Annotated in this window: 218 protein-coding genes and 4 pseudogenes (2 of these 222 running past the window's edge); 188 read left to right on the forward strand and 34 right to left on the reverse strand. The window is 49.5% G+C overall.

The features are described from left to right. Window positions 1-239: 239 nt before the first annotated feature. Window positions 240-839 (reverse strand): 30S ribosomal protein S4, encoded by a 600-nt coding sequence (gene rpsD / locus AC50X8_RS19865; protein WP_494865091.1) that lies wholly within the window; start codon window positions 837-839, stop codon window positions 240-242. Window positions 840-1,217: 378 nt separating this feature from the next. On the opposite strand from rpsD, the gene AC50X8_RS19870 reads away from it, so the two are divergent. The 5 genes from AC50X8_RS19870 (at window position 1,218) to AC50X8_RS19890 (ending at window position 6,034) form a co-directional block, all read left to right on the forward strand. Beyond that, window positions 1,218-3,167 (forward strand): diguanylate cyclase, encoded by a 1,950-nt coding sequence (locus AC50X8_RS19870; protein ID WP_494881112.1) that lies wholly within the window; start codon window positions 1,218-1,220, stop codon window positions 3,165-3,167. Window positions 3,168-3,356: 189 nt separating this feature from the next. After that, window positions 3,357-4,061 (forward strand): hypothetical protein, encoded by a 705-nt coding sequence (locus AC50X8_RS19875; RefSeq protein WP_494881114.1) that lies wholly within the window; start codon window positions 3,357-3,359, stop codon window positions 4,059-4,061. Window positions 4,062-4,149: 88 nt separating this feature from the next. Further along, window positions 4,150-5,265, forward strand: a complete 1,116-nt coding sequence (locus AC50X8_RS19880) for an aminopeptidase (RefSeq protein ID WP_056038639.1) — start codon at window positions 4,150-4,152, stop codon at window positions 5,263-5,265. A 103-nt stretch (window positions 5,266-5,368) separates the two neighbouring features. Continuing rightward, on the forward strand, window positions 5,369-5,611 hold the full coding sequence (locus tag AC50X8_RS19885; RefSeq protein WP_046230579.1) for an HPr family phosphocarrier protein: 243 nt from the start codon (window positions 5,369-5,371) through the stop codon (window positions 5,609-5,611). A gap of 135 nt (window positions 5,612-5,746) precedes the next feature. After that, window positions 5,747-6,034, forward strand: coding sequence for an Fpa/YlaN family protein (locus tag AC50X8_RS19890; protein WP_056038636.1), 288 nt, complete (start codon window positions 5,747-5,749; stop codon window positions 6,032-6,034). Between the two features lie 104 nt (window positions 6,035-6,138). On the opposite strand, the gene cax is transcribed toward AC50X8_RS19890, so the two are convergent. Beyond that, window positions 6,139-7,197 (reverse strand): calcium/proton exchanger, encoded by a 1,059-nt coding sequence (cax, locus tag AC50X8_RS19895; RefSeq protein ID WP_494865087.1) that lies wholly within the window; start codon window positions 7,195-7,197, stop codon window positions 6,139-6,141. Between the two features lie 150 nt (window positions 7,198-7,347). Here cax and AC50X8_RS19900 point away from each other — a divergent pair, with 150 nt between their 5' ends. After that, a complete protein-coding gene (locus AC50X8_RS19900; RefSeq protein WP_056038629.1) occupies window positions 7,348-7,734 on the forward strand; it encodes an Asp23/Gls24 family envelope stress response protein in 387 nt (128 codons plus the stop codon). 104 nt (window positions 7,735-7,838) lie between these two features. Here AC50X8_RS19900 and ftsW read toward each other — a convergent pair whose 3' ends face one another. After that, a complete protein-coding gene (ftsW, locus tag AC50X8_RS19905; protein WP_494881116.1) occupies window positions 7,839-9,008 on the reverse strand; it encodes a putative lipid II flippase FtsW in 1,170 nt (389 codons plus the stop codon). A 1-nt stretch (window position 9,009) separates the two neighbouring features. Continuing rightward, window positions 9,010-9,354, reverse strand: coding sequence for a YugN family protein (locus AC50X8_RS19910; RefSeq protein WP_046230584.1), 345 nt, complete (start codon window positions 9,352-9,354; stop codon window positions 9,010-9,012). A 228-nt stretch (window positions 9,355-9,582) separates the two neighbouring features. On the opposite strand from AC50X8_RS19910, the gene AC50X8_RS19915 reads away from it, so the two are divergent. The 8 genes from AC50X8_RS19915 to AC50X8_RS19950 all read left to right on the forward strand — a co-directional run bounded on the left by AC50X8_RS19915 (window position 9,583) and on the right by AC50X8_RS19950 (window position 18,204). Beyond that, window positions 9,583-10,767, forward strand: a complete 1,185-nt coding sequence (locus AC50X8_RS19915; protein WP_494881118.1) for a M20 metallopeptidase family protein — start codon at window positions 9,583-9,585, stop codon at window positions 10,765-10,767. Between the two features lie 253 nt (window positions 10,768-11,020). Further along, window positions 11,021-12,718: a DNA repair helicase XPB gene (locus AC50X8_RS19920; RefSeq protein ID WP_494881120.1), complete on the forward strand. Its 1,698-nt coding sequence runs from the start codon at window positions 11,021-11,023 to the stop codon at window positions 12,716-12,718. A gap of 40 nt (window positions 12,719-12,758) precedes the next feature. After that, the gene (locus AC50X8_RS19925) at window positions 12,759-14,627 is read left to right on the forward strand and encodes a helicase-associated domain-containing protein (RefSeq protein WP_494881122.1); all 1,869 of its coding nucleotides are present in this window, start codon (window positions 12,759-12,761) and stop codon (window positions 14,625-14,627) included. Between the two features lie 71 nt (window positions 14,628-14,698). Then, window positions 14,699-15,193, forward strand: a complete 495-nt coding sequence (locus tag AC50X8_RS19930) for a YlbF/YmcA family competence regulator (RefSeq protein WP_081418931.1) — start codon at window positions 14,699-14,701, stop codon at window positions 15,191-15,193. Between the two features lie 45 nt (window positions 15,194-15,238). Next, window positions 15,239-15,502 carry a YlbG family protein gene (locus tag AC50X8_RS19935; protein WP_046230587.1) on the forward strand — a complete coding sequence of 88 codons (264 nt, stop codon included), beginning with the start codon at window positions 15,239-15,241 and terminating at the stop codon, window positions 15,500-15,502. A 312-nt stretch (window positions 15,503-15,814) separates the two neighbouring features. Continuing rightward, the gene (locus AC50X8_RS19940) at window positions 15,815-16,252 is read left to right on the forward strand and encodes a hypothetical protein (protein WP_494881124.1); all 438 of its coding nucleotides are present in this window, start codon (window positions 15,815-15,817) and stop codon (window positions 16,250-16,252) included. A gap of 159 nt (window positions 16,253-16,411) precedes the next feature. Then, on the forward strand, window positions 16,412-17,323 hold the full coding sequence (locus AC50X8_RS19945; protein ID WP_046230589.1) for a selenium metabolism-associated LysR family transcriptional regulator: 912 nt from the start codon (window positions 16,412-16,414) through the stop codon (window positions 17,321-17,323). Between the two features lie 11 nt (window positions 17,324-17,334). Beyond that, a complete protein-coding gene (locus tag AC50X8_RS19950) occupies window positions 17,335-18,204 on the forward strand; it encodes a PHP domain-containing protein (RefSeq protein ID WP_494881126.1) in 870 nt (289 codons plus the stop codon). Window positions 18,205-18,352: 148 nt separating this feature from the next. Here AC50X8_RS19950 and AC50X8_RS19955 read toward each other — a convergent pair whose 3' ends face one another. Further along, complete coding sequence (locus AC50X8_RS19955) at window positions 18,353-20,146, reverse strand: Rqc2 family fibronectin-binding protein (protein WP_494881128.1); 1,794 nt, start codon at window positions 20,144-20,146, stop codon at window positions 18,353-18,355. 189 nt (window positions 20,147-20,335) lie between these two features. Between AC50X8_RS19955 and AC50X8_RS19960 the strand changes: the two genes are divergently transcribed. The 15 genes from AC50X8_RS19960 (at window position 20,336) to AC50X8_RS20030 (ending at window position 38,231) form a co-directional block, all read left to right on the forward strand. Then, on the forward strand, window positions 20,336-23,128 hold the full coding sequence (locus AC50X8_RS19960; RefSeq protein ID WP_056038610.1) for a calcium-translocating P-type ATPase, SERCA-type: 2,793 nt from the start codon (window positions 20,336-20,338) through the stop codon (window positions 23,126-23,128). 120 nt (window positions 23,129-23,248) lie between these two features. Beyond that, entirely contained in the window at window positions 23,249-24,079 is an 831-nt protein-coding gene (gene dapF / locus AC50X8_RS19965; RefSeq protein ID WP_056038606.1) for a diaminopimelate epimerase, read from the forward strand. 13 nt (window positions 24,080-24,092) lie between these two features. Continuing rightward, window positions 24,093-25,988, forward strand: a complete 1,896-nt coding sequence (locus AC50X8_RS19970; protein WP_494881130.1) for a bifunctional homocysteine S-methyltransferase/methylenetetrahydrofolate reductase — start codon at window positions 24,093-24,095, stop codon at window positions 25,986-25,988. A 535-nt stretch (window positions 25,989-26,523) separates the two neighbouring features. Continuing rightward, entirely contained in the window at window positions 26,524-26,784 is a 261-nt protein-coding gene (gene remA / locus AC50X8_RS19975) for an extracellular matrix/biofilm regulator RemA (protein WP_005548256.1), read from the forward strand. Between the two features lie 13 nt (window positions 26,785-26,797). Then, window positions 26,798-27,415: a guanylate kinase gene (gene gmk / locus AC50X8_RS19980; RefSeq protein WP_056038605.1), complete on the forward strand. Its 618-nt coding sequence runs from the start codon at window positions 26,798-26,800 to the stop codon at window positions 27,413-27,415. A 15-nt stretch (window positions 27,416-27,430) separates the two neighbouring features. Continuing rightward, on the forward strand, window positions 27,431-27,640 hold the full coding sequence (gene rpoZ, locus AC50X8_RS19985; RefSeq protein WP_056038602.1) for a DNA-directed RNA polymerase subunit omega: 210 nt from the start codon (window positions 27,431-27,433) through the stop codon (window positions 27,638-27,640). Window positions 27,641-28,375: 735 nt separating this feature from the next. Next, a complete protein-coding gene (locus AC50X8_RS19990; protein ID WP_056038596.1) occupies window positions 28,376-30,445 on the forward strand; it encodes a bifunctional rhamnulose-1-phosphate aldolase/short-chain dehydrogenase in 2,070 nt (689 codons plus the stop codon). Window positions 30,446-30,467: 22 nt separating this feature from the next. After that, window positions 30,468-30,839 carry a sensory rhodopsin transducer gene (locus AC50X8_RS19995; RefSeq protein WP_056038593.1) on the forward strand — a complete coding sequence of 124 codons (372 nt, stop codon included), beginning with the start codon at window positions 30,468-30,470 and terminating at the stop codon, window positions 30,837-30,839. Window positions 30,840-30,872: 33 nt separating this feature from the next. After that, window positions 30,873-32,093: an L-rhamnose isomerase gene (gene rhaI, locus AC50X8_RS20000; protein ID WP_494865063.1), complete on the forward strand. Its 1,221-nt coding sequence runs from the start codon at window positions 30,873-30,875 to the stop codon at window positions 32,091-32,093. Continuing rightward, complete coding sequence (locus AC50X8_RS20005) at window positions 32,090-33,556, forward strand: rhamnulokinase (protein ID WP_494881133.1); 1,467 nt, start codon at window positions 32,090-32,092, stop codon at window positions 33,554-33,556. Before rhaI ends, AC50X8_RS20005 begins: the two co-directional genes overlap by 4 nt. A 26-nt stretch (window positions 33,557-33,582) precedes the next feature. Further along, the gene (locus tag AC50X8_RS20010) at window positions 33,583-34,341 is read left to right on the forward strand and encodes a DeoR/GlpR family DNA-binding transcription regulator (protein WP_056038584.1); all 759 of its coding nucleotides are present in this window, start codon (window positions 33,583-33,585) and stop codon (window positions 34,339-34,341) included. A 161-nt stretch (window positions 34,342-34,502) separates the two neighbouring features. Beyond that, entirely contained in the window at window positions 34,503-35,231 is a 729-nt protein-coding gene (locus AC50X8_RS20015) for a (Fe-S)-binding protein (protein ID WP_056038581.1), read from the forward strand. Further along, a complete protein-coding gene (locus AC50X8_RS20020) occupies window positions 35,228-36,754 on the forward strand; it encodes a LutB/LldF family L-lactate oxidation iron-sulfur protein (RefSeq protein WP_056038578.1) in 1,527 nt (508 codons plus the stop codon). Before AC50X8_RS20015 ends, AC50X8_RS20020 begins: the two co-directional genes overlap by 4 nt. Further along, a complete protein-coding gene (locus AC50X8_RS20025; protein WP_056038576.1) occupies window positions 36,747-37,475 on the forward strand; it encodes a LutC/YkgG family protein in 729 nt (242 codons plus the stop codon). Before AC50X8_RS20020 ends, AC50X8_RS20025 begins: the two co-directional genes overlap by 8 nt. A gap of 48 nt (window positions 37,476-37,523) precedes the next feature. Continuing rightward, window positions 37,524-38,231, forward strand: a complete 708-nt coding sequence (locus AC50X8_RS20030; RefSeq protein ID WP_494881135.1) for a FadR/GntR family transcriptional regulator — start codon at window positions 37,524-37,526, stop codon at window positions 38,229-38,231. A 52-nt stretch (window positions 38,232-38,283) separates the two neighbouring features. Here the strand turns inward: AC50X8_RS20030 and AC50X8_RS20035 are convergent, their stop codons facing one another. Both AC50X8_RS20035 and AC50X8_RS20040 read right to left on the reverse strand, forming a co-directional pair. Beyond that, a complete protein-coding gene (locus tag AC50X8_RS20035) occupies window positions 38,284-38,631 on the reverse strand; it encodes a GNAT family N-acetyltransferase (RefSeq protein WP_494881137.1) in 348 nt (115 codons plus the stop codon). A gap of 641 nt (window positions 38,632-39,272) precedes the next feature. Continuing rightward, a complete protein-coding gene (locus AC50X8_RS20040; protein ID WP_327204934.1) occupies window positions 39,273-39,866 on the reverse strand; it encodes a CGNR zinc finger domain-containing protein in 594 nt (197 codons plus the stop codon). A gap of 127 nt (window positions 39,867-39,993) precedes the next feature. On the opposite strand from AC50X8_RS20040, the gene AC50X8_RS20045 reads away from it, so the two are divergent. From AC50X8_RS20045 to AC50X8_RS20070, 6 genes and pseudogenes are all read left to right on the forward strand, one after another. Next, a complete protein-coding gene (locus AC50X8_RS20045; protein ID WP_056038567.1) occupies window positions 39,994-40,431 on the forward strand; it encodes a VOC family protein in 438 nt (145 codons plus the stop codon). Continuing rightward, a complete protein-coding gene (locus tag AC50X8_RS20050; RefSeq protein WP_494881140.1) occupies window positions 40,431-41,342 on the forward strand; it encodes a pyridoxamine 5'-phosphate oxidase family protein in 912 nt (303 codons plus the stop codon). Before AC50X8_RS20045 ends, AC50X8_RS20050 begins: the two co-directional genes overlap by 1 nt. Window positions 41,343-41,928: 586 nt before the next feature. Then, window positions 41,929-42,798, forward strand: a complete 870-nt coding sequence (locus AC50X8_RS20055) for a DMT family transporter (protein ID WP_494881142.1) — start codon at window positions 41,929-41,931, stop codon at window positions 42,796-42,798. 188 nt (window positions 42,799-42,986) lie between these two features. After that, window positions 42,987-43,445 carry a RidA family protein gene (locus AC50X8_RS20060; RefSeq protein ID WP_056038557.1) on the forward strand — a complete coding sequence of 153 codons (459 nt, stop codon included), beginning with the start codon at window positions 42,987-42,989 and terminating at the stop codon, window positions 43,443-43,445. Between the two features lie 256 nt (window positions 43,446-43,701). Further along, window positions 43,702-45,125, forward strand: a pseudogene (locus AC50X8_RS20065) (IS4 family transposase). 432 nt (window positions 45,126-45,557) lie between these two features. Then, the gene (locus tag AC50X8_RS20070; protein WP_494881147.1) at window positions 45,558-46,631 is read left to right on the forward strand and encodes a peptidoglycan-binding domain-containing protein; all 1,074 of its coding nucleotides are present in this window, start codon (window positions 45,558-45,560) and stop codon (window positions 46,629-46,631) included. Between the two features lie 96 nt (window positions 46,632-46,727). Here the strand turns inward: AC50X8_RS20070 and AC50X8_RS20075 are convergent. Next, window positions 46,728-47,967, reverse strand: a pseudogene (locus tag AC50X8_RS20075) (IS3 family transposase). Window positions 47,968-48,137: 170 nt separating this feature from the next. Further along, window positions 48,138-49,043, reverse strand: a complete 906-nt coding sequence (locus tag AC50X8_RS20080) for a hypothetical protein (RefSeq protein ID WP_056038545.1) — start codon at window positions 49,041-49,043, stop codon at window positions 48,138-48,140. A 337-nt stretch (window positions 49,044-49,380) separates the two neighbouring features. On the opposite strand from AC50X8_RS20080, the gene coaBC reads away from it, so the two are divergent. From coaBC to spoVM, 12 genes are all read left to right on the forward strand, one after another. Next, window positions 49,381-50,604 (forward strand): bifunctional phosphopantothenoylcysteine decarboxylase/phosphopantothenate--cysteine ligase CoaBC, encoded by a 1,224-nt coding sequence (gene coaBC, locus AC50X8_RS20085; protein WP_494864011.1) that lies wholly within the window; start codon window positions 49,381-49,383, stop codon window positions 50,602-50,604. Beyond that, entirely contained in the window at window positions 50,601-53,096 is a 2,496-nt protein-coding gene (priA, locus tag AC50X8_RS20090) for a primosomal protein N' (RefSeq protein ID WP_494881150.1), read from the forward strand. Before coaBC ends, priA begins: the two co-directional genes overlap by 4 nt. A 27-nt stretch (window positions 53,097-53,123) precedes the next feature. Next, complete coding sequence (def, locus tag AC50X8_RS20095) at window positions 53,124-53,609, forward strand: peptide deformylase (RefSeq protein ID WP_046230610.1); 486 nt, start codon at window positions 53,124-53,126, stop codon at window positions 53,607-53,609. Window positions 53,610-53,613: 4 nt separating this feature from the next. Continuing rightward, window positions 53,614-54,591, forward strand: a complete 978-nt coding sequence (gene fmt / locus AC50X8_RS20100) for a methionyl-tRNA formyltransferase (protein WP_056038536.1) — start codon at window positions 53,614-53,616, stop codon at window positions 54,589-54,591. Beyond that, window positions 54,588-56,123, forward strand: coding sequence for a 16S rRNA (cytosine(967)-C(5))-methyltransferase RsmB (gene rsmB, locus AC50X8_RS20105; RefSeq protein WP_494864009.1), 1,536 nt, complete (start codon window positions 54,588-54,590; stop codon window positions 56,121-56,123). The genes fmt and rsmB overlap by 4 nt, the downstream gene beginning before the upstream one ends. Window positions 56,124-56,227: 104 nt before the next feature. After that, window positions 56,228-57,274: a dual-specificity RNA methyltransferase RlmN gene (rlmN, locus tag AC50X8_RS20110; RefSeq protein ID WP_056038530.1), complete on the forward strand. Its 1,047-nt coding sequence runs from the start codon at window positions 56,228-56,230 to the stop codon at window positions 57,272-57,274. Between the two features lie 6 nt (window positions 57,275-57,280). After that, a complete protein-coding gene (locus tag AC50X8_RS20115) occupies window positions 57,281-58,063 on the forward strand; it encodes a Stp1/IreP family PP2C-type Ser/Thr phosphatase (protein ID WP_056038525.1) in 783 nt (260 codons plus the stop codon). Then, on the forward strand, window positions 58,050-60,242 hold the full coding sequence (pknB, locus tag AC50X8_RS20120) for a Stk1 family PASTA domain-containing Ser/Thr kinase (RefSeq protein WP_056038522.1): 2,193 nt from the start codon (window positions 58,050-58,052) through the stop codon (window positions 60,240-60,242). The genes AC50X8_RS20115 and pknB overlap by 14 nt, the downstream gene beginning before the upstream one ends. Further along, window positions 60,226-61,167, forward strand: a complete 942-nt coding sequence (gene rsgA, locus AC50X8_RS20125) for a ribosome small subunit-dependent GTPase A (protein WP_494881154.1) — start codon at window positions 60,226-60,228, stop codon at window positions 61,165-61,167. The genes pknB and rsgA overlap by 17 nt, the downstream gene beginning before the upstream one ends. 7 nt (window positions 61,168-61,174) lie before the next feature. Next, the gene (rpe, locus tag AC50X8_RS20130; RefSeq protein ID WP_494881159.1) at window positions 61,175-61,819 is read left to right on the forward strand and encodes a ribulose-phosphate 3-epimerase; all 645 of its coding nucleotides are present in this window, start codon (window positions 61,175-61,177) and stop codon (window positions 61,817-61,819) included. A gap of 127 nt (window positions 61,820-61,946) precedes the next feature. After that, window positions 61,947-62,228: a hypothetical protein gene (locus AC50X8_RS20135; RefSeq protein ID WP_056038513.1), complete on the forward strand. Its 282-nt coding sequence runs from the start codon at window positions 61,947-61,949 to the stop codon at window positions 62,226-62,228. 183 nt (window positions 62,229-62,411) lie between these two features. Then, the gene (gene spoVM / locus AC50X8_RS20140; protein ID WP_040711006.1) at window positions 62,412-62,492 is read left to right on the forward strand and encodes a stage V sporulation protein SpoVM; all 81 of its coding nucleotides are present in this window, start codon (window positions 62,412-62,414) and stop codon (window positions 62,490-62,492) included. A gap of 107 nt (window positions 62,493-62,599) precedes the next feature. Here spoVM and rpmB read toward each other — a convergent pair whose 3' ends face one another. After that, window positions 62,600-62,788 (reverse strand): 50S ribosomal protein L28, encoded by a 189-nt coding sequence (rpmB, locus tag AC50X8_RS20145; RefSeq protein WP_046230617.1) that lies wholly within the window; start codon window positions 62,786-62,788, stop codon window positions 62,600-62,602. Window positions 62,789-63,184: 396 nt separating this feature from the next. On the opposite strand from rpmB, the gene AC50X8_RS20150 reads away from it, so the two are divergent. The 15 genes from AC50X8_RS20150 (at window position 63,185) to AC50X8_RS20220 (ending at window position 81,132) form a co-directional block, all read left to right on the forward strand. Next, window positions 63,185-63,544, forward strand: coding sequence for an Asp23/Gls24 family envelope stress response protein (locus AC50X8_RS20150; RefSeq protein ID WP_046230618.1), 360 nt, complete (start codon window positions 63,185-63,187; stop codon window positions 63,542-63,544). A gap of 18 nt (window positions 63,545-63,562) precedes the next feature. Then, window positions 63,563-65,362 (forward strand): DAK2 domain-containing protein, encoded by a 1,800-nt coding sequence (locus AC50X8_RS20155; RefSeq protein WP_494881161.1) that lies wholly within the window; start codon window positions 63,563-63,565, stop codon window positions 65,360-65,362. 56 nt (window positions 65,363-65,418) lie between these two features. Continuing rightward, window positions 65,419-66,273: a DegV family protein gene (locus AC50X8_RS20160; protein WP_056038505.1), complete on the forward strand. Its 855-nt coding sequence runs from the start codon at window positions 65,419-65,421 to the stop codon at window positions 66,271-66,273. Window positions 66,274-66,285: 12 nt separating this feature from the next. Beyond that, window positions 66,286-68,337 (forward strand): ATP-dependent DNA helicase RecG, encoded by a 2,052-nt coding sequence (gene recG, locus AC50X8_RS20165; RefSeq protein ID WP_494864020.1) that lies wholly within the window; start codon window positions 66,286-66,288, stop codon window positions 68,335-68,337. A 71-nt stretch (window positions 68,338-68,408) separates the two neighbouring features. Continuing rightward, complete coding sequence (locus AC50X8_RS20170) at window positions 68,409-68,696, forward strand: stage VI sporulation protein F (protein WP_046230621.1); 288 nt, start codon at window positions 68,409-68,411, stop codon at window positions 68,694-68,696. 152 nt (window positions 68,697-68,848) lie between these two features. Then, the gene (locus AC50X8_RS20175; RefSeq protein ID WP_056038503.1) at window positions 68,849-70,195 is read left to right on the forward strand and encodes a DUF2515 domain-containing protein; all 1,347 of its coding nucleotides are present in this window, start codon (window positions 68,849-68,851) and stop codon (window positions 70,193-70,195) included. A gap of 269 nt (window positions 70,196-70,464) precedes the next feature. Continuing rightward, entirely contained in the window at window positions 70,465-72,738 is a 2,274-nt protein-coding gene (locus tag AC50X8_RS20180) for a helix-turn-helix domain-containing protein (RefSeq protein ID WP_494881164.1), read from the forward strand. Between the two features lie 352 nt (window positions 72,739-73,090). Beyond that, entirely contained in the window at window positions 73,091-74,713 is a 1,623-nt protein-coding gene (locus AC50X8_RS20185) for an extracellular solute-binding protein (RefSeq protein WP_056038497.1), read from the forward strand. Between the two features lie 43 nt (window positions 74,714-74,756). Beyond that, on the forward strand, window positions 74,757-75,668 hold the full coding sequence (locus AC50X8_RS20190) for an ABC transporter permease (RefSeq protein ID WP_056038494.1): 912 nt from the start codon (window positions 74,757-74,759) through the stop codon (window positions 75,666-75,668). Between the two features lie 24 nt (window positions 75,669-75,692). After that, on the forward strand, window positions 75,693-76,592 hold the full coding sequence (locus AC50X8_RS20195; RefSeq protein WP_494881166.1) for a carbohydrate ABC transporter permease: 900 nt from the start codon (window positions 75,693-75,695) through the stop codon (window positions 76,590-76,592). A gap of 301 nt (window positions 76,593-76,893) precedes the next feature. Then, window positions 76,894-77,607, forward strand: a complete 714-nt coding sequence (locus tag AC50X8_RS20200) for a response regulator transcription factor (protein WP_056038489.1) — start codon at window positions 76,894-76,896, stop codon at window positions 77,605-77,607. Further along, complete coding sequence (locus tag AC50X8_RS20205; protein ID WP_494881168.1) at window positions 77,597-78,622, forward strand: sensor histidine kinase; 1,026 nt, start codon at window positions 77,597-77,599, stop codon at window positions 78,620-78,622. Before AC50X8_RS20200 ends, AC50X8_RS20205 begins: the two co-directional genes overlap by 11 nt. A 59-nt stretch (window positions 78,623-78,681) precedes the next feature. After that, window positions 78,682-79,602 (forward strand): ABC transporter ATP-binding protein, encoded by a 921-nt coding sequence (locus AC50X8_RS20210; RefSeq protein ID WP_494881170.1) that lies wholly within the window; start codon window positions 78,682-78,684, stop codon window positions 79,600-79,602. Continuing rightward, complete coding sequence (locus AC50X8_RS20215; protein WP_494881172.1) at window positions 79,595-80,332, forward strand: ABC transporter permease; 738 nt, start codon at window positions 79,595-79,597, stop codon at window positions 80,330-80,332. Before AC50X8_RS20210 ends, AC50X8_RS20215 begins: the two co-directional genes overlap by 8 nt. Further along, window positions 80,332-81,132, forward strand: a complete 801-nt coding sequence (locus AC50X8_RS20220; RefSeq protein WP_494881174.1) for an undecaprenyl-diphosphate phosphatase — start codon at window positions 80,332-80,334, stop codon at window positions 81,130-81,132. The genes AC50X8_RS20215 and AC50X8_RS20220 overlap by 1 nt, the downstream gene beginning before the upstream one ends. Before the next feature lie 84 nt (window positions 81,133-81,216). On the opposite strand, the gene AC50X8_RS20225 is transcribed toward AC50X8_RS20220, so the two are convergent. From AC50X8_RS20225 to AC50X8_RS20235, 3 genes are read right to left on the reverse strand one after another with little or no spacing between them, the layout of a single operon-like run. Next, complete coding sequence (locus AC50X8_RS20225) at window positions 81,217-81,708, reverse strand: YhjD family protein (protein ID WP_494881176.1); 492 nt, start codon at window positions 81,706-81,708, stop codon at window positions 81,217-81,219. Continuing rightward, window positions 81,705-82,973, reverse strand: coding sequence for a DNA polymerase IV (locus AC50X8_RS20230; protein ID WP_494864001.1), 1,269 nt, complete (start codon window positions 82,971-82,973; stop codon window positions 81,705-81,707). The genes AC50X8_RS20225 and AC50X8_RS20230 overlap by 4 nt, the downstream gene beginning before the upstream one ends. Then, complete coding sequence (locus AC50X8_RS20235) at window positions 82,970-83,341, reverse strand: YhjD family protein (protein ID WP_494881178.1); 372 nt, start codon at window positions 83,339-83,341, stop codon at window positions 82,970-82,972. The genes AC50X8_RS20230 and AC50X8_RS20235 overlap by 4 nt, the downstream gene beginning before the upstream one ends. Window positions 83,342-83,572: 231 nt before the next feature. Here AC50X8_RS20235 and AC50X8_RS20240 point away from each other — a divergent pair, with 231 nt between their 5' ends. Continuing rightward, on the forward strand, window positions 83,573-84,787 hold the full coding sequence (locus tag AC50X8_RS20240; RefSeq protein WP_056038469.1) for an MFS transporter: 1,215 nt from the start codon (window positions 83,573-83,575) through the stop codon (window positions 84,785-84,787). A 182-nt stretch (window positions 84,788-84,969) separates the two neighbouring features. Here AC50X8_RS20240 and AC50X8_RS20245 read toward each other — a convergent pair whose 3' ends face one another. Further along, the gene (locus tag AC50X8_RS20245) at window positions 84,970-85,944 is read right to left on the reverse strand and encodes an aldo/keto reductase family protein (RefSeq protein WP_056038466.1); all 975 of its coding nucleotides are present in this window, start codon (window positions 85,942-85,944) and stop codon (window positions 84,970-84,972) included. Window positions 85,945-86,000: 56 nt separating this feature from the next. After that, window positions 86,001-86,555, reverse strand: a complete 555-nt coding sequence (locus AC50X8_RS20250) for a helix-turn-helix domain-containing protein (protein WP_056038465.1) — start codon at window positions 86,553-86,555, stop codon at window positions 86,001-86,003. 176 nt (window positions 86,556-86,731) lie between these two features. On the opposite strand from AC50X8_RS20250, the gene AC50X8_RS20255 reads away from it, so the two are divergent. The 4 genes from AC50X8_RS20255 to AC50X8_RS20270 are packed head-to-tail and all read left to right on the forward strand — an operon-like array spanning window position 86,732 to window position 89,066. Then, window positions 86,732-87,088: a cupin domain-containing protein gene (locus tag AC50X8_RS20255; RefSeq protein WP_056038461.1), complete on the forward strand. Its 357-nt coding sequence runs from the start codon at window positions 86,732-86,734 to the stop codon at window positions 87,086-87,088. Window positions 87,089-87,138: 50 nt separating this feature from the next. Beyond that, on the forward strand, window positions 87,139-87,909 hold the full coding sequence (locus tag AC50X8_RS20260) for a sugar phosphate isomerase/epimerase family protein (protein ID WP_056038459.1): 771 nt from the start codon (window positions 87,139-87,141) through the stop codon (window positions 87,907-87,909). Next, window positions 87,906-88,922: a Gfo/Idh/MocA family protein gene (locus tag AC50X8_RS20265; RefSeq protein WP_494881181.1), complete on the forward strand. Its 1,017-nt coding sequence runs from the start codon at window positions 87,906-87,908 to the stop codon at window positions 88,920-88,922. Before AC50X8_RS20260 ends, AC50X8_RS20265 begins: the two co-directional genes overlap by 4 nt. Window positions 88,923-88,940: 18 nt before the next feature. Then, window positions 88,941-89,066 carry a hypothetical protein gene (locus tag AC50X8_RS20270; protein ID WP_494881183.1) on the forward strand — a complete coding sequence of 42 codons (126 nt, stop codon included), beginning with the start codon at window positions 88,941-88,943 and terminating at the stop codon, window positions 89,064-89,066. Window positions 89,067-89,453: 387 nt separating this feature from the next. Here the strand turns inward: AC50X8_RS20270 and AC50X8_RS20275 are convergent, their stop codons facing one another. Continuing rightward, window positions 89,454-90,359 carry a helix-turn-helix domain-containing protein gene (locus AC50X8_RS20275; protein WP_494881185.1) on the reverse strand — a complete coding sequence of 302 codons (906 nt, stop codon included), beginning with the start codon at window positions 90,357-90,359 and terminating at the stop codon, window positions 89,454-89,456. Between the two features lie 133 nt (window positions 90,360-90,492). Here AC50X8_RS20275 and AC50X8_RS20280 point away from each other — a divergent pair, with 133 nt between their 5' ends. From AC50X8_RS20280 to AC50X8_RS20345, 14 genes and pseudogenes are all read left to right on the forward strand, one after another. Then, window positions 90,493-91,833, forward strand: a complete 1,341-nt coding sequence (locus tag AC50X8_RS20280; protein WP_494881187.1) for a glycoside hydrolase family 30 protein — start codon at window positions 90,493-90,495, stop codon at window positions 91,831-91,833. Window positions 91,834-91,927: 94 nt separating this feature from the next. Next, a complete protein-coding gene (locus AC50X8_RS20285; protein WP_494881189.1) occupies window positions 91,928-93,754 on the forward strand; it encodes a sensor histidine kinase in 1,827 nt (608 codons plus the stop codon). Next, a complete protein-coding gene (locus AC50X8_RS20290; protein ID WP_494881191.1) occupies window positions 93,747-94,808 on the forward strand; it encodes a response regulator transcription factor in 1,062 nt (353 codons plus the stop codon). Before AC50X8_RS20285 ends, AC50X8_RS20290 begins: the two co-directional genes overlap by 8 nt. A 152-nt stretch (window positions 94,809-94,960) precedes the next feature. Continuing rightward, complete coding sequence (locus AC50X8_RS20295; protein ID WP_494863994.1) at window positions 94,961-96,256, forward strand: ABC transporter substrate-binding protein; 1,296 nt, start codon at window positions 94,961-94,963, stop codon at window positions 96,254-96,256. 95 nt (window positions 96,257-96,351) lie between these two features. After that, entirely contained in the window at window positions 96,352-97,233 is an 882-nt protein-coding gene (locus AC50X8_RS20300) for a carbohydrate ABC transporter permease (protein ID WP_430154609.1), read from the forward strand. Then, window positions 97,230-98,057 (forward strand): carbohydrate ABC transporter permease, encoded by an 828-nt coding sequence (locus tag AC50X8_RS20305; RefSeq protein ID WP_056038436.1) that lies wholly within the window; start codon window positions 97,230-97,232, stop codon window positions 98,055-98,057. Before AC50X8_RS20300 ends, AC50X8_RS20305 begins: the two co-directional genes overlap by 4 nt. Then, window positions 98,057-100,057 (forward strand): beta-galactosidase, encoded by a 2,001-nt coding sequence (locus AC50X8_RS20310; RefSeq protein ID WP_494881193.1) that lies wholly within the window; start codon window positions 98,057-98,059, stop codon window positions 100,055-100,057. The genes AC50X8_RS20305 and AC50X8_RS20310 overlap by 1 nt, the downstream gene beginning before the upstream one ends. A 186-nt stretch (window positions 100,058-100,243) precedes the next feature. Next, the gene (gmd, locus tag AC50X8_RS20315) at window positions 100,244-101,359 is read left to right on the forward strand and encodes a GDP-mannose 4,6-dehydratase (protein WP_494863992.1); all 1,116 of its coding nucleotides are present in this window, start codon (window positions 100,244-100,246) and stop codon (window positions 101,357-101,359) included. 329 nt (window positions 101,360-101,688) lie between these two features. After that, entirely contained in the window at window positions 101,689-104,547 is a 2,859-nt protein-coding gene (locus AC50X8_RS20320) for a contractile injection system protein, VgrG/Pvc8 family (protein ID WP_494881195.1), read from the forward strand. Window positions 104,548-104,560: 13 nt separating this feature from the next. Then, window positions 104,561-105,049 (forward strand): hypothetical protein, encoded by a 489-nt coding sequence (locus AC50X8_RS20325; protein WP_494881197.1) that lies wholly within the window; start codon window positions 104,561-104,563, stop codon window positions 105,047-105,049. A gap of 325 nt (window positions 105,050-105,374) precedes the next feature. Beyond that, window positions 105,375-105,593: pseudogene (locus tag AC50X8_RS20330) on the forward strand (IS110 family RNA-guided transposase); the annotation flags it as partial. Between the two features lie 190 nt (window positions 105,594-105,783). Further along, complete coding sequence (locus AC50X8_RS20335) at window positions 105,784-106,182, forward strand: hypothetical protein (RefSeq protein ID WP_494881199.1); 399 nt, start codon at window positions 105,784-105,786, stop codon at window positions 106,180-106,182. Continuing rightward, window positions 106,169-106,732, forward strand: a complete 564-nt coding sequence (locus tag AC50X8_RS20340; protein ID WP_494881201.1) for a hypothetical protein — start codon at window positions 106,169-106,171, stop codon at window positions 106,730-106,732. The genes AC50X8_RS20335 and AC50X8_RS20340 overlap by 14 nt, the downstream gene beginning before the upstream one ends. A gap of 162 nt (window positions 106,733-106,894) precedes the next feature. Next, window positions 106,895-107,113: pseudogene (locus AC50X8_RS20345) on the forward strand (hypothetical protein); the annotation flags it as partial. 133 nt (window positions 107,114-107,246) lie between these two features. Here the strand turns inward: AC50X8_RS20345 and AC50X8_RS20350 are convergent. Both AC50X8_RS20350 and AC50X8_RS20355 read right to left on the reverse strand, forming a co-directional pair. Next, window positions 107,247-108,362, reverse strand: a complete 1,116-nt coding sequence (locus tag AC50X8_RS20350; protein ID WP_056038409.1) for a DegT/DnrJ/EryC1/StrS family aminotransferase — start codon at window positions 108,360-108,362, stop codon at window positions 107,247-107,249. A 15-nt stretch (window positions 108,363-108,377) separates the two neighbouring features. After that, window positions 108,378-109,040: an acetyltransferase gene (locus AC50X8_RS20355; protein WP_494881203.1), complete on the reverse strand. Its 663-nt coding sequence runs from the start codon at window positions 109,038-109,040 to the stop codon at window positions 108,378-108,380. A gap of 209 nt (window positions 109,041-109,249) precedes the next feature. On the opposite strand from AC50X8_RS20355, the gene AC50X8_RS20360 reads away from it, so the two are divergent. Next, on the forward strand, window positions 109,250-111,196 hold the full coding sequence (locus AC50X8_RS20360) for a DUF4214 domain-containing protein (protein WP_494881205.1): 1,947 nt from the start codon (window positions 109,250-109,252) through the stop codon (window positions 111,194-111,196). Here AC50X8_RS20360 and AC50X8_RS20365 read toward each other — a convergent pair. The 3 genes from AC50X8_RS20365 to AC50X8_RS20375 form a co-directional block, all read right to left on the reverse strand. Beyond that, window positions 111,193-112,365 (reverse strand): glycosyltransferase family 4 protein, encoded by a 1,173-nt coding sequence (locus AC50X8_RS20365; RefSeq protein WP_494881207.1) that lies wholly within the window; start codon window positions 112,363-112,365, stop codon window positions 111,193-111,195. The two genes, AC50X8_RS20360 and AC50X8_RS20365, sit on opposite strands and share 4 nt — an antisense overlap. A gap of 163 nt (window positions 112,366-112,528) precedes the next feature. After that, on the reverse strand, window positions 112,529-113,638 hold the full coding sequence (locus tag AC50X8_RS20370; RefSeq protein ID WP_327204931.1) for a glycosyltransferase family 61 protein: 1,110 nt from the start codon (window positions 113,636-113,638) through the stop codon (window positions 112,529-112,531). An 81-nt stretch (window positions 113,639-113,719) separates the two neighbouring features. Next, window positions 113,720-114,394 carry a class I SAM-dependent methyltransferase gene (locus AC50X8_RS20375; RefSeq protein ID WP_056038397.1) on the reverse strand — a complete coding sequence of 225 codons (675 nt, stop codon included), beginning with the start codon at window positions 114,392-114,394 and terminating at the stop codon, window positions 113,720-113,722. Between the two features lie 200 nt (window positions 114,395-114,594). On the opposite strand from AC50X8_RS20375, the gene AC50X8_RS20380 reads away from it, so the two are divergent. From AC50X8_RS20380 to AC50X8_RS20390, 3 genes are all read left to right on the forward strand, one after another. Next, on the forward strand, window positions 114,595-115,737 hold the full coding sequence (locus AC50X8_RS20380; RefSeq protein WP_494863982.1) for a glycosyltransferase: 1,143 nt from the start codon (window positions 114,595-114,597) through the stop codon (window positions 115,735-115,737). Continuing rightward, entirely contained in the window at window positions 115,738-116,460 is a 723-nt protein-coding gene (locus AC50X8_RS20385) for a glycosyltransferase family 2 protein (protein WP_494881210.1), read from the forward strand. 138 nt (window positions 116,461-116,598) lie between these two features. Beyond that, window positions 116,599-117,666 carry a GT-D fold domain-containing protein gene (locus AC50X8_RS20390; protein ID WP_063892608.1) on the forward strand — a complete coding sequence of 356 codons (1,068 nt, stop codon included), beginning with the start codon at window positions 116,599-116,601 and terminating at the stop codon, window positions 117,664-117,666. Between the two features lie 145 nt (window positions 117,667-117,811). Here the strand turns inward: AC50X8_RS20390 and AC50X8_RS20395 are convergent, their stop codons facing one another. Beyond that, on the reverse strand, window positions 117,812-118,384 hold the full coding sequence (locus tag AC50X8_RS20395) for a hypothetical protein (RefSeq protein WP_056038390.1): 573 nt from the start codon (window positions 118,382-118,384) through the stop codon (window positions 117,812-117,814). Window positions 118,385-118,727: 343 nt separating this feature from the next. Here AC50X8_RS20395 and AC50X8_RS20400 point away from each other — a divergent pair, with 343 nt between their 5' ends. After that, entirely contained in the window at window positions 118,728-119,774 is a 1,047-nt protein-coding gene (locus AC50X8_RS20400; protein ID WP_056038387.1) for a mannose-1-phosphate guanylyltransferase, read from the forward strand. Further along, complete coding sequence (locus AC50X8_RS20405) at window positions 119,771-120,724, forward strand: GDP-mannose 4,6-dehydratase (protein WP_056038383.1); 954 nt, start codon at window positions 119,771-119,773, stop codon at window positions 120,722-120,724. The genes AC50X8_RS20400 and AC50X8_RS20405 overlap by 4 nt, the downstream gene beginning before the upstream one ends. 245 nt (window positions 120,725-120,969) lie before the next feature. Here the strand turns inward: AC50X8_RS20405 and AC50X8_RS20410 are convergent, their stop codons facing one another. Further along, entirely contained in the window at window positions 120,970-122,346 is a 1,377-nt protein-coding gene (locus AC50X8_RS20410; RefSeq protein ID WP_494881215.1) for a glycosyltransferase family 4 protein, read from the reverse strand. Window positions 122,347-122,658: 312 nt separating this feature from the next. Between AC50X8_RS20410 and AC50X8_RS20415 the strand changes: the two genes are divergently transcribed. Next, complete coding sequence (locus AC50X8_RS20415; RefSeq protein ID WP_056038380.1) at window positions 122,659-123,429, forward strand: glucosaminidase domain-containing protein; 771 nt, start codon at window positions 122,659-122,661, stop codon at window positions 123,427-123,429. Window positions 123,430-123,440: 11 nt separating this feature from the next. Here AC50X8_RS20415 and AC50X8_RS20420 read toward each other — a convergent pair whose 3' ends face one another. Further along, window positions 123,441-123,599 (reverse strand): hypothetical protein, encoded by a 159-nt coding sequence (locus AC50X8_RS20420; RefSeq protein WP_200931650.1) that lies wholly within the window; start codon window positions 123,597-123,599, stop codon window positions 123,441-123,443. A gap of 98 nt (window positions 123,600-123,697) precedes the next feature. After that, window positions 123,698-124,270, reverse strand: coding sequence for a nitroreductase family protein (locus AC50X8_RS20425; protein ID WP_056038377.1), 573 nt, complete (start codon window positions 124,268-124,270; stop codon window positions 123,698-123,700). A 216-nt stretch (window positions 124,271-124,486) separates the two neighbouring features. Here AC50X8_RS20425 and AC50X8_RS20430 point away from each other — a divergent pair, with 216 nt between their 5' ends. Continuing rightward, window positions 124,487-125,056, forward strand: a complete 570-nt coding sequence (locus tag AC50X8_RS20430) for a pyridoxamine 5'-phosphate oxidase family protein (RefSeq protein WP_056038374.1) — start codon at window positions 124,487-124,489, stop codon at window positions 125,054-125,056. 35 nt (window positions 125,057-125,091) lie between these two features. Here the strand turns inward: AC50X8_RS20430 and AC50X8_RS20435 are convergent, their stop codons facing one another. Beyond that, window positions 125,092-126,177, reverse strand: coding sequence for a helix-turn-helix transcriptional regulator (locus AC50X8_RS20435; protein ID WP_056038371.1), 1,086 nt, complete (start codon window positions 126,175-126,177; stop codon window positions 125,092-125,094). 181 nt (window positions 126,178-126,358) lie between these two features. On the opposite strand from AC50X8_RS20435, the gene AC50X8_RS20440 reads away from it, so the two are divergent. Together AC50X8_RS20440 and AC50X8_RS20445 are read left to right on the forward strand one after the other, a co-directional pair. Further along, window positions 126,359-127,084, forward strand: coding sequence for a class I SAM-dependent methyltransferase (locus AC50X8_RS20440; RefSeq protein ID WP_056039080.1), 726 nt, complete (start codon window positions 126,359-126,361; stop codon window positions 127,082-127,084). Continuing rightward, window positions 127,081-128,193: a saccharopine dehydrogenase family protein gene (locus AC50X8_RS20445; protein ID WP_494863979.1), complete on the forward strand. Its 1,113-nt coding sequence runs from the start codon at window positions 127,081-127,083 to the stop codon at window positions 128,191-128,193. The genes AC50X8_RS20440 and AC50X8_RS20445 overlap by 4 nt, the downstream gene beginning before the upstream one ends. Before the next feature lie 22 nt (window positions 128,194-128,215). Here AC50X8_RS20445 and AC50X8_RS20450 read toward each other — a convergent pair whose 3' ends face one another. The 5 genes from AC50X8_RS20450 to AC50X8_RS20470 form a co-directional block, all read right to left on the reverse strand. Beyond that, window positions 128,216-129,460, reverse strand: a complete 1,245-nt coding sequence (locus AC50X8_RS20450) for a TerD family protein (RefSeq protein WP_494881218.1) — start codon at window positions 129,458-129,460, stop codon at window positions 128,216-128,218. A 367-nt stretch (window positions 129,461-129,827) separates the two neighbouring features. Then, entirely contained in the window at window positions 129,828-130,493 is a 666-nt protein-coding gene (locus AC50X8_RS20455; RefSeq protein ID WP_056038366.1) for a hypothetical protein, read from the reverse strand. A gap of 38 nt (window positions 130,494-130,531) precedes the next feature. Further along, entirely contained in the window at window positions 130,532-130,696 is a 165-nt protein-coding gene (locus AC50X8_RS20460) for a hypothetical protein (RefSeq protein WP_155973317.1), read from the reverse strand. Beyond that, window positions 130,693-130,911: a hypothetical protein gene (locus AC50X8_RS20465; RefSeq protein WP_056038363.1), complete on the reverse strand. Its 219-nt coding sequence runs from the start codon at window positions 130,909-130,911 to the stop codon at window positions 130,693-130,695. Before AC50X8_RS20465 ends, AC50X8_RS20460 begins: the two co-directional genes overlap by 4 nt. 24 nt (window positions 130,912-130,935) lie before the next feature. After that, on the reverse strand, window positions 130,936-131,493 hold the full coding sequence (locus AC50X8_RS20470) for a hypothetical protein (protein ID WP_056038360.1): 558 nt from the start codon (window positions 131,491-131,493) through the stop codon (window positions 130,936-130,938). A gap of 634 nt (window positions 131,494-132,127) precedes the next feature. On the opposite strand from AC50X8_RS20470, the gene rsmD reads away from it, so the two are divergent. After that, window positions 132,128-132,721: a 16S rRNA (guanine(966)-N(2))-methyltransferase RsmD gene (gene rsmD, locus AC50X8_RS20475; protein WP_494863970.1), complete on the forward strand. Its 594-nt coding sequence runs from the start codon at window positions 132,128-132,130 to the stop codon at window positions 132,719-132,721. Further along, the gene (gene coaD / locus AC50X8_RS20480) at window positions 132,708-133,211 is read left to right on the forward strand and encodes a pantetheine-phosphate adenylyltransferase (protein WP_056038356.1); all 504 of its coding nucleotides are present in this window, start codon (window positions 132,708-132,710) and stop codon (window positions 133,209-133,211) included. Before rsmD ends, coaD begins: the two co-directional genes overlap by 14 nt. A gap of 46 nt (window positions 133,212-133,257) precedes the next feature. On the opposite strand, the gene AC50X8_RS20485 is transcribed toward coaD, so the two are convergent. Next, entirely contained in the window at window positions 133,258-134,490 is a 1,233-nt protein-coding gene (locus AC50X8_RS20485) for a nucleoside recognition domain-containing protein (RefSeq protein WP_494881220.1), read from the reverse strand. A 287-nt stretch (window positions 134,491-134,777) separates the two neighbouring features. On the opposite strand from AC50X8_RS20485, the gene AC50X8_RS20490 reads away from it, so the two are divergent. After that, window positions 134,778-135,881 carry a YlbL family protein gene (locus AC50X8_RS20490; RefSeq protein ID WP_494881222.1) on the forward strand — a complete coding sequence of 368 codons (1,104 nt, stop codon included), beginning with the start codon at window positions 134,778-134,780 and terminating at the stop codon, window positions 135,879-135,881. Between the two features lie 10 nt (window positions 135,882-135,891). Here the strand turns inward: AC50X8_RS20490 and AC50X8_RS20495 are convergent, their stop codons facing one another. Beyond that, window positions 135,892-137,136, reverse strand: coding sequence for a nucleotidyltransferase (locus tag AC50X8_RS20495; RefSeq protein ID WP_494881224.1), 1,245 nt, complete (start codon window positions 137,134-137,136; stop codon window positions 135,892-135,894). Between the two features lie 383 nt (window positions 137,137-137,519). Here AC50X8_RS20495 and AC50X8_RS20500 point away from each other — a divergent pair, with 383 nt between their 5' ends. The 25 genes from AC50X8_RS20500 to AC50X8_RS20620 all read left to right on the forward strand — a co-directional run bounded on the left by AC50X8_RS20500 (window position 137,520) and on the right by AC50X8_RS20620 (window position 159,953). Continuing rightward, window positions 137,520-138,047 (forward strand): YceD family protein, encoded by a 528-nt coding sequence (locus tag AC50X8_RS20500; protein ID WP_056038343.1) that lies wholly within the window; start codon window positions 137,520-137,522, stop codon window positions 138,045-138,047. 38 nt (window positions 138,048-138,085) lie between these two features. Then, window positions 138,086-138,259, forward strand: coding sequence for a 50S ribosomal protein L32 (gene rpmF, locus AC50X8_RS20505; protein WP_042160385.1), 174 nt, complete (start codon window positions 138,086-138,088; stop codon window positions 138,257-138,259). A gap of 305 nt (window positions 138,260-138,564) precedes the next feature. Beyond that, window positions 138,565-139,161: a transcription factor FapR gene (gene fapR, locus AC50X8_RS20510; RefSeq protein WP_494864019.1), complete on the forward strand. Its 597-nt coding sequence runs from the start codon at window positions 138,565-138,567 to the stop codon at window positions 139,159-139,161. Further along, window positions 139,145-140,134 carry a phosphate acyltransferase PlsX gene (gene plsX, locus AC50X8_RS20515; protein WP_056038340.1) on the forward strand — a complete coding sequence of 330 codons (990 nt, stop codon included), beginning with the start codon at window positions 139,145-139,147 and terminating at the stop codon, window positions 140,132-140,134. The genes fapR and plsX overlap by 17 nt, the downstream gene beginning before the upstream one ends. Window positions 140,135-140,144: 10 nt before the next feature. Next, window positions 140,145-141,131, forward strand: a complete 987-nt coding sequence (locus AC50X8_RS20520) for a beta-ketoacyl-ACP synthase III (protein ID WP_056039075.1) — start codon at window positions 140,145-140,147, stop codon at window positions 141,129-141,131. Between the two features lie 15 nt (window positions 141,132-141,146). Next, the gene (fabD, locus tag AC50X8_RS20525) at window positions 141,147-142,079 is read left to right on the forward strand and encodes an ACP S-malonyltransferase (RefSeq protein ID WP_494881226.1); all 933 of its coding nucleotides are present in this window, start codon (window positions 141,147-141,149) and stop codon (window positions 142,077-142,079) included. A gap of 13 nt (window positions 142,080-142,092) precedes the next feature. Then, the gene (gene fabG, locus AC50X8_RS20530; RefSeq protein WP_056038335.1) at window positions 142,093-142,842 is read left to right on the forward strand and encodes a 3-oxoacyl-[acyl-carrier-protein] reductase; all 750 of its coding nucleotides are present in this window, start codon (window positions 142,093-142,095) and stop codon (window positions 142,840-142,842) included. Window positions 142,843-142,937: 95 nt separating this feature from the next. Continuing rightward, entirely contained in the window at window positions 142,938-143,171 is a 234-nt protein-coding gene (gene acpP, locus AC50X8_RS20535) for an acyl carrier protein (protein ID WP_046230681.1), read from the forward strand. Between the two features lie 153 nt (window positions 143,172-143,324). Then, window positions 143,325-144,566, forward strand: coding sequence for a beta-ketoacyl-ACP synthase II (gene fabF / locus AC50X8_RS20540; RefSeq protein ID WP_056038332.1), 1,242 nt, complete (start codon window positions 143,325-143,327; stop codon window positions 144,564-144,566). After that, window positions 144,556-145,257, forward strand: coding sequence for a ribonuclease III (gene rnc, locus AC50X8_RS20545; RefSeq protein WP_056038330.1), 702 nt, complete (start codon window positions 144,556-144,558; stop codon window positions 145,255-145,257). Before fabF ends, rnc begins: the two co-directional genes overlap by 11 nt. 150 nt (window positions 145,258-145,407) lie before the next feature. Further along, window positions 145,408-148,986 (forward strand): chromosome segregation protein SMC, encoded by a 3,579-nt coding sequence (gene smc / locus AC50X8_RS20550; protein ID WP_056038327.1) that lies wholly within the window; start codon window positions 145,408-145,410, stop codon window positions 148,984-148,986. Window positions 148,987-149,048: 62 nt separating this feature from the next. After that, window positions 149,049-150,062, forward strand: coding sequence for a signal recognition particle-docking protein FtsY (gene ftsY / locus AC50X8_RS20555; protein WP_056038324.1), 1,014 nt, complete (start codon window positions 149,049-149,051; stop codon window positions 150,060-150,062). A gap of 239 nt (window positions 150,063-150,301) precedes the next feature. After that, entirely contained in the window at window positions 150,302-150,670 is a 369-nt protein-coding gene (gene ylxM / locus AC50X8_RS20560) for a YlxM family DNA-binding protein (RefSeq protein WP_494881228.1), read from the forward strand. A gap of 23 nt (window positions 150,671-150,693) precedes the next feature. Then, a complete protein-coding gene (gene ffh, locus AC50X8_RS20565; protein WP_056038318.1) occupies window positions 150,694-152,070 on the forward strand; it encodes a signal recognition particle protein in 1,377 nt (458 codons plus the stop codon). A gap of 40 nt (window positions 152,071-152,110) precedes the next feature. Continuing rightward, on the forward strand, window positions 152,111-152,383 hold the full coding sequence (rpsP, locus tag AC50X8_RS20570; protein WP_046230688.1) for a 30S ribosomal protein S16: 273 nt from the start codon (window positions 152,111-152,113) through the stop codon (window positions 152,381-152,383). 26 nt (window positions 152,384-152,409) lie between these two features. Then, on the forward strand, window positions 152,410-152,640 hold the full coding sequence (locus tag AC50X8_RS20575; RefSeq protein ID WP_056038316.1) for a KH domain-containing protein: 231 nt from the start codon (window positions 152,410-152,412) through the stop codon (window positions 152,638-152,640). Between the two features lie 277 nt (window positions 152,641-152,917). After that, window positions 152,918-153,442 carry a ribosome maturation factor RimM gene (gene rimM / locus AC50X8_RS20580; protein ID WP_494881231.1) on the forward strand — a complete coding sequence of 175 codons (525 nt, stop codon included), beginning with the start codon at window positions 152,918-152,920 and terminating at the stop codon, window positions 153,440-153,442. 1 nt (window position 153,443) lies between these two features. Next, window positions 153,444-154,187: a tRNA (guanosine(37)-N1)-methyltransferase TrmD gene (trmD, locus tag AC50X8_RS20585; protein WP_494881233.1), complete on the forward strand. Its 744-nt coding sequence runs from the start codon at window positions 153,444-153,446 to the stop codon at window positions 154,185-154,187. A gap of 171 nt (window positions 154,188-154,358) precedes the next feature. Next, on the forward strand, window positions 154,359-154,700 hold the full coding sequence (rplS, locus tag AC50X8_RS20590) for a 50S ribosomal protein L19 (protein ID WP_056039073.1): 342 nt from the start codon (window positions 154,359-154,361) through the stop codon (window positions 154,698-154,700). 100 nt (window positions 154,701-154,800) lie between these two features. Continuing rightward, complete coding sequence (gene lepB / locus AC50X8_RS20595) at window positions 154,801-155,472, forward strand: signal peptidase I (RefSeq protein WP_081418927.1); 672 nt, start codon at window positions 154,801-154,803, stop codon at window positions 155,470-155,472. A gap of 24 nt (window positions 155,473-155,496) precedes the next feature. Then, entirely contained in the window at window positions 155,497-156,372 is an 876-nt protein-coding gene (gene ylqF / locus AC50X8_RS20600) for a ribosome biogenesis GTPase YlqF (protein WP_056038305.1), read from the forward strand. A 60-nt stretch (window positions 156,373-156,432) separates the two neighbouring features. Continuing rightward, window positions 156,433-157,044 carry a ribonuclease HII gene (gene rnhB, locus AC50X8_RS20605; RefSeq protein ID WP_099520690.1) on the forward strand — a complete coding sequence of 204 codons (612 nt, stop codon included), beginning with the start codon at window positions 156,433-156,435 and terminating at the stop codon, window positions 157,042-157,044. Between the two features lie 278 nt (window positions 157,045-157,322). Further along, window positions 157,323-159,248 carry a TP0910 N-terminal domain-containing protein gene (locus AC50X8_RS20610; protein WP_494863963.1) on the forward strand — a complete coding sequence of 642 codons (1,926 nt, stop codon included), beginning with the start codon at window positions 157,323-157,325 and terminating at the stop codon, window positions 159,246-159,248. Beyond that, complete coding sequence (locus AC50X8_RS20615; RefSeq protein ID WP_056038296.1) at window positions 159,245-159,550, forward strand: EscU/YscU/HrcU family type III secretion system export apparatus switch protein; 306 nt, start codon at window positions 159,245-159,247, stop codon at window positions 159,548-159,550. The genes AC50X8_RS20610 and AC50X8_RS20615 overlap by 4 nt, the downstream gene beginning before the upstream one ends. Then, a complete protein-coding gene (locus AC50X8_RS20620) occupies window positions 159,543-159,953 on the forward strand; it encodes a YraN family protein (RefSeq protein WP_494863962.1) in 411 nt (136 codons plus the stop codon). The genes AC50X8_RS20615 and AC50X8_RS20620 overlap by 8 nt, the downstream gene beginning before the upstream one ends. A 199-nt stretch (window positions 159,954-160,152) precedes the next feature. On the opposite strand, the gene AC50X8_RS20625 is transcribed toward AC50X8_RS20620, so the two are convergent. Beyond that, window positions 160,153-161,724, reverse strand: a complete 1,572-nt coding sequence (locus AC50X8_RS20625; RefSeq protein WP_494881235.1) for a YifB family Mg chelatase-like AAA ATPase — start codon at window positions 161,722-161,724, stop codon at window positions 160,153-160,155. Between the two features lie 368 nt (window positions 161,725-162,092). Here AC50X8_RS20625 and sucC point away from each other — a divergent pair, with 368 nt between their 5' ends. Then, window positions 162,093-163,253, forward strand: a complete 1,161-nt coding sequence (gene sucC, locus AC50X8_RS20630; RefSeq protein WP_430162054.1) for an ADP-forming succinate--CoA ligase subunit beta — start codon at window positions 162,093-162,095, stop codon at window positions 163,251-163,253. A 38-nt stretch (window positions 163,254-163,291) separates the two neighbouring features. After that, the gene (gene sucD / locus AC50X8_RS20635; RefSeq protein ID WP_056038283.1) at window positions 163,292-164,227 is read left to right on the forward strand and encodes a succinate--CoA ligase subunit alpha; all 936 of its coding nucleotides are present in this window, start codon (window positions 163,292-163,294) and stop codon (window positions 164,225-164,227) included. Between the two features lie 163 nt (window positions 164,228-164,390). Beyond that, window positions 164,391-165,512 carry a DNA-processing protein DprA gene (dprA, locus tag AC50X8_RS20640; protein ID WP_494863960.1) on the forward strand — a complete coding sequence of 374 codons (1,122 nt, stop codon included), beginning with the start codon at window positions 164,391-164,393 and terminating at the stop codon, window positions 165,510-165,512. A gap of 27 nt (window positions 165,513-165,539) precedes the next feature. Beyond that, window positions 165,540-167,639, forward strand: coding sequence for a type I DNA topoisomerase (gene topA, locus AC50X8_RS20645; protein WP_056038277.1), 2,100 nt, complete (start codon window positions 165,540-165,542; stop codon window positions 167,637-167,639). Window positions 167,640-167,807: 168 nt separating this feature from the next. Continuing rightward, the gene (gene trmFO / locus AC50X8_RS20650) at window positions 167,808-169,148 is read left to right on the forward strand and encodes an FADH(2)-oxidizing methylenetetrahydrofolate--tRNA-(uracil(54)-C(5))-methyltransferase TrmFO (protein ID WP_494881237.1); all 1,341 of its coding nucleotides are present in this window, start codon (window positions 167,808-167,810) and stop codon (window positions 169,146-169,148) included. 69 nt (window positions 169,149-169,217) lie between these two features. After that, window positions 169,218-169,766, forward strand: coding sequence for an ATP-dependent protease subunit HslV (gene hslV, locus AC50X8_RS20655; protein WP_046230705.1), 549 nt, complete (start codon window positions 169,218-169,220; stop codon window positions 169,764-169,766). Between the two features lie 15 nt (window positions 169,767-169,781). Further along, on the forward strand, window positions 169,782-171,185 hold the full coding sequence (gene hslU / locus AC50X8_RS20660; RefSeq protein WP_494863959.1) for an ATP-dependent protease ATPase subunit HslU: 1,404 nt from the start codon (window positions 169,782-169,784) through the stop codon (window positions 171,183-171,185). Between the two features lie 27 nt (window positions 171,186-171,212). Beyond that, window positions 171,213-171,983: a GTP-sensing pleiotropic transcriptional regulator CodY gene (gene codY, locus AC50X8_RS20665; RefSeq protein ID WP_494881240.1), complete on the forward strand. Its 771-nt coding sequence runs from the start codon at window positions 171,213-171,215 to the stop codon at window positions 171,981-171,983. Between the two features lie 224 nt (window positions 171,984-172,207). Further along, window positions 172,208-172,615, forward strand: a complete 408-nt coding sequence (gene flgB / locus AC50X8_RS20670) for a flagellar basal body rod protein FlgB (RefSeq protein ID WP_056038261.1) — start codon at window positions 172,208-172,210, stop codon at window positions 172,613-172,615. Window positions 172,616-172,618: 3 nt separating this feature from the next. Then, window positions 172,619-173,068, forward strand: coding sequence for a flagellar basal body rod protein FlgC (flgC, locus tag AC50X8_RS20675; RefSeq protein WP_056038258.1), 450 nt, complete (start codon window positions 172,619-172,621; stop codon window positions 173,066-173,068). A 53-nt stretch (window positions 173,069-173,121) separates the two neighbouring features. Beyond that, window positions 173,122-173,409 (forward strand): flagellar hook-basal body complex protein FliE, encoded by a 288-nt coding sequence (gene fliE / locus AC50X8_RS20680; RefSeq protein WP_081418951.1) that lies wholly within the window; start codon window positions 173,122-173,124, stop codon window positions 173,407-173,409. Window positions 173,410-173,454: 45 nt separating this feature from the next. Then, window positions 173,455-175,044, forward strand: a complete 1,590-nt coding sequence (gene fliF, locus AC50X8_RS20685) for a flagellar basal-body MS-ring/collar protein FliF (protein WP_056038252.1) — start codon at window positions 173,455-173,457, stop codon at window positions 175,042-175,044. A gap of 11 nt (window positions 175,045-175,055) precedes the next feature. Beyond that, window positions 175,056-176,069 carry a flagellar motor switch protein FliG gene (fliG, locus tag AC50X8_RS20690; protein ID WP_046230712.1) on the forward strand — a complete coding sequence of 338 codons (1,014 nt, stop codon included), beginning with the start codon at window positions 175,056-175,058 and terminating at the stop codon, window positions 176,067-176,069. Beyond that, complete coding sequence (locus AC50X8_RS20695) at window positions 176,053-176,901, forward strand: FliH/SctL family protein (protein ID WP_327204929.1); 849 nt, start codon at window positions 176,053-176,055, stop codon at window positions 176,899-176,901. The genes fliG and AC50X8_RS20695 overlap by 17 nt, the downstream gene beginning before the upstream one ends. Continuing rightward, window positions 176,891-178,216, forward strand: coding sequence for a flagellar protein export ATPase FliI (fliI, locus tag AC50X8_RS20700; RefSeq protein ID WP_056038246.1), 1,326 nt, complete (start codon window positions 176,891-176,893; stop codon window positions 178,214-178,216). The genes AC50X8_RS20695 and fliI overlap by 11 nt, the downstream gene beginning before the upstream one ends. Window positions 178,217-178,224: 8 nt before the next feature. Continuing rightward, on the forward strand, window positions 178,225-178,671 hold the full coding sequence (fliJ, locus tag AC50X8_RS20705; RefSeq protein WP_056038243.1) for a flagellar export protein FliJ: 447 nt from the start codon (window positions 178,225-178,227) through the stop codon (window positions 178,669-178,671). Between the two features lie 39 nt (window positions 178,672-178,710). Then, a complete protein-coding gene (locus AC50X8_RS20710; RefSeq protein ID WP_056038241.1) occupies window positions 178,711-179,622 on the forward strand; it encodes a MotE family protein in 912 nt (303 codons plus the stop codon). A gap of 17 nt (window positions 179,623-179,639) precedes the next feature. Beyond that, window positions 179,640-181,040, forward strand: a complete 1,401-nt coding sequence (locus AC50X8_RS20715) for a flagellar hook-length control protein FliK (protein ID WP_494863958.1) — start codon at window positions 179,640-179,642, stop codon at window positions 181,038-181,040. A 49-nt stretch (window positions 181,041-181,089) separates the two neighbouring features. Further along, window positions 181,090-181,638, forward strand: a complete 549-nt coding sequence (locus AC50X8_RS20720; RefSeq protein WP_063892604.1) for a flagellar hook capping FlgD N-terminal domain-containing protein — start codon at window positions 181,090-181,092, stop codon at window positions 181,636-181,638. Beyond that, a complete protein-coding gene (locus tag AC50X8_RS20725) occupies window positions 181,635-182,012 on the forward strand; it encodes a TIGR02530 family flagellar biosynthesis protein (protein ID WP_056038235.1) in 378 nt (125 codons plus the stop codon). The genes AC50X8_RS20720 and AC50X8_RS20725 overlap by 4 nt, the downstream gene beginning before the upstream one ends. A 94-nt stretch (window positions 182,013-182,106) precedes the next feature. Further along, on the forward strand, window positions 182,107-182,925 hold the full coding sequence (flgG, locus tag AC50X8_RS20730) for a flagellar basal body rod protein FlgG (RefSeq protein WP_056038230.1): 819 nt from the start codon (window positions 182,107-182,109) through the stop codon (window positions 182,923-182,925). A gap of 62 nt (window positions 182,926-182,987) precedes the next feature. Next, window positions 182,988-183,209 (forward strand): flagellar FlbD family protein, encoded by a 222-nt coding sequence (locus AC50X8_RS20735; protein ID WP_056038226.1) that lies wholly within the window; start codon window positions 182,988-182,990, stop codon window positions 183,207-183,209. 2 nt (window positions 183,210-183,211) lie between these two features. Further along, window positions 183,212-183,676, forward strand: a complete 465-nt coding sequence (locus tag AC50X8_RS20740; RefSeq protein WP_056038224.1) for a flagellar basal body-associated FliL family protein — start codon at window positions 183,212-183,214, stop codon at window positions 183,674-183,676. Between the two features lie 38 nt (window positions 183,677-183,714). Further along, window positions 183,715-184,716, forward strand: coding sequence for a flagellar motor switch protein FliM (gene fliM, locus AC50X8_RS20745; RefSeq protein ID WP_056038221.1), 1,002 nt, complete (start codon window positions 183,715-183,717; stop codon window positions 184,714-184,716). After that, window positions 184,706-185,926 (forward strand): flagellar motor switch phosphatase FliY, encoded by a 1,221-nt coding sequence (fliY, locus tag AC50X8_RS20750; RefSeq protein WP_056038219.1) that lies wholly within the window; start codon window positions 184,706-184,708, stop codon window positions 185,924-185,926. The genes fliM and fliY overlap by 11 nt, the downstream gene beginning before the upstream one ends. A 22-nt stretch (window positions 185,927-185,948) precedes the next feature. Continuing rightward, window positions 185,949-186,311: a response regulator gene (locus tag AC50X8_RS20755; RefSeq protein ID WP_046230724.1), complete on the forward strand. Its 363-nt coding sequence runs from the start codon at window positions 185,949-185,951 to the stop codon at window positions 186,309-186,311. Window positions 186,312-186,323: 12 nt separating this feature from the next. Further along, on the forward strand, window positions 186,324-186,956 hold the full coding sequence (locus tag AC50X8_RS20760; RefSeq protein ID WP_494881242.1) for a flagellar biosynthetic protein FliO: 633 nt from the start codon (window positions 186,324-186,326) through the stop codon (window positions 186,954-186,956). After that, window positions 186,946-187,701, forward strand: a complete 756-nt coding sequence (gene fliP, locus AC50X8_RS20765; protein ID WP_056039070.1) for a flagellar type III secretion system pore protein FliP — start codon at window positions 186,946-186,948, stop codon at window positions 187,699-187,701. The genes AC50X8_RS20760 and fliP overlap by 11 nt, the downstream gene beginning before the upstream one ends. A 24-nt stretch (window positions 187,702-187,725) precedes the next feature. Further along, a complete protein-coding gene (gene fliQ, locus AC50X8_RS20770) occupies window positions 187,726-187,995 on the forward strand; it encodes a flagellar biosynthesis protein FliQ (protein WP_056038213.1) in 270 nt (89 codons plus the stop codon). Between the two features lie 15 nt (window positions 187,996-188,010). Further along, window positions 188,011-188,799, forward strand: coding sequence for a flagellar biosynthetic protein FliR (gene fliR / locus AC50X8_RS20775; protein ID WP_056038210.1), 789 nt, complete (start codon window positions 188,011-188,013; stop codon window positions 188,797-188,799). A gap of 20 nt (window positions 188,800-188,819) precedes the next feature. Beyond that, on the forward strand, window positions 188,820-189,911 hold the full coding sequence (gene flhB, locus AC50X8_RS20780) for a flagellar biosynthesis protein FlhB (RefSeq protein WP_494881313.1): 1,092 nt from the start codon (window positions 188,820-188,822) through the stop codon (window positions 189,909-189,911). Window positions 189,912-189,932: 21 nt separating this feature from the next. Continuing rightward, window positions 189,933-191,966, forward strand: a complete 2,034-nt coding sequence (gene flhA, locus AC50X8_RS20785) for a flagellar biosynthesis protein FlhA (RefSeq protein ID WP_494863955.1) — start codon at window positions 189,933-189,935, stop codon at window positions 191,964-191,966. Next, window positions 191,963-193,189, forward strand: a complete 1,227-nt coding sequence (flhF, locus tag AC50X8_RS20790; protein WP_494881245.1) for a flagellar biosynthesis GTPase FlhF — start codon at window positions 191,963-191,965, stop codon at window positions 193,187-193,189. Before flhA ends, flhF begins: the two co-directional genes overlap by 4 nt. Next, window positions 193,182-194,054 (forward strand): MinD/ParA family protein, encoded by an 873-nt coding sequence (locus AC50X8_RS20795; RefSeq protein ID WP_494881247.1) that lies wholly within the window; start codon window positions 193,182-193,184, stop codon window positions 194,052-194,054. Before flhF ends, AC50X8_RS20795 begins: the two co-directional genes overlap by 8 nt. 26 nt (window positions 194,055-194,080) lie before the next feature. Then, window positions 194,081-195,370: a protein-glutamate methylesterase/protein-glutamine glutaminase gene (locus tag AC50X8_RS20800; RefSeq protein ID WP_494881251.1), complete on the forward strand. Its 1,290-nt coding sequence runs from the start codon at window positions 194,081-194,083 to the stop codon at window positions 195,368-195,370. 40 nt (window positions 195,371-195,410) lie between these two features. Next, window positions 195,411-197,504, forward strand: coding sequence for a chemotaxis protein CheA (locus tag AC50X8_RS20805; RefSeq protein ID WP_056038195.1), 2,094 nt, complete (start codon window positions 195,411-195,413; stop codon window positions 197,502-197,504). A gap of 12 nt (window positions 197,505-197,516) precedes the next feature. Further along, on the forward strand, window positions 197,517-197,978 hold the full coding sequence (locus AC50X8_RS20810) for a chemotaxis protein CheW (RefSeq protein WP_056038192.1): 462 nt from the start codon (window positions 197,517-197,519) through the stop codon (window positions 197,976-197,978). A 2-nt stretch (window positions 197,979-197,980) separates the two neighbouring features. Beyond that, entirely contained in the window at window positions 197,981-198,601 is a 621-nt protein-coding gene (locus AC50X8_RS20815) for a chemotaxis protein CheC (RefSeq protein ID WP_046230734.1), read from the forward strand. After that, window positions 198,598-199,092 (forward strand): chemotaxis protein CheD, encoded by a 495-nt coding sequence (locus AC50X8_RS20820; RefSeq protein WP_099520662.1) that lies wholly within the window; start codon window positions 198,598-198,600, stop codon window positions 199,090-199,092. The genes AC50X8_RS20815 and AC50X8_RS20820 overlap by 4 nt, the downstream gene beginning before the upstream one ends. A 6-nt stretch (window positions 199,093-199,098) precedes the next feature. Further along, complete coding sequence (locus AC50X8_RS20825) at window positions 199,099-199,545, forward strand: hypothetical protein (RefSeq protein ID WP_494881257.1); 447 nt, start codon at window positions 199,099-199,101, stop codon at window positions 199,543-199,545. Between the two features lie 5 nt (window positions 199,546-199,550). Continuing rightward, window positions 199,551-200,321: a FliA/WhiG family RNA polymerase sigma factor gene (locus AC50X8_RS20830; RefSeq protein ID WP_046230737.1), complete on the forward strand. Its 771-nt coding sequence runs from the start codon at window positions 199,551-199,553 to the stop codon at window positions 200,319-200,321. 14 nt (window positions 200,322-200,335) lie between these two features. Further along, a complete protein-coding gene (locus tag AC50X8_RS20835; protein ID WP_056038182.1) occupies window positions 200,336-201,742 on the forward strand; it encodes a flagellar assembly protein A in 1,407 nt (468 codons plus the stop codon). 38 nt (window positions 201,743-201,780) lie between these two features. Continuing rightward, window positions 201,781-202,104 (forward strand): hypothetical protein, encoded by a 324-nt coding sequence (locus AC50X8_RS20840; protein ID WP_056038180.1) that lies wholly within the window; start codon window positions 201,781-201,783, stop codon window positions 202,102-202,104. An 18-nt stretch (window positions 202,105-202,122) separates the two neighbouring features. Further along, complete coding sequence (locus AC50X8_RS20845; RefSeq protein ID WP_494863951.1) at window positions 202,123-202,680, forward strand: hypothetical protein; 558 nt, start codon at window positions 202,123-202,125, stop codon at window positions 202,678-202,680. After that, on the forward strand, window positions 202,673-203,275 hold the full coding sequence (locus AC50X8_RS20850) for a hypothetical protein (RefSeq protein ID WP_494881259.1): 603 nt from the start codon (window positions 202,673-202,675) through the stop codon (window positions 203,273-203,275). The genes AC50X8_RS20845 and AC50X8_RS20850 overlap by 8 nt, the downstream gene beginning before the upstream one ends. A 197-nt stretch (window positions 203,276-203,472) precedes the next feature. Next, the gene (gene rpsB / locus AC50X8_RS20855; RefSeq protein ID WP_046230742.1) at window positions 203,473-204,171 is read left to right on the forward strand and encodes a 30S ribosomal protein S2; all 699 of its coding nucleotides are present in this window, start codon (window positions 203,473-203,475) and stop codon (window positions 204,169-204,171) included. Window positions 204,172-204,283: 112 nt separating this feature from the next. After that, a complete protein-coding gene (gene tsf, locus AC50X8_RS20860) occupies window positions 204,284-204,934 on the forward strand; it encodes a translation elongation factor Ts (protein ID WP_056038172.1) in 651 nt (216 codons plus the stop codon). A gap of 121 nt (window positions 204,935-205,055) precedes the next feature. Next, window positions 205,056-205,784 carry a UMP kinase gene (gene pyrH / locus AC50X8_RS20865; RefSeq protein ID WP_046230744.1) on the forward strand — a complete coding sequence of 243 codons (729 nt, stop codon included), beginning with the start codon at window positions 205,056-205,058 and terminating at the stop codon, window positions 205,782-205,784. After that, the gene (gene frr / locus AC50X8_RS20870; RefSeq protein ID WP_056038169.1) at window positions 205,784-206,338 is read left to right on the forward strand and encodes a ribosome recycling factor; all 555 of its coding nucleotides are present in this window, start codon (window positions 205,784-205,786) and stop codon (window positions 206,336-206,338) included. Before pyrH ends, frr begins: the two co-directional genes overlap by 1 nt. A gap of 157 nt (window positions 206,339-206,495) precedes the next feature. Then, complete coding sequence (gene uppS / locus AC50X8_RS20875; protein WP_056038167.1) at window positions 206,496-207,260, forward strand: undecaprenyl pyrophosphate synthase; 765 nt, start codon at window positions 206,496-206,498, stop codon at window positions 207,258-207,260. Window positions 207,261-207,288: 28 nt separating this feature from the next. Next, window positions 207,289-208,083 carry a phosphatidate cytidylyltransferase gene (locus tag AC50X8_RS20880; RefSeq protein ID WP_494881261.1) on the forward strand — a complete coding sequence of 265 codons (795 nt, stop codon included), beginning with the start codon at window positions 207,289-207,291 and terminating at the stop codon, window positions 208,081-208,083. A gap of 54 nt (window positions 208,084-208,137) precedes the next feature. Beyond that, window positions 208,138-209,277, forward strand: a complete 1,140-nt coding sequence (locus AC50X8_RS20885) for a 1-deoxy-D-xylulose-5-phosphate reductoisomerase (protein WP_056038161.1) — start codon at window positions 208,138-208,140, stop codon at window positions 209,275-209,277. Window positions 209,278-209,363: 86 nt separating this feature from the next. Beyond that, a complete protein-coding gene (rseP, locus tag AC50X8_RS20890; RefSeq protein WP_099520654.1) occupies window positions 209,364-210,629 on the forward strand; it encodes an RIP metalloprotease RseP in 1,266 nt (421 codons plus the stop codon). A gap of 6 nt (window positions 210,630-210,635) precedes the next feature. Continuing rightward, window positions 210,636-212,084 carry a proline--tRNA ligase gene (gene proS, locus AC50X8_RS20895; protein WP_494863948.1) on the forward strand — a complete coding sequence of 483 codons (1,449 nt, stop codon included), beginning with the start codon at window positions 210,636-210,638 and terminating at the stop codon, window positions 212,082-212,084. A 506-nt stretch (window positions 212,085-212,590) separates the two neighbouring features. After that, window positions 212,591-216,901, forward strand: a complete 4,311-nt coding sequence (locus AC50X8_RS20900; protein ID WP_494881263.1) for a PolC-type DNA polymerase III — start codon at window positions 212,591-212,593, stop codon at window positions 216,899-216,901. A gap of 212 nt (window positions 216,902-217,113) precedes the next feature. Continuing rightward, the gene (gene rimP / locus AC50X8_RS20905) at window positions 217,114-217,575 is read left to right on the forward strand and encodes a ribosome maturation factor RimP (protein ID WP_046230752.1); all 462 of its coding nucleotides are present in this window, start codon (window positions 217,114-217,116) and stop codon (window positions 217,573-217,575) included. Between the two features lie 137 nt (window positions 217,576-217,712). After that, complete coding sequence (gene nusA, locus AC50X8_RS20910) at window positions 217,713-218,816, forward strand: transcription termination factor NusA (protein WP_056038147.1); 1,104 nt, start codon at window positions 217,713-217,715, stop codon at window positions 218,814-218,816. A 46-nt stretch (window positions 218,817-218,862) separates the two neighbouring features. Then, window positions 218,863-219,177, forward strand: coding sequence for an RNase P modulator RnpM (rnpM, locus tag AC50X8_RS20915; protein ID WP_046230754.1), 315 nt, complete (start codon window positions 218,863-218,865; stop codon window positions 219,175-219,177). Further along, the gene (locus AC50X8_RS20920; RefSeq protein WP_056039066.1) at window positions 219,170-219,517 is read left to right on the forward strand and encodes a L7Ae/L30e/S12e/Gadd45 family ribosomal protein; all 348 of its coding nucleotides are present in this window, start codon (window positions 219,170-219,172) and stop codon (window positions 219,515-219,517) included. The genes rnpM and AC50X8_RS20920 overlap by 8 nt, the downstream gene beginning before the upstream one ends. 40 nt (window positions 219,518-219,557) lie before the next feature. Further along, complete coding sequence (gene infB, locus AC50X8_RS20925; RefSeq protein ID WP_235533233.1) at window positions 219,558-222,125, forward strand: translation initiation factor IF-2; 2,568 nt, start codon at window positions 219,558-219,560, stop codon at window positions 222,123-222,125. Window positions 222,126-222,132: 7 nt separating this feature from the next. Beyond that, the gene (gene rbfA, locus AC50X8_RS20930; protein ID WP_046230756.1) at window positions 222,133-222,489 is read left to right on the forward strand and encodes a 30S ribosome-binding factor RbfA; all 357 of its coding nucleotides are present in this window, start codon (window positions 222,133-222,135) and stop codon (window positions 222,487-222,489) included. After that, window positions 222,486-223,475: a DHH family phosphoesterase gene (locus AC50X8_RS20935; RefSeq protein WP_494881265.1), complete on the forward strand. Its 990-nt coding sequence runs from the start codon at window positions 222,486-222,488 to the stop codon at window positions 223,473-223,475. Before rbfA ends, AC50X8_RS20935 begins: the two co-directional genes overlap by 4 nt. A 3-nt stretch (window positions 223,476-223,478) precedes the next feature. Beyond that, the gene (gene truB, locus AC50X8_RS20940; RefSeq protein ID WP_056038141.1) at window positions 223,479-224,378 is read left to right on the forward strand and encodes a tRNA pseudouridine(55) synthase TruB; all 900 of its coding nucleotides are present in this window, start codon (window positions 223,479-223,481) and stop codon (window positions 224,376-224,378) included. A gap of 61 nt (window positions 224,379-224,439) precedes the next feature. After that, window positions 224,440-225,381, forward strand: coding sequence for a bifunctional riboflavin kinase/FAD synthetase (locus tag AC50X8_RS20945; RefSeq protein WP_494881315.1), 942 nt, complete (start codon window positions 224,440-224,442; stop codon window positions 225,379-225,381). A 177-nt stretch (window positions 225,382-225,558) separates the two neighbouring features. Continuing rightward, complete coding sequence (gene rpsO / locus AC50X8_RS20950) at window positions 225,559-225,828, forward strand: 30S ribosomal protein S15 (protein WP_046230760.1); 270 nt, start codon at window positions 225,559-225,561, stop codon at window positions 225,826-225,828. Window positions 225,829-226,016: 188 nt separating this feature from the next. Beyond that, complete coding sequence (pnp, locus tag AC50X8_RS20955; protein WP_494864018.1) at window positions 226,017-228,098, forward strand: polyribonucleotide nucleotidyltransferase; 2,082 nt, start codon at window positions 226,017-226,019, stop codon at window positions 228,096-228,098. A gap of 291 nt (window positions 228,099-228,389) precedes the next feature. Next, complete coding sequence (locus AC50X8_RS20960; RefSeq protein ID WP_494881267.1) at window positions 228,390-229,394, forward strand: polysaccharide deacetylase family protein; 1,005 nt, start codon at window positions 228,390-228,392, stop codon at window positions 229,392-229,394. Window positions 229,395-229,437: 43 nt separating this feature from the next. Beyond that, window positions 229,438-230,686 carry the 5' portion of a M16 family metallopeptidase gene (locus AC50X8_RS20965; RefSeq protein ID WP_494863944.1) on the forward strand. The gene runs 17 nt beyond the window's last position, so only the first 1,249 of its 1,266 coding nucleotides appear in the window; the start codon lies at window positions 229,438-229,440; its stop codon lies beyond the right edge, outside the window. Beyond that, window positions 230,684-230,686 carry the 5' end (the start) of a dUTP diphosphatase gene (gene dut / locus AC50X8_RS20970; protein WP_056038128.1) on the forward strand. 441 nt of this gene lie beyond the right edge of the window, so only the first 3 of its 444 coding nucleotides appear in the window; the start codon lies at window positions 230,684-230,686; its stop codon lies beyond the right edge, outside the window. The genes AC50X8_RS20965 and dut overlap by 20 nt, the downstream gene beginning before the upstream one ends.

The raw sequence follows: 230,686 nt of genomic DNA on the forward strand, positions 1-230,686 counted from the left end.
GGGCGACACCTTCCGTTCGTATAAGTTACCCTTATTATACCATAGTAACGCGGTGCCGTGTTAAACTAATTACTTATAAAGATGGCTGTCGAGACTTTCTCGACAGCCTGAAAATCCCCGGCCATCATAAGATGACCGGGGATTTCCTTTAAAATATAGGAAAGAATATTCTAACACTATCCTATCTCTATATTTCTCGGAATGAAACGCGCCGCCAAAGGACGGCGCGTTTCAGTTTATTAACGGCTGTAGAACTCGACGATTTGTTTAACGTCGATTTCTTGCGTCAACTCAGCACGCTCTGGGAAACGAACGTACTTGCCTTCAAGCGCTTGGTCGTTAAACTCAAGGTAGTTAGGCAGGTGATGACGGCCTTCCATAGCTTCTTTGATCGTTTTCAGACCACGGCTGCGCTCGCGCAGGCCGATTACGTCGTTAAGCGATACAGTGTAAGAAGCGATGTCGACTTTTTTGCCGTTAACTGTTATATGACCGTGAGAAACCAATTGGCGCGCACCAGCACGCGAGTTGGACAGGCCAAGACGGTAAACGAGGTTATCCAGACGGCTTTCCAAAAGCACGAGGAAGTTGTCGCCGGAAATACCTTTCATTTTAGCTGCTTTGTCGAACAAGTTGCGGAATTGCTTCTCGTTCAAACCATACATATGGCGCAGCTTTTGTTTTTCTTGCAATTGAACGCCATAGCCGCTCAATTTCTTGCGTTGGTTCGGGCCGTGTTGGCCTGGTGGAAATGGACGTTTGAGATCTTTGCCAGTTCCGCTCAGGGAAATACCAAGGCGGCGGCTTAATTTAAATTTAGGTCCTGTATAACGTGACATGCGTCGTGTTAACTCCTTCAACAAATGGGATTTTTGAAGATGGGGTTGTGTTTCGCGGAACAAGCTCAAATGCTCAAGTCAAAACTTAGAGCCTAACAAGCACCTCAGCCGCAGGCCTGTAAGTGAACTTATTCTCGAGGGTGACACAAAACCGTACGCCCATGTATTCAACAATTAATATTATATGAAATTCAAGCAGAAAGTCAAGAAAAATAGCCTGTTATGCTAATCGGGAATGATATAGAGTCTTTAGGCCTATAAACCAACTGTTAATTAGTGCAATATTCTTAAAAATAAAGTATGATGATGGTATCTTCTTCATACATAGATGACTGCTCATCTCCTTGTTTAGACCGACAGAAGGGTTGGGTGTTGCAGATGAACAATCGAAACCGAGATGGGAATAATAACGATCACTTTGCTCAGGCTGCAGCTCCTGTAGAGCAATTGCATCCTGAAATATGGTTTATGCACGAAGATATTAACGATGCGGACAGGCCATATATGATGCCGCTGCTTCAGGACAGCTTCGAGCTATGGTTCAGGGAGGCAAGCGAAGAAGCGGAAGCGGTGCAGGGCGCCTCATTATTATTTGACTGGGAGCTGCGTTTAATTGATAGCGCGGGTGCTGTTAAAGGGCAGGCGGAGTTGTGGCGCGATGAGCTGCGAATGCTTGCTGCACAAGTAGCTGAGTCTGGCTGCGCAGCTTCAGTGACGTTTGGAGAGCCGCCTGCTCATGCTGCTGCTGTTCCTGTCCGCAAACGCTCGAGTGGCGAGCCATTCAGCATATTTATACATATTGCCCCAAGCAGTACCGCCGAAGCTGAGCAGCAGGCAAGGCTTAGTGCCCTTCATTTCCGCAGCTGCTTCTACCGCTCTTTCGAACATATATATGTCCGGGATTTGCTGCTCCAGCAAAAACGAACGGAGAAGGATGCCAATAGGCGCGATGCCCTGTTTCTGGCAGCTAAGCGATTGTATGATCAATTCGACGTTACAGCCGTACTGTCCGAAATGCTAAGCAGTTTAGGTCAGCTTTACCCGAGCTCCGAAGTCAATCTGTATTTGTCCCAAGACCATTTGAATGGCGACGCGCGCGTCAAGCCGCTTATTTTTAAAAATACAGCGCATGACATTGTTGCGAAAGCTTTCATGGAAGGCAAGCCGATGACGCAGAAGGAGCGGGATGGCACGATACGCCTAGCAGTTCCAATGAGCGGCAAGCAGGCGGCTTACGGCGTGCTCTGCATCTCGATTGACGCTGAGCGCTGGGATATTGCGAATATGCCGGCCTTCGTGCTGCTGGCGGATACAGCGGGATCTGCATTTGAGAATGCCAAGCTGTACGAGCAGTCCAATTTGCTCATTAACGAGCTTCGCGTCATTAATGAGCTGGCGAAACGGCTGAATCAATCGCTGAAGCTTAAGGATATATTCAAGTTTGCGACGAATGAGTTGCTTAATATTTTTGAAGCGGATTATTGCTCGATTCTCCAATTGGATAAAGACCGCAACCAATTTAATGTCATGTCCAGCAACATTCCTACGCTTGCACGCGAGCAATTCGTGCCGGATTACGGCTTTAGCGGCATTATTAATCGCACGAAAGAACCGCTTATTTTGTCAGATTATTGGCAAACCCGTGTCGTAACGTCTAAAATGATGGATTACACTGGCTCCCGCTCGCTGATCGCTGCCCCTATTATGGTTGAGGATGAAGTAGTGGGCGTGATCATGGTTACGCATAAAAACCCTCATTATTTCTCCTACGACAATTATAAGCTGCTCCAAATTATGTCCACACATATTGCCTTGGCGGTGACGAACGCTTCGCTGCATGCAGAGGTTCGCCGCATGGTTATTACAGACAATTTAACGGGGCTGCATGCCCGCCACTACTTGAACGAGCAAATCCAGAGCCGTCAGCGCAAAGATCCGTTAGGCTCACTCGTGCTCGTCGACGTCGACCATTTCAAACGCATTAATGACACATTCGGCCATCAGGTTGGGGATCGTATTTTAATCCAAGTGAGCGAAATTATACGGACTACGATTAGGCAGGGAGACATCGCTGCACGATGGGGCGGGGAGGAGTTGGCCGTATATTTGCCAGGCATTCGTTCTGAACAAGCTTTTCGAATTGCTGAACGTATTCGTCTGCTTGTGGAAGCGGAGACGGATCCTAAAGTGACGGTGTCATGCGGCGTGTCGGAATGGACGTTTGAAAATGATAAAATCAGCGTGGAATCGCTATTTTATCGTGCAGATATGGCCTTATATGATGCAAAAAATAATGGAAGAAACTGTATTCGTCTCGGCGTGGGGTAAAAGCAGGAATTAGACATAAGATTTTTGTTTGAAAAAAAATAGGAGAAGCGTCTGGGCATTTTGCTCAGGCGTTTTTTCTTTTTTTGCAGCCCTGCTTCATTAGATAATAGAAGCCCAGAAAGGAATAAGGAGCCTGCTGCTTCGGGGAAGCTAGAGAAAGCAAAAGCAACCTTATGGAGGGAAGAAAAAATGAAAACCATTAAGCTAGCTGTTCTATTAGCTTTATTCGCATGCACGGCATGGCTGAGCGGCTGCATGGATGTGGCAGACAAACGAACGCCGGAGCAATGGCTTTCTTTATCAGCAGCAGGACTTGCGGCAACGGATAAATACAGCTTCAGCGGCACTACTTCCATTATTGGAGCAGATGGCTGGAGCTATTCGCCGCTGCGCTTCTCGGGAGAGGTAGTGGACCATGAGCAGGTCAAATCGTATGCAGCAACAGCTGCGGACCAGAGCGAATACGCCGTGCCAGCTGAGCTGCTTAAGGAGATTCAGCAAGCGACAAATAAGGTAAGTATTCAAACGGCGGCAACCGCAGAAGGGCATCTCGTGCTTCATGCAGCCGTAGACAAGGGGGAAGCGAAGAAACGGTGGGAGAAGCGCTTGACGGCAGAAATGGCGGCGCTCGCGAGCCAGGCTCCCGCTAAGGAAGGAGCTCTCCGGCAGGAATGGCTGCGCACATATGAGAAGTCCAATCAGGAGCTGAAGCAAATGCTGTCCACCTTAGAGGTGGATGGGCAATACGAGCTGACGATCGACCGCAGCAAGCTGGTGCCGCTCCAGTTGCAGGAGCAAACAACATTTGCTTATCAAAAGCAGGGAAAGCGGATTACGGAGAAGCGGACGACGAACATCTCGCTCAGCGCTTTTGACGGCACCACTTCGCCATGAAGGATGCACGCACCTGTTAAACATGTTACGATGGAGTTGGTAGTATTTATCAACGATAGAGAAGCAATGATTTGGAGGAGAGTTTAACATGCGTGACCCAAGAATTCAGCAGCTAGCTGCCAATTTGGCAGGCTATTCCATCGGTGTTCAGCCAGGAGAAAATGTACTTATTGAAGTGATCGGCTCGGAGCGCGAGCTGACGAAAGCTTTAATTGAAGAGGTAGCGAAGCTTGGCGGCAGACCTTTTGTAGAAATTACAGACCCTGCGGTGACGCGCACGCTGCTGCGAAGCGGAAGCAAAGAGCAAATCGAAGAATGGACGAAATATGATTTGCAGCGCATGAAGCAAATGGATGCTTACATCGGCATTCGCGCAGGCGGCAATGTCAATGAAATGAGCGACGTTCCAGAAGATAAAATGCGGCTCTATGAGCAAATTTATCGCGATGCTGTACATATGGATCAGCGGGTAAAACGCACACGCTGGGTTGTGATGCGTTATCCGAACGAATCCATGGCGCAGCTGGCGAAGATGAGCACGGAATCGTTTGAAGATTTTTATTTTAATGTATGTAATTTGGATTATGCCAAAATGGACAAAGCGATGGACCCGCTTCAGGCTTTGATGAACAAAACCGATCGCGTCAGAATCGTATCGCCAGGCACAGATCTTACTTTTTCCATTAAAAATATCGGTTCCAAAAAATGCTCCGGCCACCGCAACATCCCGGATGGAGAAGTATTTTCGGCCCCTGTTCGCGACTCGGTACAAGGCATCATTTCCTACAATGCACCCAGCGTATATTCAGGCGTAACCTTCTCGGACATTTGCTTCACGTTTGAAAATGGCAAAATCGTCAAAGCGACCAGCAGCGATACGGCTCGCTTGAATGAGATTTTGGACATGGATGAGGGCGCTCGCTATATTGGCGAATTTGCAATTGGCTTTAATCCGCATATTTTGCACCCGATGAATGACACTTTATTTGATGAGAAAATTGCCGGAAGCCTGCACTTTACACCGGGCCGCGCTTATGATGAAACAGACAATGGAAATCGATCGTCCGTTCACTGGGACCTTGTGCTCATTCAGCGTCCAGAGTATGGCGGAGGGGAAATTTATTTCGATGATGTGCTAATCCGCAAGGATGGGCACTTCGTTATTCCGGAGCTAGAGGCATTAAATTCCGAAAATTTGAAATAAATGAAAAAGAAGCGTTTTACAATTTGCCTCTTGCCCGATCTTTAATTTCAGGTTATCATGATTTCGAAGGTAAGCTTTACTAATTTAATTGGAGGGGTTCCCCATGTCTAACAACGCAGCTATTGTAGAAATATCCCAAGCAGCAGGTCAATTCCGCTCATCAATCGTTCTGCAAGCAGATAACAAATATATTGATGTTAAAAGTATTTTGGGATTGTTTACTACGCTGGTAGGCGGTCACTCCTACGAGCTTCACGTCCACGGACCAGATGCTGAGGAAGCAAAAGCCGCAATGGCAGCTGTTTTCGCTAAGCATAACCTGAATATTGCGGTTGTTTCTGAATAAACAGGTTACACCAGTACATGCGCCTCTTCGCTAGCCGAAGGGGCGCTTTTCTGTTTTGTCCTTGTGTATTGGCTCTTTTTCGTCTAATATAAAGGGTATAGACGACGGCGGGTACACGCATTAGGGGGGAAAACGATGTCTTCACCGGAAGTCACGGTTCAATTGCATGAGAAAGCTCTTCGTCTCCTTATGGAGGATGCGGCTAAAATAGAGAAATTGATTGAGGTTCAGATGGAGAACTTGACGACCCGTCAATGTCCGCTGTACGAGGAAGTATTGGACACGCAGATGTATGGATTCTCGCGGGAAATTGATTTTGCAGTACGCGCAGGATTGATCGCTGAGCATAGCGGCAAGGAGCTGCTAAGTCGGTTGGAGCGCAATCTGGCTCAGCTTTACGAAGCGTTGAATAGAAAGGAGTAGGCGTACCATGCGGCCTGCTCCTTTTTTTTGTCTGTCTCTCTTTGTGTCTATGAACTCCAAGCCTTTTGCGCAGTCCAGATCCTGTTTCAGCATACTCCCGTCCTTTAGACCAAATAAAAAGCAATGCCCAAAATACAATAAACCATGAGCAGCAGCGCCCCTTCGTACCAATTGGTCTGTCCATCGCCCGATACCGATTTCGCGATAAAGACGGATACTGCGATAGCGGTCAGCTCAATCGGTGTAAAAATAATGTCCATCGTTTTGCCCATTAATGCGCTGGCAATAATGAGCACGGGAGCGACGAACAGGGCGATTTGCAGGCTGCTGCCGACCGCAATTTCCACAGCTGCCCCGATTTTGTTGCGCAGTGCCAGCAAAACCGCAGCGCTGTGCTCAGCGGCATTGCCGACAATGGCAATGATGAATGCCCCTACAAACAGCTCAGACAGCCCAAAACGCGTTGTAAACGTATCCAGCGTGTGCACAAGCCATTCGCTAATAAAAGCGACCATAATGGTAGCTACAACGAGCATAAGGACGGAGCGGCCCTTAGACCATGCAGGCGCCTCGCCGTGATCAGCGCTCATTTCGCTGTCTGCCAGCATTTGTTTATGTGTCACCATGGAAAACAGCAGCCACAGCACGTAAGCCAAAATCAAAATGACCGCAACGGCTAGGCTGAGAAAATGATCTTTCTCCATGGTGAAATGTTCGGCTCCAACGAAGATGGCCGGCACGAACAAGCCGATGACGGCAAGCAGCATGAGAGTCGAGTTATGCTGGGCCAGCTGCTGATTGAAATGCTGCTGCTTGAATTTAAGGCCGCCTGCCAGCAGGCTGAGCCCCAGCACGAGCAGCAAGTTGCCGATGATGGACCCGGTAATGCTCGCTTTGACCATATCGAACAAGCCTTCCTTGACGAGGAAAAACGCGATAATCAGCTCCGCGGCATTGCCGAAGGTCGCATTGAGGAAGCCGCCAAGCCGCTGTCCGGCATAATGGGCGACGCTCTCTGTTGCTTGCCCGAGAAAGCCTGCTGCGAAAACAATCGCTACAGCGGAAACAGCAAATTGCAGCGTCATGTCCAGATGGGCGAAATGTGCGATTGCACTAAAGACGAACATGACGATTAATCCGGTGAAAAACAGCTTCTGTCTCACATGGGCACCCCTTTGTTAAAGTCTGCAAACCTGTTATATAATATATCCAATTCTATTCGACAGATAACCGTTATTTTAATCGACAAAAGTTGCTTCCGGTTAATCCATCCAGTACAATATACATATATAGCAAATGGAGGAGTGAAGAAGATGACCGAGGACCTTAAAACAGGCATTATTCGTATTTCTGATGACGTAGTAGCAACAATCGCGGGACTCGCCGCACTTGAGACTCCAGGTATAGCAGCCATGTCTGGCGGGATTTCTGAAGGGCTTGCTAAACGCCTAAGCGGGAAAAACGTGCAGAAGGGTGTTTCCGTGGAAGTCGGACAGCTCGAAGCCGCAATTGATTTGCGTATTATCGTTCATTATGGCATTCCTATTCAGGAAGTATGCCGCCAACTGCAGCTCAATGTAAGGGAGTCGGTATCGAATATGACCGGTCTTCAAGTCGTTGAAGTCAATGTGAAAGTAGAAGGCGTTGTATTTAAGGAAGAAGAAGTGTTTGAGGAAACAGCTACCCCGCGTATTAAATAATCGGTGATGGCATGTTCCGCTCCGGCGGATAAAGCTGTTCATTCTGATATAACGACACAACAATAAACAAGCTTCCGCGCCTCATAGCAGGTGGGAAGCTTGTTTTAGTTTTGACGTTTGTTTTTTGGCTTTGCATTGCGATTCGCTTCTCGGGAAATGCTGAGCAATACGCCAATGCACATGAGGCAGGCCATAAGCGATGAACCGCCGTAGCTGATGAAAGGGAGCGTTACCCCAGTCAGCGGTATAGCGCCTGTTACTCCGCCAATGTTAATGAATCCCTGAATGCTGAACAGTCCAACAATGCCGACGCCAATAATGGTGCCGTATTGATCCGAGCAGCGCAAAGCGACGATCAAGCAGCGCCATAAAAAAGCCAGAAAAAATAAAATAAAAACCGAGGCGCCAATAAAGCCAAATTCCTCCGCGATAATGGCAAAAATAAAATCATTATACGCATAGGTCAAATAATGCAGCTTTTGTACACTTTCACCGAAGCCTGCTCCGGTCAAGCCGCCATGCCCTAAAGCCTGTAAAGAGGAAACGAGCTGAAGCCCCGTATCCTGCTTGTCTGCCACAGGATCCAAAAAGGCAGTAAAGCGGGCAATACGATAAGACCACTTTGTCGGGCTGATCGCCATAGATATGCTAACGCCAACGGTAAGCACGAGTCCCATTAGTCCGCCCGTTACGAATACCTGCTTCAGGTTTGCCCCGCCAGCCATAATCATAACGGTAGCGCATCCTGCCAGCACCATGCAAGAGCCCAAATCCGGCTGCAGCATAATGAGAAAGCAGATAAAACCTGTAACAAGAATGACGGGAATGAGACCTTTTTTGAAGTCGCGGAATTTTTCGCCTTTTTTGGAGATAAGTGCTCCCAAGTACAAAATAAGCGCGAGCTTTGCGGGCTCCGTCGGTTGTATAGTTAGGGGCCCTATTTCCAGCCAACTGTGCGCGCCGTTAATGTTATCACTAGCAAAGGGAACGATAGCAAGTAAAATGACGACAGGAAAAAAGAAAAGCAGAAAAGATTTTTTGTAAAACTCATAACGAATATTCATCAGTAAAAACATGAAAAATATGCCTGCTGCTGCAAAAACCGCCTGTTTCTTAACAAAATAAAGCGGATCATTCAAATATTTTGGTGAATATAAAGCAATGCTTGAGCTCGCGCTGAATACCATCACGAGCCCAAAACCGACGAGCAGAAGCGTGAAAATTAAAAGCAGAAAATCTGGCCTGCCACGGCTGCCGTTTTGCGTTTTGCTCATACTAGTCAAGCAATTGCTTGAGTTGCTGCAATCGCTGCGTAGCTGTGTTCAAAATAGGCTGTGGCACTGGGGATTCATACTCCATGCCATGCGGGAACGTTGCTCTGCCAATGTATACGGCTTCAATTGCAAGTACAGCATGCGGAGATTCAAGCTTTCCTTCAACAGCACGCGTGTTGATGCGCAAAAAGTATTCAGAGTTCGTAGCCTTATCTTCCAGCTTCAAATCATATGTAGCACGGTAGTATTCCCACTGCCAGCGAACGAAGCCGAGCTTTTCTGCCGATTCATCCAGATGGAACAGCTCGCTCTGAACACCGTTCAAACCGGTATTCTCAATAATCATGATGTTTCCTCCTCATTATTCAAAAACCAATTGTTGAACATTCATTTCTCATGATAGTATGTTTCCCCAGCCAGTGCAAGCCTTACCCACGGCGACAAAGCAATCCGAATAAACATTCCTGCAATTAAGCTTCCTTATGTGAGCTTCGTTCTGTTAAAATAGAGTAAGTTAATACGATTAAGACGATAGGTCTGTCAAATGTGTAAAAGGTGAAGGAGGTTTGCTGTTATGTTGACCAGTGTCTATGCGTTAGAAAAGCTGCAACATCTTTATCCAGAGATGGTGCAGTGGCGGAGATACCTCCATCAGCATCCTGAACTATCCTTCCAAGAGGAGAAAACCTCAAGATGGATCGCAGGGAAGCTGGTGGAATTCGGCTGCGAGTTTGAGGAAGGTGTAGGCGGATATGGAATCGTTGTGACGATAAAAGGCGAACAGCCTGGGCCAGTCGTGGCTCTGCGCGCCGATATCGATGCGTTGCCGATTCAAGATGAGAAGCAGTGTGATTATGCGTCGACAGTACCCGGAATTATGCATGCCTGCGGGCACGATGGTCATACGTCGTCGATGCTGGCCATAGCAAAGTTCTATCAGGAGCATCGCAGTGACATTAAAGGCGAGCGGAGACTGCTGTTCCAGCCTGCTGAGGAAGTGACGCCGGGCGGTGCCATTCATATGATTAAGGACGGAGCGCTTGCAGGCGTAGATGTTATCTATGGCATTCATCTGTGGGCACCGCTCCCATTTGGGCAAGTATCGACAAGAGCAGGCGCATTCATGGCCGCAGCCGATGAATTCACAATTGAAATTATCGGGCTGGGCGGACATGGCGGCATGCCGCATAAAGGAATTGATACGATTGTGGTTGGGGCGTCGCTCGTGCAGTCGATTCAATCGATTGTTAGCCGGAGCATCAATCCGCTGCATCCGTCGGTTATTTCTATAGGTTCTTTTCAAGCGGGAACGACGAATAACGTCATTGCCGAGCGGTGTTTGATGAAAGGCACGGTTCGTTCCTTCGATGAGGAAAGCCGTTATTTTATTCATGAGCGTTTGAAGCAGGTTATTGAGCATACGTGCCAAATGTATGGCGCCAAATACGATTTTCAGCTTCGCGTCGGCTATCCTGCCGTCATTAATAATGAGCATGAAGCGGAGCGTTTTTTCCGCGTAGCGGAGCCGATGCTCGGAGAAGGCAATGCGGTGCGGGGCGATGAAATGATGGTAGCAGAAGATTTTTCCTACTATTTGGACGAGGTTCCCGGCTGCTTTATGATGGTAGGCGCGGGCAATGGTGAAACGTCCACCAGCTATTCCCATCATCATCCTAAGTTCGATTTCGAAGAAGGCGCCATGCTTAAATCCGCAGAGCTGCTCATACGGCTGGCTGAGGATTATGTGTCAGAACATTAGATGGTTAGAGCATTAAACGGCGTGCTGGACGAGCATGGCAGCAGCAGTACGATAAATGGAGAGTATGTCACAGAATACGGTGGCATGCTCTCTTTTTTTATGACCAGCTAAAGATAACAACGACTTTTATGCTTGCATAAAATAGGGCCTATTTCCGCATACTGCTCCTATAGGAGGCCATTATGGCCGATGGTCTGGCTTCGCCGTTTGGCTAATGGCTGGCTGCACACTGACACATCAAGGAGGGGATAACATGCTAGAACCAAGCAGCAAGCCGCTCATTGTTCAAAGCGATATGACGCTGCTGCTCAATATGAAGCAGGCAGGGGCAGAGGAAGCCGCTGGCAGGCTGCTTGCTTTCGCAGAGCTCGTCAAGCGCCCAGGCGGTTGGCATACGTACCGGATGACTGCCATGACGCTATGGCAAGCCTGCGCGTCGGGAATGGCAGCGGAGGACGTCATAGCGCTGCTGATGAAGTATGCTTCATCGAGCATCCCGGGCTATACGGAAATGAGCATACGCAAATGGATGGGCCGCTATGGCAAGCTGCACCTTGAGCAGGCAGAAGACAAGCTCATGCTCAGTGGCAGCGCGGAGCTGCTGGCGGAGCTTGCTCTCCATCCGGAAATCGGGCCGAAATTAGCTAGCCCGGATTTGGCAGCATGCCTCAGCGGGCTAGGTGTAGAAGTTCGCGGGGAGGAGCGGGGGCTGCTCAAGCAGGAGCTGGCCCGGCTCGGTTATCCCGTCATCGATCAGGCGGGCTATCACGCCGGCGAGGCGCTGAAGGTGCAGCTGCGTGAGGTAACGCGCCAAGGCAAGCCGTTTGAGCTGCGAGCCTATCAGCAGCAGGCGGTAGATGTTTTCTGCGCTGAAGGCTCCGTTTACGGCGGCAGCGGGGTCGTCGTGCTGCCATGCGGCGCAGGCAAGACGGTTGTGGGACTGGCTGCTCTTGCTAAGCTAAGCAGCGCGACCCTGATTTTGACCTCCAGCACCACCTCGGTCCAGCAGTGGAAGCGCGAGCTCCTGGACAAAACAACACTGCTGGAAGAGCACATCGGAGAATATGCCGGCGGGCTCAAGCAGGTACGCCCGGTAACCATTGCCACCTATCAAATATTGACGAGCCGCAAGGCGAAGTCGGCAGCTTACCAGCATATGAATTTATTTTCAGAGCGCGACTGGGGGCTCATTATTTATGATGAGGTGCATTTGCTGCCTGCACCTGTATTTCGAATGACGGCAGATATTCAAGCGACGAGGCGGCTTGGGCTAACGGCAACGCTCGTCCGCGAGGATGGCTGCGCGGAGGACGTCTTTTCGCTCATTGGTCCGAAGCAGTATGAATGGCTGTGGAAGGCGGTTGAAGCAGAGGGGCATATTGCGGCTGTTCATTGCACCGAAATTCGCATACCGCTTGGTGAGGATGTCCGCACGCGTTATGCGGCTGCCGCTCCCCGTTCCCAATTGCGGCTTGCGGCAGAAAATCCATCAAAGGCATCTGTAATTAGGGAACTGCTGAAGCGTCATGAAGGCGTGCCTACGCTCATTATCGGGCAATATTTAGATCAGCTGCATGCGGTTGCCGAAGCGCTTGCGATTCCTGTTATAACCGGAGAGCTGGAGCAGGATAAACGCCAGCTGCTGTATGACCGTTTCCGCTCGGGCGAGGTTCCGGTGCTGGCGGTTTCAAGGGTTGCCAATTTCGCTGTTGATTTGCCGGATGCGGCAGTAGCTATTCAAATATCGGGCAGCTATGGCTCAAGGCAAGAGGAGGCTCAGCGCATTGGGCGCATTCTCAGGCCAAAGCAAGGAAGAAACGAAGCGTGGTTTTATACCGTTGTCAGCGACGGCACCAAGGAGCTGGATTTTGCCTTGCGGCGCCAGCTGTTCATGGTGGAGCAGGGGTATCGCTATGCGCTGGAATCGCGGGAAGCAGCTCTGCTTGAATAAAGGCAGCAAGCCGAGGCAAACGATGTAGGGGGAGAAAAAAATGTACGTCCACGAGCTCGCCGACAAGCTGACGGATTATCGGCAGCAAACATTTATGGAAGCGCCGATGTGGTGGTATGCAGCTAAAGAAAATAAGCAGTGGAGCGATGCGGTTAAAGATCGCCGCTCCATGCTTGAGGCGATACAATCGCTCTCTTCTACGACGCTTGCGGCGCTGAAAGCGGTCATAAAGCTTGCTGGCGCTGATCCAGCTCCTGAGGAGAGGCTTTTTCGCCTCGGCCCGAAGCAGGCGTGCATGTCAGGCGCGGAGTTTCGCTGGGCTTTGGCAGAGCTGCAGCGCGGCGGACTCGTATTTTCGGTAAGCCGCAATTGGGGCGAGCGCATTTATTTTGTGCCTCGCGACAGCTTTGCGCTATGGCGGCAGCTGGTGTTTCCCTGCCATTTGGAGGCGAAGGCGATGGATGCTTTGGCGGAAGGCGAGGTGCAGTTTCGGGCCTCTGGTAGACTGCTGGGACTTCAATTGCTTGATGCGTGGACGGAGCTCGCGCGAAGCGGGCTTACGCTGACGAATAAAGGAATTTTGCCTAAAAAAATAATTGCCCGCCTGGGGATCTCCGTTACGCTTACGGAGGAAAATATCGCTTGCTTGAATGTATCGGACGATCGGGTACGCCAATACGGACGCATACCTGCCTTTATTTTGGAAACGGCTATAAGATTAGGCGTGCTGGAGGAGGAAGAGGGGCGGCTCATATGGGTAAAGGATAAGCTGGAGCAGTGGCTGATTTTAAACAGCTTTGCCCGAGAGGCTTGTCTGCACAGCCTGATTGTGGAGCATTATTTATATAGAAAGCCGCTTTTGGCGCATGGCGCATCGGCATTGTCTGCGCTAACCATGGGGCCTTGGTATGAGGCTGAAGCGTGGCTGTATCAGGTGCAGGGCGAGGCTGTTGCAGTTGCGGCTGCGGCTGCGGCTGGACAATTGCCTTTGAGCGATAAGCAGCAGCTGCTGGGGTGGTTGGACACGCTGCATGCTTTCGGCTGGCTTGAGCGGATCGAAGGGCCCGGGGAGCGCAGCTGGTTTCGCTGGATGATAGATCCCCAGCCCGGAACAGATCGTTCATCAGCACCGCTTTCAAGTGAAAGCGAAGCTGTCATCGTGCAGCCAAATGGGGAAATTATCGTCCTAACGGAATGCGACGGGCGTATTCGCTGGGAGCTGGAGCTTATGGCCGAGCGTGTGAACGAGGAGCAGCAAGGGCTGTACCGGCTTAGCCGCAAGTCGATCGAACGGGCAATGGCTTTTGGCCGAACGGAAGCAGCGATGCTCGCATTTCTCGAATGGGCTTCCGGGAGCAAGGACGCAGCAGCAGAAGCAGCTCCGCTGCTGCGAGACTGGGGAAGCAAGTTGGGCCAGCTGGACAAGCCAGTGGCGGGTGCAGGGAGCTTCGGAGACGGCAGAGAATATCCTTCCTTTCAGGATAGCTCCCAGCAGCAGCTTGTCGCTGGTTTCCGGCTGTATCCCGACTATGGAATGGCTACACCCAGAGCAGAGCATGAGGACTGGCTGGGCCATTATGAGCTTATTCAGCATGATGAAGAGGACAAGCAAGGAAGCTATGCGGGGCTAAAGCAAATTCCCGCAAGCTGGCTGAACCAGCGCCGCGCCTACCATCATTCCACAAGCCGGGAGATGATGGAGCGTGCGCTGCAGTGGCAAACACCTGTCGAGCTGCATTTGGAGGATGGAATGGCTGCTTTTGTACCTTGGGAGCTGCATGCCGAATCCAATAGTTGGTCTGTTACGGGCAGCTTCTCAGGCGCGCAATATGGTGCCAGCGTGAGGTTGTCGCCTGAAAGCTGGCAGGCTATGCGGCTGCTTGTTCCAGGAATTAATTTTTATACATAAAATGGTATGTACTATTTAAGCTAGTATGCTATGATAGATAAGGAAGTAAGCGAATGAGATGAGGTGGAAAAATGCCTGCTACTAAGGAGCTCTCGGCTGTTCTACCCATACACCCTGAAGGTGCAAGCGGTGTTTCTTCGCTCGATATGGCGTCGCTGCTGCTTTGTGCTTACGAGCTGGGTGATTGGATTAATCAGTCGGCTGAAGTTGCCGAATATTTATATTGGAAAGACGCAGTCAGCGAGGATGCTGATGTTAAGGCGCTGACCAGGAAGTTTGAAAAGGCGAAAGAGCTGTTTGAGGAATGCCAGCGTTTTGGGCGTTTTCATCCGGATTTTCATGCAGCCAAAGATAAAATTAAGCTGGTTGAAGCTGAGCTCGCCCAAATCGAGGCGGTCGTTCGATTCAAATCAGCGGAGCAGGCTGTTGATACGATGCTGTTTGAGGTATCACGGACCATTGCTGAATCAGTATCGGACACGATTAAAGTGCCGAGCAATGAAGCAAGCGGCGGCGGTTGCGGAAGCGGCGGATCATGTGGCTGTGGAAGCGGCGGTTGCGGCTAGGCAGCTCTGCTCGGTGTGAATTTTACACAGGTGGAGGGAATCGTATTGTTACCGGAACGGACGGGTTATATTATATGGGTCAGTGACCTAAAGGCGGCCAGATCGCTAGAAAAACACGGCACCGTTCATTACATGTCGCGCAAAATGCACTATGTCGTCATCTACGTAAATGCCGAACGTGCCGAAGAAGTGCTGCGCAATATTGGACGTTTGCCATTCGTTCGCAGAATTGAACGTTCCTTCCGGAATGAGCTGCGAACGGAATATACGAAAGACAGTGAAGACAAAACAAGATTTTACAGCATGTAGCTGCTGGCAGCGAACAGGCTGTGCGCAATAGCCCGGGTGGGGTACAACCACCCGGGCTATTTTTTTATGCCTAGCAATATAATGAAAGTAGCCTCCGTAAGAGAGAAGCTAAAATCGATTTCGGAAAAGGAAGCGAAACGCTGAGTTAGCAAGCCTGTGGCGGGATCATAATCAGAACCGCGGTCGCGGCGGCGTCACGTCAACTGTTATTTTTGAGATTCAGCATTTTTTCTGTTGTAAAATCGGTCAATCATGGTAAAATACTTGATATATTAGTCATAAAGGCCTGGTTCTTTAGGAGGAGGGTTCGTGATGAAGGACAAGTTGACGAAACGATGGAGCACCTATGAAACGTTCTATGTCGATCTGGGCGATATGAAAGTTTCTGATATTGTCATTACGAATCATGCCCTTAGCCGCTGGATTGATCGAGTTGAACATGAGAAAACTGGCTATGAGGACATCGCAGAATTTTTGTGGGAATGCTTGAAGCAGGGCAGAATCGAGTCGTATTACCGCAATGAGCAGGATGTCTATTTAATTGACAATGATTTGGTTTTCGTAGCTGAATTTTCGCCTTCCCTGACAGATACGGACATCTTGGGGAACCCGCTGCACAAAATGATTATCGTGACCTTTCTCGGCCGCATGTCGGAGACGATGGAGCTTAGAGATTTGAAATCCTATTATTCCTGGCTGCGCCATTCCCGGCGAATGACGCTCGTTAAAAATAGCCGCAAGAAGAAATAAACCGGCCCTTATATGGAATTAAAAATGAAAGCGCATCTTCGATTCGCAAGCATGGTGAAGCAGCAGCTAGCCGTGCGATGAACGAGAGTTGCGCTTTTTCGTGCGTTTTGGCCTAGCCATATAGTATAATATAGGGCAAAGGAAAGGGTGGTCGGCCAGATGGCGCTTAATTTTCATCAACTGCATATTTTTTATACCGTCGCGGAACGGGGCAGCTTTTCGGCTGCGGCGCAAGCGCTCCATATGACCCAGCCGGCCGTGACCATGCAGGTTCAGTCGCTGGAGGATTATTTTGGCACGAAGCTGCTGCTGCGTTCGACAAAGCGAATCGAGCTGACGGAAGCCGGGCAGGAGCTGATGCCGTACGCGAGACGCAGTATTGAGCTAATTAGAGATACAGATCAAGCGATGAGCTTGTTTACAAAGCAATTAAAGGGACGGCTGCTGCTAGGAGGCAGTCTGACGATAGGAGAATACATACTTCCACGGCTGCTCGGCCCTTTCGGTCAAGCTTATCCGGACATTGCCATCAGCATGAAGGTGATGAACACGGCGCAAATTATGGAGGATATCATTAATCATCAGCTGAATTTTGGGCTTATTGAAGCGCCTGTCAATCATCCGGATATGCAGATGGAGGCCGTCATGAGCGATGAGCTGCATCTCGTAGTGCCACAGGGCCACCCGCTAGCGGGGCGGACGGATGTGACGCTGACAGAGGCGGCAAGCTATCCCTTTGTACTGCGTGAGCAAGGCTCTGGAACGAGGCTTGTGATGGAAGAGCAGCTGAAGCGCAAAAATATTGATCCTTCCGATCTTAAGGTCGTCATGGATCTTGGAAGCACCGGCGCGGTAAAATGTGCGGTAGAAGCGGGCTTAGGCATTTCTTTTCTGTCCTCCTCATCGACCAAGCATGAAATTGCGCTAGGCTTGTTGCATAGCGTGCCGATTGTAGATACGAAATTTAAACGGCAGTTTTATTCGATTTATTTGAAATCCGCGCTGCTGCCGATTTCTGCGGTCACTTTTTTAACGTTTCTTAGAGAAAATGATTTGAGAAAATGGCTATGAGGAGCAGTGAGATGAGACAAGCTGATTTGCATACACATACGACGGCTTCCGACGGTACAGGCTCCCCAAGCTACAATGTGCAGCTAGCAAAGGCAGCAGGGCTGGCAGCGATTGCGATAACCGACCATGATACGATGGCTGGGGTGGAAGAGGCGCTGGCGGAAGGCGAGCGATTAGGCATCACGGTGGTGCCAGGAGTAGAGCTAAGCACGGTGGCAGATGGTCAGGACATTCATGTGCTCGGCTATTATGCGAATTGGCGGGATCAATTATGGCAGCAGCGCCTTACGGGGCTGCGTTCAGTTCGTGACAAACGCAATGAGCTAATCGTTGCCAAGCTCGTAGAGCTGGGCATCGACATAACGCTGGAGGAGGTTACAGCGGTCGCGCTGGAGCACTCTGGCGATGCGGCGGGCGGGAAGACGGTAGGCCGTCCGCATATAGCGGAGCTGCTCATTCGTAAAGGGGCAGTCGCCACCATGCGGGAGGCGTTCGACCGTTATCTGGCTTCGGGAAGCGCAGCCTATGTCAATCCGCCTCGCGTGAATCCTTATGAAGCGATTAGCTGGATCAAGGAAGCGGGTGGCGTGAGCGTGCTGGCTCATCCTGGCTTATACAGCAACGACGAGCTGGTGGAGGAATTAATTCGCAGTGGCGGCGTTCAAGGCATTGAGGTTTATCATTCCGATCATGGCCCCCAGGAGGAAGCGAGATATTTGCAGCTTGCGGAGCAATACGGCTTGATTGTAACCGGTGGCTCTGATTATCACGGTGAACGGGAAGGCAAAGTATTTCACGGCGCAATTGGCAGCCGGACAGTGGATGCGGGCGTCTTGGAGCTATTGAAATCTGGATTGAACTTGAACGATGTGAGTTTGTAAAGATAGGTCTTTTTAAATGAAAAGGACGTGACCAGCTGTGCTTAGCAGCGGGTTAACGTCCTTTTTTATGGTGTGCAGGCAATTTAGGCCATGTAGGCAAGGCCAAGTTGTACAGATGAGGCTGGCCTTTTGAAGCCTACTGCTTTAATTAGGTGATTTTTGAAGGCAGTGCTTTAATGCGCTGTTCGTCTGGCGTAATGAAAAGCGTCTTCTGATGATCATAGATGACGAAGCCTGGCTTGGCGCCGCTTGGCTTATGCACATGGCGAATCATCGTGTAGTCCACCGGAATCATGCTTGATGATCTTGCTTGACTGTAATGCGCCGCCAGCATAGCTGCCTCTTCAAGTGTAGCATCGCCAAAGCTGCCCCCGCGGATGACGACATGCGAGCCCGGGATGTCCTTCGTATGCAGCCAAGTGTCGGAGGAAGAGGCGAGACGGTTCGTCAAATATTCGTTTTGCGTATTGTTTTTGCCTACGTAAATCGCAATATTTTCCGAAGAGGTGTAACAGAGCAGAGAAGGCTGGGCCGCCTTTTTGCGTTTAGGTCCGCGCTTGCTGCTGCGATCCCGCAGATAGCCCTGCGCAACGAGCTCCTCGCGAATTTCTTCCGTGTCGGCAAGCGACGCATTGTCCAGCTGCTGAAGCAGGGAGGACAAATAATCAATTTCTGCCTTCGCCAGCTCCATCTGCTCGCCAACGACAGCGATGCTGTTCTTATGCTTCGTATAGCGGCGGAAATAGCGCTGCGCATTGTCAGACGGTGTGAGCTGCGGATCCAGCTCTATCGTGACCGTCGCTTGATTTTCATCATAAAAGTTAACCAATGTTGCTACTTTATCCCCGCGCTGGATTTGATGCATGTAGGCGGTAAGCAGTTCGCCAAGGACGCGGTATTTATCGGCATCATGCGCGTCAACCAACGTTTCCTCCAGCTTGTCGATTTTTTTAATGTTTTTGGCTTTTTCGTTTTGCACAAAACGGATTAAATCGGAGGCGCGCTGCTTCACCGTATCCCGCTCGGCTTTATCGCCATAGAACGCTTCGAGCATTTCGCTGACGTTAGGGAAGCTTGCGGTTTCCCCTTCCAAATGAGTGAGCGCCGTGATGGAAAAATAAGCTTTGCCTTTCGCGTTCGTTACGATGGCAGGCTCAAATTCTCCCCGCTTTGCTTTGTCGATTAAATCTGAAAAGCTTTGCCATAAGGCAGCTTCGGAATCATTAGCGCGGTACGCAATCTCCTTGGCAAGCAGCGGACTCAAACCGCTGAAAGCTTCTACAAGCTGCTGAAAAACGGGAGCATCTGCACTAGCTTGCTTCTCTACTGCTGGCGTGCTGTCCGCATCATCGCCAGCTGCCTCCGTAAGATCCGGCTCCGGCTTGCGAAGCGCTTCGCGGAACTGGTCCTCTCGGGCAATAGCAAATGGATCAAGCTTTCCTTGGTCAGGGGGAGAGACGTAGCTGCTGCCCGGCATGACGATGCGGAAGCTGCTGATGGAAGGCGTGACATGATGGATGCCGTCATGGATGATGCCCGTAGCCGGATCCAGCAAAATAATGTTGCTGTGCCGCCCCATAATTTCAATAACAATGCGTTTCAACGATAAGTCGCCGAGCTCGTCGCGGTGCCGGATATCGATATGTATAATTCGTTCCCGTCCGATTTGGCTGATTGCTTCAATGACGCCGCCCTCACAGTATTTGCGCAGCAGCATGCAGAACATCGGGGCTTCCATTGGATTGACGTATGTGCCCGTCGTCCAATGAAGCCGCGGATAGGTGGGATTGGCGGACAGCAGCAGCTTGCCGCTCATTCCGGCTCCACGAATGCTGAAGATGAGGTCGTTTGCTGTCGGCTGATGGATTTTATGAATGCGGGCGCCAATGCAGCGCTGCAAATCATCGGTAATTGCATGTATGACGATGCCGTCTAAGGCCATAATTCGCTAGCTCCTTTATGTTTCAGGTCACTGAAGGGCTCCTGAAATCGGTACGTATCTTTCTATCATGCCATAGTTGAGGCAAAAACTTAACCCCTTGTTGGGATATTTTGCGGGTTGTCCGAATACATTTAGGCTTGAGAGGCTGTCCGAGGGGCGCTGAGGCATATACGGGAGGGAAAAGAAGCGATGGAACAATTGAAATGGCATCAATTGGGTAAAGGGGAGCTGACGCAAGCGCTGAACAGCATCCCGGAGCAGGGGCTGGCTGCCGCTGAAGCGGCGGAAAGGTTGCAGCGGGATGGGCACAATGAGCTGACCGAGGGCAAGCGGGTATCGCCGATCATGCTGTTTCTCAATCAGTTCAAGGATTTTATGGTATTGGTGCTCATGGGCGCTACTCTTATATCAGGGCTTTTGGGCGAATATTTGGATGCGGTAACGATTATCGCCATTATCGTCATTAATTCTGTGCTCGGCTTCGTACAGGAGTTTCGGGCGGAAAAGTCGCTGCATGCGCTAAAAGAAATGTCGGCCCCGTCGGCCAAGGTGCTGCGCGGCGGGCAAATGATGGACATTCCAGCCAAGGACCTGGTCGTTGGTGATGTCATTGTGCTGGAGAGCGGGGACCGGATTCCTGCCGATGTGCGGCTGCTTGAGGCGAACAGCTGCTATACGGAGGAGTCTGCCTTAACGGGAGAGTCCGTGCCAGTGGGCAAGCATGCGATGGCAATTTCCGAAGCGGATTTGCCGCTCGGTGATCAGCGCAATATTGGGTTTATGGGCACGATGGTCACACGGGGCACTGCGAAGGGCATGGTCATTCGTACCGGAATGAAGACGGAGATGGGCACGATTGCCGAGCTTATCCAGCAGACGGAGTCGATGGAAACGCCGCTGCAGCACAGGCTGGAGCAGCTGGGCAAAATATTGATCGCCGTCGCCATTGGCCTGACGATTATCGTTGTTGTAGCAGGAATTTTGCATGGACAGCCTGCTTATGGCATGTTTCTGGCTGGCGTCAGCCTTGCTGTAGCCGCTATTCCCGAAGGGCTGCCCGCTATTGTGACGATAGCGCTCGCGCTTGGCGTGCAGCGGATGATCAAGCGCAAGGCTATCGTCCGTAAGCTGCCGTCGGTAGAGACGCTCGGCTGTGCCTCGGTTATTTGCTCAGACAAAACAGGCACGCTGACGCAAAATAAAATGACCGTCACGACCATTTGGATGGGCGGTCGCCGCCTGGATGTGACCGGGCAGGGCTATGAGCCTGTCGGAGCGATTTTGGAGGGCGGGGAGCCCGTCGATATGAAGCATGACGCCTCGCTTAAACGGCTGCTGCAAATTGCCGCGCTGTGCAATAATGCTTCGATTTATCAGGTGGAGCCAGAGGATGGCCGCAAGCGCAGCAGCAAAAATGCAGGGGAAGCCAAGCAGGAGTGGGTGCTCAATGGCGATCCGACCGAAGGAGCGCTCGTCGTGCTGGCAGCGAAGCTCGGCTTGACGGCCAAATCGCTGGAAGGGCTGTACAAGCGGGAGCGGGAGTTCCCGTTCGATTCGGAGCGCAAGCTGATGTCGGTATTGGCAGCCCATCAAGGAGGTCGCGTCATTTATGCGAAGGGCGCGCCAGATGTGCTCATGCACCAGTGCAGCTATGTGCTGTGGGATGGCAAGGTTGTGCCGTTTACAGGGACGCTTAAGCAAAAATATGCCGAGGCGAGCGAAGAGATGGCCCAATCAGCGCTGCGCGTGCTCGGTCTCGCCTATCGCGACCTGCGGGCGACGGATAAATGCAATAGCGAAGCGGAGGCGGAAAGCCAGCTCGTATTCGTTGGGCTTACGGGCATGATTGACCCGCCGCGCCGCGAAGCGAGGGAAGCGATCGCCGTATGCCGCCGCGCTGGCATCAAGACGGTGATGATTACAGGCGATCACCAGTTGACTGCGGAAGCCATCGCTGGGCAGCTGGGCATTATGCCCCGCGGAGGCATTGCGATGAGCGGCAAGCAGCTGGAAAGCATGAGCGATGAGCAGCTCGATCGACTCGTTGACAATGTATACGTTTATGCCCGCGTATCTCCGGAGCATAAGCTGCGCATCGTCAAATCGCTCCAGCGCCAAGGGCATGTCGTTGCAATGACGGGCGACGGGGTAAATGATGCGCCAGCGATCAAAGCGGCTGATATCGGCATATCTATGGGCATTACCGGAACGGATGTCTCCAAGGAAGCGTCTGCCCTTATTTTGAGCGATGACAATTTCGCTTCCATTGTTTCAGCCATTGAAGAGGGTCGGAATATTTATGAAAATATCCGCAAATTCATCCGCTACTTGCTGGCATCGAATGTCGGCGAAATTATGACGATGCTGCTTGCTATGATGGTTGGCTTGCCGCTGCCGCTCGTGCCAATCCAAATTTTATGGGTCAATTTGGTGACCGACGGGCTGCCGGCGATGGCGCTTGGCGTCGATCAGGCGGAGAAGGATTTAATGAGCCAGAAGCCGCGCTCGGCGAAGGAAAATATTTTTGCCCGCCGACTTGGTTGGAAAATCATTAGCCGCGGCTTGCTCATCGGCTTATGTACGCTTGGGGCATTCTGGATTACGCTGATTGAGGCGCCGGGAAGCACGGAGCATTTGGTTAAAGCGCAAACCGTCGCGTTTGCAACACTCGTAATGGCGCAGCTCATTCATGTGTTTGACTGCCGCAGCTCGCGCTCGATTTTTCACCGCAATCCGCTGCAAAACCGTTATTTGGTGCTCGCTGTGCTATCGTCGCTCATTATGATGCTTGGCGTGCTTTACATTGAGCCGCTGCAGCCTATTTTCAAAACGGTGCCGCTTGGCCTGCGCGAATGGTGTCTCGTCTTTGTTGCAGCGGGAATTCCGACGTTCCTTATGGGAATTGGCAGCGTGCTGGGCACATCCAAGCCTAAAAACAAATCGGGCAAGCTGACATTTGGCTCCAAAATGTCGACCAGATAACATAAAAGTACAAATGTTGATGTATTTAGTGAATAGTGTTTATCCAAGCTTTGCAGTATGCTATCATTAATCAGAATCTTTTATTTATCAATGATAGCCGCGGCAAAGGAGCGTACACATATGAATTTCACGAAAATGCACGGATTAGGAAATGATTTTATCGTTATTGCGGGCGAGCAGCAGCTGCCTGATAACGCAGCTCAGCTTGCGATCGAATTGTGCAACCGATTTTTCGGTATTGGCGCAGACGGTCTCGTATACATTTTGCCTTCGGAAAATGCGGATTTCCGCATGCGCATCATCAATTCTGACGGCTCTGAAGCCGAACAATGCGGCAATGCGATTCGCTGCGTTGCAAAATACGTGTATGACAACGGCTTAACCAATAAGGAGCTCATTACGATTGAAACGCTTGGCGCAGGTGCACAGGCGGTGCAATTGAGAGTAGAAGGCGGCAAAGTTCAAAGCGTTCGCGTTGATATGGGCGAGCCGATTTTGAATGGCCTGGCGGTGCCGACTACGGTAGACCAGGAGCAGGTTGTGGAGCATCCGATTGAGGTTGACGGCCATGAGTTCCGCTTTACTGCTGTATCGATGGGCAATCCGCATTGCGTTATTTACGTAGATGATGCGGCTAATTTCGACTTGGCTGCATGGGGTCCCAAGCTGGAGACCCATCCGATGTTCCCGCGCAAAATCAACGTAGAGTTCGTAACGGTCAATTCCCGCGAGCATACGGAAATGCGCGTTTGGGAACGCGGTGCGGGCCCGACGCTTGCTTGCGGTACAGGCGCCTGCGCGACGGTCGTTGCTTCGGTGCTGAACGGCTACACAGACCGGACGGCAACGGTGTCGCTGAAGGGCGGGGATCTGCTCATTGAATGGAATGAAGCGGACAATCACGTATATATGACAGGGCCAGCGGCAGAAGTTTTCCGCGGCTCATTATAAGGCGGATACGGCTATGGGAGAGATGATCAGCAAACCGAATTTGCGCTCAGCGATCGCTGAGCGCATCTTAACTGGGGACGGCGCAATGGGAACCTTTCTGTATCAGATGGGGTTCCCTGTCGGCGTTTCGTATGAGGAATTTAACATTTTGCGTCCTGATGTTATTGAAAATGTTCATCGCCGCTATTATGAAGCGGGAGCACAGGTCATTGAAACGAACACCTTCTCGGCAAACTTGGAAAAGCTGTCGATTTACGGCTTGGAAGCGGAAATGGAAGCGATTAATCGTGCGGGGGTCCGCATTGCCCGCGCTGCATCCGGCCCGGATGCTTACGTAGTAGGGGCGGTCGGCTCGATTCGCGCCGGAAAGCTCAAAAACACAAGAACCGTCCGCGTCAGCGATGCATATGAGCGCCAAATGGCTGCGCTGCTGACAGAGGGCGTTGACGGTTTTATGCTTGAAACGTTTTATGATCTTGACGAAATGCTGCTTGCCTTGCGAATTGCCCGCAAGCTTACGGATATCCCGGTCATCTGCCAATTCGCAGTTGAGGACGTTGGCCGTACGCAAGATGGCGTCAGCCTGAGACAGGCGTTCGACCAGCTTACCGATGAAGGCGCAGATGTCGTTGGCTTCAACTGCCGAAGCGGCCCGAACGGGATTATGCGGGCGATGAAAGCGATTGAAGGGGAAGCGACATGGCCGCTGTCCATTTTTCCGAACGCCGGTATTCCTGATTATGTGGACGGCAAATATACGTATGCGGCTACGCCGGAATATTTTGCGGCATCTGCACGCGAATTTGCGGATTACGGAGCGCGCATTGTTGGTGGCTGCTGCGGTACGACTCCTGAGCATGTTGCTGCTATGGCAGCCGCGCTGAACCAATATTCACCGCAAAACGGTTTGCAGGCAGCTGGAGGAACAGCTATAGCGGAAGTTGAGACCATTGTTATTAATGAACAACCTCCGGTGAAGCTGGAAATTCCGGATGTACGTATGCCAAGCGGGCCGAACATTGTGGATACGGTGCATGAGCGTCATACCGTTATTGTCGAGCTGGACCCGCCGCGCGATCTGGATATTAGCAAGTTTATGGCGGGAGCAGCAGCGCTTAAGGCATGTGGAACGGACGCTGTTACGATGGCGGATAATTCGCTGGCCGTTACGCGCATGAGCAATTTGGCGCTCGCAGCGCTCGTGCAAGAGAAGGTCGGCTTGCGGCCGCTCGTGCACATTGCCTGTCGGGACCGCAATTTGATCGGTACGCAATCCCACTTGATGGGCCTTGACGCGCTTGGCATTGACCATGTGCTTGCGGTAACAGGAGACCCGGCCCGTTTTGGCGATTTGCCGGATTCCAGCTCCGTCTATGACTTCACCTCCTTTGAGATGATCCGCATGACGAAGCAGCTTAATGAAGGTATTGCCTTCTCCGGCAAGCCGCTGAAGCAAAAAGCGAATTTCATCGTCGGCGCTGCCTTCAACCCGAATGTGAAGCATTTGGACAAAGCAGTGCAGCGTTTGGAGCGCAAAATCAAATCCGGCGCCGATTACATTATGACACAGCCGGTCTACGATCCGGCTTTGATTAAACAGGTGGCAGAGGCGACAAAACATCTTCCGATTCCTGTTTTTATCGGTATTATGCCGCTTGCGAGCGGGCGCAATGCCGAGTACCTGCACAATGAGGTGCCGGGCATCCAGCTGTCGGATGAAGTTCGCCAGCGGATGGCTGGCCTTGAAGGGGAAGCGGGGCGTGCTGAAGGCGTTCGTATAGCCAAGGAGCTTCTGGATGAGGCGGTGCTCCATTTCAAAGGCATTTATCTAATTACACCGTTTATGTTTTATGATATGGCGGTCCAGCTTACGGAATATGTTTGGGAGAAAACAGGCGTTCATCGCTAATCGCATCGAAATGAATAAGGGGAAAGTGCCATTTTCATAAATATAAGCATTTATAAGTTTCACATTTATAAATGGGCTTATATTTCACCGCGAAACGTTAGCTTTGCCGCCAGAGGAAGGCGATAGTCGTTTACGCTTGAAATATAAGAGTTTATAAGTTTCACCCTTATACTCCGCTTATATTTCTCGGACTGAAACGCGCCGCGCCGCCAGAGGAAGGCGACAGCCGTTTCACCTTGGTAGAATTTGCGCTTTGCCCTTGTTCGTTGCGCCAAAATCATTTAAGATGTATACTAATGAATACTGCCTCCCTGACTGGTTGGAATAGCAAGGCGAGGACAGGCTGTCGTACAGTTCGGATGTTGTCTATACGTCCGCCTAGCGGAAAACGTATGCCCCGGACTTTTTTCGTCAACAATAATGCAATAGTTCTGCCGTTATTTGGCAGGTGGAGTGCATTCATCGTCCAAATACTTATACTTAATATCTTGTTTATTCGGGCAGTTGCACGAGGGAGACCGGAGGGGGAGCTTACTTGGCTATTAAACTAATTAATATTGGCTTTGGCAACATTGTGTCAGCCAACCGCATTATTTCAATCGTGAGCCCCGAATCGGCGCCGATTAAGCGGATTATCCAGGAAGCGCGCGACCGTCATATGCTTATTGACGCCACATATGGAAGACGTACGCGAGCGGTAATTATTACGGACAGCGACCACGTTATTCTATCAGCAGTACAGCCGGAGACGGTAGCACACCGTCTTTCCACTAAGGATGACGATAACGACGAATAGTACGGGGAGTCTTATGAATAAGGGATTGTTAATTGTATTGTCCGGTCCATCCGGCGTAGGTAAAGGGACGGTTTGCTCCGTTCTGCGGAAAAAGATGCCTAATCTCGTATACTCTGTTTCGGCGACAACTCGTTTGCCGCGGCAAGGGGAAATTGATGGCGTAAACTATTTTTTTAAGACCCGAGAGCAGTTTCAGGAAATGATGGCTCGTGATGCCTTGCTGGAGCATGCGGAGTATGTCGGCAATTGCTACGGCACGCCGCGCGATTTCGTTGAACGGACACTGGCAGGCGGTCAGGACGTCATTTTGGAAATTGAAGTTCAAGGCGCATTGAAGGTTAAGGAGAAGTTTCCGGAAGGTGTGTTTATTTTCCTCGTGCCGCCATCTTTGGATGAGCTGAAGCAGCGCATTACAGGGCGTGGCACGGAGACGCAGGACACGATTAATCACCGGATGACGGTGGCGGAAGAAGAGATGAATCTGCTCAGCCATTATGATTATGCGGTCGTGAACGATGAGATTGAGGCGGCTTGTTACCGGATTGAGAGCATCCTTACCGCCGAGCATTGCAAGGCAAGCAAATATTTAGCGGAGCTGGGCGAGCTGCCAGCTGCAATCGAGAAAGCCTAAGCGAGGAGATGGAACATGTTATACCCTTCTATTGATGAAATGGTTAAGAAAGTCGACAGCAAATACTCGCTAGTCGTTGCAGCATCCAGACGCGCGCGCATGCTGCGCAATGGGGAAAAATCCGAGCTTAAATCGCCAAGATCGGCGAAATTTGTCGGTGTAGCGCTTGAAGAGATTTACGGCGATATCGTTGTCGTAGAATCGAAAGAACCGATCGAAGACTAGGCTGCTGGCCCTTTAGTCAGCTTATATGGCATTCAGGAGAGCAACCGTCATTTATGGCGGTTGTTTTTTGTTTTGGAAACTAGGGTATGCATGCAAACCAAATTTGGGCCATTACTCCTTACTCAGCGCTTATTTGAATCCAATCTTATCTGATGGTTCAAGGCTTAAGGTAGCTCAGCAAGCGAGTGTTGCAGGGACCATACAGCTCGGGATACGCGACCTCCATTTTTTTAGGACTGAGCTTCCGCTATTCTGGCTTTTTAGCCGATTTGAGGCCGTAAGCGGACAGGAATGCGGTTATAGCCTTCGTCATCCTATCAAAATACCGTTTGGCAGCGCATTAGCGTCTTCTGAGTCCGCGGCCACTGCCATAACGAGTGATTCGGTTGAATTAGCGGCCGCTGTGTCCGCCAAAAGTCCATGCACAAGGCTGCCTCTCCAGACGCAGCTCCTATTCATGTTTGAAGCTGAATTCAATCAGGATCTGCATTTGGTTTATTTGCGTTTGCATACACGCCATAAAGGGAGTAATGGACCATCCTTCGTGCAGGATGGTCTTTTTTCTATGTGAGGGTATTGGTGGGTCTACAAGGTGGGATTAAACATGTTATTTTTACTTTGCGTATTTTCAAGTCCGAAATCTTTGTTTTTGTTTGAAATATGTATATTCAAAGACAAACAAATATGATAGTATAAAAACAAGCAAAAACAAATATGATTTCGGAGGTTTGCAAAATGGTACAATCTTTATGGAATGCCTCTCTTGCAGCAGAAGTTGAAGCAGGTTTGGGTGAACTTGTATACCGTTCTAATATTATTGGCGCTGATCGCCGTGTATGTAACTGGGGAGGCGGCAACACTTCCTCCAAAACAATCGTAAAGGACTTCCGCGGCCGTGATGTGGAAGTAATGTTCGTTAAAGGCAGCGGCTCCGACCTTGCGTCCATGAAAGCAGGCAATTTTACTGGCCTTCGCATGGAAGACATTCGTCCATTGTTCGAACGCTCGGAAATGTCTGATGAGGATATGGTAGCGTATCTTGTTAACTGTATGATCGATTCCAAGCATCCGCGCGCTTCTATTGAAACGCTGCTGCATGCGTTCCTGCCGTTCAAGCATGTCGATCACACGCATCCGGATGCGATTATTAGCCTGTGCTGCGCAGACAACGGCAAAGCGGTTGCGAAAGAAATTTTCGGCGACCGTTTCGTCTGGGTTCCTTACGTGCGTCCGGGCTTTACCCTTTCCAAAATGATCGCGGAGGGCGTGCTTGCCAATCCGAAAGCTGAGCTTGTGCTTATGGAGAAGCACGGTCTGGTTACTTGGGGCGAGACTTCAGAGGAGTGCTACGCAAAAACAATTCAAATCATCAGCGAGGCAGAGGCTTACATTGAAGCTCGCGTTGATGAAGCGAAGCTGTTTGGCGGCGTAAAGCATGAGGCGCTTGCGGCTGATGTTCGCAGAAGCATTGCGGCACAAGTAATGCCGACGATTCGCGGTGCAGTAAGCGACGAGAAGAAAATGATTTTGACATTCGATGACGAAGCCGATGTGCTGCAATTTGTAGGCGGACAGAGCTCCGGAGTCGTTTCCCAAGTAGGCGCTGCTTGCCCGGATCACCTCGTTCATACGAAGGTTGTTCCACTGTATGTGGATTGGACACCGAACGTGGACGATGTAGAAGGCCTTAAAGCGAAGCTGAAAGAAAGCATTGCTGCCTATAAAGAGCAATACAAAGCGTATTTTGAACGCAACAAGCATGAAGGCGATGTTATGTTCGAAGCGGCTCCACGCGTTATTTTAATACCAGGCGTAGGCATGATCAATACGGGCAAAAGCTGGGCTAACTCCAAAGTCAGCGGCGCGCTTTACCACCGTGCGATTGCGGTTATTAGAGGAGCGACAGCTCTGGGCGAGTTCGTCTCGCTTAGCGAAAATGAGTCCTACAACGTTGAATATTGGCCGCTTGAGCTGTACAAATTGTCGCTTGCTCCAGCTGAAACCGAATTTTCCCGTAAAGTGGCGTTCATTACCGGCGGTGCTGGCGGAATCGGCAGCGAAACAGCTCGCCGCCTCGTTTCTGAAGGCGCGCATGTGGTGCTAGCAGACTTGAATCTTGAAGGAGCTGAGAAAGTAGCGGCGGAAATTAATGAGAAGTATGGCGAAAACCGGGCGATTGCCGTTAAAATGGATGTAACGAGCGAAGAGCAGGTTGCTGCTGCTTACGCCGATACGGCGCTTGCTTATGGCGGCGTTGATATTATTGTCAACAATGCAGGCCTTGCTACATCGAGCCCATTTGACGAAACTTCGCTCAAGGAATGGAACCTGAACATGAACGTGCTGGGCACAGGCTATTTCCTTGTCGCTCGTGAAGCGTTCAAGCAAATGAAAACACAGGGCATCGGCGGCAACATGGTATTTATCGGCTCGAAAAACTCGGTATATGCAGGTAAAAATGCATCGGCTTACAGCTCCGCTAAAGCGCTAGAAGCTCATTTGGCCCGCTGTATTGCAGCTGAGGGCGGCGAATTCGGCATTCGTGTCAACACGGTGCTGCCGGATGCTATTTTGCAAGGCTCGGCGATTTGGAACGGGAGCTGGCGCAATGAGCGCGCAGCAGCTTACGGTATTGAGCCGGATCAGCTGGAAGAGTATTACCGCAAGCGTACGACGCTGCTGGTTAATATTTATCCGCGTGATATTGCCGAAGGCATTGCTTTCTTTGCTTCATCGAAATCGGAGAAGACGACTGGCTGCATGCTGACGATTGACGGCGGCGTACCAGCAGCGTTTACCCGCTAATTTTATTAGGAGAGATGCGGATATGTATAAAGCTCAGGGAGAAAAGCATTGGTTTATACCGGACGGTTACATTCCAGAGACGAGCTCCGGCTCGCTGCCCAGCCATGAGTCCATTTGTGTGCTGAATACATCGTCGGAAGAAGCGCTGCTGCGGATTACGATCTTTTTCGAAGACCGCGACCCCATGACCGATATTCTTGTGGTGATTCCTGCCAGACGTACGAAGCATGTCCGCACCAGCTCCTTAGGCAAAAACGGGACGCCGATTCCAATCGGCGTTCCATATGCCATCGAGCTGCAAAGCGACATTCCGGTCATTGTACAATACAGCAGGCTGGATTCTACGCAAGCGGAAAATGCATTAATGTCAACGATGGGCTATCCTATTAAATAAAATCATATTTTATAATGGAAAGGGTGTTTGAACATGTCCGATCGCGCGTATCAGCTATTGGAAGAACAGCAGAAGGCCAGAGGTATTAATTTGGATGCCGTCAAAGAGCAATTGAAAACGCTTAAAATTGAAACGCCTTCATGGGGCTATGGCGATTCAGGTACGCGCTTCAAGGTATATCAGAAGGAAGGCGTTCCACGCACGCCATTTGAGAAAATCGAAGATGCAGCGCAGGTTCACCGTTATTCAGGCCTAGCGCCATCGGTTGCGATTCATATTCCTTGGGACAAAGTGGACGATTACGGCAAGCTGAGAAGCCATGCGGAAAATCTTGGCCTCAAGATTGGTGCGGTTAATCCGAATTTATTCCAAGAAGATGAATACATGCTCGGAAGCGTGACGAATGCGAATGAAAAAATTCGCCGCAAAGCGACGGATCATTTGCTGGAATGTGTGCAGATTGCGAAAGAAACAGGCTCGCGCGATATTAGCCTATGGTTCGCAGATGGCACGAACTATCCGGGGCAAGGCGATATTCGCAAGCGTAAAGCATGGATGCAGGAATCGCTTTCCGAAATGTACCGTGCGCTTGATCCTCATATGCGGATGCTGATTGAATATAAATGCTTTGAGCCGGCTTTCTATCATACCGATCTGGCAGATTGGGGCATGTCGTATAATTTGGCGATGAAGCTTGGACCGCAGGCAGAAGTGCTTGTTGATACGGGGCATCATCTGCAAGGCGCGAACATTGAACATATCGTCGCTTACCTGATTGACGAGAAGCGTCTGGGCGGCTTCCACTTTAACAGCCGTAAATATGCCGATGATGATCTCATCGTAGGAACGACGAATCCTTATGAGCTGTTCCTGATTTTCTATCAAATTTTGCTAGCTAGCAAAGATAATGATGAAGCGATTCGCAACAACGTCAGCAATATTGCTTATATGATTGACCAATCGCACAGCATTGAACAGAAAATTCCAGCGATGCTGCGTTCGGTACTGAACGTACAGACTCAATTCGCGAAAGCATTGCTGATCAATCATGATGAAGTAACAGATGCGCAAAACAGAGATGATGTGCTTGGCGCTGAAGATGCTGTTCGTAAAGCGTTTGAATTCGACGTAACGCCGCTCCTGCATGCCGTTCGTCAGGAGCAAGGCTTGCCGCTTGATCCAATGCGAGCGTATTTGGACAGCAGCTATGGCAAGGATATTCTAGCGAGAGGCAAGGGCGGTGCCAGCTGGTGACCATTCTTGCTTACGATTTAGGGGCGAGCAGCGGAAGAGCGCTGCTTGGCCGCCTCGTTAACAACAAAATCGAAGTGGAAGAAATACATCGGTTCTCGAACGATCCGGTACAAGTGGGAGAGCGTCTGCATTGGGACGTTCTTCGCTTGTATTATGAGATCAAACAAGGCTTGGTTAAAGCCAAGCAGTTGAAGGTAGAGCCGCAAAGCATCGGCATTGATACGTGGGCTGTAGATTTTGGCCTTATTGGAAGCAGCGGCGAACTGCTCGGAAATCCTTATCATTACCGCGACCGTCATACGGATGGCATGATGGAGAAGGTTTTTACGGCGATTCCGCAGACGGATATTTTCGAGCGGACGGGCATTCAGTTTTTAAGCTTTAATACGATATATCAGCTCGCTGCAATGCAGCAAAATGGATCGCCGCTGCTGCGTGAAGCCCAGCATTTTCTAATGATTCCAGATTTGCTGCGGTATTATTTGACGGGCGATATGCTTAATGAGTTTTCCAATGCGACAACGACCCAGCTGTTTAATCCGCTAACCGGAGATTGGGACGGCGAACTGATTGAACGTCTTGGATTGAATCGCAGCATGTTTGGCCAGGTCGTTCAACCAGGAGCAGACGCTGGCCGTATTCGTCCTTCCGTAAGCGCCGAGCTTGGCGTTGGCAATATTCCGGTTATCGCCGTTGCCGAGCATGATACAGGATCTGCAGTTGCAGCGGTGCCAGCGCTTCAGAGGCCATTCGCGTATTTGAGCTGCGGAACCTGGTCGCTGATGGGGACAGAAGTAGAGCGTCCAGTCATTAACGAGACAGCCTACCGCCTGAACTTTACGAATGAAGGTGGCGTAGACGGTACGTTCCGCCTGCTCAAAAACATTATGGGCCTCTGGATCGTGCAGGAACTGAAGCGCGAATGGGATCAAGCGGGGAACGTCCAATCCTTTGCAGAGCTTGTCAAGCTGGCGGGAGAAGCGAAGCCTTTCACTGCTTTCATCGATCCCGACGCTGCGGTATTTTTGCCGCCAGGCGGCATGGAAGCGCGCATTCGCGCCTATTGCGAGTTGACGGGGCAGCAGCTTGATCGCAATCCGGGCGCAATTGTGCGTTGTGTATTGGAGAGCCTCGCGTTAAAATATCGTTATGTGCTGGAATTAACCGAGCAGCTTTCCGAGCAGCAGTTTAACGGTCTGCATATGGTTGGCGGCGGCATTCAGAATAAGCTGCTATGCCAGTGGACGGCTAATGCCATCGGCAAGCCGGTATGGGCAGGTCCGGTTGAAGGCAGCGCAATCGGCAATATGATTGTGCAATGGATTGCCCGCGGCGAGCTGGCCGATATATGGGAAGCGCGCAAAGTGATTCGGGATTCCTTCGAGGTAGAGCATTACGAGCCGACGGAGCAGCAAGCATGGCAGGAAGCTTACGGCCGGTTTACACAGGTGACGGGGCTGTAGTTTTGTGAAAGAAAGGAGGGCGGCTTATGCTGGTTGCGGAGCGTTATGAAAAAATCGTACAGCTGGTGAATGACAGAGGCAGTATAAGAGTGTCCGAGCTCAGCGAGCTATGCGGCGTAACGGAGGAAACGATACGGCGCGATTTGGATCGCTTGGAGCAGGCAGGCAAGCTGCGGCGTTCGCACGGCGGCGCGGTGAACGTGAAGGATCAGCAGCCGGAGACGCCCTTTACCGAACGGGAAATTACCCATGCGGAGGAGAAACGGCAAATTGCACAGGAAGCGATTAAGCTTATTAAGCCGAAGGACCGAATCGTACTCGATGCCAGTACAACGGCTTGGTACATGGCCTCGCATTTGCCCGATATACCGCTAACGGTATTGACCAATTCCATTAAGGTCGCGCTGGAGCTGAGCACGAAGGAGAAGATTGAGGTTATCTCCACCGGCGGGCTGCTCGCTTCACGCTCGCTGTCCTACGTTGGTCCGCTTGCGGAACGCTCGCTTGATGCGTATTACGTCGATAAACTGTTTTTATCGTGCAAGGGCGTGCATTTGGAGCGGGGGATCAGCGAATCGAGCGAGCTGCAGGCGCGCATTAAGCTGAAAATGATCGGCATTGCCGATCAGGTCGTATTGCTGGCTGATTCCAGCAAGTTCGGCGTACAAGCTTTTACGCAGGTAGCAGAGCTGAGTGATGTCCATTCTATTATTACAGACAAACGGATTGGTGCGGATACCGTTGCCGAGCTGAAAGCAAGGTCAATGGATTTGACGATTGTGTAAGGCGGCGTTCTAGCAAGCGGGATTTGTCAAAAGGTAATGGAAAGTGTTGGGAGTATGCAGGTTCTTTCCAGACGTTTTGCAGTCCCGCCTGCTTTGTCCAACTTGTCTGACAACCTGATATTATACATTTGTTATTCATCAGAGCAAAAGAGGTGCTAAAGGTGAAAGTATCCTTATTTATAACATGTTTAAGTGACGCGATGTATCCCAGAGTCGGCGAAGCGATGGTTCGGCTGCTTGCGAAATACGGCGTACGGCTTGATTTTCCAACGGTGCAAACCTGCTGCGGCCAGCCAGCCTTCAACAGCGGCTATTGGAAGGAAGCGCGGGAATCAGCGAAGACGATTTTGGATGCTTTTGAGGACAGCGATTTTGTCATTTCGCCTTCGGGCTCCTGCACAGGGATGATTCATCATTATCCGAAGCTGTTTGAAAATGACCCCATTATGCTTGCGCGAGCGAATAAGCTTCAGCAGAAGTCTTATGAATTCACCCAGTTTCTCGTTCAGGTGCTAGGGGTGAAGGATGTAGGCGCGGTGTACCCGCACAAGGTGACCTATCATCCATCGTGCCACGGGAGCCGATTGCTTGGCATCAAGGAAGAGCCGATGGAGCTGATGCGGCATGTCAAAGGGATGGAGCTTGTACCGCTGCCGTTCGCAGAGGACTGCTGCGGGTTCGGTGGAACGTTCGCCGTCAAGATGGCGGACATATCGGGCGCAATGGTGACTGAGAAGGCGGACCATGTGCTGGAGACGGAAGCAGAGGTGCTCGTCGGTCTTGATCTCGCCTGCCTGATGAATATCGCGGGAAATTTGCGCTACCGCAATGAACCCGTGAAAGTGATGCATTTGGCTGAGCTATTGTATGAAGGGGTGAAGCAGGCATGAGTGCACCAGCAGGAACGAAAGTGCCGCCTACGGTTAAAGGCCGGGCAGATCTGGCGTTAAATGACGAGTTTTTGCGCAAGGCCGTTAAATTTACGACAGAGCGTCTGCGCAACGGCAAGCATGCGGCTACAGCCGAGCATGGCAACTGGGAAGATTGGCGCGAGCGCGGACGGCAAATTCGTCTGCATACGATCGCCCATCTGGACTATTATTTGAACTTGTTCGCTGACAATGCGCGGGCGAATGGCGTTCATGTGCATTTTGCTTCGACAGCGGCCGAGGCGGTGAAAGTATCTCTGGCGATCGCCAAGCAAGTAAAGGCCAAATCAGTCGTAAAATCCAAGTCGATGGTAACGGAAGAGCTGCATCTCAATCATGCGCTGGAAGAGCTCGGAATCGAAGCGATCGAAACCGATTTGGGCGAGTATATTATTCAGCTTGCTGGCGAGACGCCTTCGCATATTATTATTCCAGCCATTCACAAAAACCGCTTTCAGATCGCGGAGCTGCTGTCTAAGGAAGCGGGCGAGACGCTTGAAGCGGATACGACGATATTGGCGGGCTTCGTCCGCAAAAAACTGCGGGAGAAGTTTCTTGAAGCCGACATCGGCATGACGGGCTGTAATTTTGCAATTGCGGAAACCGGGTCGATGGTATTGTTTGAAAATGAAGGCAATGCGCGTATGGTGACGACGGTGCCGAAAACACAAATTACGCTGATGGGCATGGAACGGATTATTCCTTCCTGGTCGGATCTTGAAGTGATGGCGACGCTGCTGCCGCGTTCAGCGACCGGGCAGAAGCTGACGATGTATATGTCCGGCATTACTGGACCTCGCCGTGATGTGGATGCTGATGGGCCTGATGAAATGCACATTATTATTGTAGATAATGGGCGTTCCAACCAGCTTGGCGACCCTGAGTTTCAGGAGCTGCTCAATTGCATTCGCTGCGGCGCCTGCCTCAATGCTTGTCCGGTATACCGCCACATCGGCGGTCATGCCTATGGCGGGACGTACAGCGGACCTATTGGCGCGGTGCTCACGCCCGCGCTCCAAAAAAATGTCGGCGACTGGGACGATATCGCCAACGCCTCCAGCCTATGCGGCGCCTGCTATGAAGCATGCCCGGTCAAAATTCCGCTGCATGAAATGCTCATTTATTTGCGCAGACGCAAGCAAGAGGGCGGACATCGCGATTTGGCAGAAGCGGGCGGCATGAAAGGATTTTCGGCCATTATGGGCAATTCGGGCCGCTTCAAGGGCGTAGTCAAGCTGGGCAAGCTGGGACAGCGGCTCGTTGCACGCAATGGTGAAATTCGGCTTAAGCTGGGGCCGCTGAAGGGCTGGAACAGCTATCGCGTCACGCCAAGCCTGCCGAAGCAGTCGTTCCGCGATAAATGGGGCACGCTCGAGGAGGAGCTTCGCCATGGTCTGAATGAGCTGAGTCCAGATGCACGCAGCCGGATGGAGCAGCTCGTTCGCAACAGAGAGCAAAATGGAGGAGGGCATGGGCATGGCTGAACAGACGCATGAGCAATGGCTGGAAGAGCTTGCAGCAGATTCCCGCCGCAAGCAGGATGCTTTTATGAATGATATCGCAAATAAGCTGCGACGTCCGCGTGTACTAGAGAAGCCGGTGCACCCGTTCCGCGGTGCCCCGGACTTCTGGCAGGAATATGAATGGACGCTGGAAGAGCGGATTGAACGGTTTACAGCGAATTTTCATAGCAATGGCGGTCATGTCAGCCATTTTTCTACAATGGACGAGGCCAAGCAATTCATTAAGGATAAGGCGACGGAGCTTGGTGCGCGGTATATCATTAGGCAAAACCAGCCGGAGCTTGCCGGAATGAAGCTGGAGGAAGCACTTCCTAACGTAAGCCTAAGCGTATGGAATAGCGATGAAAATGAAAACTGGAAAGCGCGCGCGGCAGAAGCGGATTTTGGGGTTGTTGTGGCTGATTATGCGGCTGCCTATACGTCATCTATTGCGGTTTTGTCCGGAAAAGACAAGGGGCGTTCAGTAAGCCTGCTCCCAACCGTCCTAATCGTCATTATTCCGCTTGAGCGGTTGAAGACGAAGCTTGGAGAGATTTTAATTCCTCTGGATGAAGCGGGCCGCGAAAGCTTGCCGGCAGGCATTCATTTTATTTCGGGGCCAAGCCGCTCGTCCGATATTGAAAACGACCTGACAATTGGTGTTCATGGTCCCGGCGTCGTTTATGCGCTGCTGGTCGGATAGGTTTTAGATTTATTTTTTAAGCGGATTTAGGAAAAGGAGGCGGCTGGCTTGCAAGTAACGAAGCTGACAAAGCGGAACCATTACGAGGAAATAACGGTGCAAATTAAGCGTTTGATCGTAGATGGGGAGCTTAAGGTCGGAGACAAGCTGCCTTCCACTAAGGAGATGTCCGAGCGCTTTGGGGTAGGGCGGTCTACGACCAGAGAGGCGCTCAGTGCGCTTAAAGCGATGGGCCTTATTGACATTCGCCAAGGCGGCGGCTGTACAGTCATAAGCACGCTGCCCGCGGAGTTTGAGCTGCCCGAGCTCCAATCGCTGCGTATGAACCGCCAAACCTTATTGGAGCTGCTGGAGGCGCGCCAATCGTTCGAGGTATCGAATGCTGCTATCGCTTCTTCGAAACGGACGGCGGACGATCTGGCCGTGCTGAAGGAGCTTGTCGTCCAAATGAAGGCAGCTGCGGGCAATGATCTGGAAGGGGAACGCACCGACCTGCTATTCCATTTGACGCTTGTTAAGGCGACGCATAATACGATTTTGGTACAGCTTTTCGAGACGGTCATGAACCAGGTGGAAACCGCCATTCGCGAAATTCGCAGGGTGGAGCTGTATGCGAACCGCTCGGTTGCGGAGCAGCTTTACGAGGAGCATTTGGCCATTTATAAGGCGGTTGAAGCGCAGGACGCCGAGGCGGCGTCGCTGTCGATGCGGCAGCATCTGCATCACGTCGAAAGCATTTTGATGAAATATGTTTGAGCAGCAGCGGCAGTTCTGACGAGACAATCGTTCAGGGCTGCCGCTTTGCCATTTAAAGCAGCTTTTCCATATGCACACACGCCACATGCTCCCCGGATGAACGGAATTTTAATGAGATATTGAAAGGCTTATAGCCAAGCTTTTTGTAAAAAAGCTTGCCTCTCGTATTCGTGTTATGGCATAGGAGATGCAGCTTCTTTATGTTTAATTTTTCCTTGGCGAGCATTTCTATCGTTTCGATCAAAAATCCCGCCGCTCCCTTGCCTCGATAATCAGGGGAGACAATGACATTTCCCAGCCAGCAGTCGTTGCTGTCATCCTTGTAAAAGTTGGCGTAGCAGACAACACTCTCACCATGTGTAATGACGGTTGGCTCCAGCCGGTTAGGAAGATTTTTCAAAATTTGCTCAGGTGTTAAAGGGTAGGCGGCCGACGGAAACATATAAGGTGAAACGGCTCTCGCCTTCCTTTGGCGGCGCGGCACGTTTCATTCCGAGAAATATAGAGAAGGTATCGCGTAATGCTATACTTTCCTATATTTTAAAATAATTCATCTTCGTTTTGTGGAAAGATAAATTTCCCCATTTCAAAAAATATTTTTACATATGTTTTAATTATTATGTATTCCCTTTTAAAGGGCTAGATGAAGATGGCAACTATCCATATGGACAAGAGAGATAGGGATTGAGCCACATAGCCATCAAGCTAAGAAATTAATACACCCCCAAAACGAAAAAAGCTATTTTTCTTAAATAAAGGATAGCTTTTTTCGTTTTGGGGTAGTCGAAGATTTTAGCTTGATGGGCATGTGGCGGTACTCCTATCTGAATGGATGGGGGTAGTCCCCATCACATTAGAAGATTGGCTAACGTTCCTTGAGACTCCGACATGCAAAAAGGAATACCATTCTATTTGTATCAAGCCCGGTAAAGACGGCGAATCTTCGGTCCAGAAGCTGCGGAGGGGATTTACGGATTGTAACGGTGAAGAGGGGATGTCTTGGAAGTAGGTTCTTCTACTTTTAAGTCATCCCCTCTTTTTTTATTCCTGGTTTTTCTTGCGGTGGTAGTGCTGATTTACTTTGACGCGATTCCCGCACTTGTCCATGCTGCACCAGCGGCGCTGCTGATTGCGGCTGCTATCGTAGAAGAACAGGATGCAGGCATGATTCTCACACTTCTTGAGATTAGCCAGTTTGAATGTCGTGAAGAAGAGGCAGGCCTCTTCCAGGAACAAGGCGGGCAGCTGCGTGATCTCGTAGTTTCTGACAGTGGTGAATGGACGTTCCTGATCGCCTGCCTCGATTTGATAATAACTGCGGTAACGCGCCAACTCTTGATTGAGAAAAGTGACGATCGAGGCCGGAATGGATTGTTCCTGAATGATTTGGGTAAATGCCTGTTCAATCCGGCTGCGAATGATCAGGATCTTTTGAATGATGGTGTCCTGCTCGTCAGGGGTAAGCTCCTCTCGATCACTTATCACCCATTTCCGTCTGTCGGCCTGCTCCAGCCAGCTCATCAGATGACCCCAAGACTCGATGAGCTCTGTCCGGATTCCTTTGACATTCTTGCGGGTGTTCACAAAATCAGTTGTAAAGTGATTGCCTACAAAAACAAATGCGGGCTTATCTATGGTTGATCCAACTCCTTCTCTGTGCTCCTGTTTTAATTCTAACCGCTAAATTAGCTATTTACAAGTTATATAATATTGTGTATTGTAATGCCTGTAAGATATTTTTGGTGGTTAGGGGATATGGAAAATGAGATTGGGACACATTGGTTTGAATGTATCGGAAATAGAAAGATCGGTTCGATTCTATACGGAGGTATTGGGCTTTACACTGCGGAATCTATCGGAGGAACCCGGAAGAAAATTCGCACTGCTTGGCGATGATCAGAAGAATCTGGTCACCTTATGGCAGCAAAGTGAAGGAAGCTTCTCCCCACGGCTGCCGGGTCTGCATCATCTGGCCTTTGAAGTGGATTCGGTTGATTCCATTAAAGGATATGAGGAAAAATTGAGAGCGAACGGAGTTCCCTTCATCTATGATGGGATGGTTGCTCATACGGAGGGCGGAGACTCCGGCGGGATCTTCTTCGAAGATCCGGACGGGATCCGGTTGGAGATTTATGCGCTGCTGGGTGTGGGCTGCCACGCGCACACGGCGACGGAAGGGAAAGCTTGTGGTTTCTTCTGATGCACTATCATCCGGGCGAAATTCAGGTTCAGGAACGGGCGGGTGTAAGGGACATCGCAGCACGCAAAAATAACATTTACAGTGAGATTCCGCTAGCGGCGAAGACGTTCCTCGAAAGCCAGCCTTTTCTGATACTTGGCGCAGCAGATGACGATGGGGCAGTTTGGGCTTCCGTATGGTTCGGAACCCCCGGATTCATCAAGGTAGAAGACTCTCAGCATGCCATTATTAACGGTCTTCCTGATTCCCAGGACCCCATCTCACTCTGCCTGTACCCCTCCAATCCGATCGCAGCCATTGCAGTCGACTTCGCCACCCGGCGCCGCATGCGCTTGAATGGCCGAATTGGGGAGATCCAACCGAACGGGTTTCAAGTTAGGGCAGAGCAAGTCTACTCCAACTGTCCGAAGTACATCCAAGCGCGTGAATGGACCCTAAGAGAAGGACCGAGCGTTGAACCGGTAGCTCAGGCACTGGAGACGCTCTCTGAAGAAGTGGTGACCCTGGTGAATAAAGCGGATACCTTCTTCATTGCAACTCAACATCTTCAGTATGGTACGGATGTATCCCACCGCGGGGGTATGCCGGGATTCGTAAGAGCCGAGGATGACCGGACGTTGGTGTTTCCGGATTACAGCGGCAATGCGATGTTTAATACGCTTGGGAATGCAGTCTGTTACCCGCAGGCAGGGCTGTTATTCATGGATTTTGACTCGGGCAGCCTTATTCAATTGACGGGAACGGTCGAGATTCTATGGGATGTGACTCCATTCGCCCACTGGTTCCAGGATGCCCAGCGGATCATCCGATTTCATCTGGAACGGGGAATTATTACGAGTCATGCGATGTCTCTAAGCTGGAGAACCGTACAGTACTCCCCTGCTAATCCGAGCGTAGTTGTGGAGTCCTAGTTGATCGGCATGAACTTTCACACCCCAATTCTGCAGCGTCGCCTTACCTTCCACGCTTAACACATAATCTTTTCCTTGTTCCTCTAAATAGTTCATATCAAGTAACCGATCCGTTAGGTCTACACCAATCCTACCAGCCAAGTGATCATAGCAAGTCCGAGCATGACGCAAAGTTTTAAGTTCATCGGATTCGCGGAGTGAACTTACGGATTTGGGTGGTGAAATAGCCAGAAGGGATTCGAGGGCATGTGCTACCTCAGGGCTGACAAGCCGAAAGTACTTATGCCGACCGTAAGAATCATGAATCAGCAGGCCTCCTTCTACCATTTTGGATAGATGTGAAGAGGCAGTCTGTGGAGAAATTCGGGCAGCATGCGCTAAATCAGAAGCGGGGATAGCCTTTCATCCAAACAAAGCAATTAGCATCGCAAGACGTGACGGATCACCAATTAGATTAGCTGCCTGTACGATATTCGGCCTCAATTTTGTACTCATGTCAGTCATCTCCTTACATGTATGGTTCGATGACCACCGAAGTATTCTCATGCTACCATAACCTTACAAAATGTAGAAAGAGGAGAATATCATGAACCGTTATGTATTTGGACTGCTAGTTGTGCTTGCCACCTCGCTCATGGGCACTTCATTTGCGGTTGGAAAGATCGGTTTATCCTATATCTCGCCCTTGCTGCTTGTGGGGATCCGATTTACGTTTGCGGGATTGATCATGGCCTTATTTGTCAGGATGAAACGGCTGCCTATATCCTATCAGGATGGATCTAAATTGTTCGTAATAGGACTATTTCAGACGACGGGAGTTATGGGATGTATCTTCCTGAGCATGCGTACCCTTCCGTCGGGGGAGACCTCTATACTGACCTTTGTTAATCCGCTCCTGGTCGTAATTTTGGGGACATGGTTCCTCGGCTTGAAATACCGAATATCCCAGTGGCTTGGGGTATGTATAGGATTTGCAGGGGTATTCTTATCCCTAGGATCCCATTTGCAATTAACAACGGGTACCTGGTTGGGGCTGGGAGCTGCGCTTTCGTGGGCTGTAGCCACTATTTTGGTGAAAAAATGGGGGACGCAATTCAATACATGGGTGATGTCGGCTTATCAAATGTTATTCGGCGGTCTCCTTCTGTTATTGCTGAGTGCCGTTATGGAAACGCCGCAGCTTACGATCAATCTAACTTCTGTGTCGGTTGTATTGTACTTGGCCATTATGGGTTCCATTGTGCAATTTGCAGCATGGTATTACTTGCTAAGTCATGGCGATCCTGGGAAAACAAGCGCCTATCTGTTCTTAGCCCCGTTCTTTGGTGTACTCTCGGGGTTCATCATCCATAACGAGACTATACATACGTATGTTTATTTAGGGGGATTTTGCATTGGCATCGGAATATTTCTTGTGAACTGGACTGCATTCGGCAAAAAGCATTCGCATGAATAGGAAGGATAAAGCGAGTTGAATAACCAGAGAGCAGACTTCGTGGCAGCTGCTCCTGTTCGAAGAAAATTAAGTTGTAGATTGAATATAAAGTGAGACAATCATGGTTAAAACCGGCATGCAGCCTATTCTTAGTCCCGCCGCTCACGTTATAGTATAATTTTTCCATTCCGAAGAGGGGAGGTATTTGAATGACTGAACAAACAATAGCAAGCAGATTAGAAGTGTTAGGAATCGTTTTACCAAGTGCAAGCGAACCAGCGGCTAAGTATGCAAACTTCGTAAAAGTAAACGGGTTATTGTTCGTATCAGGTAAAGGGCCCACTGGAAACCCGAAAGGTAAGTTAGGTCAGGACTATACTACAGAAGAAGGTTATCAGTTTGCACGACAAACTGGGATTGAAATTTTAGCTGTACTGAAATCAGCTTTAAACTCGCTGGAGCATGTGAAAAGGGTGGTTAAAATTCAGGGTTTTGTTAATGCCGACGCTAAGTTTGAAGAACATCATAAAGTGTTAAATGGTTGTACTGATCTTATGCTGGACGTGTTCGGAGATAAGGGCATTCATGCACGTTCAGTGTTTGGAGCTGTTTCCGTTAGAGACAATCTTCCAATCATAATTGACTCAATATTTGAAGTTGATGAATAGAAAGGTGTTTTAAGACGGGAGTTCAATAAACCGCCTGTTCAGTTAAGGCGGTTTTCTTATGGTAAAATATCAATATTAGAATTTAACAAAGCCATGAAAATAGAAGAATTCCTCACTTGATTCCAACATGAAAATCCTCCACTTGATGGGCATGTGGCCGTGCCCCATGCCTATCAAGTGGAGGAAAATACTACCTCCCCGAAACAAAAAACGTTATTCTTTCAGTAGACCAACTAATGAAAGGATAGCATTTATGATACATCTTGGTATTTCAGATGATCTTCATTTGTTTTCACAGGAACTGGAACGACATTTATCTCCTCTTGCACTCACCCAACTAGTCAAAGAAGCAGGATTCGTCACACGAACCAGTAAATATCGTGCATAAGATTTAGTCGCCTTGTGTGTATGGGTAAGTCAACGAATAGCTACGACTTCTCTCAATCAGCTTTGCAGTACGTTAGAAGCAACAACAGGGATTCTCATGAGTCCCGAAGGACTGAATCAGCGTTTTAACGCAGCTGCTGTGCGTTTACTGCAGCGGATCGTTTCGCTTTTACTCAAGCAAACACGCTATACGTCCGGAACGATACCAAGCGAGTATTCTGGCTATTTTTCCCGCATTCGAATTCTCGATTCTACGACCTTTCAGCTCCCGGACAGCTTCGCTGCGTCTTATAAGGGTACAGGCGGATGTAGTCATACCGCTGGTGTTAAAATCCAACTGGAATATGATCTGCAGAGTGGGCAGTTCATTCATCTGCATACGAGTCACGGAAAGGAAAATGACAAAACCTACGGTTCCGCATGTTTACAGGACATTCAACAGAAGGATGTATTCATTCGGGACTTAGGATATTTCTGCTTAGAAGATTTACATACCATCCATGAGAAAGAGGCCTATTACATATCACGCTTAAAACTCAACACACGGGTATATCAAAAGAACGAGAATCCAGAGTATTTTCGGGACGGCACGCTCAAGAAGAAATCGGAATACCTCCCCTTGTCGATGGAAGACATCATGGAAGGTCTACAAGCAGGGGAAACGTTAGAAATTCCTGTCTACATCGGCATGTATGAAAAATTACCTGCGCGGCTTGTCGTCTATCGCTTAACGGAAACCCAGATCAAAAAAAGAGACAAAGACCAGGAAATTCGGGAGAAAAAGAAAGGGATTACGTACTCCGAACGCAGCAAGAAACTCAGTGCGTTGAACTTTTATATAACAAATATTCCAATGGAATGGGTACCTGAGATACACCTGCATGACCTGTATTCCTTACGCTGGCAAATTGAGATTCTCTTTAAAACATGGAAATCATTCTTCCAGATCCACCACTGTAAAGAGATCAAACTTGAACGCTTGCAATGTCATCTTTATGGTCAGTTGATCGGTATCTTGCTTTGTTCCTCAACGATGTTTCAGATGCGGCAACTTCTATGGCGGAAGAAAAGAGAGCTCAGTGAATACAAAGCCTTTTATATGATCAAGGATTACATGCCATCCTGCATCAAGCCATACAAAAGAATGCCCAAGCCATATCGAAAATCCTGTCTCGTCTGTTTCTTCTGTTAGAAAAAAACGGGCGAAAGTCCCACCGCTATGAGAAAAAAACAGTCTTTGATATCTTAGGTGTTGTTTACGAGTATGCCACGTCTACCAAGAAGGTTGCATAGTTAACGTTTTAAAAACAGCCTCGTCGTTTAGGCTTAATTTGGCATGTTTATTTTTAAGGAAACAATACGACTACTTATAAAAATAGGAGAATGCCTCACTTGAATCCAAACTGAAGGTTCTTAGCTTGATGGGCATGGGATTGAGCCAATATCATCCCATTTTATAGGCAGAGGTTTGTTTGAAATGAAATGTAACGATAAACGATAGTTTGGATTAGCCGCTTATTTAGTAAGCGGTTTTCTTGTGTTTAACATGCAATTAATGATTGAAGATAGAGCCTCGTTGCCTCCTTACATGACCGATTTTCGCAAATCGCGGAATGAATTTTAAAAGTTGGGAATAGTAAGGCGTGTAGCAAAACAATATCAAAAATAAATAAGGATGGTGTCTACTGCATGAAATGGGACTGGAGCATTTCCTCTCGCAGGAAATTGGGGAAAACGATTGGGGCCTTATTTCTGGCTCTCGCCTTGATGATGAGCATGCCGAGCACGAGCATGGCTTTTGGAAAAGGTGATCATGGGCCGGATGTATATGTCGTTCAAGGGATGCTGAAATCAATGGGAAGCTATGCTGGCCCAATCAACGGAAAATTCGACAGTTTGACCGTTAAGGGGGTTAAGTATTTTCAGAAAATGCATGGGCTTCCAGTAACCGGTGCAGTCGACAGCCGGACGTTCCAATCCATTACTTATGCTTACAGCCAAGTAAAGTTTCCTTCGGGAGCAAAGGCTAAAAGCGGAGCGAAGGGCAACCTCCGCATTAAAGGAGAAGGCGGAGGCCAAGGTATCGGCGGCGGAGCTGGCCAAGGCGGAGGCCAAGGCATCGGCGGCGGAGCAGGTCAAGGCGGAGGCCAAGGTATCGGCGGCGGAGCTGGCCAAGGCGGAGGCCAAGGCATCGGTGGCGGAGCCGGTCAAGGCGGAGGCCAAGGCATTGGTGGCGGAGCAGGCCAAGGCGGAGGCAAAGGCATTGGTGGCGGAGCTGGCCAAGGCGGAGGCAAAGGCATCGGTGGCGGAGCTGGCCAAGGCGGAGGCAAAGGCATTGGTGGCGGAGCTGGCCAAGGCGGAGGCCAAGGTATCGGCGGCGGAGCAGGCCAAGGCGGAGGCAAAGGCATTGGTGGCGGAGCAGGCCAAGGCGGAGGCAAAGGCATTGGTGGCGGAGCTGGCCAAGGCGGAGGCAAAGGCATTGGTGGCGGAGCTGGCCAAGGCGGAGGCCAAGGTATCGGCGGCGGAGCTGGCCAAGGCGGAGGCAAAGGCATTGGTGGCGGAGCTGGCCAAGGCGGAGGACAAGGCATCGGTGGCGGAGCTGGTCAAGGTGGAGGCCAAGGAAATGGCGGCGGAGCCGGTCAAGGCGGCGGTCAAGGTATCGGCGGCGGAGCTGGCCAAGGCGGAGGACAAGCTCCTACTACTAACCCTGCTCCAATTGTAACGCCAGCGCCAACTACAGTTCCGGCGCCGACAACACCAGCGCCAACTGTAGCGCCAAAACCAAAATCATATTACTAAAAGAAGTGGAATGAGCGAATCATTCAGAATCATATACAAAAAACGAGCCATAGAAGAGATAAACTGTACCCTATGTAAAGGACATTTCAAAAAAAGCTAGGCAAATTGAAGAAGATGCTGTCTGTATTGCGCAGGCGGCATCTTTTTTAGGTTCCATTGTCCTCGATAATGATTGTAATAAATCATATAACTTTTCACTTCGCGTTTCACATCGTTGAAGGTCTCACAGCTTTTCAAATCCATCTCATCTTTTAAATGACCAAAGAAAGATTCTTGTGGTGCATGATCCCAACAGTTTCCTCGGCGTGACATCGATTGTCCTAATTTCATTTTCTTTACCAACTTTTGAAACTGGGGATTGGTATGGTGATCTTATCAGATACTTCATAGGCTAAAATCTCATTCGTTTCAGCATCTTTAATCGTCGATAAGTAAGCACGTTTACCGTGTGCGTAGGTTAAGTAAGTGATGTCCGTTAATAATACCTTGCCTGCGACACCTTGCTTAAATTGGCGCTTCAGGAGGTTTGGACAAGTACGGTGTTCGTGTGTCGCTTTTGCCATCCGACGATAGGGATTTGCTTTTCGGATGGGGCAGAAGATATTAAATTTCTTCATAATACGACGAATTCGTTTTAAGTTGTAAGTGATCCCATATTGATTTTCTAACGTCATTTTAATTTGACGCGCACCTTTCTTTCTTCGACGGAAATGATAGGCTTTTAAAATAATGTCTCTTACCTTTGCATCTGCCGCCTCATGCGCTGTACGCTTTTGGGATGATTTTTCATGGGCATAATGATAGTAACCAGAACGAGATACACCGATCATTTCACACAAATAGCGTACCAGACGCTTTAACTGATATTTTTCAATCATCTGTTGAATGAGTTGGAACTTTTGTTTCGCTACAAGTTTGGTTTCTTCTTCCACATCCGCCTTTCGAGTAGATCGAGCTTTTTTAAAAGTTCATTTTCCGCCTGTAATAACTGATTTTGTGCTTCTAGTCGTGCCATCTTTTCTTCTAAACTTAATTCTCGTTCTAAGGGGCGACCTGAGCTTGTCTTTCTTGTATCTTGGAGACCTTCAACTCCATGTTCGCGATAAGCTGCACGCCAGCGCTTACCCGCAGATTGGATGCGTTTTAAGCCGATTATTTCAATATCTAAGCCAGCTTCTTCAAAAATAGTTCTGGGTACTTTCCCTTTTTCATTTTCAGTAAGGAATAGCCGTTTAAACTCATCAGAATAGGTGATGGCTTTGTCACTAACCGCTTGAACATGGGGATTACATTTTAATTGCGCTTGTTCTTTTTCTGTAAATACTCGCTTCGTCATATTCGTTCGCTCCATCATGTTTTTTCTGGTTTATAAACAAGAATACCCTACAGGATAGACTTTTTTCAAAGTGTCTATTCTATAGGGTACAGTTTAAGATTCTATGGGCTCGTTTTATTTATAGGATTATTTTTCAAAAATTTGTTTAAAGTTTATTTAAGGACGGGCAGTTACTTCGCTTGCAAAAACTTATCGATAAATTGAATCGCTTTATCTGTATTCTCGCTGTTCACTCGGACGCCGACGATATAATTTTTCGGTGTGAGCACGGAAAGATTTTTCACCAGCGGGCTGCTGCTGATATCGATGCCGTAGACATGCTCGTCTGGTTCATCCTTCGTCGTTTTTTTGACCAGCTCGCTCTCAGTAACGGAGGACTTCAGCTCACCGCTCACTGCATCATCGAGGTTTTGCAGAACGCCCTGCGGGCTAATCCAGTCGAAGCTGGCTGTATCGAGAATGTAGATATCGGGCTTTTCCGTCGCCAGGACAACCATCGCTTTTTGCTGGGAAGCCATATCGACGGCATCTTTAGCATCAAGCGGCACATAGGTCAGGTTAACTTTAAACCGTTTCCATTCGGGAAACTTGTCCAGCAGCGATTGCTCAAGAACAGCCATATCCTGCTTATTGTCCTCTGTAAAATACTCGCCAAAATACATGACCGATAAATCCACCGGCGGCAGGCTTGCCAGGTAGCGCTGCTCCTCGCGATGGTCCATATAAGCTATAACGCCATAAATAATGAGAGCAATCGCCACAATGCCACCGAAAACATGGTATTTATAGTAGCGCCAGAAATGGTCGGTTTTTTCTGCGGCAGACGCCATATTTTTAAACTTTCCATATTCCTTCTCATTGAACGCTTGCTTGAACTTCTGGTCCTCCGCTTCAAGTATCCGTTTATAAGCGGCGGTCACTTGGCTGAATTCATTTGCCGTTGTCTCCTCATTGTCTGCGGTTTGTGCGCGGGAGCGGGATTGGCGGAGCAACAGGGTATAGCGCTTCTCGACCTCTTCTTTTGAAGCGTTTTCGGGAAGGCCCAGCTTTGCGTAGGCTTGTTTTACATCTTCCATGGGGTCACCTCGGCTATTATTTAAAAATATCAGTATAAATCCTACCCTCTAGTATACGGATTTAAGCGGACAAATGCCAATTTTCGCGGTTGTCCGCAGATTCGTGCGTGTGAGCTGGGCGAGATGGACCGGGCATCGAACAGACTGCGGATTCAGTGATCATATGGTATGATAGGAAAAAGCTAGCTTCAAAACTAGCGCCATGGGTGCATCAAAGCGCTCTCAAATGAGAAAAAACGTGCTGCTGCCTTGCGCTTTAAGCTAATAGACAGGGATGGGCTGGCACAAATCAGTCAATACCATAGATTAAGAGCATTGTTGTAATGGGGGATGGACCTTGCTTACTAATAAAACAATTATATTAGGAATTACTGGCGGGATCGCCGCCTATAAAGCGGCTACGCTTTGCAGCCGGCTGGTGCAGGCAGGGGCTAAGGTGCATGTCATAATGACCGAATCCGCCGCCCGTTTCATTACGCCGCTGACGCTCCAGACGCTGTCGCGCAACCCGGTGCATATCGACACCTTTGACGAGAGGGATCCGGCGGTCGTGTCGCATATTCATTTGGCGGATCATGCCGATCTCATCGTTGTTGCTCCCGCCACTGCAAATGTCATTGGCAAAATGGCAAATGGGCTTGCCGATGATATGCTCAGCACGACGCTGCTTGCAGCAACGAGCCCGGTGCTTGTGGCTCCAGCTATGAATGTGCATATGTATGAGCATCCGGCCGTGGCGCAAAATTTACAGACATTAGCGGATCGTGGCGTCATGTTCGTGGACCCAGGCGAGGGACAGCTTGCCTGTGGTTATGTGGCCAAAGGAAGGCTTGCCGAGCCAGAGGAAATCGTACATGCGATTGAAGAGTGGTTCAGCCGCAGCCGCAAGCTTGCAGGCAAGCAGGTGCTCGTTACCGCTGGCGGCACGGTGGAGCGGCTTGATCCAGTACGATATTTGACTAATGATTCATCGGGCAAAATGGGCTTTGCCATCGCGGAGGCTGCGCGGCTGATGGGCGCTGAGGTTACCGTTGTCGCGGGGCGGACGACTGTAGAACCGCCTGCAGGCGTAAAGCTGGTGCGGGTTGAATCCGCTCAGCAAATGCTGGATGCGGTCACCGCGCATTTTGAAACGGCTGACATCGTCGTTAAAGCGGCGGCTGTTGCCGATTACCGCCCGACCCAGCAGCAGGAGCAGAAGCTGAAAAAGACGGGCGAGACGCTCACGCTTGAGCTGGAGCGCACGATGGATATTTTGCAGCTGCTTGGGGAGCGCAAGACGCATCAGCTGCTCGTTGGCTTCGCCGCCGAAACCCAGCAGATCGCGCATTATGCGATGGATAAGCTGACGCGCAAAAACTGCGATCTCATCGTAGCCAACGATGTGAGCGCGGAAGGGGCAGGCTTCAACGGCGATACGAACGTTGTGCAGCTGTTTGGCAAGGAAGGCTTGATAGAGGCGCTTCCTTTATTGTCCAAGCGCGAGACGGCAAGGCGCATTTTGGAAGTTGCGGTGCAGCTGCTTTCACAGCTTCCTATTCAAAGGAGCTTTGGCGAATGATTGCCAGAGTGATAGTAGATGTGCCGAGCCGCCAGACGGATCGGCCATTCGATTACGAGGTTTCGGCGGAAATGTCCAGCTGGATTGAGGTGGGAAGCCGGGTTGGCGTGCCCTTCGGTGGCCGTGTGCTGCAAGGCTTCGTTGTGGAGCTGGCAGAAGAGGCTGAAGTTGACAGTCGCCGTCTCAAGGCGGTTGCCGAGCTGCTTGATCCGTTGCCGCCGCTGCTTCCTGACTTGATTGGGCTGGCCAAATGGATGAGCGACAAATATTGCTGCTCCTGGACAAGCGCGCTGCAAGCGATGATTCCCGCTGCGCTTAAAGGCAAGGCCGAGCGCTATGTGTCGTTGAACGAATCGCCAGACGAGGAGCAGGAGCAGCTTGCAAGCCGCTTGCCGCAGGAGCTGCTGGATATGCTCTCGCGGCAGCGGCAGACGAAGCTGGAAGCACTGAAGGAACGGTTTCCGCAATATGCACCGGATATTAAAGCGGCGCTGGAGGAAGGTGTACTGCTTGAGCAGACAGCGATTCGCGACCGTCTGGCCATTCGCAAGGTGCTGACGGTGTTTCCGCCAGCAGATAAGGAAGCGGCTGCGGAAGCATTGGCAGCATGGCCGGCAAAGGCGGGCAAGCAGCGCGACCTGCTCGCCTTCATGCTGGAGCGAGGCGAGCCCATTGCGCTGCAAGCGCTGCTTGCAGAAGCAGGCGGATCACCAGCAAGCGTGCGCGCGATTGCAGGCAAAGGCTTGCTGGAGCTGCGGGAAATAGAGCAGCAGCGCGATCCCTATGCGAGCCGCGAGTTCGAGCGGACGGTTCCGCTGCCGCTCACCGAGGGGCAGCAAAGCGTATACACCCGCATAGCAGATGCGGTCACGCGCGGCGAGCCGCAAGTATTGCTGCTGCATGGCGTGACGGGCAGCGGCAAAACCGAGGTCTATTTGCAAGCGATCCAGCATTGTCTAAAGCAAGGCAAGCAGGCGATAGTGCTTGTCCCGGAAATTGCGCTTACCCCGCAGATGGTCGAGCGGTTTAAAGGGCGTTTTGGCGATGCGGTAGCGGTGCTGCACAGCCGCTTGTCAATTGGGGAGCGCTACGATGAATGGCGCAAAATTAGAAGCCGCAAAGTACAGGTAGCCATTGGCGCCCGTTCGGCGATTTTTGCCCCCTTTGAGCGCATTGGCCTCGTCATTATTGATGAGGAGCATGAGTCTTCCTACAAGCAGGAGGAGAGCCCGAAGTATCATGCCAGAGATGTATCTGTGCAGCGCGCAAGGCAGCATGGCGCGGCTGTTGTATTAGGCTCGGCGACGCCATCGCTTGAATCGTATGCGGCGGCGAGCCGGCGTCCTGCAGAAGGGCGCGAATCATCGCTGCTGCCGATGCCGGATCGCGTTGGTGGCAGGCCGCTGCCGCCCGTAACGGTCATTGACATGCGTGCGGAGCTTGCGGCAGGCAACCGCTCGATGTTCAGCCGCAAGCTGCATGAAGGGCTTGTACAGCGGCTGGAGCGCGGCGAGCAGACTGTGCTGCTGCTCAATCGGCGCGGTTATTCCACCTTCGTCATGTGCCGTTCCTGCGGCTACACGGCGCTTTGTCCGCACTGCGATATTTCGCTGACGTATCATCAGAAGTCGCGGCTGCTGCGCTGCCATTATTGCGGTCATGCGGAGCAGGCGCCGCAAACCTGCCCGTCCTGCGAAAGCGAGCATATCCGTTTTTTTGGTACGGGGACGCAGCGCGTAGAAGAGGAGCTTGCCAAGCTGTTTCCCGGCATTCGGGTTATTCGGATGGATGTGGACACAACGACGGAGAAAAACGCGCATGAGAAGCTGCTGAAGCGCTTCGGCGACCGTGAAGCGGATGTGCTGCTTGGCACGCAGATGGTAGCGAAGGGGCTTGATTTTCCATACGTAACGCTAGTGGGTGTTATTGCAGCAGATACATCGCTGAATTTGCCGGATTTTCGCTCAGCGGAACGGACGTTTCAGCTGCTTACACAGGTGGCAGGCCGTGCTGGCCGCCATCAGCTGCCAGGGGAGGTCGTTGTCCAGACTTATGCACCCGAGCATTATGCGGTTACAACCGCGCAAAAGCATGATTACATTCGGTTTGTCGAAGAGGAGCTCAAGCATCGCGGCGTCATGGGCTATCCGCCTTATTGCCGGCTTGTGCTGGTCACGATGTCGCATGAGCAGCTTGCGCTGCTGTCCTCGGTGTCAGAGCAGTTTGCGGAGCGGCTGCGCGAGCTGGCAGCTGGCGAAGGCGTATTAGGACCGCTTGGAGCGGGTTTGCCGCGTGCGCTTGAGGTGCTTGGGCCAGTCGCATCGCCTATATCGAGAATGAAAGATCGCTACCGTTTTCAATGTGTGATAAAATATCGGGGGAACATTGATGTGCCGGCGCTTCTGCGCGGTGCGCTTGCGCCATTCGTTGCAGGCTCGCCTCAGAAGCTTGTGCAGTTCAGCATTGATGTAGATCCGCAAGTCATATTATAGATTTCGTCGTAAAGGAAGGGAACGGCAATGGCCATTCGTATTATTGTAAAAGATCCTGATCCCGTTTTGAGGGAGCCAGCTATGGAAGTTACTAAATTTAATTCCAACTTGAAAAAGCTGCTTAAAGATATGGCGGAAACGATGTATGACGCTGATGGCGTCGGTTTAGCGGCTCCGCAGGTCGGCATTTCCAAGCGTGTCATCGTGGTTGATATCGGCGATGAGAACGGACTGATCGAAATGGTCAATCCGGTCATCGTAGAAGAAGAAGGCGAGCAGCTCGGACCTGAGGGCTGCCTAAGTATTCCGAACTTAAACGGAGATGTGATGCGTTCAGACCGCATTGTCGTAAAAGGTCAAAACTCCGATGGAGAGACGTTTACGGTTGAAGCACAAGGCTTCCTCTCGCGTGCGTTCCAGCATGAGGTTGACCATTTGAACGGCATCTTGTTCACGGATCTCGCAGAGAGCGTGTACGATATTTCCGAAAGACAGAAAAAAGGCGGCGAATAAGGCCATGCGTATTGTATTTATGGGGACGCCGGAGTTCGCCGTCCCTTCTTTGCAGTTGTTAATTAATAACGGCTATGAGGTCGTGGCAGTTGTCACGCAGCCGGACCGTCCAAAGGGGCGTAAGCGGACGCTTACGCCTCCGCCTGTGAAAGAAGCGGCACTAGCCTTAGGCTTGCCGGTATTGCAGCCTGAGCGTATGCGCAGCAGCGAAGCGGTAGAGGCGCTGGCGCAGTATCGCCCTGATTTAATTGTGACCGCAGCCTATGGGCAGATTTTGCCCAAAGGTGTGCTGGAGCTGCCGCGTCTTGGCTGCATTAACGTTCATGGCTCGCTGCTGCCACGCTATCGCGGGGGGGCGCCGATTCAACGCGCGATTATTAACGGCGAGAAGGTAACTGGCGTTACAATTATGTATATGGCTGAAGGGCTGGACACTGGCGATATGATCAGCAAGGTCGAAGTTGCGATTACGGATGAGGATACATCGGGCTCGCTGTTTGAGAAGCTGAGCGCGGCTGGAGCGGAGCTGCTGGAGCAGACGCTGCCGGGCATTATTTCAGGCGAAGCGACGGCTACGGAGCAGCAGCACGAGCTTGCTACTTACGCGCCTAACTTGACGCGTGAGGACGAACGGATCGATTGGGCGAAGTCCGCCCGCCAAATCTATAATCAAGTGCGCGGCCTGTCGCCTATGGCCGGTGCATTCACTTATTTGAACGGCGAGCTGTTCAAAGTATGGGCTTGCGCCAAGCCAGCGGAGACGTCTGGCGCGGGTAGTGCTGCTGCAGCGCTGCCGGGAACGGTGCGCGAAGCAAGTGGAGCGGGCATCACCGTACAGACGGGTGATGGCGTGCTCGTGCTTGCGCAAATTCAGCCAGCAGGCAAAAAAGCAATGTCGGCGGCTGACTGGCTGAAAGGCTCACGGCTGGCTGAAGGGACTGTCTTCGGCGAAGCAAGCATGGCAAACGGTGCAGAGCAATGAGTGAGCAGAAGCAGGCTAAGCCTGCGCAAGGACGCCGCCCGCAGGCCGGGGGCAAAACAGGCAGCAAGTCCCGCACTGCTGGGGCTGCTAAAGGACAAGCGTCCAGCCGGAGCAACCAAGCGGCAGGTCAGGCGGGAGCGCGCAAAAGCAGCTCGACGCGTGTACCTCGTACGCCAAGGGAGCTGGCGCTGGATATTTTGGTAAGTGTTGCTGGGGCCGGTGCCTACAGCAATCTCAAGCTCAACCAGTCGCTGCAGGATGCTAATTTATCTCGTGCGGATGCGGGTCTTGCTACAGAGCTCGTATACGGGACGATTCAGCATCAGCGCACACTCGATTATTGGCTGGCGCGATTCGTGGCGAAGGGCTTTAATAAGCTGCAGCCATGGGTTCATCAGCTGCTGCGGATGAGTGCTTACCAGCTGCTGTATTTGGACCGGATTCCGGTGCATGCCGCAGTTAACGAAGCGGTTGCCATTGCCAAGAAGCGGGGACATCAAGGTATTTCCGGCATGGTCAATGGGGTGCTGCGCAGTATGGATCGCAGCCGTGCAGAGCTTGTACCGTCTGCAATTAAAGCTGGATCACCGGCGGAAAAACTCGCGATCCTTCATTCCTATCCCGACTGGCTCGTTAAGCGCTGGGTGCTCGCTTACGGCGAGCAAACAACTGAAGCCATTTGCGCAGCGGGCAATGATTCTCCGCATGGAAGCGTACGGGTCAATCCCGTCCGAGGAACAAGGGCAGAAGCGATTGAGCAGCTTGCTGAGCTTGGACTTGACGCCGAAGCATCGCCGCTTGCTTCCGCAGGCATTACGATTCGCCGCGGCGGCAACTTGGTGGAGACGGCCGGTTTCCGCGAAGGGCTGTGGACGATGCAGGATGAAAGCTCCATGCTCGTAGCCGAGGTCGTCGCACCAGCAGCCGGCATGCAGGTGCTGGATTGCTGTGCCGCCCCGGGAGGCAAAACGACGCATTTGGCTGAGCTCATGGGTAATAAAGGCAAAGTGTGGGCGAACGATTTGCACCCGCATAAACGGCAGCTTATTATTGACCAGTCTTCGCGGCTCGGTTTGACGAACGTGGAGGCCATAACAAGTGATGCAGCGCAGCTGTCTGAGCGTTTTGCCAGCGGTTCAATGGATGCTGTGCTGCTGGATGCGCCTTGCTCAGGCTTTGGCGTCATCCGGAGAAAGCCAGAAATCAAGTGGACGAAGACGGCAGCTGATGTAGCAGCTATTGCGGACATTCAGCGCGAGCTGCTTGAAGCGGTGAGCGATCTTGTTAAGCCTGGTGGTGTGCTTGTCTACAGCACATGTACCATTGAACGGTCCGAAAATGAGGAGCAGGTGGAGCGTTTTCTGCAGGCGCATCCTGAATTTGAACTGGACCGCAACTGGCCGGAAGCTATTGTCCATGCTTTGCAGGAGGCGGGAGCGATCGATGAGGCGTTTAAAGGTTATGCGCAGCTGCTTCCGCAGCATTACGGCAGCGATGGTTTCTTCATTGCCCGCCTGTTGAGGCGCGCCTAATCGTTGCCTGTGGTTCATGATGGACGTTTGTGGTAAAATAAATCATCAGCGGCGCAGGTAGAGAGCTTTTGCCGCGCTATTATACAGTCAGGTGTGATAATTTAATGAAACCTTTTATTTACGACTATACGCTCGAACAGCTGCAAGATTGGATGAAAGAGAATGGCGAGCCAGCGTTTCGCGCCGGCCAGCTGTACGATTGGCTGTACGTTAAGCGTGTAACCAGCTTTGAAGAAATGAGCAATTTGTCCAAATCGCTCAGATCGAAGCTGTTTGACCAATTTCAATTTGTAACGCTCTCCGAAATAACGAAATTCGAATCCAAGGACGGAACTGTCAAGTTTCTGTTCGGGCTGCATGACAACCATGCGATCGAGACCGTTATTATGCGCCATAACTATGGCAACAGCATTTGCGTGACTACGCAGGTCGGCTGCCGGATTGGCTGTACTTTTTGTGCGTCGACGCTCGGCGGTTTGAAGCGGAACTTAACGGCTGGAGAAATTATTGCCCAAGTCGTTGTAGCACAGCAAATGCTGGACGTAACGAATGAGCGCGTATCAAGCATCGTTATTATGGGTTCCGGAGAGCCGTTCGAGAACTATGATGCGACGATGATGTTTTTGCGCACGATGATTCACGAGAAAGGTCTGAACATCGGCCAGCGCCACATTACCGTTTCGACGAGCGGAATCGTGCCGAGCATGTACAAATTTGCCGACGAAAATACGCAAATCAATCTGGCGCTCTCCATTCATGCGCCGAATGATACGCTGCGCTCCAAGCTGATGCCGGTTAACCGCCGTTTTCCTTTTGACGATGTGATGGAGGCTTGCCGTTATTATTTGGCTAAGACAGGCCGCCGGATTTCGTTTGAATACGCATTGATCGGCGGGGTCAATGACCGTCCCGAGCATGCGCAGGAGTTGGCGGATGTCCTTAAAGGGCTGCTGTGCCACGTCAATTTGATTCCGGTCAACCATGTGCCGGAGCGAAATTATGTGCGTACGCCGCGGGAGGATATTTTTGAGTTCCAGCGTATACTGGAGAAAAACAAAATAAATGCAACGATTCGCAGGGAGCAAGGGCATGACATTGCCGCCGCTTGCGGGCAGCTTCGTGCGAAGCACATGGAGTCTACGACGAGGTGATAACGTTTGATTACGGCAAACCTGAGCGATATCGGAAAAGTTCGTCAAGTCAATGAAGATCATTCATGGGTAGGACAGCTGGATAATGGCATCACGTTTGCTATAGTCGCTGACGGGATGGGCGGCCATCAGGCGGGCGATGTAGCGAGCCAGCTGGCAGTGAATACATTCCGTGAAATGCTGGAGCCTATTACGGCGAGACCTGACTTTTCTATTGAGGAAGGCAAAGCATTTTTGCGCAAAGCCATTGTAGGTGCGAATGATGTCGTTTATGATATGGCATCGCGCAATGAGCAATATTATAATATGGGCACTACAATAGTTGCTGCCATGTTTCAAGGGCGGGAAGCCGTCATCGGGCATATCGGGGACAGCCGCGCTTATGTCATATCCAAAAGCTGCATTGTGCAGCTGACGGAGGATCATACGCTTGTCAATGAACTGCTGAAATCAGGGCAGATCAGCGAGAAGGAGGCGGCCGTTCATCCACGGCGCAATGTGCTCACCCGTGCGGTAGGCACCGATGCATCTGTTGAGGTTGATATACAGACGATTTCCTACTCGGCCGATGATTTCATTCTGCTTTGCAGCGATGGGCTGACGAACATGGTCAGCGATGATCAAATTATGCATACAGTAACGAAGGGTGGAGCGAGCCTGAAAGATAAAGCGGAGCATCTCATCCATTTGGCGCTGCGCGCCGGCGGGGACGATAATGTGACCGTCGTGCTGCTGCAAGTAAATTCCAGCGCAGATCGAGAGGAGTGTACAGCTGATGATAGGGCATAATTTAGGCGGTCGCTATGAAATTCTGACTCGCATCGGCGGAGGCGGCATGGCGCTTGTCTATAAAGCCCATGACGTCCTGTTGAACCGCAATGTAGCGGTTAAAGTGCTGCGCCAGCAGTTTGTGCATGATGAAGAATTTATTCGCAGATTTCGCCGTGAGGCGCAATCGGCAGCTGCGTTATCCCATCCGAATGTCGTTAGCATCTATGATGTAGGACAAGAGGAAGATACGCATTATATCGTTATGGAATATATCGAAGGCAGCAATCTTAATGAGATTATTGTGGAGCGTGCCCCGCTGCAGGCGGATGAATCGGTTCGTATTGCCATTCAAATCTGCGATGCGCTCGGTCATGCCCATCAGAATCATATTATTCATCGCGATATTAAACCACATAATATTTTGATTGGTAAAAATGGCAGGGTCAAAGTAACCGATTTCGGTATTGCCCGTGCGGTTACTTCTTCTACAATTACTCAGACAGGCTCCGTGCTAGGGTCGGTCCATTATTTTTCTCCTGAGCATGCGAAAGGGGTAAGCACAGGTGAGAAATCCGACCTGTACTCCCTTGGCATAGTACTCTATCAGATGCTGACTGGCAATTTGCCTTTTCTGGGAGAAAGCCCGATCAGCGTAGCTTTGAAGCATTTGCAGGACACATTTGAGGAGCCGCGTGTTGTGAATCCTCATATTCCCCAAAGTGTGGAAAATGTCATTTTACGGGCGATGCGCAAAAATCCGGGGGAACGATACCATTCGGCCCAGGAAATGCTGAACGATCTGGAAACTTGCCTTGCGCCTAATCGCAGGAATGAGGAGAAGGTTTCATTTGCCCATGTGAATGATTTGGATGAGACTCGTGTCATGCCAGCCATTCGCGGCAGTGATATCCGCCCTATTCGCCAGAGCGAGTCAAGCTATGACAAGGCGGAGGTTTCTTCGGGACAGACGGGCCGGCAGGGAGATAAAGAAGTTCTGAACAAGAAAGCAAAAGGCTGGAAGCGACCGACGATAATCGTGGCTAGCACGCTGGTTGTCCTGGCATTCATTATATGGGGATTCGTAACATTGCTCGACCGGCTGGACGTTGAGGAAGTGGATGTGCCGTACGTTGTCGGCCTCGATTTGGAGCAGGCGACGGCAGAGCTTAAGGAGCTCGGGCTGAAGGTGCAGGAGCCGACGATACGGGAGTACCGCGATGATATACCGGTCAATCAGGTATTTGAGCAGACGAAGAGAAATATGCGCGTCAAGCAGGGCTCGTTCATCCAGTTATCTGTAAGTGATGGGCCGATGCTGAAGAAGCTTGGCGATTACCGGGGCAAGACGCTGCAGGCGGTTAAGGATGAGCTTTCTGCGCTGGGCATTGATCCGGATACGCAAATCGATGTTGAAGAAGTATTCAGCGAGCAGGAAGTGGATACGGTTGTTACACAACAGCCGGAGCCGGGAAAGGATTTTGATCCGAATACGGTGAAATTCCAGTTTATGGTCAGCAAAGGCATGGAAACGATAAAAATGCCGAATTTAATTGGCAAGACAGTAGCTGAGGCTAAAGATATGGTGAAGGCGAATGGGCTGACGCTATCAGACGATGATATTTTGTATGAGCCGAGCTATGTACAGGCCAAGGGCCTTGTGCTTAATCAAGATCAATACAAGCCAAATGACCTTGTTCCGAAAGGCACAAAAATCACCATTCGAGTCAGCTCAGGTCCTTCTGCAGAAGCGAAAGAGCATCAGTTCAATGTTGTCATTTCGCCTGCGAAGGCTGGAAAAACGAGCGAAATCCGCATCGTCTACACCGACTCCAGAGGGCAAAACATTGAATGGGGCAGAAACCAAATTCAAGATACCCAGACGTTTCCCGTAACTGTTGTCCTAGCACCGAATACCGAGGCCATGATTACGATTTATCGGGACAGCCAGTTTGTAGATACGAAATCCGTCACTTATGATCAACTGGCGCAAAGCAGCAGTTCATCTACAGTCACGGTGCCGGGCGAAGACGAACAGGTGACAACGCCTGTTACTGAAGAGCCGGTCGTATCGGAATCGCCAGCTCCTGAACCGACAGTGGAGCCGGACCAATCGGAGGTTAACAACGGCAATGACCAAGGAAGCGACCAGGGAAAAGCGAAAGGAAAAGACAAGGGAAAAGATGAGCAGCAGCCATAATCACGCATCTCTTGAGCTTCGCGGACGCATTGTGAAGGCGCTCAGTGGATATTATTATGTACTGCCTGATGATGCTGAATCTCAGGATGCAACGGTACAATGCCGCGGGCGCGGCGTTTTGAAAAACAAAGGAATTACGCCATTAGTCGGCGACGAAGTTGTGTATAGCTTGACGGAGAACGGCGAGGGGACGGTAGAGCGGGTTTTGCCCCGCTCATCCGAGCTTATACGCCCTCCGGTAGCCAATATTGATGTGGCGATGCTGGTGTTTTCCGTAACGGAGCCAGCGCTCAATTTAACGCTGCTCGATAAGTTTCTTGTACATATCGAGCATGCGGAAATAGAAGCGGTGCTTTGCCTCAGCAAGCAGGATTTGGAGCATGATGGCGAGGAGACAGAAGCGGCTGCTGAAGCCGCTGCTTCTGTCAACCGCATTTATTCGGCCATTGGCTACGAGATATATGGGACAAGTTCCAGACAAGGCAAGGGCATTGAGGAGCTTGCGCAGCGGCTGCAAGGGCATTTGGCGGTTTTTGCCGGTCAATCGGGCGTAGGGAAATCTTCGCTGCTTAATGCGATTGTTCCGGGGCTGCAGCTTGAGACGAATGCGATCAGCAACCGTCTTGGACGGGGGAAGCATACAACGAGACATGTGGAGCTGATTGAAATTGGCGGAGGTTATGTAGCCGATACGCCTGGCTTTAGCCAGCTAGATTTCACCGAGCTTGGCATTGAAGATTTAGGCTACTGTTTTCGGGAAATTCGCGCGTTGTCTCCGGATTGCAAATTTCGTGGCTGCACGCATGTGCAGGAGCCAGGGTGCGCCGTCCTTGCTGCTTTGGCAGAAGGGAAAGTCGAACCAAGCCGCCATGAAAATTACTTGCAGTTTTTAAATGAAATGAAAGATAAAAAACGGAGGTACTGACAAACCCATGACTATAATAGCACCCTCTATTTTATCGGCTGATTTCAGCCGCCTCGGAGCAGAAATTTCAGGTATTGAGCAGGCAGGAGCGGACTGGATTCATGTAGATGTCATGGATGGACAGTTCGTCCCGAACTTAACCTTCGGTCCTCCTGTCATTGCGGCTGTAAGGTCGGCAACGAAGCTGCCTTTTGATGTGCATCTGATGATCGAGCGTCCGGAGCTGTCAATCGCGAATTACGCAGCTGCTGGTGCTGATCGGATTACCATACATGCAGAAGCATGTGTGCATTTGCACCGTACGATTTATCAAATTAAGGAGCTTGGCCTTCCGGCAGGGGTAGCTATTAATCCAGGGACTCCTGTATCTGTGCTGGAATCTGTGCTGGGCGATTTGGATCTCATATTGGTCATGACGGTAAATCCGGGCTTTGGCGGACAAAAGTTTATCCCTTATTCTCTTAACAAGCTGCGTCAAATTCGCAGCATGCTTATGGAGCGCGAGCTGCAGCATGTGCATGTGCAGGTGGATGGCGGCATCAATGAAGAAACGGCTAAGCTTGTGACGGAGGCGGGCGCGAATGTACTCGTTGCCGGCAATGCAGTATTTGCTCAAGCCGATCGCGCGGCAGCTATATCCGTTTTACGCTAGGTGGCATATCTTATTATGATGTTACATAATGGCTGCTAGGGTTGCGAGTGAATAGGCTTGTATTTCGATGTGGAACGCTGATGTCTCTGGCTCTAGTGGCACAGCTGGTTGCACTTGGGAGGCTGTAATGGAAGAATACGAGACATCTCGAGGGAAGACATGGCTGTGGGTGCTGCTATTTGCGCTCGGGATAGGCCTGCTGCTGGCAGCCTTCTCTATTTTGACTGGGGTAATCAAATACGTTTTTTCTTTGCTTGCTTTGTATTTGATTTTTCAGTTTTTCAAAAGGGTTGAGAAGCTATGGGCACGTATAACGGTTATTGTGCTGGGGCTGCTGTTTTATTTCTTGGCCGTATTGGTTTATACGGCAATCCAATTCGTCAGTGAAAATCCGCCACCAATGGCGTAAGCATTGCGTAGAGGGGTTTTCCACACTCGTTGAAATGGAATAGGACTAAGGTTAAGCGCATAGGATGGTTACATGAACGAAGGTTCGTGTAGCCATTTTTTTGCGTGAAACATAGCATGTGTATGCGGGAAGAAAAAGCATGTAAGTCACCATTTCGATGAGCGTGTCTGAGGAGGGATGGGCATGAAATTTTACACGATCAAGCTGCCGAAATTTTTGGGCGGGTTCGTAAAGGCGATTTTGAATACCTTCCAAAAAAGTTAGTTCCTTTGCAGCCGCCTTCGAATGATCGTGGTTTATGTGAACAATAAAAAGCACCTGAGCCCAGGTGCTTTTTGTCTACCATACAGCATAAAGCTGCAGGAGATGAATTATACGCGAGTTACTTTGCCGGATTTCAGAGCGCGCGCGCTGACATAAACACGTTTCGGTTTACCGTCAACTAGAATGCGAACTTTCTGAACGTTTACTCCCCAAGAACGACGGTTTTTGTTGTTAGCGTGGGAAACGTTATTGCCTGTACCAGGGCTTTTGCCTGTTAGAAAACATTTGCGGGACATGAGTACACCTCCTTCAAGTAGTGCTGAGCTAAAAGCGCATTGTTAGCATAAGCTGTCAGTTATTGCATAAGCAAAACCGCATCGTAGCATAAGCTCCCGGTTCTGCGTGAGCAAAACCGCTTCATTGGCTTGAAAAAGCGTCGAAGAAGCCTGCACAAAAACATACTTTGATATCGTATCATAGTTGTGATGTCTGAGCAACTAAAACTGTTGTTTTTTATGGCGCTTTGCCCAAGGTTGGCACCGTCTGCCCTTCTATAACGTAACAGTTTATAGTACAATAATAAATAGTCAAGGAATTAGCTTGCTTCTTCAGTAGCATTTGACTTTAAACGGGGTAATTCATGCTAGACGGGAAATAGCTGTGAGATCTACACGATAAAGGAGTGAATTTCCATGCCACTTGCGCTCAGCACTGAACTTGGCCAAATTTTCATAACAGAGGAATGCATTGCCGTCATGGCAGGTTCCGCTGCGCTGGATTGTTATGGCCTTGTCGGGATGGCTTCTCGCAAACAATTAAAGGACGGCATTGCTGAGCTTTTGGGCAGAGACAATCTGGCCCGCGGCGTTGAAGTTCGCAGAGAACAGGATAAACTTTATATTGACTTGTATATTATTGTGAGCTACGGCACGAAAATTTCAGAAGTAGCGCATAATATTCAGACGAAAGTAAAATATGTGATGAGCGATGTTATTGGTCTTAACGTGGACCAGGTCCATATATTTGTGCAGGATGTTAGGGTATCTACATAGCAGGAAGGGGAATTTTCATTGAGTAAGGGCTTCATTAACGGTTCCGATTTTACCGCCATGGCCGTGCTGGGCGCTGAGTTGTTAAATCAAAATGTCGACAAGGTAAATGCGTTGAATGTTTTCCCTGTGCCTGATGGCGATACGGGAACGAATATGAATTTGACGATTGCCTCGGGCATTCGTGAGCTGCGCAGCAAGCCGTCCGACCACTTGGGCAAAGCGACGGAAGTATTGTCTAAAGGGCTTCTGATGGGAGCTAGAGGCAATTCCGGCGTTATTTTGTCACAGCTGTTCCGTGGTTTTTCCAAGGGGCTTGTAAACGCTGAGCAAGCAGGCCCCCAGCAGATTGCAGCGGCTTTGCAGCACGGTGTTGATCTTGCTTATAAAGCTGTTGTAAAGCCTGTGGAAGGAACGATATTGACGGTAGCGAAGGAAGCTGCAAAGCATGCCGTTGCTTTTGCACGCCGTACGAATGATGTCACTGAGCTGATGAAAGAGGTTTACGATAAAGCGAATGAAACGCTTCAGCGTACGCCGGATATGCTCCCTGTGCTTAAGCAGGTTGGCGTTGTTGATTCTGGCGGTCAAGGACTAGTGCTTATTTATGAAGGGTTTGTGCGCTATTTAGTTGAAGGCGAAGGGTCGTATGAAAGCTATTCGCTGTTATCTGAAGCAGCGCCGCCTGAAGAAGTAAGCATTCCGAGGGCACAACCAGCTCCCGCTCCGCTTAAGACGACGAATTTTGCTGCACAATCCCGTCTGGAGACGGCGGATATTGAATTTTTCTATGACATGGAGTTTTTTATAAATCGCAAGCCTAGGGGCAAAGCTGCGCCGTTTTTTGATGAATACGCTTTCAAGAAAGCGCTTGGCAAAGATGGAGATTCCATTCTCGTCATCGCCGAGGACGATATCATTAAAGTTCATGTGCATTCCCGCAGGCCGGGTGATGTGCTGAATTTGGCGCTGCCGTATGGCGAGCTGACGAACCTGCATATTTTGAATATGCGTGATCAGCACCGCGAGCTTCTAGAGGAGGAAGCAGCGATTCCATCCTACGCGGTACTGCCTGATTATGCGCTGACGGGAAGCATTTCCTCGCCAGAGCTGCTGGCGGGAACGTCGGGGGCGGTTGTGCCGCCTGGACAAGTTCATGAGCTGGCGCCATTCGGCATTATTGCTGTAGCGCTGGGCGAAGGCATTTCGAACATTTTTCTGGATAATGAAGTGGATATTGTGCTGTCCGGCGGGCAGACGATGAACCCAAGCACGGAGGATTTCGTCAAGGCGATTGAATCGCTCGTCGCGGATCATATTTATTTGCTGCCGAATAACGGCAATATCATTCTTGCTGCTGAACAGGCGGCGGAGCTTAGTGAGCGCAACGTGACGGTTATCCCGACAAAAACGATTCCTCAGGGGCTTGCAGCGGTACTGGCTTTCAAAGAGGATGAGACCGTCTCGCGCAATACGGATTGGATGAAAAATGCTGCCGGGCAAGTTGTTTCCGGCCAAGTGACGCACGCGGTTCGCGACACGACGATCGATGGCGTGAGCATTCGCGAAGGCGATTTTATCGGCATTAAGGAGAAGGCCATTGTTGCGGCACATGCAGATTTGGCCGAGACTTGCCGTCTGCTCATAGCTGAGCTTATGGCTGACGGCGGCGAGCTCATTACGGTGCTGACTGGAGCAGAGGCGAAGGCTGAAGATACGGAAGCGCTGAAAGCATGGGTGGCAGAGGCTTATCCGGATGCAGAGCTTGAAGTTCAAGAGGGCGGACAGCCGCTTTATCCCTATTTGTTCGCAGTGGAATAAGGATGGAGAACTAGTGAAATAGCAATCGTTTATAGGGTATGAAAGGGGTGGCGAAGATGGGGAACATTCATATTATTACCGACAGCACTTCCGATATTCCGGCTGAACGATGTGCAGAGCTTGGCATTCAGGTTATTCCACTGAAGGTGCTGTTCGGTGAAGAAACCTATTTGGATGGCGTGACAATTGGGAAAGAGCAGTTTTATGAAAAGCTGATAGCTTCTCCTGTTCTTCCGACAACCTCACAGCCGTCTCCGGCGGAGTTTCTTGAAGTATATGAACGGATTTTGCACGATGATCCGCAAGCGATTATTATTTCTATTCATTTGGCTTCTGTACTCAGCGGCACTTATCAGTCCGGTGTCATAGCTAAGTCGATGCTGGATGAGCAGGCGGACGTAACGGTCATTGACTCCAAGTCGGCTTCGTATGGCTATGGCATTCAGGTGGTTACGGCAGCACGGATGGCTCGCGAAGGCGCCTCTAAAGAGGCGATTTTGGCAGAAGTAGCTCGTCTTCAACAAGAGCTCAGCCTTTATTTTCTGGTTGGATCGCTGGAATTTCTTCAGAAGGGCGGCCGAATCGGCAAGGCTGCGGCGTTGTTTGGCTCGATTTTAAATATTAAGCCGATTCTTTCGCTGGACCAGGAAGGTACGGTTCAGTCTGTCGATAAGGTGCGCGGTACGAAAAAAGCGATGCAGCGCATCATGGAAATGCTCGACAAGGATTTTGGCAGTGATCGCGTTGGGGTTGCGATTGGCTGGACGCACGGCGAGCAGACGGCGCAGGAGCTTGCGGCGCTGCTGAGAGACAAGCCTAATGTGGCATTCATTGATTTTATAACGATTGGTGCGACGATTGGCACTCATGTGGGACCTGGTACATCGGCCGTATTTATGTATAAAGTGTGAGGAATGATTATGATGACGCTGGAGCAATATTCCGTCCGGCAAATTAAAGGCGTGAGCGCTCCGAAGGAGCAAGAGCTTCACGCCTTTGGCGTTCATACCGTTGCCGATTTGCTGGACTATTTTCCATTTCGTTATGAGGATTATCGCGTTCGCGCGCTAGCGGATGTCAAGGATGGAGACAAAGCTACCGTGCAAGGAGTTGTGCGGGGCATGCCCGTGCTGCAGCGTTACGGGAAAAATAAATCGCGGCTCACTTGTAAAATTGAGATCGATTTTTTGCTCGTTACGGCGGTATGGTTTAACCGCCATTTTCTAAGGGATCAGCTGACGCCTGGCCGTACGATTATTTTGACGGGCAAGTGGGAGCAGCATCGCCAGCAGATGACCGTCTCGGAGTCCGAGTTTCCGGAAGGGGCCGGCTCTGCCAAATCAGGGACGCTGCAGCCGGTGTATTCCGTCGGCGGGGCGATTACGCAGCCATGGATGCGCAAGACGATTAAGCAGGCTTTGCAGCAATATGGCGCGATGATCGAAGAGGTGCTGCCGTTTGAGCTTATGGAGCGGCACCGGCTCATTCCTCGCCGTGATGCGGTGCTGCACATTCACGAGCCGGGTGATATACGCGAAGGTCTCGAAGCGCGGCGGCGGATGGTTTATGAGGAGCTGTTTCTATTTCAGCTGAAATTGCAGGCGTACCGAATGCTCAGCCGCAAGCGGGGCGATGGCATCGCTCATTCGATTGAAGCGGAGACGATTAGGCAATTCGCGGCTACGCTGCCATTCGAGTTGACGGATGGGCAGAAGAAGGTTGTAAATGAGCTGTTGGTCGACATGCGCCAGCCTGCGAGCATGAATCGGCTGCTCCAAGGAGACGTCGGCTCGGGTAAAACGGTCGTTGCCGCCATTGCGCTGTATGGAGCAGTGAAGTCCGGCCATCAAGGCGCACTGATGGTTCCGACGGAAATATTGGCGGAGCAGCATATGCGTTCCTTGACGAAGCTGTTCGAGGGCATGGATATAGAGGTTGGACTGCTGACGGGAAGCATGACGGAGCGCCGCCGCCGCGATGTATTCGCTGGCCTTCAGATGGGCCTGATCGATATTGTCGTCGGTACGCATGCGCTTATTCAGGAGACGGTCTTTTTCCGCAGTCTCGGTCTGGTTGTAGTGGACGAGCAGCATCGCTTTGGCGTAAATCAGCGCAGCGTTTTGCGTCGCAAAGGAATGAATCCCGATGTGCTGACGATGACGGCGACGCCGATTCCCCGAACATTGGCGATTACTGCTTTCGGGGATATGGATGTATCGACGATTCGTGAGCGTCCGCATGGGCGCAAGCCGATTAAGTCATATTGGGTCAAGCATAGCATGATGGACCGCGTGCTTGGTTTTATCCGCCGCGAGGTAGGAGAGGGCAGACAAGCCTATATGATATGCCCGCTTATTGAGGAGTCGGAGAAGCTGGATGTGCAAAATGCCATTGACCAGTATATGCAGGTTCAGCAAGCTTTTCCCGATCTGAAAATCGGCCTGCTGCATGGGCGCCTAAGCGCGGCTGAGAAAGAACAGGTCATGAGCTCTTTCGGTGCGAACGAGCTGCATGTACTCGTGGCTACGACTGTAGTTGAGGTTGGCGTCGATGTTCCGAATGCGACACTGATGATCGTCATGGATGCCGAGCGGTTCGGCTTGTCGCAGCTGCATCAGCTGCGGGGCCGGGTTGGCCGTGGCGCCCATCAATCTTATTGCGTGCTGGTCGCCGATCCAAAGTCGGAGACAGGGCGCGAGCGCATGAAGGTCATGACGGAAACGGATGACGGCTTCGAGGTAGCGCGCCGGGATTTGGAAATCCGGGGGCCGGGCGATTTTTTCGGAACGAAGCAGAGCGGCTTGCCGGAATTTCGTGTTGCGGACATGGCGGCGGACTTTGAGGTGCTGGAAATGGCGCGGGATGATGCGGCTGAGCTGTGCGCCCGCGATGATTTTTGGGATAATCCGGCTTATGCAAGAATACAGGCTAAGCTGAATCGGGATCAACTTTTTCAAGGAGAACAGCTCGATTAGGCAATTTCCGGGAAGCTCTGGCATATAGTTAAACGTGAAAACGGTATGCCAAGATGGAGGTGTCTGGAACATTGAGCTACCAAAAGTACGGTATTCGCCCGCAATTGGTCGAACGTATTAAAGGAAAGCTGAAAAATCCGCTTTTGAAGGATCGCGTGCGCCTGCTGCTCGCTAATGTCACTAAATTCGACCTGCAGGATCGCGTCAAAGTTAGAAAGCTGGTGAAATCAACCGCTAGCATCTTGCAGGAGCCGCTTACGGATACGCAGGAGGAGCAGATCGTCGCGTTCGTTCTCGCCCAGAAGATCGACCCCAACAATACGTTTCACTTGCTCAAGCTTTGGGGCATGTTTCGCTGACCGTCTGCGGTCAGCTTTTTTTAATATAAGCGGATATATTGATTTTCTTGCAGCTGCGCTGCTAGTGCGCTTCTTTTCCGGCTATACTATCTTTTTAGCAGCATTGTGGCTTTTGGGATATGGCGTTTGTGAAAAAGGATGGAGGAGAGCTCATGGGAGGCGCAGTTGAAAAGCTTGGGAGCGGTTTTAGGGCATGGCTGCGGCGTTGTATCCAGCTGCCGGCAGACGCCTTTCTGTATGCGGTTGGCAAATGGCATAGCTTTGGCGAGTCGCAAAAAATGGCTGCTGCGGCGCGCCCGCTTGTGATGCAGCCCGCAATCGTTGCTAAGCTTGCGGCCTCATGGACGCTGCTTGAGCGGGAGCAGGAAGCTGGCGGCTCCAATGCCAGCCCAAATGCCAGCCCAAATGCCAGTCCCAATGCTAACTCTAATGCCAACCTTCCTGTGAACAGCACTGCCGCTGCCAGCCAAGCTGAGCATGAGCTGCTTGCAGCAATTCGAGCAGACGCCGTTCATTTGAATCGCAACAATGTGACGAGAACGGAAGCTTATTTGGCGATCTATGAACGCAGGCCCGAGCTGCACTGGGCGCTGCTGGCGCATTTGGTATCGCGTAATGGCGGCTGGAATATGACCGATTTACAAGGAGAGTGGCTGCCGTATTTGCTCGGCCGTTCCGCCCGCGAGGCCGTATTCCGCTTTTTAGAGCGCGCGAATGCGTTGATTTTTCAGGATGCTTTTCCGCAGCTGCTGCTGTATGAGGCGAGCTGCAGAGCTGGGCGTCCGTTGTTTCATTTGCTGCCGCAGCTTGGTGTTTCCCGCTTTATGATACCGGTCTGGCAAACGTTTTGGGAGAGCGGCGATTCCGCTATTTTGACAGTTGCGCTGATCGTGAATGAGCAAAACTACATTGAAAAGCGAATTGTACAGCATCCCTTTTTCCGCAAGGAGGTGCTGGATACGGTGTTTTTTGGCTTGCAGTCGTTATTGCAGCTTAATGCGGTTGTGTTTTGTTATCGCTCCGGAGGTGAAGAAATGAAGCTGGCGGGGCTCATTTTGGAAAACTTCGACAATCTGAAAGAACGAATTGAGTTCGGCAAACGGCTGTATGCGCTGCTGTTCAGTGTGCCGGAGGTGCATGGCGGCGCCATTGCTTTCGCGCGGGCCATTCGTCATACGGGTTCACGTGCGGATTATGCCCCTCATTTGTTTGCAGTAGTTAGGCGTGATCCGCCAAAGAAGCCTTACAGGGAGCGGCTATCGGGGAGACGGCTGGCGCCGGGTGCGGCTCCATTATTCAGTCCGGAGCTGAGCAGCGTCTGGCCGGATCGAGCGGTTGAGGCGCCTGAGCCTGGCGATTGGTTCCGGGGGGCAGCGCAGGTGCTTCCTTATTTTCAAAAACTGCCGCTGCCGCATTCCTTTGAAATGACCAATGAATACAGCCTGCTGCTGAATAAAATTGAACTGGCTGTGCTGGCTTCACAGCAGTGGAAGCCATGATTTGGCTAAATAAATAGATTTGCGGCTTGGATGTGTGAGCAAATGGTTGAAAGGGCTAGGCTGATCCTATAAAATGGGAAAGAGGGGCCGTGAATGCTATAACGGGACAATGGACTATGGGACAACGGGAACATACAGGCAAGGGCAAGCCCATAGCAAGAAGCGACTAGTTTGCTGCATTGAAATGTAAGCGTTTTCTAAAGTTATCCATACGCTCAAAAAGCCGACGAGGCACAGTTCATAGGAAAGGTAAGGAAGGGCGGGTCTGCTTGAAAAAAATAAAAGTGAACTTATTGGCCAAATTTCTAATTTCATATGTGCTGGTGCTGCTGCTGCCGATTATCAGCATTTTGCTCTACTATTATCCTCACTCGACCAAAGCGGCCAAGGAGAAGGAAATGGAATGGAATGCCCATGTGACGGAGCAGTTCATGACCTCTCTCGATATTTTTACCCGCTATGTTTATGACTTGCCCTCGGAATTAATGCTCAATGGGGACATGAGGATGTACATGGCGATGGAGGACGATTATCGGCGTATCATCATTGCCAATGAAATGCGCAAATATAATGCAACCGATGCTTTTATCTACAATACGCTGCTGTATGTCAAAAACATCGGCTACTTGTTCGCCAAGACGGGCAGTGTCTACAGCGTGCAGGATTTTGCGGATCGTGGCGTAGGCTATTATTATGAAGCATGGCCTCATGATGAAATGTTTCAGGAGCTGAACAAGCTCACCCTGCCTTCCGTAAGGCCAGCCGAAAATGTCATTGTTCCGGGCAATAATGGCATCAGGATGCTGACCTTTATACTGCCAATGCCGCTAGGAGGGGAGCATTCCCCGGCATCGGTGCTCATTCTTGTGAAAGAAGAAACGATTATTCGCATGATGAATTCGGTATCCGAATCGTATAATGGCGAGTTTTATATTTTTGACCAGAAGGGCAACAGGCTTGTTGCGTCTAAAGAAGCGGCATATAGCGAGACGGATGATTTCCGCCAGATGGTTAAGCAGCTCGGCGCAAGCGAAGCAGGATCAACCGTTCAGACGATTGACGGCAAAGCCTATATTGTCTCGCATAATGTATCGGACAAAAACGGCTGGCAATATGTCAGCATGCTGCCCGTTACCGAATCTTTGCAGGATATACGCACCATCCAGTGGAATACGATACTTATTCTTCTGCTGATCCTGCTGGTAGAGGGCATCGTTATTTATATTTCCATTCGCAAAAACTATCATCCGATCAAGCGGCTTGTGGGCTTTGCCACAGAGGTGTTCAAGCATAAGGATAGCGGCCCAGGCCGGATGAATGAAATCGATACGATTCGTTACGCCTTGGATGGGCTTTCCTTAACGAATACGAAGCTGGATGAACGGGTTCAGAGATCGCTGCCGATTTTGCGCGACAATATGTTGTTTGAGCTCGTCAGCGGCCATTATGCGACTTGGGAGGCTTTTCATTCGCAAGGGGCGGATTACGGCGTATTTAAAAACCGCGATGCGGTAACGGCTGCTGTTCTCTCTTTCGAAGCGAGCAAGGAGGATAGGGAGGAAGTATCCGATTTTTTGCGGCAGGAGGAGCAGCAGCTGCCTGAAACGTTAGATGGTCATTTCTTCGCAAGCATTTACAACCAGGAATGGATATTTGTCTGCTCGCATCATGAGGGCATCGACGTCAAGACGTATTTGTCCAGCGTGCAGAGCAAGCTGAAGGAGCAGCTGGGGCGGGAGGTGCTAGTCGGCATCGGCTTGGCTAAGAGCGGGTTGTCGCCGGAAGGCGTGCATTTGTCCTATTTGCAGGCGGTGCGTGCTGCTGAATATTTGCGTATTCGCCAGCATGATGAGCTGCTGGAGTTTGGCGAAATCGAAATTTCGCCAAATGGGATGGTATCTTATTTTGCCGAGCTGCTGCAATCTCTGGAAATGGCGATTCTCAAAAACGAGCCTAACATCGTACAATCCGTGCTTGAGAAAATCATTGACTATCTGGCAAGCAGCGGCATGCCGCCACATATGATCAGAACGGTCTATTCGAATACGATCAGCGTTATTTTGAGCGGGCTGCAAAGGTTCCATCAGGATGATGGCAATTTGCTCAGGCTTACGGATGCTGCCTTTTCGCACCGTTATACGATTGAGCAGATGGTGGGCATTATGCGAGAAAGCTGCAGCAAGCTATGCGATATTATTCGCGAGACGCTGCCTGCCGCCCGTACCGCAACCCAAGAGGAAATTTTGGCGGTCATTGAGCAAAAGGGCTTTGACTCTAATTTTTCATTGCAAATGTTCGCCGACCATTTCAGCATGTCGCAGTCAGGCTTCAGCTATCATTTTAAAAAAACAATCGGACATAATTTTAAAGAGTATATCGACAGGCTGCGCATTCAGAAGTCGATCCAATTGCTGCGGAGCACAGGAGGGACGCTGGACTCTATCGCGCAGCAGACAGGCTATTCCAACACATCGAGCTTTATTCGATCCTTTAAGAAAATGGTTGGAACAACTCCCGGCCAATACCGGGACTCTTGCAAGTAAGCGTGATCAAGCTGCTGCTATGCCGTTCGGGCATGGTGGCAGCTTTTTTTAAACTGCAATTCCGGGTCAAGCAGCCTGGAGCAGTCGCTTGTTTTATGCAGAACGTACACTTTTTGAGCATATGCAATATTTCAAAGAGAGGCTATTCCTTGAATGAAATCGCTTGCAAAACCAAATATAAAGCGTTTTCAAAAAGTGCTGATCAGTCAAAAACTGTTTGTATACAGCTTTGTGTCAGAACGGTTAGAGTAAGGGAGCCGAGCAGATACAGGCAGCAGGCTTGCTCCCTTTAGCAGCGAGCAAGCAGAAACAACAGATCGGCAGACTAAATGTATATCGGGGGAGAATGCACATGAAGAAGCAGATCATTACGATGTTGTCGTTGTTGGTGGTCGGGACGACACTCTTGGCGGCATGTTCCGGCTCTAATGAAGGCAGCGCAAGCGACCCGAGCGGAAGTGCCGGGCAAAGCGGCTCGAAGGTTAAGCTGACTGGCGTTATCGTCAAGCATCCATTAACGAAGCCGCTTGCCGAGATGGAATGGCTTCAGCAGATTGAGGAAGCGGCTGGCGTAGACATCCAGTGGCAAGAAATAACCGCGGATTGGGGGCAAAAGAAAGGAACGATGCTCGCCAGCGGTGATGTTCCAGATTTATTCGTTGGCCCGAATGTGATTACAGACGCTGATTTTGCCCAATTCAAGGGATTATTTCAGGACATGAGCGAGTTAATTGAAGGCGCTCCCAACGTTCAGAAAATGTTCGAAGAGAAGCCGGAAACCAAACAAATTTCCACGCAGCGCGATGGTCAAATTTATGGACTTGCGAAGTATCAGCGATTTTGGCCGGATACGGTTAACAGACAATATATTAATCAGACTTGGCTGGACAATCTTGGCCTAGAGATGCCTACTACATGGGATGAGCTGTATGATGTGCTGTTAGCCTTTAAGGAGAAGGATGCGAACGGCAACGGAGATCCTAATGATGAAATTCCAATGGACTGGTCGGGCGGAATCGGCGGCTTCTTCAATCCAGCTGTGCTTCTAGGCGGCATGGGCATTAAGCTGTCCTCCGATGTAAGCGGGCAAGGCTACTTTGTTGAGGACGGCAAGGTGAAAAATTTCCTGACTGATGCTCGCTACAAGGAGCTCGTTATGTTCCTGAACAAGCTATACAAGGCAGGGCTCATTAACCCTGAGGTGTTTACTCACGATTATACGAAGCTGCAGGCTGTTGCCCGCGGGGAAGGGGATATAGCCAAAGTTGGCTTTACGTGGGGCTGGGTAGCATCGGATCGGTTTGGGGAGCAGCTTGCTCCGCAGTATGCGTCGATGTCGCCGCTTAAATCCTCTTCCAGCTATTCGGGCCCAGTATCCTGGAGCTATGACAGCTACACGCTAAATTATGGCGCCAATAATATTGTGATGTCCGCCAAAACGAAAAACAAGGAAGCAGCTATGCGCTTCATTAATGAGCTGTATAAGCCGGAAATTGGCATTCAAGTGCTGTTCGGCTCGATTGGCCCTAACATTGAGGACAAGGGCAATGGCTCCTATGCGGTGCTTCCACCAAAGGATGCGAAGATGGACCCCGGCACCTGGAAATGGACGTCCACTTGGGCAGATAATGGCGCTTTCTACATTTCGGATTCGATCGACTTGACACTCGGCAAGGATATGCAGGAGGTGCTGACCCAGTCGGAGCCGCTTAAAGAGGCACTTGCGCAAGTAGATTCCCAGATCGATATTTATCCGGGCACCTTTGTTAAATATACGAATGAAGACAACAATGCGATGAGCTTAAACAATACGAACATTATGAATCTGGCCAATACGACGTTCGCCAAATGGGTTACGAAAGGCGGAATCGAGGCGGAATGGGATGCTTATGTGAAGGAAAGCCAGAAAGCCGGCCTTGATAAAAATGTTGAAATTATGCAGAAGTACTACGATGAATTTGTAAGCAAGCTGTAGCGGAGGCTGTAGTGCAGGTTTACTCATGAAAGGAGGCGCGGCGATGCGTACAGCAGCGAAGCTCGGCACCGTTAAGCGTGACTATCAGCTATGGCTGATGATTTTGCCGGCGCTTGCCACTATTTTTATCTTCAACTATATTCCGATGTATGGCGTACAACTGGCCTTTCGCGATTACGATTTCAGCAAAGGGCTGACTGGCGGAGAGTGGAAGGGATTATTCTACTTTCAGCAGTTTATCGAAAGCTATCTGTTCAGCGATCTGATGCGAAATACGTTTTTGATCAGTCTGGCGACCATTATTATCGGGTTTCCCGCTCCAATTATTCTCGCGCTGGTGCTGAACCAGATTCGCCGGAAATCGTTCAAAAATATGATGCAGACGACCGTCTATTTGCCGCATTTTATTTCGGTCATCGTGCTGGTTGGCATGTTGAACGTGCTGCTTTCCCCTGAGACTGGCATCGTCGGTCATTTGATGAAGGCGATTGGGCTGGGACATATCAATTTGCTGGCCTCAAGCAATACCTTTATACCTACCTATGTGATTTCGGATATTTGGCAGCATTGCGGCTGGAACAGCATTATTTATTTGGCAGCGCTGTCAAGTGTCGATCCCCAGCTCTATGATTCGTCCAAAATAGACGGAGCAAACCGCTGGCAGACGATACGTTATATCGATTTTCCGGCGCTGATGCCAACGATCGTCATTTTGTTCATTTTAAGCATGGGAGGCATTTTGAGTACGGGCTTCGAAAAAATATTTTTGATGCAAAATGCATTGAACTTGCCCGTATCCGAAGTGATTGCGACCTATGTCTACAAAATGGGGATCGTGTCCAACCAATTCAGCTATGCTTCAGCTATAGGCTTGTTTAATACGCTCATTAATTTTATATTCCTGTATACGATGAACGCTATCTCTAGACGGGTGTCCGACACGAGTCTGTTCTAGCCTACAGCGGAAGGAGGCACTGCAATGGAAAGAATACGCCCGCGCCTTGGCGGCGGTGAAATTTTGTTTAGAATCGTGCTAGTCATCGTCTGTGCCGTTATTTTCCTGACGATTGCTTACCCGCTTTATTTTATTATTATCGCGTCGGTAAGCGACTCGACACTCGTATCAACCGGTAAAGTGCTGCTGTTCCCCAAAGGAACGAGCTTCTTCGGCTACGGAGAGATCTTTAAGGATGAACGCATATGGACCGGCTACCGCAATACGCTTTTTTACACATCCGTGGGCACATTAGTCAATTTGCTGTTCACGCTGCCTGCTGCCTACGTGCTGTCACGCAAGGAGTTTAAGGCGAGAAAATACATTATGTTTGCGTTTGTGTTTACGATGTTTTTCAATGGCGGGCTCATTCCGACTTATTTGCTGATAAAGGATCTGCATCTAACGAATACGCCGTGGGTATTTATCGTACCGTTTAGCGTTAACGTATTTTATTTAATTATCGCCCGTACTTTTTTTGAATCGACGCTTCCTTCGGAGCTTTATGAGGCGGCTGCAATTGACGGCTGCTCGCATTTTGTCTATTTCGTCAAGGTGGCGCTGCCGCTGTCCAAAGCCTTGATCTCCGTCATCGGCCTGTATTATTTGGTCGGGCACTGGAATGATTTTTTCACTGCGCTTATTTACATTCGCGACAACGAGCTTAAGCCGCTGCAAATTATTCTCCGCGACATTTTATTGTCGAACCAGGTGTTTTCCAGCGGGGCGGGGACAGGCGGCGACTCCGGCGGCTACGCGCAGAAATATGCAGATCAGATTAAATATGGCGTCATTATCGTGTCTACGCTGCCGATTTTAGTGCTGTATCCGTTTTTGCAGAAGTATTTTGAGAAGGGTGTTATGATCGGTTCGATTAAAGGGTAAAATGGGGGACCACTGCGGCAGGCTGCTGCCCGGTGGTCCTTTCTAATGGAACGATTCTATATAGCTTGCTGCTGAATAAAAGCGAGCTAGCATTGCTGGCTTCGCAGTCGTTTGCAAAATAATTTGAATTTTAAAAAGGAATTTGTGGACTTTTGACCAATTAGTAAGGTAAGATGCTGTCCCTCGAACAATTCGTATAGCTCTTTGAGGATCGTATTTGGCGCTGCATAAAGACGCCATTCTCCGGTCTCTTTTGAATGCCCGCATTTTGCTAAAGATCTGGACTAAAGGAAGGTGAAGTATGGAAGACGTTCGAGTGCTCATCGCTGAGGATGAACGGGAAATTAGTGATTTATTAAAAAAATATTTAGATCGAGAATTATACAAGGTGGATGTTGCTGAAAATGGAGAAGAGGCTCTTTGCATGTTCGATAAAAACAGTTATAACCTTGTCATACTGGATCTCATGATGCCTAAGGTGGACGGTATAGAAGTATGCAGAAGACTCCGTAACAAAACCAATGTCCCCATTCTGATGCTCACTGCCAAGGACAATGAGGTTGAAAAGATTTTGGGCCTTAGTATAGGTGCGGATGATTATATCACTAAGCCGTTCAGTATTAACGAGGTTGTCGCTAGAGTGAAGGCGCTCATAAGGAGATTTTTAATTCTGGGCAGTGATGGACACAGCTATGAGAAAACAATGATCCGATTTAAGGGCATCTCGATCGACCTTAAAAAATATACGGTCAATATTGCCGGTGAAGAGATATCTCTAACTGCGAAAGAGTTTGAATTGTTAAAGTTTTTCATTTCCCATCCTGAACAGGTTTTTACGAAGACGCAGCTTTTTCGCAATGTGTGGGACAGCAACTACATAGAAGACGATAATACAGTGATGGTGCATATCAGAAAGCTTCGTAAAAAAATAGAAGCGGATCCTTCTAATCCGCAATTTATTCAAACGATTTGGGGAATTGGATACAAATTTACAGGTGAAAAAGATGAATCATAATCAGTTTTTCTTTGTTCTTATCATTCAATCAGTCATCATCGCCGGGCTTTTGATTCTGGAATTCAATGACGATGCGTTCGGGGTACTCAGATGGATTTTATTCACAGCACTTTGCTTGACAAGCGCATTTCTATTCTTCACTAGATTCCGTACTCGCACCAGACTAAAGCAAATGACGGCGGAGCTAAGACGAGCAACGAGCGGGAATTTGAAGATGAGATTATTTGCAAAAGATGATGACGTGTGGAATGAAATGATTTTTTCGATTAATGAATTATTGGAGCAATTGGAAAACATTCAGATCGAGACGATCAAATCCCAAGCAGCAAGAAGAAGCCTGCTCTCCAATATTTCGCATGATATCAGGACTCCTCTTACGTCTATTATTGGCTATGTGAATGCCCTTAAAGATGATATCGCAATTTCGGAAGAGGAGAGACAGGAATTCCTTGAGATTATATCCACAAAATCTAACGGACTGAAGGAATTAATCGATGAAATATTTATGATGGCGAAGCTGGATGCGGACGAAATGCCTCATAAGCCGATTTCTCTTGATTTGGCAGAAATGATTAGAGAGTCGCTAATCGCATTTTTGCCTGAATTGAACAAAAATGAAATAGAGCTGCATGTCAGTATTCCGGATGAAAAATGTCTTATCCACGCAGATCGTCTAAGCGTTATGCGAATCATAGGCAATATCATCAAGAACGCTATTTACTATGGGGGAGAAGGGAAAGTGATAGGGGTTGAGCTTTCTCAAACCGCTCAAGAACACCAGCTGCGCATTTGGGATCAGGGACCTGGTATCTCAAAAGGGGATATTGCTAATGTGTTCGAGAGAATGTACCGGGCCGATCAAGCCAGAACACTGATTAAAGGAGGCAGCGGCTTGGGCCTTGCCATTGCCAAAGCTCTTATAGAGAAAAACGGCGGTGCAATATGGGTGGAGAGTGAACCGTGGCAAAAGACGGTTTTCGGGACATCATTTAAGAAACAGTTAAAGAATAGGTAAGAAGCAGTTAAATCTTTCTTTTTATAATGGTTTATAGCTTATAGAAGGAGGGCCGCATTTTGAGTGTTGTTATTAAAACCACTGATTTGACGAAGATTTATGGTAATCAGAAATCGGTGGATCATATGAATATGACAGTGAAGCAAGGCGAGATTTATGGTTTTCTTGGTCGTAATGGCGCAGGCAAGACAACCACAATCCGCATGCTGGTCGGGTTAATTAAACCTACCCATGGACTAATCGAAATTTTTGGCGAAAATTTGTTGAACAATCAAAAGGAAATTTTACGTCGGATCGGATCTATCGTTGAGGTTCCGGGTTTTTACGAAAACCTTACGGGCAAGGAAAATCTGCTGATTAACGCCAAAATCATGGGTATTCATAAGAAAAATGTTATCGAGGAAACGCTTGAAATAGTAGGGCTGCAGGATGAAACAAGGAAGCTGGTGGGGAAATATTCCTTGGGTATGAAGCAGCGTCTTGGTATTGCCAGAGCGCTTCTCCATTATCCTGAGCTGCTGATTCTGGATGAGCCTATGAATGGGCTGGACCCGATCGGCATTAAAGAAATGCGAAAGCTTATTAAAGCGCTGGCCGAAGAGAGGAAGATCACCATCCTGGTCTCTAGCCACATTTTATCGGAAATTGAGCAGGTGGCGGATCATATCGGGATTATTCATGAGGGGAAGCTTCTGGAAGAGATTTCGCTTGATCAGCTGCGGAAAATCAATCGAAAATACATGGAATTACAGGTATCGAATGACAAAAAAGCAGCTATGCTGCTGGAGAGGCACTTCCATATTTATGATTATGAAGTACATGATAATGGCCTCATCCGCGTATATTCTCATTTGGGGCAGCAGGGACAGATCAATAAAGTATTTGTGCAGCATGAAATTGAAGTATCAAAGATCATGCTTAGCGAGGATAGGCTGGAAGATTATTTTACGAATTTGGTAGGAGGCGGCACAATTGGTTGATTTGCTGTATACGGAAATTTTGAAGCTTAAACGCTCCAAAATGTTTCTATTAAGCATGATTGGCGCTGCGGTAGCACCTTTTTTGGTAGTGGTCTCCACTTACATCCATATCAAGACGAAGGACCCAACGTTGTTTGTTCCTTTTGAGGAGTTATTTTTCGATTCCAATTTGTATACGGTTTTATTAGTTGGAGTTCCTTTGTATGGTGTAGTTACGTCGTATCTTTTTAACCGGGAATATGCGGAAGATACTCTCAAAAACCTGTTAACGATCCCAGTATCCCGAACTAGCCTTATGTTGAGCAAGATGCTCCTCTTATTCTTATGGATTATGCTGCTGACCATACTTGCATGGGGGCTAACGCTGCTGCTCGGCGTACTTGGCCAGTTCGAAGGGCTGAGCATTTTGCTGCTCGTAGAATCCTTGCGGAAATTTATAATCGCCGGAGCGTTTCTATTTATTTTATCAACCCCCATCATCCTGATCACCATCGTGCTGAAAAACTTTGTACCGACCATCGTTTTGACGATCGTCATCACACTGGTCAATGTCATGAGCTCCAATTCCGAATATAAAGGGCTGGTGCCCTGGACAGCCGCATTTGACATTGCCAACGGCACGCTTTTGCCAGCTTATCCACCGGAATATTCTTATATTGCTATTGGGGCTACCTCGATTGTTGGATTCATCGCTACTCTAGTTTACTTTAGGAAGGCGGATATTCACTAATGTATGAAATCATTTGCGCCATAATACTCGGCATTCTTGAAGGATTGACGGAATTTCTGCCTGTCTCATCTACAGGTCACTTGATCTTGGCCGGTAATTTATTAGGCTTTGAAGGGGATAAGGCGACAACGTTCAAGATCGTGATTCAGTTGGGAGCCGTGATGGCTGTACTTATGCTTTATTGGAAAAGGTATATGGATATTCTAAAGGATTTGCTAACTTTTAATTTTTCGGCTAAAAACAAATTGAATGCCATTCACATGGTGATTGCCATGATTCCCGCTTTAATAGTTTATTTGATTTTTAAAGATGATATCAAATCGCATTTGTTCGGACCGGCCCCCGTCCTGATCGGTTTGATCATCGGCGGCATCCTGATGATTATAGCCGCAAGGGTCAAACGAAAGGTAACCGCCGAGAATACGGACGACATTACTTACAAGCAAGCATTTGGTATTGGATTATTCCAATGTCTAGCCCTATGGCCTGGGTTCTCGAGATCAGGATCGACAATATCCGGCGGGCTGCTGCTTGGAACTAGCCAGAAAGCCGCTGCAGACTTTACTTTCATCATCGCCGTCCCGGTTATGCTTGGTGCAACGATATTGGACATGTACGATAGTCGTGAGCTATTAAACGGGGATACCCTTCTATTATTCCTTATTGGTTTCATTACCGCCTTTGTAGTAGCGATGATTGCCGTGGTCACATTCCTGAACCTGATCAAACGTCTGAGATTGGAGTGGTTTGCGTTTTATCGTTTTGCGCTTGCTGCGGTCTTTTTCATCTTTGTAATGTGAGATATTTATATGGAATCCAAGAAGAATCCACTTTGATTTTGGATTCTTCCTTTTATTTCACTTCGTGTATTGAAGTGTGATAAATCAATTCGTCCTTTCAACACCGGTCACGGTTGCCACAAGACCGTCCACATAACGTCCTATTCGAATGCTTATCTCGGCACGCATGTAGTCTCTGGTGATGGTGAAATGATCTTCATATTCCCGGCAAATATAGCGGTAACGGGCCTCTTGATGATTTATCTCCTCTTCAAAAACGCGGATGCTTTTCTCCGTCAATCCTTTCTTTAATCGGTTTAAGTCATCATGAACATTTCTAGCCAGCAATTGGGCCGCTTTAGAATAGAGCAGTCTTAGCGTTTCTGAGGATTGCTCTGCCTCGCGGGCTTTTTTGACGATGATCGCATGCATGATCGGCAGCAGCACATAATCCTTCATCATATGGATTTCTTCCGCTGTTGGACGAACAGGCTGAAGTGCTTGCTTTTGGAACCTGTTCTGAAAAGCCTCCTTATGCTGCGGAAGCATCATTCGGCTAGATTCCCAGAGCCCGTTCTTTTCAAGTTTTTTACTCATTTGTAGTGCCCCCCGATTTTTATAGACCTATCTGCTGCTTGCCCTGCGGCAGTAAGGGATGAAGCTCTTACAATTGCGGTGCTTCCGTATCGATTTTTGATGCCGTCTGTCACTTTCTCCAGCGCTCTAAGCTTAATCTGATCCTCAAAGAGGGTGAGCTGATAGTTTTGATCGTCCATGAGCTGGCTGATGGTCACACCGACCCGGCGCACAGGCATGCCATCCCAAAATTTATAAAACAGCTGCTTCACCGCTTCAAAAACCGTTTTGGTATGGTTAGTGGGGTCCAGCAGCTTCATTTGGCGCGAAAATCCGGTGGGCGCTTCGTAGGGGCTGCACATGCAGTTGACCGTAACGACATGGCCCATATATTTTTTGCGGCGGCAATCGCGGCAAACTTCCTCGGTCAGCTCTAATAAAACGGTATCTACCTCCCATGGCTCCATATAATCTCTTGGCAAAGTCATCATATGGCCAACCGATTTTGGCGGGTTGTTGAATGTTCCAGGCGTAACCGGGCTATCATCGATGCCGTTGGCCGTTCGCCACAGCACCTCGGCATGAATATCGGATTGCTTGCCAAAGCGAAAGCGAAACTGGTCCTTAAGACGCGGCAGAGGCGTTTTGGCAATATCGCCTATTGTATGCATGCCAAGACGGGTGAAATGGGTGGTCATGCGTGAGCCGACCCCAAACATTTTATGGACCGGCTGCGGCCACAGCAAAGCTTCGAGTTCTGCTTTAGGCAGCGTAAAGATGCCGTCCTCATTCTTTTTTGCCCAGATGTCAGTCGCCATTTTAGCGAGCATTTTATTGGAGCTTATGCCTACCCTTATCCATACGCCTGTTTGCAGGAGAACCTTCTGTTGAAGGGCTTTAGCTATCGTAACAGGGTCTCCGAAAAGAGGGAGGCTTGCCGTAATGTCCAGAAACTGCTCATCAATGCTAAAGATTTCAACCAGATTCGTAAACTCCTCATAAATGCCCGTAATCATCAGGGAGGCATCGATATAATGCTGCATGCGGGGACGCAGGACGACGAGCTCCGGGCATTTATTTAACGCGATTCCAAGCCGTTCGGCTGTCGTGATGCCGTATTGCTTGGCAATGGGGCAAGCCGCTAAAATAATGCCTGAGCGGCGCTCAACAGAGCCGGCTACAACAACGGGTTTATTTTTACACTCCGGATGATTGGCTTTTTCAATACTTGCGTAAAAACTTTGACAATCTGCGAGCAATATAACTCTTTCAGCTGTTTCCCTCATTCCAACCGCCTCCGCATATTCATCAGCATGGTCATTAGCTCGGCTTTCACTAAGCTTCTCAGCATGGTGAAATGGTGGATATAACCGCGAACTTTATATTCAACATGGACCCCCTGCGCATTCATCTCGGTGTTTAACGCTTTAATGTTCCGCTGTCTCATCTTTTTCTTAATGCTTTGCAGTTCAAGATAGATGCTTTGCTCCATTTCATTGAGATAAAAAAGGATATGGTTATAAATGATTTTATTTCGATGCATTTTTAATTCGTTGATGTCTCTAGCTAGCATATCGAGAAGAATCGGCAGCAAGGTAAACTTTTTAATAATTTGCAGATCCTCTTCCGTTTCGATGATTGAATGGACACTCATAGCTACACCACCATGACGCGAACGTTTATTCGTATTCTGTATTATATACCGAATGTATGTTCTCTATGCAAGGTTTCTTGGGCAGGTAATTTCGACCAGCTTGGGCTTTGCTTCGGGAAGTGGCAGGGGGCTAGCGTTTTGCGGGGGCGGTTATAATAATGAAGCTTGTCCAAAAGGTCAGAAGATGCGATGATAAATAAATCACATGCTTACATAAGGAGTTAGAACAAAATGAAACAGGCATCACTGCTGCAAGACAAAAAACAACGCAAATTGCTGTTCAGCGCTGGGCTCAGCTGGATGTTTGACGCGATGGACGTCGGCATGCTGTCCTTTATCGTGGCTGCGCTAAGCGTAGAATGGGGGCTTGGCACCGAGCAGATCGGACAGCTGACTGCAATTAATTCCATTGGCATGGCGGTGGGCGCGGCAGCGGCGGGTGCGCTTGCGGACCGCTACGGACGCCGGACGATTTTGCTATGGACGCTGCTCATTTTCTCGGCAGCAAGCGGCTTGTCGGCGCTGGCGGGCACCTTTACCGTGCTGTGCCTGCTGCGTTTCGCTGGCGGCTTTGGACTTGGCGGCGAGCTGCCCGTCGCTTCGACGCTCGTATCCGAGTCGGTTCCCGTGAAGGATAGAGGCAGAGCGATCGTGCTGCTGGAAAGCTTCTGGGCAGGCGGCTGGATTGTCGCTGCGCTCGTCTCGTATTTTGTTATACCGGCCTATGGCTGGCGAGCGGCGTTTATTATTGGAGCAGTTCCGGCGCTGTACGCGCTGTATTTGCGCAGAGCCATTGAGGATTCACCGCGTTATGTGGCGCAAAAGGGGAACGTTTTGCCGCTGCGCCAGCGGCTTGCGGCGATTTGGTCACCGAAGCATCGCCGCTCGACCATTATGCTGTGGCTGCTATGGCTGACGGTCGTCTTCTCATATTACGGCATGTTTCTGTGGCTGCCGACCGTCATGGTGCTGAAAGGCTTCGGACTGGTCAAAAGCTTTCAATATGTGCTGCTCATTACACTTGCGCAGCTTCCGGGCTATTTTACGGCGGCCTATTTCATCGAGAAGCTGGGACGCAAATTTGTGCTGGTCACCTATTTGCTGCTGACGGCGGTAAGTGCCATCTGGTTCGGCAGCGCGACGACAGAAGGCATGCTGCTTGCTGCCGGAGCTTGCCTGTCCTTCTTCAACCTTGGCGCTTGGGGAGCGATGTACGCTTACACGCCGGAGCAATATCCGACGGCGGTTCGGGCAACGGGAGCAGGTTTTGCTGCCTCCTTCGGCCGGATCGGCGGCATCATCGGCCCTTACATGGTAGGGATGCTCGTGGCGGGCGGCACATCGATTCAAACGGTGTTCATCATTTTCTTTGTGGCGATCGTATGCGGTGCGCTGGCGGTTGCTTTCCTAGGTAAAGAAACAAAAGGAATCGATCCTGACCGTTAAGCGCCGAAGCTTGCGGCGGGGCTAGAATGAGGATCAAACACGATATTTTCTAGCTTTTAGGCGAAAAAAAGCCCCTCTCCTGATCTATAGCAGTTCCGGCAAGCCGAACGCTGCTCGATCAAGGAGAGGGGTTCTTTCATTGAAAATAGACAGCAAGATGCAGAATTTAGCGCCCGCAGCTATTACCTAAGCGGCGCGAAATGCTTCACTTGCTCCAAAATGCCTTCGATTTCCTGAATCACATCTGCGGAAAGCTCAAGCTCGACAGCTTTGACGTTTTCGACGATTTGCTGCGGACGGCTCGCGCCAATCAGCGCGGAGCTGATGCCCGGCAAGCGCAGTACCCAAGCCAGCGCCAGCTGGGAAATGGAGACGCCAAGCTGGCTAGCCAGCCCATCAAGCTGTTCTACGCAGTCAAGCACATCGTCGCGCAAATAGCTTTTCAGCACATGGTTGATCGAATCATTGGCAGCGCGGCTATCTGTAGGCAGTTGCTGGCCTTTTCTATATTTTCCGGTCAGGATGCCTTGCGCCAGCGGCGAAAAGACGATCTGGCCGATGCCTTCCCGCTCGCTGACAGGGATGACCTCTTGCTCAATATATCGCTCAAACATATTGTAGATCGGCTGGTTGGAAATAAGCGGGCGCAAATTCAGCCGCTTCGCAATGCCAGTCGCATCGGCGATTTGAGCGGCGCTCCATTCGGAGACAGCGGAATACAAAATTTTGCCCTGCGCGGTCAAATCGTCCAGCGCCCGCAGCGTCTCTTCCAGCGGAGCATTTTGATCATAGCGATGGCAAAAATAAATATCAATATAGTCTGTGCCCAGACGTTTCAAGCTGGCATCGCACTGCTCCATAATATGCTTGCGCGATAAGCCGCCGTCATTGGGGCCGTCACCCATATTGAAAAAGACCTTCGTCGAAAGCACATAGCTGGAGCGCTCGAATGGCCGCAGGGCAGAACCAAGCGCCCGCTCGCCTTCGCCGCGATTATAGGCATTGGAAGTGTCGAAGAAATTGATGCCGCTTTCAAAGGCCTGCTGAATGCAAGCGTCAGCCGCTTGCTGCTCGGTAGCTGTTCCATAAGTGAGCCAGCTTCCAAGACCGATTTCGCTTACTTTAATGCCGCTTGAACCGATGCGTCTGTATTTCATACCCTGATTCCTCCGCTTTCGTTGAAAAAATAAATGCTCATCTCTGGCCGCAGCCGTTATTGCTCCAGTGATTTTTGCGTAAAGATAGCCATGTACGTCACTTCGTCCGATACGGGGCAGAGGAGATGCTCCTCCAGCGAATTGAAATAAAGCGTATCCCCCGGATGCAGCGAATATTCAGTCGCACCAACCTTATACGTCATCTCGCCGCTGATCATATAAATAAATTCCTCGCCCTCATGGGAGAAGCCGTGCGGCTTGACCTCGCCTTTGCGGGCCGTAATCAAATAAGGCTGGACCAGCTTGTCTCTGCGCTCGCTGGCAAACGCGTAGAAGGAATACCCTCTGTCTGTCCGGAGCCAGCTGTCTTTATCGCTGTACTGCAGGCTAGAATTGAACACGGTCGCATTGGCGCTCTGCTCTTCAATCAGGTCGGACACGCGGACGCCTAAAGCTCCGGCAATTTTCATCAGTGTCGCAACCGGAGGAGCGGATAGATCGTTTTCAATTTTGGACAGGAGACTCTTCGTAAAGCCGCACTGTTTTGCGATTTCTTCCTGCGTCCGCTTCTGTTCCATGCGGATCAGCCGGATTCTTTTGCCGAGGCTCATCAGTCACACACCTTTATTTGTCATACTTGTTTTCTATCGTATCATAAAAGGACCGAGTTGAAAACGATTCAATAAAGTTGTTGATAATTCAACTTAGTTGAATTAAAATAAACCTGCAATCATCTTAAGCTAAGTGCTTGAAGCATTGAAGGATAGACGAAACAGGGAGGGACAAAATGGTCAAGGCGGCGGATTTGAATGAGGAGCAGCATGTGCTGGATATGGGCTGGGGCAAAATATCGTGGTTGTATGGCCAAGAAATTGATCCTGCGGGCCAAATGACATTTGGGCAGGTTTACATTAATGCAGGCCAGGAAAATGGACGCCATCGGCACCCGAACTGCGAGGAAATTATTTTTGTGCTGTCGGGCGAATGCGAGCATTCGCTGGGGGATGAAACGTATCATCTGAAGCCAGGCATGGCACTGCGCATTCCGCAAAATGTGCTGCATCATGCCAAGGTAACCGGCTGGGAGCCGTGCCGGATGATCATTGCGTATTCCGCAGTCGATCGGCAGACGGTGGGCGAATAGGGCGGCCATTCGAGCGTTGGGCGACCTAGTATAAGCAGGGAGGACGATAAGTGGGAATCCGGTATGCTTTTTCCCGGCCAACGGCAGGGGCAGAGGAAGAGAAGGCATTAATTCATGGCTATCAGGCGGCAGGCTACGAGGGTTTGCAGCTCAAATGGAATCAATATATGCCTCACGTGCAGGAACCGGAGCGGTTTATGGAACGCTGGGGACAGCCGCCGGGCCTCGCATCCGCGCTTATTACGGGAGGTACGCTGCTTAGCGACGATAGCAAGGAGGAGCTGCGCCGTATTTTCCGCTTTGGGAAGCAGGTGGGCACGGAGCTAATTGTCTACTGCCACAGCGTCCCAAGGACGGGGCTGGAAAAGGAAGCTATCGCTGGCTTTGCGCGTCTGTTCGCGGAGCTGGGCAAGGAGGCGCAAGACAGCGGACTCAAGCTGTCGCTGCATCATCACTATGATCAGCCGGTGATGCACCGGGCGGATTTTGATATATTTTTCAGCGAGCTGCGGCCGGAGGACGGGGTTGGACTGACGGTTGATACGGCGCATCTGGTGAAGTCAGGCATTTCCGATGTGGCGGAGGTCATTCGCAGCTTTGCGCCATTTATCAATAATTTTCATATGAAGGATTTTGCGGCTGGCGAATATCGGATATTAGGAGAGGGCTCGATTGATTTTCAGCCGATTATGGCGGAAGTGAAGCGGATAGGCTATGCGGGCTGGATGTCGGCGGATGAGGAAAGCGGCGGTGACATAGTGACGGGCATGCAGCAATGCTTGCCGTTCATGAAATCAGGTGTTGGGAGAGTGGCGGAATGAAAAAATATAAAATTGGATTTGTCGGCGCGGGGGCTGTCACACGGCTGCATTTGAGAGGCTATGCCAACCATCAGGATAGCGTGGAAGTCGTTGCGATTTGCGACCCAAGCGAAGCGGCCGCTCAGGAGCGGGCGGATGAGTTCGGCATTGCGGGGAGATACACGGACCTTGCGGAAATGCTGGCGCATAGCGGGCTAGATGCCGCAGTAGTCTGTACACCTTCGACGATACGCGGAAGCATTATGCGTCCGCTGCTGGAAGCAGGCATTCCGGTATTTCTGGAAAAGCCTTTCGCCGACACGTTTGCCGAGGCCCAGCAAATAGCGGAGCTTGCAAAGCAGCTGAACGTTCCGGTATGCATTAATCAAAATTTTCGCAAGCATCATCAATTTGATTTTATTCGCGATTTGGTCAAGTCAGGCGCAATCGGCAAGCTGGAGTCGATTCAATTTGATTCCTTGTTTTATCGGCAGGATGCAGGCTGGCGAGTACACACGGAGCGTCATGCCTTGTCCGTCATGGCGATTCATTGGTTTGACGGTATGCGCCGAATCGCGGGTGCCAAGGCGGCTTCCATTTACTGCAGCGCCTACTCCTCGGAGGCGGTCGATTGTTTAGGGGAGACGGATGCGACCGTGCTGATGACGTTTGAGAACGGCGTGCGCGCCCATTTTACCCAAAGCTTCTCCAGTCCGTTTCATAAAAATGATCTCGTTGTGCTTGGCAGTGAAGGCGTGCTCAGCACGACGTCCAATACGATCGGGCTGTATCGCCGCGAACCGAGCGGGGAGCCGAACTGGAACCCGCAGCCTGTGCAGACATGGGAGCATGCGCTGCCGATAGAGGAGGCGATATTTGACGGCCTCAATCAGCTGCTCGTCTGGCTGGAAACGGGAGTAGAAGCCGAAAATAGCGCGTTTGACAATTTGCATACGGTTTCATTGCTGGATGGCGCGTACGAGTCGGCAAAGAATAATCAGGTTGTTGCCTTTCAGGAAGGACTGCTAGGGTAGAACGGGTAGAGCTTGCAAGTGCAAGAGCTGCAAGAGCTGCAAGAGCTGCAAGAGCTGCAAGAGCTGCAAGAGCTGCAAGAGCTGCAAGAGCTGCAAGAACTGCAAAAGCTGCAAGAACTGCAAGAGCTGCAAGAATACATCTAAGGAGCTTTGTACAATTGTAATCAATTAAGAAAAATAAATAAGGCGCAGGATTTTCGCAGCAGCGAAAATTTTGCGCCTTATTTCATATTCTAGGCTCTTCGAGCGTTGATTCGATGGCCCCTATTTTGGCGGACACCAAATCCGCTATTTACTCTAGCCAACGGTCATGGAGATGCCTCGCGGACACAGAAGCCGCTAATGGTCCCCCAATCACTATTTTGCCGAGATAATGAGACCAATAAAGGATCTCCTGTCCGCCTACATACTTAAATCACAAAAAAAGCTAAAATAGCGGAACCTCAGTCCTCCAAAAAGGAGAGGTCCTATTAGAGAGCCTATCCGCGCTGGCAAAACACGTAGGCTAATCGCATTTTCGAGGGTGAACCTTTACAGCTGAAAATGCTGCTGGCGGTAATGGAGCGGGCTCATCCCGGTCCAGCGTTTGAATTGCCTGCTGAAATGCGACAGCTGGGAGTAGCCCAGACGCACAGCGATTTCCTTCAGCGACAGCTCCGGCTGGCGAATGAGCACCTTAGCCTCCTGCAGCTTGAGCTCAGATAAAAACTGACGTGGCGACAGGCCATACACTTTGCGAAACACCTCAAGCCCATAGCCCGGGCTGATGCCGAGTGAGCGCATAATCTCTTCAATAGAAAAAGCGCTCTCCGCCGCAGGCTCGCCTGGAAGCTTATGCGGGTCAAAATTCCCCTTGATCGCCTCGGCAATCGCTTTGGCATATTGCACCGACGCTGGCGGCATAGCTGCCATCTCTTCCTCCGGCAAACAGATCGTGCCCACTAATAGCCCAAACAACTCAAACAAATCCGCCTGCAGCCGAAAGCGATCCGCCGTCGTATAGCCGCCTCCCCGCCTAAGCATCGCAATCCATTGCTTCAAAATAGGCAGCAGCCGCTCATGATCGGCGCTTCCGGCAGGGAACAGCAGGCGGCCATTTCGAATCATTTCTTGGCGAAAAGCCGGATCGTCCACATTAAAGTGGGCGCAAAAATAAGCCATGCCTTCCTCCGAAATGCAGCGGCTCTTATGCTTAAAGCCGGGCGGAATAAGCAGAAAGTCGCCGGCGCCCAGCTGATATTTGCTTTCGCCAATGACCGTCTCCTGCGCGCCCTCCTGAATAAAAATCATTTCAAAGCCGATATGGGATTCCAGCGGCATCTGCCAATGCTTGTCTACACGCTGTTCATGCGCGCCAAAAAACTTAATGTTCCAGTCGATAGCGGGCAGAAAACGCACATTTTGAATCCACGGCGAAAGTGTCACTTCATGATCCATTAGGCAGAACCACCTTTGATTTGGGTAAATTTCACGTTGTTTGGACAATCGGCGATTTATTCTATTTAATTTATACTAAGAGGGCAAGCTAAAGCAATAAGCAAAAGTGATGAAACGATAGGGGTGTGTCGATATGGGACAAACGGCAAAATGGTTTTCAAGCACACAAACAGCGAGCTGGACGGAGAAAAGCACACAAACACGCACCTTTTCACCTGCTCTATCTAACTTGGCAATAACTGAAAGCGCATACCAAACAGTAGAGGGCTTTGGCGGCTGCTTCAATGAGCTGGGCTTTACTGCACTGAGCCACTTATCGGAGGAAGAACGCGCGGCAGTCATGCACGAGCTGTTCCACCCGGAAGGCGAGCAGCGCTTCAGCATTTGCCGCCTGCCTATCGGCGCCAGCGACTATGCGCTGGAGTGGTACAGCTTGAACGAAACGGACGGCGACGTGGCGATGGCGCATTTTTCCATTGAACGCGACCGCAAGTATTTGATTCCTTATATAAAAGAAGCATTGGCGCTTAATCCGGAGCTGAAGCTGTTCGCTTCGCCATGGAGCCCGCCGACGTGGATGAAGACGCCGAAGGCTTATAACTACGGAACGCTGCGCTGGGAGAAGGAAATTCTCGAAGCCTATGCGCTGTATTTCGTCAAATTCGTTCAGGCCTACCAAGAGGAAGGCATTACGATTCATCAGGTCCATGTGCAAAATGAAGTCGTAGCCGATCAGAAGTTTCCTTCCTGCGTATGGACGGGCGAGCAGCTTAAGGAGTTCATCCGCGATTATTTAGGACCTGCTTTTGAACAGCATGGGCTGGATACGGAAATTTGGCTTGGAACGATCAATGCGCCCGATCCATGGCTGGAGCTGATGAAAGGGACAACGAACGATTATGACGCTTATGCGGGTCTTGTGCTGAGCGACCCCGAAGCTTATAAATATATTAAAGGCGTCGGCTATCAGTGGGCAGGCAAATATGCGATAGCCCGGACGTCGCAGAGCTATCCGGAGCTGCGTTATATGCAGACGGAGAATGAATGCGGGGATGGCAAAAACACGTGGGCGTATGCCAAATATGTGTTTCATCTGTACCAGCATTATTTCAGCAACGGCGTGAACAGCTACATTTATTGGAATATGGCGCTGGAGCCGAAAGGGCGCAGCACATGGGGCTGGGAGCAAAATGCCATGATTACAATAGAGCCGGATACGAAGCGGGCTATGAACAATCCGGAATATTACGTGATGAAGCATTTCAGCCATTTTGTGGCACCGGGCTCGAAGCGTATCGGGCTGGAAGGCCCGTGGAGCGGCCATTCCATTGCTTTCAAGCGCGAAGACGGCTCGCGGGTCGTAGTAATTACGAATCCGTATACCGATACAAGAGAGCTTAGGCTGTTCGATGGCGAAGTGGAGCATGTATTCGAGCTGGAGCCGGAATCTTTCCATACGATTGTGCTGTCTTAGTATATAATATAAAATCAATGAACAAACGCCTTTGCGCTTAAGCATGGCGTTTGTTTTGTCGTTATTGAAAGTAAAAAGCAGGGAGGGAAGAGCAATGAGGCTGTTGTCTAAAATATATCGGGCGATTTTGCACCCGTTCCGGCGCAGCATTCGCAATAAGCTGATTTTCATTATGGTGGTTGTGTCGGTGCTGCCGATTATAGCGGTAACTGCGCTTGCTGTGGACAATAACCGCCAGTCGATGGAGACCGAGCTTATTGGGACGAATGTGTCCAATATGAAGTGGACGAGCATTTATCTCGGGGAGCAGTTTTCGCAAATGAACAGCGTGTTATATTCCGTCCTCATTAACCCGAACCTGAATGAATACATTGCCAGCGAGGAGGAATCGGGCCTGTCCAGCCAGTTTTCGGCACAGCGCAACATTGAGGATGCAATGGCCTCGCTTTTTTATTCGGGCAATCATTATATATCGGGCATTGAGCTTTATTTGAAAAGAAGCGGCAAGCTGTTCACGATGAATGCGTCTCAAAATCAAATTAAAACGCTAGACCGCGTACCTGTGCCTTATAATGAACTGTTTAATCAGCGCAAGGATTTTATGATTCAAAACAGTCCGGAAGGCGACCGTTTTCAACTGATACGGAGCATTAACCGGTTTGAAAACCGTGAAATTCTTGGCGGTATTACGTTGGAGGTGCGCTGGGCCATTCTCGACCAGACGCTGTCGCTGCTTAATCCGGCCAATGACCAAACCGTGATTATTGCAGGACCGGATGGAGAAATTTTGTACCAAATGGGCAGCGACGCCCTTTCGGCCGAGCAGGTTGCGAAAATTGTGAAGGGCGGTACAGAGCCTGGCTATGAGCGACAGGGGGATGAATATGTATTTTACAATACGATTGATCCGATGAAGCTAAAGCTCATTAAAATTATTCCACTGAGCGCGATTAACCAAAGCGCGCAAGCGACGATGCATTATGGGATATTGATTGGCACGGTAACGGTTGCCGCCGCGATTTTAATTGCCGTGCTGCTTGCCTGGCGTACAGCAACGCCGATTGTGCTGCTTGCGCGCTCCATGCAAGGGCTGAACCTTATCAGACAGGGAGATAAGCCGCTAAGTGGACGCATGGATGAAATTGGCTTGCTGGAGACGAAGCTTTACAATATGTCTCATCGAATTAGGGAGCATATTAAGAGCGAATACAGCATGAATTTGGAAAAAAAGACAGCGGAGCTCAAGGCGCTGCAGGCGCAGATCAATCCGCATTTTTTGCAAAATACGCTGCAAATGATCGGCAGCATGCTCTTTTCCAAAAAGCCTGCTGAAAGCTATGAAACGATTCGCTCGCTAAGCGAAATGTTCCGTTATGTCATTCGCGAGCCAGATGACCTTGCTACGCTGAAGCAGGAGCTGGAGCATATGAACAATTACATGGTCATCCAGCAGCAGCGGTTTCAGTCGCGGCTGCAATACAGCCTAGAGGTGGATGAGCGGCTGCTGCAAAGCCGCATTCCGAAGCTGACGCTGCAGCCCATCGTGGAAAATGCATTTATGCACGGACTCGATTCGCAGGCTGGAGGCTGGGAGCTGAGCGTAAAGGTAGCTCAAGCCAGCATCGCAGAAGCGGAGGACGGAGTTGGGGCATTAGCATTAGCAGGAGTAACCATTACAATCAGTGACAATGGAGTAGGGATTGGCGCTGAGCGGCTGAGGGAAGTTCGCCAAAGGCTCAGCTATGCGGATGGGCAGGTTTGGACACACGGGGAGCGGATTGGGCTGGGCAATGTGGCCTCAAGGCTGCAAATGCATTTTGGCAAAGCGTATGGCCTGGCGATCGACAGTGAAGTCGGGGTTGGCACGCGCATAACCATTCATATTCCTGGTGAGAGGCAAGGGGGAGAACTGCATGATTAAAGTAATGCTGGTCGATGATGAAAGCTGGGGACGAGACATCGTTCGCACATTCGGCCGCTGGCCGGAATATGAGATGGAAATTGTCGCCGAGGCGGAGGATGGCGAAGAGGCGCTGCGGCTCGCTGAGAAGCATATGCCACAGCTCATCATTACCGATATGCGGATGCCGGGCATGGATGGTGTGAAGCTGCTGAATGAGCTGCATGAACGCCTGCCTCATATTCAAATTGTCGTCATTAGCGGCTATGATGACTTCAAATACATGCAGCATGCGATTCGCTGCCAGGCTGTAGATTATTTGCTGAAGCCGATTGATCCGAAAGAGCTGAACGAAGTGCTCTCAAAATGTGCAGCGGGGATCGCGGCGGCGGCGGAGAGCCGGCGCATGCTGACGCTGGATCTCGAATGGCTGCTGTCGCTGACATCGATGAAGCAGCGGCTGCGTGCCCGGTTCAATGAGCTGGACCGCGAAGGCATGCAGGAGCTGTTCGGGGAGCTGGAGAGAGAGATGGATAGCAGTGGTGCTGGCAAGCCGCAGCTGCTGGAGCGCGTCATCCAAGAGCTGCTGCTCATGCTGAAGGAGCTGCTGCTGGCTAATTCATTGGAGGCAAATGCGATGGATGGCGCAAGAGACGGGGCGGAGCTCGCCTCAAGCGCGAATGCAGCCGCTTTTCTGACTGCCCGCTATGAGGAGGCGCTGGAGCAGCTGATTCAGCAGCGGAAATTCAAGAAACGGCTTAATTTGGACGAGGTTAGGCAGTATATGGAGGCGCGGTTTGCCGAGCCGATTTCCTTGGAGCAGGTAGCTCGCGCTTTTTTCGTTAGCAAGGAGTACTTGAGTAAAACGTTTAAGCAGGAATATGGCTGCAATATGACCGATTATATTTTGCAGCTTCGCATGGATAAGGCGCGGGAGTGGCTGCTTGATGAAAAATTGCCGATTAAAACAGTCGCGGAAATGGCAGGCTATGAAGATGTAACGTATTTTTATCGCGTGTTTAAAAAGCATTTCGGCATTGCCCCAGGAGAAATGCGTCGTGGCAGCGAGAATTAATGCGATTAAGTGGACAGGTTGGACAGATTGGACAATCTTTAACTTGGTTTAAAAATGTCCAAGTGAACAGTCTAATTCTGTCCAATTAAACGCTTTCATAAATCAGATACAATGAAAGCGTAAACAAACAAGCTTACGGGAGGTCATTACAGATGAAAAAGAAGCTTTGGAAATCAGCGCTAAGCGCAGCATTAATTACAACACTGCTGGCAGGCTGCGGCTCGAACAGCGGTACGGCAACCAATAATGGCACAGAGACAGGCGAAGGCGGCGCGAAAACGGTCAAGCTCAAAATGTTTATCGCTCAGCCAAGGCTCAAAGAAAGCTACGATAAATACATTGCTCAATTTGTAGCGAAGGAAAAAGCAGAGAAAAACATTGATGTTCAAGTTCAACTTGAAATGCCGACAGCAGACACGGCTCCGCAAATTTTGAAAACAAGACTGGCTTCCAATGATGCCCCGGACGTGTTCGCCGTTCATGCGATCAATGAAATTCCTTCGTTTTACAAAGCAGGCTATTTGGAGGATTTGTCCGGACAGCCATTTGTCGACAAGCTACTGGACAGCGTGAAGCCTTCCGTTACGACAACAGACGGTAAAATCGTTGCCGTACCTATGGAAACGCTGTCATGGGGATACGTTTATAACAAAAAGATTTTCAAAGACCTCGGCTTGACGCCGCCAACTACTTTGACAGAAATGAAAGCGGTTATCGCGAAGCTGAAGGAAAATAAAATAACGCCATTCCTGCTGTCCTACAAGGAATCATGGATTCCGCAGCTGTTCCTGCCGCTGGCAGTAGGAGCTATCTCAAATACGACAGATAAAGATTTTGTGGAAAGAATGAACAAGGACGAAGGCTCCTTCAACGAAATGAAAGCGATGTTCGAAGTGATCGATCTGGTCAACCAGAATGGTACGGATAAAGCGATGGAGGTAGGCGGCGACGATGGATCAGCAGCTTTCGCTACAGGCAAAGCGGCTATGTGGATCCAAGGACCATGGTTTGCAGAATCGATTCTAAAAGCAAATGCCGATATGGATTTTGGCGTAGCTCCGCTGCCGATTAATGATGATCCTAATGCAACGATGATCAACCTGAGTACATCTACTTCACTCGTTGTATCAAAAAACAGTGCGAACAAGGAAGTGGCACTGGACTTCGTCAACTACGTGCTGGATGACAAAGACTCTAATGCTTTTTACGAAGAGCTCAAATTTAATCCGGTTGCCAAAAATCATTCGTTCACCACTTATCCTTGGGTAGAAGATGCAATGACTTACGTTAAAGAAGGCAAATCGTATTTGGATCCTTCCATCCCGCAAGCGGTTAAGGATGAGTCAGGCAAAGCGCTGCAATCGTATTACGCTGGACAACTGTCGCAGGATGGTGTTATAGCGGCACTCGACAAGGCATGGAAATCGTTTAACAAAGTAAATAAATAAAGAAGGAATGGCGAGCAGGGCGGGATAGAGCGAGAGGCTTCCCACCCTGCAGAGCCTTCCCATCATCATCTTAGGAGAGGTGAGCAACCGTGCCAATGAAGGGTGTTTTAAAAAGATATGTATCGCTGCTGGCCTTCGTCGCGCCTGCATTTATTTTGTACGCCATTTTTCTGCTGATTCCGACTATTGGCGGTATGTATTACAGCTTTACAGACTGGAATGGACTGAACACCAACTATCAATTTATTGGTCTCGACAATTTTGTGGAGGCGCTGAAGGACGACCCGGATTTTGTCCACTCGCTGCTGTTCACATTAAAATATGTGCTGTATATGCTTGTGCTGCAAAATGTAATCGCACTGCTGCTTGCCGTTCTCATTGAATCGCGGAGCAAAAGCAAAGGATTTTTCCGCACGATATTTTTCATGCCAAACATGATCAGTATTATTATTAGCGCTTTTATGTGGACATTCGTGTTTACACAAGTGCTGCCGCAGCTGGCGGAAAAAACAATGTTCACCTTCCTGGATCAATCCTGGGTTGGCGATCCGAAGTTTTCCTTCTATGCGATTTTGGTTATCTCGCTCTGGAATGGCGTCGGCTACATGATGATTATTTATTTGGCCGGCTTGCAAGGGGTGCCGCAAAGCTTGATGGAAGCGGCTATTATCGATGGTGCGAATCCGCTGCAGCGCTTTATGAAGGTTACGCTGCCGATGATTACACATGCCATTACGATTTGCTTCTTCTTGACGCTGAACGGCGCTTTTAAAGTGTTCGAGGTCGTATATGGATTTACGGGCGGAGGTCCGGGCCGGTCGACGCAGGTTATTACGATGAATATTTATGAAGAGGCCTTCTCGAACAACTTCCGCTACGGCTATGCCAGCGCGAAATCGGTCATTTTATTCATTATCGTCTTGATTTTCACACTCATTCAGATTGCAGTCATGAAAAGAAAAGAGGTGGAGGCATGAGAAACAGAAGCGCGAGCTCGTTATTTATTACGCTGTTTCTTTCGATCGGCGCCGCCATTTCCTTCTTCCCTATTTATATGGCCATTGCCAACTCGTTTAAAACGCAAGGAGAAATGTTTCAATCGTTCGTGGCTTTGCCGTCTGCGCCAACCTTTGACAACTACGTGCAGGCTTTTCACAAAATCAATATGCTTAACAGCACGATAAATTCGGTAATCGTATCGGTGCTGGGCATTGGCGGCATCGTGTTCTGCGCCGCTCTAGCGGGCTATAAGCTGTCTAGGACACCAGGCAAGGCGAGCGCGGCCATCTTTTTCCTATTCGTCGCTTCGATGCTCGTGCCCTTTCACTCGATTATGATTCCGCTTACCCGCATGGCGAACGGCTTGTCCGTACAGGGCAGTACTTATGGCTTGGCACTTATTTACATTGGACTAGGCGTCAATATGGCCGTATTTCTCTATCATGGTTTCGTAAAATCGATTCCGCGCGAGCTGGAGGAAGCGGCTCATATGGACGGCTGCGGCGAGTTCCAGACGTTTTTCCGGATTATTTTTCCGCTGCTGCTGCCGATTACGGTGACGATTGCCATTCTCGATTTCCTATGGATCTGGAATGACTTCCTGCTGCCGATGCTGATGCTGACGGATTCGGATCATTATACGCTTATTTTGTCCACGAACACATTGTTTGGCGAATACAACAAAGAGTGGACACTCATCCTCGCTTCGCTTGTACTGACGGCGATTCCGGTTATTATTATTTACGCCTTCTTCCAGCGCTTTATTATGGAGGGCATTACAGAAGGAGCAGTGAAGGGCTAATGGATAAATTATTATACGGCGTTGCTTATTACGATGAATATATGCCTTATGAGAGGCTGAGTGAAGATATCCGCATGATGAAGGAAGCGGGCATTAACGTAGTCCGTATTGCCGAATCTACTTGGAGCACGCATGAGCCGCAAAATGGCGTATTTGATTTCAGCTCGGTAGACCGCGTGCTGGATGCGATGCATGAAGCAGGTATCCATGTTATCGTGGGAACGCCAACTTATGCGATACCGACCTGGATGGTCAAGGAGCACCCGGATGTGCTTGCTATAACAGCAGCCGGACCTGGCAAATATGGCGCGCGCCAAATTATGGATATTACGCATCCGGTGTATTTGTTCCATGCTGAGCGGATCATTCGCAAGCTGATCGAGCGCGTCAGCAAGCATCCGGCGGTAATCGGCTATCAGACGGACAATGAGACAAAACACTACGGCACGGCTGGGCCGAATGTACAGCTGCGCTTCGTCAAATATATGCGCGATACTTACGAGACGCTGGACCAGGTCAATGAGCTATTCGGCCTCGATTATTGGAGCAACCGCATTAACAGCTGGGAGGACTTTCCGTCCGTTGTCGGAACCATCAATGGCAGCTTAGGCGCAGAATTTGCCAAATTCCAACGCGGGCTGGTTAATGAGTTTCTTGCATGGCAGGTAGGCCTTGTCAATGAATACAAGCAGCCAGGGCAGTTCGTGACGCAAAACTTCGATTTTGAATGGCGCGGTTATTCCTTTGGCGTTCAGCCGTCGGTCAACCATTTCGAAGCGGCGGTGCCATTCGATATTGCTGGTGTAGACATCTATCATCCGTCACAGGATGAGCTGACGGGCATTGAAATTTCATTTGGCGGCGACATGACACGTTCACTGAAGGGCAGCAACTATTTGGTGCTGGAAACCCAGGCGCAGGCATTCCCGCACTGGACGCCATATCCGGGGCAGCTGCGGCTGCAGGCGTTCAGCCATGTGGCATCTGGCGCTGATATGGTTGCTTATTGGCACTGGCACTCGATCCATAATTCGTTCGAGACGTATTGGAAAGGGCTGCTCAGCCACGATTTTCTGCCTAATCCGGTTTATAACGAAGCAGGGACGATCGGACGGGATTTTGCCCGCCTGAGCGATGAACTGGTGCATTTGCGCAAGCAAAACAACGTTGCCGTTATGGTGAGCAACGAAGCGCTGACAGCGATGGAGTGGTTCAAGCTGCCGGATGGCAAATTGTACAATGATGTTGTGCGCTGGTTGTATGACGAGCTGTACAAAATGAACATCGGCTGCGATTTTATTACGCCAGCTTGCGAGAAGCTGGATGATTACAAGGTCGTCATTGTTCCGGCTTTGTATGCCGTACCGGATCTGGCGCTTGAGCGGCTAAATGCTTTTGTCGAGCAGGGCGGGCATGCCGTATATTCGTTCAAAAGCGGCTTTGCCGACGAGCGGATAAAAGTACGGACCTCGCAGCAGCCGGGCATTATTGGAAAAGCGTGCGGCGTCGGCTACAGCCTGTTTATCGATCCGAAAAATGTCGGGCTGAAAGGTGCAGGGCTGGATGCAGCGCCAGGCACGGTTACGAGCTGGATGGAGCTGCTGACGCCGCTTACCGGCGAAGTTGAGGTGCTGGCGCATTATGACCATCCGCAGTGGGGCGAATATGCGGCCATTACCCGCAACCGCTACGGCAAAGGTACGGCGACATACATTGGCTGCCTGACGGATGGAGCTTCTGCCCATGAGGTGCTGAAGGGCACCGTTCAAGAGGCGGGACTATGGGGTGAAGATCAGCAGGTCAGCTTCCCGATCATCGTGAAGCATGGGGTTAATGGGCAGGGAGCGCAGCTGCGCTACTATTTCAACTACTCTGCTGAGCCGGTATCCTTCGTTTATCCGCATGCAGCGGGACATGAATTGCTGGAGGGCCGTCCGGTCGGCAGTGGCGAGCAGCTTACGCTTGCACCGTGGGGCGTGCAAATAATTAAAGCAGGATAACTCGAAATATAGAGAAGTAAACAAGGCGCGACGCCTTCGCATTTTGCGAAGGCGTCGCGCCTTTGTTGGTTAATATACTTTTTTGTGAAAAATGGTGTTTTGCCTGATGCCGACCTTCCACCCTTATTCATAAGATAGTGGAATAGGATAGCCATTATCCAAATATGAGAGAATGCGGAGGGAGCCATGAATAAGGTCGCCTTCATTACAGGTGTGACAGGACAAGACGGCATGTATTTAACCGAACTGCTGCTAGCTAAAGGTTACATTGTTCACGGTTTGAGACGGCGCAGCTCGCTGGCGAATACAGGGCGGATCGACCGTATTGTGGAGCAAGCGAATCGCGTAGAGCAGCGATTGCATTTGCATTATGGCGATTTGACGGATTCGACAAACTTGGTACGGCTGGTACAGGACATTCAGCCGGATGAAATTTATAATTTGGCGGCGATGAGCCATGTGCATGTCAGCTTTGATATGCCGGAATATACAGCAAATGCCGATGGCATCGGTACTTTGCGCCTGCTCGAAGCCATAAGGCTGCTTGGTCTGACCCATAAAACGAAAATTTATCAGGCGTCCACGTCAGAGCTGTACGGACTTGTGCAGGCGGTTCCACAAAGCGAGACGACACCATTTTACCCCCGCAGCCCTTACGCGGTCGCCAAGCTGTATGGCTATTGGATTACGGTCAATTACCGGGAAGCATACGGCATGTATGCCTGTAACGGCATCTTGTTCAACCATGAAAGCCCGGTGCGCGGAGAAACGTTCGTCACGCGAAAAATAACCCGCGCTGTTGCCCGCATCGCCTCTGGCCTCCAGCAGACGCTGGAGCTCGGCAACTTGTCGGCCCAGCGTGACTGGGGCCATGCGAGGGATTATGTAGAAGCGATGTGGCGCATTCTCCAGCAAAACGAGCCGGAGGATTATGTCATTGCCACGGGGCAGACAACAGAAGTGCGTGAGTTTGTGCGGCTTGCTTTTGCCGAGGCAGGCATCGAGGTTGCTTTTACGGGCGAGGGAGCGGATGAGTTGGGCCATGTGGTCAGCTGCAAGCATCCTGAATACCAGCTTCCAGTTGGCCAATTGGTCGTCCAGGTTAACCCGCGATATTACCGCCCGACCGAGGTGGAGCTATTGCTTGGCGACCCGGGAAAAGCGCAGGCGAAGCTCGGCTGGACGCCAGCGAGCAGCCTTGCTGATCTCGTCAAGGATATGGTCGCCGCCGACTTGGAGGAGACGCAGCGCGTAGCAGATTTGCGCAAGCTGGGTTATGATGTGAGTTTGGATATGGAATAAAAGCATAAAGAAAAAAGCAAAAAGCAAAAAGCAAGCGGATGGGCGGAAAGGTCGCCTGTCCGCTTGTTTTGTATGGGCTGAAGCGATTTTAAAAGCTGGAACCGTTAGAGTTGAGGAATGATTCAGTCAAAAACATAGAAATATTAGGATTTGGAGGAAAATGTTTTATTTTGTCGAATATCCATTTATATCAACGAAATAACACATGTTTCCAAGTGGTACTGGTAGTAGATCGACTACTGATGTATGGGGTTGAAATACAAATTGGTTAATAAAATGGCAACTTGAAAGTGTACAAAAAAGAAACCAACCTGGGAGGAGGCATACATGTGATTGGATATGATCGCTTGCGGGTAGAAGGCCCCTGCAAGCTGAAGCATATCACGGATGTGGCGATGAGCTGGAAACCGGGCGAGCATGGGACGCTGCGAATTAGCGGAATGGTCGAGGAAGAGCTGCGGACGAATGCCACGCTGGAAGCGGTGTGGCAGGATACAATCGCGTTGTACGACGAAGAAGAAGGCGCGCGGAAGCCTCTGTTTAAGGGAGTCGTCACATCCGTGCAGACGGTGCATCGCAATGGGGTGTACACGGTCGAGATCGAGGCGGTATCGGGAAGTATCTATAGCGATCTGAAGAAGCGGAAGCGATCTTTTCAGGATACGAGCCAGACATATGGGGCCATTATGACCACCGTGCTTCGTGCATATTCAGGTGGGGATGTGCTGCTTCAACAGGGAGAGAAGGAAAAGCCATCCGAGCCTGTCCTTCAATATGAGGAAACGGATTGGGAGCTGATGAAACGTCTAGCGAGCCAGTTCCAGTCGGTTGTCGTCTGTGATATATTGGAAGAAACGCCGAAGCTGTTTATTGGGATGCCGGAGGGAAAAGAGCATAAGCTGCCTGATGGCGCATCGTATACGGTGAGCAAGGATTTGGCGGCTTTTCAAAAAGCAGGCGGAGAGGCAGCAGGCCTGCATGATACGGATTTTTTCGGCTATGAAATACAATCCAAGACGTTCTATCGCTTAGGCGACCGCTTTAAGATTCGAGGATATATTGAGCTAATCGTATCGTCGATGACGGCGCGTTTAGAGAAGGGTCAGCTCATCTATCACTACCGTCTGTCGCGGGAAGCGGGGATACGAGAGCAGCGGATCTTGAATACAAGACTGTCGGGTCTGACACTGCAAGGAGAAATTCTGGCGGTGAAGGGAGAACAGGTGCAGGTGCATCTGGCGATCGACGATAAGCAGGACAAGGGAACAGCGCACTGGTACCGTTATGCCCCAGAGACGGGAAGCGCGATGTACAGTATGCCGCAGGTAGGGACGAAAGCGAATCTGTATCTGGCAGATGCAGGCGGTCAAGAAGCCATCGTCACTGGCGGCGTGCGAACAAACGGAGCGAGTGCGGAGAAGACGGCAGATCCGAATAACCGTTATTTTGGGACGGAGCATGGCAGTGAAATGAAGCTGTCCCCAACAGGAGTTGAGTTTACAGGCGGAAGCAAGGAGCCGCTGTTTTTGAAGCTGGACGATGCCGTAGGCATTATCTTGAGTAGTCCGCGCAAGCTGACGCTGACGGCGAAGGAAGAGATTTCGCTGTTCACACCGAAGCGTGTAGTTATTGGTGCACAAGCGTTACTGGTCGCAAAGAAGACAAGTGCGCCAAGCGGGATCACGCTGGAAGGCGAGTACAATCTCATGGGGGCGCAGATCCGAACGGAAGGAAAGGATCGGACGAGCTATGCGCCGTATGACGATGCGCCAGTAGAAGGCGAGCCACCTCCGCCACCGCCACCGCCGGAAAAGCCGCCATTCAGTTGGGGCAAACTAGCGAGGAATGTACTGGCGGGATTGGCTGTTGTTGCGGTAGTTGCTGTAGCGGCAGCGTTTACGGTAGCGACGCTGGGAGCGGGAGCAGTCGTTGTAGGTGCGGTGTTGGCTGGAGCGGCGATTGCAGGAACCGCCGCAGTCGTGAGCCAAGCCGTGTCCGATATTGCCCGTGGTGAGGTCAGCGATATGGGCACGTATGTTTCAACGGCCTTCCGAGAGACGGTCATTGGGGCGATATCTGGGGCGGTGTTTGGCCCGTTCGGTCCGATGGCGAATCTAGGTGGACGTATGGCATTTGGTGCGGTGCAGAATGGGTTTGAAAGCGTCATTCGTCAGACAATGGAAGGCAAGGGCTTTAATTTTGGTGCACTGGCGCTGGATATGGGAATCGGCGGATTAACCGGTGGTATAATGGATTCACGTCTCACGAAGGCAATCGGTAACAAGATCGCTGGTGCGAAAATCGTGAAGACCTTAGGCAACGCATTTGGTGATTCGCTGAATAAAATGACGGGCTGGATTGGAAAGGCCGCAGATGTGGTTAAAGCGAAATTGATACGTGATGCATTGGATATCAAGGATGCAGCAGCTACTGGTTGGAAGAAGCTTCAGAATGCCTTGACGATTAAGAAGGTGGGGGATGATCTTGTTCCCGCAGGTCCTGGAGGAAATGTTAAACTTCATGATAGTCCTGATTCGATACCTTCAAGTCCGTCACAGCATCATAAGGATTTCTTTAGCGAATCTGAAGCGGGTAAGAAGGAATTAGCGGATCGTTTGAAGAATGAGGCTGAGGGGATGGGTAAACCTGATTTTATAACAGATCCTGTTGAAATGAAAAAGCATATCACAGTGCCTGAAGATGGATTTCAAGCATTCCTTGAGCGGAAGTACATTGAGATTAGAAAATCAGGGCTTGATGACATCGCAACTGTTGCTAAAAATACAGGATTAACAGAAGAACAGATATTAAAAATGAAAAGGCACTTATTCTTAGATACTAAACAGTTATCTGTTCGTGGTAAACCCTACGAAGAATTATATTTTCAAGCTGATCCTGATATTGCACATGCATGGCAAAAGGCACAAAAGGGAGAACTTAATGATGCAGAAAAAGAATGGTTTAGGAAACTAGCAAATCATGAGATTAAAGAAAAAGAATATATGGATGGAGGTATGCCATTAAGGGATAGTTCAACATGGAATGCAGAAAAAGATACATTTGATGTTGTTCCAGAGAAAAATGCACATGATAAAGCAGATGTAACAGATCCCAATCCCCCACCGTTTCCTGATTATGATGCTTCTAAGGATTTCAATAAACATTTTGATAAAGATATCGAATACTAATGAGGTGAACGAAGTGTATCTTGAGAGTGCGAAATTAAAAATAAATAATATACATTGGGATAATATAGGAACAACTTCGACTGATGAAGATTCTAAATTAGGTTATGAGTTTTTAAGAAGATTAGCTCTTTTTTTTAAAGAGGAACAGCTAAAGCCCCTACCACCAGCTTTTACAAATATAGCGAAATTGCTTGGTGACGTTGAGGATGAAATAGAGATTTCAATGTATTGTAGTTCAGAAGCAGTAGAGTTTTTAAATAAAAATTTATATATACAAAGAATATTTGAGTATTATTTACAGCTAGCTAAGTATGCAGACAAATCACCAGTTGTCCATAAATACTTAAATATTTATGAACTCTTAATAAAAGTTTTTGAAAGAGGTGGCTCATTTTCTATTAAACCGCTTGCATTAGATATAACAAATGTTGCTCATTTCCCTTTGAATGAATGGTATACTAGGTTTTTGGAAAAAGAACCGATTGACATTAAAGACCTTTAGTCTTTGAATAACGAAAAATTCAAATAATTTGAAAGGCATACTATGAACTATTGAGAATATATCGGAATTGTCAAGAGTTGGATGATAATTCTGAACTGTCAATAATTCTATGTAGTCAGCCATAAAACCATATACCCAATAACGCCACAATGCGAGCTAGCAGCCGTGTTGTGGTTTCTTTTTTATCCGCCTTCATTATCCAAACGATTCAATCTTACAAGCGGCGGCTGTTCAAAATACCCCACCCAGTGCCGAATGAACTCATCATTCAACCGATAACATATTTAACCCATGTAATACTCGTATGAAGATTTCTCGACTTCGGTTGTACGTACATCAAATCCAAGTAGCTAAAGGGAAGAACAAGAGACAGCGTAATCCCCTATTCTACGAGTTCTACCAACGGAAGCTAGCGGAGGGCAAGACCAAGAAACAAGCCCTTATAAGCGTCATGAGAAGGCTTGTGAACATTATCTATAGCATGATGAAGAACAAAACCGAATACAGGGTGGAGAGTCCCATAACGGAACTCAAAGCAGGATGATATAATGGTGGTAATTGGTAAAAAAATTGCCGCCTTCCCTTTAGTAGAGTTTAAGATTACAACATAGGGGACGGGTAAAGTTGTTATCAAACTTGAGCCAAGAGGTAACCCGATCAATGTTCCAATAGAGGTACGACAAGACCAAATTGCTCTTCAAACATATGAGAAGTTGAGATCGACAGGTTTAGATATGCAAGAAATTCAGACATTTGCTAAAAATACAGGATTAAGTCTCGAAAAAGCAAAAGCTTTAAAGGAACATATGATTCTAACAAAACATGAAAACCTTGTTAATCAGTATGAGGGAACGTATTATTCTGACTATTTCCATCCTGTTTGGGATGTTGCGTACGGTTGGGAGCGTGCTTTAAAGGGAGAACTACCAGCAGACGAAAAAGCGTACTTTAAACAATTAGCTGATCATGAATTAGCGGAGTCACGATTAATGCAACAAAGTGTACCTTATAGAGATGTAGGCGGAATTGAAAATCAAAGATTTACAGGGGATCCTCCGGGTGCTCATGAACTGGCACCACCTCAACCTGATAACTATCCTAATTTTAGACCTGATATGCGTGATCCAAAATAAAACGGATTTTAAATATGCAATAAAGAAAGAAGGGGAAACGTTGGAAAGGTTTGAAAAAGCAGTACAAAGAATTATAAATATTGATTGGAGCGTCAGGAAGCAAGACCTACCTTCACATGCATTACTTGTAACTGAATTTATTAATAGGGGAAACGTTTTTAGGGATGTTTATTGTCTTGAAAATAAAATGCGTAAACCCATATACAGTGCAGCTCAGATCATAGGTGTTGAAGAAAAAATACTAATTGATATTCAAAAAAAAGTTGAGGAATTAGATTTATTAAAACAAGGTTGGACGGTAGAGTTCTTGTGCAAATATTTTTTAGAATGGGAGTGGGCAATTAGCGTTGGAGAAAAGATAGATGTACGTTTTGAAGATCTTTATGAACCTATAATATTGTTGTTTGAGAGGGGGGGGAGAGTTAGTTACCATCATAATGAGCTTGTTTGTGGAAAATATGGATGGCCTCAGAATGTTTATCCTTTTCCAAGAACAGAGTTTAATGAATTGAACATGGAGAGACTAGATGAAATTGATGGAGTAGAATAATTTATACAATAATTTTATATAAATTATCCTGTATGAACAGTATATATCGTACAATACAAGCATTAGCACCACAATGCGAGCTATCCGCTCGTGCTGTGATTTTCTTTTTATTTGCCGATTTAAAATACAACTTAGGGGACGGGGAATACTCTCCCGAGTAGAGTGCCTGATCCAAACACTGTTCCAAGAGGGAATCCGGCAAAGATAAGACCTCAAGACGATCAAGCAATTAAACGGGGGCGAACTAGAGAGAATGAAGCTGCTGAAATATTAGCGAAAAATGGTTATGACATTGAACTAAGTCCTAATATACCTAATACGGTTAAAAATCCTGATTTTCTTATCGAAAATAAAATTTTTGATTGTTTTGCACCCGATAAAAATAAATCTCCTCGAAATATAGCATCTAAACTTAAAGAAAAGGGTAGCCACACACCCATCAGCCCGAATAAGCTTCCGTCCCCACCAATAGCGTGGAGCCGGAAGCTTATTGTTTTGGAGCTAATCAGCCGCTTTATAACAGGCTTTCCCGCAGGCAATCGCAAATGTAGGCGATGTCCTGTTCATTCAAGCCGCCGTAGGTCGGCACATTCAGTCCTTGCGCAGCAATGCGGTTTGCGACGGGGAATTCCTCGTTGCGCTGCATGCCTTGATACGGCGGAAGCACATGCATCGGATAAAAGAACGGCCGCGTTTCAATGCCGCGTTCTTTCAGGCGTTCCATGAAAGCGCCACGCTGCTCTTCGTTATAGCCGTTCAGCAGGATGCTGAACATCCAATAAACGTTTTTCGCCCATGGCTGCTCGGTAGGCAGCGTGAAGGCGCTGTTTCCTTCGAGCTGCTTGCGGTAAAGCGAGGCGACGCGTATGCGCTCGCCGACATGCCAGTCGATGTTTTCCATTTGCGCGCAGCCGACCGCCGCTTGCAAGTTCGTCAGGCGGTAGTTGTAGCCGATGACAGGAAACCAATATTTGCGGGCGGGATCGATGCCCTGTCCGCGCAAAAGCTGCATTTTGCGGGCAAGCTGCTCGTCATTGGTCGTAATCATGCCGCCTTCGCCGGTTGTAATGATTTTGTTGCCGAATAGGCTGAACGTTCCCGTATGGCCAAGCGAGCCGGTCCGCTTGCCCTTGTATTCTGCACCGGGCGCTTCCGCAGCGTCTTCCAGCACAAACAACCCATGCCGCTCCGCAATTGCCGAAATAGCATCCATATTGGCAGGATGCCCGTACAGATGGACGGGAATGATGCCCTTCGTCCTCGGAGTAATAAGTCCCTCCAGCAGCTCAGGGTCCATGTTCCACGTATCCGACTCGCTGTCAATGAAGACCGGAGTGGCTCCGCAATACGTGACGGCATTGGCTGTAGCGATAAACGTCAGCGTTGGGACGATGACCTCATCTCCCGGGCCTACCCCGTGAGCCAGCAGCGCCAAATGCAGAGCGGTTGTGCCATTGCTGCAGGAGACAGCAAATTTCGTCCCGCAATAGTTGGCGAAAGCTTCCTCGAACGTATGAATATATTTGCCTGTTGAGGAAATCCAGGTGGAATCCAGGCAATCCATCACGTATTTTTTCTCATTTCCATTAAAAATCGGAACGGCAACCGGATAAAATTTGTCGCCCAACATTATGCCTCCTCCGTGTTACGTTCGCTCTTGGTTCAAAAGACGCTTCACTGTGGCGGGAACGCCAACGGCAAGCGTTTGGTCCGGAATATTCCGAATGACGGCGGCACCGGCCCCAATCATACAGCCTGCGCCAATGCGAATGCCATCGATGACAACGGTGCCTGTTCCAAGAAAAGAGCCGTCGCCGACGGTTACGCCGCCGGACAGCGTGGTGCCAGGTGCCAGGTGGCAAGCCTCGCCAATGATGCAATCATGGTCAACTGTTGCAGCCGTGTTAATAATAGTGAGGGAGCCAATTCGGGCATCCGGCTGAATGATGCCTCCCGGCATAACCGCAATGCCATAGCCAAGCGTGGCGCTGGGAGCGATGTAAGCTAAAGGGCTTATGGCATTAATCAGCTCAAAGCCGAGGCTTTGCACATGGCGGGCAAGCCGCAGCCGCACCGTATTATCGCCAATCGCGATAAAAGCATGGCGTACGCCCTGCTCCAGCAGCAGAGGGAGCAGGGCATCATCGCCAAGCACAGGGACATTCAAGACCTGCCCGCCTTGCTCGCGGCCGATGCAGCCAATAACCTCATATGTCTGGCTGGTCCGAAAAATATCAACGACGACTTTGGCATGTCCGCCGGCTCCAACAACAATGGTACGATAAGGATTCGCTGAAACAGCATTCATGCCGTATAGGCTCCTTCAACTATAAAATGAGGGGGTGATGCAGCTACTCCCATCATATTCAAAGGCCGGAAAATTGCTTCACATGCAGCCGGGCAGTCGTCCATTTTTTCAAATATAGTTGAAATCCCTAGCAGGCGGGGGCATGTGCCGTTGCTATTTATCAGCGGGACAATACGCTATGGAGAAGGCAGAGCGATTGGAGGCGTGATATGAAACGCAAAAGAGCTCGTAAACAAGGAACAGCGAAGCGCGGCTCGCATAGCCGCATATCGCGAAGAAAACGCGGCAAGCAGGCGCGAGTTGGAAAAGTAGCAAGGACAGGAAGACGCAAAGGCAAGCGGGGCGGCAGGAAACTGCGCGGCTCGAAAAAAAGCAGGAATAGGCAGAAGGCAAACGAACAGATACAGCTTGCAGTCGAGCCGCCGGCACCGGTCGAGCCGCCTCCAGCACCAATAGATACGGAGCAGTTAAAAGCGAATAATGCGGCATTCCGGCACGGATTGCCCGCAGGGGCACCAATTGTAGAGCTGCTGCGCCGGGTATTCCGGTTGGGGGACGAAGATTTTATATGGGAGCTGTATCGTCAGGTACTCCAGCGCGAACCGGATATCGAAGGCTTCAACGGCCATCGCAGCCATTTGGCCCACGGTACGCCTCGGGCGGTTATTGCTGCGGCTCTTCTTCAGAGTGCAGAGGCGGAAGCTATTTTTTCCCGCGTGCCATCTGGAGAAGCGAATACGACTGCCCACCTGATTCAGCATTTGTTCCCCGCTGCGGATTTGGATTTTATTCATGGCATTCACGTGCAAATGCTCAATCGGGCACCGGATAGCAATAAAGTAGGACGATACACGACGGCCTTGAAGCAAGGACTGCTGCGGCGCGCATGGATAGCGAGCCTTGTCATGTCGAAGGAGTTCGGCCTGCTCATTGAAATGGCTTATTTGCCTCCGCTTGCAGCAAGTGCAGCCCGTGTAAACAGCCGTCAAATCGGTATGTTCCTTTGCTTTGGGGTGCAAATTGCGATGGATGGCGAAGGCATTGGCCGTTTCATCGTTCGTTTGTCGGAAGGTTTACTGGCGCTGGAGCATGAGTTCACACTTCATGTGGCGACAACGGAAGCAAATTATGCCGAGGCTGCGGCTGTTTATGCCCCGCTGCTCGCGGTTTATGGCAATCGCTTGAGACTGCACCGTACAGACAGCATGGATACGGTGAATCGCAGCGTGCCTGCGGATATATGGATTGTGCCGTATGTAGGGATGGCGCTCGCGCAATATTTGGAAAAACCTTATATGGTTTGTCTGCATGATCTCGTATATTTGCATTTGCCTGAGCTGTACAGCGCGTATACCCAGCATTACCAATATATCCATTCTGTAGCGCAAAAGGTGACGGAAAAAGCGGCGAAGGTAGTCTTCGCTTCCGAGTTTACGCGCAATCATGAGGGGTTGGAGTTTCTTAAGCTGGCTGTCCATAAAACGGCTGTCGTGCGCTTTGCAGCGCCGCATGAGGAATATGCGGTTTTTCAAACGCATAGCGAGGAGAAGTTCCGCCATGCCTATAAGCTGGATGGTCCATATTTGACCTTCCCGTCGGTGGTAAGGCTGCATAAAAATCATGAAGGCCTCATCAAAGCCTTTTCGCTGTTCAAGCAGACGGAAGCAGGAAGAGCTTCTGGGATGAAGCTTGTTTTTACAGATGATCTTGGAAACCGCCCGCGGCAGCAGGAAATTTTGGCAGCGCTCAACGAAATTGCCGATCCCGTTATCCGCGGCTCAATTGTGTTTATGGGGCGCATAGCTTCGGCAGATTTGCCTTCCCTATACCGCTATGCCGCAGGCACAATCGTCCCGACGCTCTTCGAGGGAAGCTGCCCTTTTCCTATACTCGAGTCGCTGCTGATGAATACGCCAGTCGCCTTCGGAAGACTGGAAGTGGTGCAGGAGGTTATCAGTGACATGAGCCGCTTCGCAACCTTCCATCCGCATAATATCCAGGAGATGGCGGACGCTATTGCACGTCTGTCACTGGAGGGAAAAGAGGTTGTCCCACTTCAGCAGGCCGCACTTAGCGGCGCGTTGAACAGGAGATGGCTGGATGTCGCAGGAGATTATGCAAACGTCATTGATGAGGTGCAAGCAGCTGCCGATTAGCGCAGCTGCTTGCCATAATACCGCCAATACGTATCGCGAAAAACGTTCAAATAACGCTTTGCCACATCATCCCAGCTTTCAGCTGGATCATGAATGCCCGCTACAGCGGCATTTTTGTATTCATCATAATTTGCAGTCAAATCTTCAAGCGCTTGAACGATGGAATCGGGGCTATGGGGGTTGAACCAGGCGATTTTGGCACTATGCCGCGCCAGATGCTCGCGCATGACCGGAATGTCCGAGCAGAGCACCGGAGTACCGAGGCGAAGCGCTTCTTCGACAGGATAGCTCCCGCCACCTTCTGAAAGGCTGGGCATAATGAGCGCCCAGGCATTTTTAATGAGCGCGGGAATATCCTCATCCCCTACAAAGCCGAGCGGGTAAAGATCACGATTGACGACAAGGCCTGTTCGGCGAATGGTGGAAATGAGCGTTGGAATCCAGCTGTGCTGCGGTGTGCAATCCGGAAACGGCTGCCGCAGCGTTTCAGTTAAATAGCCGGTGAGCACTAGCGGGCATTTCGTGCGCCCCTTCCAGTGGGACAAGGCTTCGAGCAGATTGTTATGGTTTTTATGCGGCGAAGTATTGGATGGGTAGATGATGTATTTGGACGGAATGCGGGCAGCGGTGGCTGGAGAGACCTGGCTTGCATATTGTGCGGCAATCGGTGTAATGGCATGGGGCACAACAGTTGCCGATTGATTGCGGGCGCCGAAATGGGCAATGAGGCGATTTTTCACATGCTCCGAAGAAACGACGACGGACGTGACGTGGTCCAGCCATTTTTTCGATAAAATCCAGTGGCTCTTAAGCTGCTCCCCATCCATAAATGGCGGTACATAATCGAACATCGTCGTATCGTGAAAGGTGCAGACGGTTGGACGGTCAAGCGCGTGATAGGGGTGGGTGTGCGGCCAGTAGTAATAGACGACGTCGATACCGGCGAGCAAATAGGAATTTTGGTCGGAATCGATGCTGTACTGGGTGGATACCATCTCAACCTTGCCTAATGCACGCAGTTCCGCCACGTTGCGTATGAGGGAATCGGGTGAGAGGACGAGCCTGATCTGCTCGACGTCCGGCTGCCTGGCCATAGCCGAAATTAAATTATGGAGCAGTCTCATCCCACCGCCGATGGAAAAATGGACAGACCATACAAGAATCCGCATTGTTATAAACCTCCTGCTGGCGACGATGCTGTCTCCTGCCTAATAGGAAGGATGCCAGCCGTTGCTCCGTGAAATATGATAAGTGTTGCGCTTGCGAATTCAATATATGTTGGCGCGAGGGCAGTTATTCGCAGCAGGAGCAATGTCCAGGCCCGCAGCGGGTCTAAATGCCTGCGAGCTTCAGCACATGTTCAAGCTTATTGATATTAACGACAATATTGTCTGTTCCAACGAAGGGCTTGGGCGGCTGCTCCACCTCGCATACGATTTCATAATAGTCTACGCCAGCATGTGCGCATAGCTTCCAGAAATAAGGGTCAACGAAGGTGGAAGGAGCAAGCTCAAAAAGAGCTGCGCCCGGCTCGCAAAAAGCGATGTTGATGCTGCCGCTCCCGAAGGGAGCCACAATATGCTGCGCTGACGAGAAAATCGCGATTTTCTCTGCGGTAGAGAGCGGTGTGAGGACGATTTCCCTGAAGCCCTTGCCTTTGAGAAAACGGAGAACCTCGTCCTCGTTGGCGACAAAGCGGGCCGCGGCATCCTTGCGGGTAATATAAAGACGCTCAAAGCCTTTTTTGGCTTTCACACGCCGGTCAGCTTTAAGCCGCTTGGCCATGAAATGCGATGCCCACGGCGGACATTTGCCGACCATCAGCGGCACCGCCGGCACGATTAGGCGGTCGGCGAGCAGATGGAAGTCTGCATCCTCGACCTGAATGCACTTATGGAGCGGAATGCCGAGCATGGCGAGCGATTCATAATGAAAGGGGTGAAACAGCTTGCCAATGACATATTTGTCAATTGGAATGCCGCTTTTCTCCAGCAAATGGAGCCTAGGCAGCAGGTCGAAAAACCAGTGTCCAAAAATGTTTTGCGTACACGCCTTAATATGCGGCATGTTCCAGCCCCAAATGAGCGTGGCGACCGTTCCCTTGAAATGCTGAGGCTCTGGCAGTTCCGAGAAATCAATGAGCGGACAGTCGAGCTCGACATCACGCAGCCGCTTATTGTCCGGCGTAACAACATAAGCATTGCTCGTCACCAGCCGTCCGCCAGGAATGGCCGCTACAAAAGCTTCGTCAAAGGCAGAAGTCGTCACCCAGCGGGGCTGATCGATGCCTTTGCCCGAAGGAAGCGTCAGCATTTCAGCTGGGTAAATGACTTGATAATAATAGGAAAGCAGATCGGGAGGGACAGCCGCTTGCTGCGCCCAATCTCTCGTTTTTTCATAAAACTGCTGAGGGATAGTGTAGATAGGGATCGCCTCCTTCAATCCTGATTATGCAGCGCGCTTGGCGTAGCGTATCGTTCTGCGCGCTGCATAATGCTAGAATTGCAAAATATGCTTCTATCTCTAACCGTAATGATCGGCAAGCTCCTGCTGCCGCCCAATGATCGGCTGGAAGCTGGCTGGGCAGCCTTTAGGGAACAGAACACCTAAACCGTTGGAATGCTCGAAATGCAAATGAGGCATTGCCGAAAGCTCCGACCAAAGCCGATAAACACCAAAATCTGCGAGCCGAACAACGGTGTCATGAAATAAAATGATGCCGCCCTCCGCAAGCTTCGGAAGCCAAGTCGTGTAATCGTGCAGAACGGCTTCGTACACATGATAGCCGTCAATATGCAATAGCTGAATGGAACCGTCGGGAAAGGCAGCCAGCGCCTGGTCAAAGGTGCCGCGCAGCGGTGTTCCGATTCCGGGAAATTCACGAGCGCTTACAGCATTGACCGCAGCATACATCGAATCATCAAGCGAACCGTAAGCTCCGGTATGGGCATCGCCCATCCATGTATCCACCGCATAACATGCGCTTTTCAACTGAGCATCCTTAATTGCTTGGCAAAAGCTGAAATAGGATGTGCCGTACAGCGTACCTAGCTCCACAATTAGGCTTGGGCGTGCAAAACGGACAAGATCATAAGCAAATTTTCGATGCCCGGACCAAGCTCCGCCTGCAATAAAGCTTGCGGGAAGCTCAGGTGCTGCATCTGCAATAAATTTCGGGTTGTGAAACGTCCAGTCCATAATATCCCCCTGCCTTGCAAAATAGAAGCATAACTACACTATCCTATGTGCAGCTTGCCAGATAGGATAGGGCAGTTGCGCCAAGTCAAAGCGCACATTTCTCCTCTTTATAGACGTACAGCCGCCGTTGCGCGCGCTTTTCCCCTACATACAATGACAACATAAACGAATATATCCGAATGGATGCGAGGTGGAATAGGTTGAGAAGCCGCAGTAGAAAAAGCGGCCGTGCGGGAAGAAGAACCCCGCGCAGCTCACAAGGCGGCATTCGCCGCCGCACGGCCAGACGTCCGGCGGTCCGCAGGCGCAGACAGCGCAGGGGTCAGGCGCAGCGCGGGGGGGCGCTGCAGCCTGCGATCATCCGAGGAATGTGTGCAAAAGCACGAAACGGCGGGCTCGCAGCGGGCTTAACGACGAGACAGGAGCCTGAGCCAGCCGATGAGCAGCAGCATCTGCAGCGGTTATGGCATAGCTACTGCCTTGCGGCGGGCGGAGCAGCTTCTAAATCAGCATATTTGGCCTGTATGAAGGCCTTCATAGAGGGATATTTTGCCGCTACGGGAAGCCCGGCGCCAAATTGGGTGCTGCTGCCGACTAATCGGACGGTGGCGGCGGTCGTGATGGCGATGAATGAAGAGGAATCCATGGCTTCGATGATTCGACAATTGGAGAGGCTTCCTCTACATGAAATCGTCGTCGTCGTGAACGGCTCGACCGACATGACGGCGAGCAAAGTTCGGGAGAGCGGCAAAGCTGTACTCATTCATTACGCTGGAGCACTCGGTCATGATGTGGGACGGGCGGTGGGCGCAAGAACAACGGTTTCGGATATCGTATTGTTCGTCGATGCGGATATTCCGGTTGCTGCGGAGCAATTGCTGCCTTTTATTGAAGCAGTCGCTGGAGGGACGGATATGGTGCTCAATAATTTATCATCTTATATGGGAAATTTTTCGGGAAGAGATGAAGTTATGATGCTGAAGGAGTTCATTAACCGCTCGGTGAACCGGTCCGATCTTACGGTTAATTCCTTGACTGCCGTTCCGCATGCGCTCTCCCGCAAAGCGATTGAGGCGATTGGAGCAGCGCATCTGGCCGTTCCGCCGAAGGCGCAGGCGATTGCGCTCCGATATGGCCTCAAGGTAGGTACAGCGAGCATGGTGGATGTCATTCGACATAATCGGCTGCGTCCGGGAAATGTAGGCATGGGCAACCAGGTAGCGAGGCTTATTGTAGGCGACCATCTGGAAGCACTGGCGTGGATGATGAACGCGGGAAATGCCCGCCTGCAATATACGGACGGAGTAAGGGATCGCAGAAGTGCTGGCGGAGGAGGGGAATAGATGCTGACCAGTATTATTATTCCAACCTACAACCGCTTGCCGCTGCTGCAGGAGGCGATTTATTCCATTCGCAGCAGTACACCGGAAGCTTATGAGCTGATCGTTGTGGATAATGGCTCAACGGATGGCACAATCGAATTTTTACGTGAGCAGCATATTACATTTGTCGGCTTGCCGAGCAATCAGGGCTTTCCCGCCGCCTGTAATTGGGGGCTGCGTCTGGCCCGCGGGGAGCAACTGCTGCTGCTGAACAATGACGTGCTAGTGGCGCCTGGTTGGCTTGGCAAGCTGAGGCAAGCTTTATGCAGCAGCAAGCAGGTTGGCATCGCGGGGCCGATGTCCAACTTTGTAAGCGGCAGGCAGCAAATCAAAATGCGCGGCAATTATATGGAGATGGCGGAGCAGCTTGGCACAGAGGCGGCAGGCAATTATGAGGAGGTCAACCGATTGGTTGGCTTTTGCCTGTTGTTTTCACGGGAGCTGATGGACCGAATTGGTCTGCTGGATGAGCGTTTCTCGCCAGGCCATTATGAGGATGATGACTATTGCTATCGTGCGCGGCAAGCAGGCTACCGACTGCTGATGGTTAAGGATACATTCGTTTATCATCATGGCAGTGCAAGCTTTAAACAGGAGGGCGAGGATGCGGTAGAGCGTCTGCTTGCCCGCAATCGGATGCTGTTTTCAGACAAATGGGGCGTGGATCCGCAGCAGTTTATTTAAAATATAAAGAAAGGATATCGTAACGCTATCCTTTCTTTATATTTCTCGGAATGAAACGCGCTGCGCCCCCAAAGGCCGGCGACAGCCGTTTCACCTTGACCAAATCCAAATTTTGCACCAAAGCAGGAGGTGTTCAGCATGAAAACAGCGAGAAGGCGCAAAGCCTCCAGCATTCCGATTAAGCGGCGGAAGAGGCGTGCCGTTTCAAAGAGGAAAAATCGCTCGGCAAAGCCCGACAAGCCGCAGGCGGCTAAGGCACCCTATCAGGATGGTTATCAAATCGGTCATCAGGAAGGCTACAGCAAAGGCTATGAAGATGGAAGCAAGCAGGCAGAGGAAGAAAAGACAGACCACTCGCACGGCTGGGAGCTCGCTGAGAAGGCTGGCTACGAGAAAGGGCTGAAAATCGGACGCTACGAGGGCGGCGATGCCATCATCGACGAGCAGCTGTCGGAAACTCATGTGCTTCCAGATACATCCGTAGCACAGGTAATCGCATCGGGCATCGCTGCGCTAGGAGAACGCATCATCCACCTTTTGACTGCTGAGCAGGTGGCAGGGCGATTGCTGGAAGCGCTGGAGCAGCGCAAGCCGCTATCTGTCGTGCGTCTTGGTGATGGTGAGCTGTTGACGCTGGCACAGGAGAGTGTGCTGCCGACTGAACAGATTCGCCAGGAGGGCGGGTTTTTAGAGTATGCCGGAGTGAAGGTGCCGGACATTGCTGCACGCGACCGCTTGCTGGCAGCGGTAAAGCGGGCTGACATTGTAGGCATTCCAAAGCTGCGGCAGCCGAACTACCAACGGCTGGCCACGGACGTTTTTCAATCGTATGGCATTGACTTTCGCAGCAAAGTGCTGACAGATTCGCTCGTCAATTATCGTTTGTATCAGGACGGTCATTTGTCCCGCCTGATGAAAGGACGAAAAGTGCTTGTTGTTGGGAATTTGGCGCAGCCGCTCGCCGAAGTGCTCGCTGAGAGCGGCGTGGCGGTTGCAGGAGCTGTTGCGCAGGTTCAAGGAATCCATGATGTGGACCGGGTGATGGGGGAGATCAGAGGGCAAAACTTTGATCTGGCGTTAGTGTCAGCGGGCATTGCGGCTGTAATCCTTGCGGATGCGATAGCAGCAGAAATGGGCAAGGCTGCGCTTGATTTCGGCCATATGGCTAATGCAATCATCAAAGGGGAGGCGCCATTGCAGGCTTAAATCGGTGGCAGCAGCGTTAATCAGACTCTTTCTCCTCATAATTAAGCCGGTGAAGCGAAACTCCACCGTAAAGCTCTTTCTTAAAGCGATCTTATGTAAACCGTCCCGTGAGGGACGGTTGTTTTGCTGTAATGGACGCAGCAGCTTAGGAAGGGATAGTGCCAATTGTAGCAGTAAGCGACGAGTAAGTGATGTCAGCTGTAGTACCTGCCGCGATGACGACGCCCGATACTGTAACTTGCAGTTCGTACGTGTGACTGCCAGCAGCCAGACCGCCGTTGAAGTAAGTGATCGGAATCGCTCTTTCTAAAGAGAACAATCCGAGCAATGTGATTGCAAGCAAGTCGGTGCTTACTACTGTAGCTACAGTGACGCTATCTTGCAGCAGGTCTACAGTAATGGTCGGGTTGAGCGCTACAACCAGAAGAGCAGTAAAGTTAAGGGATACATTAACGGTACCTTCAATAATCACCTGGTTGGAAGTGGCCGTTACCGGAACAATCAGAGTTGCAGCAGTGACAGCTGTAGCAGCAGCTGGGATAGCAGTCGGAACAGCACCTTGGATACCTACAACATGAGAACCGGGACCAGCAGGTCCAGTTGCGCCTGTTAGACCAGTCGCACCAGTAGGTCCTGTTGGTCCGGTAGGGCCAGTAGGGCCAGTCGCACCAGTAAGTCCTGTAAGGCCAGTTAAACCAGTTAATCCAGTTTCACCCATAATTGATTCATCTCCTTTCAATCATATATCACATCATATGTTGATAGAGCGTAATAGCAACGGTATTTGTCCAAGAATAATCGTATATTTTACAAAATGATAGATTCTAAAGTCTGACTCAAGCGATCCGATCAGTCTTCTCCTGGCAAATGCAATAAAGGCGGCGATAAATGCCCGATTTGCGGCAAGGGCAGGCAATTCGTCCACTATGAAAGCTCTAGCAAAGCATACGATGTTGAAGAGACGATACTATACTTTCGGCACCGGCTATGGTAGGAAGGAGCTGCACATTGGCTACACGCACATGTATATTAGAAAGCCATTTATTTTGGGGTGAACCGGCATGAAGGCGGTTATTATGGCAGGGGGAAAAGGGACGCGCTTTTGGCCGAGAAGCACGACGGCAAAGCCGAAGCAGTTCCTTTCCTTAACATCCGGCGAGGCAACCATGCTGCAGGAAACGTACAGCCGTTTTCGCAGCTGCTTGCCGGAGGAGGATGTTTATGTAGCAGTAAGCCGCAACTATTTGCCGCTTGTTCGGGAGCAGCTGCCGCAGCTTAGCGAGGAACAGCTCATTATTGAGCCGGAGCAGCGGGATACAGCGCCTTGCATTGCGCTGACGGCGAGTTTTTTTCAGAAACGGGGATTAAATGAAGTCATTGTAACGGCTCCTTCGGATCAATACATTCCAGATGCTGCCGAACTGATGGAGGCGCTGCGGGCAGCGGAACAGGCAGCTCGGGATGAAGGCGTTGTCGTAACGATGGGGATTGTGCCAACAAGAGCAGAGACGGGATACGGCTATATTGAAGCGGGTGAGCATGAAGATGGCAAATATGGGCCAGGCATTAAGACGGTAAAAGCCTTTATCGAGAAGCCGACGCTCTCGCGGGCGGAGGAACTGATCGCGATACCGAATATGTACTGGAACAGCGGTATTTTTATATGGAAGCCGTCGACTATTGCAGGTTACATGCAGCTTTACCAGCCAGATATGTGGCGTGTTTTTGAACTTGAAGGAGAGCAGCTTGCAAAAGCTTATGTGCAGCTGCCGAAGCAATCTATCGATTATGCACTGATAGAAAAGCTGGAACGACTGTATACGCTGCCGATTGCTTTTACATGGGACGATGTTGGCGTGTGGACGTCGCTTGAACGCATATTCGGGGCGGATGCTGATGGGAATATTTTGCTCGGGAAAATCTATCCGACGGGCACGAGCAATAGCATTGTTTACGCGGAGGGGCAGCGGGTGCTAGTCATTGGCGTTGATAATCTGATCGTCGTATCGACGGACGAAGGACTGCTGATTTGTCATAAAACACAGGAGCAGGCGGTTAAACATGCGATAGCCGCGATGGATGCTGAGCGAGAGGGAGGCATGCCATGAAAGCATTGATTACAGGCATAACCGGCTTTGCCGGAAGCCATTTGGCAGAGTATTTGCTGGCGCATCAAATGGAAGTGTCCGGCACCGTAAGAAAGACCAGCAGTATTAAGCATATCGCTCATTTGCTGCCCGCTGTGAGGCTGTATGAATGCGAGCTGACTAATGAAGCCGATGTGGAAAAAATGATAGCGGACGTTAGGCCGGACATGATTTTTCATCTGGCAGCGCAAAGCTTCGTGCCAAAGTCTTGGGAATCGCCGCTTGCGACGATCTACAACAATATTGCCGGGCAAATTCATTTGCTGGAAGCTGTACGAAAGGCAGGAATCAACTGCAAGCTGCTGCTCGCCTGCTCTAGTGAGGAATATGGCCAGGTAGACACGCAGGATATTCCGATTAAGGAAACGACGCCGCTGCGTCCTCTCAGTCCCTATGCTGTCAGCAAAATTACGCAAAATTATTTAGGCTACCAATATTATCGCAGCTATGGGATGCATATTGTATGCATGCGAACTTTCAATCATACGGGACCGCGGCGCGGCGAGCAGTTCGTAACCTCCAACTTTGCGAAGCAAATCGTCGAAATCGAACGGGGACTGAAGCCGCCCGTTCTATATGTGGGCAATTTGGAGGCAAAGCGCGACTTTACCGATGTGCGCGATGTTGTGCGAGCGTACCACTTGGCTATTGAAAAATGCGAGCCTGGAGAAGTATACAATATTGCATCGGGAAGCTCGCGGGCGATTGGCGAGATGCTGCAGACGCTGGTCGGCCTTAGCAGCAGCACCATTTCGATTCAGGAAGACCCGGCGCGGCTGCGGCCTGCGGATGTGCCCGAGCTAGTCGGCGATTATTCTAAATTTCATCATCGTACGGGCTGGCGTCCGGAAATTCCTTTTGAGCAGACGATGCAGGATTTGTTAAGCTACTGGCGGGCGGAATTAGGTTAGGCTGCATGTAGAATGACCACGTCTGTGGGGAACAGCATAGCTTGGAGTACTTTTTGGCTAATACCCTCTAGACGGAAAATCGGACGGCGGCTTTATCGTTGTCTGATAAAGGTGTAGAGGGTGTTTTTACGTTGCTATTATGTAATTGCTAAGCAGGCGTGGTGGAGAACTGAGCATAAGCTAGAAAAAGCAAACTGCCCCAGCATTTACGCCAGAGGCAGTCCGTGTTTCGTGTGATTTTAAAGTTAGAGAAGCGTAAGCTCGGTCAGGCGTGCGCGGATCATGCCGCCAACCGCCTGCGGCGAAAAGGACGTATGAATCGTATGCTGCCCTTGCGCTGCAATGGCTTGGCGCCACTCCGGCTCTTGAATAAGCCTTTGCATATAAAAGGCGGCATGATGCACATCGGGTTCAGCCCAAGTCTGATATCCCTGATACGGTCCCCAATCGGTGCCGACTTGCACCAGCTCGTAATTGACGGGACAGGAATTGGTCTCGTTCATAAAGTCGGTATTGCCGGACCAGTTCGTGCCAATGACCGGTTTCCCCAAATACATCGCTTCTGCGAGGCCCAGTCCAAAGCCTTCAGCGCGATGCAGCGAGACGAAACAATCCGTGACACTCAGCAGCGAGTTGACTTCCAGGCGGGAGAAAATACGATCAATAATAAAAATATTGCTGTGCTCGGCAGCGAGCTGCTGCAGCGGTTCTATATCCTCCGGGCGGAAATTCGTATTGTTGACCTTGAGTACGAGTCCGACCGTTGGATCATTTTTCGGAAAAGCGAGCCGGAACGCTTCTATAACAGCTTGCGGATTTTTGCGATGCGTATAGCTTTGTACATCGTACATCATCATGAATAGGAAGCGATCGGTTGGCAGTCCAAGTGATTCCCTCGTAACCTCAGGAGAAGTCTCAACCTCCACGCCATGAGGGATGATGACGACAGGGACAGGTGATTTCTGCACGACCGAATCAAGCACGAAGCGGCTGGATACCCACACCTCCTGCACCAGCTTGAACGCTGGAACGAACTTTTCTGGAAAATCAGGGAGCTCCCAGTGCCAGTAGCCAATATTGTAGCGGTTGTGGAACAGGCTGCGTCCAAAATGGTCCATAGCCGGCGCCATATAATCCGCATTCATATGAAACAGGTTCGTGTTAAAGGGGCGGTCTTCTGTTTTTTTATGCTCCCAGCTCATATCCGACATCCGGGTAGCGACTTGAAGCGGGAAGTTTAAAATGCCAAAAGGAATCTCGGCTCGCTCAATCGCTCTTGCCGCAAGTCTGGCCGATTCGCCAATGCCCATTTCCGCATGAATAAAGCCGACAAGATTTATGCCCTGTGCGGTCCAAGGCTGCGGATCAATTACCTCTTCGGCAGATGGGTGATCTTCTGCTTGACGGGTCTGTTTGACGTGCTGCGATAGGCTGGAGGAGGCGCGATTTTTTGTTTTTCGAAGGCCGCCGTTGTTTTTCTTTCTGCGTTCGGCCCGCCGCTTGGCCCGCGGTTTGATAGCTTTGCGTTTACGGCGTTTGGCCAGAAGCGATTTTGTGGAAGAACTGTGCTGCTTGCGTTTGGCGGACGTTTGATGTCGCTTGCGCTTAAGTGATTTGGCCACTTGTTTCCTTCCTTTCTCGTCATTTGCATGTGGAGAAATCGTTAGCGGATACGCGCTTGACTATATTGTATTCACGATGGACCTCAGATTCATGGACAATGACCTAATGGATAGTAAAAAGCGGCGTATGACTAGAAGCATGCAGAATGTGCGGCAATAACCGAGCGGTACTCATCGAGGAAGCTTTGCTTTATACACTGAGTGTGGGAGGTTGTGCGGTGGCCGTGCCGCCAAACAGGTTTGCTGCATAAGCCATAATAGATGGACAACTTGACGATTAAACAACTTGGGAAAAAGAAGGGGGAGAGAGCGATGGTGGCTATGACAAGACAGCAATTTATTGCGGCATTGGTGCCTGCCGTCATACAAGTACGGCGCGAGGGCTCACCGATGCTGCCATCTGTACGACTGGCGCAGTATATTTTGGAAACCGGAGGTGTCATTCATTCCTGGTATAATTTAGGTGGAATTAAAGTCTTGGGAGCTTCGCCCAATGCCTATTGGCAGGGCCAAGCGGTCGTCAAAGGAACATGGGAGCATGTCGATGGCCGAAATATAAATACGAGCGCGGCCTTTCGCGCATACAGCAGTGTCTATCATTTTATGAAGGATCAGGATCTGCTGTTTATGAAAGCGCGGTATGATCGAGTGAGGCTTGCGAAGACGCCAGAGGAACAGGCGCAAATGCTGCTGGCCTGCGGCTATGCAACCGATCCGGCGTATGCAGCCAAGCTGATCGCCATCATAAACAGCAATGGGCTTCGACAGTATGATAACGAGGCTGCAGCGGCTGTAAAGACAACGGTATTTCAGGGCGCGAAGACGGTGCCGATTTTGCAAGGAGGAATGGTGGAGGTGATCGGTTATGAGCGTGATGGCACCGTGTGGGTGCCAGCGAGAGCGCTCGGCAGCCGCCTCGGCGGAAAAATTGGCTGGACAGGTTCAAAAGTAACGGTGAATAGCCAGGAGCTGGAGTCGCTGCTGGATGGAGGAACGGGGTATGTAACGATGCGTGCGCTGGCTGCTTCCCTGAATAAAAAAATCGAATGGGAGCCGAGCACACGCACCGTGACGATTATATAAGGGCAAGGCAGCTATTTTTTACGCTGGGAGGCTGCCCAGAAAGCAAGCACAATCAGCGGAATCGTTATAAACCACGGAATGTGAATGGTTCTGCCAGCAACAAAAGCGAAAATAAACAATAGCACGAAGCCGATAATAATATACAGACAGCCTCTTCCGAAAGTATTCATAAAATCTGCGCACCTCCTAGCATAAGGAACTCATCCCTTATCATACGAAGCAATCTTTAGCAGGTTGCATGAAAATAGGAGCTGCGCAAAATTAAGCGTTACAGCCAGGTTGTTTTCTCTGCATAAGGCTTGCGCGCAGTAGCTGGCGCTTCCCCTTGCGGGTATCCGATGAAAAGGGTGCCGATTATTTTTTTGCCCTCCGGCGATCCAATAAAGGCAAACATCCGCTCGTCATGGACGAGGCCGATGCCGCGTGTACGCCATACAAGTCCAAGTCCCAGCGTTTCGGCGGTCAGCCACATCGAGTGAATGGCGCAGGCTGCGGCATATTCGTTGTCCTTGGAGGAAGCTTCGTCCCCTTCAATGATATCGGCCGTTACAACAATGGCAAGGGGCGTCGTTTCCAGCACTTTAATCGATTCTTTTACTAAATGCGGCTTGGTTGGAAAACGCTCCTCCAGATAGGTACGCGCCAATTGCTCATAACGCTGCTTTGCTTCGCCGCGAACGACATAAAAATGCCAAGGCTCCCGCAGGCGGTCGTTAGGGGCGAGCGTTGCAGCTTCCAGCAAAGCGGCGATTTTCTCTTCCTCTACTTCCTGCGGCAAATAATTACGCACTGCGCGTCTTTGTTTCAAAGCATCAAGCAAGGTAAGGGTGGTGGTAGTCATTGTTTTCTCTCCTTCTATAGAGTGCTGCAGCGTAGGGGTGCAACAAAATGGATAAGCTCTCCCTGTATACTATACAGTGGAACAGGCGATGAGGAAAGGGATACAGAAGTAGAATATAGAATAAGAAAAAACGATATATAATAAGATAATAAGCTTACATATCCAGTCGGCATTTATGATTTGGTTAGCTAGCTGCACAAGGAGGAACTGAAAATAATGGGTAAAGCATTTGATAAATTATTGCCGGAGCACGAGGAGTTTATCGGGCGGCAGCACATGTTTTTTGTAGGATCGGCTCCGCTGACGGCGGAAGGGCATGTTAATATATCTCCGAAAGGCTACGATACGTTTCGCATATTGTCGAACCAGGAGGTCGCTTATCTCGATTTGACGGGGAGCGGCAATGAAACGAGTGCGCATGTGCTGGAAAATGGCAGGATGACGATTATGTTTATAGCAATGGAGGGGAAGCCCGTTATTATGCGGCTTTTCGGCACAGGGAAAGTTGTATTGCCAGGAACCGAGCGCTGGAATGAGCTGATTGGGAGGTTTGAACTGCTGCCAGGTGCTAGGCAAATTATTGTGCTAGATATTCATAAGGTGACGACGGCGTGCGGATTCAGCATCCCTTTTTATGACTATCAGGGCGAGCGGGAACAGCTGAAAGACTGGGCTGAGAAGGTAGGTGATCAAAAGCTAACGGACTATCAAAATGAAAAAAACAGCTACAGCCTCGATCGGCTGCCTACCCCTCTTGGCATTCAGAGGCAGACAGCTGAAACATAGGCAAATAGCTGCTTTATGAACCTGTTATCGATTCGTTATTCATTCGCAGGGAGATTGTAACGGGAAAAAAGCTTCCAGATCAGCTCTCTGCGGCTGGACACTTCCGTTTTCGCAAAAATAGATTTGAGATGATCCTGCACCGTATACGAGGAAATATGCAAGGAACTGGCCAGTTCCTTCGTGGAAAGGCCACGCCATAACCGTTCGACCAGCTGCTTCTCGCGCGAAGTTAGCGCATAAGCTTCAGCAATGATTGGCAAAATATCGCCAGGCTTCGCAAGCTCGAACCATACCGCAAGCTGAACCGAGTGATCCGCGGCTTGGAGCTTGCTGGCTCGCAGCGATAAGTAGGGGCCATCAGGAATGCGGATACATACTTTTGCGTCGGTCTGTGGCTCCCTATCCGAGGTGCTTGCAGCCAAAGCACGCGAGCAAACGGCACGGATTGGTCTCGGCAGTGTCTGCTCGTCGATGAACTCCCATTCGCGGAGCAGCGACAGCCAGCTGTTTGCAGCGTCATTACTCGATAGAAGCAGCAGCTGCTCAGACAGAATCAGAATGCCAGGATCGTCTTGAAAGGCGGCGCCCTCGCTATCTGGCAGCAGCAAGCTCGCTTTTTTCAAGGTGCGGGCCATGCTTGGGACTAAGGAAGCGATATACAAGCGTTCCTCTTCTTGAAAAAACGGCTCATTGAGCTGCCGAAATAACGTCAAATACCCCCAGCAAGCCCCATCCACCGTAAGTGCTGCACGCAGCTCATCTCCAAAGCCGGCAGGCTGCAGCACCTTTGTATATTTGAGGCTTCGACTTAAATCGCCTTCGGTTGCGCCGCTTAATGTAGCAACGGGCTCCGCAAGCTTGGCAAGCTCCTCATACGAATTGAAATCCTCCCGCAAATATTCATATTCAAACAATAGATGATGAATGGCCTCTACGCCTTCCTCCGTAACTGCGCCAGTAGACAGCATCGTATGCGGATCGACCAGCGTACAGCATGCAGCTGCAAAAGGCATCGTCGTTCGCAGCTCTGCAAGCAGCCTCTCCCTATATTCGCTGGAGCGGAGGTTAGCCTCCTCTAATTTGGCGAGCTGTTTCCGTACACTTTCTCTTTGCTTGTTCATTCCAGCTCTCCTGATTACCCACATTTATGGGATAGTGATTTTGTGGCGACCCGATATAATTAACATTAATTACAGATTACATTTTACAGAATACCCGCCAAATTGAAAAGGGTGGACCATATACAGAGTTGAAGGGAGAGCTGTACCGATGAATGAGAAGCAGCCGCAACAACAGAAAACAATGAGTTGGAATGATCCCCAAGTGGAGGGCTATGGACGAACGATTTCTTTAAAAATACCCGGCTATTTCATGCTGTATGATATGACAGATCGTTTAATGAACGCGATGCTTGGTCCTGAAAGGGAACAGGACATATTAGTTGTTGGCGCAGGCGGCGGGCAGGAGATTGTGACGCTCGGCGGTGCGCATCCAGCGTGGAGCTTTACCGGGGTTGACCCGTCTGCACGCATGCTGGCAATAGCCGAGCAGCGCATTCGGATGGAGCGATTGGAAGCGGGAGTAACGCTGCACGAGGGAACGGCAGACGAGCTGCCGAAGGACAAGCTGTATGATGCAGCGACTTCCCTGCTAGTGCTGCATTTTATAAAGGGGCTGGATCAGAAAAGGAAGCTGCTGCGCAGCATAGCCGAACGTTTGAAGCCGGGAGCGCCGTTATTGATTGCCGCAATAAGCTGTGATCGCCAGGAGGAAGCATTCGCCGTGCAAATGAGCGCTTGGCAAAGCCACATGCTGGATAATGGCATTCCGCTGGAGGATTGGGAGCGGTTTGCCGCCTCTCTTGGCGCCGAATCAGATCCTGTGCCGCCAGAGCAGGTGGAAGAGCTGCTTCGGGAAGTTGGCTTTAACCATATTTCAAAATTTTTCGGTTCCTACCTTATTACAGGATGGTTTGCTGTCAAAGCAGACGGGGAGCATAACATAGAAGAGAAGAGGCAGGACAAATGAAACAAGACATCGTTGTTATAGGCGGCTACGGCCATGTGGGCGGAGATATAAGCAAGCAGCTCGGAGCAAAATTTCCAGGTAAAGTGTATGCGGCGGGCAGAAGCTTAGAGCGTGCGAAACAATTCGCGGACCAGACGGGCGGCCAGGTGAAACCAATGGCATTTAATTTAAGCAACTGGAAGCAGGAAATGGATTTCGAACGTGTCAAGCTAATTGTCATGTGTATGGATCAGACGGATGATGCCTTTGTACAGGCTAGCCTGCGGAGTGGAACGCATTACGTGGATATTTCAGCGTATGGCCCTTTCCTGACCAGCTTAGAGAAGCATACAGAGGAAGCTGCACAGGCACAGGCGACAGCGGTGCTGAGCGTCGGGCTAGCGCCAGGTGTAACGAATTTGCTCGCACGCAAGGCGCAGCAGGAGCTGGATCAGCTCGATAGCGTAGATATCGCAATTATGCTGGGGCTTGGCGATCAGCATGGCAAGGCGGCGATAGAGTGGACGGTCGACAGCATTGGCAGTGCATTTTCAATTGTTGAAAATGGCGGTGTCGCGCAGACGGTCAGCTTTAGCGGCGGCAAGCGCACCGACTTCGGCAAGGAGCTGGGCAGCCGCATGGCTTACCGTTTCCCGTTCTCCGATCAGCAGTCGCTGCCAAGAACGCTGAAAGTGCCGACCGTATCAACAAGGCTTTGTTTCGATTCAGGTGCGGTCACCCGCTTGGTTGCGTGGATACGCGCAACGGGATTATTCCGGCTGCTGAAAGTCAAATGGATTCGCTCTGCCGCTGTGAGCAGCTTTGGGATGATGCGTTTTGGCTCAGACGGCTATGCGGTTAAAGTAGATGGCTGGGGAATGAAAGCGGGTAAGAAGAAGCATGTTCAATATTTGGTCGATGGTTCCCACGAGGCGGCAGCGACCGCTAAAGTGGCGACCGCTGTTGCCACCGCTGTTTATGAAGGCGGCCTGCCAGGCGGTGTATTCCATACGGAGCAGCTATTTGAGCTGGTGAAGAGCGGCAAAGGCAAAATAGCCCTGCAAGCCGCTGCGGGCATTACGAAACGACCGCAGATCATTGAAGGCTTGAGATATGACAGCTGGGAGTAAGGCCAGAGCGTTATCAAGGTTGTTATAATGAATGTGCCTCATTTGAAATATGGCTAACTTCCAGGCCGAAATTTTCACATAAAGCTTGCAAGCCGCTAAAAAAACCTTTGCCGATGGCGTCAAATTTCCAATTGCCGTTGTGCAAATATAAATCCCCAATGACGATAGCTGTTTCTTTAAGCAGATCTTCGCCAAAATCGAATTGAGCTACCACTTGTTCCGTTTGCGGATGCAGCAGACAGATACTGATTTCGGCCACCTGGCTGAAATCATGCTGCTGTGCCTCGCCTTCGTAGATCGAGAGAGTGAAGGCCATTCGCTGGATCTGCAGCGGCAGCTTGCTGAAATCGATTTTAAACTGTGCTGCATTGGGGCCTAGCTTGGAGTAGGAGACGGAGTTATCAGATGAAACGGGATTTCCGTAAAAAATACAATCTTCATCCCGCTCACACCGTCTTGCAGCAGATAGCAGGAAGGCCGTGGCGTCAATTTCAAGCGCCGGATTTAACAATTTCCATGAAACGCGAGCAACCAGCTGATTCAACCCCAAATGGAGGGTAATGTCAGCTTTTTGCCCTCTGACAAGCTTTAGTCCAGAATTTTCGGTTATTATTTCTGTGGCGCTAGCTGCAGCACATTTAGTGCTGGCAGAGGCGGCTGGCTTTGGTTGCTTCTTGCTTTTAGCAGCTGTTGTTGAGAAGGGCGAGTAACCGCGAGCATGCATTTTGCCTATTTTATAGCCCTTGTCGAGCGCAAGCTCGGTAGGGCTTGGCTGCTGCTCGCGCTCTAGCAGTCTTACTAAAATTAATGCTGCCGCTCTCGCATCATCAAGCGCATCATGGTGATTTAACGGAATTTGATAATGGCCAGCTAATACGTTCAAACGGTAGGAGGGCATGTCCGGCAGCAGTTTTTTGCTAAGCTGATAGGTGCAGTAATAATGAAATGCCGGATAAGGCAGAGCCGCATCATCTAGACAATAACGCAGGACGCTCATATCGAAGGAAGCATTATGCGCCACTACCTGTTTATTTTTTAATAATGGCTCAAGTACAGGCCATAGCTCGGAAAAAGTAGGGCTATCCGCCACCATAGCCGGAGTGATGCCGTGAATTTCAATGTTCATCCGGTCAAAATGCTGCTGCGGATTAATGAGCCAAACCTGCTCGAAAACGATTTTGCCGCCCTGCACCTCGACGATGCCGATCGCGCAGGCGCTGGAGCGATTGGAGTTGGCGGTTTCAAAGTCAATTGCCACAAAGTCCATGGTGCATCCCCTTTAAATTGGTGTAAGTTTTTTATAAATATAAGAAGTTATAAGTTTCATCCTTATAATGGGCTTATATTTCAAAGCAAAACGGCAGCTTGCTTTGCCGCCAGAGGACGGCGACAGCTGTTTACGCTTGTGCTTACCATGAATTATACAGGATGTCCGAAGCTTTTTGGCTGTCTTTCCATCTTTTTCTTGTCGTGAAGGTATAAATGTCCGCAAAACGGACAAAATAAAATTATCGGCGTCGCAAGATGTCGTAGACAACCGCGGAGAAGACTTACGTTCCCCATAAGCTCTTCGTCCGGTTTCTCCTCTCCCATGAATAGAGCGTCCCGAAAGGGGCGCTCGATTTTTTTGCATTTTATTTTACAGTAGCATTCTGAGCCATAAACCATATACCTGTTTCCTTTGAGGATTTAATGGTGTATACAATGCCATTGCGCTCGGCAGATTTATTAAGGTTGTATAAATCAACATTGCTTTCCATCAAACCTAGCTCCTCAAAAATATCTCCGCTCTCATTGGTTTCCAAATCAGGATTAGTTGCTCCGATTAAAGCTCCGAATGACAAAATCAAATTAGCCCCCGATTGCGGAGTACCATCACCAGCGCCCATAATAAGAAGCTCTTTAATAGCTCCTGTTTCTTTATTTACAAACCCATTGAGGTAGATGGAGTCAGTAAGCTGATGCTGAAAGCCTGAACCTTCTACTTTCAAAGACTTAACGGTAAACTTGGCTCCCAGCGTTTCTGATGCTTTATTGAACGCTTTACGGAAGCTTTCCACGTCGGTTGCTACCACACCTTCAGCTTTGGCTTTTTCAGTTTTCGAGGACTCGTCCTTCTTAGAGTCTGTTGCATTGCTCGCTGTTTCAGATGCCGCTTTGGTTTCATTTTTTGAACTTTCTGCGTTTGTAGCAGTTGGAGTAGTGCTTCTATCTTTATTCAAATTACTTACACTTCCTACGATTAGGACGATGATTAACCAGAACCACCATTTTGTATAAATCGGTTTTCTTTGCTGCATTTTAATTGCCCCCTAGGATCTCATTATACTCTTTACAGCTATTCCGACTTGGACGATGCCTTATCGAGCTTGCTTTCATTACTTTTCACGGAAGATGTGTCTGCGGAATCATCATCACGCAGCCCGCCATTAACTAGGCCAGCAATCAAAATGACGGTGATTACCCAAAACAACCATTTTTTATAAAACGGCTGGCTCTTCATTGTTCATGCTTGCTCCTATCGTATTCGTACACTTCTGGTGAAGGGGAAAAGGATGTCAGCCGCTCCGAACTCGTTGTTATTGAAGGGGGAGATGGCACTTCATCCGCTATTTGCTTATCTTTATTCCCCGTATAAATGATCCCAACCAGACTGCCTGCCACGAGAGCGACAATGATAAACCGGGTCTGATTGAACAACAGTGTTCTTCTTTTCAACAATACCGACTCCTATACTAAAATCTACTTGAATTGCTCGCGAACCCCTTCAAAAGCGGCCTTCATATCATCGCTAGTTGCGGTTGAAATGAATCCAAAGCTGAATTTATCTTCTATAATAAGGCCGATAAATTCCTTATCCCCGTCTCCTTTGACCAAGGTCAAGGAGCCTTTCGTTCCGTCTTTTTCATAGTCGACCGTTTCCACAACTTTCGGATTTAAAAAATGATCCTTCTCATCAATAACCGCAGATGCGGCAAATGCAAATATGCTTTGAACATCAGGATGCATATACTCCTGAGCAAATTTCTTTCTGGCCTCTACATCGGTTTCGTTGTAGTAGGAGTTAATATAACCAAGCGTAAGCTGTTCACTTACGTTCAAGTCCTTTTCAGGCTCGGCGGTCGGTGCGGCAGTTGCCTCGGTCTCTGGTGAAGGCGATGCCGAAGCTTCAATCTTCGCTGAAGGGCTTGGTGATGCAGTAGCCGCTTCATCCGAGGAGCACCCGCTCAGAACGCCAATAGCGACCGCTGTTAATAGGCCATAACTAATCTTTTTGTAAAATGTTTTTCTCGTTTGCAATGTGTCCGCTCCCTTTATCATTGTTTCGACACCAATATACTACAAAAGTTATGTTTTGGCGATATGTGGAAGAAGGAGTAGAGAGTATGGTAGTTTCAATCAATCCACTTAGCTAGTCCGTGTATGCAAGCCTGATCTAGATCGATTTTAGTACCAGACGTATTGCCTCTCCTGCCGGGTATGTCGCCTCTGACGAACGTGAACCTATATACCGAAAGGTCGCTCTATGCACTTCGCTTCCGGGTTTTACTCCCTGTACAAAGATAGTTGGCGGACATAGCAGCGGTTATTTCGACAGAATCACGTGTTAAGGCAAGCCCGCGGACTCAGGGGACGTTAATACGCTGCAAACAGCCATTTTGTCAGGATATTGAGGGAGATAACGGATTTCCTGTCCGCATACGTCATAAAATCGGATCAAAAGCCGGAATAGCGGAACCTCTGTCCTCAAAAAAAGGAGGCTGTGTCCCGAGCCGCGTAGTGTCAGCAACAATTGCGGGCTGTGGTTTTTTATTCCTTAGAAGCTGTAAATTGGCGATAGTCGAGCTTTTTTTACAAAAGCTTCATCCTCTTTAACATCCCGGGGCAATTATGGTACGATAGGCGGGATAGCGAATAAAGGGGGCATTTGGCAGTGAGAGTCATTGCGGGCGCAGCCAAGGGACGACCGCTGAAGGCGGTGCCTGGCAACAATACAAGACCTACGACCGATAAGGTGAAGGAAGCGATTTTCAGCATGATAGGGCCTTTTTTTGATGGGGGCGTTGCGCTGGATTTGTTTGCTGGAACCGGAGGGCTTGGCATAGAGGCTTGGAGCAGGGGGGCCGAGCGGACGATTTTTATCGATCAGGAGAAAAATAGCATCGACATCATTCGCCACAATACGCAGGCGGCCGGCATGGGGCAGGAAGCGGAAATTTACCGCAACGATGCGGAACGGGCTCTAAAATTACTGGAAAAGCGTGGAATCGCTTTCTCGCTTGTTTTTCTGGACCCGCCTTACCGAATCATAACGGCGGACAAGCTCATGACGTATATGGCTGACCATGGCATGCTTGAAGACGGGGCAACGATTGTCGTTGAACATGACGCAGCCCATAGCTATGAAGAGCAGTGGAACGGCTTTTTTCAAATGAAAAAAAACAAATACGGCGACACGACGGTAACAATTTATCGCTACGAGCCGAATGAAGCTCAAAACGGAGGACTTAACGATGCAGACGAATGACCAGATTCGCGTAGCCGTATACCCTGGAAGCTTTGACCCTGTCACTTTTGGGCATTTGGATATTATCCGCCGTTCGGCGAAGCAGTTCGACCATTTAATAGTAGCTGTACTTAATAATACGAGCAAAAATCCGCTGTTCAGCCTGGAGGAGCGCAAGGAAATGATCACTGAGCTGACATCGGACTTGACGAATGTTTCGGTTGAAAGCTTCCGCGATCTGCTTGTGCGTTTTATGAAGTCCCGCAACGCCAACGTAATTGTACGGGGCATTCGTTCCGTGACGGATTTTGAATACGAGCTTACGCTGGCATCGACGAACCGGCTGCTCGATGAGGATATTGATACAATTTTTATGATGACCGATCCGAAATACTCCTATCTCAGCTCCAGCATCGTGAAAGAGATCGCGCAGTTTCAAGGTGCGGTATCTGAGCTCGTTCCGCCTGCGGTGGAGAAGCGCCTGACTGAGAAGTACAAGTCGAAACAGTAGAAGGCACTTGGCTTAATTAAGCTGTATCCATAGTTGAAACCAGGCATTATTTAGGTGTTTCAGCCTCTCTTCGTGCCAGCATATACAACGCTGCGAGCAGCAGTACGAGCAGCGCTGATGCAGCCAACGTATAGGGCCATATATTAGGGAAATGCTGCGCGTGAAAATAGCCCGGAAAAGGGCTATTCATATTCATCCACGCCCCGTTTGATGAAACAGCTGGCAGCGCGCTAGCGGCTTGCCGCAAAAAATCAAAAGGGGCGCTGGCGAGAATCAGCTGCGCCGGCTTCCACAAGAGCACCACGAACCAAGCGGCATGCCCGGCATGAAGCAGCTTGGCGCCAGCGAGCGGGAGCAGCTTAAGATCTGTGCCGCTCGTTGAGTAGCCTGCCTGCAGCAGCCCGCTGATGCCGCTCCATGCGAGTATCGCGGCGGTGATTGCTGTGCTCAGCACAGGTGCCAGGTTCGGTGCTTCCAATACGGCAGCTGTGTAGGTGCCGATATGGCTTTCGAGCAGCGCGGGCAGGAAGAGCGCTTCCCACCAGCTTCCTGAGCTGATAAAAAGCCAAAGCGGCTGCATAAGCCGGGCGATGACAGCGGTGAAAATGATCAGGCCGCCAATCAGCATCAGCTTCTGCACGCCGCCGGATACGGCTTCGCCGAGCACCCGCCCGAAGCCGCGGCCGTCGCTCTCCCGCGCAGCGATGATCGCCTTGGCCGCCCGCTCGACCAATCGGCCTTCCTGCACCTGGGCGGCGCGGGCCGGGAAAGCCTCGGACCTGCTGGTGAGCAGCAGCAGCCAGGCGGTCCACAGCGCAGACAGCCAGACGGCTGCTGCGATCAAGAGCCCCAGCTCCGGCTGATGCATAAAGCCTGCGCCAAGAACGACAAGCATGAAAATAGGATTTGGCATATGTGAAAAGGCGAGCAGCCGCTGGCCTTCTTGGAGCGTAACATGCCCATGCCTGCGAAGCACGGCCGTCGTTTCAGCACCGGCGGGAAAGCCGGATAGCCAGCCGAACAGCAAGGACAGTGCAGCCTCACCGGGAAGGCGGAACAATCGGCCCATGAGGGGCTGGAGCAGCACGCCAATTCCGTGAACGAGGCCAAAGGCGGTAATGAGCTCAAATAGGACGAGAAACGGCAGCAGCCCGGGAAAAACAATATTCCACCATAAGGTCAGCCCTTGAAGGGAAGCTTGAAAGGCTGCCTCGGACTGGTAAATAACAGCTCCGACCAGCAGAATGGATGCTAGCGCTGCGAGCAAGGTTTTAGCCACTGGACGATCAACTCCATTTCAGGTCATCGTATCGTAGGGAATGGAATGCCTTCGATAAGGGCGAGAATATCCATTTTACAGCTGCGCTTATGGAAAATGCGGGCTATTTGCAGCGCCTGTAAGGCCGCCAAAGAGAAATTTTGCAATACTACGGTTGCTTGAGAGCGTTGGGAGATTGCAAATGGCAGCTAGTATAGCGGCTTGTACGATATGTATGCACTCGCTTGGCCCGTTAGACCGTTGTTATATGTGATAAAGAAGCTTTATGAGGAACGGAGGGGCGCAAGTTGTCCTTGAAATCGTCTGGAGTAAGGCAGCTAGGTTTTATTATGTTGGCGACCGCTTTATTCATGTATTTGCTGTTGTACGCACCAACGCCTTATGTCATGTACGAGCCTGGGCTTGCTGCTCCGACGAAGCCGATGGTGCGTTTGGTAGAGGAGCGGAATGACGATGCAGCGGTGAAGCCTTCATCAAGCCCATCGCTCAATTCGACGCCAGAAGAGGGAGCTTTTCTTATGACGGCTGTCAGGCTCTCGGATGCGAATTGGTGGGAAACTCTCTCTTCGGCATGGGATAAGGATATCGCGACATACAGCCGCTCATCGATTTTACGCGGTTATACGGAGCAGGAATATGCCGAGAGAATGACCGTCGTCATGCAAGGCTCGCAAAATCAAGCTATTGAAGCCGCGTACCGCTTAGCCCATCTTTCCTATCAATCAGTGGTCGACAGCATTGCGGTGTCGGATGTGTTGCAGGACAGTGACGGCAGTGAGGGAAGTGGATGGGAGCCTGGAGATGTTCTCGTTTCCTTAAAAGGCGGCAAGCCATTTGCGGATGCCAAGCAAATCGTCACTGAGCTTGGAGCCTATAAGGCTGGCGATGAGGCTGTATTTACCGTAAAACGGGGAGGAGCGGTGCAAGACGTTGCGATTACGCTGGGCGCCTATGAGGCTCCTTTAACGTTGGACAAGCTTCCTAGCGCGCTTGGCGGTGTACAGCTCGCTGAGCTTCGCAGCCTGCAGCCGGATGACAGCCGCTTTAAGCTGCAAATCGATGCAGGAGCCATTGGCGGCCCCTCGGCGGGGTTGATGTTTGCTCTGCAGTCGCTTGATTTGCTGCTCGGCAAGCAGGATTTGACGGGTGGCGCGATTATTGCCGGAACAGGTACAATCGCAGCGGATGGGACGGTCGGTGAAATTGGCGGAATTGCGTTCAAGGTCATTGCGGCAAGCCGCGAGGGAGCTGAGCTGTTTCTCGCCCCGTCCGCGAACTACAAGGAGGCTGCGGACAAGGCGAAGGACATAGGAACGAGCATGAAGGTCGTCAGCGTGAATAGTCTTAGCGAGGCTAAGCAGGTCATTGAGCAGTATGTCAGCGAAAAATAGGCCGTGTGAATTAGAGCATGATCGGCTTGGCATAATAGTCGCGAAATAAGGCGCCCGACTGCTGGCTTCCTGTATTAGCGAGCATATAGGCAGCAGTAGCTTGCGTATCGAGCTCTAAATAACGGTAGGGCTGCTCGGCAGCCGATGCGCTTAATAGGACAGGCAACGTCGCGGTCGTGCGCATTTTTCGCAGCAGCCCTTTGCCTTTTTCGCTAAAACCAAGCACGCGAATATATTGCAGCCCGCTCCGCAGCTTGTCCGGTGTGAAATCCGACTTGGCATGTCCAAGCAAGATCGAAAGCAGAGACCGTTGCAGCTTCGTTCGGGTATAACGTTTCGTTTTGAGCTCAGCAAGCAAATGCTCCACCTGAAGCTCCTTTAGGCGAGGCAGCGTTTTGCGGATGCGGTGTTCAAGCCCCTCCGTTATTTCATGCAGCTCGGCCAGCTGCGCTGCTGAACGGGTGACGATGGCATGCAGCAGCGGCGAGGCGAAGCTGTCCCAGCTTACGGGACTTCGCCCTGCATCCCATTCGCGTGCCAATACGTCATAGGTTGTGTCTGGCACGAATGGCTTAATGCCTGAAAGCTGCCGTTCCAGCAGAAGCTGTTTGCGTATGGCTGTAGCGCTGGCAATGGCGCTGTCCGTTACGTCTTCCTGGTTGTAAGCGGCTTTCTCGCGGCGAATCGTAAAAGGCTCCATACGCCCGCCAAGACGCGCAAGGGCGATCAAATAATGCAGCCCCAGCGTATGGTTGGGCATGGCAAAAGGAAAAGCGGCAGCCTCCGCCTTGCCTATGCTGCCCAAATAAGCGGCTACCGCGCTGCTGTAAGCGCTCGGGTAGCTCATTCCCGTAGCCAGCAGCTCCTTGAGCTGCGAGGCGAAAGCGGGCGGCTCCTGGGCGATGACGGAGGCGGCATCCATAAGTGGAGCCAAATCGCCGCTTTCCGTGCCGAAGCAGAAGCCATCGACGACGCCCGTTGCCTCCAGCAGTGCAACGGCGCCGTAGGAGAACCATTCCGCCGCCTGAGTAGAGTAGGCTACAGGCAGCTCAATGACGAGATCGCAGCCTCCGCGCAGCGCAGCTTCCGTACGGCTCCATTTGTCCATCACGGCAGGCTCGCCGCGCTGGAGAAAGTGCCCGCTCATGACAGCGACAACGGCGTCAGACCTGCTTGCCAGCAGCGACTGCTGCAAATGATAGCGATGGCCGTTATGAAACGGATTATATTCAACAATTAATCCTACCGTACGCATATAACCGTGCTCCTTAATTGTAAAATGATTGCATTACAAGGTGAAACGGCTGCCCTCCGTCCTTTGTCGGTGCGGCGCGTTTCAGTCCGAGAAATATAAGCCTATTGTAGTTGTAAAACTTATAATTGCTTATATTTCAAGCGTAAACGACTGAAGACGTCTTCTGGCGGCAAAGCAGCCGTTTCGCGATGAAATATAAGCCTATAATAAGTGTACAACTTATAATTGCTTATATTTTAAGAATAGCACAGCTATGATCAACATATGAATCGTGACCCTCATTTTCAACCGTTGAAAGTGGAAAATAGCTAATCCTCTGTGAAAATGTTGACAAAACCCTTATAAAATAGCTATAATAAATTTTGTTTGTTTGAGGTGATAATATGCAGTTTCATGTAGAAGAAACGATGTCCAAGAGGTTGAAGCATACAATCAATGAATCCATTGATGTTGCCCCTCTATTTGAAGGACGGGCTGATGTGATTCACACAGGTCCGCTCCATGTAGCGCTTGAGGTAGAAGGAAATGCAGGGTCGATCTTGGTTGATGGTCAAATGACGATCGATTGGGAGCTTGCTTGCTCCAGATGCTTGGAAGCCGTTCAGGAGCATACAGTCATTCCTTTCTCCGAGCAGTTTGAGCCTGCGCCGAAACGTGGCCAAGACGAGGATGAGCAGGAAGAGGATGACGACAGCGACTTCATTGCGGTATCCGGTGAAAGATTGAATTTGCAGCCTTATGTGGAAGAGGCGCTTCAACTGTTTATGCCGTTTGCCCCGCTTTGCAAGAGCGATTGTAAAGGACTTTGTCACACATGCGGACAGAACTTAAATGAACAGACATGCAGTTGCAACAACGAGAAGCTAGACCATCGTTTTGCAGCATTGAAGGATTTGTTCAAGGATCAATAGTGTATCGCTTCGCGAATATTGTGAAGGAGGTGTTAAACATGGCAGTACCTCAAAGAAGAACGTCCAAAACTCGCCGCGACAAACGTCGCACTCACTTTAAGCTGGCTGTGCCAGGTATGGTAAAATGCGAGCAATGCGGAGAGCTGAAATTGGCTCATCACGTATGCAAAGTGTGCGGATACTACAAAACGAAAGAAATTATTGCTCAATAATTTCCGGGATCTCACAATGGCACTTCATCGCTTGGTGAGGTGCTGTTTTTTTGCACACGTTTAGCTCCTTATAGCAGCGTTTTTCGTTTCTTCTCGGGACGAAGCCGCCTTTAGTTAGGTGGAAGTAACCGTCTAGGCTTGCTTCGCTGCTTACAGAGGCTTTTTTTATAGAGAAGTTTAGTACCAGGTGATAATAGCAGATGTTGGTCTGTTGGGCTGACGTTTTTATAAAATATATGATTGGTGATAAAGGCCGTTTTTGTGCCTGCTCACGCCAGTCCAAGGTGGTGCCGACGATCGAACGAATGCCCAAACGGCAGCGGCATCAGCTGCTTGCCAAACTTATGGAGGAAAATCCGTTCATGACAGACCGGGAGCTTACCAGGCATTTAAAGGTAAGCATCCAAACGATCCGCCTGGATCGGATGGAACTTGGTATTCCCGAACTGCGCGAGCGGCTGAAGCTGATGGCGGAGCGTTCGTACGATACGGTACGGTCATTGCCGCTTCATGAAGTGATAGGTGATATTGTTGATCTTCAGCTGGACAAGAGCGGAATTTCGATCTTTGAAATACGTGAGGAGCATGTGTTCTCGCGAACCGGCATTGCCCGGGGCCATCATGTTTTTGCCCAAGCCAATTCGCTGGCCGTCGCCATTATCGACAATCCCATCGCTTTAACGGTAACGGCGGACATTCGGTTCATTCGCCCGGTAAAATTAGATGAAAAATGCATAGCGAAAGCCTATGTGAGGTCCATTTCCGGCGAACGCTCCAAAGCGAAGGTCGAAATTTTCACGTATGTTGGTGAAGAAATGGTTTTTCAAGGGAATTTTGTGATTTTCCGCTCCGCGGGGGAGGCGGAGAATGAAGGAGGGGACGAACATGCGGATCGCCATTGACGCTATGGGCGGAGATAATGCGCCAGGGCTCATTGTGAAGGGCGTGCTTGAAGCCGCGCACGAGTGGCCGGATACGGAGCTTGTACTGGTTGGCGATACTGCCATCATCGAGCAGCTGATGGGTGGCAATAAGCCAGCCAATATTAGTCTTTGTCATGCCGATGAGGTTATCGGACCTGATGATGAGCCGGTAAAGGCTGTTAGGCGTAAAAAAGGGGCTTCCATGGTCGTGGCGGGACAGCTCGTCCGTGAAAAACGGGCAGATGCGATGCTGTCTGCCGGAAATACCGGAGCATTGATGACGACAGGGCTGCTCGTTGTCGGCCGTCTGGACGGCATTGAGCGCCCGGCGCTCGCGCCTATGCTTCCGACGATGGACGATGTCGGCATGCTGGCGCTTGATTTGGGCGCTAATATGGACGCGAAGCCAGAGCATTTATTGCAATACGCTATTATGGGAAGCATTTATCGCTCCAAAGTGCATGGAATGGAAAAGCCGCGTATCGGGCTGCTCAACGTTGGAACGGAAGCTCGCAAAGGCAATGAGCTGACTAAGGCGGCATACGATTTGCTCGAACAGTCGCCGATTCATTTTATCGGAAATGTTGAGGCAAGAGACGTGCTTAGCCGCAGCTGTGATGTTCTCATTTGCGACGGATTTGCTGGAAATATTATGTTGAAAGCGATGGAAGGCACGGCAGGCAGCCTGTTTGGCTTCATCAAAGACGCTTTTGGCGAAACGCTGCTTACGAAGCTGGCCGGAGCGATTATGCTGCCGAAGCTGCGCAAGCTCAAAAACAAAATGGATTATAAAGAACATGGTAGCGCTCCGCTGCTCGGCTTGAACGGGCTCGTCATGAAATGCCACGGCTCCTCTGACGAGGTAGCTGTCAAAAGCGCGATTCGCCAGGCGCGAATTGCCATTCAAGGCAAGCTGACCGAATCGATCGCAGCGGAAATAAGCGGGAAGTGAGTGTGTTGTGGTGAATTTGCATCCTGTAGGCATTATTGGTACAGGCAAATATGTGCCTGAACGTATTATTACGAATCAGCAGCTTGAACAAATGGTCGAAACGAATGATGAGTGGATCGTTACCCGCACCGGGATTAGCGAGCGCCGGATGGCTGCCCCCGAAGAAGCGACTTCAGACCTCGCTTATCAAGCCTCCAAAGCTGCGATTGCAGCTGCGGGACTTACGGTAGAGGATATCGACCTCATTATCGTGGCGACGATAACACCTGATATGGCGTTTCCATCGACCTCCTGTCTGCTTCAAGAGAAGCTTGGAGCCAAGCAGGCGGCAGCATTCGATCTTTCCGCAGCTTGCTCGGGCTTTATTTATGGCCTTGCGACAGCAACGAGCATGATTTCTTCCGGCTTGTATAAGCATGTGCTTGTTGTTGGCGCAGAGACGCTTTCGCGCATAACGGATTACACAGACCGCAATACATGCATTTTGTTCGGCGACGGTGCGGGTGCGGTTGTGCTTGGCGAGGTGCCAGAAGGCAGAGGCTTCAAGTCTTTCCAGCTCGGAGCGGATGGAGGCGGCGGTGAGCTGCTGAAAGTAAGCGGCGGCGGTTCCCGCATGCCGGCTTCGGAGGAAAGTGTCGCATCACGGCAGCATTTTATCCATATGGCTGGCAATGATGTGTTTAAATTTGCGGTGCGCATTATGGGCAGCGCAGCAGAGGAAGCGCTTCGCAAAGCGGATATGACGAAGGATCAAATCGATCTGCTTATTCCGCATCAGGCGAATATCCGAATCATTCAATCGGCGCTTAACCGTCTGAATTTGTCTGAAGAGAAATGCATGATTAATTTGAACAACTATGGCAATATGTCGGCAGCATCGATTCCGGTTGCGCTGGCAGAAGCGGTTGAGCAGAATCGTGTGAAAGAAGGAGACGCTCTCGTATTCGTCGGCTTTGGCGGCGGACTGACTTGGGGAGCTTCTGTATTGATTTGGTAACGGAGGGATTGCAGGATGGGTAAAACCGCTTTTGTATTTCCAGGACAAGGCGCTCAGGCTGTAGGGATGGGCAAAGATGTTTATGAAGCGTTCGCGCGCTCGCGCCAGGTTTTTGAACAGGCAGACGAAGCGCTTGGCTTCAAGCTGAGCGAGATTATTTTTGACGGGCCGGAAGAAACGCTAAAGCAGACGGCGAATACGCAGCCTGCGCTGCTTACGGTAAGCGTCGCGCTGCTGCAAGCGCTAGAAGGCCGCGGTTTGAAAGCGGACTATGTAGCGGGCCACAGCCTTGGGGAGTACAGCGCGCTAGTAGCATCGGGCGTTTTGTCCTTTGAGGACGCCGTTCGTACGGTGCGTTCCCGCGGGCTCTTTATGGAGCAGGCGGTACCGGGCGGACATGGCGCAATGGCAGCTGTGCTTGGCGCAGAGCGCGAGGCGCTTGCCGAGCTATGCCGTACAGTGACGGCAGAAGGCCATGTTGTCGAGCTTGCGAACGTGAACTGCCCAGGGCAGATCGTCGTTTCCGGTTCTGCGGCTGGTGTTCAGGCGATTGTCGAACGCGGCAAGGAAGCAGGATTCAAGCGGGTCATTCCGCTTGAGGTTAGCGGCCCCTTCCATTCATCGCTTATGAAGCCTGCTGCCCAGCAGCTTGCTGGCGTATTGGCAGACGTAAGCATGAGCGATGCAGCTGTGCCTGTTGTAGCTAACGTTACTGCTAGTGCAGTGACGGATGCGGCGGAACTTCGCGGACTGCTGGTCGAGCAAGTCTACTCGCCCGTACTGTGGGAAGACAGCGTTCGTTATTTAATCGCGGAAGGCGTAGATACTTTCGTGGAAATCGGTTCAGGCACGGTGCTTGCCGGCTTGATCAAAAAAATCGATAAATCCGTCAAGGTGATCTCGCTTAACAGCATTGCAGCTCTGGATGCTTTGCAAGCAGCCGAATAGGGGAGGTTTTATCATGTTCGCGAATTTGGAAGGCAAGAAGGCGCTTGTAACGGGCGCTTCCCGTGGAATTGGCAGAGCGATTGCGATCGCGCTGGCAGAAGCCGGGGCCGATGTGGCCATTAACTATTCGGGCAGCGAGGCAGCCGCCGCTGAGACAGCTCAAGCTGTAGAGGCGCTTGGACGCCGTGCAATTGTACTGCAGGCTAATGTAGGCAAGGCGGCTGAATTCGAGGCTATGGTCAAGGATGTGCTGGAGCAGTTCGGTGCTATTGATATTTTGGTGAATAATGCCGGAATTACAAGAGACAACCTGATCATGCGTATGAAGGAAGAGGAATTTGACCAAGTTATTGAGACGAACTTGAAGGGCGTATTCAATGGCATCAAGGCGGTTACTCGTCCAATGATGAAGCAGCGTTCAGGCCGCATTATTAATATTTCATCCGTCGTTGGGGTGCTTGGCAATCCTGGACAAGCTAACTATGTTGCCGCTAAGGCTGGCGTTATTGGCCTTACGAAAGCTAGCGCGAAGGAACTGGCTTCGCGAGGCATTACGGTCAACTGCGTCGCGCCAGGCTTCATTCAGACTGAAATGACGGACAAGCTTCCAGAAGAAATGAAGGAATCGCTTGCCGGTCAAATTCCGCTTGCGCGCCTTGGCAGCCCTGAGGATATTGCAGCAGCTGTGCGTTTTCTGGCGTCTGATGTAGCAGGCTATATGACGGGTCAAACCATTCATGTAGATGGCGGCATGTACATGTAAAAAAAGTGCCGCAGAGGCCTTGCCGGGAATTAAAACGGTTACGTATGGCATTTTAGTTTTAATTCTCGTATAATACCAAAGAGGAGGTGAACCGGATGTCCGAAGTAATAGATCGCGTAAAACGTATCGTTGTAGACCGCCTAGGTGTAGACGAAGCGGAAGTAACGCTTGAAGCTTCATTTAAAGATGACCTCGGCGCTGACTCGCTCGATGTCGTGGAATTGGTCATGGAGCTTGAAGACGAGTTCGATATGGAGATCTCTGATGAAGATGCAGAGAAAATCACAACAGTAGGAGAAGTTGTTAAATACATACAATCTCTTAACTAAGGAAGCCTGGGTCCCGTTGTCACAAACGGGACTTCTCTCCATCTAGGGCATGTGATTATGAATACGAATAAATGAGCGTAAGAGCTATTTATATATAAAAGATACAGCGCAGCAGCGTGTTATCTATATTGCAGTTCATAGAGGTGAATCGAAATGAAGCAAAGAGTTGTCGTTACAGGTATGGGAGTTATGACTTCCCTCGGATATGAGCTTGAGGAGTTTTGGGGCAATTTGCTCGCAGGCAAGTCTGGTGTGTCCGTTGTGGAAGCGTTCGATTTTTCGGAATACCCTACGTACATTGCCGCAGAAATCAAAAACTTCAATCCGGAGGATTTCGGATTGGACAAGAAGGAAGCGCGCCGTATGGACCGCTTCGTGCAGTTCGCTGCGGTAGCCAGCCAATTGGCGGTTAAGGATGCAGATTTGAAAATCGGTGAAAACGCTGATGAAGAACGCGTAGGCGTTATGATTGGTTCCGGTATTGGCGGCCTGGGCACTTGGGAAGATCAGCATAATATTTTGCTGGAAAAAGGCCCGAAGCGCGTCAGCCCGTTTTTTATTCCAATGATGATTGCCAATATGGCATCTGGTCAAGTATCCATGCTGACTGGCGCGAAAGGCCCGAACAGCACGGCGGTTACCGCTTGTGCGACAGGCACGCATTCCATTGGTGATTCTTATAAGATGATTATGCGCGGCGACGCTGATGTCATGCTGTGCGGCGGTGCTGAGGCGACTATCCGTCCAACGGGAATGGCCGGCTTCTGCTCCATGCGCGCCATGTCCGTTCGCAATGATGAGCCAAGCAAAGCAAGCCGTCCTTTCGATATAGACCGCGATGGTTTCGTTATGGGCGAGGGTGCAGGCGTGCTTGTATTGGAATCACTCGAGCATGCCCAAAAACGTGGAGCTCGGATCTACGCTGAAATTATTGGCTATGGCATGAGCGGCGATGCGCATCATATGACAGAGCCTGATCCAGACGGCGCAGCACGCTGTATGGTGAAAGCGCTCAAAGATGCTGGACTTGCTCCAGAAGAAATCGATTATATTAATGCTCACGGCACTTCAACGCCAGTAGGCGACCGTTCGGAGACGAAAGCGATTAAGAAAGCATTTGGCGACCATGCTTATAAGCTGGCAGTCAGCTCGACGAAGTCGATGACGGGACATTTGCTTGGCGCAGCCGGCGGAGTGGAAGCGGTTATTTTAGGCTTGACGCTGCAAAACGGTATCATTGCACCAACGATTAACTTAGACAACCAAGATCCAGAATGTGATTTGGATTATGTGCCGAATGAGCCGCGCAAAGCGGATGTTCGTATCGCAATGTCCAACTCCTTCGGTTTTGGCGGTCATAATGCGACGATCGTGATGAAAGTTTATGAAGCATGATTCTCTAAGCGAGCTGCAGTCGCGTCTGGGGCTACGCTTCAAACAACATAGGCTGCTGAAGCAAGCTTTCACGCATACGTCGTATGTAAATGAGCATAAACATGGCACAATCGAGCATAATGAGCGTTTGGAGTTTTTGGGCGATGCGGTATTGCAGCTGCTCGTCTCGGAATTTCTGTTTCGCTCATATCCACGTCGGCCGGAGGGCGAGCTTACGCGTATGCGCGCCTCGGTCGTATGTGAACCGTCACTTGCCCTTTTTGCGGAACGGCTCGCTCTTGGCGCCTACGTCCTGCTGGGACGGGGCGAAGAGCAGCTGGGCGGCAGACAAAGGCCGGCACTGCTGGCGGATTTGTTTGAAGCGTTTGTCGGTGCGATTTTTCTCGATGCGGGTATGGACCGGGCCCGTGCTTTTCTTGAAGAGCATGTGTTTCCATTCATCGAATCGAACGATTACGGACTGCTCGTGAAGGATTTCAAATCCAAGCTGCAGGAGCGCGCCCAGCATCATGGGCTCGGTACGGTAGAATACCGGATTACCGAGGAGCGCGGACCGGCGCATGATCGCGAGTTTGTCGTGGAAGTGATTTTGGGTGATGCCAGATGCGGCAGCGGCAGCGGTCGGACGAAGAAGGAAGCGGAGCAGCGCGCAGCGGAAGAAGCGTGGCACTCCCTTTCCGCTCAGCCGTAAAGAGGAAGCTATAGGAAGAGGCTACCAGGATTGTTACAAATCCTGGTAGCCTCTTTTTTTATTGTAAGAAAGGATGCTAGAAGGCATAAAGTGAGGTTATCCGGCGTCTGGATTTTGTGGTACAATAGCGGGTGAGGTGAAAGACAATTTATGTTCCTTAAGCGTATTGAACTAGCAGGTTTTAAATCGTTTGCCGATAAGACGGAGATGGAGTTCGTAACGGGGATTACGGCAGTGGTTGGCCCTAACGGCAGCGGCAAAAGCAATATTTCCGACGGCATCCGCTGGGTGCTCGGCGAGCAAAGCGCCAAAAGCCTTCGCGGCGGCAAAATGGAAGATATTATTTTCGCCGGAAGCGATGCGCGCAAAGCAGTCAATTATGGCGAAGTGTCGCTGACGCTCGACAATACGGATGGAGCACTGCCACTGGAGTACAATGAGGTGACAGTAACCCGCCGTGTCCATCGCAGCGGTGACAGTGAATATATGATTAACAAGCAATCATGCCGGCTCAAGGATATTACAGAGCTGTTTATGGATACGGGAATCGGCAAGGAAGCTTATTCGATTATCGGACAAGGCCGAATTGAGGAAATACTAAGCACTAGGTCTGAGGATCGCCGTGGTATTTTTGAAGAAGCTTCCGGTATCGTTAAATATAAATCGCGCAAGCGTGAAGCGCAGAAGAAGCTTGATGAGACGGAGCAGAACCTGCTGCGCATTCACGATTTGGTTACTGAGCTCGAAGACCAGGTAGGGCCGCTCAAGGAACAATCGGAGAAAGCGATTCATTATAAAGCGCTGCGGGAGCAGCTGCGAACGAAAGAAATTTCCATGTACGTTCACAACATTGATTCGGTCCATAAATCTTGGTCGGAGGCAAATGCCAAGCTGGAGGTGCTCAAGCAAAGCGAGCTGGAGCTGTCAACGGTTGTGAGCAAGCATGATGCGCATTTGGAGAAGGATCGCCTTGCGCTGCGCGAAATTGAGGAGAAGCTCGACCGCCTTCATGAAGCGATGCTGCAATATAGCGAGGATTATGAAAAATGCGAAGGCTACGGCGAGGTTTTGAAGGAACGCAAACGCAACTTGGAGCATAACAAGCTGCAGCTTGAGGAATCTGCTGCGTCTCAGGATGCCCGCATTGGCACGCTGATGCAGGAAGAGGCGGAATTCCGCAGCCGTGCAGCTGCTCTGGAGCTGCAGCTTGCCGATTTGAAGTCGAAGCTGGCTGAAGAGGAAGACCGTCTTATTGGCGTTGTTGGCGGAGCTGCGCCGGATGCCGAGGAGACGCTGAAGGGCGAGCTGCTTGATGTGCTTAGTGCAATGGCGGAGCTGCGCAACGAAATTCGGTATGCCCAGCAGCAGAAGGAAGCTGTTGGACGGCGGATGGAGCGTCTTGGCGAGGATGAGCTGAAGTGGAAAGAGCAGAAGCGGAAAAGTGGAGCTAGACGTGCGCAGTTGGAAGCACAGCTGGAAGCGATTTTGAAAGATATTAATGGCGCTCGCAACAAATACATAGATGAGGCTGAAAAAGCGAAGCAGACCGGGCAGTATGTAGATGAAGCGGCTGCTGCTATTCGCAAATGGGAGCAAAAAATCGACGCCAGCATTTCCCGTCGCGATACGATGAAAGAAATGCAGGATGCACTCGACGGTTTTATGCACGGCGTTCGGGAGGTGCTCAAGGCGTCGCGCCGCACTTCGGGCGGCATTAGCGGCGTTCATGGCGCGGTTGCTGAACTGGTTCGCGTGCCAGAGCGGATCGAGGTAGCGGTTGAAACAGCGCTTGGCGGTGCGCTTCAGCATGTGGTCATGGAGGATGAGAAGACAGCTCGCGCAGCGATTGCATTTTTGAAGCAGCGTCAGCTCGGCCGGGCTACTTTTCTGCCTCTCGATGTCATTCGCGGAAGGCAAGTGCCTGAGCATGACAGACGACTTGCTGAAAACGCAGAAGGTTTTGTAGGCGTTGCTGCTGATCTGGTCTCTTGCGACCCGCAATATAAGTCTATTATTCAAAACTTGCTCGGCAATGTATTGCTTGCTGAAAATTTGGAGCAGGCGAACCGTATCGCTTCAAAATGTCAATATCGCTACCGGGTTGTAACGCTAGAGGGCGATGTTGTAAATGCCGGGGGTTCGATGACAGGCGGAAGCTTGCAGAAAAAAGGAGCAAGCTTGCTTGGACGGCAGCGGCAAATTGAAGGGCTGGATGAGGAAATTACGGCAGCTGAGGCAACGATGAAGCAGCTCCGCGACAAGCTCAGCGACCTACGCAAGGAGCAGTCGATCCGATCGCAAAATATGGAGGAGCTGCGCTCGCGTTCGGAGCAATCGCGTATTGACGAGCAGCAGGTGCGGGCAGAGCTTCAGCAGATGCTGTCTGAGGAAAAGCAGCTTAATGAGCAGGAGCAGCTGTATTCCGCTGATCGCAGCAGCCATTTGGCTGAGCAGCAAACGATGCAGGCTACTACCGAGCAGGCGCAGGCGAAGCTTGAGAAGCTGGTAGCAGATGAAGCTAGGCTGCAGGAGGCGATCAAGCTTGCCGAGGAGCGCCGCAAAGCGAGCGAAACGGCGAAGGAAGCACTGCAAGGCCAGCTGACCGATTTGAAAATCAGCTCAGCCAAGACAGACCAAGAAAAGCAGTCGTTTGAAGACCAAGCCGCCCGTGTTCGGGCTGATATTGTACGAGCGAAGCAGGAGCTTGGCAATGTCCGTTCCCTGCTTGCACAGCAGGAAGAGGAGATTGCTCGCCATGCAGACGAGAGCGTGCAGCAGGTGGAGCAGCTTAATCACCTGAAGCTTAAGAAGCAGGAATGCGCGGAGCAGACGGATTTGCAGCGTTCGGCAAGAGCGGATCGAATCCGTGAGCTGGAACAGGGCGAGAGCGAGACGAAGGAGCAGCGTACGCAGCTCCGGCAAATCGAGGAGCAGCTGCGCCAAAATGAAATCGCCGCCAATCGCCTTGATGTGGAGCTAGACAATTTGCTGCGCAAGCTCAGCGAGGAATACGAGCTAAGCATTGAGCTGGCGAGAGAGCAATACCCTGTGCCTGAAGATGTCATTGGTACACAAAATCTAGTTCGTGATTTGAAGCGCCAAATTACGATGCTAGGCGACGTGAATCTGGGCGCTATTGACGAGTATGAGCGCGTCAAGGAGCGTTATGAGTTTTTATCAGAGCAGAAGGATGATCTGGTAGAAGCCAAGACGACGCTTTATCAAGTTATTCGCGAGATGGACGATGAAATGTCGAAACGGTTCAAAACGACCTTTGAAGCGATCAGAGGCCACTTCAGCATCGTGTTTGCCAAGCTGTTCGGCGGCGGCCGGGCAGATCTTGTTCTGGTCGAGCCGGATCGCGTGCTCGATACGGGTATCGATATTGTAGCGCAGCCGCCAGGCAAGAAGCTGCAAAACTTGCAGCTTCTCTCCGGCGGTGAGCGGGCGCTTACGGCAATTGCGCTGCTGTTTGCAATTTTGCAGGTGAAGCCAGTGCCTTTCTGCGTATTGGATGAGGTAGAGGCAGCGCTTGATGAAGCGAATGTATCGAGGTTTGCCCAATATTTGCGTGAATTTTCCGAGCTCACGCAGTTTATCGTCGTTACCCACCGCAAAGGCACGATGGAGGAAGCCGATGTGCTTTATGGCGTAACGATGGAGGAAGGCGGCGTATCGAAGCTCGTATCGGTCCGTCTGGAGGAAGAAGAGGAGCAGGCTACCGCGTAGCATGCGGCTCTAAGAATGAGGAAATCATATAGCATAGTTACGAAGACGGAGGAGCAATCGCGATGAGTTTTTTCAAAAGATTGAAGGAAAGCATCGCTTCCAAGACGGAAGCGGTCACGACGATATTTAAAGAAGGGTTATCCAAAACCCGCACAGCGTTTGTCGAAAAAGTAGAAGAGCTCATTACGCGCCGGAAAAAGATTGACGAGGAGTTTTACGAGGAGCTTGAAGAAATTTTGATTGGCGCCGATGTAGGCGTCAATACCGTGATGAAGCTGATTGACGAGCTGCGTGCAGAAGTGAAAAAACGCAAAATCGAAGATGCGGCGGATTTGCAGCCGGTATTGTCGGAGAAGCTCGTTGAGTTGCTGAGGGGTGATGACAACGAGAAAACAGCGCTTCGCATGTCGGGTAGCGGCATTACTGTTATTTTGTTCGTCGGCGTCAATGGCGTTGGCAAAACGACGACGATCGGCAAGCTGGCCTACAAGTATAAAAATGAGGGCAAAAGCGTCCTGCTGGCAGCGGGCGATACGTTCCGCGCTGGTGCCATTGAGCAGCTGGAGGTGTGGGGCCAGCGCGTAGGCGTTGACGTCATTAAGCAGCAGTCCGGCTCCGATCCGGCAGCCGTCATGTTTGATGCGGTGCAGGCGGCGAAGCAGCGGGGCGTAGATATTTTGCTTTGCGACACAGCGGGAAGGCTGCAAAACAAGTCCAATTTGATGGAAGAGCTCAATAAAATTTTCCGCGTCATTCAGCGTGAAATTCCAGATGCGCCTCATGAGGTGCTGCTGGTGCTCGATGCGACTACTGGCCAAAATGCACTCAGCCAAGCGAAGCTGTTCGGCGAGAAAAGCGGCGTAACCGGCCTCGTATTGACGAAGCTTGATGGTACAGCTAAAGGCGGCATCGTCATTGCTATCCGCAATGAGCTGAATTTGCCTGTGAAGCTGGTAGGCTTAGGCGAGAAGATGACGGATTTGCAACAGTTTGATTCGGAGCAGTTTGTACATGCCTTGTTTGCGGGCCTTATCAAGGATCAAGAGGGATCGGAAGAGGCGGAAACGCAGCAGTAAATAAGCTTTTTGAAAATATAAGAATGTATAAGTTTCCCCTTTATACTCCGCTTATATTTCACCGCGAAACGTTAGCTTTACCGCCAGAGGACGGCTTTCGGCCGTTTACGCTTGGTCTAAAATGCATCCATTTAGGGATGACAAGGTTTAAAGCTTGACAGTGCCTGCTTCAATCGTGTAAGATAAGAGACGTTGCTTAGGTGTAAAGGATTTACCCTTGACGGGAAGGAGCAAAGGTCATGAATGCTAGTGAACCAGACGCCCTTGCGAAGACGACCCGAATTAATTTATTGTTTGACTTTTATGAGCCCCTGCTCACTGAGAAGCAGAGGACTTCACTTAAATATTATTTTCACGATGATTTCTCGCTTGGGGAAATTGCAGCGGAATCCGGCATTAGCAGGCAGGCGGTTTATGAGCATGTGAAGCGCGCGGTGCAGGTGCTTGAAAGCTACGAGGGAAAGCTTCGCTTGCTGGAGAAGCATGAAGCGCTGCAGCAGCTTGCCGAACATCTGGGAAATAGCGTAACAGAGCTTTCCCTTGGTATGGATGCCAAGCAGGGAATTCTAGATATAATTGAGCAATTAATAACGACGAACAACAGGTAAGGAAATAACGGAGGTGATGGATCATGGCGGCATTTGAAAGCTTGTCAAGCCGATTGCAAAACGTTTTTAGCAAGCTGAAGGGCAAAGGCAAAGTATCCGATGCTGATGTAAACGAGGCGATGCGTGAAGTACGTCTTGCGCTGCTGGAGGCAGACGTTAACTTTAAAGTCGTCAAAGATTTTATCGCCAAAGTAAAGGAACAGGCTATTGGTCAGGAAGTGGAGAAAAGCTTTACTCCAGGCATGGTCATTATTAACATCGTTAATAAAGAACTGACCGAGCTGATGGGCGGTACGCAAAGCAAGCTGGCGAAAGCGAATAAACCGCCAACGGTTATTATGATGGTCGGCTTGCAGGGCGCAGGTAAAACAACAACGTCCGGCAAGCTTGCCAAGCTTCTACAGAAGAGCAATCATAAGCCTTTGCTTGTAGCCTGCGATATTTATCGTCCAGCTGCAATCAAGCAGCTGCAAGTGCTCGGCGAGCAAATCAATGCTCCGGTGTTTGCGCTTGGCGATCAAGCTTCTCCGGTAGAAATTGCGAAGCAGGGCTTGCAGCATGCGAAAGATAATCATAATGACTATGTCATTATTGATACAGCGGGCCGGCTTCATATTGACGAAACGCTGATGGACGAGCTGAAGCAAATTCATCAGCTGGTTAAGCCTGATGAAGTGCTGCTCGTTGTTGACTCCATGACAGGTCAAGATGCAGTCAACGTAGCACAAAGCTTCCATGAGCAGCTTGAGCTGACCGGTGTTGTATTGACGAAGCTTGATGGCGATACCCGCGGTGGTGCGGCATTATCCGTTAAAGCTGTAACAGGCCAGCCAATCAAGTTTGCTGCTATGGGCGAGAAGATCGATTCGCTTGAGCCGTTCTATCCAGACCGGATGGCATCGCGGATTCTCGGCATGGGCGACATGCTTTCTCTTATCGAGAAGGCCCAGATGAACATTGATGCTGACAAAGCTGCCGAGATGGAGCGCAAAATGCGCACGGCCGAGTTTACATTTGATGATTTTCTGGAGCAGATGGCGCAGGTTCGCAATTTGGGGCCGATTGACCAGTTGATGGATATGTTGCCAGGGATGGGCAAGGTCAAAGGCCTTAAAGACATGAAAATCGATGAGAAGCAAATCGGCCGTATTGAGGCGATTGTGCGCTCGATGACGAAGGAAGAAAAGACGAAGCCGGAAATTCTTAACCACAGCCGCCGGAAGAGGGTTGCTGCTGGAAGCGGAACATCGGTTGCCGAAGTCAATCGACTGATCAAGCAGTTCGATGACATGCGCAAAATGATGAAGCAGTTTTCGTCCATGATGGGGCCTAAAGGCCTTAAGGGCGGCAAGAAGGGCCTTAAAGGCATGCTGGGCAAAGGCATGAAGTTTCCGTTTTAAATAGCAAATAGGTTTATTAGTTGAAGGAGGTGAATTTCACATGGCAGTACGTATTCGTTTGAAACGTATGGGTGCTCACAAAGCCCCTTTTTATCGCGTAGTTGTTTCTAACTCCCGTTCGCCGCGCGACGGTCGCTTTATCGAGGAGATCGGTACTTATAACCCGGTTGCACAACCGGCTCAAGTATCCATCAACGAAGAAAAAGCTTTGAAATGGCTGCAAAACGGAGCGCAAGCTTCGGATACAGCTCGCGACTTGCTTTCCAAAGCAGGCGTAATGAAAAAGTTCCATGAGCTTAAGCAACAGAAATAACTGTTGAACAGCGGAGGGCCTTTATAATGAAAGAATTGATTCTTGTCATAGCAAAGGCGTTAGTGGATCATCCGGAAGACGTAAACGTGAAGGAAAGAGACGATGACCGCGGCATCGTATATGAGCTGTCGGTTCATGCGGAGGATGTCGGTAAAATTATCGGCAAGCAAGGCCGCATCGCGAAAGCGATGCGTACGGTTGTAACCTCCGCAGCTGTCAAATCAGAGAAGCGGGTTATCGTGGACATCATATCGTAAAACGCATTCGGAGAGGGTTAGGGTAGTTTATCCTAACCCTTTTTCAAACATAAAAGCAGGATGATATTCATAATGGATATATATCTGTTTTTACGCAAAACGGCTGCTGCCGCCTTTTTTCGGGCCGGCGTCAGCCGTTTATGCGTGTATCATGAGGATTTTGCATAAATGGCCTTGAATGGCGGAGCAACCGCTTATTGGCGTTCTGCGCTTCATTGATTTATGCAAAATCCTGATCATAATAAAAAGAAAACACGAAAGAAAGGATACATGAATAATGAGCGGCAAATGGTTTACAGTTGGCAAAATCGTTAATACACATGGTCTGCGCGGCGAGTTGAAGGTGCTGTCCCAGACCGATTTTGGAGATCTGCGTTTTGCAGTAGGCAATAAGCTCGTTATGATTCATGAGGAGCATGGCACGAAGCTGGAAGTAGAGATTGCGGGCTCCCGTGAGCATAAGGGCAATTATATTATTAAGCTTAAGGGATATAATGATATTAATGAAGTGGAGAAGTACAAGGGCTGGCTGCTGAAGGTAGCAGAGGAGCAGCTTGGAAAGCTGGATGAAGGGGAATATTATTTCCATGAAATTATCGGCTGTCGCGTCGTAACAGACGAGGGCGAGGAGCTGGGCACCATTTCTGAAATTTTGCGGCCAGGCGCTAATGATGTGTGGGTCGTGGACCGCCCTAAAGGAAAAGGAAGCCAAGTGCTAATTCCCGTTATCGATGAAGTACTGCTGAACGTAGACATTGCGACGAAGACGGTAACCGTTCATCTGATGGAAGGGTTGATTTAGCGTGAGAGTAGATGTGCTTACGCTCTTCCCTGAAATGTTCGATGGCGTGTTTGGGGCCAGTATTCTTGGCAAGGCACAGGAAAAAGGCATCGTAGCACTGAATGCCATTAATTTTCGCGCTTACTCCGGCAATAAGCATAATACGGTAGACGACTATCCGTATGGCGGAGGAGGAGGCATGGTGCTTAAAGCAGAGCCTGTATTTTCGGCTGTTGAGCACTTAATGGAGCAGGTCGGAACAGGATCCCGTCCGCGTGTTATTTTAATGTGTCCACAAGGGGAAACCTTCACCCAGCAGAAGGCAGAGGAGCTGGCGAAGGAAGAGCATCTGATTATGATTTGCGGCCATTACGAGGGTTATGACGAGCGTATACGCGAGCATTTAGTAACGGATGAGCTTTCGATTGGCGACTATGTGCTGACTGGCGGGGAGCTTCCGGCGATGGTTGTTATCGACAGCGTAGCACGCCTGCTTCCTGGCGTCCTTGGCAATGAATCTTCGGCAGTAACAGATTCATACAGCACAGGCCTGCTGGAGCATCCGCATTATACAAGGCCCGCTGTATTTCGTGATATGGAGGTGCCGGAGGTGCTTATTTCCGGCCACCATAGCCGCATCGAGACATGGCGCCGCGAGCAATCGCTGCTTCGCACACGGAGCAGGCGTCCTGACCTGCTGGAGAAGGCTGAATTGACCGCCAAGGAGCGTAAATGGCTTGCTTCTTTGGACAAACAGCAGTCTTAAGCGATAATGTTGGCAAGCCCGGAAAAAGATGTTGAAATTTGGGTTTGAATATGGTATGATTTCAAATGTTGTTCGTATTAATCGGACGGTCCGCTAATGGTAATGACCCAATTTCAAATGGGAAGTTGGAGAGCTATTAAGAACGTCTATGGTGGAAGGAGTGAATCCAAGATGAATCTCGTACAAGCGATTACGCAAGAGCAGCTTCGCAAAGACCTTCCTAACTTTCGTCCCGGTGACACGTTGAAAGTATACGTTAAAGTTATCGAGGGATCCCGCGAGCGGATCCAGCTTTTTGAAGGCGTTGTAATCAAACGTCGTGGCGGCGGTATTAGCGAAACTTTTACAGTACGTAAAATTTCCTACGGTGTTGGCGTCGAAAGAACTTACCCGTTGAACTCGCCTAAAATCGATCGTATCGATGTGGCACGTCGTGGTAAAGTACGTCGCGCTAAACTGTACTACCTACGTAACCTTCGTGGTAAAGCAGCTAGAATTAAAGAAATTCGTTAAGTCGAATAGACAAGAGGGGGCTTGGTTAAACAAGCTCCCTTTCGTTATTCTTACAGCTTGTCAGAAAGTATGAATTCGAGGATGGAAAGAAGGCGTTTTTATGGACCAGCAATCACGTAATGATGAAAATGTAACTGAAATCACATCAGATAGCGCCGAAACGGCTACTCCATCTGCTGAGTCTGACAAGGCAGCGCCTAGCCAAAAAGCAAAAGCGATGAAAGAAACGGTAGAGTGGATCAAAGCGCTTGCTATAGCAGTCGTGCTGGTCGTCATTATCCGCAGTTTTCTGTTTGCGCCGTTTATGGTTGAAGGTGAATCCATGCATCCAAACTTTGAAACAGGCGAGCGTCTCATTGTGAATAAAATTTTGTACAAATTCCGTGAGCCTGACAGAGGCGAGGTTGTCGTATTCCATGTCCCGGAACAAGGCAGAGATTTTATTAAACGCGTCATTGGACTGCCAGGAGATACGATCAAGGTTCAAGGCGATGACGTCTTCATTAATGATGTGAAATTGGAAGAGCCATACATTGCGGATGCCATTAAACAGGCTCAGGCAAATGGTCAGCTTTATAATACAGAATCAGATTTTCCTAATGAGCGAATAACGGAAGCGACTGTGCCGGAGGATACGATTTTCGCAATGGGCGACAATCGCAGCAACAGCCAGGACAGCCGTGCCCTTGGTTATATTTCGGATAAAGAGCTTGTAGGACGGGCGGAAGTTATTTTCTGGCCGCTGAACAAGCTGAGCTTTATTAAGCATTAAATGGCATTTGAATGAGGTGAGAAATTGACGATTCAATGGTTCCCCGGTCATATGACGCGGGCGAAACGACAAATACAGGACAAGCTCAAGCTGATTGATGTAACGATCGAGCTGCTTGATGCACGTATTCCAATGTCCAGCCGCAACCCGATTGTCGATGAAATTTTGGGCGGCAAGCCGCGGCTGATCGTGCTCAACAAGTCTGACCTAGCAGATGCTAAGGTGACAGAGCAATGGATTACGTATTTTAAGGGAGAAGGCCATGAATGTATTGCGGTCGATTCTTCAACAGGAACGCGGGTAAACGAGGTTCCGGTTAAAGCAAAAGAACTGCTGCAGGAAAAAATTGACCGTCAAATCGCTAAGGGCATTAATCCAAGAGCGGTGCGCGGTCTCATCGTCGGCATTCCGAATGTAGGGAAATCGACGCTGATCAATCGTCTGGCAGGTCGCAATATTGCGCTTACTGGCGATCGTCCAGGCGTAACAAAAGGCCAGCAGTGGATAAAAGCTGGCAAGGATATGGAGCTGCTTGACACGCCGGGCATTTTGTGGCCGAAGTTCGAGGATGAGCTTGTCGGCTATCGCCTTGCGATGACAGGTGCGATTCGCGAGCAGGTTTTGAATATTGAGGATATTGCGTTTTTTGCTTTGAAGGAATTGGTTGACCGTTACTGGAATAGTGTGAAAGAGCGCTTCGAGTTGACGATGGAACAGCCGGATACGAATGAGTCTGATGAAATCGTCAAGGTGATGGAGGAAATCGGACGCAAGCGTGGTTGTTTGCAGAGCGGAGCGCGAGTTGACCTGGAGAAGGTTTCGGGCATTATTTTGCGGGAGCTGCGTGCGGGCAAGTTCGGCCATATTTCGCTTGAAGCACCGTGGAAGCAAAATAGCTAGATTTTTGATGCAATGAGTGTCCTTGTAGTCCTGAGGATTTGAAGCGGGGGATAGGCGGATATGCTGGAGTATGAACGTAAGCTGTGGAGTGAAGGCTGCCAGGCCATTGCTGGTGTGGATGAGGTTGGCCGGGGCTGCCTGTTCGGCGATGTCGTCGCTGCTGCTGTCATTTTGCCGCCTGATCTGGTCATTGAAGGGGTAAATGATTCCAAGAAGCTCTCGGAGAAAAAGCGGGATCAGCTTTATGATATCATTATCGAAAAGTGTATCGCGTGGTCGGTTACCCGTGTAGACGCTGCTGAAATTGACCGCATTAATATTAAGCAGGCTGCTAGGCTTGCAATGAAGCTTTCAATCGAATCATTGGCGATAGAGCCTGATTATTTGCTCATTGATGCAGAGAAAGTGGATGTGCCAAAGCCGCAGCTTGCGATCATCAAAGGGGATGCCAACAGCCAGACGATTGCTGCTGCATCGATTTTGGCCAAAGTAACGCGCGATCGTTTATGTGCGGATGAATGGGAGCAGCTGTACCCAGAATATGGAATAGCTGTACATAAGGGCTACCCGACGAAGCTGCATCGCGAGCGGCTGCTAGAGTATGGGGCGAGCCCGCTGCATCGCAAAACCTTTCTTGGGAAAATATTTGCGGAGCAGCAGCAATTATTTTAAACGAGCGGCGGATATTTGGATAATGGCATTGGGCGGTTTGGCTATCGCTAGATTTGCTTAAATAAAGAAAGACGGCGCGCTGTTGGTGCAGCGCATGCGCCGTCTTTTTTTTGTATAATGGGGGTTAAATAGGGGTTGATTGAGCAAGCGGCGAAAAAGCTGATTCATCATACGAAGGCGACTAGCCGATAAAGGTAATAAAGCATGTTTTGATAGCGAAGCAGAATGAAGCCTGACGGGCGTAAGCTGAATTTCATCGTAAAACGGGAGCGATGGCAATGAATATTGGACAAATGATGAGAAGCATGCTGGGCGAAGCGTCGGGAACGGATATACGTTCAGCTGAGCTGAAGCCGGGACAGACGGTACGCGCCCTGGTGCTGCAGGTATCGGACAACAATGAGGCCATTGTGCAAATCAACGGCGTGCAGGTAAGGGCGACGCTTGAGGTGCCGTTGGCCGCAGGCCAAGCAGCGATGCTTCAGGTTGGGGCGCAGGCGGAAGGCGGCCTTATTATGCTGAAGCAAATAGACGCTTCGCTCGCCGAGCTGCCGGAACAGTCAATTAAGGATCTGCTTAAGCAGTTCGCTTTGCCCGACCAGAAATGGGCGGCGCAAATCATAAAGAACTTAAATCAAGAAGGCATCCCGCTGAACAAGGATGCCGCGCAGGTGTTTCAGCAAGCGGCGGCAGCTATGCCGTCTGGTGCGGATACAGAGCAATGGATGCAGGCGGCAGCCTCGGCATTCAAGCGCGGTTTGCCTGTGACGGCAGCAACGATTAGTGCGCTGCAGCAGGTGATGTTTGGTCCAGCGGCGCATGAGCTGCTGGACCAGCTGAGCCAGCTGGCGACGACTGCGGCTGCAGCCGGCGGCAAGGAAGCCGCCAGCGGGCAGGCGCAGGCGGGCGGGAAGGAGGCCCAGCTTGCGCAGCAGTTGGGCAAGCTGCAAGCGCTGCTCGGCGAAGGCGCAGAGCTGCTGCGGGGGCTTGGCGGCGGCGAGAAGCCGGAAGCCGCCGCTGGCGAAGCCGGGCGCGCGAATGCGCTGCAGCCGCGCGGAGCAGAAGCGGGAGCCGCCGCGGCGAGAGCGGCGGAGACGGCAAGCAGTGGACAGCCCGCGAAGGCGAGCGGGGCTGAAGCGGCTGTGGCAGCAAGCAAAGGCGATGCTGCTGCGGGAACGGGGGCCGCCGCTGCGGCAGCAGGAGCGGCTGGCAAAGCGGAAGCCAGTCCGGCCAACTGGCTCGGCCAGATGATGAAGTGGCTCGGTGTCGATCACGAGCAGCAGCTCGGAAAGCAACTGCTTGGCATTCAGATACAGCCAGCGGCAGGCTCGACGGAGCCTGCCGCTGCAGAAGCAGAGCAGGGTGTCGCCAATCAGTCCCGTAACGGCGCAGAACAGGCGCTGCGCGGTGAAAACGCGTCTGGGCGCAATGCAAGCTCCGGACAGCTGCAAGAGCGTTCTGGAGCAGCTGAGCGGCCTCTAGCAGCTGCCCAAGCACACCAGCAGGCAGCAGCGGCAAGCGACAAGCTGCCTGAAGGCAGTAAACTTGGCGCTGACTTGCTGAAAGCCGATTCTGGGGCGAATACGCTGCAAGGGTACAAAGGGGAGCCATTGCCTGCTCTTGCTCAAGATAATAAGCAGAATGTGCAGGAATCGCTGAAAAGCGTACTTCTCGCGCTTTCAACCTCCGATGACGCGCCCGCCGCACTTAAAGAGGCGGCGCATCAGCTAGTGCAGCATATTACAGGCCAGCAGCTGCTAATGTCTCCTGAGCGCAATGGCGCCCTTTTCAGCCATCTCACCGTTTTCGTTCCTTTTAAGGGAGATGACGGCAATCAGACGGCATCGGTCCATATTCAAACGCGGCGAGGCCGAAAGGGCGAGCTGGATGCGGATAATTGCCGGCTGCTATTTGATTTATCGATGAAAACGCTAGGAGATACGGTAGTAGACGTCCATGTCGTGGACAAAATTGTAAGCTTGACACTGTGGAATAATCATCCGGCAATGGATGGTCTTGCGAAATCTTCCCGAGCGGAAGTTGCAGACAGCTTGAATCAGGCGGGCTACCAGCTGCTGTCGCTGCGAACCTCTCCGATTGCAGAAAATGAGGAGCACGCTGCTGATGGAGCTGCAGAAGGACATATTACTGCCCCAAGGACGTTTCTTTCCGGCCGTTATAAAGGGGTGGACCTGAAGGTATGAGCGCAGAAGAAAACAAGAACAACAAACCTGAACCGATACGGCGGGCAGTTGCGCTCAAATACGAGCCGGGCGTCGGAACAGCGCCTGTCGTCGTTGCGAAAGGCAAAGGCTATTTAGCAGAGCAGCTAATAGAAAAGGCGAAGGAAAACGGCATTCCGATGCAGGAGGATGCTTCGCTTGTAGAAGTGCTGTCCAAGCTTGATATCGATCAGACGATTCCACCTGAGCTTTATACGCTGGTAGCGGAAATACTCAGCTTTGTTTATCGCTCGGATCGTAAGGCGAGGGATTTGAATGACTAATAGAAAGCCAGACCAGCCTGAACTGACAAGCAGCAAGCGGGCGGACAAGCGCAAATGGACCGGAAAGCTTGGGGAAGCTGCTGCAGAAGCCTACTTGCTGGAAGCCGGCTATACGATTGAGGAGCGCAACTGGCGCTGCCGATCGGGCGAGCTGGATCTCATTGTGTGCGGGGAAGACAAGCTGGTATTTGTCGAGGTGCGCACACGCCGGTCAGGCGGGCGTTTCGGCACAGCCGCGGAGTCGGTTGACTGGCGCAAGCAAAAACAAGTGGCGGAAACAGCGCAAGTTTACTTGAAGCTGACTCGGCAGCTGGAACGGAGCATACGCTTTGATGTCGTTGCTATTACGCTGGAGCACGATGATGCAATAAGTGAGCTGAAGCATATAATAGCGGCATTTTAGCGGTGCATGGTTGAATTGCGAACATTTAAAGCGTGTGAGTCCCAGATATTGGAATATGAAAGCCGTCCTGCTAAAAATGAAAGGAGCATCACTGCGCAATAGGCGGTGATGCTCCTTTTGTTGTTTGATGGATTACTTGTTTAAAATTACTTGTTTAAATCGGCTCTGCTCTTATATGCCTAACCCTATTTTGAACAGCTTATAAGTGTAGCTTTCGATATTGGATAGCTTCTGCTACATGCTCGGCCTCGATATAGTGGCTGCCTTCAACATCAGCTACCGTTCGCGAAAGGCGCATAATGCGGTCATGGGCACGCATGCTGATAGGGAGCGTTTGGAGCGCTTGCCCAAGCAGCTCCGCAGCATCCTGGCGAATCAGCATCACCCGGTGCAGGGATGAGCCAGATAAGCTTGCATCGCCCTCGATTTTCAGCTTTGCAAAACGTGCTTTCTGCCGTTTCCGAGCTGCTTCGACAAGGCGGCGCATCGCTTCAGAGGACAGATTGTTGCGGCTAATATCCGTTATTGAGCTGCCGAGGTCAATGGGCTGCGGAACCTCAAGCTGGATGTCGATCCGATCGAGAAGCGGACCGGACAGCTTGGATTTATACCGGGTAATGATGGCATCCGTGCAGGTACAGCGTTTATCTAATGTCTCATGCCCTGAAAATCCGCAAGGACAAGGATTAAATGACATAGCTAAAATAAAGCGGGCGGGGAAATGAAAGACGGCGCTAGTGCGCGCAATCGTCACAATTCCATCTTCCAATGGCTGCCTCAGTACCTCAAGTGTTTGCCGCGAAAACTCAGGCAGTTCGTCTAAATACAGCACGCCATGGTGGGCGAGTGTCACTTCGCCAGGTTTTGGCACAGATCCGCCACCTACGAGTCCGCCTGCAGAAATCGTATGATGCGGGGCGCGGAAAGGGGCAGCAGCAATCAGTCCTTGATTGTCAGTAGACAGCTTTCCGGCAGCGCTGTATATTTTGGTCACTTCAATCGCTTCCTGCTCGGTCAAAGGCGGGAGAATGGTTGGCAGCCTGCGAATCATCATCGTTTTTCCTGTGCCCGGCGGGCCTGAAAACAGCACATTATGCCGACCTGCCGCAGCAATAACGAGCGCACGCTTGGCCAGCTGCTGACCGATAACATCGCTGTAGTCGCCGCAGTGAGGCGCAAGCTTAGGTTTATTTTCAGCCAACATCCCAGAATAGCTCTTGTCGCCATTTTGTTGGGACGGAGGATAGCGAATCGCCTCCAACCCCTCGCTATCCTGTGGACGCAAATCCATTAAATGCTTGATAGCAAAAAGCTCCATACCGGCTATCCAGGCAGCCTCCGGAGCATTGGCGAGCGGCAGCAGCACGCGGCGGATGCCTGATTTTTTGGCCTGTTCGATCATCGCAAGCACGCCGGTTACCGGCCTAATAGATCCGTTAAGTGAAAGCTCGCCCAGCATCATCGTGTTATGAAAGAGTGCCGCATTTAATTGTCCGCTAGCCGCCAAAATGCCAGCAGCTATGGCAAGGTCAAACGCCGTGCCTTCCTTGCGCAAATCGGCAGGGGCAAGGTTGACGGTAATACGCTCCATCGGGAAGGTGAAGCCGCTATTTTTAATAGCAGCCCGTACTCGCTCGACGGATTCCCGTACAGCGGGGTCTGGCAGCCCGACCACCGCAATTTGCGGCAGGCCGCTTGCAATATCGACCTCCACTGCAATTTCTTTGCCTTCGACGCCATAAACGGTCGCGCTCTGCATTAAGCTGAACATAACAAAAAGCACCTCCAATTAGTGGGATGAAGGTGCTTCCTTACGTCCTGTATATCGCGGTTATGAATTTAAGTGAAATGCCATAATGGATTGCTCTTATGGAGTAGCAAACGAATGTTTGGTACAAACTAATCATAATGGGCGCTGTCCATTTTTGTCAAATATTGAACGAAAGGGTGGTGGATGCGAGTAAAAGGCAGTAAATTAGCGGATTGTGGCGTTTAATCTCAAATTGAGATTGAATCCATATCAAAAAAGCCGAAGTCTTCTTGCACGAATATAAGGTAACACCAGAGGAAAGATGCTATGATAATAGATGTTTGTGTACATACGACTGATTTCGGTCTATGAAATGGAGGATTTCAACAATGAATATCCATGAGTATCAAGGCAAAGCGTTATTGAAACAGTATGGTGTAGTTGTGCCTGAGGGCAAAGTTGCGTTCACCGTTGATGAAGCGGTTGCAGCAGCAGAAGAGCTTGGTACGAAAGTTGTTGTTGTAAAAGCACAAATCCATGCGGGCGGCCGTGGTAAAGCTGGCGGTGTTAAAGTCGCAAAAAGCTTGGATGAAGTTCGCGCATATGCAGGAGAAATCCTTGGAAAAGTGCTCGTTACGCATCAAACTGGCCCAGAAGGTAAAGAAGTTAAGCGCCTTCTTATTGAGCAGGGCTGTGACATCAAGAAAGAATATTATATCGGTGCTGTTCTTGACCGTGGCACAGGCCGCGTCGTCATTATGGCTTCAGAGGAAGGCGGCACGGAAATTGAAGAAGTTGCCGAGCATTCCCCTGAGAAAATTTTTAAGGAAATCGTTGATCCAGCTGTGGGACTGCAAGTGTTCCAAGCGCGTAAGCTCGCTTATGCAATCAACATTCCAACTGCACTCGTTAACAAAGCTGTTAAATTCATGATTTCGTTGTACAACGCTTTCGTTGAGAAAGATTGTTCTATTGCCGAGATCAATCCACTTGTCGTAACTGGCGATGGTGAAGTGATGGCATTGGATGCGAAGCTGAATTTTGACTCCAATGCACTATACCGTCATAAGGATATTGTCGCATTGCGCGATCTGGAAGAGGAAGATGCGAAAGAAATCGAAGCTTCCAAATACGATCTCAGCTACATTGCCCTTGATGGCAACATTGGCTGCATGGTTAATGGCGCAGGCCTTGCTATGGCGACAATGGACATTATCAAATATTATGGCGGCGACCCTGCGAACTTCCTGGACGTAGGCGGCGGTGCAACGAAAGAGAAAGTAACAGAAGCGTTCAAAATCATTTTGTCCGATGAAAATGTTAAAGGGATTTTCGTTAATATTTTTGGCGGCATTATGCGTTGTGACGTTATTGCGGATGGCGTTATTGCGGCCGCGAAGGAAATTGGCCTCGATCGTCCGCTTGTCGTAAGACTGGAAGGCACAAACGTTGAATTGGGTAAAAAAATGCTGAACGAGTCGGGACTGAACATCGTAGCAGCGGACTCTATGTCAGACGGCGCACAAAAAATTGTCGCTCTCGTGAAATAAATACGCGTATGAATTCATGGACGGGGATGTGAGATTCGATGAGCATTTTGGTAAACAAAGATACAAAAGTGATTACGCAAGGGATTACGGGCGCAACTGGCTTGTTTCACGCGAAAGGCGCACTCGATTACGGTACGCAAATGGTAGGCGGAGTAACGCCGGGTAAAGGCGGAACTAACGTCGATATCACTCTTGAAAACGGTTCAACGGTATCGCTTCCAGTGTTTAACACTGTTGAGCAGGCGGTAAAAGCGACTGGCGCTACAGCTTCGGTTATTTATGTGCCGCCAGCATTTGCAGCTGATTCTATTCTAGAAGCCGTTGACGCTGGACTTGAACTTGTTATCTGTATTACGGAAGGCATTCCGGTACTAGACATGGTCAAAGTTAAGCGTTATATGGAAGGCAGCAAATCGATTTTGATCGGACCTAACTGTCCAGGTGTTATTACACCAGACGAATGTAAAATCGGCATTATGCCAGGCTACATTCACACGAAAGGCCATGTAGGCGTTGTTTCCCGCTCGGGAACATTGACTTACGAGGCGGTTCACCAGCTGACGACTCGCGGCATTGGACAATCCTCTGCAGTCGGTATTGGCGGCGACCCAGTGAAAGGCTCCGAGTTTATCGACATTTTGAGCCGTTTCAATGATGACCCTGATACTTACGCGGTTATTATGATCGGTGAAATTGGCGGTACAGCAGAAGAAGAAGCGGCAGAATGGGTTAAAGCCAATATGAAAAAGCCGGTTGTAGGCTTTATCGGCGGCGCAACAGCGCCTCCAGGCAAACGTATGGGCCATGCTGGCGCGATCATTTCCGGAGGCAAAGGAACAGCTGCTGAAAAAATCGCTACGCTTGAAGCATGCGGAATTAAAGTAGCGCCTACTCCATCGGATATGGGCTCCACGCTCGTATCGGTGCTTGAAGAGCAAGGCCTGTTGGAAAAATGCACAACTGTTGCAAAATAATAAAGCTTTGAAAAAGGTAAGCAACCTTTCGATTCCCGTTAGCGGGAGCTGAAAGGTTGCTTTTTTTTATGAAGATGAGAGGGCGACTTGCATTCTTCAGCCATGTAACGCACAATAGGAAAGAATGTAAGGGCGTGCCTCATTATAATGGAGGCCGAACGATATGGAACGTGATCATGATGAATGCAGGCAAATCGTAATGATGCTTAGCGAAGTGCCAGGCATTGGCTGGCGCACGATTCAGAAGGCAGTAGCGAGCGGCGCGTGGCGAGAGGGCAGCGGTCAGGATGAAGCAGCCTATGTTAAGGCCGGTTTTAGCACCCAGCAGGCACGGTCGGCTGTTAAGCGAATAGGGCAAGGACTCGTTGCTTCAGGCTCTTCCTATGAAAAGGCCGTTCAGCTTGGAGCTAGTGTCATTACACCGTTTGATGAAGCCTATCCAAACTATTTGCTGCAAATTCCGCAGCCGCCATGGGTGTTGTATGCGATTGGCCGTCTGGAGCTGTTGAAGCGCCCAATCATAGCAATCGTCGGAACGCGCAATCCTACCGCATATGGCCGTCATACTGCTTCTATGCTCTCTGAGCAGCTTTCGGCAGGCGGGATGACTATTGCGAGCGGTTTAGCCCGTGGAATCGATAGCAAGGCGCATGAGGCCGCTCTGCGAGGAGTTGGTAGCACGATAGCCGTGCTTGCATGCGCCGTAGATTGTTGTTATCCTTCAGAGAATAGAACTTTGTATCGCCATATAGCGGAAGAGGGGCTATTGCTCTCGGAAACGCCAATCGGTACGCCGCTGCATCCCGGCATGTTTCCGCTGCGCAACCGAATTATTGCAGGGCTTTCCCTTGGCACACTCGTCATAGAGGGGGCAATTGGCAGCGGTTCTTTGATTACAGCAGCGCAAGCGCTGGATATGAACCGTGATTTATTCGCTGTGCCGGGTCCGATTTCTTCTCCTAAAAGTGAAGGGCCTAATTCGCTTATACGCCAAGGAGCAAAGCTGGTTAGCGCGGCCGAGCATATTTTTGAAGAATACACATGGCTTGGCGATGAATGGCTGAAACAGTCGAATTCTTCTGCCTTTTCACAGCGCCAATCGGACAAGGAATTGTCCGCTGATGAACGAAAAATTATCGCACTGCTGCGAGAGCGTCCATTATCCATCAATGAATTACACCAGCTGATTGCCGTTCCTTTTGGACATTTAAGCGCTCTTCTGATAAATTTATGTATAAAACGTAGGATCGAGCAGCAGTCTGGATCGCTATATATAGCATTGTAGTAAGCAGTAGAGAGGGGGGCGCCTAACGTGGCAGACTCATTAGTTATCGTCGAATCACCAGCCAAAGCGAAAACAATAGGGAAGTATTTAGGCAGCAAATATATTGTTAAGGCTTCCATGGGCCATATTCGCGATTTGCCGAAAAGTCAGATTGGCGTCGAAGTTGAAAATGATTTCAATCCAAAATATATTACGATTCGCGGCAAAGGCAGCGTACTGAAAGAACTCAAAAGCGCCAGCAAAAAAGTGAAGCATGTTTATCTGGCGGCTGACCCGGATCGCGAAGGGGAAGCTATTGCCTGGCATTTGGCACATTATTTGGAGCTGGATGCCTCGGATACATGCCGCGTTGTATTTAATGAAATAACAAAGCAAGCGGTTAAGGATGCTTTTAAGACGCCGCGCAAAATCAATATGGATTTGGTTAATGCGCAGCAGGCCAGACGTATTCTGGACCGGCTTGTCGGCTACAAAATTAGTCCGCTCTTGTGGAAAAAGGTCAAGAAGGGCCTTTCTGCTGGCCGCGTTCAATCGGTATGCGTCAAGCTGATTATTGACCGCGAAAATGAGATCGATGAATTTGTGCCGGAAGAATATTGGTCGATTACTGCAAAGGTATCGCAAAACGGCGTTCCATTTGAGGCCAAATACCATTCCATTGGCGGCGAGAAGCGCGAGCTCGGCAACGAGCAGGAAATGCAAGCCGTGCTGGATGCGATGGAAAGCGGCTCTGATTTTAAAGTGGCGGAAGTGAAGGAGAAGGAGCGTTTGCGCAATCCTGCACCTCCATTCATTACGAGCTCCCTGCAGCAGGAAGCCGCCCGTAAGCTTGGTTTCAGGGCGTCTAAGACGATGTCCGTTGCCCAGCAGCTTTATGAAGGTGTAGAGCTAGGCAAGGAAGGCACGGTCGGTCTAATTACATATATGAGAACGGACTCCACTCGTATATCCCCGATTGCGCAGGAAGAAGCAAAGGAATACATTACGGAACGCTATGGCGCTCCTTATATGCCAGAGCAGCTTCGCATTTATGCGAAAAAGAACAGCAATGCCCAAGATGCGCATGAGGCGATCAGGCCAACAGCTATTATGCGTGATCCGGATACGATGAAGCCGTTCCTCAGCCGCGATCAATTCCGGTTGTACAAACTGGTATGGGAACGTTTCGTATCCAGCCAAATGTCTTCAGCCGTTCTCGATACGATGACCGTCGATATGATATCTGGCGATGTCAAGTTCCGTGCGAATGGATCCAAGGTCAAGTTTGCCGGATTTATGAAAGTATATGTGGAAGGCAATGATGATGGGGCAGAAGAGGAGCATAAATTCCTACCGCCAATTGAAGTAGGGGATATGATTCCTGCGGAAGCCATTGAGCCTAAACAGCATTTCACACAGCCGCCGCCGCGTTTTACGGAGGCCAGACTCGTGAAAACGCTTGAGGAGCTCGGCATAGGACGGCCAAGTACGTATGCGCCTACGCTGGAAACGATTCAGAAGCGCGGATACGTAGCGATAGAAGAGAAGAAATTTATGCCGACTGAGCTTGGCGACCTTGTTATCCAGCTAATGGAAGAGTTTTTTCCGGAAATTCTGAATGCTGAATTTACAGCCAACATGGAAGGGGATCTCGACCATGTGGAGGAAGGCTCGCAGGACTGGGTCAAAGTACTTGCGACCTTCTACGACTCGTTCGAGAAGCGTCTGGAAGTAGCGGAAGAGGAAATGAAGGAAATCGAAATTCAAGATGAGGTTTCCGATGAAATTTGCGAAAAATGCGGCCGTCATTTGGTTTATAAAATGGGGCGCTTCGGCAAATTCCTCGCTTGCTCCGGCTTTCCGGATTGCCGCAATACGAAGCCGATCGTTAAGGATATCGGCGTGCCTTGTCCGAAATGTGAGGAAGGCAAAATTATTGAACGGAGAAGTAAAAAAGGCCGGATTTTCTACGGCTGTGATACGTATCCAGCTTGCGATTATGTTTCATGGGATAAGCCTTCAGGCAAGCCATGTCCGAAATGCGAAAGCATGCTCGTAGAAAAACGCAATCGCAGCGGAGCAAAGCTGCAATGTCCTACATGTGATTATTCCGAAGAGCTGCAGGATGAAGAACAAGAAGAAGCATAAAGCGGCATCTACGATGCTGTGCACAGCTCCACATGTGAGTGGACCCGGTCCTCCCTGAATAGGGAGGACAGCTGTGTTTTATCCGTTCTGTTGGTTTACCCCGCAATTCCAGCAAAAAAATGATATTTATTTGCGCGAAGCGCGTATTATGATTTGGAGGTAAGTTCATTGTCATCATCATCCTATCCAAAAGTAACCGTTATCGGAGCTGGCCTGGCCGGCAGCGAAGCTGCTTGGCAAATCGCATCCCAAGGCGTTCCGGTCGTACTCTATGAAATGCGTCCTGAGACGAAAACGCCAGCCCATCATACGAACCAGTTTGCTGAGCTGGTATGCAGCAACAGCTTGCGTGCCAATGGACTCGCAAATGCCGTAGGCGTGTTGAAAGAGGAAATGCGCCAGCTGGATTCGCTCATTCTTGGCTGCGCTGATCGTCATGCGGTTCCAGCAGGCGGAGCGCTTGCTGTTGACCGGGATGGATTTTCCGGCGAAGTAACGCGCCTTCTGCATGAGCATCCGCTCGTTGAAGTGCGCAATGAGGAAGTCACGGAAATTCCAACGGACGGAATCGTCATTATTGCGACAGGCCCGCTCACAGCTCCAGCCTTGTCCGCGCAAGTACGCGAGCTGCTGGGCGAGGAATATTTCTATTTCTATGATGCTGCTGCACCGATTGTGGAGAAGGATTCTATCGATATGAGCAAAGTTTATCTCGCTTCCCGCTATGATAAAGGCGAAGCCGCTTATTTGAACTGCCCAATGACGGAAGAGGAGTTCGAAATTTTCCATGATGCGCTTGTTAATGCCGAGAAAGCGGAAATAAAAGATTTTGAAAAGGAAGTTTATTTTGAAGGCTGCATGCCAATTGAAGTTATTGCGAGCCGCGGCAAGCAAACGGTGCTGTTTGGGCCGATGAAGCCAGTTGGACTGGTGAACCCGCATACGGGCAAGCTACCTCATGCCGTTATTCAATTGCGTCAGGACAATGCTGCTGGTACACTGTATAACCTGGTTGGGTTTCAAACGCATTTGAAATGGGGCGAGCAGAAGCGGGTGTTCTCACTTATTCCAGGACTTGAAAATGCCGAGTTCGTTCGTTTTGGTGTCATGCACCGCAATACGTTCATCAATTCGCCACGTTTGCTGGAGCCAACCTATCAGCTTAAAAATCGTCCTACATTATTTTTTGCTGGTCAGATGACAGGTGTTGAAGGTTATGTGGAATCAGCAGCTTCCGGATTAATCGCCGGATTCAACGCGGCTCGTCTCGCACGCGATCTCGAGCCGCTCGTGCTTCCTGGAGACACAACGCTTGGCAGTATGGCGCAGTATATTACGACGGCGGATTTCAAACATTTTCAGCCCATGAATGCGAATTTCGGGCTATTCCCGCCGCTTGAGAAACGATTGAAGAGCAAGAAGGAAAAGAATGAAGCGATCGCAAACCGTGCGCTTGCTGGCATTGAGCAATTTAAGCAAGAGCATTTCACGCATTTGGTAAACAACTAATCGTAGCGATACGGCCATTTTTGAAAGCTTGGATGAGAACAGGCACATTTGCCTAGAGGAGGCGAAGAGATGGAAATGGAATTTCATGCAACGACGATTTGCGCTGTCCGTCACGAGGGAAAAGGCGCGATTGCAGGGGATGGTCAAGTTACGTTCGGCAACAGCATGGTGATGAAAAATAAAGCGAAAAAGGTACGCCGTTTGTATCGCGGGCAAGTCGTCGCAGGTTTTGCTGGCTCGGTTGCTGATGCAATTACGCTTTTCGAGAAATTCGAGGCGAAGCTTGAGGAGCATCATGGCAATTTGCAGCGCTCGGCTGTAGAGCTGGCAAAAGAATGGCGCTCGGATCGTGTGCTGCGTAAATTGGAAGCGATGATGCTGGTCATGGATCAGACGGGACTTTTACTGATTTCAGGAAACGGCGAAATTATAGAGCCGGATGATGGCATTTTGGCCATTGGCTCGGGCGGCAGCTTTGCCTTGTCGGCAGCTAGAGCACTCAAGCGCCATGCCACTCATCTGGATGCGAAGGAAATGGCGCGTTCGGCGCTAGAAATTGCAGCAGATATTTGCGTCTACACGAATCACAATATTATTGTCGAAGAAATCGGCTCTTAAACGGAGGAGATTAATATGGCAAATGCAGCGTTAACACCAAGAGAGATCGTAGCGGAGCTGGATAAGTATATTGTCGGTCAAAAGCCTGCGAAACGTTCGGTCGCAATCGCCTTGCGCAATCGTTATCGCAGAAGTCAGCTTGATGAATCGTTGCGTGATGAGGTCGTGCCGAAAAATATTTTAATGATCGGTCCTACAGGCGTTGGTAAAACAGAAATTGCCCGCAGATTGGCGAAGCTTGTAAAAGCGCCTTTCGTAAAGCTTGAGGCAACTAAATTCACCGAGGTAGGTTACGTAGGCCGCGACGTTGAATCCATGGTTCGCGATTTGGTTGAAACAGCGATCCGCATGGTGAAAACGGAAAAAACCGAGCAGGTTAAAGATAAAGCGGAGAAGCTGGCAAACGAATTGCTGGTGACGCTGCTTGTCCCTTCGAAAATAAAGGAAAAGACGCAAAAAAATCCGTTCGAGATGCTTTTTGGCAACCAGCAAAATGACAATCTGCAAGCAGAAGAACCGGAGCAGGATCAGACGATTGTGCAAAAACGGGCTCAGGTGCAGGCAGATCTTGCTGCTGGCAAGCTGGAAAATGAAATGGTTGAGGTAGAAGTTGAAGATGCTGCTCCGAATATGCTGGACATGCTCGCAGGCGGCCAAGGTCCCGAAGGCATGGGCATGAATATGCAGGAGCTGTTCGGACAGCTGATGCCGAAAAAAACGAAGCGCCGCAAGCTGCCGGTTAAGGAAGCGCGTAAAGTGCTTATTCAGGAAGAAGCAAACAAGCTGATCAATATGGATGATGTCATTTCGGAATCGGTTACACGTGCGGAACAGTCAGGCATTATTTTTATCGATGAAATTGACAAAATTGCGAGCTCCTCGCGTGGAAATGGCCCAGATGTTTCGCGTGAAGGCGTGCAGCGTGATATTTTGCCAATCGTTGAAGGCTCGACGGTTATGACCAAATATGGTCCGGTAAAAACGGATTATGTGCTCTTTATTGCCGCAGGTGCATTCCATATCGCGAAGCCATCCGATTTGATTCCCGAGCTGCAAGGCCGTTTTCCGATTCGGGTGGAGCTTACTTCGCTTACGCTTGATGATTTTGTGAGCATTTTGAAGGAACCGAAAAACGCGCTGACTAAGCAATACACAGCACTGCTGCAAACCGAAGGCATTGAAATCGAATTTTCAGATGAGGCCATTCATGAGCTGGCATCCATTGCCGCAGAAGTGAATCGGAATACTGAAAATATCGGAGCGAGAAGGCTGCATACGATTTTGGAAAAGCTGCTTGAGGATCTTTCCTTTGAAGCGCCTGATATTACATTGGACCATATGCTGATCACGCCGGAATATGTTCGTGAAAAGCTGGGAAGCATTGCGCAAAATAAAGATTTGAGTCAATATATATTGTAGTTGGTATGAGTTTTAGGAGGCAATGGCATGACGTTATTAACAAAAACAAGGACGCTAAACCGTCTGCTGCAGCGGGCGGCTGGCAAACCGCTTATTTTCAGAGAAATGGCGGAGGTGCTGACCAGCACCATTCAAACGAGTGTATTTGTCGTAAGCCGCAGGGGAAAGGTGCTCGGTTGTGCAGCTGTGAATCCGCATGATCATGACTCGCTGCGTTCCATGTCGGCAGAAGAGCTGCGTTTCCCGCAGGAAAGCAACGAGCAATTTCTTGAAATGACGGAATCGGTCACGAATGTGCCGCCGTATGCTGGTGTTTATGAGACTTTCCCGTCGCTAGGGCAGCAGGAAATTATGACGGTTGTCCCGATAACAGGTGGCGGAGATCGCTTAGGCACGCTAATTTTGACACGGCACCAAGGCGCTTTTGACGACGATGATTTAGTGCTTGCAGAATATGGGTCTACGATTGTCGGCATGGAAATTTTACGCGAGCGTTCGGTAGAAATTGAGCATGAGGCACGCAGTCGCGCTGTCGTGTCGGTTGCTATTGGTTCGTTATCGTTCAGCGAGCTTGAGGCAGTCGAGCATATTTTTGAGCAATTGGAAGGAAAAGAGGGGCTGCTTGTAGCCTCAAAAATTGCTGACAGGGTCGGTATTACTAGGTCTGTAATCGTAAATGCCCTAAGAAAATTAGAAAGTGCGGGGGTCATTGAGACTAGATCACTCGGAATGAAGGGAACTTACATTAAGATATTAAATCACCAGCTACTTCAAGAGCTGGAAAAAATTAAATCATAAAATATGAGTCTAAACGACTAAAAAAGCCCTATCTTATTTTAAAGATAGGGCTTTTTTCTTATTGTAATAATTTGGAGAATTGTTGAATATAAACATGTCGGCAAATATCGACAGCATGATCTCATTTTTTTAATAATTTAATGTCGAACAAAGCAGGAATGCTACGAAGTGTGTTGAATACCTTATATTAGGATCTTTTAATTATCGAAAGTGGTGATAATAAAGTGAACTTATTAAGCGGATCTTCATTCCAAAGGCTAGAGGGGGCAGTTCATGCAGCAGAAATGCGGCAAAATGTCATTTCGAATAATATAGCCAATGTGGATACCCCGCATTTTAAACGGTCAGAGGTTGAATTTGAACAGCTTTTGGAACAACAAATGGGTAATAGCTCACCTAAGCTGAAAGGAAAGCTTACGAATGCAAGGCATATTCCTATAGGTGGGCCGGTCAATCCTACGCCTCAAGTCATAAGCGATAAAGAAACCGCCATGAACAATAATGAGAATAATGTGGATATTGATCGGGAAATGTCGCTGCTTGCGAAAAATCAGCTGAGCTATAACGCTTATTTGCAGCAAGTCAATCATGAAATCAAAATGATGCGAACAGCAATAGAAGGGAGAGGTTAAAGAGTGAAAATTTCCAGCGGATTTGATGCGAGCGCCTCTGCTCTAACCGCACAGCGCCTGCGAATGGATGTTATTTCTTCAAATATTGCGAATGCGGAAACGACGCGTGCCGGTTATGAGAATGGACAATTCGTGCCTTATAAACGGAAAATGGTCGTTTTGGAGCCGTTGAAATCAAGCTTTTCCAATGCGCTGAATGCCAAAATGGGAAAAAGTACAACAACTGGTGGGGTAAAGGTTGCCAAAATCATTGATGACACAGCCCCAACGAAGCTTGTATATAATCCTACCCATCCTGATGCCGATTCAAACGGCTATGTAAATATGCCGAATGTAGATGTCGCGAAAGAGATGGTTGATATGATTTCAGCTTCGCGTTCTTATGAAGCGAATGTCACAGCCATTAATTCTTCTAAAGCGATGTTTGTAAAAGCATTGGAAATTGGGAAGTAGCAACAACCATTAAACAATAGCCGAGGAGGAATATAGTGATTCAAGCCATTTCGATGAACCAGTTGCAGCCTTTAAAGACGATGACAGCTGCGCCTGTAGAGCAAGCTACTCCGGCAGAACTTACAAAAACATTTAGCCAGTTTTTAAATAACGCAATTGAGGGTGTTAGCGCCCAGGAACAAAATGTACATAAGCTTAACGATAAGTTTTTAATTGGTGAAGTTGATGTTTCTCAGGTCATGATTGCTGGCGAAAGAGCGCAGCTTAGTCTTCAACTAACCTCACAAATCCGCAACAAGGTTGTAGAGGCATATCAAGAAATAATGCGGATGCAGGTATAATGAACGATAAAAAAACCTGGCAAAGAATTTGGGTGAGGTGACAAGGTGAACGAGAAAATCGCCCAATTTAGACTGAGAATTTCGCAATTCTGGAGTCAAATGGGAAAAAAACAGAAAATAGGCTTGGGGGCTTCTGTAGGCGTACTGTTGTTATCTATAATTCTTCTTACTGTAATCTTTACAAGAACGGATTATGAATTGGCTTTTCAAAATTTGGATACAACAGACTCAGCAGCCATTATGAACTACCTGGATAGCAATGGTATCCCTTATGAACTAGGGAGTGGCGGAACTAGTATTTCTGTACCAAGCGCTGTAGCCGAACGTACTAAGGTAACGATCGGCTCACTTGGTCTTGTGCAGAACGGATCAATTGGCTTTGAAGCTTTTACACAAAGCTCTTCGACCTTCGGCACAACAGAAAATGAATTTAATGTCAAATATTTAAGCGCCTTGAACGGCGAGATCCAACAATTGCTGAATCGCATGCAAGGCGTGAAAAGTTCTAAAGTGCTTGTGAACTTGCCAGAAGAAAGCGTGTTTCTAACTCCTGAAGAGAAAGACAAAGCAACGGCTGCCATCTCCTTGGAATTTATGGCTGGCTATCGTCCAACTCAAAAGGAAATTGACGGTTATTACAATCTGGTAAAATCGGCAGTTCCAGGTACGACAATAGACAACATTACCATCTCTGGTCCGCAGGGCGAGCTGATGTCCTCCGAAGCAGGGGGCACGATTGCAGGCACAGCGGAAGCGGTTGACAGCCAATTCCAAATTCAACGCAAATATGAAGCGGAATTGAAAAAGAATATTCAACAGTTTCTGGGACCGATTGTCGGTTCCGAAAATCTAGTCATCAGCATCGGAAGCAGCTTGAACTTCGATAATAAGAAGACAGAGGAACAGCAGGTTGTGCCGCTGCCTGACAATAATAATAACGGAATTATTGTTAGCCAGTCCGATCAGACCAGTTCTTCTACAGGTGGCAGCTCCAGTGCAGGCGGTGTAGCAGGAACGGGAGAAACGGATGTTCCGGGCTATACTGCAACGGATGCCGCTGGAAACTCTACCTCGGAAGAAAGCTCTTCTACTGTTAATTACGATTTTGGAAGAATTAATCGTACCACGATTTCAGGGCCTTTCGTAATTAAAGATCTATCCATTAGCATCGGTGTTGAAGCAAGTCGACTCACTCCAGAATCTCGTACAGAGATTACGACCTTCTTGACAGGTTTGGTACGTGCACAGCTTGCTGATTCAGGTCAAGATGTTAATAATGACGATTTAATCAACAAAAAGGTTTCACTTATTGGGCAAACATTTGCTGAAAGCACCGCTACAAACACGATTGGCGGCTTATCAATGGGATGGGCAATCGGAATTGGAGCAGCAGCACTTGCGATTATTGCCGGTTTGATTATTTTGCTCGTTCGCAGACGCAGACAGCAAGCGGCAGAAGCAGCAGCAGCTGAAGCACAGGAAGCGGTTGTAGCATCAACGGCTGTAGAATATCCTACCCTTGATTTTGATAGCTTAAGCAATGACAGCCAAGCACGTAAAAATCTTGAGACACTCGCCAAACGCAAGCCGGATGAATTTGTTAATTTACTTCGGACTTGGCTTGTCGATGAATAGAGGTCGTTTGCATGAGTAAATCGATGAATGGGCTAACCGGAAGGCAGAAAGCGGCAATACTGCTAATTACACTAGGTCCCGAAGTGTCAGCTCAAATTTTTAAACATTTAAGAGAAGATGAAATTGAACAGTTAACTCTTGAAATAGCCAATGTGCGTAAAGTGGACAGCTCAGAGCGTGAAACGATTTTAGGAGAGTTCAATCAAATCTGTGTAGCTCAGGAATATATTTCGCAAGGCGGTATTACTTATGCCAGAGATATTTTGGAGAAGGCGCTAGGTGAGAGCAAAGCGGCGGAAGTGATAAATCGATTGACTGCTACTTTGCAAGTACGGCCATTCGACTTTGCCCGCAAAGCAGAACCGATGCAAATACTCAACTTTATTCAAAACGAGAACTCTCAGACGATTGCACTCGTGTTGTCCTATCTCCAATCGGAGCAATCTTCGCACATTTTGTCCTCTCTTCCACAAGAAAAGCAGGCGGAAGTTGCAAGAAGGATTGCGCTCATGGACAGCACTTCACCGGAAGTTATATCGCAGGTGGAGCGTGTGCTGGAGCAGAAGCTTTCAGCTACCGTCACTCAAGATTACACAAATGCTGGCGGTATCGACTCTATCGTTCAAATTTTGAACGGTGTTGACCGCGGTACGGAACGCACCATTCTTGATTCTCTGGAAATTCAAGATCCTGAACTTGCAGAAGAAATCAAGAAGCGGATGTTCGTCTTCGAAGATATCGTCAACATCGACAATCGTTCGATTCAGCGGATTATCCGCGATATCGAAAATGCCGATTTGCAGCTTGCGCTTAAAGTCGCTAGCGAAGAAGTGCGGGATGCCATTTTCCAAAACATGTCGAAGCGCATGGCGGAAACATTCAAGGAAGAAATGGAGTTTATGGGTCCAGTCCGATTGCGTGATGTAGAGGAGGCGCAGACCCGTATTGTCGCAACGATTCGCAGATTAGAGGAATCAGGTGAAATCATTATCGCCCGTGGCGGAGGAGATGATATCATTGTCTAATTTGATTAAATCCACAAGCGTTGTTTCTATCGATCAACTAAGAGAGCTTTACTGGAAGAACAAGCATGCAGCACTCGCAGCAGATGCGAATGGTGAAGCTGAAGCTCCAGAGGAAGAACAGCCTGATGAAGAAACGATTACGCTGCGGGATCAAATTATTGCTGATGCCAGGCAGTTTGCAGAAGAACGATTGCGGGAAACGGGAGCTCAATGCGAGCAAATGCTGACCGAGGCTGAAGCGAATGTGGAAGCCTGGTGGTTGGAAAAAAGACTCGAGGATGAAGCGACGACAGAAGCTGCCCGCAGCGAAGGCTATGAACGTGGTTTTGCGGAAGGCATCGAGCAAGCGAATATGCTAGCCAAGCAGGAATGGGAGCAAAAGCTGTTCGAAGCGAATGCGATTTTATCTTCCGCTTATTCAATGCGTGAGCAGATCATTCAGGAAGCGGAACCGTTTTTGGTGGAACTAAGCTGCGCGGTAGCGGAAAAGGTAATCGGCCAACAGCTGGAGCAAGCTCCAGAAATGGTCATTGAATTAATTAAAAAATCGCTTGCAAGAAGACGCGAGCAAGGTGTTATTACGCTGTGCGTCGCACCTGGTCAGTTGGCTTTCGTCCAAGCTGCGCAAGAAGAGCTGAATTTGGCAGTCGACTCGCAAGCCGAGCTGCAAATTTTGCCGGATGCGACGGTTAAAGATTTTGGCTGCGTTATTCGTTCCGCATACGGAAGCATTGATGCCCGTATCGATACACAGCTGTCAGAATTAAAACGCGAGCTGGTCCAGTTCGCTCATCAATCAAGGGACGAGCGAGGACAGGCTGATGAGCAATAGTTCATTGCAGGCGGGCAAATATGTCGAGCATTTGCAGGCAATTGATCCCATACGTGTGAATGGAAAGGTCACCCAGGTCATCGGGCTTACCGTTGAATCGGAAGGGCCAGATGCAAGTATCGGTGATGTGTGCTATATCTATCCGAATAAAGCGGCAAAGCCGATTAAGGCTGAGGTTGTAGGCTTTCGGAACAATAAAGTTATTCTAATGCCGCTGGGCGATTTGCACTCCATCAGCTCAGGCTGTGATGTTGTAGGAACAGGCAAGCCGCTTAGTGTGCAGGTAGGCTCCGAGCTGCTTGGAAAAGTGCTGGATGGCCTCGGCCAGCCGCTTGATGGGTCTTTTTTACCAAGCCGAATGCAGCATTATTCTACTCATAATGAACCAAGCAATCCGCTTATGCGTCCTCGTGTTCTGGAGCCGCTGGGCATTGGCGTTAGAGCTATCGACGGTTTGCTGACGGTTGGCAGAGGCCAGCGTGTAGGTATATTTGCCGGATCTGGGGTAGGGAAAAGTACCCTGCTCGGCATGATTGCCCGAAACACCTCGGCCGACGTCAACGTCATTGCATTAATCGGCGAGCGTGGTCGTGAAGTACTAGAGTTTATTGAGAAGGACTTGGGACCTGAAGGCTTAGCCCGTTCGGTCGTCATTGTCGCTACCTCGGACCAGCCAGCACTCATTCGGATGAAGGGGGCACTAATCGCCACCTCCATTGCTGAATATTTTCGCGATCGTGGTCTGAACGTCATGCTTATGATGGACTCCGTTACACGTTACGCTATGGCACTTCGTGAAGTAGGTCTGGCGATCGGCGAGCCACCTGCAACGAGAGGATATACGCCTTCCGTATTTGCGAATTTGCCTAAATTGCTAGAACGAGCAGGAACTGGTCCAAAAGGCTCAATCACCGCGTTCTACACCGTTCTAGTAGATGGGGATGATATGAATGAACCTATTGCGGATGCAGTCCGGGGGATTTTGGATGGCCATATCGTTCTGAGCCGGCATCTTGCGCATAAAGGACATTTTCCAGCCATTGATGTCTTGCAATCCGTGAGCCGGGTTATGAAAGAAATTATTACGGAGGAGCAGCAGGATGCGGCTAATCAGTTGAAGCGCCTATTATCTATTTATAAAGATTCGGAAGACCTTATAAATATTGGGGCGTACCAACGCGGTTCTAATGAAGAAATTGATTTGGCGATGCAATTCATTGATTCGATTCATCAGTTCACGAGACAAAAAACAAATGAAAAAGTCACCTTGGAAGAAGCTCAGGAGCGGCTAATAATTGATTTTTACAGGAGATGAAGCGTTGAATGGGAGCATTTCGTTATTCCTACCAAAAAATCGTTGATCTGAAGACAAGTGAAAAAACGCAGGCAGAATGGATACTGTCCTCTTCCATTGGAGAGCTGCAGGCTGCCGAGTTGACCGTCGAGCAATTGCGTGAAAGCCGTGCAGAATGGGAGCAGAAGCAGCATCAGTCTTCGCAATCCGGCGTTTCTTTGGCTGAGCTTCAGACCATTCAACAATATGTGGATTATTTGGACTCCTGTATTGAAGCAAAACGGCTTGAAGTGAAGCGGGCGCAAAAGGTCGTCGAGCAAAATCGGATCAAGCTTTCGGATAAAATGCAGGACGAGAAAGTATGGTTGAAGGCAAAGGATAACGAGAAGGAACGTTTCCGGTATGCGATGCAGCTTAAGGAGCAAAACGAGTTGGATGAAATGGCAACTGTCCGTTTCATGGTAAGCGTGCCGTAAATATCCGGCTGCAGCGCAAGGCTAGAGGGAGTGAAATCAGTGGCAGATACAGATGTGGAGAAACAAGGATATAGTGGATTTGAGCGGGCCATGTTTTTTATGACCCCGGTGTTGTTTACGATTGTTGTGCTGGGCATATTGCTGATCCTTCTTAATAGCGATATGCGAAATCAGGCGCTCACCGTCGGAAATTCGATTCCATTGCTCAAAGATGTGCTGCCGAATCCGCAGTCAACTGGCGGTGAAAGCACAGATGAAACGCTCAAGGCAGAAAATATGACTCGTAAAATTTCCGAGCTGCAAGCTCAACTGACGGAGAAAGAGGGCCAGCTGACGGAAACGTCCACTCTTAAAACGGATCAGGAAAAAGAAATTGCAAGCTTGAAAAGCCAAATTGAGCAGTTGAAGAAGTCAAATGCAACACAGGCGCTTGAAGATGAGGCATACACGGCCAAAATTAAAGAGCTCGCCAGCATGTATGCACGAATTGCACCGAATAAGGCCGCACCCATTTTAGAAAGCATGTCGCTTGATGAAATGGTGCTTGTACTCGATGCGATGGCTCCAAATGATCGTGTGAAAATTTTGGAGAAAATGACGCCGAAAACAGCGGCTGATGCAACGCTGAAGCTGAAGGATACCGTTTCGGCGAAAGACTTGCAAATTGCGGCACTGCAATCGCAGCTCAAAAATGCCCAGTCGACTACAGCGACAACGACTACAACGTCTTCGACACTGGATTCGACGCAGCTAGGAGCAACATTTGCAGCTATGGATGCGAAAAGTGCGGCCAAACTGCTGATGACGATGTCTGACGTAAGTGCCAGCAAGGTGCTGCGTATTTTGAATGCGGTAGATGATACAACAAGATCCAATATCGTTGGCGAGATGTCGACATTGAATGATAAAGTTACAGCTCAGATCGTTTCGAAGCTGATGGCGGGTAAATAGAGGGGAGGTGAAAATAAATGGATGTTTTATCATCACCAGCAGCTTCGCAGCCGGCGGCTCCTTCCACTGGCGGAAATGCCCAAGCGAAGGGAACGGGAGATGCGGCTTTTGCTCAAACGCTGAATGGTCAATTGAATAATGGCCAAGCGGGAGCAGGCACAGCAGCAACTGCGAACACTGCGGATGCAGCAGCACTCGGAACGATTCGGATGACTACTCTCAATACAGCTGGCTTGCTCGGAGAAACGAACAATCAGGATTTGCTTGCGGCTATTGATGGACTGCTAGAGCAAATGGATGAATTGGATACTGCGGACACGGATGAGGCTGCACAAGCCCAATTGGCAGATTTGCAAGCGATGCTGGAGCAAATGCAGGCTTTACTAGCACTGCTAGGTTCCCCGCTTCTCACTTTGAAGCAGCCTGATGAGCAGCTATCCTCAGAGGAAGTTGTTCAAGCAGCAGATGCAGGCAATGGACATGAGGCAGTGAAAGCACAAATTGCGCTTGTGAAGCATGATTTGGAAAATGCGCTGATTCAGCTGGCTAATGTGCTTGAGCAGGGATCTGCGAAACGCGTTCAGCAGCAAGAGCCATCGCAGTTGATTGGACAGCAGCTGGAAGCTTTGCAGAAACTGCTGCAAAAGCAGAAGGAAGCAGGCACGGCCGAGCGTAATAACAGCAATGTTCAAGCGATATTTGAACCAGCTGCAGCAGGCGAGGCTGCTCCACAGCAAACAGCAGCATGGCTTCAGCGTTTGAATCAGCAATCCCAGCATACAATTGCCCTGAAAAGCGCAGTGGCAGAAGCTTTATCAGCTGATACATTGGTTGAAGAAACGGCAGATACAGCCGATGATGAGTCCGTTCTGGCCGGCAATTTAAATGCAAACTTTTCTCATTCGCTTAAGCAGGCAACGAGTAGCGTGGCAGCGAGAGCAGTCGCCCAGCCTTACGTATTAGCAGACGAATTTGCGGAATCCATGACGGGGCTTATCGTGCAGAAGTTTGATATTTCTTCATTAAATGGCAAGCACGAAGCTAAAATCATGCTGTTCCCTGAACAGCTGGGCCAGGTCGATGTTCGGATCACGATGCAAAACGGCCAGTTGACGGCACTATTCCATACGGATACGGTCATGGCGAAAGATATGCTGGATAACCAAATGTCGCAATTGAGACTGGCATTGCAATCCCAAGGCTTAACGATTGACAAGCTTGAAGTGACCCAGGGGCAAGCTGCATCAGAGCTGTCTAATGGCCAACAGGGACAAGGCTCCAATCAACAATTTACGAATCGAAACAACAACGGCAAGGGCGGAAGCAGAGCGGATGAAGCTGCTTTTGAAGCAGATGTAATCGAGCAAATTGCCATTCAGGATATGGGCTACGGACGGGCGGTTAACGCTACAGTCTAAAAGGATGTTATGGACTTAAGCAATCATTTGCGGGATGGAGGTGATGGAATTGGCAGTCGTTACGAATAAAGTGGTCTGGCCGAATTATGATCAGGCAAACGTTAAAACAGCAGGAAAGACCGAGGATGATAAAACATCGCTAAGTAAGGACGCGTTTCTCGAATTGCTCGTCACACAGCTTAAAAATCAGGATCCATTAAGCCCGCAGAGCAACACGGAGTTTATTGCCCAAATGGCGCAGTTCACTTCAGTCGAGCAGCTGATGAATATGAATAAGCAGCTTACACAGCTGAACTCGGACATCGGCAGTGCATCTACAATGATTGGCAAAAGCGTAACATGGCAGGAGCTTGATGATAAAGGTAGCACCGTCATGTATACGGATGTTGTAAAGTCGATTGTAGCAACAGACGGGGTATTGTATGCCAAGTTTGAAGATAACACGATGATTAAAGTAAGTGATATCGTTACGATTTCTGATCAGACTCCGGCAGAGACGGAGGAGCCTGTAACGGATGCTTCAGCTGAAAGTGCTGGGGATGCTGAAACGCCTGATGAAGAATCCGCTGCTGACAGCGGGGAGGAACAAACCTCATGAGCGACAGCGTAAAGATTGGGCATTATTTTCCGCTTAAATCTTCGCCCTTAAACAATGCGAAGACGGTGGGGGCAAAATCCCAGCAGCCTAGCGAATTTCAAGATTTGCTGGATTCGAAAGTATTAAAATTCAGCCATCATGCTGAAGTTCGGATGAAGCAGCGAGGCATTCAGCTTCAAGCGGATTCATTAACGAAAATTGTGAATGCTGTGGACGAAGCGGCATCCAAAGGCGCCATTGACTCTTTAATCGTTTTTAAAGATATTGCGATGATCGTGAATGTGCCTAGCCGTACAGTAGTTACTGCAATGGATGGCAAGCAAATGCAAAGCAATGTATTCACGCATATAGACAGCGCCGTTATTTTAAGCTAGAGCCGGACCAATACGGAGGCTCTTCAGGCTGCTGACCGACAGAGGCAGCCAACTAACCAAAAGGATAAACCTAAATTAGGAGGGCTTAAATACTATGCTAAGATCAATGTACTCGGGTGTGTCAGGTATGCGCGGCTTCCAAACGAAGCTGGATGTCATCGGTAACAATATTGCGAACGTTAATACGGTGGGTTTTAAAGGCGGCCGCGTCATGTTCAGCGATATTTTGAGCCAAACAACAGCAGGTGTTACCGCTCCGGTAGAAGGCGAGCAGGGTGGTGTGAATGCGAAGCAGATCGGACTTGGTGTCAGCATTGCTTCTATTGATACCGTTCATACGCCAGGAAGCGCAATGACTACAAACCAACCGACCGATCTTCGCATTGATGGCGATGGATTTTTTCTAGTTACCGCAGCAGATGGTGAAGAATCATTTTTGACAAGAGCCGGCAACTTTGTGCTCGATGCGAACCGACAGCTTGTAAACGCAAACGGGTTGTTTGTATTAGATAGTGGTGGTGGTATTATTACTTTGCCAGCAGAGGTCACCTCCTTCACAATCGGGCAAGATGGGACGATTACAGGTGTTACGGCGGATGCAACAGAAGAAGTCGCGCAGATTGGTGTAGTCAAAGTCATTAACCCAAGTGGACTCGAGAAAATGGGAGGCAATTTGTACAGAATGACCAACAATGCTAACCCAGATGGAGACATTGAGGCTTACAGAACGGTCGCTGGAGATGCAGAGCTTGGAACGGGCGCAATCGTGGCCGGACAGCTTGAAATGTCAAACGTTGACCTGACAGGCGAGTTTACAGAAATGATCGTGGCTCAGCGCGGCTTCCAAGCGAATTCACGTATTATCACGACTTCCGATGAAATTTTGCAAGAGGTTGTCAACCTGAAACGATAATCGTTAGGCATAACGCAGGTGGGGGGCCATAGCGCCTCCCCCGCGATGTGAGGGGGCAGTTTATGATTACAGTGACTCGTATTAATGGTACTAAGCTCATGATCAATGCTCTGTTGATTGAAGTGGTGGAGGAAGTGCCCGATACCATTATTACCTTGACCACTGGTAAAAAATTCATAGTGGTAGAAAGCTCGGAGGAGCTTTTGCTGCTGATCCAGAACTATCTTCGTACGATCGGCGTATATGCGGCGGCCCAGAAGAGTGAACAGACGGAGGGTCCATAGAGATGAAAAAAATGTTGCCATGGTTAGTAACTATACTGCTGTCGATTGTATTGATTGCCGTTGTGGTTGTGATTATGTGGCCGAAAATTATGGGAAGTACAACTGATGGTTCAACAAACAAAGAGGTTGAAGTCAAGCATCTTACCGCCGATGAGCGTGTAGAAGTAACGTCTGAGCTTAAAGAATTTAAGCGCAACTTGAAAGATTCGAACAAAGTCGTTGTCGTTAGCTTCGCTTTCCAGCTGGACAGCAAGAAGACGAAGGAAGATTTTGATAAAATCATCGAAATTGAAGTTAAGCCTATTATTAACCGGGCGCTTGCAGATATGACGGCTGAAGAGCTGAATGGCTCTAAAGGCGAGGATCTGCTGGAATCGAAGCTGCTTAATGAAATTAATCCAATTTTGGATAAAAAGCAGAAGCTGGTCAAGGTAGAAATAACAGCTTTTATCATGACCAACATTTAATGCTGGTTGGCGACATTCCTTGAAGGGGGTGAGAAAATTTGGTTGATGTTTTATCGCAAAATGAGATAGATGCGCTGCTGGCGGCCCTTAATTCTGGCGAGATGGATGCCGAGGATTTAAAAAAGGAAGAAGTAACGAAAAAAGTCAGAGTTTATGATTTCAAACGTGCTGTTCGATTTTCGAAGGATCATATTCGCAGCTTGACTCGCATACACGAGAACTTCGCGCGATATTTGACAACCTATTTCTCAGCGCAGCTTCGTACTTTCGTTCAAATCAGTGTAGTTCAGGTCGAGCAGCTTCCTTATGATGAGTTTATTCGTTCGATTCCGAAGATGACGATATTGAATATTTTTGAGGCGGAGCCGCTTGAAGGACGCATGGTGATGGAGGTGCATCCAAATATCGCTTACGCGATGCTGGATCGTATGCTTGGCGGGCAAGGCGTTGCGCCTTCCAAAATCAATAACTTGACTGAAATCGAAACGATTATTATGGAAAAGATTTTTAGCCGGACGTTTGAGAGTTTGCAAGAGGCGTGGAAAACAATCATTGATATATCACCACGGCTGGAAGCACTTGAGACGAATCCTCAATTTATGCAGATCGTATCACCGAATGAAACAATCGCGCTTATATCCTTAAGTACGAAAATCGGTGAAACGACGGGGATGATCAATCTTTGTATTCCCCATGTTGTCATTGAGCCCGTTATGCCTCGTTTGTCGGCGCATCATTGGTTCGTTTCGCAGAAAAAGGAGCGTATTCCAGAGGAAGTTGAAATGCTGGAGCAGCGCGTAAGCAAAGCGAAGCTGCCGATTGTTGCCGAGCTTGGTGAATCTTCCATTACGATTCAGGAGTTTCTTGGTCTTAATGTAGGAGATGTCATTTCACTCAACAAGCCAGTAGGGGAAGGCCTGCATATCAAGGTAGGCGATAAATTGAAGTTCATCGGCAGTCCAGGCTCCGTGAAAGATCGGTTGGCTATTCAGCTTGATGAAGTTGTGAACGAAGGAGCGGGAGAAGAATATGACGAGTAAAGATTATTTGTCGCAGGAGGAAATTGATGCGTTACTAAATCAATCTTCTGGCAGTACGGATGCTGAACAGCCATCTGCCGATGATGTTCAGTTATCAGATTTCCTCTCAGCTATGGAACAGGACGCGCTTGGCGAAATTGGTAACATTACGTTCGGAAGCGCAGCAACTGCCTTGTCTACATTGCTAGGCGTGAAGGTGGATATTACAACGCCGGAAGTTACCTTTATTCGCAGAGATCAGCTGGCAGATGAATTTCCAAAGCCTCATGTTGCTGTAAGTGTTCAATATGTAGATGGCTTCCAAGGCATAAATTCGCTTGTCATTAAGACGAGAGACGCACAAATTATTGCCGATTTGATGCTCGGCGGCTCAGGCAATCCTACAGAAGAAGAGCTCAATGAAATTCATATTAGCGCCGTTCAGGAAGCGATGAATCAAATGATGGGGTCATCTGCAACGTCGATGTCAACCATTTTCAATCGTTTTGTTAATATATCGCCGCCAGGCATCGATATTCTCGATGTAGACAACGGTGGGGGAATGGGACATCTGCCTCCGGTAGATGTATTCATCAAAATTTCTTTCCGGCTTAAAATTGGAGATTTGATAGATTCGACAATTATGCAGCTACTGCCTGTTTCTTTTGCAAAGCAAATGGTAGCTATTCTTATGGGCGAAGAGACGGTTGAAGAGACTGCTGCAGCAGTTGAAGCACCTCCAGTAGTAGAAGCGCCGCCAGTGGCTCCGCAAGCGCCACAAAGTGCTCCTGCGCAGCCTGCGGCTCCATCGTTGCAGAAGCAAGAACAACAACCGCCAGCGGGATATAATGAAGCGCCGATGATGCAGCCGCCTGGCCCGAATACATATGGCCATGCAGCCAATCGCAATGTGAATGTTCAGCCTGTGCAGTTTGCTAATTTCAATAATGCGCCATATATTCAAGGCGAAGAGACGAACCTCAATTTACTGCTCGACATACCACTGAAGGTTACCGTAGAATTAGGAAGGACCCAGAAGCAGATTAAAGATATTTTGGAATTGTCGCAAGGGTCTGTTATCGAGCTGGACAAGCTTGCTGGTGAGCCTGTAGACATTCTGGTTAACAACAAGCTGATCGCAAAAGGCGAGGTTGTCGTTATCGATGAGAACTTCGGCGTACGTGTAACCGATATCGTAAGCCAATGGGACCGAATTCAAAAATTACAATAGCATCCTAGGAGGAAGAAAAAAGATGGCAAACCGTATTCTAATCGTAGACGACGCAGCATTTATGCGCATGATGATCCGCGATATTTTATCCAAAAACGGCTACGAAGTAGTTGGTGAAGCACCTGATGGCGCACAAGCGGTGGAGAAATTCAAGGAGCTTAAGCCAGACCTGATTACGATGGATATCACGATGCCTGAGATGGACGGCATTGCAGCACTGAAAGAAGTTAAAAAAATCGACCCAAATGCAAAAGTCATTATGTGCTCTGCAATGGGACAGCAAGCAATGGTTATTGACGCCATTCAAGCTGGAGCGAAAGATTTCATCGTTAAGCCTTTCCAAGCGGACCGTGTTATTGAAGCAATCAAGAAAACGCTGGGCTAACGGTTGTATGCGATGGTCAAACTTAAAGCTCGTGTAACGCTTTTATTGTTTTCAGGAATGGCCGTTCTGCCTGCCGCCGCCTTAGCGGAAGCAGTTCAGACGAGCCAGCCTGAATTGCCATACACTAGTTCGTCCAACATGGCAGGCAGTGTAGTATGGGTTATTTTTTCTCTACTCCTTATTATTGGACTCATCATTGTTGTTATTAAATGGCTTTCGCGGCGCAACCGGGCGTTCGGAGGAACAAATCGTTCGCTTCGTTCGCTCGGGGGCATTTCCTTAGGTCAAAATCATTCGCTTCAAGTTGTGGAGCTGTCAGGGCGTCTATATGTTGTAGGGGTTGGAGAAAACATTACCCTATTGGACAAGATTGATGATGAGAAGCAAGCTGAGGCGATTATTGAGGCAATGGAGAGGCAAGTGCAAGGTGGCTGGTCGCCGAATGCTTTGACGGGCTTATTATCACGCTTTCGTCAAGGCTCTGGCGAGCAGGAACCGCAGAATGAACAGTGGAACGACGCTTCATCGTTTCAGAATGTCCTCAAAGACAAGATGAATCGTCAGGCGGATCGCAAGCAGCAGCTCGAAGCACTCCTCAAAGACCCTAACCCTAATGAACGGTTGAATGATGATCATGAAAAATAAATGGTGGATAGCTCTTGTTGCGGTGCAGTTAGCCGGTTTAATATTTCAATCGCATGCTTTTGCTGAACCGCTGCCGAACGTAGAAATTAACTTTGGCAACACGGGCAGCGATCAGCCGAACCCGAGCGCGTTATCAATTTTGCTGCTGATTACCGTGCTAAGCATAGCGCCTGCTATTCTAGTATTGATGACCAGCTTTACACGCATTATTATCGTGCTTAGCTTCGTTCGTACATCGCTCGGTACGCAGATGATGCCACCGAACCAGGTACTAATCGGACTTGCTATGTTTTTAACCTTTTTTATTATGGCCCCTACCTTCTCTCAAGTAAATGAGGTAGCTTTGCAGCCATATTTGAAAGGGGAAATTTCCCAAACAGCAGCTTTCGAGAAAGCGTCTGTACCGATGAAGGCGTTTATGTTCAAGCAGACGAGAGAGAAGGATTTAAAGCTGTTTATGGATTATACGAAGACGGAAAAGCCGAAAACTTACGAGGATATCCCATTGACGGTTTTGATTCCGGCGTATGCGATTAGCGAAATCAAGACAGCTTTTCAAATGGGCTTCCTTATATTCATACCGTTTCTCGTTATTGATATGATTGTATCCAGTACGTTAATGGCGATGGGGATGATGATGCTTCCGCCAGTAATGATTTCATTGCCGTTCAAGCTCTTGCTGTTCGTCATGGTAGATGGCTGGTATTTGATAGTCAAATCCTTGTTATTAAGCTTTAATACCTGACGACTGTATAGGGGGGGATGTTCAATGAGTGCCGATTTTATTATCGGTCTGGCCAGCGAGGCTGTATTTACCGTACTAAAAAGCAGTGCTCCAATGCTTCTTATTGCTCTCGTTGTTGGGCTCTTGGTCAGTATTTTTCAGGCGACTACCCAGATACAAGAGCAAACCCTAGCATTTGTTCCGAAAATTGTAGCGGTTTTTGCATCCGTTGTTTTGTTCGGGCCGTGGATTCTAAATACGATCGTCGATTTCACTTATAATCTGCTGAACAACCTGCATAAATATATCGGATAGGCGTGAATCGCAGCGATGGAGCTTATCGAGCAAGGTTTTCCTATTTTTTTGTTGATTTTTTGTCGAATTACATCATTTTTCGTCGTAGCTCCGATGTTTTCGGGGAAAATGATGCCGAATATTGCGAAAATCGGTTTAAGTTTTTTTATTTCTTTTATCGTGTATCTCACGTATGGCATTAATCAGACGGTAGCGACAGATGCCAGCTACGTGCTTTATGTCGTACAGGAAATATTGATAGGCCTGCTATTCGGCTTCGTGGTGTATTTGTTTTTCGTAGTCGTGCAGACGGCAGGGGCATTAATGGATTTGCAAATTGGTTTTGCGATGGCGAACGTCGTCAACCCATTGACGGGTACTTCCGTGCCATTGCTAGGTAATTTTAAATACATGATGCTTATTGTCATTTTTTTCTCCTTGAACGGCCATCACTACTTGCTTCGAGGGCTCATGGACAGTTACAAATGGATGCCGCTTGCTGGAGACTTTTTTGCGAGAATCAGCAGTGGCAGCATTAGCGAATTTTTAACGAAAGCCGTTGGAAATACGTTTTTGCTAGCTTTACAGGTCGCAGCTCCGCTAGTAATTGCTATGTTTCTGACGGATGTCGGACTGGCGTTTTTAGCCAAAACAGCGCCTCAATACAATGTTTTCGTAATTGGGATACCGCTTAAGCTTATTATCGGGACGATTTTGCTCGTGCTGCTTATGCCGGGGCTAAGTGGTCTGTATGAGCGGCTCATTGCCATCATGTTTGACAACTTGGAGCAGCTATTCGCCATTTTCAAAGGGCCGGACGGGTAAAGGAGGCTGTAATCGTGCAAATGTACCGTTTAAAGCTCGACCTGCAGCTGTTCAGCCAAGAGAAGACGGAGAAAGCGACGCCCAAAAAACGCTCGGAATCGCGTAAGAAGGGTCAGGTAGCCAAATCGGCTGACTTTCCCAGCTCCTTGATTTTGCTGTTTACGTTTGCTGGCTTTGCGATGTTTGGCGGCTTTTACAAGCAGCGAATTATGAATATGTTTGATGATATTTTCGAAAATTGGCTGCTTATGGAGCTTACGTCTGAAAATGTTTTTAACTTGTTCGATACGCTCGTAACCGAAATGCTCATTTTTTTACTGCCTATATTTTCGGTAGCTATATTAGTAGGCATTATCGGTAACGTTGCGCAATTTGGCTTCTTGCTTACAGGAGAGCCGCTTAAGATGAAGATCAGCAAGCTTAATCCGCTCCAAGGATTGAAACAGATCTTCTCCATGCGCTCTATTGTTGAAATGCTTAAAAGCTTGCTCAAGCTGCTGATTATTGGAGTGCTCGTATACCAGACGATTGCAAGCGATTGGAGCCGGCTGCTTTCTCTTTCGGACCTGTCTGTTGAGCAAATTTTCGCCTTTGCAGCTGGCCTGACGGTCAGCATGGGGATCAAAATTGGTGCTGCGCTTGTTATACTCGCCTTTGCGGATTATTTGTATCAGAAGTACGAGCAGGAGAAAAGCATGAAGATGTCCAAGCAGGACATTAAGGACGAGCATAAGAAATCAGAGGGTGATCCGCTCGTTAAAGGCCGCATCCGAGAAAAGCAGCGGAGAATGGCCATCCAGCGGATGATGCAGCAAATCCCGAATGCAGATGTCGTCATTACCAACCCGACGCACTTTGCAATCGCCTTGAAATATGATTCCTCTAATATGGAGGCGCCCGTTATTATTGCCAAAGGTATGGATCATGTGGCGCTGCGCATTAGGGAAATCGCCAAAGAGCACGGCGTTATTACGATGGAAAATAAGCCGCTTGCCAGAGCATTATACGAACGCGCCGAAATCGGAGATGCCATACCGGCAGATTTGTTCCAGGCTGTGGCGGAGGTGCTCGCATACGTTTACAAGCTGAAAGGCCGTGTCAAATCATCGTAATTTAAGGGAGGAGGAAGCGTCATGAAACCAAAAGATCTTATCGTGTTAATCGGGATCATAGGCATCGTGCTCATGATGGTTATTCCCATCCCTATTCTTTTGCTGGATATTTTGCTTATTCTGAATATTTCCATCGCTTTAATGATAATGCTTATTGCGATGAATACGAAGGAAGCGCTGGAGTTTTCCATCTTTCCCGCAGTTTTGCTTGTTACGACCTTATTCCGATTAGCACTCAACATTTCTACCACCCGAAACATTTTGCAGCATGCGGAAGCGGGGGAAGTTGTCGCAACATTCGGTAGATGGGTGGGCGGCGGGCAAATCGCAATCGGGTTTATCGTCTTCCTTATTCTCGTCGTCGTTCAGTTCATCGTTATTACGAAGGGTTCTGAGCGGGTTGCCGAGGTAGCAGCAAGGTTTACCCTCGATGCGATGCCCGGCAAGCAAATGAGTATTGATGCCGACTTAAATGCGGGACTCATTAATGAACAGCAGGCACGGGACCGGCGTTCCAAGATTGAAAGAGAAGCAGATTTCTACGGAGCTATGGATGGTGCCAGCAAGTTTGTAAAAGGGGATGCGATTGCATCCATTATCATTCTCATTATTAACCTGGTTGGCGGATTTATAATCGGGATGGCGGTACATGATTTTCCCTTTGCCGAGGCACTCGAAACGTATTCGATATTAACCATCGGGGATGGTCTCGTCAGTCAAATTCCAGCATTGCTTATTTCGGTAGCAGCAGGCTTGATCGTTACAAGAGCTGCATCGGACGGCAATCTTGCACAGGATTTGACAGCACAGTTGTTTAAATACCCTAATCTTTTATACATAGTTGCAGGAACAATAGCTTTGCTTGGTCTCGTTTCGCCAATCGGCGTTATGCGCACGCTCCCTTTTGCGGCATTGCTCGCATTTGGCGCATGGAGAATGAAAAAGCTGCAGGAGAAACAAGTGGAGCAAGAGGAGATGCTTGTGGAAGAGCAGCAAATTGAAGAGGTTCGTAATCCGGAAAGTGTCATTGGCTTGCTGCAGGTGGACCCAATCGAGTTCGAATTTGGCTACGGTCTGATTCCACTGGCAGACACGCAGCAGGGCGGAGATTTGCTGGATCGTATCATTATGATCAGAAGGCAATGCGCGCTTGAGCTGGGGCTAGTCGTTCCAGTCATTCGGATCCGCGACAATATTCAACTGAGGCCCAATGAATACGTCGTTAAAATTAAAGGGAATACCGTTGCGAAAGGCGAGCTTCTGCTCAATCATTATTTGGCAATGAGCCCAGGCTTCGATGATGAATCGGTACTTGGTATTGAAACAACAGAGCCGGCATTCGGACTGCCAGCCATTTGGATTGACGAGCAGATGAAGGAAAGAGCGGAAATGTCGGGTTATACCGTCGTAGATCCGCCTTCGGTTGTCGCTACGCATTTGACAGAAATTATTAAGCGTCATGCGCATGAATTGCTCGGCCGTCAAGAGACGAAGGCGCTTATAGAAAATGTCAAGGAATCGTATCCAGCGCTTATCGACGATCTCATTCCTGCTGTACTATCCATTGGCGATTTGCAAAAAGTGCTTGCCAAGCTGCTTCGTGAAAAAGTTTCGATCCGCGATCTGGTGACCATTTTTGAAACGTTGGCTGATCACGGACATTACACGAAAGATCCCGATGTGCTGACGGAATATGTCAGACAGGCGCTGTCAAGGCAAATTACCCAGCAGTTTGCAGCAACGGGAGACAAGCTTAAAGTGATTACAGTCGGTCCGGCGATGGAGAAGAAAATCGCTGAGTCCGTACAGCAGACCGATCAGGGAAGTTACATTGCGCTTGACCCGATCGTCACTCAACAAATTTATTCCAAGCTGAATGAGCAGGTGACCCGGCAAATTCAGTCCGGACAGCAGCCTGTTGTGCTCACTTCCCCTACAATCCGCATGTATTTGCGCCAGATTGTGGAACGGACGATGCAGGAGGTTCCGGTCATTTCTTATAGTGAGCTTGAACCTAACGTTGAAGTTCAGAGCGTAGGGGTGGTGAATTTATGAGAGTGAAACGTTATGTAGTCAATGCCCTTCCCGAAGCGCTGCCGATGATTCGAAGCGATCTTGGCAAGGATGCCGTTATATTGAATACGAAAGAAGTCAAAGTCGGCGGCTTCATGGGCATGTTCCGTAAAAAGAAGATGGAAGTTATTGCCGCTATTGAGTCGAATGCGGCGGCTCCGGAAAATCCGCCGCAGAAGCGCAAGGCGCCCGATGATGTCAGCGCCGTAATGGCAGCTATTACGGAGACGATGCAGAAGCAGCAGCGTACCGCAGCAGCAACCGCAGCTGCTACAGCTACGGTTGAGCCGCCAGCAAGGCCTGCGCCAGTTGCGGCGGCTTCTCCAGTCAACGATCAGCTGATGGATGAAATTAAAGGGATTAAGCAATCCCTCCTGCAGCTGTCTTCGCAAAAAGCGGGAAACTCATTATCAGAAGCTGCACAAGCACTTCATGACCGCCTTCAAGAGCAGGAGCTCGAAGTGGAGTGGATCGACCAGCTTATGGCGATCATCTCTGAGCAGGAAGGGCAGCAAAGGGAGCCATTGACACGTACGCAAGTATGGGAGCTTGCCAAACGGCAGCTGCTCGAATGGATGGCCCCTTATGCAGCTGGCATGATCGATGAGCAGGCCAGAATCGTTCATTTTGTTGGTCCGACGGGCGTAGGCAAAACGACAACGATTGCTAAGCTTGCGGCTAATCAAACGATTAAGCATAACAAAAAAGTAGGCTTCATTACATCAGATACGTACCGAATTGCTGCCGTTGACCAGCTTAGAACGTACGCTAATATTTTAAACATTCCGCTGGAGGTTGTTTTTTCTCCTATGGATTTGCCGAAGGCATTCAAGCAGCTCGAAGATAGAGAGCTCATCTATATGGATACGGCTGGCCGCAACTTCCGCAATGAGCTAAATGTATCAGAAGTAAACAGCCTGCTTCAATCGCATGACCGCAATGAAACGGTGCTTGTGCTGAGCCTTACCGGCAAAACGAAAGATATGACGTCAGTAGCCGGAAACTTTGTGAAATACGGCATCGAGAAGGTGTTGTTTACGAAGCAGGATGAAACGGCGGTGTATGGCTCTATTTTTAACCTTGTGATGAAGTTCGGTTTAACGCCGACTTATGTGGCAAGAGGGCAGACGGTGCCGGATGACATTGATCGCTTTAACGCTGCTGCTTATATGAATGATTTGCTGGGGGAAGCGGACGATGAATGATCAAGCCGAAGCGCTGCGACATATGGTAAAGGCAAGCAGCAGCGAAGGCGGCAAGCGCGAAACGCGCATTATAGCTGTCACCAGCGGCAAGGGCGGCGTTGGAAAGTCCAACTTTAGTCTCAATTTTGCGCTGATGCTTCAGAAGCTTGGTCAGAAGGTTCTCGTTTTTGATGTTGATATTGGCATGGCGAACATCGATATACTGATGGGCGTGCGCTCCTCCTACCATTTATATCATTTGTTCAAGCAGGACAAAACGATCTGGGATGTCGTTCAGGAAGGGCCTGAAGGACTGCATTTTATTGCAGGCGGATCGGGAATTAAAGATTTGCTGGAGCTGTCAGAGAAAGAGCTGACCTTGTTCACAGAGCAGGTTTCAAAGCTTCAAGGGCTGTACGATGTCATCGTGTTTGATACTGGTGCAGGACTTTCCAAGGAAACGGCGAGATTTATCGCCGCAGCGCAGGAAACGATCGTTGTAACGACGCCAGAGCCGACCTCTATAACCGATGCATATGCCTTAATAAAAATGGTAAAAGCAATGGGCATCCATCCGAATTTCAGACTTATCGTCAATCGGACAGACAGCAAGCGGGAAGGCCGATTGACAGCAGATAAAATCAATTTGGCTGCCGAGCGCTTCCTAGAAGCCTCCTTGCCATTTCTCGGGCTCGTACCCGATGATGCTCATGTAGGCAAGGCGGTAAAACGTCAGATTCCCTTCACCATCGCTTATCCAAGCAGTGAAGCATCGAAAGCTATGCATGAAATTTCAGTTCGTTTTCTAGAAATAAAGAGGCCGGAATCTGATGCTAAAAACGGTGTAAAGGGATTTTTGCATAAATTATTCAAGCTAACGAGATAGTCCTTTTAATTAGGGGAGGGGAAAAGATGGCTCCTTATCGTGTACTCATTGTAGATGATTCTGCATTTATGAGAAAAATTTTTAGTGACTTAATTTTAAAGGATTCAATGTTTTCAATAATAGCGACTGCAACCAATGGGGCCGAAGCTGTAAAAGCGGTGGAGAAATGGAAGCCCGATGTTGTCACGCTCGATCTGGAAATGCCTGAAATGAATGGACTTGAGGCTTTGCAAAAGATTATGAAACAAAACCCGACGCCTGTCATTATGCTGTCTGGCATTAGTGAGGATAACACGAGGGATACGATCAAAGCATTGCAGTTTGGAGCTTTTGACTTTATACGCAAGCCTTCAGGCATTGCAACGAATGATATTATCCAGGTTGGCGAGCAATTGATTGAGAAGCTAAAAACAGCTGTACTGGCGAGGAAGCCTTCGTTCATTGAGGAGAAGATGGACCCGCCGGTTAAAGTGAAGGCGCTAGATACGAAAAAGCCCCTAATAACCGAAGCAACAACAAATGCAGCGTCACGGCTTGCTGCACCTTCTATGGCGAAGAAGAAACCGGAAATTACGCCACCAATAAAGCCGCCTGGCATGAACAAAAAGCCGGAACAACCAGCGGCAGTCAAAGCGGTGGCGCCTTCCTCTACATATAAGCCAACTGCTCCGCCGATTATAGCGAGCAAAAAAACGGAAGATCCCGCTCCGCCGAAAAAAGAGCTGCCGAAGTCTACTTCGTTTCAGCATATTGTCGCAATCGGCGCCTCAACGGGAGGGCCGCGTGCCTTGCATACGGTCATTAGCGCTTTGCCTGGCGATCTAGGCGCACCTGTCCTAGTTGTCCAGCATATGCCGCCGAAATTTACGAAATCGCTCGCTCAGCGCCTCGACAGCTTCAGTGCGCTGCATGTCGTTGAAGCAGCTCAAGGCGACCGGGTTCATCCCGGCGTTGTCTATGTTGCTCCCGGAGGCTATCATCTAGAGCTTGGCAAAGATAGTTCCGGTTATTATATTCATTTAACAGAGCAGCCGCAGCGCAATGGGCATCGTCCATCGGTAGATGTGATGTATGAATCATTAGTTCCTTTCAAGGAGCTGAAGCGTCACGCGGTCATCCTGACCGGAATGGGCAGCGATGGTACGAAAGGTCTTAAACAGCTTGTTGAGAGCGGTGCAGTAACTTCTATAGGCGAGGCGGAGGAAACTTGCATCGTTTACGGCATGCCGCGCAGCGCCTACGAAAGCGGGGCAGTTAAGACCGTGCTCCCGCTGCAACAAATCGCTGCACGTATTGAAAGCTGTGTACTTAAATAACGATTGAAGCAATCACAAGTCTAGCAGGAGGTGCGATACAATGGATATGAATGCCTATCTGTCGATGTTCATCGACGAATCTAACGACCATCTTCAAACCTTGAATGAAAACTTATTGCGACTGGAAGGCGAGCCGGAAGATCTATCAATTGTTCAAAATATATTCCGCTCCGCTCATACTTTGAAAGGCATGTCGGCTACGATGGGATATGAGGATCTGGCTGCCTTGACACATGAAATGGAAAATGTGCTTGATCTTGTTCGCAATAGCAAGCTCAAGATGGACAGCTTTATATTTGATACGCTTTTCAAGGGTCTTGATGCGCTGGAGGCAATGGTGCAGGATATCGTTAACGGTGGTACTGGTAAAGCGGATGTGACATCAATTGTGGCCGCCTTGCAGTCGATTTTTAGCGGAGAGCATAAACTATCGGTGCCGGATCAAAAGGCTGCAGCGGAAGGCGATTCTTCCAATGCGGACAAGCCTATTTTGCTGCTGGACGAGTACCAGACTTCGGTGATTAAGCAATCCATTGATAGCGGACATCAGGCTTATCATATTCATGTAACGATTCGCGAGGACTGTTTGCTGAAAGCAGTTCGTGCCTACATGGTATTCAACCTGCTGGAAGCACACGGAGAGATTGTGAAATCGGAACCTTCTGTACAGGATTTGGAACAGGAAAAATTCGATCGTTCCTTTACTGTATTTACCATTACACAGACGAAGCTGGAAGACCTGCATACGCAAATTATGAATGTATCCGAAGTGGAGACGGCAGTTATAACTTTGCTGGATGAGGAATCGCTACATCTGCTAAGCACGCCAACAGCGAATCAGCAAGCTGAGGCTGAGGTGAAGAAAGCGAAGGAAGAGGTTGCAGCAGCAATTGCAGTCGTCGAGAAAAAAGAAGAGGCAGCCAAGGCTCCCGCAGCGGCTGCGCCTCGTAAAGATTCGCCTGCTCAAGCAGCGCCAGCGGCGGTTAATCGGACGATTCGCGTTGATATCGACCGTTTGGATACGCTGATGAATCTGTTCAGTGAGCTGCTCATTGATCGCGTTCGACTAGAACAGCTTTCAAGCGAAATTAAACGCAATGACTTGACTGAGACGGTTGAGCATATGACGCGTGTCAGCACAGATTTGCAAAATATCGTACTCAAGCTGCGCATGGTTCCCGTCGATTCGGTATTCAACCGTTTCCCTCGCATGATTCGCGATTTGGCGAAGTCGCTTGATAAAAAAATCGATTTGGTCATTACTGGAGCGGATACAGAGCTTGACCGTACCGTTATTGATGAAATTGGCGATCCGCTCGTTCACTTGCTCCGCAACTCTGTCGATCATGGCATCGAGACGGTGGAAGAACGGATTGCGGCAGGCAAGTCAGAAGTAGGTACCATTTTCCTGCGCGCTTACCACAGCGGCAACCATGTGTTTATTGAAGTGGAAGAGGATGGACGCGGCATTAACCAAGAGCGCGTGCTGAAGACGGCGATCAAAAACGGCGTCGTTACCGAAGATGAGGCGAAAAAGCTGTCCAGCGACGAAATCAATATGCTGATTTTTGCAGCAGGCTTTAGTACAGCTGAGAAAATATCGGATATTTCCGGACGCGGTGTAGGACTGGACGTTGTACGTTCCAAAATTACGTCGCTTGGTGGAAATGTTACCATTGACTCGGTGTTTGGCAGAGGAACGAAATTCTCGGTACAGCTTCCGCTGACGCTGTCGATTATTTCGGCGATGCTGATCAAGCTGGGCTCGGAAAAATATGCGATTCCGCTGTCCTCCATTGTGGAGACCAGCATTATCCGCAGATCGCAAATTTTGAACGTTCATGGCAATTTAATGATTGAATTCCGCAATACCGTTATTCCTCTTGTATCGCTGAGCCGTGTGCTTGAGACACCTGACTTTAATGATAGCGCCGAGGAAGAAACCGAAATTGTAGTGGTGCGCAAGGGAGAAAAATGGGCGGCAGTCACCGTCGATGAGTTTATCGGCCAAAACGAGATCGTGCTCAAAACGCTTGGCAAATATTTGACCAATATCGAGGCGATTTCTGGAGCGACGATTTTAGGTGACGGCCAGGTCGCATTAATTATTGATCCTAACGCATTAATCAAATAGGAGGTTTTCACAATGGGAGAAGAATTGAAGGTCATTGTTTTTGCGCTAGCTGATGAGGAATACGGTATTGAAGTAGATAAAGTTAGAACAATAGAGCGGATGTCGCCGATTACCCGCGTGCCTAAAACAGCCGCTTTTATTAAAGGCGTTATGAATTTGCGCGGTGTTGTTGTGCCGGTTGTCGATCTTCGTGGGCGTTTTGGCCTACCTGAGCAGGAACCGACAGATAATTCGCGAATTATAGTAGTAGCGGTAGATGATCTTGAAGTAGGATTTATTGTCGATTCCGCGAATGATGTCATAGATATCGATACGGACAACATCGATTCTCCACCGGAAATCGTAGGCGGCGTTAAAGCGAAGTACTTGCACGGTATTGCCAAGCTCGGGGACAGCAGACTGCTTATTATGCTAAATCTAGTTGAGGTGCTGAATAAAAACGAGATCGAACAGCTCATGCAACTGGAGGGATAGAAGTGGCACAGTTCAGCAAGTTTGAAGCTTTTGAGCTTGACGTACTAAAGGAAGTCGGCAATATAGGCGCGGGCAATGCAGCTACTGCATTGTCTCGTCTTCTTAACAAGCCAGTCGATATGGGTGTTCCGAAGGTCAGCCTGCTGCCCTTCGAAGAAATTGCCGATCGCGTAGGCGGAATGGAGCAGGTCGTCATCGCGGTGTTTTTAAGAGTGGAAGGCGAAGCGCCGGGCAATATGTTTTTTATCATTCAGGAGGACGCAGCGAAGCGTTTGCTGACTCAGCTGCTGTCATTGCCTCATGATGATGAGAACGGCTATTCCGAAATGGAGCTGTCGGCTTTATGCGAAATCGGAAATATTTTGACCGGCTCGTATCTGTCTTCGTTGGCTGATTTTACCCATTTGGCGATGGCTCCATCGGTTCCATCCGTTGCGCTGGACATGGCGGGAGCTATTTTAAGCTATGGCTTGCTGCAATATGGCGAAATGGGCGATTCCGCGCTATTGATAGAGACGACATTTCTCGAAGACTGCCAAGACCTGGAAGGCCATTTTTTCCTCATACCTGACCCTGAATCATTTACAAAAATTTTCCGCGCTCTGGGAGTAAATGTCGAATGATACAGCAAAATTTGATTAAGGTTGGAATGGCTGATTTAAATATTGCAACTGAGGGTTCCGTCCTCAAAACAACAGGGCTTGGTTCTTGTGTAGGACTTACGCTTTATGATCCGGTTAATAAAGTAGCCGGAATGGCCCATGTTATGCTGCCTTCCTCTGAAATTGCAAGAGAGGCAACGATTAACTTGGCGAAATATGCGGATACGGCCATTCCTGAGCTTGTTGAACGGATGAAGCATGTGGGCGCACAGCAAAATCGCCTTGTAGCGAAAATGGCTGGCGGCGCTCAAATGTTCGCCTTTTCAGGTCAGTCGGACTCTATGCGCATTGGTCCGCGAAATGTCGAATCTTGCCTTGAGATCGTCAACAAGTTCAAAATTCCTGTGTTTGCACAGGATACGGGCGGCAATTATGGTCGCACCATTGAGTTCGACAGCGGAAGCGGTCTGTTACTCATTCGCAGCGTACAGCTTGGAATAAAGGAGATTTGAATTATTATGATCGGAAATTGGCGATGGAATGTCGGATTAGGACTCACGGGTGTTATATTAACGATTCTTTTCTCACTCGGTAAAAATGCGGTCACAGTCATACTGCTGCGCAGTGTATATGCATTCATCGCCTTTGTTGTCATTGCGTTTATACTGCGTGCAGTGCTTACGTTTATTTTGAAGCCGCCGGCATTGCTGGATAACGGCGCTGCAGAAGAAGATGGAATAGGAACACAGTTTAATTTGACTACGCCGGATGAAAGCGAAGATTTAAATCAGCTGTTGAAAGACGGGCTGGATATTCGCCCAGCGCAAGATGAGGCAGATAGCAGAAAGCCAATGGAACAAGAGCAAGAGCCGTTTCGGCCATTAGCGCCGCCACAGCTCGTGTCTGCACAAAACAAAGAACCGGAAGAACTGGCTAAAGTAGTACGTCACCTGACAGGAGGGTGAAAAATATGATTGCTTCTTTAAACATTCCGATGTGGCAAGCTTGGAAAGAAGAAGGGGATATTGAAGCGAAGAAGCGGCTTATTGAGCAATATTTGCCGCTTGTTGATTATGTGACCAATCGTATGGCTATTGGCCTGCCTAAAAACGTATCCAAGGATGACCTTGCCAGCAATGGCGTTATGGGTTTAATTGATGCAATAGAGAAGTTTGACTATTGCCGGGGGCTGCAGTTTGAGACCTATGCATCCTGGCGCATTCGCGGCGCAATTATTGATGGTCTCCGTCAAGGCGACTGGGTTCCGCGGTCCGTGAGAGAGAAAGCGAAAAAAGTGGAAGAGGCTTATCAAAAGCTGGAACAACAGTATTTACGCTCGGTTTCCGATGCTGAAATTAGCAATTACCTGAACATAACGGAAAAGGAGTTTACAACGATGCTTCAAGAGATTGCGGTAACGACTGTATGTTCGCTTGAGGATCCTCTTCGTGAGGAAGAGTCGGAAACAAGACTTTCGCTGCTCGTGGATGAACGGGCAAAAAATCCTGACCATAAAGTCCATGAAGTATATTTGAAAGATTCATTGGTTAATGGAATAGAGAAGCTGACGGAGAAGGAACGTATCGTCGTTTCCCTTTTTTATTATGAAGAGCTGTCTTTAAGTGAGATTGCAGACGTCATGTCGCTCTCGCCGTCACGAATTTCGCAGCTCCATTCCAAAGCTATTTTACGTCTTAGAGGAGCTTTATCCAAGCATAAAGATCAACTAATGCAGTACTAGAGTGGAGGCGTGTAATGGAAGGTCAATCATTAGATACCATTATGAGCGTTCAAATATCTGCAGATAAAATGTCAGCCTTTTTGACATTCAAACGTTTGACGGATGATTTTGAATGCTCGCTTGAACAATTAGAGCAGTTTGTGCAAAGTAGCGGAGTGAGCGTTGGAATTGTGCCCGGCGTCCTTCAAAACATTTGTAACAATCCGCTCGCTTTTTATAAAGAGCAAACTTTAATTGCTGAAGGAAAGCCTGCTGAAGTTGGCAAGGACGGCTTTGTTCAATTTATTTATGATATGAAAAGCAAAGAGCGGCGCCCGGCTGAAAATGAAGATGGCACCGTAGATTTTAAGGAAATGACGCAGTTGAAAAATGTGACGCGCGGCCAGCTGATTGCTGAACTGGTCGAACCTGCTGCTGGCGAACCGGGCATGACGGTAACCGGGAATGAGGTTGCATCGAAAGAAGGCAAGGCGGCGCGTTTTAAAATAGGAAAAAATGTCGTGCTGAACAATGAGCAAACCGCAATGTATGCGGCACTGGACGGACTCATTACGATGACGGATAAGGATAAAATCAATGTATTTCCTATTTACGAAGTGAATGGCGACGTAGATTATAAAATAGGAAATATTGATTTTGTCGGTACCGTAGTCATCCGAGGGAATGTGCTAAGCGGCTTCCGCGTCAAATCTGCCGGGGATATTCGCATCATTGGCGGAGTTGAGGGCGCCGATTTGGACGCTGAAGGCTCTATTGAAATATCAGGCGGCATTATGGCTGGCAACAAAGGTTTTGTCAAAGCCGGAAAAAATGTGAAATGCTCCTTTATCCAGGACGGCAACGTTATTGCCGGCGATGATGTGCTCGTATCGCAAAGCATTATGCATTCGAATGTTCGCGCTGGTAAAAATGTTATTTGTTCAGGGGCCAAGGGGCTGATTGTTGGCGGGACTATTCAAGCGGGCGAGCGGGTTAAAGCTCGTACAATCGGCAATACGATGTCTACTGCAACAGTAGTTGAAGTAGGTGTAAAGCCAGAGCATCGCTCGGAGCTGCTGGAATTGCGCACAAAACTCAAGCAGCATAACGAGAGCATGGATAAGGCGGATAAAGCGCTTGTGATTTTGGATCAATTGGCTGCAATTGGGCAGCTAACAGATGACAAAATGGCCATGCGCATTAAGCTAAGCGCGACCAAACGGCAGTCGCTGACAGAGGTTGAGCAGTTCCGTGAACGGATTTTGGATATTGAGCGCACGCTTGAAGATAGCGAGCAAGCTGGGGTTGACGTCAATAACATTATTTATGGCGGAATCAAAATTGTAATTGGCCGATATACGAAATATATTAAAGACCCGCTGCAGCGTGTTTCCTTTCAGTATTTAGATGGAGATATTTCACAGGTGAGTTACCGTTCGTAAAAACTTGAGCAAGCTGACCCAATAGGGAGGTAATCAAGATGGCTTTCAAACCTATTGATTTGCAAATATCGGTTCCTCGCACACCGGAGTCCAGCGGACTTCAAAGCCATATGAATCATAAGCCGATGTCGGACCAGACGAAGCTTGCCGAGCAGCAAGCTGCGCAGACCGAGCTTGTTCGCCACAAAAATACGGAAGTTGAGCATTCCGTAGGCCTGAACGTTCGTCAGGATCAAGAAACAAGCAAGCAATCTGATGAACGCAAGGGCAAACACAAAAAACAGGATGGGCAGGACAAGCATGAAGAAAGCCATCCCCCTGTGCATCCCTATAAGGGACATCATGTAGATATTTCGCTTTAAAGGCAGGTGGGAGCAAGCATGTCTAACTGGCAATACATAGTTTTGCTTGGCGCTGTAGTCGTTGTTTTTGGGTTGCTTTTGCCTAGAAGGAAACAGCCCGCAGCCGCGCAAGCCGTCAATAATATGGAAGTTTCACTGGAACAGTTTATGGAAAACATGGAGCAGGACAATCGTGAGCTTACTGCACTTATCGTGCAATCACAAGAGGAAGCACGTGCCAAGGCACAGCGCAGCGAGGAGCGTTTAGCCGAGCTGGAGCGTAAATATAGCGCTATGGAGCAGCTTTTTGAGCAGCAGAAGGCTTCCGCAGTGTCGGTGCAAGCTGCCCAGGTGATGCCGGTCAAGGTTGACGTTCCCATTACACCCGCTCCAGCTGCGCTACAGGAAGAGCCTGAAGAGCTGGAAGAGCCAGCTCCGCCAGTGAAGCAATCGATTCAAGAGCGTTATGCCGATTTGTTTGCGCTTCATCAGCAAGGCAAGTCTATTGAGGCAATTGCAAAAAAAATGAACATGAACAAGGGCGAGGTTCAGCTTATCCTTCAGCTTGCGAAACAGGAGGAGGGTGCCCGTGTTTAAAAACCGTGTTTTTTTAACCGGGCTTGGCCTTGGCATTATTATCGGCGCATTATTGCTCCAAATGATGATGATTGGCGAATCCAGCCAGCAAAAGCTCAGTAACCGCGACAATGCAGATGCTGGGCAAGAGGAAAAGATATATTCGCAAAGTGAAGTCGATGCGATTGTTGAAGCGCAACGGGCAACGAGCAGCATAAAGGAAGAAAGCGAAGCAGCGGCAGTGCCTTCACCAACCTCTTCGCCTAAACAAATGCCTTCTGAAAGCGCTGCTCCGCAAGCCTCCGCCCCAGCTTCCCCAAAGGCATCAGCAGTGCCAACGGATAATTCTTCAGCTGCTGCGGACACGGATGAAAATACCATTCGCAAAATGGTTCGCATTCAGGCAGGAACGAATTTGACTGCGGCGTCTGAGCTGCTGGCCAAGGAGAAGCTGATTAGTGATAAAGCGGCATTTATCCGCAAAATGAAGCAAGAAAAGAAACTGGTTCGCGCCGGTTATTTTTTGTTTACCGGGAATCCTTCGCTTGAGGAAGTTATTACAACCATTACGACACAGCCGATGACACCAGAGGAAGTAAAAGCTTTTAATTCGTAATAAAATGGCGGAATGCGGTAATTTTCGCTCGGAGATTGTTGCGTACGGCATGCAGTTATGGTATATTAATTGACGGTGTTAAAAACACACGCTGATTAATTTCGTTAACGGTGCTTCTGCTTAGGTGGAAGTTTTAACGAAAGATGACGTCGGCGGAGGGCACTACAAAAAAACCATTATCAGGAGGTGTTGGAGAAATGGCGGTTATTTCCATGAAACAGCTACTTGAAGCTGGGGTACACTTCGGTCATCAGACTCGTCGTTGGAACCCGAAGATGGATCGTTATATCTTCACTGAAAGAAACGGAATTTACATTATCGATTTGCAAAAAACAGTTAAAAAAGTTGACGAGGCTTATAACTTCGTTCGCTCGATCGCTGCAGAGGGCGGCACTATGCTGTTCGTCGGCACGAAGAAGCAAGCTCAAGATTCCGTTAAGGAAGAAGCTGAGCGTTGCGGCAACTTCTACATCAACCAACGTTGGCTCGGCGGTACGCTGACTAACTTCCAAACGATTCAAAAACGTATCGACCGTTTGAAAACTTTGGAGAAATGGGAAGAGGACGGCACTTTCGAAGTTCTTCCTAAGAAAGAAGTTATTATTCTTCGCAAAGAAAAAGACCGTTTGGAAAAATTCCTTGGCGGCATCAAAGGCATGAAATCGTTGCCTAGCGCTTTGTTCATCATCGATCCTCGTAAAGAGCGTATCGCTGTTGCTGAAGCACGCAAACTTGGAATTCCTATCGTAGGTATCGTTGATACAAACTGCGATCCAGACGAAATTGACTATGTCATTCCTGGTAATGATGATGCAATTCGTGCGGTTAAATTGCTTACGTCCAAGATGGCTGATGCAATTGTTGAAGCTAACCAAGGTGAGCAAACAACTGCTTAATTCAATAAACGTAAGCTATTAGGCGAAGGGCGGTCAGAAGGTGAAAGCCTCTCACCGCCCTTTTTTCACGAATACCTAATTAAATAAATCGAAACCTTCAGGAGGGCTCAAAATGGCAGTTAGTGCGAGCGCAGTAAAAGAACTTCGCGAAAGAACAGGAGCAGGAATGCTCGATTGTAAAAAAGCTTTGGATCATACAGACAACGATATCACGAAAGCGATTGAATTCCTTCGTGAGAAAGGCCTTGCTGCTGCAGCTAACAAAGCTGGTCGTATTGCAACAGAAGGCGTTGTTGAATCCTACATTCACGCTGGCGGCCGTATTGGCGTTCTAGTTGAAGTTAACTGTGAAACAGACTTCGTTGCTAAAACAGACCAATTCCGTGAGTTTGCAAGAGATATCGCGATGCAAATCGCTGCTGCAAACCCTAAATTCGTTCGCCGCGAAGAAGTTCCTGGCGATGAGCTTGAAAAAGAACGCGAAATTTTGCGTGCACAAGCACTTAACGAAGGCAAGCCTGAGAAAATCGTTGATAAAATGGTTGAAGGCCGTATTTCCAAATACTATGAAGAATATTGCTTGCTTGAGCAAACGTTCATCAAAAACCCAGACCAAACGATTTCCGAGCTTCTTAACGATAAAATCAACAAAATTGGTGAAAACATTTCAATCCGTCGTTTCGTTCGTTATGAGCTGGGCGAAGGTCTTGAGAAAAAAGTTGATAACTTCGTAGAAGAAGTTATGTCGCAAGCTAAACTGTAAACCGATCGCAAAGGCGGGGCGGGGCGTCCGCCTCGCCTGCTTTCGTAAGCGGAGAAACTTTATATTTTGATAACCGGATGCAATCTAAGAGCTTTAGATTCATTCATGGAGGTAAGCAACGTTGGAAAAACCCGTGTTTAAACGTATAGTATTAAAAGTTAGCGGCGAATCGTTGGCAGGAAATAACGGCTACGGTATTGAGGCTTCGACAATTGCTTCTATTGCTGAGCAAGTAAAGGAAGTTGTAGCATTCGGTGTTGAAGTTGCCATTGTTGTAGGCGGCGGTAATATTTGGCGCGGAATTGCAGGAACTGCTAAAGGGATTGATCGCGCAACGGCGGATTACATGGGTATGCTGGCTACAGTTATGAATTCTCTTGCTCTACAGGATGCATTGGAACAAATTGAAGTGCCAACCCGCGTACAATCCTCGATTGCTATGCAGCAAATCGCTGAGCCGTACATTAGACGTCGTGCTATTCGCCACCTGGAGAAAGGCCGCGTCGTTATTTTCGCTGCTGGCACAGGCAATCCGTTCTTCTCAACAGATACGACAGCTGCTTTGCGTGCTGCTGAGATTGAAGCAGAAGTCATTTTGATGGCTAAAAACAAAGTGGATGGCGTATACTCTGCTGATCCATTCAAAGATCCAACTGCAGTTAAGTTCGAAGAGCTTACTTACATGGAAGTATTAAATAAAAATCTTGGTGTTATGGATGCGACAGCATCTTCGCTATGCATGGACAATAATATTCCGCTCGTTGTATTTGCAATTACAGAGCAGGATAATATTAAGCGGGTCGTGCTGGGCGAGAAAATTGGCACCATTGTGAGAGGAAGTGCGAAATAATGCCTCAAGCTATTAAGAAAAATGCCGAAGAACGTATGGAGAAAGCAATCGGTGCACTGCGCCGCGATTTGGCCAGCCTGCGTGCAGGCCGCGCATCAGCAGCTTTGCTTGATCGTGTGCAAGTTGAATATTACGGCGCATTGACACCAGTTGCACAACTGGCCAACATTAACACGCCGGATTCCCGGACGCTGATGATTCAGCCGTGGGATAAAACCTCCCTTGCAGCTATTGAAAAAGCGATTATGAAATCGGATCTTGGTTTGACGCCAGCTAATGACGGCTCAACGATTCGCATTTCGATTCCGCCGCTGACCGAGGAGCGTCGTACTGATCTTGTCAAAATGACGAAAAGATTCGGTGAAGAAGCGAAGGTAGCTGTCCGCAACATCCGTCGCGATGCGAATGATGATGTGAAGAAGCTGGAGAAAACGGACATTTCAGAAGATGAGTCCCGTCGTCATCAAGATGACATTCAAAAGCTGACAGACCGTTTTATCGTAGAAGTGGATAAAGTATTAGTAGCTAAAGAAAAAGAAATTATGGAAGTATAATTTCACTAAAGCCCCTCCGTTAGGTGGGGTTTGGTTTAAATATAAGGCTTTTATTTTTTTTGAAATGCCTTATATATCATCGCGAAACGCAAGCTGCCTTCTATTGGGTACGGTGGCAGCCGTTTACGCTTGTTAAATCCGGGTTGGAGGAACGAAGATGATCAGTCGACTTTGGGCTAAATTTAGCAAATCGTCCCCACGTCCGGCAGCGCCGCCACGATTAGACAACGTGCCTGAACATGTTGCTGTTATTATGGATGGAAACGGGCGTTGGGCCAAAGACCGTGGATTACCGCGAATAGCGGGTCATCATTCCGGGATGAAAGCGGTCAGACGCATTACGATGGCAGCAGACCGGCTCGGCGTTAAATATTTAACGCTTTATGCTTTTTCGACGGAAAACTGGAAAAGGCCTAAAGACGAAGTTGATTTTTTAATGAAGCTCCCTCAGCAATTTCTAGAAATTGAAATAGACGATTTGATGCAAAAAAATGTTCAGGTTCGCGTCATGGGGCACAGGGAGGATCTCCCATCCTTTACGATTAAAGCGTTGGACGAAGCAATGAGCAAGACGGCAAATAATACGGGACTCGTACTTACTTTTGCGCTAAACTATGGCAGCCGCAAGGAAATGCTTGAAGCGATCAAGGAGATCGCAGCGGATGTGCAAGAAGGACGGCTCACCTGTGACCAAATAGATGATCATGTGATGAGTTCGCATTTATTGACCCGCGACCTTCCGGATCCTGATCTGCTGATTCGCACGAGCGGAGAATTGCGTTTAAGCAATTTTATGCTTTGGCAGCTTGCCTATAGCGAAATGTGGTTTACGGACGTCTATTGGCCTGAATTTTCAGAGGCCCATTTCGAAGAAGCGATTGAGGAGTATGGGCGGCGCGCACGGCGATATGGCGGACTATAAGCTTCGATAACGGAGTGTGACCTATACATTGAAACAGCGAATAGTGACGGGAGTAGTAGCAGGCGCATTTTTTATTGCGCTTGCAGTAGCGGGAAGCTGGCTATATGCTGGTCTGCTCGTTTTGCTCGCGATGGTAGGCTTTACTGAATATGTCAAGATGAACGGCCAAGCTTGGGCTCATCCGGCTTCATTGCTCGGATACGCGGGTGTGCTGTTTTTTGTGCTACCATGGAACTTAATTGGGGTAGAAACGCCATCCTTCATGTTTGTAACGTGGGTGCTGGCCTTTTTGCTGCTTGCTCTAACGGTCTTGACCAAAAACAAAACAACGATCGATCATGCGGCATTTATGCTGCTTGGTGCGCTGTACGTTGGGATGGGCTTTGGAGCGATGAATGCGGTAAGACAGATGGATGATCATGGCTTGTTTTGGACATTTTTGCTTCTTGGCTGCATATGGTCCTCAGACATTGGCGCCTATTTTGCCGGGAAGGCATTTGGCAAAAACAAGCTCTGGCCATCGATTAGTCCGAATAAAACGATTGAGGGGGCGCTCGGAGGCGTTGTGCTGTCGCTTGTTGTGGCAGCTATCGGAGCTTTTTTCTTCCCCGACGTCATCGTATTTGGCAAAGCGCTTCTTATTGGGCTGCTGGCCGCTGTAGCTGGACAGTTTGGCGATTTAATTCAATCCGCTTACAAACGAGTACGTGATATCAAAGATACAGGCCGCATATTGCCTGGGCATGGCGGCGTTCTGGACCGTTGCGACAGCTGGATTATCGTATTTCCGTTGATCGTGCTCTCTGGTCTGCTTCCCATGTAATTTGTAAGAGATGCAAAAAGTACATGTCTAATCCGAGTGTCAGAGGAGATTGAGATGAAAAAAATAACGATTCTTGGCTCAACAGGCTCCATTGGCACGCAAACGCTGGATGTTATTGCAAACGACCCGGAGCGTTTTCAGGTTGTCGGCTTATCGGCGGGCAGCAATACGGACCTGCTGATTCAGCAGGCGATCCGCTTCAAGCCATCCATCGTTTGCTTGTCAACGAAGGAAGCGGCTGAAGCGGTTGCCTCTTCGCTGCCTGCAGGAACTCGGGTCATTTATGGAGAGCAGGGCTTAATTGAGCTTGCTGGAGAGACGGAAGCCGATATTGTCGTTACGGCGATTATGGGCAGCAGAGGGCTCCCTGCAACGCTTGCTGCCATTGAAGCGGGCAAAATGATTGGCCTTGCGAATAAAGAGACGCTCGTAACGGCGGGCCATATTGTAATGGAACGGGCAAGGCAGAAGGGTGTTTCGATTATACCGATTGACAGCGAGCATTCGGCTATTTTTCAGTGCCTGAATGGAGAAGATCGCAGATCGCTTAGCCAGCTTACGCTGACTGCCTCAGGCGGCTCATTCCGCGATCGCACGCGCGAGCAATTGAAAGGTGTTACGGTGGCGGAAGCGCTGAATCATCCTAATTGGTCCATGGGTGCTAAAATCACAATCGATTCTGCCACAATGGCTAATAAAGGGCTGGAAGTTATTGAAGCCCATTGGCTGTTTGATGTTACATACGATCAAATCCATGTTCTTGTTCATCCAGAGAGTATCATTCATTCTTATGTGGAGTTTACTGACCATAGCGTCATTGCGCAGCTAGGGTTGCCTGATATGCGCGTTCCGATTCAATATGCGCTTACGTATCCGCATCGCTATCCAACGCCTACCGGCCGGCTTGATTTGGCTGCCATTGGCAAGCTTCATTTTCGAGAGATGGACTTTGAACGGTATCCGTGCCTGCGTCTCGCTTTCGAATGCGGCAAAGCGGGACAATCGGCGCCAACGGTATATAATGCGGCGAATGAAGTAGCGGTGGCCCGGTTTCTTGCTGGCGAAATTGAATTTCTGGATATTGAGCGCACGATTGAGGAAGTGCTCACTCGCCATCCTGTAACGGTGGTTGATACTCTTGAAGCTATCGCTGAAGTCGACAGCTGGGCACGTCGAATGGCTGCTACTGTGTAACTTGTGCGCTGCCTCGCGGTTCTCTTGTAACGGGTAGGAGAATAATGATAATCTATGTACAGGCCGTTACGAACAGGAGGCTCTATATGGAGACGATTCAGATTGTTTTATTAACCGTGCTCGTGTTTTTTGTAATCGTGACTATCCACGAATGGGGCCACTATTATTTTGCCAAACGAGCAGGGATATTGGTTAGGGAATTTGCCATTGGTTTTGGACCTAAGCTCATTTCCATTAAGCGCGGTGAGACGCGATTTACCATTCGCCTCGTTCCGGCAGGTGGCTTCGTCCGTATGGCAGGCGAGGACCCGGAAATTGTGGACGTTGCCTCTGGGCAGACAATTGCCATCAAGCTTAAAGAGGATAAGGTAACGAGATTGTACCTGGACCGTCTAGATGAGCGCAGCGGCGTCATTCGTGGCGAAGTGACTCAGATCGACCTGGAAAGGGATTTGTTCGTTACGCTCGACATTGAAGGCGAGAAGGAACGTTTTGCGCTGCATCCACAAGCATTGATGATTAGCAAAGGCAAAGAAACGCAAATTGCCCCGCTGGACAGACAGTTTGGCAGCAAATCGGTAGCTGCGCGGGCACGGGCTATTTTTGCCGGTCCGTTTATGAATTTTGTGCTGGCGTTTGTATTGTGTGGCGCTTATATTCAACTCGCGGGTACACCGGAAAATTTGCTCGTGGATTCGATTAGCAAGGGGATGCCGGCAGAAAAGGCCCAATTGCAAAGCGGCGACATGATTCAAGCGATTAATGGTACGCCAATTGGTACGGATTATGATAAAATGATTGAGATTATTGGCGGTTCACCTGGCGTGCCGATTCAAATGGACATTGTGCGCGGCGGCGTAGCGCAGAAGATCGAGCTGACGCCAGCTCCGGATGACCAAGGAGTCGGTAAAGTCGGGATCACGGCTGCTTACAAGACGCGCTCTGCAACGATTACAGAAACGGTAACGGGTGCAGGCAAGCTGATGAAGCAGATGACCGTTATCATTTTTGAAGGCTTTAAGAAGCTCGTCACCGGTGATTTTAAGCTGGATGATTTGGGCGGGCCTGTGCGTACAGCAGAGGTAACCAGTCAAATTGCCAAGCAGGGCATCGCCGAATTGACGCGATGGACCGCTATGCTGAGCTTGTATTTGGGGATTTTCAACTTGCTGCCCATTCCAGCACTGGATGGAAGCAGACTTATTTTTCTCGGGCTGGAAGCGCTGCGCGGCAGACCGATTGACCCGAACCGGGAAAGCATGGTTCATTTCGTCGGCTTTGCGCTCATTATGCTGCTGATGCTGGTAGTAACCTATAACGATATTTTGCGATTGGTGCGAGGGGAGTCTTAACCTTTTATGTCTAAAGATAAAAAATTTGTTTCGGAAATTACGCCGCAAAGCGAGGATTTCTCGAAATGGTATATTGATGTCATTAAAAAAGCCGAGCTTATGGATTATTCGCCGGTGCGCGGATGTATTATTTTTCGCCCGGAAGGTTATGAGCTATGGGAAAATATTCAACGTGATCTGGACCGCCGCTTTAAAGAAACCGGACATCGCAATGCGTATTTCCCGCTCTTTATTCCAGAAAGCTTTTTCCAGAAGGAAAAGGAGCATGTCGAGGGCTTTAATCCTGAGCTTCCTTGGGTAACAGAAGCAGCAGGCGAGAAGCTTGAGGAGCGCCTTGCTATTCGTCCAACTTCGGAGACGATGTTCGGGCATATGTATGCCAAATGGATTCAATCGTACCGCGACCTGCCGCTGCTCATTAACCAATGGGCGAATGTAGTCCGCTGGGAGAAACGCACGCTGCCTTTCCTGCGCACAAGTGAGTTTCTATGGCAGGAAGGCCATACAGCGCATGAGAATGAAGAGGAAGCTCGTCAAGAAACGATGCAAATGCTCGGCATTTACCGTGACTTTGTCGAGGAATTTCTGGCGATTCCGGTCGTTGTTGGACAAAAGACGCCTTCGGAGCGTTTTGCGGGCGCAGTAGATACGTATTCGATTGAAGCGATGATGAAGGATGGCCGTGCCGTACAGGCGGGAACTTCTCATTACTTGGGAACGAAATTTGCCGTAGCATTTGATATTAAATATTTGGACCGTGAAAATCAGCTGCAATTTGCCCACACGACCTCATGGGGTGTGAGTACCCGTCTCATTGGCGCTATGATTATGGTGCATGGTGACGATCGTGGCCTTGCGTTGCCGCCTAAAGTCGCTCCAACACAAGTGATTATGATTCCTATCGGTCCAGCGAAAACGCGCGACCAAGTTGTCGGCCGGGTAGATGAGCTGTATGCCGAGCTTAAAAAAGCGGGTGTTCGCGTCAAGGTGGATGACCGTTCGGACGTAAGCCCTGGCTGGAAGTTCAATGAATATGAAATGCGCGGCATTCCGCTTCGTCTGGAGCTGGGGCCACGTGATATGGAAAATGGACAAGTTGTACTCGTATCCCGCATTAGCGGCGAGAAGAAGGTAGTCGAGCAGGCTAATCTCGTCGCTGAAGTAGAAGCGATGCTTGTGCAAATCCATAATGAAATGTTTGAGAAAGCGAAGCAGTTCCGCGAGGATCATTTCTATTCGGTAGATACGCTGGATGAAATGAAGGCATCGCAAGAGGAGCAGCGCGGCTTTGTGCTTGCGGGCTGGTGTGGCTCGGAAGCATGCGAGAAGCAGGTCAAGGAAGAGACGGGAGCAACAAGCCGCAACATTCCATTCGAGCCTGCCGAGAAAAAGAGCACATGCCTCGTTTGCGGCGACGCCGCCGAGCATACAGTTGTTTTTGCTCGCGCTTACTAGAACGGGCTCTCCTGTAGCAACAGAGCGTCTTCGTTCGAATGCTTGAAGTGCATTGTACGCAACAGAATCTTTCGCTTTTTCTTTAATTTTAATTTGTATTTTATTGTTCTGCATTGAGTTTTGATGTGTTATGCTGATTACAAAGCAATTTCAAGGCAGGGAAATGGAATCAGCCATTTCCCTGCTTCTATGAGAAGTGCTGGTTTAGCGAGCGCTTATACAACGGTTTTTGCGGTGGAGAGAGCGAGGTTTAGGGGGCAAGTGGAGTGAAAGGTTTAAGCTGGAGAAGCGTTAGCGTTAAAGCTTTCCGAAGGAAAGCAGCTTCGTAAGCATAAGCTTTTGCTTTCGGATTTCAACCGCTGATGCGGCTTGATGTTGAAGAAATCCGAAAGCAATGGCGATCGTAAGCCAAACCTTTCACGCAGCGCCGATCCCCCTTAACCGAGCCGACCATCCCCATTGCAACAGCGAAAATAAGCCAGCGAGCGTTAGGAGTGGATAAAATCATGAGCCAAACCGACAACAAAAGGCAGCGCTTTGAGCTGCTGCTGCAGCAGTCGGAATTACCGCAGGAAATGATACAATCCTTTTTTCAGGATGGTTATATAGATCAGGTTGTAGTCGCCAAGAACAACCGCAAGTGGACGTTTTGCATACGCAAAACGTCTTTGGTTCCTTATAAGGCCTATAGTGGATTAAGCCAGGCGGTCAAGCAAAAGTTTGCCCATATTGCTGATACCTCTTTCCAATTTATATACGATGAGCAGCTTTCTTCAGAAGAGCTTGCTCGCGAATATTGGCCGCTGTTTAAAGAGTGGGCGCAGCAGGAAATCGCTTCAGTTAACGGTTGGCTTCTCAAAGCAACGATTACGACGGAAGGCGATGTTATTACGCTGCTGATGCTGGATGAAATGGGGCTGGAGCTGGCGCGCAAAAAACGGATGGATGAAGAAATTACCCGCTTTTATGAGCGGCAATTCAGCCGAAGCTACAAAGTAAAGCTTGCCGTTGGCGAAGCTAAAGCAGAAGTTTACGAAGAGTTCGAGCAGCGTCGGGTAGCGGAGGAACGCGAGGTCATTCAGCAAATTATGGCTAGCGCCGCAGCTGAGGAATTGGGCGATGATGGCGAGCCGCCGGCAAGACTGGCGGTCGGATATGACATTCGCGAAGAGCCGGTTCCATTGATGAACATTCGCGAGGAAGAGAAGAAAATAACGGTGCAAGGCGCCGTATTCGGTCTGGATAAGAAGGAGCTGCGCAACGGAAGCACGCTCTTTACCTTCAACTTGACCGATTTCTCCGATTCCTTGTCCCTAAAAATGTTTGCCAAAACAAAAGATGATGTCAAAGTGCTGGATCTATTGTCCAATGGCAAATGGGTGAAGGCGCGTGGCAGAGTCGAATATGACCGGTTTATGCAGGAGCCGGAGCTTGTCATGATGCCGAATGATTTGCATGAGGTTCATGCACCAGCAGACCGCAAAGACAATGCGGAGGAGAAACGGGTAGAGTTTCATCTGCATACGACAATGAGCGCGATGGATGCGGTGGCTCCCATTGATGCTTATGTAAAGATGGCAGCCAAATGGGGACATAAAGCAATGGCGGTCACTGACCACAGCAACGTGCAATGTTACCCGGAAGCAGCGAAAGCAGCGAAAAAGAACGGCATTCAGCTATTATTCGGCCTAGAGGCTAACGTGGTAAATGATGCGGTTCCGATGGTGCTTAATCCGCGGGAGCAGCCGCTCGCTGGCTCCGAATACATCGTTTTCGATATCGAGACGACGGGACTTTCGGTCATTAACAACAAAATCATCGAGCTTGCTGGCGTGAAAATGAAAGATGGCAAAGAAGTGGCGACATTCGCCACCTTCATTAATCCGCATGAGAAAATTCCTTATCATATTCAGCAATTGACGAATATTAATGATGAAATGGTACAGGATGCGCCGGAGCTTGAGCCAAAGCTGCGCGAATTCATTGAATTTATTGGCGATACCGTACTCGTTGCCCACAATGCCCGCTTTGATATCGGTTTTTTGCAAGCAAACTGTAAATCGCTTGGCCTGCCGGAAATTAAAAACCCGGTCCTTGATACACTGGAGCTGGCAAGGTTTTTGCATCCAAGCTTGAAAAACCATCGTCTCAATACGCTGTCAGCTAAATACAAAATCAGCCTGGAAAACCATCACCGTGCGATTGACGACTCCATCGCCTTGGGCGGTGTATTGTTCGGCTTGATTGGCGATGCGGCTGAACGCAATGTTACAGGCCTGCATCAATTAAATGATTATGTCGGTATCGATTTATCGAACAGCCGCCCGTTTCACTGCTGTATTTATGCACTGAACGCAGTCGGCAAGAAAAATTTATACAAGCTCGTATCGCTCTCCCATACGCAGCATTTTAAACGGGTAGCAAGCATCCCGCGGACGAAGCTAGTGGAGCTGCGCGAAGGGCTGCTCGTCATATCCGGATGTGAAAAAGGCGAGTTTTACGAAACGGTGCTGAATAAATCGTATGAGGAAGCTGTAGAAGTCGCGCGGTTCTATGATGTACTGGAAATTCAGCCGATTGATTTTTACATGCATTTAGTGGACAAAGGTCTCGTTGGCAGCCGTGCTGAAATCGAGCAAGCACACCGCCGTGTGTGCCAAATTGCTGATGAGCTGGGCAAGCCAGTTATTGCGACAGGCAATGTCCATTATTTGAATCCTCGGGATAAGCTGTTCCGCGACATTGCGATCCATGGCATTACGGGTTTTAGTCCGCTGAAAGACATGCGCAAGCCGGATGCCCACTTCCGTACGACCGATGAAATGCTTAAGGAATTTGCGTTCCTTGGAGAAGCACGGGCGTATGAGGTCGTTGTGACCAATACGGTGCAGCTTGCCGAACGCTTTGAGCCGTTCGACCTGTTTCCTCCGGAGTTGTTCACGCCGATTATGGAGGGAGCAGAAGAGGAGATCCGCACCACCTGCTACAATACAGCTAAAGGATTTTATGGCGAGGATCTGCCGCAAGTCGTCATTGACCGGTTGGAGAAAGAACTAGTGCCGATTATTAAATTCGGATTTTCCGCGAACTATTTAATTTCTGAGCGTCTTGTGAAAAAATCGAATGAGGACGGCTATTTGGTCGGCTCCAGGGGCTCTGTTGGTTCCTCTGTTGTAGCTACGTTTCTCGGCATATCCGAGGTTAATCCGCTGCCAGCGCATTATATGTGCAAAAATCCAGCATGCAAGCATAGCGAATGGTTTCTCGATGGCAGCATTCCGAGCGGCTTTGACCTTCCCGACAAATCTTGTCCAAAATGCGGAGAGCCGCTAAAGGGCGAAGGGCAGGATATCCCGTTCGAAACATTCCTTGGCTTCAAAGGTGATAAAGTTCCCGATATCGATCTTAACTTCTCTGGTGAATACCAGCCGATAGCGCATAACTACACAAAGGTGCTGTTTGGGGAAAAAGCGGTATTCCGGGCCGGGACAATAGGTACGGTAGCGGAGAAAACGGGCTTCGGCTTTGCCAAGAAATATGAAGAAGCAAATGGTAAAAAATGGCGCGGTGCCGAGCTGTCCAGACTGGCTGCCGGTGTAACGGGCGTTAAGCGCAGTACTGGTCAGCATCCGGGCGGTATCGTCGTTGTGCCGGATTACATCGAAGTAGAGGATGTAACACCTGTTCAATATCCGGCGGATGACGTAAATGCAGAATGGAAGACGACCCATTTTGACTATCATGCCTTTGAGACGAATTTGCTCAAGCTCGATATACTCGGACACGATGATCCGACGATGATGCGGATGCTTCAGGATTTGACTGATGTTGACCCAACAACGATCCCGATGAACGATCCTAAAGTGATGAGCATGTTCAATTCGACCAAAGCGCTTGATGTTTCTCCAGAGAAAATTCGTACGCCAGTAGCCACATATGGCGTTCCCGAGATGGGTACGAAGTTCGTTCGGCAAATGCTTCAGGAGACGCAGCCGTCTTCCTTTGCCGATTTGCTGCAAATTTCCGGGTTGTCCCACGGAACCGGCGTTTGGCTCGGCAATGCGCAGGAGCTCATTAAGAAGGGAACCTGCAATATCAAAACCGTTATCGGCTGCCGGGATGATATTATGCTTTATTTAATTTACAAGGCGGGCATGGATGCAGGTCTGGCCTTCAAAATTACCGAGAGCGTGCGTAAGGGCAAGGGACTTTCTGACGAATGGATCGAAGAGATGAAGCGCTGCAAAGTACCGCAGTGGTACATTGACTCCTGCTTGCGCATTGAGTATATGTTTCCGAAGGCGCATGCCGCGGCCTATGTTATTTCGGCGGTGCGGACAGCCTACTTCAAGCTGTATTATCCAATTGCTTATTATGCGACTTACTTTACCGTTCGCGCGGAAGATTTTGACCTTGAAATATTGTGCCAAGGCTACGATGCAATCAAACGCAAGCTGATCGAAATTGAAGAAAAAGGCTTTGCGGCGCTGCCTAAGGAGAAAGCGAGCATCTCGCTGCTCGAGATGGCGCTTGAGATGACAGCACGCGGCTTCTCTTTTAAACCGATTGATCTTTACCGTTCGGATGCGACAAAATTCCAAGTCGATGGCGATTCGCTCGTGCCTCCGTTTGCAGCGATTCCGGGTATTGGTGAAAATGCCGCACGCAATATTGCCGCTTCCCGTAATGATGGCGAGTACCTGTCGATTGAGGATTTCCAGCAAAGATCGAAGGCGAGTAAAACGATTGTCGAGGTGCTGAACGGGATGGGCTGTTTCCGAGGATTGCCGGAATCGAACCAGCTCTCGTTGTTTTAGAACGTGGTATATCGGCATTTGTACAGCATTTCAACTTGAAAAGTTTTCTTGTCACTACTTATGCGGTTATGTTATAATTTTCGTGGCAATGATGTTGATAAGCGTTTGATGCAGAAGAGTGGGGAAACCCACTCTTTACGTTTTGTTTTCGGGTCTTTAAGGGTCTGAAAGGCCAAATCAATCGTTTGGACCGAACGGGAGGTAGCAGCAATTTGAGCATTTCCAAAATCAAAACCGTCGTGGAAGAAATGGTAACACCATTTCTAAGCGAAAATGGATTTGAACTTGTTGATATTGAGTACGTCAAGGAAGGAAGCAACTTCTTCCTCCGGGTTTCAGTAGACAAGGAAGGCGGCATTGATATTGACGAATGCGGCCGTATTAGCGAATTTTTAAGTGAACAGCTGGACAAGAACGATCCGGTAACGGATGCTTATTTTCTTGAAGTGTCGTCGCCTGGCGCCGAAAGGCCGCTTAAGAAAGCCGAAGATGTGCGCAAAGCCGTCGGCAAGCACGTATACATCACGACCTATGAGCCGATTAACGCATCCAAGGAATTTGAAGGTGACCTCATTTCGTTCGATGGAGAAGAGCTTGTAGTCAAAGTCGGCAAGAAAGAGCATGCCATTCCTTATGCTAAAGTGGCGGGAGCACGCCTCGCCATCGTTTTTTAAAATATAGGAAAGTATATCATTTCGTTATCCTTTCTCTATATTTCTCGGAATGAAACGCGCCGCACCGCCAAGGGACGGCGACAGCCGTTTCATCTTGAACAACGTTTGTTATAATTGAAGGGGGGACCAGAGTTCCAATGAGCATGGATTTTATTGAAGCATTATCGGAAATAGAGAGGGATAAAGGGATAGCCAAAGAAGTGCTGATTGATGCGATCGAAGCAGCGCTGATTTCAAGCTATAAGCGGAACTTTAACGCTGCGCAAAATGTGCGTGTCGATATTAACCGCTATACGGGTGTTATTAAAGTATATGCCCGCAAGACGGTGACGGACGAAGTGCTTGATCCCCGTTTGGAAATTACAGTAGAAGCGGCTCGTGAAGTGAATCCGCATTACCAGCTTGACGATGTGGCGGACATTGAAGTGACGCCTCGTGATTTTGGCCGTATTGCAGCGCAAACTGCGAAGCAGGTCGTGACCCAGCGCATTCGCGAGGCTGAACGCGGCTTGATCTACAATGCTTTTATCGACAAAGAAGAGGATATTGTGAATGGTATCGTGCAGCGCCAGGACGTTCGCAACCTTTTTATCGATTTGGGTAAAGTAGAAGCAGTAATGCCGCTGACAGAGCTTATGCCAACTGATAAGTTTAAGCACGGAGACCGCGTGAAATCGTATATTACGAAAGTGGAAAATACGACTAAGGGCCCGCAAATTATTTTGTCCCGTACGCATCCAGGTCTGCTTAAGCGTTTATTTGAGCTAGAAGTTCCGGAAATTTACGATGGAGTCGTTGAAATTCGCTCGGTTGCGCGCGAAGCAGGCTTCCGTTCGAAAATTGCCGTTTTTTCGCGCAATGACGAAGTTGACGCTGTAGGATCATGCGTAGGTCCGAAAGGAATGCGTGTGCAGACGATTGTTGGCGAGCTGAAAGGCGAGAAGATCGACATCGTGTGCTGGTCTGAAAATGTTGAAGAATACGTTGCGAACGCGCTGAGCCCATCTAAAGTGCTTGAAGTTATCGTTTTTGAGCAGGAAAAAATGGCCCGTGTTATTGTACCGGATTATCAGCTTTCGCTTGCAATCGGGATTAAAGGGCAAAACGCTCGTCTAGCGGCGAAGCTGACTGGCTGGAAAATCGACATTAAGAGTGAATCGCAAGCTGAGCAGGAGTACGGTCGTCCGAAAACGATGACGGCAGTTATGCCGCAAGATTCGGTTTCCATTGATCTGGCTTAACTAATATATCGGCTGCGTTCATCAACGGGTAAAGGGGGGATGTGCGATGAGACCGAGAAAAGTGCCGCTGCGCAAATGCGTAGCCTGCCAGGAAATGAAACCGAAGAAAGAGCTTATTCGGGTCGTTAGAACGCCTGATGAGGAAATTCTAATTGATCTTACTGGCAAAAAAGCCGGTCGGGGCGCCTATTTGTGCGGGAAAGTCAGCTGCTTTAAGCTGGCCAAAAAGACAAAAGCACTGGATCGAGCTTTGAAGCAACCTGTTGGCGTAGCTATTTACGACCAGCTTGAACAGGATTTCATTGCGGTAGAGGAAGAGTTTCTGGCAGAAAAGGAGCGGGTAAGCGATGAAGATGAATAAAGGCTTGTCCTCGCTCGGCATGGCCATGCGGGCTGGAAAATTGGTTACTGGCGATGAAATCGTGCTCAAGGCGGTACGTAAGGGAGAGGTGCATCTCGTCATTATTGCGGGTGACGCATCTCCAAATACGAAAAAAAAGTTTCAAGATAAATGCAGCACCTATGGGGTAGAGCTCGCCGAAGCGTTCGACCGCGATCAACTTGGAAAAGCTATAGGAAAGCTGGACCGAGTCGTACTGGCGGTAACTGACGCAAAGTTCGGAAAAATGATTGCGGGTCATCTGAATCAAAATTCGGAGGTGGATCATATTGAACAAACCACAGGACAGCAAGGACAATAAAGATAAGCTGCGTGTATACGAATATGCGAAATCCCTCAGCATGAGCAGTAAAGAAATTATAACGATTCTTAAACGGCTGGATATGCCCGTTAACAACCATATGAGTGTGATGGAAAACGAAATGGTTAATAAAGTGGAAGGCTTTTTCCGCGATATTAAAGCTAACGCAGCAGCAAAGCGGGCGAAAGAGTCAAGCGGAGCAACCGTATCTTCCACTTCGCAAGCGCCATCTAAGCCTGTTCAGCCGAAGCAACAACCAGTATCACAGCAAGAAGCCATTAAACCGGAGCTCGAAGCTTCCGGATTAAACAATAAAAAAATTACGCAAGATAGACAGGAGCCTATGAATTCTATTAAAACGACAACGCAAAACAACCAACAGCAACGTCCGTCCCAATCGTCCCCAAGCAGCAACAACAGGTCCGCAGCACCTAGCGGCAGCCGTCCAGCGCAAGGTTCTGGCCAATCGCAAAGCAGCAGCCGTCCTAGCCAAGGCGGCCAAACGCAAAATAGCCGTCCAAGTCAAGGTGGCCAATCGCAAAACAGCCGTCCTAGCCAAGGATCAGGCCAAGGCAACCGTCCAAGCAGTGGCGGACCATCGCGTCCACCAGCTTCACAAGGAGCTAATCGCCCATCTGGAACAGGTCCGTCCCGTCCGTCAGGCGATGCTTCGAGAAGCACAAACGGCAATGCGAATAATAAGCCAGGTGCAAGAAAACCAGGCGCAAACCAAGGGCAAAAACGGTTTGAAGATGGAAGACCAGGCGGTTTTGGCCGCAACAATAACAATAATCGCGGTGGCAGAGGACGCAACCAGCGTAATCAGCCGCAAGTATTCCGTGAGAAAATCGACAATACGCCTAAGAAAATCATCGTACGTGGTACGTTGACCGTTGGCGAATTGGCAAAATTGCTTCATAAAGATGCTTCCGAAGTTATTAAGAAGCTGATCGTTCTTGGCGTAATGGCTACCATTAACCAAGAGATCGATATGGATGCAATCCTTCTGCTTGCCGGTGAATATGGCGTAGAAGTAGAAGTGAAAATTCCGGTTGAAGAAGATACGTTCGAAACGGTTGAAGAAACGGATGAGGAAGCTGATCTGTTGCCTCGCCCTCCGGTTGTAACGATCATGGGTCACGTTGACCATGGGAAAACAACTTTGCTCGATGCGATTCGCAAAACGAACGTAACAGGCGGAGAAGCTGGCGGTATTACCCAGCATATCGGTGCTTACCAAATCGAAGCTAACCATAAAAAGATTACGTTCCTCGATACACCTGGTCACGAAGCGTTTACGCTGATGCGTGCCCGTGGTGCGCAAGTAACGGATATTACAATTATCGTTGTTGCAGCCGATGACGGCGTTATGCCGCAAACGGTAGAGGCAGTCAACCATGCGAAGGCAGCGGGCGTTCCAATTATCGTTGCGGTTAACAAAATTGATAAGCCAGATGCTGATGCAGATAAAATCAAGCAAGCTTTGACAGAGTATGAGCTGGTTCCGGAAGAGTGGGGCGGAGATACCATCTTCGTTAACGTTTCAGCGAAACAGCGTATTGGTCTGGAAGAACTGCTCGATATGATTTTGCTTGTAGCGGAAGTAAATGATTTCAAAGCTAACCCTGACAAGCGTGCACGCGGTACGGTCATTGAGGCTGAACTGGATAAAGGTAAAGGTCCGGTTGCTCGTGTACTCGTACAGCATGGTACGCTCAAAATCGGAGATGCCTTCGTTGCAGGTAACTGCTTCGGTCGTATTCGGGCAATGGTTAATGACAAGGGCCGCCGCTTAAAAGAAGCTGGACCTTCCACACCAGTCGAAATTACTGGTTTGACAGAGGTTCCACTTGCTGGCGATCCGTTCATGGTGTTTGAAGACGAGCGTAAAGCGAGAGCAATCGCTGATCGCCGTGCGATTAAGCACCGTCAATCCGAGCTTGGCGCGAACTCCCGCGTAACGCTTGACGATTTGTATAAGCATATTAAAGATGGAGAGATCAAGGATCTCAACGTTATTATTAAATCCGACGTTCAAGGTTCGGCAGAGGCGCTTAAAGGCTCGCTCGCGAAAATTGACATCGAAGGCGTACGTGTCAAAATCATTCATAGCGGTGTAGGCGCGATTACCGAATCGGATATCAACCTGGCTTCTGCTTCGAATGCAATCGTTGTCGGCTTTAACGTTCGTCCTGAGCCGCAGGCTGATCTGGCTGCACAGCAGGAGAAAGTTGATGTTCGTATGCACCGCGTTATTTATAACGTAATTGAAGAGATTGAACAAGCGATGAAAGGGATGCTTGATCCAATCTTCAAAGAAGTAATTATTGGTCATGCTGAAGTCCGTAACGTATTTAAAGTAAGCAAAGTTGGAGCTATCGCTGGTTCCATGATTACTTCCGGCAAGATCACTCGTTCTTCTGAAGCGCGGATCGTTCGCGGCGGCATCGTTGTTTTCGAAGGAAAAATCGATACGCTCAAACGCTTCAAGGATGATGTCAAGGAAGTTGCTCAAGGCTACGAGTGCGGAATTACGCTTGAGCGGTTTAGCGACTTCAAAGAAGGGGATATTATTGAAGCCTTCGTAATGGAGTCAGTAGAGAGGTGAATAAAGCATGGCTAAAATTCGTGTAGGTCGGGTAGGCGAGCAGATTAAAAAAGAGCTTAGCCAAATTATCCAGACAGAAATCAAAGATCCACGCGTCGGTTTTATTACAGTGACCGGCGTTGAAACGAGTAATGATTTGTCCCAAGCCAAAGTATATTTGAGCGTGCTGGGCAGCGAAGAGCAAAAGGAAGAAACGCTCAAAGCAATCGGCCGCGCAACAGGCTTTATCCGTTCTGAGCTAGGCAAGCGGATGCGTTTGCGTCATACGCCAGTGCTGATCTTTAAATTCGACAGCAGCATTGAGTATGGAAGCCGTATTGAAGGAATCCTCGAGGAAATTAATGGGGAGAACAAAGGATCATGACGGCTGCTGCGACCTATTTGCAGCAGTTGGATGATGCACTTGCTTTTATGCGTGATGGGGACGACTTTTTGGTCGTCTCCCACGTTCAACCAGATGGCGATGCCATTAGCTCGACGGTCGTCGTCGGCTGGCTGCTGGAGAAGCTTGGGAAAAAATCCAAGCTGATTAACGAAAGTGAGCTGCCTTCAAGACTTGCTCATTTGCGCTCATTCGATACGATTATTAATTATGGTGAAGTACAGCCATCAGAATCGTTTGCTCGCGTTATTGCAGTCGATTGTGCGGATTATCGCCGGATGGGCAAAGTGGAAAGTTTGTTTGCTACAGGCGTGGAACTGCTTAACATCGATCATCATCCGACTAATGACGGCTTTGGTACGGTTCAATTGATTCGTCCGAATGCAGCAGCTACGGTTGAAATTTTATATGATTTAATTGAACGTGCGGGCATTTCGATTGATTTGGAATGCGCGACGGCTATATATACTGGCTTGATCACAGATACTGGCGGTTTCCGCTACTCAAATACGACACCTCATGTGATGAATATTGCTTCCCGCATGCTGTCGATTGGTGTACCGGGTCACAAATTAGCCGATCTGCTGCTCGAAAAGATGACGATGTCAAAGCTGAAGCTTCTGCAGCGTTGTCTTAGCAGGCTTACTTTTAGCGATAATCAGCAAATTGGCTGGCTTTATGTCAATAAGGATGATTTTGCTGAGACAGGTGCTGTTTCGGAAGATATGGAAGGCATCGTCAATTATGCTCTGAACATTGACGGCGTGGAAGTCGGCATTATGTTTAAAGAGACAGAAGATGGCGGAGTGAAAGCCAGCTTAAGATCAGCAGGAACGGCCGATGTTGCCGCGATTGCCCAATCCTTTGGCGGCGGTGGACATGTACGCGCTGCTGGCTGCCGAATTGATGCGCCGCTTCAAGAAGCAATCGCCCAATTGGTCGATGCGGTCAGAAAGGCGTTGAGCTAACAGATGGACGGTATTATCGCAGTATGGAAGCCCGCTGGCTGGACCTCGCATGACGTCGTAGCCAAGGTGCGGAGACTGTTGAAGATGAAGCGTATCGGCCACACGGGGACGCTGGACCCGATGGTGACAGGTGTTCTGCCGCTATGTCTCGGCAGAGCTACTCGTGTAGTTGAATACGTGCAGGAGCGTCCCAAGGCATATGAAGCTGTTATCCAGCTTGGCATTGCAACGGATACAGAGGATTTGACAGGCTCGGTTACGCAGGAGCAAACAGGTGTGCAGGTAACGCGTGAAGATATTATTCGCGTGCTGCGCAGCTTCGTGGGCGTTATCGAACAAGTTCCGCCGATGTTCTCTGCTGTAAAGGTAGATGGAAAACGATTGTATGAACTGGCACGTGAAGGCAAGACGGTAGAGCGCAAATCACGGAAAGTAACGATTCATCAAATTGAACTGATCAATCTTGAGCTTGATTTGGAGTTTCCGCGTTTTTCGTTTTCGGTTGTCTGTTCGAAAGGAACGTATATCCGCACTTTATGTGTAGATATCGGCCAGGCGCTAGGTGTTCCAGCGGCGATGGCGGAGCTCACCCGGACGATGTCCGGTGGTTTTACGAAGGAGCAATGCGTAAGCCTAGAGCAGATTGAAGCTCTTGGCACGGAGGGAATCGGGCCGTTTATTTTGCCTGCTGAGCTGGGTATCCAGCATTTGCCTCGCGTTACGGTCGATGCTCATTCGGCCTCGCTTGCCCTGAAAGGACAAAAGCTTCCGCTTCGCTTGCTTGCTGAAAAGCTTGAAACGGAGCAGCCGGTACGTCTTTTTGATGAAAATGGTTTGTTTATTGGTATTTTCGAGGCCGATCATGCTTTATCAGTGTTGAAGCCTATCAAGGTGTTCTCGTAACTGAGCCCATACTCGGTTATCGGAAAGTCATATAGGAATTGCAGGTGCATCAGCGTTGGAAATGATTTCATTGGAATATCCGGCAATTGAGCTGCCGGAACAGCTGCGAAACAAATCGCTTTCTATTGCAATTGGACATTTTGACGGTGTACATCGCGGACACCGCAATGTCATTGAGCAAGTCGTTGCCGCTGCCAAGAGAACCGGAGGATTGTCTGCGGTTATGACGTTTAACCCGCATCCAAAGGAAGTTCTGGGCCGTGGCGATCAATATTACAATTGTTTGACGCCACTTGCCGTCAAGCAATCGCTATTTGCTGAATTAGGTGTCGATTTGGTGCTAGTCGTCAAATTTGACCATGATTTTGCAGCGATTATGCCGGAGCAGTTTGTTGATGAAGTGCTTCGCCCTTTAGGTGCAGCCCAAATTGTAGTTGGTTTTGATTTCAATTTTGGCTACAAGGGCCAAGGAAATGCTGCCACAATGAAGGCGTTATGCGAGCCGGACATTCAGGTCGAAATCGTTGAACCGTTATACGATAATGGCTTGAAGGTGAGCAGTACTTACATTAGGCAGGCGCTTAGCGACGGTGATATTGAGCTTGCTACGAAGCTGCTTGGCCGGCCCTATGAGCTAGCAGGGACAGTAGTGCATGGCGATGGCAGAGGCAGCAGCATTGGCTTCCCGACAGCTAATGTGGATGTTTCCTTGCCATATGTTATGCCGCGCCTCGGCGTTTTCGGCATTTCAGCAGTCGTACTGGGCAAGTCGTATTATGGCGTATTAAATCACGGGATGAAACCTACTTTTAATAAGGAAGATATTCGTCCTGTGCTGGAAGCCCATTTATTCGATTTTCATCAAGTTATTTACGACGAGCCAATTAAACTGCAATTTCATTCTTTTATTCGTCCTGAGCAGCGCTTTAGCGGTGTAGATGAGCTTATTCGCCAAATCCATGCGGATGCCGAGCAGGCGAAGCGGCAGTTTGGCGTCGAATAAATGCCGGTTGGCATTTACTTTTGCTATAGGCTTGTGATATACTGAAACACGTTGCGATTCTACTTTTTGTCAGAATACGCAGCTGCAATTGGAACCTTAGCTTGGATGTCCGCTCTCACCGACGGCGCCTGGGCTAATGGCGATTATTGAATATAAGTTCAAGGAGGTGACTTTAGGATGGCAATTACACAAGAGCGTAAACAAGAATTGATTGATACGCACAAAACGCATGCGAGCGATACGGGTTCACCGGAGGTTCAAGTAGCTATCCTAACGGAAAACATCGTTAACTTGACGCAACATTTCCGGGAGCACAAGAAAGACCACCACTCCCGTCGTGGTTTGCTCAAGATGGTAGGTCAACGTCGTAAGCTGTTGAGATACCTTAAAAACAAAGATGTTAGCCGTTATAGCGCATTGATCGAAAAACTCGGCCTTCGCCGCTAAAACATGTTTCAAGAGAAGCAACCTGGTTGTTTTGCTGTCCGGCATTACGGACTTGGCAAAATCGGGTTGCTTTTTGTAATATGCGAGGGTTAAGCAGGATATAGAGGTCCTGCTGGCGAAGGTTATGTTTGTCAATCGTTTAAATTAATTTTTGAAATACAGGAGGGATACGTTTGCAACAAGTTGAAATGATTTTGGGTGGACGGAAGCTTGTATTGGAAACAGGCAGACTTGCGAAGCAAGCGAATGCTGCTGTAACTGTTCGTTATGGCGACACCGTTGTACTCTGTACAGTGACCGCTTCCAAAGGTCCGAAGGATTTAGATTTTTTCCCGCTTACGGTGAACTATGAAGAACGTCTTTATGCAGTTGGTAAAATCCCTGGTGGATTTATTAAACGTGAAGGACGTCCAAGTGAGAAAGCGATTTTGTCCAGCCGTCTGACGGACCGTCCGATTCGTCCGTTGTTCCCTGAAGGGTTCCGTAATGATATTCAAATCGCGAATATCGTCATGAGCGTGGACCAAGATTGCTCGCCTGAAATGGCTGCAATGATTGGTACTTCCGCAGCGCTGGCCATTTCTGATGTGCCATTCAACGGGCCAATCGGCGGCGTGAGCGTAGGTCGTGTTGATGGTCAATTCGTGATCATTCCAACCGTTGAGCAAGAGCAGAAAAGCGATATTTTCGTTGTAGTTGCTGGTACGAAAGATGCCATTATGATGGTGGAAGCAGAAGCTAATGAAGTTCCTGAGGACGTTATGCTGGAAGCGATTATGTTCGGGCATGATGAAATCAAGAAAATCGTTGCTACAATCGAGCAACTGCAGGCCATTGCCGGCAAAGAAAAAATGGAAGTAACGCTTCATGCCGTCAACGAAGAAGTAAATGCAGCTGTTCGCGCATTTGCATCTGCTCGTTTGGTAGAAGCGATTCGCATTCCCGAGAAGCATGAGCGTCAAGATGCCATTGATGCCGTTAATGCGGACACGGTTGCGCATTTTGAAGAAGTATATGCAGAGACGCCTGAACTGCTTGGCGATGTCAAAGAAGTGCTTTATGATATCGTTAAAGAAGAAGTTCGCCGCCTGATCACACATGAAAAAATCCGTCCTGATGGCCGTGCGCCTGAAGAAATTCGTCCAATCGAATGTGATGTGGCGATATTGCCGCGTACACACGGATCTGGACTATTCACACGTGGACAAACACAAGCACTCAGCATTTGTACGCTTGGACCGCTTGGCGATGTGCAAATTCTTGACGGCATCAGCCCGGAAGAAACGAAACGTTTTATGCATCACTATAATTTCCCGCCATTCAGCGTAGGCGAAGCAAGACCACTTCGTCCTCCAGGCCGTCGTGAAATTGGACATGGTGCACTCGGCGAGCGCGCTTTGTCGAAAGTTATTCCATCTGAGGCTGACTTCCCGTATACGATTCGTCTTGTATCCGAGGTGCTCGAATCCAATGGTTCGACTTCGCAGGCTAGTATTTGTGCAAGCACACTTGCAATGCTGGATGCAGGCGTTCCGATTAAAGCTCCGGTTGCAGGTATTGCAATGGGTCTGATTAAAGATGGCGACCATTTCTCCATTTTGTCTGACATTCAAGGGATGGAAGATCATCTCGGCGATATGGACTTTAAAGTAGCGGGTACAGCAGAAGGTGTAACTGCCATTCAAATGGATATCAAAATTGACGGTATCGATCGTTCGATTTTGGAGCAGGCGCTTGAGCAAGCACGTGAAGGACGCATGCATATTCTAGGTAAAATGACAGCGATTATTTCGGAAGCTCGTCCTAACCTTTCTGAGTATGCGCCTAAAATTCTCACGCTTCGCATTAATCCGGACAAAATCCGTGATGTTATCGGCTCTGGCGGTAAAATCATCAACAAGATTATTGAGGAAACTGGCGTGAAAATCGATATCGAGCAGGATGGCATGGTTTACATTGCTTCTTCGAACGAAGAGATGAACCAAAAAGCCAAAGCGATTATCGAAGGTATCGTGAAGGAAGTTGTAATTGGTGAAATTTATTTAGGTACAGTAAAACGGATCGAGAAGTTCGGCGCATTCGTTGAAATTTTACCGAACAAAGATGGTCTTGTGCATATTTCCCAGCTGGCGAACGAACGTGTCGCTAAAGTGGAAGATGTCATTGCAATCGGCGACCAAATTACAGTTAAAGTAACGGAAATTGATCAGCAGGGCCGTATTAACTTGTCCCGTAAAGCTGTATTGACGCCAACTGTACCAGCACAATAACGGCTGCAGCGTTACATGGTAGGGGCACCGCAAGGTGCTTTCTCAAAATATAAGATGCAGAGATTTTCTCTTATATTTACGCGTCTATTTCTACGCCAAACGGACTGTTGCCGCAAAAAAACGGCAACGCCGTTTACACTTGTTTTTTATACTCGAAGCAAAGAGCCAGATTCCATCTGTCTCTTTTTATTTTGCCGTCAAAAATCCCCTGCTTGTATAAGGCAACCATTTTCTCCCTAACATAATCTCGTCCCAATATTCATACATATGGAGCAATGAGGGACGGGGTGAATGAAGGTGCTGAGAAAAATAGGGGCAGCCATAGGCTGTATGTTGATTATGGTGGTGTTCATTCGGGCGAATGGAGGAGGTACGGCGGGCTATATCAGCGCAATTAAACAGGAAAAAGGCATGATGACGCAGCTGCAAGAGTCGGTTTTGGATGAAAATAAAGCAAAGCTGCGCGCTGCTGTCGTAGCCGAAGCCGAGAGCCGCTCCATTAAGCCTATCGATGCCCGGATTGACCGCGTATGGAAGGCTATTCCCGGCTACAATGGGCTGGAGGTGGATGTCGACGCCACGGTGGAGAAGACGATTGCATCGGGCTCCCTTTCGCCGATTTTATATGTATACAAGGAGACGCCTCCTCGTATTAAGCTTGCGGATTTAGGGCCGCTTCCGGTATACAAAGGCAATCCAAACAAAAAAATGGTATCGCTAATGATTAATGTTGCGTGGGGCAATGAATACATAACGCCGATCCTTGAAACCTTGAACAAGGAAGAGGTAAAGGCAACTTTTTTTCTAGATGGCTCGTGGTTGAAGAAATATCCGGAAATCGCCAAGCAAATTCAAGCGGAAGGGCATGAAATGTCCAATCATGCGTATACGCATCCGAAGATGAGCGAGCTCAGCCGAAATGATGCTTATTTGCAAATTTCCCGTACGGAGGAATTGCTCAAATCGACGCTTGGCGTGACGAATAAGTGGTTTGCCCCGCCTTCGGGCGATTTTAACCAAATGACGGTACAGGTGGCGGCGGAGCAGAGGCTTCGCACGGTGTTATGGACAATCGATACGGTCGATTGGACCAAGCCGGGAGCAGACTGGATCATTCGGCGCATTTCGTCGCGGCTGGAGCCTGGCGCACTTATTCTGATGCATCCGACAGCGTCCTCGCGCGATGCTTTAACCGGAATGATTCGTGAAATTAAACGCCAGGGCTATGCGCTTGGCCCCGTTAGCGAGACGCTTTCGGAGGCGCGGATACCTGCTGCTGTTGAGCCGCAACCATAATTTTGATATAGTGTTAACATTCATGCTTACAGGAGGACCCTTCGTGAAAAAATATACGCTTAGCAACGGTTTAAGAGTCGTAGTTGAATATATCCCAACCTGCCGTTCGGTTTCATTTGGCATTTGGGTCAAAACAGGCTCCCGAAATGAGACGCCTGAAAATAACGGGATCTCCCATTTTATCGAACATATGCTTTTCAAGGGGACAGATCAGCGGACGGCTAAAGATATTGCCGATCTGTTCGATGGTATTGGGGGCAATGTAAATGCATTTACCTCCAAAGAGTATACCTGCTATTACGCCAAGGTGCTAGATGAGCATTTGCCGCTCGCAGTTGATGCGCTTTCGGACATGTTTTTCAATTCCAAGCTGGATTTGGCGGATTTGGCGAAAGAGCGGAATGTTATTTTAGAAGAAATTTCGATGTATGAGGATACGCCAGATGACAAGGTGCATGATGAAGCTTCGCGTGCCGCTTATGGCGATCACCCTCTCGCTTATTCGATTCTGGGCCTAGAGGAGCGTCTTGCCGAAATGACGCCTGATACACTGCGCGCGTATATGAACGATTATTACACGATTGACAACACCGTCGTCAGTGTCGCCGGCAATGTGGAAGAGGGCAAGCTGCTGGAGCTGCTGGAGAAGTACTTTGGCAAGTTTGACCGCAAAGGTACATCGCAGCTGGTGGAGGCGCCGGATTTCCGCGGCGATTATATTTTCTATAAAAAGAAAACCGAGCAAAATCATCTTTGCCTGTCCTTTCAGGGCTGTTCGATTTCCGATGAGAAGCTTTATGCGATGGTGCTGCTCAATAATGCGCTTGGCGGCGGCATGAGCTCGCGCCTGTTCCAAGAAATTCGCGAAAAACGCGGCCTTGCTTATTCGGTTTATTCCTATCACTCCTCTTATGCGGACAGCGGCCTGTTCACCTTGTATGCGGGTACGGCGCCTAAGCAAACGAAGGAAGTGCTTGATTTGACGATGGAGCAGTTAGAGGAGCTTGCTTCCAAGGGGCTTGAGGATGCTGAGCTTCATCGCGGCAAAGAGCAGTTGAAGGGCAGCCTGATTCTCAGTCTGGAGAGCACGAGCAGCCGAATGACCCGTCTTGGGAAAAATGAGCTGATGCTGGGCCGGCATTACACGCTCGATGAGCTGCTTGAGCGCATTGATTCCGTGAAGATGGAAGATGTGAGGAGCGTAACAGAGCGTTTGCTTGCAGCACCTTTTGCGGTGGCGATGGTAGGTTCGAGTGAAAGGGCTGCATCTAAACTTGGGAGGGATCGTTTTG

The sequence above is a fragment of the Paenibacillus sp. JT22N15 genome, assembly GCF_059383755.1.

Coding starts and splice junctions, on each gene's coding strand:
- rpsD (WP_494865091.1), bottom strand. CDS start 839: ATGTCACGTTATACAGGACCTAAATTTAAATTAAGCCGCCGCCTTGGT.
- AC50X8_RS19870 (WP_494881112.1), top strand. CDS start 1,218: ATGAACAATCGAAACCGAGATGGGAATAATAACGATCACTTTGCTCAG.
- AC50X8_RS19875 (WP_494881114.1), top strand. CDS start 3,357: ATGAAAACCATTAAGCTAGCTGTTCTATTAGCTTTATTCGCATGCACG.
- AC50X8_RS19880 (WP_056038639.1), top strand. CDS start 4,150: ATGCGTGACCCAAGAATTCAGCAGCTAGCTGCCAATTTGGCAGGCTAT.
- AC50X8_RS19885 (WP_046230579.1), top strand. CDS start 5,369: ATGTCTAACAACGCAGCTATTGTAGAAATATCCCAAGCAGCAGGTCAA.
- AC50X8_RS19890 (WP_056038636.1), top strand. CDS start 5,747: ATGTCTTCACCGGAAGTCACGGTTCAATTGCATGAGAAAGCTCTTCGT.
- AC50X8_RS19900 (WP_056038629.1), top strand. CDS start 7,348: ATGACCGAGGACCTTAAAACAGGCATTATTCGTATTTCTGATGACGTA.
- ftsW (WP_494881116.1), bottom strand. CDS start 9,008: ATGAGCAAAACGCAAAACGGCAGCCGTGGCAGGCCAGATTTTCTGCTT.
- AC50X8_RS19910 (WP_046230584.1), bottom strand. CDS start 9,354: ATGATTATTGAGAATACCGGTTTGAACGGTGTTCAGAGCGAGCTGTTC.
- AC50X8_RS19915 (WP_494881118.1), top strand. CDS start 9,583: ATGTTGACCAGTGTCTATGCGTTAGAAAAGCTGCAACATCTTTATCCA.
- AC50X8_RS19920 (WP_494881120.1), top strand. CDS start 11,021: ATGCTAGAACCAAGCAGCAAGCCGCTCATTGTTCAAAGCGATATGACG.
- AC50X8_RS19925 (WP_494881122.1), top strand. CDS start 12,759: ATGTACGTCCACGAGCTCGCCGACAAGCTGACGGATTATCGGCAGCAA.
- AC50X8_RS19930 (WP_081418931.1), top strand. CDS start 14,699: ATGCCTGCTACTAAGGAGCTCTCGGCTGTTCTACCCATACACCCTGAA.
- AC50X8_RS19940 (WP_494881124.1), top strand. CDS start 15,815: ATGAAGGACAAGTTGACGAAACGATGGAGCACCTATGAAACGTTCTAT.
- AC50X8_RS19945 (WP_046230589.1), top strand. CDS start 16,412: ATGGCGCTTAATTTTCATCAACTGCATATTTTTTATACCGTCGCGGAA.
- AC50X8_RS19950 (WP_494881126.1), top strand. CDS start 17,335: ATGAGACAAGCTGATTTGCATACACATACGACGGCTTCCGACGGTACA.
- AC50X8_RS19955 (WP_494881128.1), bottom strand. CDS start 20,146: ATGGCCTTAGACGGCATCGTCATACATGCAATTACCGATGATTTGCAG.
- AC50X8_RS19960 (WP_056038610.1), top strand. CDS start 20,336: ATGGAACAATTGAAATGGCATCAATTGGGTAAAGGGGAGCTGACGCAA.
- dapF (WP_056038606.1), top strand. CDS start 23,249: ATGAATTTCACGAAAATGCACGGATTAGGAAATGATTTTATCGTTATT.
- AC50X8_RS19970 (WP_494881130.1), top strand. CDS start 24,093: ATGGGAGAGATGATCAGCAAACCGAATTTGCGCTCAGCGATCGCTGAG.
- gmk (WP_056038605.1), top strand. CDS start 26,798: ATGAATAAGGGATTGTTAATTGTATTGTCCGGTCCATCCGGCGTAGGT.
- rpoZ (WP_056038602.1), top strand. CDS start 27,431: ATGTTATACCCTTCTATTGATGAAATGGTTAAGAAAGTCGACAGCAAA.
- AC50X8_RS19990 (WP_056038596.1), top strand. CDS start 28,376: ATGGTACAATCTTTATGGAATGCCTCTCTTGCAGCAGAAGTTGAAGCA.
- AC50X8_RS19995 (WP_056038593.1), top strand. CDS start 30,468: ATGTATAAAGCTCAGGGAGAAAAGCATTGGTTTATACCGGACGGTTAC.
- rhaI (WP_494865063.1), top strand. CDS start 30,873: ATGTCCGATCGCGCGTATCAGCTATTGGAAGAACAGCAGAAGGCCAGA.
- AC50X8_RS20010 (WP_056038584.1), top strand. CDS start 33,583: ATGCTGGTTGCGGAGCGTTATGAAAAAATCGTACAGCTGGTGAATGAC.
- AC50X8_RS20020 (WP_056038578.1), top strand. CDS start 35,228: ATGAGTGCACCAGCAGGAACGAAAGTGCCGCCTACGGTTAAAGGCCGG.
- AC50X8_RS20025 (WP_056038576.1), top strand. CDS start 36,747: ATGGCTGAACAGACGCATGAGCAATGGCTGGAAGAGCTTGCAGCAGAT.
- AC50X8_RS20045 (WP_056038567.1), top strand. CDS start 39,994: ATGAGATTGGGACACATTGGTTTGAATGTATCGGAAATAGAAAGATCG.
- AC50X8_RS20050 (WP_494881140.1), top strand. CDS start 40,431: ATGCACTATCATCCGGGCGAAATTCAGGTTCAGGAACGGGCGGGTGTA.
- AC50X8_RS20055 (WP_494881142.1), top strand. CDS start 41,929: ATGAACCGTTATGTATTTGGACTGCTAGTTGTGCTTGCCACCTCGCTC.
- AC50X8_RS20060 (WP_056038557.1), top strand. CDS start 42,987: ATGACTGAACAAACAATAGCAAGCAGATTAGAAGTGTTAGGAATCGTT.
- AC50X8_RS20080 (WP_056038545.1), bottom strand. CDS start 49,043: ATGGAAGATGTAAAACAAGCCTACGCAAAGCTGGGCCTTCCCGAAAAC.
- priA (WP_494881150.1), top strand. CDS start 50,601: ATGATTGCCAGAGTGATAGTAGATGTGCCGAGCCGCCAGACGGATCGG.
- def (WP_046230610.1), top strand. CDS start 53,124: ATGGCCATTCGTATTATTGTAAAAGATCCTGATCCCGTTTTGAGGGAG.
- fmt (WP_056038536.1), top strand. CDS start 53,614: ATGCGTATTGTATTTATGGGGACGCCGGAGTTCGCCGTCCCTTCTTTG.
- rsmB (WP_494864009.1), top strand. CDS start 54,588: ATGAGTGAGCAGAAGCAGGCTAAGCCTGCGCAAGGACGCCGCCCGCAG.
- rlmN (WP_056038530.1), top strand. CDS start 56,228: ATGAAACCTTTTATTTACGACTATACGCTCGAACAGCTGCAAGATTGG.
- pknB (WP_056038522.1), top strand. CDS start 58,050: ATGATAGGGCATAATTTAGGCGGTCGCTATGAAATTCTGACTCGCATC.
- rsgA (WP_494881154.1), top strand. CDS start 60,226: ATGAGCAGCAGCCATAATCACGCATCTCTTGAGCTTCGCGGACGCATT.
- rpe (WP_494881159.1), top strand. CDS start 61,175: ATGACTATAATAGCACCCTCTATTTTATCGGCTGATTTCAGCCGCCTC.
- AC50X8_RS20135 (WP_056038513.1), top strand. CDS start 61,947: ATGGAAGAATACGAGACATCTCGAGGGAAGACATGGCTGTGGGTGCTG.
- spoVM (WP_040711006.1), top strand. CDS start 62,412: ATGAAATTTTACACGATCAAGCTGCCGAAATTTTTGGGCGGGTTCGTA.
- rpmB (WP_046230617.1), bottom strand. CDS start 62,788: ATGTCCCGCAAATGTTTTCTAACAGGCAAAAGCCCTGGTACAGGCAAT.
- AC50X8_RS20150 (WP_046230618.1), top strand. CDS start 63,185: ATGCCACTTGCGCTCAGCACTGAACTTGGCCAAATTTTCATAACAGAG.
- AC50X8_RS20160 (WP_056038505.1), top strand. CDS start 65,419: ATGGGGAACATTCATATTATTACCGACAGCACTTCCGATATTCCGGCT.
- recG (WP_494864020.1), top strand. CDS start 66,286: ATGACGCTGGAGCAATATTCCGTCCGGCAAATTAAAGGCGTGAGCGCT.
- AC50X8_RS20175 (WP_056038503.1), top strand. CDS start 68,849: ATGGGAGGCGCAGTTGAAAAGCTTGGGAGCGGTTTTAGGGCATGGCTG.
- AC50X8_RS20185 (WP_056038497.1), top strand. CDS start 73,091: ATGAAGAAGCAGATCATTACGATGTTGTCGTTGTTGGTGGTCGGGACG.
- AC50X8_RS20190 (WP_056038494.1), top strand. CDS start 74,757: ATGCGTACAGCAGCGAAGCTCGGCACCGTTAAGCGTGACTATCAGCTA.
- AC50X8_RS20195 (WP_494881166.1), top strand. CDS start 75,693: ATGGAAAGAATACGCCCGCGCCTTGGCGGCGGTGAAATTTTGTTTAGA.
- AC50X8_RS20200 (WP_056038489.1), top strand. CDS start 76,894: ATGGAAGACGTTCGAGTGCTCATCGCTGAGGATGAACGGGAAATTAGT.
- AC50X8_RS20205 (WP_494881168.1), top strand. CDS start 77,597: ATGAATCATAATCAGTTTTTCTTTGTTCTTATCATTCAATCAGTCATC.
- AC50X8_RS20220 (WP_494881174.1), top strand. CDS start 80,332: ATGTATGAAATCATTTGCGCCATAATACTCGGCATTCTTGAAGGATTG.
- AC50X8_RS20225 (WP_494881176.1), bottom strand. CDS start 81,708: ATGAGTAAAAAACTTGAAAAGAACGGGCTCTGGGAATCTAGCCGAATG.
- AC50X8_RS20230 (WP_494864001.1), bottom strand. CDS start 82,973: ATGAGGGAAACAGCTGAAAGAGTTATATTGCTCGCAGATTGTCAAAGT.
- AC50X8_RS20235 (WP_494881178.1), bottom strand. CDS start 83,341: ATGAGTGTCCATTCAATCATCGAAACGGAAGAGGATCTGCAAATTATT.
- AC50X8_RS20240 (WP_056038469.1), top strand. CDS start 83,573: ATGAAACAGGCATCACTGCTGCAAGACAAAAAACAACGCAAATTGCTG.
- AC50X8_RS20245 (WP_056038466.1), bottom strand. CDS start 85,944: ATGAAATACAGACGCATCGGTTCAAGCGGCATTAAAGTAAGCGAAATC.
- AC50X8_RS20250 (WP_056038465.1), bottom strand. CDS start 86,555: ATGAGCCTCGGCAAAAGAATCCGGCTGATCCGCATGGAACAGAAGCGG.
- AC50X8_RS20255 (WP_056038461.1), top strand. CDS start 86,732: ATGGTCAAGGCGGCGGATTTGAATGAGGAGCAGCATGTGCTGGATATG.
- AC50X8_RS20265 (WP_494881181.1), top strand. CDS start 87,906: ATGAAAAAATATAAAATTGGATTTGTCGGCGCGGGGGCTGTCACACGG.
- AC50X8_RS20275 (WP_494881185.1), bottom strand. CDS start 90,359: ATGGATCATGAAGTGACACTTTCGCCGTGGATTCAAAATGTGCGTTTT.
- AC50X8_RS20280 (WP_494881187.1), top strand. CDS start 90,493: ATGGGACAAACGGCAAAATGGTTTTCAAGCACACAAACAGCGAGCTGG.
- AC50X8_RS20285 (WP_494881189.1), top strand. CDS start 91,928: ATGAGGCTGTTGTCTAAAATATATCGGGCGATTTTGCACCCGTTCCGG.
- AC50X8_RS20290 (WP_494881191.1), top strand. CDS start 93,747: ATGATTAAAGTAATGCTGGTCGATGATGAAAGCTGGGGACGAGACATC.
- AC50X8_RS20295 (WP_494863994.1), top strand. CDS start 94,961: ATGAAAAAGAAGCTTTGGAAATCAGCGCTAAGCGCAGCATTAATTACA.
- AC50X8_RS20300 (WP_430154609.1), top strand. CDS start 96,352: ATGAAGGGTGTTTTAAAAAGATATGTATCGCTGCTGGCCTTCGTCGCG.
- AC50X8_RS20305 (WP_056038436.1), top strand. CDS start 97,230: ATGAGAAACAGAAGCGCGAGCTCGTTATTTATTACGCTGTTTCTTTCG.
- AC50X8_RS20310 (WP_494881193.1), top strand. CDS start 98,057: ATGGATAAATTATTATACGGCGTTGCTTATTACGATGAATATATGCCT.
- gmd (WP_494863992.1), top strand. CDS start 100,244: ATGAATAAGGTCGCCTTCATTACAGGTGTGACAGGACAAGACGGCATG.
- AC50X8_RS20335 (WP_494881199.1), top strand. CDS start 105,784: ATGCAAGAAATTCAGACATTTGCTAAAAATACAGGATTAAGTCTCGAA.
- AC50X8_RS20350 (WP_056038409.1), bottom strand. CDS start 108,362: ATGTTGGGCGACAAATTTTATCCGGTTGCCGTTCCGATTTTTAATGGA.
- AC50X8_RS20355 (WP_494881203.1), bottom strand. CDS start 109,040: ATGAATGCTGTTTCAGCGAATCCTTATCGTACCATTGTTGTTGGAGCC.
- AC50X8_RS20360 (WP_494881205.1), top strand. CDS start 109,250: ATGAAACGCAAAAGAGCTCGTAAACAAGGAACAGCGAAGCGCGGCTCG.
- AC50X8_RS20365 (WP_494881207.1), bottom strand. CDS start 112,365: ATGCGGATTCTTGTATGGTCTGTCCATTTTTCCATCGGCGGTGGGATG.
- AC50X8_RS20375 (WP_056038397.1), bottom strand. CDS start 114,394: ATGGACTGGACGTTTCACAACCCGAAATTTATTGCAGATGCAGCACCT.
- AC50X8_RS20385 (WP_494881210.1), top strand. CDS start 115,738: ATGCTGACCAGTATTATTATTCCAACCTACAACCGCTTGCCGCTGCTG.
- AC50X8_RS20390 (WP_063892608.1), top strand. CDS start 116,599: ATGAAAACAGCGAGAAGGCGCAAAGCCTCCAGCATTCCGATTAAGCGG.
- AC50X8_RS20395 (WP_056038390.1), bottom strand. CDS start 118,384: ATGGGTGAAACTGGATTAACTGGTTTAACTGGCCTTACAGGACTTACT.
- AC50X8_RS20400 (WP_056038387.1), top strand. CDS start 118,728: ATGAAGGCGGTTATTATGGCAGGGGGAAAAGGGACGCGCTTTTGGCCG.
- AC50X8_RS20405 (WP_056038383.1), top strand. CDS start 119,771: ATGAAAGCATTGATTACAGGCATAACCGGCTTTGCCGGAAGCCATTTG.
- AC50X8_RS20415 (WP_056038380.1), top strand. CDS start 122,659: ATGGTGGCTATGACAAGACAGCAATTTATTGCGGCATTGGTGCCTGCC.
- AC50X8_RS20420 (WP_200931650.1), bottom strand. CDS start 123,599: ATGAATACTTTCGGAAGAGGCTGTCTGTATATTATTATCGGCTTCGTG.
- AC50X8_RS20425 (WP_056038377.1), bottom strand. CDS start 124,270: ATGACTACCACCACCCTTACCTTGCTTGATGCTTTGAAACAAAGACGC.
- AC50X8_RS20430 (WP_056038374.1), top strand. CDS start 124,487: ATGGGTAAAGCATTTGATAAATTATTGCCGGAGCACGAGGAGTTTATC.
- AC50X8_RS20435 (WP_056038371.1), bottom strand. CDS start 126,177: ATGAACAAGCAAAGAGAAAGTGTACGGAAACAGCTCGCCAAATTAGAG.
- AC50X8_RS20440 (WP_056039080.1), top strand. CDS start 126,359: ATGAGTTGGAATGATCCCCAAGTGGAGGGCTATGGACGAACGATTTCT.
- AC50X8_RS20445 (WP_494863979.1), top strand. CDS start 127,081: ATGAAACAAGACATCGTTGTTATAGGCGGCTACGGCCATGTGGGCGGA.
- AC50X8_RS20450 (WP_494881218.1), bottom strand. CDS start 129,460: ATGGACTTTGTGGCAATTGACTTTGAAACCGCCAACTCCAATCGCTCC.
- AC50X8_RS20455 (WP_056038366.1), bottom strand. CDS start 130,493: ATGCAGCAAAGAAAACCGATTTATACAAAATGGTGGTTCTGGTTAATC.
- AC50X8_RS20460 (WP_155973317.1), bottom strand. CDS start 130,696: ATGAAGAGCCAGCCGTTTTATAAAAAATGGTTGTTTTGGGTAATCACC.
- coaD (WP_056038356.1), top strand. CDS start 132,708: ATGCAGACGAATGACCAGATTCGCGTAGCCGTATACCCTGGAAGCTTT.
- AC50X8_RS20495 (WP_494881224.1), bottom strand. CDS start 137,136: ATGCGTACGGTAGGATTAATTGTTGAATATAATCCGTTTCATAACGGC.
- AC50X8_RS20500 (WP_056038343.1), top strand. CDS start 137,520: ATGCAGTTTCATGTAGAAGAAACGATGTCCAAGAGGTTGAAGCATACA.
- rpmF (WP_042160385.1), top strand. CDS start 138,086: ATGGCAGTACCTCAAAGAAGAACGTCCAAAACTCGCCGCGACAAACGT.
- fapR (WP_494864019.1), top strand. CDS start 138,565: ATGCCCAAACGGCAGCGGCATCAGCTGCTTGCCAAACTTATGGAGGAA.
- plsX (WP_056038340.1), top strand. CDS start 139,145: ATGCGGATCGCCATTGACGCTATGGGCGGAGATAATGCGCCAGGGCTC.
- fabD (WP_494881226.1), top strand. CDS start 141,147: ATGGGTAAAACCGCTTTTGTATTTCCAGGACAAGGCGCTCAGGCTGTA.
- fabG (WP_056038335.1), top strand. CDS start 142,093: ATGTTCGCGAATTTGGAAGGCAAGAAGGCGCTTGTAACGGGCGCTTCC.
- acpP (WP_046230681.1), top strand. CDS start 142,938: ATGTCCGAAGTAATAGATCGCGTAAAACGTATCGTTGTAGACCGCCTA.
- fabF (WP_056038332.1), top strand. CDS start 143,325: ATGAAGCAAAGAGTTGTCGTTACAGGTATGGGAGTTATGACTTCCCTC.
- rnc (WP_056038330.1), top strand. CDS start 144,556: ATGAAGCATGATTCTCTAAGCGAGCTGCAGTCGCGTCTGGGGCTACGC.
- smc (WP_056038327.1), top strand. CDS start 145,408: ATGTTCCTTAAGCGTATTGAACTAGCAGGTTTTAAATCGTTTGCCGAT.
- ftsY (WP_056038324.1), top strand. CDS start 149,049: ATGAGTTTTTTCAAAAGATTGAAGGAAAGCATCGCTTCCAAGACGGAA.
- ylxM (WP_494881228.1), top strand. CDS start 150,302: ATGAATGCTAGTGAACCAGACGCCCTTGCGAAGACGACCCGAATTAAT.
- ffh (WP_056038318.1), top strand. CDS start 150,694: ATGGCGGCATTTGAAAGCTTGTCAAGCCGATTGCAAAACGTTTTTAGC.
- rpsP (WP_046230688.1), top strand. CDS start 152,111: ATGGCAGTACGTATTCGTTTGAAACGTATGGGTGCTCACAAAGCCCCT.
- AC50X8_RS20575 (WP_056038316.1), top strand. CDS start 152,410: ATGAAAGAATTGATTCTTGTCATAGCAAAGGCGTTAGTGGATCATCCG.
- rimM (WP_494881231.1), top strand. CDS start 152,918: ATGAGCGGCAAATGGTTTACAGTTGGCAAAATCGTTAATACACATGGT.
- rplS (WP_056039073.1), top strand. CDS start 154,359: ATGAATCTCGTACAAGCGATTACGCAAGAGCAGCTTCGCAAAGACCTT.
- lepB (WP_081418927.1), top strand. CDS start 154,801: ATGGACCAGCAATCACGTAATGATGAAAATGTAACTGAAATCACATCA.
- rnhB (WP_099520690.1), top strand. CDS start 156,433: ATGCTGGAGTATGAACGTAAGCTGTGGAGTGAAGGCTGCCAGGCCATT.
- AC50X8_RS20610 (WP_494863963.1), top strand. CDS start 157,323: ATGAATATTGGACAAATGATGAGAAGCATGCTGGGCGAAGCGTCGGGA.
- AC50X8_RS20615 (WP_056038296.1), top strand. CDS start 159,245: ATGAGCGCAGAAGAAAACAAGAACAACAAACCTGAACCGATACGGCGG.
- AC50X8_RS20620 (WP_494863962.1), top strand. CDS start 159,543: ATGACTAATAGAAAGCCAGACCAGCCTGAACTGACAAGCAGCAAGCGG.
- AC50X8_RS20625 (WP_494881235.1), bottom strand. CDS start 161,724: ATGTTCAGCTTAATGCAGAGCGCGACCGTTTATGGCGTCGAAGGCAAA.
- sucC (WP_430162054.1), top strand. CDS start 162,093: ATGAATATCCATGAGTATCAAGGCAAAGCGTTATTGAAACAGTATGGT.
- sucD (WP_056038283.1), top strand. CDS start 163,292: ATGAGCATTTTGGTAAACAAAGATACAAAAGTGATTACGCAAGGGATT.
- dprA (WP_494863960.1), top strand. CDS start 164,391: ATGGAACGTGATCATGATGAATGCAGGCAAATCGTAATGATGCTTAGC.
- hslV (WP_046230705.1), top strand. CDS start 169,218: ATGGAAATGGAATTTCATGCAACGACGATTTGCGCTGTCCGTCACGAG.
- hslU (WP_494863959.1), top strand. CDS start 169,782: ATGGCAAATGCAGCGTTAACACCAAGAGAGATCGTAGCGGAGCTGGAT.
- codY (WP_494881240.1), top strand. CDS start 171,213: ATGACGTTATTAACAAAAACAAGGACGCTAAACCGTCTGCTGCAGCGG.
- fliE (WP_081418951.1), top strand. CDS start 173,122: ATGAACCAGTTGCAGCCTTTAAAGACGATGACAGCTGCGCCTGTAGAG.
- fliG (WP_046230712.1), top strand. CDS start 175,056: ATGAGTAAATCGATGAATGGGCTAACCGGAAGGCAGAAAGCGGCAATA.
- AC50X8_RS20695 (WP_327204929.1), top strand. CDS start 176,053: ATGATATCATTGTCTAATTTGATTAAATCCACAAGCGTTGTTTCTATC.
- fliI (WP_056038246.1), top strand. CDS start 176,891: ATGAGCAATAGTTCATTGCAGGCGGGCAAATATGTCGAGCATTTGCAG.
- fliJ (WP_056038243.1), top strand. CDS start 178,225: ATGGGAGCATTTCGTTATTCCTACCAAAAAATCGTTGATCTGAAGACA.
- AC50X8_RS20715 (WP_494863958.1), top strand. CDS start 179,640: ATGGATGTTTTATCATCACCAGCAGCTTCGCAGCCGGCGGCTCCTTCC.
- AC50X8_RS20725 (WP_056038235.1), top strand. CDS start 181,635: ATGAGCGACAGCGTAAAGATTGGGCATTATTTTCCGCTTAAATCTTCG.
- flgG (WP_056038230.1), top strand. CDS start 182,107: ATGCTAAGATCAATGTACTCGGGTGTGTCAGGTATGCGCGGCTTCCAA.
- AC50X8_RS20735 (WP_056038226.1), top strand. CDS start 182,988: ATGATTACAGTGACTCGTATTAATGGTACTAAGCTCATGATCAATGCT.
- AC50X8_RS20740 (WP_056038224.1), top strand. CDS start 183,212: ATGAAAAAAATGTTGCCATGGTTAGTAACTATACTGCTGTCGATTGTA.
- fliY (WP_056038219.1), top strand. CDS start 184,706: ATGACGAGTAAAGATTATTTGTCGCAGGAGGAAATTGATGCGTTACTA.
- AC50X8_RS20755 (WP_046230724.1), top strand. CDS start 185,949: ATGGCAAACCGTATTCTAATCGTAGACGACGCAGCATTTATGCGCATG.
- AC50X8_RS20760 (WP_494881242.1), top strand. CDS start 186,324: ATGGTCAAACTTAAAGCTCGTGTAACGCTTTTATTGTTTTCAGGAATG.
- fliP (WP_056039070.1), top strand. CDS start 186,946: ATGAAAAATAAATGGTGGATAGCTCTTGTTGCGGTGCAGTTAGCCGGT.
- fliQ (WP_056038213.1), top strand. CDS start 187,726: ATGAGTGCCGATTTTATTATCGGTCTGGCCAGCGAGGCTGTATTTACC.
- fliR (WP_056038210.1), top strand. CDS start 188,011: ATGGAGCTTATCGAGCAAGGTTTTCCTATTTTTTTGTTGATTTTTTGT.
- flhB (WP_494881313.1), top strand. CDS start 188,820: ATGTACCGTTTAAAGCTCGACCTGCAGCTGTTCAGCCAAGAGAAGACG.
- flhA (WP_494863955.1), top strand. CDS start 189,933: ATGAAACCAAAAGATCTTATCGTGTTAATCGGGATCATAGGCATCGTG.
- flhF (WP_494881245.1), top strand. CDS start 191,963: ATGAGAGTGAAACGTTATGTAGTCAATGCCCTTCCCGAAGCGCTGCCG.
- AC50X8_RS20795 (WP_494881247.1), top strand. CDS start 193,182: ATGAATGATCAAGCCGAAGCGCTGCGACATATGGTAAAGGCAAGCAGC.
- AC50X8_RS20800 (WP_494881251.1), top strand. CDS start 194,081: ATGGCTCCTTATCGTGTACTCATTGTAGATGATTCTGCATTTATGAGA.
- AC50X8_RS20805 (WP_056038195.1), top strand. CDS start 195,411: ATGGATATGAATGCCTATCTGTCGATGTTCATCGACGAATCTAACGAC.
- AC50X8_RS20810 (WP_056038192.1), top strand. CDS start 197,517: ATGGGAGAAGAATTGAAGGTCATTGTTTTTGCGCTAGCTGATGAGGAA.
- AC50X8_RS20820 (WP_099520662.1), top strand. CDS start 198,598: ATGATACAGCAAAATTTGATTAAGGTTGGAATGGCTGATTTAAATATT.
- AC50X8_RS20825 (WP_494881257.1), top strand. CDS start 199,099: ATGATCGGAAATTGGCGATGGAATGTCGGATTAGGACTCACGGGTGTT.
- AC50X8_RS20830 (WP_046230737.1), top strand. CDS start 199,551: ATGATTGCTTCTTTAAACATTCCGATGTGGCAAGCTTGGAAAGAAGAA.
- AC50X8_RS20835 (WP_056038182.1), top strand. CDS start 200,336: ATGGAAGGTCAATCATTAGATACCATTATGAGCGTTCAAATATCTGCA.
- AC50X8_RS20840 (WP_056038180.1), top strand. CDS start 201,781: ATGGCTTTCAAACCTATTGATTTGCAAATATCGGTTCCTCGCACACCG.
- AC50X8_RS20845 (WP_494863951.1), top strand. CDS start 202,123: ATGTCTAACTGGCAATACATAGTTTTGCTTGGCGCTGTAGTCGTTGTT.
- rpsB (WP_046230742.1), top strand. CDS start 203,473: ATGGCGGTTATTTCCATGAAACAGCTACTTGAAGCTGGGGTACACTTC.
- tsf (WP_056038172.1), top strand. CDS start 204,284: ATGGCAGTTAGTGCGAGCGCAGTAAAAGAACTTCGCGAAAGAACAGGA.
- frr (WP_056038169.1), top strand. CDS start 205,784: ATGCCTCAAGCTATTAAGAAAAATGCCGAAGAACGTATGGAGAAAGCA.
- uppS (WP_056038167.1), top strand. CDS start 206,496: ATGATCAGTCGACTTTGGGCTAAATTTAGCAAATCGTCCCCACGTCCG.
- AC50X8_RS20885 (WP_056038161.1), top strand. CDS start 208,138: ATGAAAAAAATAACGATTCTTGGCTCAACAGGCTCCATTGGCACGCAA.
- rseP (WP_099520654.1), top strand. CDS start 209,364: ATGGAGACGATTCAGATTGTTTTATTAACCGTGCTCGTGTTTTTTGTA.
- proS (WP_494863948.1), top strand. CDS start 210,636: ATGTCTAAAGATAAAAAATTTGTTTCGGAAATTACGCCGCAAAGCGAG.
- AC50X8_RS20900 (WP_494881263.1), top strand. CDS start 212,591: ATGAGCCAAACCGACAACAAAAGGCAGCGCTTTGAGCTGCTGCTGCAG.
- nusA (WP_056038147.1), top strand. CDS start 217,713: ATGAGCATGGATTTTATTGAAGCATTATCGGAAATAGAGAGGGATAAA.
- rnpM (WP_046230754.1), top strand. CDS start 218,863: ATGAGACCGAGAAAAGTGCCGCTGCGCAAATGCGTAGCCTGCCAGGAA.
- AC50X8_RS20920 (WP_056039066.1), top strand. CDS start 219,170: ATGAATAAAGGCTTGTCCTCGCTCGGCATGGCCATGCGGGCTGGAAAA.
- infB (WP_235533233.1), top strand. CDS start 219,558: ATGAGCAGTAAAGAAATTATAACGATTCTTAAACGGCTGGATATGCCC.
- rbfA (WP_046230756.1), top strand. CDS start 222,133: ATGGCTAAAATTCGTGTAGGTCGGGTAGGCGAGCAGATTAAAAAAGAG.
- AC50X8_RS20935 (WP_494881265.1), top strand. CDS start 222,486: ATGACGGCTGCTGCGACCTATTTGCAGCAGTTGGATGATGCACTTGCT.
- truB (WP_056038141.1), top strand. CDS start 223,479: ATGGACGGTATTATCGCAGTATGGAAGCCCGCTGGCTGGACCTCGCAT.
- AC50X8_RS20945 (WP_494881315.1), top strand. CDS start 224,440: ATGATTTCATTGGAATATCCGGCAATTGAGCTGCCGGAACAGCTGCGA.
- rpsO (WP_046230760.1), top strand. CDS start 225,559: ATGGCAATTACACAAGAGCGTAAACAAGAATTGATTGATACGCACAAA.
- pnp (WP_494864018.1), top strand. CDS start 226,017: ATGATTTTGGGTGGACGGAAGCTTGTATTGGAAACAGGCAGACTTGCG.
- AC50X8_RS20960 (WP_494881267.1), top strand. CDS start 228,390: ATGAAGGTGCTGAGAAAAATAGGGGCAGCCATAGGCTGTATGTTGATT.